General features: G+C 72.2%; 179 protein-coding genes and 3 pseudogenes (1 of these 182 running past the window's edge). 89 read left to right on the top strand and 93 right to left on the bottom strand.

What is annotated here, in order from left to right; genetic code table 11:
- Window positions 1-92: 92 nt before the first annotated feature.
- From ACFYPS_RS19435 to ACFYPS_RS19385, 11 genes are all read right to left on the bottom strand, one after another.
- On the bottom strand, window positions 93-695 hold the full coding sequence (locus ACFYPS_RS19435; RefSeq protein ID WP_354964030.1) for an urea carboxylase-associated family protein: 603 nt from the start codon (window positions 693-695) through the stop codon (window positions 93-95).
- Window positions 695-1,456, bottom strand: a complete 762-nt coding sequence (gene gntA / locus ACFYPS_RS19430; protein WP_387325909.1) for a guanitoxin biosynthesis heme-dependent pre-guanitoxin N-hydroxylase GntA — start codon at window positions 1,454-1,456, stop codon at window positions 695-697. Before gntA ends, ACFYPS_RS19435 begins: the two co-directional genes overlap by 1 nt.
- A gap of 700 nt (window positions 1,457-2,156) precedes the next feature.
- Window positions 2,157-3,977 (bottom strand): ABC transporter ATP-binding protein, encoded by a 1,821-nt coding sequence (locus tag ACFYPS_RS19425; RefSeq protein ID WP_387325888.1) that lies wholly within the window; start codon window positions 3,975-3,977, stop codon window positions 2,157-2,159.
- Window positions 3,971-5,158: a glycosyltransferase family 4 protein gene (locus ACFYPS_RS19420; RefSeq protein ID WP_387325885.1), complete on the bottom strand. Its 1,188-nt coding sequence runs from the start codon at window positions 5,156-5,158 to the stop codon at window positions 3,971-3,973. The genes ACFYPS_RS19425 and ACFYPS_RS19420 overlap by 7 nt, the downstream gene beginning before the upstream one ends.
- The gene (locus tag ACFYPS_RS19415) at window positions 5,155-7,161 is read right to left on the bottom strand and encodes a heparinase II/III family protein (protein ID WP_354964034.1); all 2,007 of its coding nucleotides are present in this window, start codon (window positions 7,159-7,161) and stop codon (window positions 5,155-5,157) included. Before ACFYPS_RS19415 ends, ACFYPS_RS19420 begins: the two co-directional genes overlap by 4 nt.
- 114 nt (window positions 7,162-7,275) lie before the next feature.
- Window positions 7,276-8,538, bottom strand: coding sequence for a nucleotide sugar dehydrogenase (locus ACFYPS_RS19410; RefSeq protein WP_354964035.1), 1,263 nt, complete (start codon window positions 8,536-8,538; stop codon window positions 7,276-7,278).
- 158 nt (window positions 8,539-8,696) lie between these two features.
- Window positions 8,697-9,359: a sugar transferase gene (locus ACFYPS_RS19405; protein WP_354964036.1), complete on the bottom strand. Its 663-nt coding sequence runs from the start codon at window positions 9,357-9,359 to the stop codon at window positions 8,697-8,699.
- Window positions 9,360-9,537: 178 nt separating this feature from the next.
- Complete coding sequence (locus tag ACFYPS_RS19400; RefSeq protein ID WP_387325881.1) at window positions 9,538-10,638, bottom strand: hypothetical protein; 1,101 nt, start codon at window positions 10,636-10,638, stop codon at window positions 9,538-9,540.
- A gap of 20 nt (window positions 10,639-10,658) precedes the next feature.
- The gene (locus tag ACFYPS_RS19395; RefSeq protein WP_354964038.1) at window positions 10,659-10,784 is read right to left on the bottom strand and encodes a hypothetical protein; all 126 of its coding nucleotides are present in this window, start codon (window positions 10,782-10,784) and stop codon (window positions 10,659-10,661) included.
- A gap of 354 nt (window positions 10,785-11,138) precedes the next feature.
- Window positions 11,139-12,224, bottom strand: coding sequence for a GNAT family N-acetyltransferase (locus ACFYPS_RS19390; protein ID WP_387325878.1), 1,086 nt, complete (start codon window positions 12,222-12,224; stop codon window positions 11,139-11,141).
- Window positions 12,221-13,378 (bottom strand): aminotransferase class I/II-fold pyridoxal phosphate-dependent enzyme, encoded by a 1,158-nt coding sequence (locus ACFYPS_RS19385; protein ID WP_354964040.1) that lies wholly within the window; start codon window positions 13,376-13,378, stop codon window positions 12,221-12,223. The genes ACFYPS_RS19390 and ACFYPS_RS19385 overlap by 4 nt, the downstream gene beginning before the upstream one ends.
- Window positions 13,379-13,679: 301 nt before the next feature.
- Between ACFYPS_RS19385 and ACFYPS_RS19380 the strand changes: the two genes are divergently transcribed.
- A complete protein-coding gene (locus tag ACFYPS_RS19380; protein ID WP_354964041.1) occupies window positions 13,680-14,051 on the top strand; it encodes a hypothetical protein in 372 nt (123 codons plus the stop codon).
- A 24-nt stretch (window positions 14,052-14,075) separates the two neighbouring features.
- Entirely contained in the window at window positions 14,076-14,723 is a 648-nt protein-coding gene (locus ACFYPS_RS19375) for a DUF389 domain-containing protein (RefSeq protein WP_354964042.1), read from the top strand.
- Here the strand turns inward: ACFYPS_RS19375 and ACFYPS_RS19370 are convergent.
- Window positions 14,635-15,066 (bottom strand): hypothetical protein, encoded by a 432-nt coding sequence (locus tag ACFYPS_RS19370; RefSeq protein WP_354964043.1) that lies wholly within the window; start codon window positions 15,064-15,066, stop codon window positions 14,635-14,637. The genes ACFYPS_RS19375 and ACFYPS_RS19370 overlap by 89 nt on opposite strands.
- A 230-nt stretch (window positions 15,067-15,296) precedes the next feature.
- On the opposite strand from ACFYPS_RS19370, the gene ACFYPS_RS19365 reads away from it, so the two are divergent.
- Window positions 15,297-16,271, top strand: coding sequence for an LCP family protein (locus tag ACFYPS_RS19365; protein ID WP_354964044.1), 975 nt, complete (start codon window positions 15,297-15,299; stop codon window positions 16,269-16,271).
- Between the two features lie 120 nt (window positions 16,272-16,391).
- On the opposite strand, the pseudogene ACFYPS_RS19360 reads toward ACFYPS_RS19365, so the two are convergent.
- Window positions 16,392-18,191 (bottom strand): annotated as a pseudogene (locus tag ACFYPS_RS19360) (helix-hairpin-helix domain-containing protein); the annotation flags it as partial.
- A 66-nt stretch (window positions 18,192-18,257) separates the two neighbouring features.
- Between ACFYPS_RS19360 and ACFYPS_RS19355 the strand changes: the two are divergent.
- Entirely contained in the window at window positions 18,258-18,827 is a 570-nt protein-coding gene (locus ACFYPS_RS19355; protein ID WP_387325906.1) for a DUF389 domain-containing protein, read from the top strand.
- Here the strand turns inward: ACFYPS_RS19355 and ACFYPS_RS19350 are convergent.
- The 3 genes from ACFYPS_RS19350 to ACFYPS_RS19340 form a co-directional block, all read right to left on the bottom strand.
- Complete coding sequence (locus ACFYPS_RS19350; protein WP_354964046.1) at window positions 18,757-19,224, bottom strand: hypothetical protein; 468 nt, start codon at window positions 19,222-19,224, stop codon at window positions 18,757-18,759. The two genes, ACFYPS_RS19355 and ACFYPS_RS19350, sit on opposite strands and share 71 nt — an antisense overlap.
- Before the next feature lie 34 nt (window positions 19,225-19,258).
- Complete coding sequence (locus ACFYPS_RS19345; RefSeq protein WP_387325903.1) at window positions 19,259-20,143, bottom strand: aminoglycoside phosphotransferase family protein; 885 nt, start codon at window positions 20,141-20,143, stop codon at window positions 19,259-19,261.
- Between the two features lie 365 nt (window positions 20,144-20,508).
- A complete protein-coding gene (locus ACFYPS_RS19340; protein WP_354964047.1) occupies window positions 20,509-23,025 on the bottom strand; it encodes a Tex family protein in 2,517 nt (838 codons plus the stop codon).
- A gap of 171 nt (window positions 23,026-23,196) precedes the next feature.
- On the opposite strand from ACFYPS_RS19340, the gene ACFYPS_RS19335 reads away from it, so the two are divergent.
- Entirely contained in the window at window positions 23,197-24,708 is a 1,512-nt protein-coding gene (locus ACFYPS_RS19335; RefSeq protein ID WP_354964048.1) for a dGTP triphosphohydrolase, read from the top strand.
- On the opposite strand, the gene ACFYPS_RS19330 is transcribed toward ACFYPS_RS19335, so the two are convergent.
- The 7 genes from ACFYPS_RS19330 to ACFYPS_RS19300 form a co-directional block, all read right to left on the bottom strand.
- Entirely contained in the window at window positions 24,705-25,853 is a 1,149-nt protein-coding gene (locus ACFYPS_RS19330; RefSeq protein ID WP_354964049.1) for an MBL fold metallo-hydrolase, read from the bottom strand. The two genes, ACFYPS_RS19335 and ACFYPS_RS19330, sit on opposite strands and share 4 nt — an antisense overlap.
- A gap of 113 nt (window positions 25,854-25,966) precedes the next feature.
- Window positions 25,967-26,977, bottom strand: coding sequence for a serine hydrolase (locus tag ACFYPS_RS19325; protein WP_354964050.1), 1,011 nt, complete (start codon window positions 26,975-26,977; stop codon window positions 25,967-25,969).
- Window positions 26,978-27,062: 85 nt separating this feature from the next.
- Window positions 27,063-27,992 carry an SDR family NAD(P)-dependent oxidoreductase gene (locus tag ACFYPS_RS19320; protein WP_387325869.1) on the bottom strand — a complete coding sequence of 310 codons (930 nt, stop codon included), beginning with the start codon at window positions 27,990-27,992 and terminating at the stop codon, window positions 27,063-27,065.
- Window positions 27,989-29,173, bottom strand: coding sequence for a zinc-dependent alcohol dehydrogenase (locus ACFYPS_RS19315; RefSeq protein WP_354964052.1), 1,185 nt, complete (start codon window positions 29,171-29,173; stop codon window positions 27,989-27,991). Before ACFYPS_RS19315 ends, ACFYPS_RS19320 begins: the two co-directional genes overlap by 4 nt.
- Window positions 29,174-29,491: 318 nt before the next feature.
- Window positions 29,492-30,256 carry a succinate dehydrogenase/fumarate reductase iron-sulfur subunit gene (locus ACFYPS_RS19310; protein ID WP_354964053.1) on the bottom strand — a complete coding sequence of 255 codons (765 nt, stop codon included), beginning with the start codon at window positions 30,254-30,256 and terminating at the stop codon, window positions 29,492-29,494.
- Window positions 30,253-32,190, bottom strand: a complete 1,938-nt coding sequence (locus ACFYPS_RS19305; RefSeq protein ID WP_354964054.1) for a fumarate reductase/succinate dehydrogenase flavoprotein subunit — start codon at window positions 32,188-32,190, stop codon at window positions 30,253-30,255. The genes ACFYPS_RS19310 and ACFYPS_RS19305 overlap by 4 nt, the downstream gene beginning before the upstream one ends.
- Before the next feature lies 1 nt (window position 32,191).
- On the bottom strand, window positions 32,192-32,923 hold the full coding sequence (locus ACFYPS_RS19300; RefSeq protein WP_387325865.1) for a succinate dehydrogenase cytochrome b subunit: 732 nt from the start codon (window positions 32,921-32,923) through the stop codon (window positions 32,192-32,194).
- Between the two features lie 35 nt (window positions 32,924-32,958).
- Between ACFYPS_RS19300 and ACFYPS_RS19295 the strand changes: the two genes are divergently transcribed.
- The gene (locus ACFYPS_RS19295; RefSeq protein WP_354964056.1) at window positions 32,959-33,888 is read left to right on the top strand and encodes a LysR family transcriptional regulator; all 930 of its coding nucleotides are present in this window, start codon (window positions 32,959-32,961) and stop codon (window positions 33,886-33,888) included.
- A gap of 6 nt (window positions 33,889-33,894) precedes the next feature.
- On the opposite strand, the gene hrpA is transcribed toward ACFYPS_RS19295, so the two are convergent.
- Window positions 33,895-37,971, bottom strand: a complete 4,077-nt coding sequence (hrpA, locus tag ACFYPS_RS19290) for an ATP-dependent RNA helicase HrpA (protein ID WP_354964057.1) — start codon at window positions 37,969-37,971, stop codon at window positions 33,895-33,897.
- 119 nt (window positions 37,972-38,090) lie between these two features.
- Between hrpA and ACFYPS_RS19285 the strand changes: the two genes are divergently transcribed.
- On the top strand, window positions 38,091-38,546 hold the full coding sequence (locus ACFYPS_RS19285) for a cytidine deaminase (RefSeq protein ID WP_354964058.1): 456 nt from the start codon (window positions 38,091-38,093) through the stop codon (window positions 38,544-38,546).
- Between the two features lie 21 nt (window positions 38,547-38,567).
- On the opposite strand, the gene ACFYPS_RS19280 is transcribed toward ACFYPS_RS19285, so the two are convergent.
- Window positions 38,568-38,927, bottom strand: coding sequence for a YciI family protein (locus ACFYPS_RS19280; protein WP_354964059.1), 360 nt, complete (start codon window positions 38,925-38,927; stop codon window positions 38,568-38,570).
- Window positions 38,928-39,067: 140 nt separating this feature from the next.
- Between ACFYPS_RS19280 and ACFYPS_RS19275 the strand changes: the two genes are divergently transcribed.
- The 4 genes from ACFYPS_RS19275 to ACFYPS_RS19260 are packed head-to-tail and all read left to right on the top strand — an operon-like array spanning window position 39,068 to window position 43,047.
- Window positions 39,068-40,114, top strand: a complete 1,047-nt coding sequence (locus ACFYPS_RS19275; RefSeq protein WP_354964060.1) for an iron ABC transporter permease — start codon at window positions 39,068-39,070, stop codon at window positions 40,112-40,114.
- Entirely contained in the window at window positions 40,111-41,217 is a 1,107-nt protein-coding gene (locus ACFYPS_RS19270) for an iron ABC transporter permease (RefSeq protein WP_354964061.1), read from the top strand. The genes ACFYPS_RS19275 and ACFYPS_RS19270 overlap by 4 nt, the downstream gene beginning before the upstream one ends.
- Window positions 41,218-41,233: 16 nt before the next feature.
- Window positions 41,234-42,100, top strand: coding sequence for an ABC transporter ATP-binding protein (locus ACFYPS_RS19265; protein ID WP_354964062.1), 867 nt, complete (start codon window positions 41,234-41,236; stop codon window positions 42,098-42,100).
- The gene (locus ACFYPS_RS19260) at window positions 42,100-43,047 is read left to right on the top strand and encodes an iron-siderophore ABC transporter substrate-binding protein (protein ID WP_354964063.1); all 948 of its coding nucleotides are present in this window, start codon (window positions 42,100-42,102) and stop codon (window positions 43,045-43,047) included. Before ACFYPS_RS19265 ends, ACFYPS_RS19260 begins: the two co-directional genes overlap by 1 nt.
- Window positions 43,048-43,160: 113 nt before the next feature.
- On the opposite strand, the gene ACFYPS_RS19255 is transcribed toward ACFYPS_RS19260, so the two are convergent.
- The 4 genes from ACFYPS_RS19255 to ACFYPS_RS19240 all read right to left on the bottom strand — a co-directional run bounded on the left by ACFYPS_RS19255 (window position 43,161) and on the right by ACFYPS_RS19240 (window position 45,612).
- Window positions 43,161-43,898, bottom strand: coding sequence for a hypothetical protein (locus ACFYPS_RS19255; protein ID WP_354964064.1), 738 nt, complete (start codon window positions 43,896-43,898; stop codon window positions 43,161-43,163).
- On the bottom strand, window positions 43,874-44,068 hold the full coding sequence (locus tag ACFYPS_RS19250) for a hypothetical protein (protein ID WP_354964065.1): 195 nt from the start codon (window positions 44,066-44,068) through the stop codon (window positions 43,874-43,876). Before ACFYPS_RS19250 ends, ACFYPS_RS19255 begins: the two co-directional genes overlap by 25 nt.
- A 196-nt stretch (window positions 44,069-44,264) precedes the next feature.
- Window positions 44,265-44,909, bottom strand: a complete 645-nt coding sequence (locus tag ACFYPS_RS19245) for a hypothetical protein (RefSeq protein ID WP_354964066.1) — start codon at window positions 44,907-44,909, stop codon at window positions 44,265-44,267.
- A gap of 124 nt (window positions 44,910-45,033) precedes the next feature.
- Window positions 45,034-45,612 carry a TetR/AcrR family transcriptional regulator gene (locus tag ACFYPS_RS19240; RefSeq protein WP_354964067.1) on the bottom strand — a complete coding sequence of 193 codons (579 nt, stop codon included), beginning with the start codon at window positions 45,610-45,612 and terminating at the stop codon, window positions 45,034-45,036.
- A 115-nt stretch (window positions 45,613-45,727) separates the two neighbouring features.
- Here ACFYPS_RS19240 and ACFYPS_RS19235 point away from each other — a divergent pair, with 115 nt between their 5' ends.
- Entirely contained in the window at window positions 45,728-46,447 is a 720-nt protein-coding gene (locus ACFYPS_RS19235) for an MBL fold metallo-hydrolase (RefSeq protein ID WP_354964068.1), read from the top strand.
- A gap of 64 nt (window positions 46,448-46,511) precedes the next feature.
- Here ACFYPS_RS19235 and ACFYPS_RS19230 read toward each other — a convergent pair whose 3' ends face one another.
- Complete coding sequence (locus tag ACFYPS_RS19230) at window positions 46,512-49,025, bottom strand: DUF3516 domain-containing protein (RefSeq protein ID WP_354964069.1); 2,514 nt, start codon at window positions 49,023-49,025, stop codon at window positions 46,512-46,514.
- 59 nt (window positions 49,026-49,084) lie between these two features.
- Window positions 49,085-49,783, bottom strand: a complete 699-nt coding sequence (gene trmB, locus ACFYPS_RS19225; RefSeq protein WP_354964070.1) for a tRNA (guanosine(46)-N7)-methyltransferase TrmB — start codon at window positions 49,781-49,783, stop codon at window positions 49,085-49,087.
- Between the two features lie 130 nt (window positions 49,784-49,913).
- Between trmB and ACFYPS_RS19220 the strand changes: the two genes are divergently transcribed.
- Together ACFYPS_RS19220 and ACFYPS_RS19215 are read left to right on the top strand one after the other, a co-directional pair.
- On the top strand, window positions 49,914-50,534 hold the full coding sequence (locus ACFYPS_RS19220) for a hypothetical protein (RefSeq protein WP_354964329.1): 621 nt from the start codon (window positions 49,914-49,916) through the stop codon (window positions 50,532-50,534).
- 7 nt (window positions 50,535-50,541) lie between these two features.
- A complete protein-coding gene (locus ACFYPS_RS19215; RefSeq protein WP_354964071.1) occupies window positions 50,542-51,264 on the top strand; it encodes a class F sortase in 723 nt (240 codons plus the stop codon).
- A 117-nt stretch (window positions 51,265-51,381) separates the two neighbouring features.
- On the opposite strand, the gene ACFYPS_RS19210 is transcribed toward ACFYPS_RS19215, so the two are convergent.
- From ACFYPS_RS19210 to ACFYPS_RS19200, 3 genes are read right to left on the bottom strand one after another with little or no spacing between them, the layout of a single operon-like run.
- Window positions 51,382-51,699 carry an antibiotic biosynthesis monooxygenase gene (locus tag ACFYPS_RS19210; protein WP_354964072.1) on the bottom strand — a complete coding sequence of 106 codons (318 nt, stop codon included), beginning with the start codon at window positions 51,697-51,699 and terminating at the stop codon, window positions 51,382-51,384.
- 19 nt (window positions 51,700-51,718) lie between these two features.
- On the bottom strand, window positions 51,719-52,516 hold the full coding sequence (locus ACFYPS_RS19205; protein ID WP_354964073.1) for an exodeoxyribonuclease III: 798 nt from the start codon (window positions 52,514-52,516) through the stop codon (window positions 51,719-51,721).
- Between the two features lie 37 nt (window positions 52,517-52,553).
- Window positions 52,554-53,474, bottom strand: coding sequence for a PAC2 family protein (locus ACFYPS_RS19200; RefSeq protein ID WP_354964074.1), 921 nt, complete (start codon window positions 53,472-53,474; stop codon window positions 52,554-52,556).
- A gap of 419 nt (window positions 53,475-53,893) precedes the next feature.
- On the opposite strand from ACFYPS_RS19200, the gene ACFYPS_RS19195 reads away from it, so the two are divergent.
- The 3 genes from ACFYPS_RS19195 (at window position 53,894) to ACFYPS_RS19185 (ending at window position 55,779) form a co-directional block, all read left to right on the top strand.
- A complete protein-coding gene (locus ACFYPS_RS19195; protein ID WP_354964075.1) occupies window positions 53,894-54,742 on the top strand; it encodes a peptidase M23 in 849 nt (282 codons plus the stop codon).
- 106 nt (window positions 54,743-54,848) lie between these two features.
- Window positions 54,849-54,995: a hypothetical protein gene (locus ACFYPS_RS19190; RefSeq protein ID WP_354964076.1), complete on the top strand. Its 147-nt coding sequence runs from the start codon at window positions 54,849-54,851 to the stop codon at window positions 54,993-54,995.
- A gap of 37 nt (window positions 54,996-55,032) precedes the next feature.
- Entirely contained in the window at window positions 55,033-55,779 is a 747-nt protein-coding gene (locus ACFYPS_RS19185) for an EcsC family protein (RefSeq protein ID WP_354964077.1), read from the top strand.
- A gap of 28 nt (window positions 55,780-55,807) precedes the next feature.
- Here the strand turns inward: ACFYPS_RS19185 and ACFYPS_RS19180 are convergent, their stop codons facing one another.
- A complete protein-coding gene (locus tag ACFYPS_RS19180) occupies window positions 55,808-56,659 on the bottom strand; it encodes a GDSL-type esterase/lipase family protein (RefSeq protein WP_387325851.1) in 852 nt (283 codons plus the stop codon).
- A gap of 241 nt (window positions 56,660-56,900) precedes the next feature.
- On the opposite strand from ACFYPS_RS19180, the gene ACFYPS_RS19175 reads away from it, so the two are divergent.
- The 5 genes from ACFYPS_RS19175 to ACFYPS_RS19155 are packed head-to-tail and all read left to right on the top strand — an operon-like array spanning window position 56,901 to window position 61,474.
- Complete coding sequence (locus ACFYPS_RS19175; protein WP_089016751.1) at window positions 56,901-57,164, top strand: DUF6343 family protein; 264 nt, start codon at window positions 56,901-56,903, stop codon at window positions 57,162-57,164.
- Window positions 57,165-57,176: 12 nt separating this feature from the next.
- Complete coding sequence (locus ACFYPS_RS19170) at window positions 57,177-58,589, top strand: NADP-dependent succinic semialdehyde dehydrogenase (protein ID WP_354964079.1); 1,413 nt, start codon at window positions 57,177-57,179, stop codon at window positions 58,587-58,589.
- Between the two features lie 54 nt (window positions 58,590-58,643).
- Complete coding sequence (locus ACFYPS_RS19165; protein WP_354964080.1) at window positions 58,644-59,609, top strand: TIGR03885 family FMN-dependent LLM class oxidoreductase; 966 nt, start codon at window positions 58,644-58,646, stop codon at window positions 59,607-59,609.
- Window positions 59,610-59,648: 39 nt separating this feature from the next.
- Complete coding sequence (locus tag ACFYPS_RS19160; protein ID WP_387325847.1) at window positions 59,649-61,220, top strand: Na+/H+ antiporter; 1,572 nt, start codon at window positions 59,649-59,651, stop codon at window positions 61,218-61,220.
- Entirely contained in the window at window positions 61,217-61,474 is a 258-nt protein-coding gene (locus ACFYPS_RS19155) for a UBP-type zinc finger domain-containing protein (RefSeq protein WP_354964082.1), read from the top strand. The genes ACFYPS_RS19160 and ACFYPS_RS19155 overlap by 4 nt, the downstream gene beginning before the upstream one ends.
- A 33-nt stretch (window positions 61,475-61,507) precedes the next feature.
- Here the strand turns inward: ACFYPS_RS19155 and ACFYPS_RS19150 are convergent, their stop codons facing one another.
- From ACFYPS_RS19150 to ACFYPS_RS19135, 4 genes and pseudogenes are all read right to left on the bottom strand, one after another.
- Complete coding sequence (locus tag ACFYPS_RS19150) at window positions 61,508-62,746, bottom strand: MFS transporter (RefSeq protein WP_387325844.1); 1,239 nt, start codon at window positions 62,744-62,746, stop codon at window positions 61,508-61,510.
- Window positions 62,747-62,935: 189 nt separating this feature from the next.
- Window positions 62,936-64,187 (bottom strand): annotated as a pseudogene (locus ACFYPS_RS19145) (DUF222 domain-containing protein).
- Between the two features lie 111 nt (window positions 64,188-64,298).
- Window positions 64,299-65,213 (bottom strand): hypothetical protein, encoded by a 915-nt coding sequence (locus ACFYPS_RS19140; protein ID WP_354964084.1) that lies wholly within the window; start codon window positions 65,211-65,213, stop codon window positions 64,299-64,301.
- Between the two features lie 91 nt (window positions 65,214-65,304).
- Window positions 65,305-67,914: a glycoside hydrolase family 9 protein gene (locus tag ACFYPS_RS19135; protein ID WP_387325841.1), complete on the bottom strand. Its 2,610-nt coding sequence runs from the start codon at window positions 67,912-67,914 to the stop codon at window positions 65,305-65,307.
- Between the two features lie 259 nt (window positions 67,915-68,173).
- Between ACFYPS_RS19135 and ACFYPS_RS19130 the strand changes: the two genes are divergently transcribed.
- Window positions 68,174-68,899: a protein phosphatase 2C domain-containing protein gene (locus tag ACFYPS_RS19130; protein ID WP_354964086.1), complete on the top strand. Its 726-nt coding sequence runs from the start codon at window positions 68,174-68,176 to the stop codon at window positions 68,897-68,899.
- Between the two features lie 6 nt (window positions 68,900-68,905).
- Here the strand turns inward: ACFYPS_RS19130 and hrpB are convergent, their stop codons facing one another.
- Genes hrpB through ACFYPS_RS19115 form a run of 3 tightly spaced genes read right to left on the bottom strand, consistent with a single transcriptional unit; the run spans window position 68,906 to window position 72,574 of the window.
- On the bottom strand, window positions 68,906-71,479 hold the full coding sequence (hrpB, locus tag ACFYPS_RS19125) for an ATP-dependent helicase HrpB (protein WP_354964087.1): 2,574 nt from the start codon (window positions 71,477-71,479) through the stop codon (window positions 68,906-68,908).
- Window positions 71,480-71,507: 28 nt separating this feature from the next.
- Window positions 71,508-71,708 carry a DUF397 domain-containing protein gene (locus ACFYPS_RS19120; RefSeq protein WP_387325837.1) on the bottom strand — a complete coding sequence of 67 codons (201 nt, stop codon included), beginning with the start codon at window positions 71,706-71,708 and terminating at the stop codon, window positions 71,508-71,510.
- A 41-nt stretch (window positions 71,709-71,749) separates the two neighbouring features.
- Window positions 71,750-72,574, bottom strand: coding sequence for a helix-turn-helix transcriptional regulator (locus ACFYPS_RS19115; protein ID WP_354964330.1), 825 nt, complete (start codon window positions 72,572-72,574; stop codon window positions 71,750-71,752).
- Between the two features lie 169 nt (window positions 72,575-72,743).
- On the opposite strand from ACFYPS_RS19115, the gene ACFYPS_RS19110 reads away from it, so the two are divergent.
- The 3 genes from ACFYPS_RS19110 to ACFYPS_RS19100 are packed head-to-tail and all read left to right on the top strand — an operon-like array spanning window position 72,744 to window position 75,541.
- Window positions 72,744-73,385 (top strand): GPP34 family phosphoprotein, encoded by a 642-nt coding sequence (locus tag ACFYPS_RS19110; protein ID WP_354964089.1) that lies wholly within the window; start codon window positions 72,744-72,746, stop codon window positions 73,383-73,385.
- A 45-nt stretch (window positions 73,386-73,430) separates the two neighbouring features.
- Window positions 73,431-74,954, top strand: a complete 1,524-nt coding sequence (locus ACFYPS_RS19105) for an APC family permease (protein ID WP_354964090.1) — start codon at window positions 73,431-73,433, stop codon at window positions 74,952-74,954.
- On the top strand, window positions 74,951-75,541 hold the full coding sequence (locus ACFYPS_RS19100; RefSeq protein ID WP_354964091.1) for a GNAT family N-acetyltransferase: 591 nt from the start codon (window positions 74,951-74,953) through the stop codon (window positions 75,539-75,541). The genes ACFYPS_RS19105 and ACFYPS_RS19100 overlap by 4 nt, the downstream gene beginning before the upstream one ends.
- Before the next feature lie 119 nt (window positions 75,542-75,660).
- Here the strand turns inward: ACFYPS_RS19100 and ACFYPS_RS19095 are convergent, their stop codons facing one another.
- Window positions 75,661-76,482: a SigB/SigF/SigG family RNA polymerase sigma factor gene (locus ACFYPS_RS19095; protein WP_354964092.1), complete on the bottom strand. Its 822-nt coding sequence runs from the start codon at window positions 76,480-76,482 to the stop codon at window positions 75,661-75,663.
- A 411-nt stretch (window positions 76,483-76,893) separates the two neighbouring features.
- Between ACFYPS_RS19095 and ACFYPS_RS19090 the strand changes: the two genes are divergently transcribed.
- A complete protein-coding gene (locus ACFYPS_RS19090; protein ID WP_354964093.1) occupies window positions 76,894-77,622 on the top strand; it encodes a hypothetical protein in 729 nt (242 codons plus the stop codon).
- Here ACFYPS_RS19090 and ACFYPS_RS19085 read toward each other — a convergent pair.
- The gene (locus tag ACFYPS_RS19085) at window positions 77,571-79,160 is read right to left on the bottom strand and encodes a phospholipase D-like domain-containing protein (protein WP_354964094.1); all 1,590 of its coding nucleotides are present in this window, start codon (window positions 79,158-79,160) and stop codon (window positions 77,571-77,573) included. The genes ACFYPS_RS19090 and ACFYPS_RS19085 overlap by 52 nt on opposite strands.
- A 119-nt stretch (window positions 79,161-79,279) precedes the next feature.
- Between ACFYPS_RS19085 and ACFYPS_RS19080 the strand changes: the two genes are divergently transcribed.
- Window positions 79,280-79,408 (top strand): hypothetical protein, encoded by a 129-nt coding sequence (locus ACFYPS_RS19080; RefSeq protein ID WP_255787601.1) that lies wholly within the window; start codon window positions 79,280-79,282, stop codon window positions 79,406-79,408.
- Between the two features lie 60 nt (window positions 79,409-79,468).
- On the opposite strand, the gene ACFYPS_RS19075 is transcribed toward ACFYPS_RS19080, so the two are convergent.
- Window positions 79,469-80,455, bottom strand: coding sequence for a pirin family protein (locus tag ACFYPS_RS19075; protein ID WP_354964095.1), 987 nt, complete (start codon window positions 80,453-80,455; stop codon window positions 79,469-79,471).
- Between the two features lie 9 nt (window positions 80,456-80,464).
- Window positions 80,465-80,947: a MarR family transcriptional regulator gene (locus tag ACFYPS_RS19070; RefSeq protein WP_354964096.1), complete on the bottom strand. Its 483-nt coding sequence runs from the start codon at window positions 80,945-80,947 to the stop codon at window positions 80,465-80,467.
- A 158-nt stretch (window positions 80,948-81,105) separates the two neighbouring features.
- Here ACFYPS_RS19070 and ACFYPS_RS19065 point away from each other — a divergent pair, with 158 nt between their 5' ends.
- Window positions 81,106-81,639 carry a GNAT family protein gene (locus tag ACFYPS_RS19065; RefSeq protein ID WP_354964097.1) on the top strand — a complete coding sequence of 178 codons (534 nt, stop codon included), beginning with the start codon at window positions 81,106-81,108 and terminating at the stop codon, window positions 81,637-81,639.
- Between the two features lie 19 nt (window positions 81,640-81,658).
- On the opposite strand, the gene ACFYPS_RS19060 is transcribed toward ACFYPS_RS19065, so the two are convergent.
- A complete protein-coding gene (locus ACFYPS_RS19060) occupies window positions 81,659-82,144 on the bottom strand; it encodes an FBP domain-containing protein (protein WP_387325830.1) in 486 nt (161 codons plus the stop codon).
- A 60-nt stretch (window positions 82,145-82,204) separates the two neighbouring features.
- Between ACFYPS_RS19060 and ACFYPS_RS19055 the strand changes: the two genes are divergently transcribed.
- Together ACFYPS_RS19055 and ACFYPS_RS19050 are read left to right on the top strand one after the other, a co-directional pair.
- Entirely contained in the window at window positions 82,205-82,801 is a 597-nt protein-coding gene (locus ACFYPS_RS19055; RefSeq protein ID WP_387325827.1) for a TetR/AcrR family transcriptional regulator, read from the top strand.
- A gap of 28 nt (window positions 82,802-82,829) precedes the next feature.
- Window positions 82,830-83,417 carry a DUF1684 domain-containing protein gene (locus ACFYPS_RS19050; RefSeq protein WP_354964100.1) on the top strand — a complete coding sequence of 196 codons (588 nt, stop codon included), beginning with the start codon at window positions 82,830-82,832 and terminating at the stop codon, window positions 83,415-83,417.
- Between the two features lie 44 nt (window positions 83,418-83,461).
- On the opposite strand, the gene ACFYPS_RS19045 is transcribed toward ACFYPS_RS19050, so the two are convergent.
- Window positions 83,462-84,049, bottom strand: a complete 588-nt coding sequence (locus tag ACFYPS_RS19045) for a general stress protein (RefSeq protein WP_387325824.1) — start codon at window positions 84,047-84,049, stop codon at window positions 83,462-83,464.
- A gap of 122 nt (window positions 84,050-84,171) precedes the next feature.
- On the opposite strand from ACFYPS_RS19045, the gene ACFYPS_RS19040 reads away from it, so the two are divergent.
- The 3 genes from ACFYPS_RS19040 (at window position 84,172) to ACFYPS_RS19030 (ending at window position 87,609) form a co-directional block, all read left to right on the top strand.
- Complete coding sequence (locus tag ACFYPS_RS19040) at window positions 84,172-86,001, top strand: glycoside hydrolase family 15 protein (RefSeq protein ID WP_387325821.1); 1,830 nt, start codon at window positions 84,172-84,174, stop codon at window positions 85,999-86,001.
- A gap of 23 nt (window positions 86,002-86,024) precedes the next feature.
- Window positions 86,025-86,525, top strand: coding sequence for a metallophosphoesterase (locus ACFYPS_RS19035; protein WP_354964103.1), 501 nt, complete (start codon window positions 86,025-86,027; stop codon window positions 86,523-86,525).
- Between the two features lie 148 nt (window positions 86,526-86,673).
- Window positions 86,674-87,609 carry an NAD(P)/FAD-dependent oxidoreductase gene (locus ACFYPS_RS19030; protein ID WP_387325900.1) on the top strand — a complete coding sequence of 312 codons (936 nt, stop codon included), beginning with the start codon at window positions 86,674-86,676 and terminating at the stop codon, window positions 87,607-87,609.
- Between the two features lie 45 nt (window positions 87,610-87,654).
- Here ACFYPS_RS19030 and ACFYPS_RS19025 read toward each other — a convergent pair whose 3' ends face one another.
- Window positions 87,655-88,938 carry a cation:proton antiporter gene (locus ACFYPS_RS19025; protein WP_387325818.1) on the bottom strand — a complete coding sequence of 428 codons (1,284 nt, stop codon included), beginning with the start codon at window positions 88,936-88,938 and terminating at the stop codon, window positions 87,655-87,657.
- Between the two features lie 171 nt (window positions 88,939-89,109).
- Between ACFYPS_RS19025 and ACFYPS_RS19020 the strand changes: the two genes are divergently transcribed.
- Entirely contained in the window at window positions 89,110-89,685 is a 576-nt protein-coding gene (locus ACFYPS_RS19020; protein WP_354964106.1) for an IS607 family transposase, read from the top strand.
- Window positions 89,678-91,294 carry a hypothetical protein gene (locus ACFYPS_RS19015; RefSeq protein ID WP_354964107.1) on the top strand — a complete coding sequence of 539 codons (1,617 nt, stop codon included), beginning with the start codon at window positions 89,678-89,680 and terminating at the stop codon, window positions 91,292-91,294. Before ACFYPS_RS19020 ends, ACFYPS_RS19015 begins: the two co-directional genes overlap by 8 nt.
- 10 nt (window positions 91,295-91,304) lie before the next feature.
- Here ACFYPS_RS19015 and ACFYPS_RS19010 read toward each other — a convergent pair whose 3' ends face one another.
- Window positions 91,305-91,982 (bottom strand): HAD family hydrolase, encoded by a 678-nt coding sequence (locus ACFYPS_RS19010; RefSeq protein WP_354964108.1) that lies wholly within the window; start codon window positions 91,980-91,982, stop codon window positions 91,305-91,307.
- 64 nt (window positions 91,983-92,046) lie between these two features.
- The gene (locus ACFYPS_RS19005) at window positions 92,047-94,182 is read right to left on the bottom strand and encodes a SpoIIE family protein phosphatase (protein ID WP_387325814.1); all 2,136 of its coding nucleotides are present in this window, start codon (window positions 94,180-94,182) and stop codon (window positions 92,047-92,049) included.
- Window positions 94,183-94,379: 197 nt separating this feature from the next.
- Here ACFYPS_RS19005 and ACFYPS_RS19000 point away from each other — a divergent pair, with 197 nt between their 5' ends.
- Window positions 94,380-95,192: a hypothetical protein gene (locus tag ACFYPS_RS19000; RefSeq protein WP_089016725.1), complete on the top strand. Its 813-nt coding sequence runs from the start codon at window positions 94,380-94,382 to the stop codon at window positions 95,190-95,192.
- Between the two features lie 135 nt (window positions 95,193-95,327).
- Here ACFYPS_RS19000 and ACFYPS_RS18995 read toward each other — a convergent pair whose 3' ends face one another.
- Window positions 95,328-95,681, bottom strand: coding sequence for a DUF6401 family natural product biosynthesis protein (locus tag ACFYPS_RS18995; protein ID WP_354964110.1), 354 nt, complete (start codon window positions 95,679-95,681; stop codon window positions 95,328-95,330).
- Window positions 95,682-95,843: 162 nt separating this feature from the next.
- On the opposite strand from ACFYPS_RS18995, the gene ACFYPS_RS18990 reads away from it, so the two are divergent.
- On the top strand, window positions 95,844-96,293 hold the full coding sequence (locus tag ACFYPS_RS18990) for a hypothetical protein (RefSeq protein ID WP_354964111.1): 450 nt from the start codon (window positions 95,844-95,846) through the stop codon (window positions 96,291-96,293).
- On the opposite strand, the gene ACFYPS_RS18985 is transcribed toward ACFYPS_RS18990, so the two are convergent.
- Complete coding sequence (locus ACFYPS_RS18985; protein WP_354964112.1) at window positions 96,290-96,499, bottom strand: hypothetical protein; 210 nt, start codon at window positions 96,497-96,499, stop codon at window positions 96,290-96,292. The two genes, ACFYPS_RS18990 and ACFYPS_RS18985, sit on opposite strands and share 4 nt — an antisense overlap.
- 158 nt (window positions 96,500-96,657) lie before the next feature.
- Between ACFYPS_RS18985 and ACFYPS_RS18980 the strand changes: the two genes are divergently transcribed.
- A complete protein-coding gene (locus tag ACFYPS_RS18980) occupies window positions 96,658-97,998 on the top strand; it encodes an MFS transporter (RefSeq protein WP_387325809.1) in 1,341 nt (446 codons plus the stop codon).
- Here ACFYPS_RS18980 and ACFYPS_RS18975 read toward each other — a convergent pair.
- The 4 genes from ACFYPS_RS18975 to ACFYPS_RS18960 all read right to left on the bottom strand — a co-directional run bounded on the left by ACFYPS_RS18975 (window position 97,953) and on the right by ACFYPS_RS18960 (window position 100,327).
- Window positions 97,953-98,210 carry a hypothetical protein gene (locus ACFYPS_RS18975; protein ID WP_354964114.1) on the bottom strand — a complete coding sequence of 86 codons (258 nt, stop codon included), beginning with the start codon at window positions 98,208-98,210 and terminating at the stop codon, window positions 97,953-97,955. The two genes, ACFYPS_RS18980 and ACFYPS_RS18975, sit on opposite strands and share 46 nt — an antisense overlap.
- 108 nt (window positions 98,211-98,318) lie before the next feature.
- On the bottom strand, window positions 98,319-98,780 hold the full coding sequence (locus ACFYPS_RS18970) for an SRPBCC family protein (protein WP_354964115.1): 462 nt from the start codon (window positions 98,778-98,780) through the stop codon (window positions 98,319-98,321).
- Between the two features lie 49 nt (window positions 98,781-98,829).
- Complete coding sequence (locus ACFYPS_RS18965) at window positions 98,830-99,246, bottom strand: DUF2795 domain-containing protein (RefSeq protein WP_354964116.1); 417 nt, start codon at window positions 99,244-99,246, stop codon at window positions 98,830-98,832.
- A gap of 100 nt (window positions 99,247-99,346) precedes the next feature.
- Complete coding sequence (locus tag ACFYPS_RS18960; RefSeq protein WP_354964117.1) at window positions 99,347-100,327, bottom strand: YihY/virulence factor BrkB family protein; 981 nt, start codon at window positions 100,325-100,327, stop codon at window positions 99,347-99,349.
- 179 nt (window positions 100,328-100,506) lie between these two features.
- Between ACFYPS_RS18960 and ACFYPS_RS18955 the strand changes: the two genes are divergently transcribed.
- Window positions 100,507-100,908, top strand: coding sequence for a ChaB family protein (locus ACFYPS_RS18955; RefSeq protein ID WP_354964331.1), 402 nt, complete (start codon window positions 100,507-100,509; stop codon window positions 100,906-100,908).
- 87 nt (window positions 100,909-100,995) lie between these two features.
- Here the strand turns inward: ACFYPS_RS18955 and ACFYPS_RS18950 are convergent, their stop codons facing one another.
- On the bottom strand, window positions 100,996-102,429 hold the full coding sequence (locus ACFYPS_RS18950) for an aldehyde dehydrogenase family protein (RefSeq protein WP_354964118.1): 1,434 nt from the start codon (window positions 102,427-102,429) through the stop codon (window positions 100,996-100,998).
- Window positions 102,430-102,501: 72 nt separating this feature from the next.
- Here ACFYPS_RS18950 and ACFYPS_RS18945 point away from each other — a divergent pair, with 72 nt between their 5' ends.
- A complete protein-coding gene (locus tag ACFYPS_RS18945; protein WP_387325804.1) occupies window positions 102,502-104,109 on the top strand; it encodes a phytoene desaturase family protein in 1,608 nt (535 codons plus the stop codon).
- Window positions 104,110-104,161: 52 nt separating this feature from the next.
- On the opposite strand, the gene ACFYPS_RS18940 is transcribed toward ACFYPS_RS18945, so the two are convergent.
- The 3 genes from ACFYPS_RS18940 to ACFYPS_RS18930 all read right to left on the bottom strand — a co-directional run bounded on the left by ACFYPS_RS18940 (window position 104,162) and on the right by ACFYPS_RS18930 (window position 106,517).
- Window positions 104,162-104,929, bottom strand: a complete 768-nt coding sequence (locus ACFYPS_RS18940) for a polyprenol monophosphomannose synthase (protein ID WP_387325801.1) — start codon at window positions 104,927-104,929, stop codon at window positions 104,162-104,164.
- A 143-nt stretch (window positions 104,930-105,072) separates the two neighbouring features.
- Window positions 105,073-106,074 (bottom strand): SDR family oxidoreductase, encoded by a 1,002-nt coding sequence (locus ACFYPS_RS18935; RefSeq protein WP_387325799.1) that lies wholly within the window; start codon window positions 106,072-106,074, stop codon window positions 105,073-105,075.
- Window positions 106,071-106,517 (bottom strand): SRPBCC family protein, encoded by a 447-nt coding sequence (locus ACFYPS_RS18930; protein ID WP_387325796.1) that lies wholly within the window; start codon window positions 106,515-106,517, stop codon window positions 106,071-106,073. The genes ACFYPS_RS18935 and ACFYPS_RS18930 overlap by 4 nt, the downstream gene beginning before the upstream one ends.
- A gap of 155 nt (window positions 106,518-106,672) precedes the next feature.
- Here ACFYPS_RS18930 and ACFYPS_RS18925 point away from each other — a divergent pair, with 155 nt between their 5' ends.
- From ACFYPS_RS18925 to ACFYPS_RS18890, 8 genes are read left to right on the top strand one after another with little or no spacing between them, the layout of a single operon-like run.
- Complete coding sequence (locus ACFYPS_RS18925; protein ID WP_387325793.1) at window positions 106,673-108,352, top strand: HAD-IIIA family hydrolase; 1,680 nt, start codon at window positions 106,673-106,675, stop codon at window positions 108,350-108,352.
- Complete coding sequence (locus ACFYPS_RS18920; protein ID WP_354964123.1) at window positions 108,349-109,323, top strand: glycosyltransferase; 975 nt, start codon at window positions 108,349-108,351, stop codon at window positions 109,321-109,323. The genes ACFYPS_RS18925 and ACFYPS_RS18920 overlap by 4 nt, the downstream gene beginning before the upstream one ends.
- A complete protein-coding gene (locus ACFYPS_RS18915) occupies window positions 109,308-110,525 on the top strand; it encodes a glycosyltransferase (protein ID WP_387325790.1) in 1,218 nt (405 codons plus the stop codon). The genes ACFYPS_RS18920 and ACFYPS_RS18915 overlap by 16 nt, the downstream gene beginning before the upstream one ends.
- Window positions 110,522-111,223 carry an SIS domain-containing protein gene (locus tag ACFYPS_RS18910; protein WP_354964333.1) on the top strand — a complete coding sequence of 234 codons (702 nt, stop codon included), beginning with the start codon at window positions 110,522-110,524 and terminating at the stop codon, window positions 111,221-111,223. Before ACFYPS_RS18915 ends, ACFYPS_RS18910 begins: the two co-directional genes overlap by 4 nt.
- A 16-nt stretch (window positions 111,224-111,239) precedes the next feature.
- Window positions 111,240-112,748, top strand: coding sequence for a PfkB family carbohydrate kinase (locus ACFYPS_RS18905; protein WP_387325788.1), 1,509 nt, complete (start codon window positions 111,240-111,242; stop codon window positions 112,746-112,748).
- Entirely contained in the window at window positions 112,745-113,446 is a 702-nt protein-coding gene (locus tag ACFYPS_RS18900) for an SDR family oxidoreductase (protein WP_387325785.1), read from the top strand. The genes ACFYPS_RS18905 and ACFYPS_RS18900 overlap by 4 nt, the downstream gene beginning before the upstream one ends.
- Entirely contained in the window at window positions 113,443-114,396 is a 954-nt protein-coding gene (locus ACFYPS_RS18895; RefSeq protein WP_387325782.1) for a glycosyltransferase family 9 protein, read from the top strand. Before ACFYPS_RS18900 ends, ACFYPS_RS18895 begins: the two co-directional genes overlap by 4 nt.
- Window positions 114,380-115,363, top strand: coding sequence for a DNA topoisomerase IB (locus tag ACFYPS_RS18890; RefSeq protein ID WP_387325780.1), 984 nt, complete (start codon window positions 114,380-114,382; stop codon window positions 115,361-115,363). Before ACFYPS_RS18895 ends, ACFYPS_RS18890 begins: the two co-directional genes overlap by 17 nt.
- 171 nt (window positions 115,364-115,534) lie before the next feature.
- Here ACFYPS_RS18890 and ACFYPS_RS18885 read toward each other — a convergent pair whose 3' ends face one another.
- Entirely contained in the window at window positions 115,535-116,569 is a 1,035-nt protein-coding gene (locus tag ACFYPS_RS18885) for a helix-turn-helix domain-containing protein (protein ID WP_387325777.1), read from the bottom strand.
- A 10-nt stretch (window positions 116,570-116,579) separates the two neighbouring features.
- Complete coding sequence (locus ACFYPS_RS18880) at window positions 116,580-117,341, bottom strand: TetR/AcrR family transcriptional regulator (protein WP_354964130.1); 762 nt, start codon at window positions 117,339-117,341, stop codon at window positions 116,580-116,582.
- Window positions 117,342-117,423: 82 nt separating this feature from the next.
- Between ACFYPS_RS18880 and ACFYPS_RS18875 the strand changes: the two genes are divergently transcribed.
- A complete protein-coding gene (locus ACFYPS_RS18875; RefSeq protein WP_354964131.1) occupies window positions 117,424-119,013 on the top strand; it encodes an MFS transporter in 1,590 nt (529 codons plus the stop codon).
- Here ACFYPS_RS18875 and ACFYPS_RS18870 read toward each other — a convergent pair.
- From ACFYPS_RS18870 to ACFYPS_RS18855, 4 genes are all read right to left on the bottom strand, one after another.
- Complete coding sequence (locus tag ACFYPS_RS18870; protein ID WP_354964132.1) at window positions 119,003-119,506, bottom strand: hypothetical protein; 504 nt, start codon at window positions 119,504-119,506, stop codon at window positions 119,003-119,005. The genes ACFYPS_RS18875 and ACFYPS_RS18870 overlap by 11 nt on opposite strands.
- Window positions 119,507-119,573: 67 nt before the next feature.
- Window positions 119,574-121,205 carry an ATP-dependent DNA helicase RecQ gene (locus ACFYPS_RS18865; protein WP_354964133.1) on the bottom strand — a complete coding sequence of 544 codons (1,632 nt, stop codon included), beginning with the start codon at window positions 121,203-121,205 and terminating at the stop codon, window positions 119,574-119,576.
- 76 nt (window positions 121,206-121,281) lie between these two features.
- Complete coding sequence (locus ACFYPS_RS18860) at window positions 121,282-122,232, bottom strand: TIGR03557 family F420-dependent LLM class oxidoreductase (RefSeq protein ID WP_354964134.1); 951 nt, start codon at window positions 122,230-122,232, stop codon at window positions 121,282-121,284.
- Between the two features lie 93 nt (window positions 122,233-122,325).
- A complete protein-coding gene (locus ACFYPS_RS18855) occupies window positions 122,326-122,451 on the bottom strand; it encodes a hypothetical protein (RefSeq protein WP_255421242.1) in 126 nt (41 codons plus the stop codon).
- A 217-nt stretch (window positions 122,452-122,668) separates the two neighbouring features.
- Here ACFYPS_RS18855 and ACFYPS_RS18850 point away from each other — a divergent pair, with 217 nt between their 5' ends.
- Window positions 122,669-124,165 carry a glycoside hydrolase family 3 protein gene (locus ACFYPS_RS18850; protein WP_354964135.1) on the top strand — a complete coding sequence of 499 codons (1,497 nt, stop codon included), beginning with the start codon at window positions 122,669-122,671 and terminating at the stop codon, window positions 124,163-124,165.
- On the opposite strand, the gene ACFYPS_RS18845 is transcribed toward ACFYPS_RS18850, so the two are convergent.
- On the bottom strand, window positions 124,162-124,449 hold the full coding sequence (locus tag ACFYPS_RS18845; RefSeq protein WP_354964136.1) for a GNAT family N-acetyltransferase: 288 nt from the start codon (window positions 124,447-124,449) through the stop codon (window positions 124,162-124,164). The two genes, ACFYPS_RS18850 and ACFYPS_RS18845, sit on opposite strands and share 4 nt — an antisense overlap.
- On the bottom strand, window positions 124,446-125,672 hold the full coding sequence (locus ACFYPS_RS18840; protein ID WP_387325771.1) for a cysteine desulfurase-like protein: 1,227 nt from the start codon (window positions 125,670-125,672) through the stop codon (window positions 124,446-124,448). Before ACFYPS_RS18840 ends, ACFYPS_RS18845 begins: the two co-directional genes overlap by 4 nt.
- 113 nt (window positions 125,673-125,785) lie before the next feature.
- On the opposite strand from ACFYPS_RS18840, the gene ACFYPS_RS18835 reads away from it, so the two are divergent.
- From ACFYPS_RS18835 to ACFYPS_RS18805, 7 genes are all read left to right on the top strand, one after another.
- Entirely contained in the window at window positions 125,786-126,151 is a 366-nt protein-coding gene (locus ACFYPS_RS18835; RefSeq protein ID WP_354964138.1) for a hypothetical protein, read from the top strand.
- 58 nt (window positions 126,152-126,209) lie between these two features.
- The gene (locus ACFYPS_RS18830; RefSeq protein WP_387325768.1) at window positions 126,210-127,031 is read left to right on the top strand and encodes a DUF1206 domain-containing protein; all 822 of its coding nucleotides are present in this window, start codon (window positions 126,210-126,212) and stop codon (window positions 127,029-127,031) included.
- 83 nt (window positions 127,032-127,114) lie between these two features.
- The gene (locus ACFYPS_RS18825) at window positions 127,115-128,302 is read left to right on the top strand and encodes a mechanosensitive ion channel domain-containing protein (protein ID WP_354964140.1); all 1,188 of its coding nucleotides are present in this window, start codon (window positions 127,115-127,117) and stop codon (window positions 128,300-128,302) included.
- A 339-nt stretch (window positions 128,303-128,641) separates the two neighbouring features.
- Window positions 128,642-129,076 (top strand): phage holin family protein, encoded by a 435-nt coding sequence (locus tag ACFYPS_RS18820; protein WP_354964141.1) that lies wholly within the window; start codon window positions 128,642-128,644, stop codon window positions 129,074-129,076.
- Complete coding sequence (locus ACFYPS_RS18815; protein ID WP_354964142.1) at window positions 129,073-129,447, top strand: DUF3618 domain-containing protein; 375 nt, start codon at window positions 129,073-129,075, stop codon at window positions 129,445-129,447. Before ACFYPS_RS18820 ends, ACFYPS_RS18815 begins: the two co-directional genes overlap by 4 nt.
- Window positions 129,444-129,716: a DUF4235 domain-containing protein gene (locus ACFYPS_RS18810; RefSeq protein WP_089016691.1), complete on the top strand. Its 273-nt coding sequence runs from the start codon at window positions 129,444-129,446 to the stop codon at window positions 129,714-129,716. The genes ACFYPS_RS18815 and ACFYPS_RS18810 overlap by 4 nt, the downstream gene beginning before the upstream one ends.
- Window positions 129,717-130,003: 287 nt before the next feature.
- Entirely contained in the window at window positions 130,004-130,207 is a 204-nt protein-coding gene (locus ACFYPS_RS18805; RefSeq protein WP_091424054.1) for a cold-shock protein, read from the top strand.
- Between the two features lie 140 nt (window positions 130,208-130,347).
- On the opposite strand, the gene ACFYPS_RS18800 is transcribed toward ACFYPS_RS18805, so the two are convergent.
- Window positions 130,348-130,542 (bottom strand): hypothetical protein, encoded by a 195-nt coding sequence (locus ACFYPS_RS18800; RefSeq protein ID WP_354964143.1) that lies wholly within the window; start codon window positions 130,540-130,542, stop codon window positions 130,348-130,350.
- A gap of 94 nt (window positions 130,543-130,636) precedes the next feature.
- The gene (locus ACFYPS_RS18795) at window positions 130,637-131,620 is read right to left on the bottom strand and encodes an aldo/keto reductase (RefSeq protein ID WP_354964144.1); all 984 of its coding nucleotides are present in this window, start codon (window positions 131,618-131,620) and stop codon (window positions 130,637-130,639) included.
- A gap of 83 nt (window positions 131,621-131,703) precedes the next feature.
- Between ACFYPS_RS18795 and ACFYPS_RS18790 the strand changes: the two genes are divergently transcribed.
- Both ACFYPS_RS18790 and ACFYPS_RS18785 read left to right on the top strand, forming a co-directional pair.
- Window positions 131,704-132,498, top strand: a complete 795-nt coding sequence (locus ACFYPS_RS18790; RefSeq protein ID WP_387325763.1) for a trans-aconitate 2-methyltransferase — start codon at window positions 131,704-131,706, stop codon at window positions 132,496-132,498.
- Window positions 132,495-133,520, top strand: a complete 1,026-nt coding sequence (locus ACFYPS_RS18785; protein WP_354964146.1) for an adenosine deaminase — start codon at window positions 132,495-132,497, stop codon at window positions 133,518-133,520. Before ACFYPS_RS18790 ends, ACFYPS_RS18785 begins: the two co-directional genes overlap by 4 nt.
- 216 nt (window positions 133,521-133,736) lie before the next feature.
- Here ACFYPS_RS18785 and ACFYPS_RS18780 read toward each other — a convergent pair whose 3' ends face one another.
- Complete coding sequence (locus ACFYPS_RS18780; protein WP_354964147.1) at window positions 133,737-135,140, bottom strand: HAMP domain-containing sensor histidine kinase; 1,404 nt, start codon at window positions 135,138-135,140, stop codon at window positions 133,737-133,739.
- 29 nt (window positions 135,141-135,169) lie between these two features.
- The gene (locus ACFYPS_RS18775; RefSeq protein ID WP_354964148.1) at window positions 135,170-135,859 is read right to left on the bottom strand and encodes a response regulator transcription factor; all 690 of its coding nucleotides are present in this window, start codon (window positions 135,857-135,859) and stop codon (window positions 135,170-135,172) included.
- Window positions 135,860-135,932: 73 nt separating this feature from the next.
- Between ACFYPS_RS18775 and ACFYPS_RS18770 the strand changes: the two genes are divergently transcribed.
- Complete coding sequence (locus tag ACFYPS_RS18770; RefSeq protein WP_354964149.1) at window positions 135,933-136,853, top strand: ADP-ribosylglycohydrolase family protein; 921 nt, start codon at window positions 135,933-135,935, stop codon at window positions 136,851-136,853.
- Between the two features lie 410 nt (window positions 136,854-137,263).
- Here ACFYPS_RS18770 and ACFYPS_RS18765 read toward each other — a convergent pair whose 3' ends face one another.
- Window positions 137,264-138,238, bottom strand: coding sequence for a DUF1775 domain-containing protein (locus tag ACFYPS_RS18765; RefSeq protein WP_354964150.1), 975 nt, complete (start codon window positions 138,236-138,238; stop codon window positions 137,264-137,266).
- Between the two features lie 220 nt (window positions 138,239-138,458).
- Here ACFYPS_RS18765 and thrS point away from each other — a divergent pair, with 220 nt between their 5' ends.
- Complete coding sequence (thrS, locus tag ACFYPS_RS18760) at window positions 138,459-140,468, top strand: threonine--tRNA ligase (protein WP_354964151.1); 2,010 nt, start codon at window positions 138,459-138,461, stop codon at window positions 140,466-140,468.
- 46 nt (window positions 140,469-140,514) lie between these two features.
- Here thrS and ACFYPS_RS18755 read toward each other — a convergent pair whose 3' ends face one another.
- Entirely contained in the window at window positions 140,515-141,243 is a 729-nt protein-coding gene (locus tag ACFYPS_RS18755; RefSeq protein ID WP_387325756.1) for a D-Ala-D-Ala carboxypeptidase family metallohydrolase, read from the bottom strand.
- A gap of 177 nt (window positions 141,244-141,420) precedes the next feature.
- Here ACFYPS_RS18755 and ACFYPS_RS18750 point away from each other — a divergent pair, with 177 nt between their 5' ends.
- On the top strand, window positions 141,421-141,933 hold the full coding sequence (locus ACFYPS_RS18750) for an HIT domain-containing protein (RefSeq protein WP_172899152.1): 513 nt from the start codon (window positions 141,421-141,423) through the stop codon (window positions 141,931-141,933).
- Between the two features lie 37 nt (window positions 141,934-141,970).
- Here ACFYPS_RS18750 and ACFYPS_RS18745 read toward each other — a convergent pair whose 3' ends face one another.
- The gene (locus ACFYPS_RS18745) at window positions 141,971-142,453 is read right to left on the bottom strand and encodes a hypothetical protein (RefSeq protein ID WP_354964153.1); all 483 of its coding nucleotides are present in this window, start codon (window positions 142,451-142,453) and stop codon (window positions 141,971-141,973) included.
- Between the two features lie 97 nt (window positions 142,454-142,550).
- Between ACFYPS_RS18745 and ACFYPS_RS18740 the strand changes: the two genes are divergently transcribed.
- Window positions 142,551-143,609 (top strand): aldo/keto reductase, encoded by a 1,059-nt coding sequence (locus ACFYPS_RS18740; protein ID WP_354964154.1) that lies wholly within the window; start codon window positions 142,551-142,553, stop codon window positions 143,607-143,609.
- A 446-nt stretch (window positions 143,610-144,055) separates the two neighbouring features.
- Here the strand turns inward: ACFYPS_RS18740 and ACFYPS_RS18735 are convergent, their stop codons facing one another.
- Window positions 144,056-146,212 carry an elongation factor G-like protein EF-G2 gene (locus tag ACFYPS_RS18735; protein WP_387325752.1) on the bottom strand — a complete coding sequence of 719 codons (2,157 nt, stop codon included), beginning with the start codon at window positions 146,210-146,212 and terminating at the stop codon, window positions 144,056-144,058.
- A gap of 250 nt (window positions 146,213-146,462) precedes the next feature.
- Here ACFYPS_RS18735 and pgsA point away from each other — a divergent pair, with 250 nt between their 5' ends.
- From pgsA to ACFYPS_RS18700, 7 genes are all read left to right on the top strand, one after another.
- A complete protein-coding gene (pgsA, locus tag ACFYPS_RS18730) occupies window positions 146,463-147,092 on the top strand; it encodes a phosphatidylinositol phosphate synthase (RefSeq protein WP_089021603.1) in 630 nt (209 codons plus the stop codon).
- Between the two features lie 46 nt (window positions 147,093-147,138).
- A complete protein-coding gene (locus tag ACFYPS_RS18725) occupies window positions 147,139-148,071 on the top strand; it encodes a phosphatidylinositol mannoside acyltransferase (protein ID WP_354964156.1) in 933 nt (310 codons plus the stop codon).
- A 57-nt stretch (window positions 148,072-148,128) separates the two neighbouring features.
- Complete coding sequence (locus tag ACFYPS_RS18720) at window positions 148,129-149,289, top strand: glycosyltransferase family 4 protein (RefSeq protein ID WP_354964157.1); 1,161 nt, start codon at window positions 148,129-148,131, stop codon at window positions 149,287-149,289.
- Window positions 149,290-149,372: 83 nt separating this feature from the next.
- Entirely contained in the window at window positions 149,373-149,876 is a 504-nt protein-coding gene (locus ACFYPS_RS18715; RefSeq protein WP_354964158.1) for a hypothetical protein, read from the top strand.
- A 148-nt stretch (window positions 149,877-150,024) separates the two neighbouring features.
- Window positions 150,025-150,942, top strand: coding sequence for a pyridoxal 5'-phosphate synthase lyase subunit PdxS (pdxS, locus tag ACFYPS_RS18710; RefSeq protein ID WP_354964159.1), 918 nt, complete (start codon window positions 150,025-150,027; stop codon window positions 150,940-150,942).
- A 23-nt stretch (window positions 150,943-150,965) separates the two neighbouring features.
- Complete coding sequence (pdxT, locus tag ACFYPS_RS18705) at window positions 150,966-151,571, top strand: pyridoxal 5'-phosphate synthase glutaminase subunit PdxT (protein ID WP_387325747.1); 606 nt, start codon at window positions 150,966-150,968, stop codon at window positions 151,569-151,571.
- A gap of 203 nt (window positions 151,572-151,774) precedes the next feature.
- A complete protein-coding gene (locus ACFYPS_RS18700) occupies window positions 151,775-152,527 on the top strand; it encodes a YebC/PmpR family DNA-binding transcriptional regulator (RefSeq protein WP_354964161.1) in 753 nt (250 codons plus the stop codon).
- Window positions 152,528-152,656: 129 nt separating this feature from the next.
- Here ACFYPS_RS18700 and ACFYPS_RS18695 read toward each other — a convergent pair whose 3' ends face one another.
- The 6 genes from ACFYPS_RS18695 to ACFYPS_RS18670 all read right to left on the bottom strand — a co-directional run bounded on the left by ACFYPS_RS18695 (window position 152,657) and on the right by ACFYPS_RS18670 (window position 158,177).
- Window positions 152,657-153,718, bottom strand: coding sequence for an ABC transporter permease (locus ACFYPS_RS18695; protein WP_387325744.1), 1,062 nt, complete (start codon window positions 153,716-153,718; stop codon window positions 152,657-152,659).
- Window positions 153,715-154,608: an ATP-binding cassette domain-containing protein gene (locus ACFYPS_RS18690; protein ID WP_354964163.1), complete on the bottom strand. Its 894-nt coding sequence runs from the start codon at window positions 154,606-154,608 to the stop codon at window positions 153,715-153,717. Before ACFYPS_RS18690 ends, ACFYPS_RS18695 begins: the two co-directional genes overlap by 4 nt.
- Before the next feature lie 81 nt (window positions 154,609-154,689).
- The gene (locus ACFYPS_RS18685; RefSeq protein ID WP_354964164.1) at window positions 154,690-155,409 is read right to left on the bottom strand and encodes a response regulator transcription factor; all 720 of its coding nucleotides are present in this window, start codon (window positions 155,407-155,409) and stop codon (window positions 154,690-154,692) included.
- Window positions 155,406-156,743 (bottom strand): sensor histidine kinase, encoded by a 1,338-nt coding sequence (locus ACFYPS_RS18680; protein ID WP_354964165.1) that lies wholly within the window; start codon window positions 156,741-156,743, stop codon window positions 155,406-155,408. Before ACFYPS_RS18680 ends, ACFYPS_RS18685 begins: the two co-directional genes overlap by 4 nt.
- A gap of 148 nt (window positions 156,744-156,891) precedes the next feature.
- Window positions 156,892-157,839, bottom strand: coding sequence for a permease prefix domain 1-containing protein (locus tag ACFYPS_RS18675; RefSeq protein ID WP_354964166.1), 948 nt, complete (start codon window positions 157,837-157,839; stop codon window positions 156,892-156,894).
- Window positions 157,836-158,177, bottom strand: coding sequence for a PadR family transcriptional regulator (locus ACFYPS_RS18670; RefSeq protein WP_121676282.1), 342 nt, complete (start codon window positions 158,175-158,177; stop codon window positions 157,836-157,838). The genes ACFYPS_RS18675 and ACFYPS_RS18670 overlap by 4 nt, the downstream gene beginning before the upstream one ends.
- A 234-nt stretch (window positions 158,178-158,411) precedes the next feature.
- On the opposite strand from ACFYPS_RS18670, the gene ACFYPS_RS18665 reads away from it, so the two are divergent.
- A complete protein-coding gene (locus ACFYPS_RS18665; protein WP_354964167.1) occupies window positions 158,412-158,693 on the top strand; it encodes a low temperature requirement protein A in 282 nt (93 codons plus the stop codon).
- Window positions 158,687-159,586: a low temperature requirement protein A gene (locus ACFYPS_RS18660; protein WP_354964168.1), complete on the top strand. Its 900-nt coding sequence runs from the start codon at window positions 158,687-158,689 to the stop codon at window positions 159,584-159,586. The genes ACFYPS_RS18665 and ACFYPS_RS18660 overlap by 7 nt, the downstream gene beginning before the upstream one ends.
- Before the next feature lie 102 nt (window positions 159,587-159,688).
- Here the strand turns inward: ACFYPS_RS18660 and ACFYPS_RS18655 are convergent, their stop codons facing one another.
- Window positions 159,689-160,309 carry an L-threonylcarbamoyladenylate synthase gene (locus ACFYPS_RS18655; RefSeq protein WP_354964169.1) on the bottom strand — a complete coding sequence of 207 codons (621 nt, stop codon included), beginning with the start codon at window positions 160,307-160,309 and terminating at the stop codon, window positions 159,689-159,691.
- A 132-nt stretch (window positions 160,310-160,441) separates the two neighbouring features.
- Here ACFYPS_RS18655 and dnaE point away from each other — a divergent pair, with 132 nt between their 5' ends.
- The gene (gene dnaE, locus ACFYPS_RS18650) at window positions 160,442-163,972 is read left to right on the top strand and encodes a DNA polymerase III subunit alpha (protein ID WP_354964170.1); all 3,531 of its coding nucleotides are present in this window, start codon (window positions 160,442-160,444) and stop codon (window positions 163,970-163,972) included.
- 24 nt (window positions 163,973-163,996) lie between these two features.
- On the opposite strand, the gene abc-f is transcribed toward dnaE, so the two are convergent.
- Entirely contained in the window at window positions 163,997-165,634 is a 1,638-nt protein-coding gene (gene abc-f / locus ACFYPS_RS18645; protein WP_354964171.1) for a ribosomal protection-like ABC-F family protein, read from the bottom strand.
- 267 nt (window positions 165,635-165,901) lie between these two features.
- On the opposite strand from abc-f, the gene ACFYPS_RS18640 reads away from it, so the two are divergent.
- The gene (locus ACFYPS_RS18640; RefSeq protein ID WP_354964172.1) at window positions 165,902-166,294 is read left to right on the top strand and encodes a type II toxin-antitoxin system RelE/ParE family toxin; all 393 of its coding nucleotides are present in this window, start codon (window positions 165,902-165,904) and stop codon (window positions 166,292-166,294) included.
- On the top strand, window positions 166,294-166,608 hold the full coding sequence (locus ACFYPS_RS18635; RefSeq protein ID WP_354964173.1) for a helix-turn-helix transcriptional regulator: 315 nt from the start codon (window positions 166,294-166,296) through the stop codon (window positions 166,606-166,608). Before ACFYPS_RS18640 ends, ACFYPS_RS18635 begins: the two co-directional genes overlap by 1 nt.
- A 168-nt stretch (window positions 166,609-166,776) precedes the next feature.
- On the opposite strand, the gene ACFYPS_RS18630 is transcribed toward ACFYPS_RS18635, so the two are convergent.
- On the bottom strand, window positions 166,777-167,472 hold the full coding sequence (locus ACFYPS_RS18630; RefSeq protein ID WP_354964174.1) for a response regulator: 696 nt from the start codon (window positions 167,470-167,472) through the stop codon (window positions 166,777-166,779).
- Window positions 167,469-169,055: a sensor histidine kinase gene (locus ACFYPS_RS18625; RefSeq protein WP_354964175.1), complete on the bottom strand. Its 1,587-nt coding sequence runs from the start codon at window positions 169,053-169,055 to the stop codon at window positions 167,469-167,471. The genes ACFYPS_RS18630 and ACFYPS_RS18625 overlap by 4 nt, the downstream gene beginning before the upstream one ends.
- Window positions 169,056-169,155: 100 nt before the next feature.
- Between ACFYPS_RS18625 and ACFYPS_RS18620 the strand changes: the two genes are divergently transcribed.
- Together ACFYPS_RS18620 and ACFYPS_RS18615 are read left to right on the top strand one after the other, a co-directional pair.
- On the top strand, window positions 169,156-170,547 hold the full coding sequence (locus tag ACFYPS_RS18620) for a cation:dicarboxylate symporter family transporter (protein ID WP_354964176.1): 1,392 nt from the start codon (window positions 169,156-169,158) through the stop codon (window positions 170,545-170,547).
- Window positions 170,548-170,659: 112 nt separating this feature from the next.
- The gene (locus ACFYPS_RS18615) at window positions 170,660-171,226 is read left to right on the top strand and encodes an NUDIX hydrolase (RefSeq protein ID WP_354964177.1); all 567 of its coding nucleotides are present in this window, start codon (window positions 170,660-170,662) and stop codon (window positions 171,224-171,226) included.
- Window positions 171,227-171,229: 3 nt separating this feature from the next.
- Here the strand turns inward: ACFYPS_RS18615 and ACFYPS_RS18610 are convergent.
- The 3 genes and pseudogenes from ACFYPS_RS18610 to ACFYPS_RS18600 all read right to left on the bottom strand — a co-directional run.
- Window positions 171,230-171,505 (bottom strand): annotated as a pseudogene (locus ACFYPS_RS18610) (XRE family transcriptional regulator); the annotation flags it as partial.
- Between the two features lie 27 nt (window positions 171,506-171,532).
- Window positions 171,533-172,624: a hypothetical protein gene (locus tag ACFYPS_RS18605; RefSeq protein WP_354964178.1), complete on the bottom strand. Its 1,092-nt coding sequence runs from the start codon at window positions 172,622-172,624 to the stop codon at window positions 171,533-171,535.
- A 149-nt stretch (window positions 172,625-172,773) separates the two neighbouring features.
- Window positions 172,774-173,355, bottom strand: coding sequence for a hypothetical protein (locus ACFYPS_RS18600; RefSeq protein ID WP_354964179.1), 582 nt, complete (start codon window positions 173,353-173,355; stop codon window positions 172,774-172,776).
- A gap of 248 nt (window positions 173,356-173,603) precedes the next feature.
- Between ACFYPS_RS18600 and ACFYPS_RS18595 the strand changes: the two genes are divergently transcribed.
- From ACFYPS_RS18595 to ACFYPS_RS18585, 3 genes are all read left to right on the top strand, one after another.
- Window positions 173,604-175,715, top strand: a complete 2,112-nt coding sequence (locus ACFYPS_RS18595) for a ricin-type beta-trefoil lectin domain protein (RefSeq protein WP_387325728.1) — start codon at window positions 173,604-173,606, stop codon at window positions 175,713-175,715.
- Between the two features lie 102 nt (window positions 175,716-175,817).
- Complete coding sequence (locus ACFYPS_RS18590; protein ID WP_387325725.1) at window positions 175,818-178,004, top strand: FUSC family protein; 2,187 nt, start codon at window positions 175,818-175,820, stop codon at window positions 178,002-178,004.
- 194 nt (window positions 178,005-178,198) lie between these two features.
- On the top strand, window positions 178,199-179,236 hold the full coding sequence (locus ACFYPS_RS18585; RefSeq protein ID WP_354964181.1) for an aminotransferase class V-fold PLP-dependent enzyme: 1,038 nt from the start codon (window positions 178,199-178,201) through the stop codon (window positions 179,234-179,236).
- A 21-nt stretch (window positions 179,237-179,257) separates the two neighbouring features.
- Here the strand turns inward: ACFYPS_RS18585 and ACFYPS_RS18580 are convergent, their stop codons facing one another.
- Window positions 179,258-180,430: an acyl-CoA dehydrogenase family protein gene (locus ACFYPS_RS18580; RefSeq protein ID WP_387325722.1), complete on the bottom strand. Its 1,173-nt coding sequence runs from the start codon at window positions 180,428-180,430 to the stop codon at window positions 179,258-179,260.
- A gap of 98 nt (window positions 180,431-180,528) precedes the next feature.
- Between ACFYPS_RS18580 and ACFYPS_RS18575 the strand changes: the two genes are divergently transcribed.
- From ACFYPS_RS18575 to ACFYPS_RS18565, 3 genes are read left to right on the top strand one after another with little or no spacing between them, the layout of a single operon-like run.
- Window positions 180,529-181,194, top strand: a complete 666-nt coding sequence (locus ACFYPS_RS18575; RefSeq protein WP_354964183.1) for a TetR/AcrR family transcriptional regulator — start codon at window positions 180,529-180,531, stop codon at window positions 181,192-181,194.
- Between the two features lie 56 nt (window positions 181,195-181,250).
- Window positions 181,251-182,708, top strand: a complete 1,458-nt coding sequence (locus ACFYPS_RS18570) for an aldehyde dehydrogenase family protein (RefSeq protein ID WP_387325719.1) — start codon at window positions 181,251-181,253, stop codon at window positions 182,706-182,708.
- A complete protein-coding gene (locus ACFYPS_RS18565; protein WP_354964185.1) occupies window positions 182,705-183,817 on the top strand; it encodes a zinc-binding dehydrogenase in 1,113 nt (370 codons plus the stop codon). Before ACFYPS_RS18570 ends, ACFYPS_RS18565 begins: the two co-directional genes overlap by 4 nt.
- Here the strand turns inward: ACFYPS_RS18565 and ACFYPS_RS18560 are convergent.
- On the bottom strand, window positions 183,801-184,757 hold the full coding sequence (locus ACFYPS_RS18560) for a TetR/AcrR family transcriptional regulator C-terminal domain-containing protein (RefSeq protein WP_354964186.1): 957 nt from the start codon (window positions 184,755-184,757) through the stop codon (window positions 183,801-183,803). The two genes, ACFYPS_RS18565 and ACFYPS_RS18560, sit on opposite strands and share 17 nt — an antisense overlap.
- Before the next feature lie 186 nt (window positions 184,758-184,943).
- On the opposite strand from ACFYPS_RS18560, the gene ACFYPS_RS18555 reads away from it, so the two are divergent.
- Window positions 184,944-186,143 (top strand): FAD-dependent monooxygenase, encoded by a 1,200-nt coding sequence (locus ACFYPS_RS18555; RefSeq protein WP_387325716.1) that lies wholly within the window; start codon window positions 184,944-184,946, stop codon window positions 186,141-186,143.
- Window positions 186,144-186,191: 48 nt separating this feature from the next.
- Here the strand turns inward: ACFYPS_RS18555 and ACFYPS_RS18550 are convergent, their stop codons facing one another.
- Window positions 186,192-187,049, bottom strand: a complete 858-nt coding sequence (locus tag ACFYPS_RS18550) for an SPFH domain-containing protein (RefSeq protein WP_354964188.1) — start codon at window positions 187,047-187,049, stop codon at window positions 186,192-186,194.
- Between the two features lie 223 nt (window positions 187,050-187,272).
- On the opposite strand from ACFYPS_RS18550, the gene ACFYPS_RS18545 reads away from it, so the two are divergent.
- The 4 genes in view from ACFYPS_RS18545 to ACFYPS_RS18530 are tightly spaced (at most 53 nt apart) and all read left to right on the top strand, a layout consistent with a single transcriptional unit that may run on beyond the window.
- Complete coding sequence (locus tag ACFYPS_RS18545; protein WP_354964189.1) at window positions 187,273-188,034, top strand: ABC transporter ATP-binding protein; 762 nt, start codon at window positions 187,273-187,275, stop codon at window positions 188,032-188,034.
- A complete protein-coding gene (locus ACFYPS_RS18540) occupies window positions 188,021-188,713 on the top strand; it encodes an ABC transporter ATP-binding protein (protein ID WP_354964190.1) in 693 nt (230 codons plus the stop codon). The genes ACFYPS_RS18545 and ACFYPS_RS18540 overlap by 14 nt, the downstream gene beginning before the upstream one ends.
- A gap of 53 nt (window positions 188,714-188,766) precedes the next feature.
- Complete coding sequence (locus ACFYPS_RS18535) at window positions 188,767-190,017, top strand: ABC transporter substrate-binding protein (RefSeq protein ID WP_354964191.1); 1,251 nt, start codon at window positions 188,767-188,769, stop codon at window positions 190,015-190,017.
- A 12-nt stretch (window positions 190,018-190,029) separates the two neighbouring features.
- On the top strand, window positions 190,030-190,094 hold the start of the coding sequence (locus tag ACFYPS_RS18530; protein ID WP_121654462.1) for a branched-chain amino acid ABC transporter permease. The gene runs 817 nt beyond the window's last position; 65 of the gene's 882 nt are visible here — the first part of the coding sequence; it begins with the start codon at window positions 190,030-190,032; its stop codon lies beyond the right edge, outside the window.

Here is a 190,094-nt window from a genome sequence, read left to right as displayed (position 1 = left end):
TCGATGGCTCCACGTCCATATCCAACACCGTCCGGTATGGACGTTACGCCCGTGTCATCCCCACTCGGCCGCCGAACCTTGCTGAGATCACCTCAGTGCTCCAATGTGAAATCTATAGGCTTCAGGGTTCCGTTGTTGGAGTTCTCGGCCGAGCATGCCGTCAGTGCCACAATGAGATCGGACTCGGCGCGCAGAAGGATGTGATCCCCCGGTCGACTCATCGGGGGCCCGAGCAGCATCTTCCCAGTACTGCAATCGTAGACCACATTCATGAAGATGTTGAAGCTCACGCCGATGTGGTCAACGGCCACCTCGTACGGAGCCAAGGCGTCAGCGATGTTCTGTTGGCAGCTCGGGTGATAGCCCTCATGGTCGGGATAGAGGAGGTCGAAGGTCTGCTGAGAGCAGGGAGTGAGGGTGAAGTCGTGCCTGCCCACAGTGTCTTCGATGATCCGTAGCATTGGCTGGCTGCGATTGCTGTAGAGCACGTCACCGGTGGTTAGCCATAGCTTCCCGGCGTAGTCCAGGCTGCGGCCGGACGAGAGGTGCTCCGCTCGATCATAGGCCGATACGGCGTACAGGTCGCTGACCTGTTCTCCGTTCGGATCGGTGACGCGGAGATATGCCCCGGCCGGTAGCTCAAACGCTTTGCCGGTCTGGGGCGCGAGACGCTGGATGGTGGTGGTATCCGTCATCAGTCTGCTCCTTTCGGATAAGAGACGTCGCCGGTGCTCGTGGCGGGTGCAGCGAGGGGACATTGCCAGTCGGCTTCGACCTCGCGCCCCGCGTACTGTCGCGCTTCAGAGGCCTCGCCGAAATGCATGAGCATGGGATTGGGGCGGCCCTGCAGACGTCCGTCCTTGGCGCGAATAGTCCGGCTGACCCGATCCATCTGCCCCCGTTGTCGCAGGGCGTCGAACTGTGCGTGTAGGTTGAAGACCAGCGTGGGGAATGGAGCGATCCGCGCGATGCGGGATGCCTTTGGATGCATGCCGACCACAAAGAAAGCCTGACCGGAGACGCTGAAGGAAAACCGTGGGTCGTCCGGATCCATCGACACCGTCGGATCCCATGACCACTTTCGCCTGTCCCACTCGTGAACGAAACTCAAGTGACGCCACAGCAAGCGTTCGAAGTCGCCCTCATCGTCGACCGTCGGACTTTCATACATCGAGATGAACGTTACAAAAGGCTTCTGAGGCAAGCGACGGATCTCGTGGCTCTGCACGAACCACTCGAGGTCCCTGGCAAGGCAACGGGCCGATTCTTTTGCCCCCAACTCGTCATAGACGGCGAAGGCGTAGTTGTCGGCGCGCATCACTGATGCTCCCATCACGCACGGGTACGCGCTGCTCAGGACCGCGGCTCGAAACTTGTCATGAAGCAGTCGGGTGCGTGGGTGGGCGGGGCGGCCGTCGATGACCCTGCACAACCGGCGCCCTTGGACGGTGAACACGCCGTGAGCCACAGCTACCGCATCCGTAGGTGGAACCTCTGCCTCCACCCATCCGGCGCGCGGCTCCGCTATCGCCGTGCGCTGCGTCGGCGCCTCCACGCTGTGTGCACCGAGAAGGGGCTGCTCGCCCTCGAGTCGATCGAAGCGCCAGTCGCTCGCCGACTGGTAACGGGCGTCCGTCACGACCTACCGTTCCAGGTAGCCGTCGGTGTGCCGCTGACCGAGCCTGTCTCGGAAAGGTCGGTCGCCAACGCATTCTGGAGGGCGATGTCTGACCATCGATCACCGCCGCCATTGATATTCCCAACCGCTCCGAACCAGTCCATCTTGCACACAGACGCTCCCTTTGAATCTGATCATGAACGCTCATCTGATTCACAGCTATGAAAACTCGGCCAGGCCCATCCTAGAAAGCGTCGGCGGACTTCAAGGCTGACTGGCAGAAATTGCGCGGACGGATGTTGCTGCGACAGGCGAAGGCGTTGGCCGGCTGCCAGGACGATCGCCGCGCAGGCGGTTCCGGACGATTCGGCAGCCAAACCCCCGGGCGGGCGGGACGCCCAGCGCAGGGTGAGGTGATCTCAGTGAGAGGTCCGCGCCGGATCTGATCGACACGGGCATACCGGGAACTGGCGCGCCACCTCGGCCGGCACCGCAGGAAACTTGACCCAAGTGTGAAGAACCTAGCGACCAGAGATCGTTAGGCGCCCTCCTTCACAGATCGACGGGAATAGTCGATTGTGAGATCCGGCGGATCCGGTTGGCCCGCCGGTCGCGCGCTGGGGCCACGGGCGTTGGTGACGCGTCCCCGGTCGAGGACCACGCGGGTGTCGCACCGCTGGACCGTGCTCAACCGGTGCGCGATGACCAATACGGTGATCTTGCCGTACAGCTTCTCGATGGTCTCGACGATCTGCCTTTCCGTCTCGGTGTCGAGCGCGGCCGTGGCCTCATCGAGGACCAGCACGTCCGGGTGCAGGTACAAGGCGCGCGCGATCCCGATGCGTTGCCGCTGCCCGCCCGAGAGCCGGACGCCGTGCTCGCCGAGCATGCTGCCGAAGCCGTCGGGCATCGCGAGTACGGTGTCGAGCAGTTGCGCCTGCGCGATGGCGCGCTCGACGGCAACGTCGTCGATCTCGTCGTCGTCGAGCCCGAGCGCGACGTTGCGGCGTACCGTGTCATCGATGATCACCGTTTCCTGCGGGACGTACCCGATCCGGGCGCGCCAGCCGTGCACCAGCTCGGGGGTGATTCTCACGCCGTCGATGTAGATGCCGCCACAGGTGGGTTGCAGCAGTCCCAGCAGGACATCCACCAGGGTCGTCTTCCCCGATCCGGACGGGCCGACGATGCCGACGGACTCGCCGATCCCGACGGTGAGATTGATCGAGTCGAGCGTAGGGGTGGGTGCGGCCGGGTACCGGTAGGTCAGGTCGCGAAACTCGATGCACCGCTCGAAGGTGACCGGCTGCGGGTCGTGCTCCGCCGATCTCGTGATGTCGTTGCCCGCCGCGGCGAGATCCTTCTCCACCTGCTCGAGGCTTCCCACGCCCACGCGAACCAGGTTGGCCATCGCGAGGACGCGTTGCACCGACGGCAGGAGCCGCATCGACCCGGCGAGGATGACCCCGACGGACGCGAGTACGTCCGCGTCGCCCAGGATCGCCGTGCCGGCGGCCGCCGCCATGACGAGCAGCACCACGGACTCCAGGTAGTACCGCGACAGGTTGGAGATGAAGAACAGCCCGCGAAGCGCATAGGTGTGCTCGCTGCGTGCCGTCTCGAACCGCCGCACCACGGCGCCGCGCCGGCCCAGAGTGGTCAGCACCTTCACCGCCCGTAGGCCCTCCTGGATGATGCGCTGATCACGCGACATCAGCCGCTCGTCGTCGACCCCCATGCGCCGCGCCCACTTGCGGACCAGGAACAGGTACGTCCCCATCGCGCCGCCGAGCGCGCCGATCGACACGAGCGCCGTCACCGGTTCCAGGACCAGCAGCGCCATGGCCAGGCCGAGGATCAGGAACGCGTCGATGATGATCGTGGTACCGGGAAGCAGGACGCGCGATGTCAGGTAGCGGACCGACATGATGACGGTGCGCATCAGGTCGGCCGAGTGGCGTTGCAGGTGGAACTCGTAGCTGGTGCCCATGAACGTGCGGAAGAGCCTGGCCGACAGGGTCGCCTCGGCGCGGGCCAGCAGCCCGGCCTGCCACCACGCGAGCGCGCAAGCCGCGATACCGCGCGAGACGAGCAGCGTGACGGCGACGCCGCCCACCGTCGCCACGAAGTCGGTGAGTCCGTGCGGGTGCGCGGCGCGGCGGGCCAGCCCCACCAGGGTGTCCGGTCCGGCCTCGTGCAGGAGCTGCGGTGCCGCGAGCACCTGCACGACCGCGGCCAGCGCCAGGAAGCCGGCCAGTTCGAGCAGGGTCACCGCGAGCGCGACCGGAATGCCCAGGACCAGCCCGCGCCGGGTACCTGGGTCGAGCAACCTGGCGGCGCGCCAGACGATGCTCAGCACGACGCCCCCCCTGCGCGCTCGACCAGTGGGGCGAGGAGTTGCCCGAGGGCGCGGGACATCGCCGTACGCGACTGGTTTTCCCGTATCCACCGCCGGCCGGCCGCGCCCATCTTCGTCAACTCCTCGCTGCTCGCCTGGTACATCTGGCTGAGACCGTGGGCAAGGTTGCCCGGGGCGGTCAGGTACCCGGCGCCGGCCCCCATGACGAGGTCGCCGACCGTGCCCGGGCTGTTGGTGACGATCGGCAATCCGGCGGCCATGTAGTCGAACACCTTGTTGGGGCTGACCCCGACGCGGAACAGTTCGACGTCAGCGAGTACGTGCAGGCCGATGTCTGCCGCGTGGAGAATGTCGGGGATCTCGGTCTTCGGTACCGGATCGAGGAAGCGCACGTTGCGGATGCCATGTGCCGCCACCTGCAAGCGCGGCTTCTCCACACCTGACCCCACCAGCACGACGTCGAGGTCAGGTACCGCCTTGGCCGCGTCCAAGAGCAGGTCGAGCCCGTTGGCCGGACCGTGCGCTCCCGCGTAGATGGCGGTGCGGCGGGTGAATCCGTACCGCCGCCGCAGCTCGTCGCGATCGGCGCTGGGCACGAAGTCCTCCGGGTCGGCCGCGTTGGGGATGAAGGCGATCTTCTCCGGCGCGGCGCCCTTGCCCTCGACCGCCGCCCGCACGCCCGGCGCCATGATGACCACGCGGTGGGCGCGCCGATACAGGAACCGCTCCACGCGCTCCAGCGCACGGTACGTCAGCGATGTTTCCGCAAACCTTCCCATGTCGACGAGCACGCGCGGCCACAGGTCCCGGATCTCCAGGACGAACGGCACGCGCCGGACCGCCGCCACGATCCAGCCGGACACGCCGGCCAGCAGGTGCGGCGAGGACGCGTACACGACATCGAGGCGGGGTTGCCGCAGGCCCGCCGCCGTAGCCGTTACCGCGTAGCTGGCCCAGTTGACCACCCGGCCCAGACCGTTGCCCCGGTACGGCGTCACGGCGACAGGATGGAATCCTGGCTCCGCCCGCTGCGGCAGCCCGGTCACCATGTTGCGGCGGCCCGCGATGACCACGTATGACCACCCGGGTAGCCGGCTGAACAGCTCGACATGCCGGGTACCGCCCGGATAGCCCCGGGGCACGGCGAAGTGGTTGAAGACGAGGACCCTGTGTTCCGTCATTGCGGCGCTCGCACGTGATGGACTTCTCCCGACGCGATGTGGGTGACGACGAGGCATGCGCCGGCGCGATCCCAGTTCACCTCGAACCGGAGACCGTCGAGCGCGGTCGGTTCGGCCCGGGACCCGGGTACCTTGCCGAGCCCCCAGACCCCGGTGTCGGCCCCGCTTTCGACCGTGATCCACGTCGCCGGTTCCCAGTGCCCGTAGGTGCGGCCGTACCAGCCTGCGAACGGTGCCGGCTGCCCGCGCACGGCCGTGTAGCCGTCCAGCCCGAACATGTCGACGGCGCACTCGCCCGCGACGAGCGAGTTGCCTTCTGCCGTGACGTCGGGGTGCAGGGGCACGGTCAGCGACCAGGATGCTGCGGTACCCAGCGGGTCGGCGAACTCGACCACGGCGACATAAGTGTCGGCCACGACGACGGCGCGCCCGACACGCACGGGCCGTGGGCCGCGCGCGTACGCGTCGTGCCAGCCGAAGACGACGGTGCGATCCGGCAGCAATAGCGGGGGTGCCAGGTATCCGCGCGCGGTGTTGAGCCAGCGGAACGCGCGATGCGGCACGAGTTGGTCGCGCCCGTCCGGCCGGCGTACCGGATGGGCCGCGGAGGTACGCAGCCCGTTCCGTATCTCCAGCGGACCGTTGTACGCACCGGTGCCGGGGTCGGCGATCAGCCACCTGCCGCCGTACTTGATCCATACCGAGGTCAGGTCGGCGTGCCCGTGCGAGGGCCCGCTGTCCACTTTGAACCATACGTGCCACGGCCCGCGCTCGACGCGGACGATGCCTCCGGAGGTAGTCGCCGCCGGCCGGGTGTAGGTGATCGGTGCGGCCGCCCCAGGCGCGGCCTCCTTCGGCGGCACCGGCGCGTACCACGCCAGTTCGTCGAAGTCGGCGTACCACCGCGGTGGCACCCGCTCGCCGCACAGCACCAGGCCGAGCGCGACCGACCCGGCCACGTCGAGCGGGTCGCCGGATGACGCGAGCACGCGCCCCTCGTCCCAGTCGCCGTACTGCGGCACGTCGCCGTCGAACACGCCAAGCCGAGCCAGGTGCAGGCCGGCCGCGTGAAGGTCACGTTGCACGTCGGCCGGCGCGCCGCCAAGCATCACCCGCACGATGAGCATCTCGAGGACGAAGCGGTGGTACGACAGCGAATCCTCGATCATCCGGCCGTCGGGGGCGAAGTGCCGGCGCTGCTGGGCCGCGAACATCTTCTCGCCGGTGCGCGCCCACCACGCCGCGCGCCGCTCGGTGGGAAACATGCGCGACAGCACGATCAACCCGAGCGCGTCGCCGAGCAGGTGGTTGTTGCGCATGCTGCTCAACGTGTACGGCAGCTCGACCACCAGGTGCCGGGCGCTGGCCAGCAGCAGCCGCTCCATGGCGGTCACGACGTCGCGGGGGAGCCGCTCGCCGGCCAGCGCCAGGATCTGGTTCCAGGCGATCGCGCGCAGGGCAAGTTCGAGGCTCGAGTACCAGTTCACGCCCTGCTCCGGCGGTGACTGCTCGCACCAGGACCGCAGCAGGCCGGCGAGCCCGTCCAGCCACGGTCCGCCGGGGTCGAGGCGGGCGGCGCGCGCCAGGACGACGAGGTCACGGTGGCGTGCCGCCTCCCAGACGTGCTTGACGTCCGACAGCCGCGCCTCGGAACGGATATCGATCCTCCACCACGGCTCGCGCGCCGGCCATGGTCGCCCCGTCAGCGGGTCGGTGCACCACGGCGCCGATACGCCGGTCGCCACCCGGCGCCCAAAGACGCGTAGCCCCTGTCGCAGCACACGCCGGGCGTCGTCGAGGCACCGTTGCCTCGCCTCGTCGCTGATGGGCAGCGTGTTGGTCAGCGGCACCGGCGTGGCTGGGTGGTGCCCGTGCGTCCCGCCCCGAAACAGGACGGCATGGAATCCGCCGCGCTTCGATATCTCGTACGCCGCGCGCAGCGGCGCCGACAGGCCCAGGGCGCGCGTGTCCGCGGCGATCGTGCGCAGACTGGTGTTTCCCATCGACTTTCCCCCCGGTTACCGTTATTTGTCCGTCCGGATGCGGCCTGCCGGTCAGTGGCGGCCCGAGCGTGGCTGGTTTGGCGGTCCAAGCCTCCGCGCGCCGGTGCGCCGCGGTCAGAGCCGCTCGACGTTGTCGCCTCGGCAGCGATCGCGGGCGTCGAAGACGTAGCGCGCGCAGCGCACGACCAGCTCGTAGTCGAGGCTGTCGTGGTCAGTGACCACCACCGTCGCGTCCGCGGCCCGCAGTTCGCGTTCGGTGAGGTCCACCACCGCGACGCCGTCGGGGATGTGGTGCGGTTCGGCGTACGGCTCGACGGCGCGTACCCGGGCGCCGAGCAACTGGAGCCGGCGGGTGATCTCGATGGCCGGGGAGTCGCGCATGTCGCCGGTGTTCTTCTTGTACGCCAGACCGAGCACCAGCAGCTGGGACCCGTTGACGGCCCGGCCCTGCCGGTTGAGCCCAGTCATGATCCGTTGGACGACGTGCTCGGGCATTTCGTGGTTGATGTCGTTGGCCAGTTCCACGAACCGGAACTGCCGGCCGAGGGTCCGTTTCACCTGCCAGGACAGGTAGCAGGGGTCGATCGGCAGGCAGTGCCCGCCGACGCCCGGGCCCGGCCGAAACGACATGAAGCCGAACGGCTTGGTCGCTGCGGCGTCGATCGCCTGCCACACGTCGACGCCGAGTTCGTGCGACAGCACCGCCAGCTCGTTGATCAGGGCGATGTTGACCTGCCGGAACGTGTTCTCGATCAGCTTGGTGAGTTCCGCCACCCGGGTCGAGTCGACCGGGACGGTCCGCTGGACGATCCGCTGGTAGAACGCGTCCACCTGGCGCAACGCCGCGGCGTCCATTCCGGACACCACCTTCGGGGTGTTGTCCAGCCGCCACGTCGGATTGCCCGGATCGATGCGTTCCGGGCTGTATCCCAGGTGGAAGTCGCCCGGGCTCTGCAACCCGCTGGCCGTCTCTAGCAGCGGGCGGAGCAGTTCCTCGGTGGTGCCCGGGTAGGTGGTCGACTCCAGGATCACCGTGCACCCGCGGCTGACGTGCGGGCCGAGTCTGACACCGGCCTGTTCGATGTAACTGACATCGGGGGTTCCGTCGCGCAGCGGTGTGGGGACGGTGATGACGCAGACGTCGAAGCCGGCGGCGTCCGCGTACTCGGTGGTGGGGTGGTAGCGACCCGTGTCCAAGGCCCGGCCGAGCCGGACGGCGGGGATGTCCTCGACGAACGATTCGCCCGAGGTGAGCCGCTTGACGCGACTCTCGTCGAGGTCGATGCCGACTACATCGAACCCGGCCTCCACCCCCCTCATCGCCAGCGGGAGACCGACGTACCCCTGGCCAACGACGACCAGCTTCTCAACCCCCATTTTTGCCCCTCCAACCAGCACGGTCTGCACCAATAGGGAGCTTACGCCCATTAGTGCCGACAGATCCCAATAACCGTTAGAAATAGGATATTCAGTGTGAAGGGGGTCTGGGTCTGCCGTGCGTGCGGCTGCAGAAGGTGCACTGGCGGCACTTGGCTTCACCAGCTCGCGTCACGTGAGGTGCCGCCACGGCTGGCGTCTGCCAGCGACTGTGCGGTGCCGAAGAACTCGGGGGCCGTTGCGTGGCCGTCAGCCGTGATGCCGTCGCGACGCGCGACCTTGACCACCGTCTCCATCAGGATGCGCAGATCGAGGCGGAGACACCGCCCGTCGACGTACTGCACGTCGTAGGCGAACTTCTCCTCCCAGCTCAGGGCGTTGCGACCGCGGACCTGGGCCAGGCCGGTTACGCCAGGACGCACCTCGTGGCGGCGCGCCTGCTCCGGCGTGTACCGCTCGAGGTACTGCACCAGGAGGGGACGCGGTCCCACCAGACTCATGTCCCCCCGCAGGACATTCCACAGCGTCGGCAGCTCGTCCAAGCTGGTCAGGCGCAGCCACCTGCCGAGACGGGTCAGTCGCTCGCCGTCACTAACCCGACCTCGACCTGGCGGGCGCATCGTCCGGAACTTCCGCAGCTCGAACAATGCGCCGTAGCGTCCTGGCCTGCTCTGCCGGAAGAGCACGGGGCGGCCCATCACCAGCGCAACCGCGACGCTCACGGCCAGCAGGACCGGTGACAGGACCAGCAGCGCGAGACTGGCGACGAAGATGTCGAGTACCCGCCTGAGGCGGTCGTACGGATGGCGTTCAGTGGCCACGGTGGTGCTCCCCACAAATCAGTCGTCGCGTCAGCAATGTGGTCTGTTGGTGTCCGGGCATGGCGACGAGGAAGCCGCTCGTCCGGTTTCCGGCGGCGATATTTGCCCTCTTCATCGGGCCTCGCGCTGCACCGGCGAAACATCGTCCGCATCGGACGGAGTCCGCCCGGTCGGCCACTCAGCGTCGCGTCGTCTTTCCTGGTGACACGGGCGTCGGCTGGTCATCTGGCGGCATTGTGACGGGGTTGGGGACGGCGACCGCGGATCCGACGTATGGCTTTGACGGATATCGATGGCACAGCTCGCGCAGGATGGCCGCCACCTGCCGCATGTCGCTGCTGCTCCACCGTAGGTCGGTGTGCAGGTGGAGCATCCGGCGGGAGAAGTCCAACTGGTGCGGTGGGGTGTCTTCTGGGGTGAGACTCCAGAGCACCGCCGGGTAGACGCTCCTGGCGATCAGCCCGTGCCGGATGGCTTCGCGCCGCTCGGGCGAGTCGAACTCCAGCACCACGCCGAAGGTGCGGGTGTGGGCCATTACGCCGGGAAGATCCCGCAGGCCCGACGTGAGCTCTGCGGCGTTGACCATCCGGTGGCGGCGCAACTCCTGCGCAGGAAGGACGCGCAGCGCCTCGCGGGAGAAGTCGGAGATCCCGCTGACCGTGGTCGAGCGCAACGCCGCGTCGCCGGCCGCGTAGAGCGGGAGGTACTGCTCCTTGTGCAGCGGTGAGCCTTCCAGGTAGGCCGCCTTCAGGCACATCGCGGACAGGATCCGGCTGACCGTCGCGAGGTGGCCCTCGGTCGGCGGCACGGCGGGCGGCAGCGCGCGCCCGTTGCCCGACCAGAGCACCCCTCCGTCGGGCAGCGGCAGGGTCTTGTGCAGCGAGGCAACGACGTAGTCAGCCCGGGTCTGGTCGAGCCAGGGCGCGACCGGGTCGTGAGTCACGTCGATGATCAAGGTTGCCGGAGTCGACGGCAGTATGGGGGGCTCGCCGAAGTACGAAACGGTGATCACCGCATCCGCGGGCCCGGCCTCGGGCCGCGGGTGGGGACCCATCGGTCCGGCGTCGTATCGGCGCACGGGGAGCAGATCGACAATACATTGCACCACTGAGGGGCTGTAGTAGGCCGGGACGTGTACCGCCTGCCACCCGTACTCCCGCCGGCCGAACTCGATGAGGGCCCTCAGTGCCTGCCGCCCCGATCCGAAGTACCGGACCTGCTCGGGCGGTTCGTCCCGACCGAGGCCACGCGGCAGCATCAGCGGGAACGCGGACCCCACCTCCCAGCGGTCGCCCCCTCTCATGTGGCCGGCCCGGAGGTTGCCAGGACGTCCTGCGTGCTGGTGGCGATGGCCGGGCTGAGCAGCAGCAGCGCGGATGCCAGCACCACATTCCTCGGTCTCTGTTCCTGGGCGGCCGGAACCACACCACTCTCCTTTCGCGGTAGCTGGGCGGAGCTCGACGCCCGGAATGCCGTCCGCGATGCGCCGGCGACCACGTAGTCACCGTGAGGCGCCAAGCCGACGGGGAACTCGTCCGCAAGCTGCAATGCATTGCATCGGTGGTCAGCCCCAGATCGGACCGGTAGTTATGGCTGACGGGGTTAATGCCATCCTATCGCCCCATCCAGGGCAAATGTTCCTAATACTCTCAAATCGAACTAACCCGGCGACCGCCCGGGAGGGTTTGCCGAGGCACCTCGACATCGGCCTGTTCGGACCGACGGGGGCGCGCCGTGGCGGCCCATTCGCAGCCGCGGCCGGGCCTCGGGGAGCGTGGGTCAGGCCGGTACGGACGGCAGGCCCTGGCGGTACCCGGGGAAGAAACCGGGATCCGGTTGCCAACCAGCGAGCCGGCGCCGCCCCTGCGTCTGGTGCGCGTCGACCAGTTGGGCGTACGTCTGCTCGTCGAACACTCTGGTGCCGACCGAGTAAGGCACCAGGCCGTCGGGGGCGAAGCCTCGCTTGTAGCGGAAGATGCCGTCGTCGGGCGCATAGCCGCCGCCGAGTACCAAGTGCCTCTTCCCGTGCTCCTGTCCCCACCGGAAGACCTCGACCTTCAGCAAGTCGTTCGGGCGCAGGTCGAATGCGGACCGCTCGGTGCCACCCAGATAGGAGTACAGCGTGTGGGTTGACGACAGGACGAGTTCAGTGGAGACGACGCGCCCGTCGTGCAGGGCATGAAAGAAGGCGAAGTGTCCGGGTAGTTCGTGGACAATGGTCCTGAAGAACTCTTGAGGGAAGTAGAAGTTTGCCCTGGCGTGCCGGCGGTCCATCGTGGACTTGTAGATCTGCAGGAAGTCGTCGAGGCGTGCCCCGGTCTCGTCGACCTCGATCCGGACGCCCAGCCGCCTAGCCTTGTTCACATTCTTGCGGACCTTGGGGTCGAATTCCCGCCACATCTGGTTCTGAGATGTCTGCAGGTCGCGCACCACATTGACGAGCTTCTGCTCGGTCCGGCCCGGGTACGGTAGGCGCCGGTCCTCGAACAGGCAGAGGCGGGTGAACTCCGACACCACGTTGCGGGTCCGGCAGAAGTCGTCGAACGCCGACCAGAACTCCTTGGCGTCCACCTCCCCAGCGCCGGTGTGGAACGCTCCGCCGTAGCCGTACGGGCTGGTGATGTCGAAAACCGGTCGGCCGGGGCTGACCAGATGCGGCGCGGTGACCGGCCGGAGCACGAACGGGTACAGGATGAACCCGGACGGCGTCTCGGCGTACGCCGCGAGGGGCTCGTCCTGCTCGCCGGCGAAGAGGCGTACGTAGGAAGGGTGGGCGAACACCTCCCGGGCGGCCCACGCCTGGTGAACAGCCAGCCATCGGGCCGCGTCCGCGGTCCTTCGGGCGTTCCAGATCTCGAAGTTCATCTCACTGTCTCATCCCCCCGGGGGCATCGGCCCTCGAGGAACTGTTCGATCGAATTGAGGACCCGGACAACCTGGCTCTCGGTCATCGCGGTGCCGCTGGGCAGGGTGAGGCCGTTCTCGAAGAGCCGCTGCGCGGCGCCGGTGAGCAGCGCGCGCGCACCGGCGAAAACAGGCTGAAGATGCATCGGCTTCCAGACTGGCCGGGTCTCGATGTCATACGCGCCGAGGTGGGCGGCGAGGTCCGCCGCCCGCCAGCCGGCGGCTGCCGGATCGACGGCGATAGTGGTGAGCCAGCAGTTGGCACCCACGTCATCGTCGGCGAGCAGGCGCACGCCAGGGACCGCGGCGAAGAGTTTCGCGTAACGCTCCCGCAGCCGGCGCCGTCGCGCCACGACCTCGTCCAACCGGCGCAGCTGTGCCCGACCGAGTGCGGCGAGCACGTTGCTCAGCCGGTAGTTGTAGCCCACCTCGATGTGTTCGTAGTGGGAAGCCGGCTGGCGGGCCTGGGTCGACAGGTAGCGGCTGCGGGCGATCAGGTCGGCGTCGTCCGAGAGGAGCATCCCGCCGCCGGACGTTGTGATGATCTTGTTGCCGTTGAACGAGAGCACCCCGGCTCGGCCGAACGACCCGGCGGCTCGGCCGTGCCGGGTGGCCCCGAACGCCTCCGCGGCATCCTCCACGACCGGTACCTCGGCTTCGGCGCAGAGCGGCAGGATCCGGGAGTAGTCGGCGCAGGCTCCGAACATGTCCACCGGCATCACGGCGGCGATCCTTCGGCCCCGGGCGCGTAGGTTGCGGAGCAGTTCATCCAGCAACGCCGGATCAAGGTTGCCGGTGGCGGGCTCGCAGTCGACGAAGACCGGTTCCGCTCCCGTGTAGACCACGGCGTTGGCCGTCGCGACGAACGTCAGGGTGGGGACCACGACGACGTCCCCGGGCCTTACGTCGAGGGCGAGCAGGGCCAGGTGCAGGCCGGCGGTGCCCGAGGCCAGCGCCAGCGCGTGCGCGCAGCCGACCCGCTCGGCGACCTCGCGCTCGAACGCCTCGAGGTGCGGCCCCGCCGGTGCGACCCATCCGGACCGGAGCGCGTCAAGGACGTACGACTCCTCGAGCGGGCCGACATCGGGAGGCGACAGGAGGACCGGATCGGTCACGGGACAAACTCCTTGGTGGATGCGAACACCGGTCACCTGCGCGCAATGCGGGGGTACAGGCATCGAGGGCATCCGGTGCTCAGTGTGCGGTTCGGGCATGCGCGTCCGACCCGCTGGAATGTTCTTTTGAGGCTAACGAGGAGAATGTCGACCAGTGGCGGTATCGCCATATTTGGGGGGATAAGTGATGCACCCTCGACGCGGCGATCATCCACGGTGGGCGCAGGCTGGAGGGCGGCCGAGTCGGTGTTCGATGCCCGGGAAACTGCCCCGTAGAGTGGGCCGACCACGATGTCGCCGAATGGCGGATGGGGGAGGCATGCTGCACCTGAGGATCATCGCTCCCGCCGACCAGTCGGCGGCGGTGGCCGACCTGCTGGCCGCGGATCCCGGGGTCACCCACCTGGCTGTGCTCAACGGAGCCGGCCGCCAGCCCGCGGGCGACCTGATCCTCTGTGACGTCGTGCGGGAGAGTGCGGACGGCGTGCTGCACGGACTCCGGCAGTTGGGGGTCGAGGCCCGCGGTGGGATCGCCGCCGTGGATGTGGAGTTGACCCTGTCGACCGCCGCCGATCGGGCCGCCCGGGACGCTCCGGGCAGCGGCGCCGACGCGCTGGTCTGGGACGAGATCGCCGCCAAGACCGGTGAGCAGACGGAACTGTCCGGGACCTAGCTGGTCCTGATCGTCGTCGCCACCATGATCGCCGGAATCGGCGTGCTCCTCGATCAGCCCATCCTCATCGTCGGTGCGATGGTGGTCGGCCCCGAGTTCGGTCCGCTCGCCGCACTCTGCGTCGCGCTGCTGCGGCGCAGGGCGAAGATCATCGTGCGGTCGGTGCAAGCCCTCGTGGTCGGGTTCCTGGTCGCCATGGTCGCCACGGTGCTGAGCACCTGGGCGCTCACCGCCGCCGGTCTCGTCAGCCGGGAGATGCTGCTCACCGAGCGGCCCCTGACCGATTTCATCTGGCGGCCCGACGCGCTCTCCTGGGTGGTCGGCCTGCTGGCCGGGGTCGCCGGGATGCTCTCGCTCACCTCGAAGAAGTCTGGGTCACTCGTCGGGGTGCTGATCTCGGTCACTACCGTGCCCGCGGCCGCGAACGTCGCCGTCGCCGCCGCGTACGGGGTCTGGCACGAGGCGGCCGGGTCGGCGCTTCAGTTGGTCATCAACCTCTGCGCCATCGTCCTCGCCGGCCTCGTGACCCTGGCCCTGCAACAGCTGTGGTGGTGGAATGTGGCTCGCCGCACCACCGGGCCGATCACTCCCAGGCGTCCCCGCCCTCCAGCCGACGATGGAGCAGCGTCCGCAGGGGGACGGATTCGCCATCCCGACCGCCCGCTCCGATGACCAGCGGCGGCGGTTGCGGGCGCGGGTCGGCGCCGAGCAGCCGGGCCCGCAGGCTGGCCGGGACGGTCAGCAGGTAGAACCGTCCGTCGGCGTCGACCGCCCGGGACCGGGCCCGGTCGATGTACCACCCGGTGAGCCGGGTCCGGTAACGACCGGGGCCGTCGTGAGGCTGGGCGGCCAGCGGCACGGTGCGCAGATCGCGCCGGGTCGCTTCGGCCGCGAACCGGGCGACGAGTTCCGCGGCCTCGGCCTGTTCGGCCGCGCGGCGCCGCTCCTCGGCCGCCGCGCGGGCCCGCACTGCCCGCTGCCGCTGCTCGTGCCATGTCGGGCCGTTGTCCTCCACGTCTGGACGGTACGCGATGCGCTGTCGCTCGCCCCTCCCGCAAGCCCGTACTGGCCATACACCGGTTCAACTGCCTGCATCGCCTTTAGCGGGTAATGTCCGGATTCATGGTGGAGCAGGTTCATCCTGGCGAGATAGGGCGGTCGTCCCGACCGCCGTGGAATCCGCGGGGCGACGACACCGGTCGACGGCGACGTCGACGGTGGTTGCCCAGGAGCCGGTGGGCCCGGGTGATCATCCTCGTCGCCGCCCTCGTGCTGCTGCTGGTGGTCGGCGGCGGTGGGGTCGGCGGGTGGCTCTACGTGCGGTCACTGGAGAAGCAGGTCGAGAAGGTGGACGCCTTCAACGGGCTGCAGGAGGAGCAGCGACCGGTCCGGGCCGCGGATTCCGCGCTCAATTTCCTCATCGTCGGCAAGGATCAGTCCGCGCCGGGGGACACGGTCTCGCGTACCGACGCCATCATGCTGGTCCACGTGCCGCACAGCCGGGACCGGGCGCAGGTCATCTCGATCCCGCGGGACACCTGGACCACCATCCCGGCGTCCCTCCCCGTGGACGGCGGCGGTCCGAGGAAGGACAAGATCAATGCCGCGTACGCCTGGGGCGGGACGCCCCTGCTGGTCCGGACGATCGAGGGCTTCACCGGAGTACGCATCGACCACGTCGTCGTGGTGGACTTCGCCGGCTTCGGAAAGGTCATCGACGCGCTTGGCGGTGTGGATGTCAACGTCGACGTTCCCTTTACCTCCGAGGTGTCAAACGGACGGGTCTACCAGCCGGGAGTCCATCACATGGACAGCACCGTCGCCTTGGACTACGCACGGCAGCGCAAGCAGTTCGCCGACGGCGACTACAGCCGGATGCGCCACCAGCAGGCCATCATCAGCGCGGTGATGCAGAAGGCCAGCCGCACGGGCATCCTCACGAACCCCGCGCAGCTCAACGACTTCCTCCGGGCGACCGCCAGCGCCGTGCAGGTCGACCAAGAGCTGTCGGTCTTCGACACCATCTGGAACCTGCGTGGCGTCAGCGCCGGGGACGTCACCATGTTGACCAGCCCCACAACTGGCGTGGGGATGGTCGGCGACCAGAGCGTGCTCTTCCCCGACATGGCGGCCTCGGCGAAGCTCTTCGCGGCGATCAAGAACGACACCATGGACGAATGGCTGGCTGAGAACCCGGACGCTCGTAACTCCCCGAACTGACCGAGCCCCGTGGGGAGGTGCCGGACCCACTTCGACGGTGGGCCCGGCAGCACTCCAGCAGATCGCCCCGGGTCCGGCCGGCGTGGCCCGCTCAGAGGGGCCCGACGCGACGGTGATCCGTCAGGCCAGACCGGCCCGGCGAAGGGCGTTGGCCATCGCGTCGTTGGTCGGCGGCGGGGCGGAGCCGCCGCGGCCCTGCTGCTGCTGCGGTCCGCCCCGACCGCCGCCGCGATCGCCCCTCGCGACACCCCGGTCGCCGCGCGAGCCGCTCTGTCCGCCGCGGGTCCCGGCCTGGTCGCCACGCGCACCGCCGCGCTCGCGGCGTCCGCCCTCCGGCTGCGGCCGGCCGTCGCCGGAGGACGCCTCGTCCTCCAGCCGCAGGGTCAGCGAGATCCGCTTGCGCGGCACGTCGACGTCGAGCACCTTGACCCGGACCACGTCGCCGGACTTCACCACGTCGCGCGGGTCCTTGACGAAGGTGTGCGACATCGCCGAAACGTGCACCAGACCGTCCTGGTGCACTCCGACGTCGACGAACGCGCCGAACGCCGCCACGTTCGTGACCACGCCCTCCAACAGCATGCCGGGGACCAGGTCGCCGATCTTCTCCACGCCCTCGGCGAAGGTGGCCGTCTTGAAGGCCGGCCGCGGGTCGCGCCCCGGCTTCTCCAGTTCGGCCAGGATGTCGGTGACGGTGGGCAGGCCGAAGGTGTCGTCGACGAAGTCGGTGGCCTTCAGCCCGCGCAGGATCGCCGACTTCCCGATCAGGGAACGCAGGTCCTGCCCGGTGGTGGCGAGGATCCGGCGCACCACCGGGTACGACTCCGGGTGGACGCTGGAGGAGTCCAGCGGATCGTCGCCGCCGGGGATGCGCAGGAAGCCGGCGCACTGCTCGAACGCCTTCGGGCCGAGCCGGGCCACCTTCTTCAGCTCGGATCGGGAACGGAACGGGCCGTTGGCGTCCCGGTGGAGCACGATGTTCTCCGCCAGCCCGTTGCCGATGCCGGAGACCCGGGTCAGCAGGGGAGCCGAGGCGGTGTTGACGTCGACGCCGACCGCGTTGACGCAGTCCTCGACCACCGTGTCCAGTGAGCGCGACAGCTTCACCTCGGACAGGTCGTGCTGGTACTGCCCGAGGCCGATCGAACGCGGGTCGATCTTGACCAGCTCGGCGAGCGGGTCCTGCAGGCGGCGGGCGATGGAGACCGCGCCGCGCAGCGACACGTCCATCCCGGGCAGCTCCTGCGAGGCGTACGCAGAGGCGGAGTAGACCGACGCGCCGGCTTCGGAGACCACCACCTTGGTGAGGTTGAGCTGCGGGTACCGCTTGATCAGCTCGCCGGCGAGCTTGTCGGTCTCCCGACTGGCGGTGCCGTTGCCGATGGCGACCAGCTCGACGCCGTGCGCCCCGGCCAGCCGGGCGAGGGTCTCGATCGAGGCGTCCCACTGCCGGCGCGGCTCGTGCGGGTAGATCGTGTCGGTGGCGACCACCTTGCCGGTGGCGTCCACGACGGCGACCTTCACCCCGGTACGCAGGCCCGGGTCCAGCCCCATCGTGGGTCGGGTGCCGGCCGGCGCGGCGAGCAGGAGATCGCGCAGGTTGGTGGCGAAGACCCGTACCGCTTCCTCCTCGGCCGCCTGCCACAGCCGCAGCCGCAGGTCCGCGCCGAGGTGGATGAGGACCCGGGTGCGCCAGGCCCAGCGGACCGTGTCGGCCAACCAGCGGTCGGCCGGGCGGCCGGCGTCGGACACGCCGAACCGGCCGGCGATGGCCGCCTCGTACCGGCTCGGGCCGGTCGGCGCGGCGTCCGCCTCGCCGGCCTCCTCCGGTTCCATGGTCAGGTCGAGCATGCCCTCCTTCTCGCCCCGGAACATGGCCAGGATCCGGTGCGAGGGCAGCTTCGGGTACGGCTCGGAGAAGCGGCGAAGACCGGTGAGCAGACCGAGCTGTCCGGCACCTACCTGGTGCTGCTCATCGTCGCCACCATGATCGCCGGTATCGGCGTGCTACTGGACCAGCCGATCCTCATCGTCGGTGCGATGGTGGTGGGTCCGGAGTTCGGCCCCCTCGCCGCGCTCTGCGTGGCGCTGCTGCGCCGCCGGCTCGGGGTGATCGGCCGCTCGGTGCAGGCCCTCTCGGTTGGCTTCCTGACCGCCATGGTGGCGACCGTGTTGAGCACCTGGGCGCTGACCGCCGTCGGCCTGGTCAACCGGGAGATGCTGCTCGCCGACCGCCCGCTCACCGACTTCATCTGGCGACCGGACGCGCTGTCCTGGGTGGTCGGCCTGCTCGCCGGGGTGGCCGGCATGCTCTCGTTGACCTCGAAGAAGTCGGGCAGCCTGGTCGGGGTGCTGATCTCGGTGACCACGGTGCCGGCTGCGGCGAACGTGGCGGTGGCCGCCGCCTACGGGGTCTGGCACGAGGCGGCCGGGTCGGCCCTCCAACTGGTGATCAACCTGTGCGCCATCGTCCTGGCCGGGCTGCTCACCCTCGTGGTGCAGCAGGTCTCGTGGTGGAACGTGGCCCGTCGGTCCCGTCGCCCAGCAGCCGGGTGAGCAGGGTCCGCAACGGGATCGACTCGCCGTCTCGGCCGCCCGCCCCGATGACCAGCGGCGCCGGGCTGGGCTGCGGGTCGACGCCGAACAGCCGGGCTCGCAGACCGCCCTGCACGGTCAGCAGGTGGAACCGTCCGGCCACGTCCACCGCCCGGGTTCCGGCCCGGTCGACGTACCAGCCGGTCAGCCGGGTCCGGTAGCGCCCGCGCCCGTCGTAGCCCCGGGCGATCAGCCGGGTGGTGGGCAGCCCCCGCCGGGTCGCCTCGGCCACGAACCAGGCCACCAACTCCGCCGCCTCGGCCTGCTCGGCGGCCCGCCGCCGCGCGTCCGCGTCGGCGTGCGCCCGCACCGCCTGCCGCTGGCGCTCCCGCCACTCCCGGCCGTCCCGCTCACTCACGACGCCGACGGTACGCCCGCGCGTGTGGCCCGGCTCAGTCGAGTACGGCGAGCAGGGTGCGCCGGGCGATGGCGGCCATCACCGGGTTGGTCTCGACGTAGTACGGCAGCGCGTTGATCGCCTGTACCAGCGCCCAGCCGCGCCCGCGTTCCCAGGTCGCATCGTCCACGCCGAGCGCCCGCCGGTACCTCTCCCGCGACCCGGCGTCGAACAGGTTCCACGCCGACATCAGGTCCACCGCCGGATCGCCCATGTTGACCGTTTCGAAGTCGATGACCGCGGCCAGTCGCCCGTCACGGACCAGCAGGTTGCCCGGCATCAGGTCGGCGTGGATCCACACGTCACCGGCGTCGTGCCGGGGAGCGTCCCGGCAGCGGTCCCACACCTCGGCGAGCCGGGCGGTGTCGGTGAGCTGGCCACTGCTGGCGAGGGCTGACCGCACCCCGACATCCTGGGCGGCCAGCGGTCCGCCCCGGCCGAACCCCGGCCAGGCCCGACCGCCGGTGTCGATGCCATGCAGGGCGATGACAACGCCGGCCAGGTCACGGGCGAAGGCGCCCAGGTCGTCGACCCGGCTTGGCTGGGTCGGCTCGCCGGGGATCCAGCGGTACGCCGTCCACGGCCCGAGATACCCCTCGCCCGGCTCGCCGAGGCCGAGCGGTTCGGGCACCGCGATCGGCAGGTGCGGGCCGAGCAGCCGGGCGTGCTCCTGCTCCCGCCGCAGCTCGGCGCGCAGCTCGGTGTCGGCCGTTGGTTGCAGGGGGAACCGCAGGACGATCTCCGCACCGAGCCGGAAGAGGGCATTCACCGTGCCGGTCGTGGGGAGCGGACGGACGGGGAGCGCCCGCCACTCGGGAAACTGCTCGGCCACCAGCGCGGCGACGACATCCGCGGTGACGTCGACCTGGTCGGCATGCATCTTCACCGCGAGATCATCACTCACCACTCCGGGGCCGGGCGACCCCATTTCTTTCTCGAGGCCCGCCCCTTCCCCAATGGGGCCCACCCTTTCCCCTCCGACGCCTTGAGTCTCCTGTCGAGCTGCCCCCGATCTGGACCACCACATGGCTCTGCCCCAGATCTGGACCACCACGTGGCCTCCGCCCCAGATCTGGGCCACCACACGGCCTCTGCCCCAGAAATGGGGCAGCTCGACAGGTTGCCGCGGGGGACTGGACCGGCCGGCCACTGAGGTGAGCAGAGCGCCGGGGGCGCCCGGGATGTCGCCCGTGCGGGGCGACATCCCGAGCCGGGTCTGGCGAGGCGTGCGGCCCCGCTGGTCGGTCAGGCCAGGCCGGCGCGGCGCAGGGCGTCCGCCATCGCGTCGTTGGCCGGCGCCGCCGAGCGATCAGCCTGCCCGCCACGGCCACCCTGCCCGCCACGGCCACCCTGCCCGCCACGGCCACCCTGACCACCCTGACCGCCACGGCCGCCTTGACCGCCCCGCTGCTGCCCGCCGCTTCCGCCTTGCCCGCCGCGACCACCTTGACCGCCGCGCTGGTCGGGCCCGCCGCGTCCGCTCTGCGACCCGCGCTGCGCCGGTCCGCCGCGCCCGTCCTGGCCGGTCCGGTCGCCGCGGGCGCCCTGTCCGTCCCGCGTACCGGCGGGTGCCCCCGGCTCGTCCTCCAAGCGCAGGGTCAGCGAGATCCGCTTGCGGGGTACGTCGACGTCCAGCACCCTGACCCGGACGACGTCACCGGACTTCACCACCTCGCGGGGGTCCTTGACGAAGGTCCGGGACATCGCCGAGACGTGCACCAGACCGTCCTGGTGCACCCCGACGTCCACGAACGCGCCGAACGCGGCCACGTTGGTGACCACGCCCTCCAGCACCATGCCGGGAGTCAGGTCACCGATCTTCTCCACACCCTCGACGAAGGTGGCGGTGCGGAACTCGGGCCGCGGGTCGCGGCCCGGCTTCTCCAGCTCGGCCAGGATGTCGGTGACGGTCGGCAGGCCGAACCGGTCGTCGACGAAGTCGGTCGCCCGCAGCCCGCGCAGGATGCTGCTCCTACCGATCACGGAGCGTAGGTCCTGGCCGGTGCTGGCGAGGATCCGGCGCACCACCGGGTACGCCTCGGGGTGCACGCTGGAGGAATCCAGCGGGTCGTCGCCGCCGGGGATGCGCAGGAAGCCGGCGCACTGCTCGAACGCCTTGGGCCCGAGCCGGGCCACCTTCTTCAGCTCGGTACGCGACCGGAACGGCCCGTTGGCGTCCCGGTGCAGCACGATGTTCTCGGCCAGCCCGGCGCCGATCCCGGAGACCCTGGTCAGCAGCGGCGCCGAGGCGGTGTTGACGTCCACCCCGACGGCGTTGACGCAGTCCTCCACCACCGCGTCCAGAGACCGGGACAGCTTCACCTCGGACAGGTCGTGCTGGTACTGGCCGACCCCGATCGACCGTGGGTCGATCTTGACCAGCTCGGCGAGCGGGTCCTGGAGCCGACGGGCGATGGAGACCGCGCCGCGCAGCGACACGTCCATCCCCGGCAGCTCCTGAGAGGCGTACGCGGAGGCCGAGTAGACCGACGCGCCGGCCTCGGAGACCACCACCTTGGTCAGGTTGAGCTGCGGGAACCGCTTGATCAGGTCGCCGGCCAGCTTGTCGGTCTCCCGGGAGGCGGTGCCGTTGCCGATCGCCACCAGCTCCACCCCGTGCGCGCCGGCCAGCCGGGCGAGGGTCTCGATCGAGGCGTCCCACTGCCGGCGCGGCTCGTGTGGATAGATGGTGTCGGTGGCGACGACCTTGCCGGTGGCGTCCACCACGGCCACCTTGACTCCGGTCCGCAGGCCCGGGTCCAGCCCCATCGTGGACCGGGAGCCGGCCGGCGCGGCGAGCAGCAGGTCACGCAGGTTCATGGCGAAGACCCGTACCGCCTCCTCCTCGGCCGCCTGCCACAGCCGCATCCGCAGGTCCGCGCCGAGGTGGATGAGGATCCGGGTACGCCAGGCCCAGCGGACCGTGTCGGCCAGCCAGCGGTCGGCCGGGCGGGCGGCGTCGGACACGCCGAACCGGCCGGCGATGGCTGCCTCGTACCGGCTCGGGCCGGTCGGCGCGGCGTCCGCCTCGCCCGCCTCCTCCGGTTCCATCGTCAGGTCGAGCACGCCCTCCTTCTCGCCCCGGAACATGGCCAGGATCCGGTGTGAGGGCAGCTTCGGGTACGGCTCCGAGAAGTCGAAGTAGTCGGCGAACTTGGCGCCAGCGGTCTCCTGGCCCTCGCGTACCCGGGAGACCAGCCGGCCCCGCGACCACATCTGCTCGCGCAGCGTGCCGATCAGGTCGGCGTCCTCGGCGAAGGTCTCGATCAGGATCGCCCGGGCGCCCTCCAGCGCGGCGGCGGCGTCGGCGACGCCCTTCTCCGGGTCGACGAACCCGGCGGCGGTGGCCCGCGGGTCCTGGGTGGGGTCGGCCAGCAGCGTCGCGGCCAGCGGCGCCAGCCCGGCCTCGCGGGCGATCTGCGCCCGGGTCCGCCGCTTCGGCTTGTACGGCAGGTAGATGTCCTCCAGCCGGGACTTCGAGTCGGCGGCCATGATCTGCGCTTCCAGGGCCTCGTCCAGCTTGCCCTGGCCGCGGATCGACTCCAGGACGGCGGCCCGCCGCTCGTCCAGCTCGCGCAGGTAGCGCAGCCGCTCCTCCAGGGTGCGCAGCTGGGTGTCGTCGAGCAGGCCGGTGGCCTCCTTGCGGTAGCGGGCGATGAACGGCACGGTGGCGCCGCCGTCGAGCAGCTCCACGGCCGCCCGCACCTGACGCTCGGCCACGCCGAGCTCGTCGGCGATCCGCTGATGAACAGACTGGGTCACGATCTCGATCCGCCTTCGGAAGTGGGTACCGCCTGCATTGTGCCGGGCGGTGTCGGGCGTTGTCGCCGCGCCCGGCCAGGCTGATCCGTCTCGCCCGGCGGGGTTGAACCGCCGCGCCCGGCCGGGGCGACCCGGCGGCGACCCCGCCGCGCCTGCGCTAGCGTTGCGATCATGGAATCAGCTGCGGAGCCGCGTGCCCGGCGGCTCTTCGGCGGCAGCGCCCGGGCCCTCGGCGACCTCACGCCCAACCCGTTCCGCGCCGACCGGGACCGGATCGTCGGCTCGCCGTTCTTCGCCCGCCTCGGGGGCGTCACCCAGGTGATCAGCCCGGTCGGTTCCGGCCTGCTGGTGCACAACCGGCTCACCCACAGCCTGAAGGTCGCCCAGGTGGCCCGGGCGATCGCCGAGCGGCTGACCGGCGACGAGCGGTGGCGTGACCTGCTGGACAAGCTCGGCGGCTGCGATCCGGACGTGGTGGAGGCCGCGGCGCTCGCCCACGACCTGGGCCACCCGCCGTTCGGGCACCTGGGGGAGCGGGTGCTGGACCGGTTGGCCCGGCAACGCCTCGGCCTCAGCGACGGGTTCGAGGGCAACGCCCAGTCGTACCGGATCGTCACCAGCACCGAGATCCGCGGCGCGGCCACCACCGGGCTGGACCTGACCGCCGCGGTCCGCGCGGCGATGCTGAAGTACCCGTGGACCCGCCTCGACCACCCCGACCCGCACCCCCGGCTGCTGGACCCGCCGCCGCGGGGGGCCACCCCACCGCCGGACGACCCGGAGAGCGGCTCGTCGAAGTTCGGCGCCTACCGGACCGAGCTCGACGACCTGCGCCAGGCCCGGGAGCCGTTCGCCGGCCGCATCCCGGAGTGGCAGCAGACCGTGGAGGCGTCGGTGATGGACACCGCCGACGACATCGCGTACGCCATCCACGACGTGGAGGACTTCTACCGGGTCGGGGTGCTCCAGCAGGGCGCGGTCTCCGCCGAGCTGATGGCCTGGCAGCGGGAGAGCGGGCACTTCCGGGCGATCACCGACGCGGCGCTGGCCACCGCGGCCCGTCGGCCCGGCGCGGCGATCGAGCGGCTGCGCCGGCAGCTGCACCGCAAGGACGCCTGGATCGCCGACGACGACGCCTTCGCCGCCGCCGTCGAGCACGTCCGGGAGGAGCTGGTCGAGGGGCTGCTGGCGATGCCGTTCGACGGTTCGATCGAGGCCGAGCAGTACGTGGCCCGGTTCTCCGCCCGCTGGTCCACCCGCTTCGTCGAGGCGATCACGGTGACCGATCAGCCGTCGGTGCGCTCCGGGTACGTGCTGCTCGGCTGCGCCCAGTGGCACGAGGTGCAGGTGCTCAAGTTCGTCCACCACCGGTTCGTGCTGGCCCGCCCCGACCTTGCCCTGCACCAGCGCGGCCAGGCCCGGCTGCTGGGCACCCTGGTCGAGGCGCTCTGGGAGTGGCTGCTCGACCCGGAGGAGGAGTCCCGGTTGCCCCGGCGACTGCACGACTTGGTCGAGCTGGCCGAGGCGGAGCTGCATCCGCGTACGTCGGACCGGATCGGCCGGGCCCGGGGGCGGGCCATCGTGGACTTCGTCGCGCAACTCACCGACGGCCAGGCGGTGGCCATGCTGGACGCGCTCTCCGGCCGCTCCGGTGCGCTCTGGACCGACGCCTTCGTGCTTTAGGCGACGGCCTGCCACCAGCCGTCCACCGCGGGTGGTTCGTCGACCACCACGCGCTCGCCTGGGCGGGGGACGGCAAGCCTCACGTCGCGGGCCTTCGCCTCGGCCCACAGCCGGTTCACCGGTTCGGACCAGTCGTGCAGGGCCAGGTTGAACGTCGCCCAGTGCACCGGGATGAACAGCCCGCCGCGCAGGTCGAGGTGGGCGTCGACAGCCTCCTCGGGGAACATGTGGATGCTCGGCCAGGCCCGGTCGTACGCGCCGATCTGCATCAGCGTCACGTCGAACGGCCCGTGCTCCGCGCCGATCGCCGCGTACCCGTCGAAGTAGCCGGAGTCGCCGGTGTAGAAGACCTTGCGGGACCTGCCCGCGATGACCCAGGAACTCCAGAGCGTGCCGTCACGGCGCAGCCCCCGGCCGGAGAAGTGCTGGGCCGGCGTGGCGGTGACCTTCAGCCCGTCGATCCGGTGGCTGTCCGACCAGTCCAGCTCGATGGTCCGGTCGGCCGGTACGCCCCACCGGTCCAGGTGTGCCCCCACCCCCAGCGGCACCAGGAACGGCGCGGACTGCCGGGCGACCAGCTCCCGGACGGTGGCCATGTCGAGGTGGTCGTAGTGGTCGTGGGAGATGAGGATCGCGTCGAGTCGGGGCAGCTCGTCGAGGCGTACCGGCGGTTCGTGCAACCGGCGGGGACCGACCAGGGCCGAGGGTGAGCAGCGCTCGCTCCACACCGGGTCGATGAGCACCCGGTACCCCTCGATCTCCACCAGTGCCGAGGCGTGGCCGTACCAGATGATGCCGAGTTCCCGGTCGGTGCCGGTGGTGGCCGGCTCGTCGGCCGGACGCAGCAGCGGCACCGAGGTGCTCGGGCGGCGCTTCTGCTTGCCGAAGATCAGTTCGCGGAGCAGGTTGCGGCCCGGCTCGGCGGCGACCATGGTGCGGGTGCCGGCCTGGTTGTGGAAGGTGCCGTCGCGAAACTGGGGCGAGCGGGCCGCCCGGTCGGCCCGGGCGCCGGCGAGTCGGCCGCCCAGTGCCGCCGGCACGTCCCGGGCCACCCAGGCCAGGCCGGCCAGCGCGGCCAGCCCTGCCGCGCCGCCCATCCGTCGCCCGAGCGACCGCTCGACGTCCGTGCGTTCCGCTGGTGCCATCGCCGTCCCTCCGCTGTGTCCCGCACTACACGGTAGTCACCCGGGCCGGCTCGTGCCCCGGCGGCCGCCGCACCGGGCCGGACGCCGCCACGACGGCCGGCCCGGGTGCGTGCTCAGCCGCCGTTGCTGGGCCGCCGGGCCGCGATCCGGTACGCCGTGCCGGCGCCGGCGAGCCGGTCCACCGCGGCGAGGAACCGGGGGCCCATGGCGGCCCGGGCCTGCACCGCCGGGTGGGTGGCGCCGAAGTCGTCCGGGTCGGCCTGCCCGTCGGCGAACAGCGCGTAGGTGAGCACCGCGGCGCCGGACCGGTCGAAGATGATTCCGGCCTCGTGCCGGGCGTCGGCGAACCAGCCCGCCTTGGTGGCGATCCGGGCCCGCTCGTCGGAGGACATGGTGCGCCGGATGCCGTCGGTGAACGCCACCGGGGCGCGCAGCAGCCCGAGCAGGAACGCCGTCGAGGCGGGGGAGAGCAGGGTGCCGGCGACCAGGGCGCGCAGCAGGTCGTGCGTCTCCCGGGGGGTGCTGGTGCCGAGGAAGAACCGGTTCGGGTTGGCCACCGGCTCGACCTGGGTGTTCGGGAAGCCCTTGCCGACCAGGATGGCGTTGAGCTCGGCGGCCGGGCAGACCGACCCGCACAGCCGCACCGCCGTGTCGTCGGAGACGGTCAGCAGGGTGGCCAGCACGTGCCCGAGGGTCACGCTGCTCGGGTACGCGCCGTCCAGGCTGAAGATGCCGTCGCCGCCCGGAACGACGATCGCCGCCGTCACCTCGACCCGCTGGTCCAGGGTGAGCAGCCCCCGGTCGACCTTGTCGAGCACCGCCGTGGCGACCGCGATCTTGTTGACGCTGTACGCCTCGATCCGCCGGTCCGCCTCGGCCGCCACCGCGACCACGGGCGCTCCGGCCGGGTCGGCCACGCTGACGTACGCCTGCCAGTTGCCGCCGGCCGCGGTGCTGAACCGGGTGTAGGCGGCGGCGACGCGGCGGGCGGCCTGGGCCGGGGTGGTTGGGCTGGGTTCGGTCGTAGCGGCGGCGCTCGCCGGGCCGGCGGCGCCGAGCACCGTACCGGCGGTGGCCACCGTGCCCAGCCCGAGTGCGGTCCTGCGGTTCAGTCGGATGGTCAATCGTCTCCCCCATCGTGGTGCGCCGGAGCGCTTGCCGGACCACCACCCTAGGCGAGTTGATCGATGCAAGGCGCCCCCCGACCGCTCAGCCGAGCCGCCGACGCAGCACGGCGCCCACCGACCCGGGCACGCTGCGAGCGAGCTGCCGCAGGTCAGGCAGGTGACCGCCGCGCACCGCCTCGCCGGCCGGGTTCGGGGCGAAGACCGTGCCGTCGTGCGCGTCGACCGGCCGCCCGCTCAGGCCGGCCAACCGCATCAACGGTCCGACCAGGACGTCGTACACGCCGGGCAGCACGGTGAAGCCGGCGCGCAGCACCACGTTCAGCCGGCCCACGGAGACCTCCCGGCGGGGCCGGTCCACGCAGTCCACGATGGCCCGGGCCACCCGCTGGGAGCTGGTGACCGGCGGTGGAGGCCGGCCGACCCGGCCCAGGTAGTTGGCCGCCTGCTGGTACACCGGGGTGTCCACGCTGCCCGGGTTGACCAGGCACAGCCGGATCCGCGGGCTGTCGCGCAGCTCCTGCTGCAGCGTCCGGACCAGCCCCTGCAACCCCCACTTGCTGGTCACGTAGGCGCTCATGTACGGCGCGGTGATGTGCCCGAGCATCGAGCTGGTGAGGATCAGGGTGCCGGTCCCGGTGGCCCGGACGTGCCGCAACGCCACCCGCGCCGAGTCGGCCGCGGCCAGCAGATCGGTGCGCACCACCTGGTCGAAGACCCGCTCCGGCAGCTCGTCGAAGCGTCCGTAGGCCATGACGGCGGCCGTGGGCACCCAGACGTCGATGCGGCCGAACCGGTCGGCCGCGGCGCCCGCGAGCGCCTCCAGCGCGCCCGGCTCGGTGACGTCGGTGGGCACGGTCAGCACGTCGACGTCGGCGCACTCCGCGCGTACGTCGGCCAGGGTCTGTGTGGCGCGGGCGGCGAGGACGAGGCGGTCGCCGCGCTCGGCGAACGCCCGGGCCGTCGCCCGGCCGATCCCGCTGGTCGCGCCGGCGATCACCACGACCCGGCTCACGGAGCGAGCACAACCTTGATGCAGCCGTCCTCCTTCTTCTTGAACATCTCGTACGCCTGCGGCGCCCTGGCCAGCGGTACCCGATGGGTGTGCAGATCCTCGACGCCCAGCGGGTCGTCATCACCGGCGAGCAGTGGCAGGATCTCGTCGGTCCACCGGCGCACGTGGCACTGCCCCATCCGCAGCTGGATGCCCCGGTCGAACATCTCCATCAGCGGCATCGCGTCCGCCTCGCCGCCGTAGACGCTGGACAGCGAGACGGTGCCGCCGCGACGGACCGCCTTGATCGCGGCGTGCAGGACGGAGAGCCGGTCCGTGCCGACCCGGTCGGTCATCGTCTGGGCCAGCCTGTCCGGCAGCAGTCCGACGGCGGCGTGGGCCAGCTTGCCGACCGGCGCGCCGTGCGCTTCCATGCCGACGGCGTCGATCACCGCGTCCGGGCCGCGCCCGTCGACCAGGTCGATCAGCGCGCCCGGTACGTCGTCGAGTTCGCGGACGTCGAGCACCTCGATGCCGTGCCGGCGGGCCAGCTCCAGCCGCTCGGGCACCAGGTCCAGGCCGATCACCCGGCCGGCGCCGAGGTGGCGGCCGATCCGGGCGCAGAACTGCCCGACCGGGCCCAGCCCGAACACCGCCAGGGTGCCCCCGGGCGGGGTGTCCGCGTACTTCACCGCCTGCCAAGCGGTGGGCAGGATGTCGGAGAGGTAGAGGTAGCGCTCGTCGGCGCCGGTCTGCGGGATGGTGATCGGCCCGAATTGAGCCTGCGGAACGCGCAGGTACTCGGCCTGCCCGCCGGGGACCGAGCCGTAGAGCGACGTGTAGCCGAACAGCGCCGCGCCCTTGCCCTCGCTGCTGACCTGGGTGGTCTCGCACTGGGCGTAGAGCTGGCGCTGGCACATCCAGCAACTGCCACAGGAGATGTTGAACGGCACGACCACCCGGTCGCCGGGCTTGAGTCGGGTCACCTCCGGCCCGACCTCCTCGACGATGCCCATCGGCTCGTGGCCGAGGATGTCGCCGGGCTTCAGGTACGGCCCCAGCACCTCGTGCAGGTGCAGGTCGGAGCCGCAGATCGCCGTCGAGGTGATCTTCACGATCGCGTCGGTCGGCTCCTCGATCCGGGGGTCCGGGACCTCCTCGACCCGTACGTGCCGCTTGCCTTGCCAGGTCAGTGCCTTCATGCCGTTCGTCCCCTCTCCGGTGCGCCTACCGGACTGCTACCCGCGCTCCGGCACTTGAACCGGTCCGGGGTGGTTGGCGGGTCGCCGATGATCAACTCGGTTTGCATGGTGTCGGGGTGTCACCGGCGTGGGGATACGCCGACTTCCAGGAACCCGAGTTGCTCTCCCGTGCGCCACCCACAGCGCCGAGCGCAGCCGGAAAGAGCCGCTGGCCGGCACCCACCAGGGGTGCCGGCCAGCGGCGTGATCACGTACCTGAGAAAACCGGGACCGGCGCGCGGACGGTCGCCCCCAGCCCGACCACGAAGAACACCAGGCTCAGGAGCCCGGAGTGTTGTCGCCCCGCTTCGAGGTGGCCATGAGGTAGTCGCGGTTGAGCCGGCCGATGGTGTTCAGCGGAATGCCCTTCGGGCAGGCCGGGGTGCACTCACCGGCGTTGGTGCAGCCGCCGAAGCCGGCCTCGTCGTGCGCGTCGACCATGCCGATCACCCGGGTGTACCGCTCGGGCTGGCCCTGCGGCATCAGGGAGAGCTGGGTGAGCTTGGCGGCGGTGAAGAGCATGCCGGAGCCGTTCGGGCAGGCGGCGACACACGCGCCGCAGCCGATGCAGGCGGCCGACTCGAAGGCGGCGTCCGCGTTGGCCTTGGCCACCGGGGTGGAGTGCGCCTCGGGCGCGCTGCCGGTCGGCGCGGTGATGTAGCCACCGGCGGCGATGATCTTGTCGAAGGCGCCCCGGTTGACCACCAGGTCCTTGATCACCGGGAAGGCGCTGGCCCGCCACGGCTCGATGTCGATCGTCTCGCCGTCGGTGAACTGCCGCATGTGCAGCTGGCACGCGGTGGTGCCGCGCTGCGGCCCGTGCGCGTCACCGTTGATCATCAGGCCGCACATGCCGCAGATGCCCTCGCGGCAGTCGTGGTCGAACGCCACCGCGTCCTCACCGGCGAGGATCAGCCGCTCGTTGAGCACGTCGAGCATCTCGAGGAACGACATGTCCGGGGACACGTCGTCGACCTTGTAGGTCACCATCCGACCCTTGTCCTCAGGGCCCTTCTGGCGCCAGATGCGCAGGGTCAGGTTCACTTGTAGCTCCGCTGCGTGGGGTGGACGTATTCGAACATCAGGTCTTCCTTGTGCAGCACCGACGGCTCACCGGTGGCGGTGAACTCCCAGGCCGCCACGTACGCGAACCGGTCGTCGTCGCGCTGCGCCTCGCCGTCCGGGGTCTGGTGCTCGGCCCGGAAGTGGCCGCCGCAGGACTCCTCGCGGTGCAGGGCGTCGACGCACATCAGCTCGGCCAGCTCGAAGAAGTCGGCCACCCGGCCGGCCTTCTCCAGCGACTGGTTGAGCTCCTCGCCGCTGCCGGACACCCGGACCCGCTGCCAGAACTGGTCGCGCAGGGCACGGATCTCGCCGATCGCCTTGCGCAGCCCGGCCTCGCTGCGCTCCATGCCGCAGTGCTCCCACATGATCTGGCCCAGCTCCCGGTGGAACGAGTCCACCGTCCGGTCGCCGTTGACCGCCAGCAGCCGCTGGATCCGGTCCTCGACATCGGCGCGCGCCTCGACCGCCGCCGGGTGGCTGGCGTCGACCTTCTCCAGCGGGCCCGAGGCCAGGTAGTTGGCGATCGTGGTCGGCAGCACGAAGTAGCCGTCGGCCAGGCCCTGCATCAGCGCTGAGGCGCCGAGCCGGTTCGCGCCGTGGTCGGAGAAGTTCGCCTCGCCGATCACGAACAGGCCGGGGATGCTCGACTGGAGGTCGTAGTCGACCCAGAGACCACCCATCGTGTAGTGCACGGCGGGGTAGATCCGCATCGGCACCTCGTACGGGTCCTCGCCGGTGATCCGCTCGTACATCTCGAAGAGGTTGCCGTACTTGGCCTCGATGGCCTTGCGGCCCAGCCGGCCGATCGCGTCGGCGAAGTCGAGGTAGACACCGAGTTTGGTCGGCCCGACGCCGCGTCCCTCGTCGCAGACGTTCTTCGCGGCGCGGGAGGCGATGTCGCGGGGGACCAGGTTGCCGAAGGAGGGGTAGATCCGCTCCAGGTAGTAGTCCCGCTCGTCCTCCGGGATGTCCTGGGGGTTGCGGTCGTCGCCCTTGGTCTTCGGCACCCAGACCCGGCCGTCGTTGCGCAGCGACTCGCTCATCAGGGTCAGCTTCGACTGGTGGTCGCCGGAGACTGGGATGCAGGTCGGGTGGATCTGCGTGTAACAGGGGTTGGCGAAGTACGCGCCCTTGCGGTGCGCCCGCCAGGTGGCGGTGACGTTGCAGCCCTTGGCGTTGGTGGAGAGGTAGAAGACGTTGCCGTAGCCGCCGGACGCGAGCACGACGGCGTCGGCCATCTCGGTGCTGATCTCGCCGGTGACCAGGTCGCGGACCACGATGCCGCGGGCCTTGCCGTCCACGATGACGAGCTCCAGCATCTCGTGCCGGGCGTTCATCTCCACGTTGCCGAGGCCGATCTGCCGCTCCAGCGCCTGGTACGCGCCGAGCAGCAGTTGCTGGCCCGTCTGCCCCCGGGCGTAGAAGGTGCGCTGCACCTGGGCGCCGCCGAAGGAGCGGGTGTCCAGCAGACCGCCGTACTCGCGGGCGAACGGCACGCCCTGGGCGACGCACTGGTCGATGATGTTGACCGACACCTCGGCCAGCCGGTGCACGTTCGACTCCCGGGAGCGGAAGTCGCCGCCCTTGACGGTGTCGTAGAACAGTCGGTGCACCGAGTCGCCGTCGTTGCGGTAGTTCTTCGCGGCGTTGATGCCGCCCTGCGCCGCGATCGAGTGCGCCCGGCGGGGGCTGTCCTGGTAGCAGTAGGACCTGACGTGGTAGCCCTGCTCGGCCAGGGTGGCCGCGGCCGAGCCGCCGGCCAGGCCGGTGCCGACCACGATCACCGTCATCTTGCGGCGGTTCGCGGGGTTGACCAGCTTGGCCTCGAAGCGTCGGGTGTCCCAGCGCTTCTCGATCGGGCCGGTGGGAGCCTTGGTGTCGGCGATCGGGTCGCCCTCGGTGAAGAGTTCCATGTCAGGACACCAATCCGGTGAGAACGGCGAACGGGACCACCAGGTATCCGGCGCAGAGCAGCACGGCGAAGACCAGCGCGGCGGTGCGCGCCCGGCGCTCGCCCCGCGGCGTCTGCTGGCCGAGGCTGCGGAACGCGCTGAAGGCGCCGTGCCGCAGGTGGAAGCCCACCGCGACGATGGCGAGGGTGTAGAAGAGCGTGACGTACCAGCGCTCCGGCGCGAAGTCGGCGACGACGTTGCCGTAGGGCTTGCTCTCGTCACCGACCGGGTTCAGCGTGCCGGTGGTCAGGTCCAAGAGGTGGTAGATGACGAAGAGCAGGATGATCACCCCGCCCCAGCGCATGGTGCGGGCCGCGTAGCTGCCGTTGACCTTCTTGCGGTGGGCGTATTTCACCGGGCGGGCCGCGTGGGCCCGGCGGGCCAGCACCGTCGCGGCCACGATGTGGGCGACGACCGCCACCACCAGCCCGAAGCGCAGGATCCACAGGAACCACACGCCGGGCAGTAGCGGCTTGCCGATGTCGCGCAGCCAGCGCGCGTAGTGGTCGAACGAGGTCTCCCCCGTGAACACCTTCAGGTTGCCGAGCATGTGTGCGATCAGGAACAGCGCCAGCATGATGCCCGTCACCGCCATGACGGCCTTGAGACCGACGTTGGAGCGGATGGGCGACCGAGTTTTCGTGACTACCACACGATCGACGCTAGGAGCACATGGATCAGTCGTCCAATGCATCAAACTCGCAGTGTTGATAGCCGTAAGCTATGTAGATGCAACTCCATCAGCTCCGGTACTTCGTTGCGGTGGCCGAAGTACGACATTTCACCCAAGCCGCCGACATCGTCGGCATCACTCAGCCTTCTCTCAGTAAGCAAATTCACGCCCTGGAGACCGACCTCGGGGCCCCACTGTTCGAGCGGGTACGGGGCAACATCGCCCTCACCGCGGCCGGCGAGGTGCTGCTGCCGTTGGCCACCCGCATCCTCGCCGACGTGGAGACCGCGACCCGGGAGGTCCAGGAGTTGGTCGGGCTGCGCCGGGGCCGGGTCCGGCTCGGCGCCACCCCCAGCCTCGCCACGTCGCTCGCCCCGCCGGTGCTGCGGCGGTTCCGCGACGCGCACCCCACCGTCGACCTGAAGGTCGAGGAGGGCGGGTCCCAGGACCTGGTGCGCGACCTGCTCCGCGGCGACCTCGACCTGGCGCTGATCATCATGCCGGCCCAGGGCGCCGACCCGGGGCTGCGCGTCGATCCGATCCTGCAGGAGAGCCTGGTGGTGGCCTCGGTGGGGGAGGTGCCGACCGCCTCGGCGAACGGGGAACTGCGCATCACCGACCTGCGCGACCAGCCGATGGTGATGTTCCGGGAGGGCTACGACCTGCGCGACGCCACCATCGAGGCGTGCCGCGCGGCCGGCTTCGAGCCGACCTTCGCGGTCGACGGCGGAGAGATGGACGCGGTGCTCAGCTTCGTCGAGGCGGGGCTCGGCGTCGCGCTGGTGCCCGGCATCGTGCTGGCCCGCCGTCCGGGAGTGCGGATCACCCGGCTGGCGCCGCCCGGGGTCCGGCGGACCATCGCGGTGGCCCGCCGGCGGGACGTCGTGCCGACCCACGCCGGCCGGGAACTGCGCCGCATCCTGCTCGACTACGTACAGTCCGCGATCGACGGCGACGACCTCCCGCCGGGTGTGGACCCCCGCTGATCGCCGTCAGCGGCCTTCGGCGTCGTCCATCGCGCGGTAGATCCGCTGCTCCGAGACGGGGTACGGGGTGCCCAGCGCCTGAGCGAAGACGTTCACCCGCAACTCCTCGATCATCCAGCGGATCTGCCGGACGGCGGTCTCCTGCCGGCGTGCCGGCGGCAGCGCGGCGAGCAGGTCGTCGTACTCCTTCTGCACCGTCGCGATCCGGTCCTGCTGCTGCCGGTCGCGTTGCGGGTTGCCGCCCAGCCGGTCCAGGCGGCGCTCGATGGCGGTGAGGTAGCGCAGCAGATCGGGCAGGCGCGCGTACCCGGCCTCGGTGATGAACCCGGCGTGCACCAGACCGGCGAGCTGTTTGCGGATGTCGGCCAGTGCGGCCACGACGGCGAGGTTGCGGGTGGCGCCGAGCCGCTGTTCGACGGTGTACGCGGCGGCGAGCACCTTGCGTACCCGGTCCATCACCTCGACCACGGTGTCGACCAGGTCGGCGCGGACCTTCTCGCGGAGCGCCGCGAACCCGTCGGCGTCCCAGGCCGGCCCGCCGGCGGCACCGATCAACCGGTCGATGGCCGCGCCCGCGGCGTCCTCGATCAGCTCCTGCACGCCGCCGTGCGGGTTGCGGCTCAGCGCCAGCTTCGCCTCGTTGTTCAGCCGGCCCTGTAGGAACCGGGCCGGGGACGGCACGGTGAGCCGCAGGAGCCGGCGGGTGCCGGCCCAGTGCGCCGCCTCCGCCTCGGCCGGGGAGTCGAAGACCTTCACCCCGACGGTGGCGCCCTCGTCGACCAGTGCCGGGTACGCGGTCACCGCGTACCCGGCGCGGACCTGCTCGATGGTGCGCGGCAGCGTGCCGATGCTCCACTCGCGCAGCCCGGTGCGGGCCACCTCCGGCGCGGCGGCCGCCACCACCTGGCGTACCTCCTGGCGGAGTTGGCGTTGCAGGGTTGGCAGGTCCTTGCCCTCGGCGACCGGCTTCTCGTCGTCGCCGAGCACCCGGAAGGTGACCCGCAGGTGTGCCGGGAGCTTGCCGGGCTCCCAGGCGTCGCGCGGCACGGTGACCCCGGTCATCCGGCGCAGTTCCCGGGTGAGCGCGTCCAGCAGCGACTCCTCGCCGGGGGTGATCGCCGCCAGGGCGGCCCGGGCGTAGTCCGGCACCGGGACGAAGTTGCGGCGGATCGCCTTGGGCAGCGAGCGGATCAGCGCGATCACCGTCTCCTCGCGCAGCCCGGGTACCTGCCAGCCGAAGCTCTCCGCCGGCACCTGGTTGAGCAGCGGCAGCGGGATGTCCACGGTGACGCCGTCGGCCGGCGTGCCCGGCTCGAACCGGTAGGTCAGTGGCAGGGTCACCCCCTGGGTCTGCCACTCGTCCGGGTAGTCGCCCTCGTCCACCCCCGGCCGGCCGTCGTTGACGAGCAGGTCGCGGGTGAAGGTGAGCAGGTCGGGCAGGTCCCGGCGGGTCTTCTTCCACCAGGTGTCGAAGTGCCGGCCGGACACGACGTCGGCCGGGATCCGCTGGTCGTAGAAGCCGAAGATGGTCTCGTCGTCGACCAGGATGTCCCGGCGGCGGGCCCGGCTTTCCAACTCCTCGATCTCGGCGAGCAGCCGCTTGTTGTCACTCCAGAACTGGTGGTGGGTCTGCCAGTCGCCCTCGACGAGGGCATGCCGGATGAACAGCTCCCGGCTCAGCGGCGGGTCGATCCGCCCGAAGTTCACCTTGCGGGAGGTGACGAGCGGGACGCCGTACAGGGTGACCTTCTCGTAGGCCATCACCGCGGCCTGCTTCTTCTCCCAGTGCGGCTCGCTGTAACTGCGCTTGACCAGGTGTTGCGCGAGCGGCTCGACCCACTCCGGCTCGACCCGACCGGCGATGCGGCCCCAGAGTCGGGAGGTCTCCACCAGCTCGGCGGCCATCACCCAGCGCGGCGGCTTCTTGAACAGCGCCGAGCCGGGGAAGAGCGCGAACTTCGCGCCCCGCGCGCCCAGGTACTCGTGTTTCTGCGCGTCCTTCAGGCCGATGTGCGACAGCAGACCGGGCAGCAGTGACTGGTGCACCTTCGGGGTGTCGATCTCCTCCGGCAGATCGGCGCCGCCCCGGCGGCTCTCACCCCGGCCGGCGTCCGCGCCGTCCGAGGTGTCCCGCGCCGGCCGTCCGCCGCGCCGGTCGCCCTCCTGCGGGGTACGCAGCACCTGGCGCAGCTGCCCGACGATGTCCTGCCACTCGCGGACCCGCAGGTAGTTCAGGTACTCCGCCTTGCACATCCGGCGGAACGCGCTGGAGGACAGCTCCCGCTGCTGTTCCCGCAGGTAGCGCCACAGGTTGAGGAACGCGACGAAGTCCGATTCCTTGTCGGCGAACCGGGCGTGCGCCTGGTCTGCCTGGGCCTGCTTCTCCGCGGGCCGCTCCCGTGGGTCCTGGATGGAGAGCGCGGCGGCGATCACCAGCACCTCGGTCGCGCAACCGTTGCGTTCGCCCTCGACGACCATGCGGGCCAGCCGCGGGTCGACCGGCAGTTGGGCCAGCCGCCGGCCCAGCGCGGTGAGCCGCTTCGCCGGGTCGGCCTCGGCCGGGTCGAGCGCGCCCAGCTCGTGCAGCAGGTTGACGCCGTCGGTGATGTTGCGCCGGTCCGGCGGGTCGATGAACGGGAACGCGGCGAGGTCGCCGAGCCCGATCGCGGTCATCTGGAGGATGACCGACGCCAGGTTGGTGCGCAGGATCTCCGGGTCGGTGAATTCCGGCCGGGAGAGGAAGTCCTGCTCGTCGTAGAGGCGTATGCAGATGCCGTCCGAGGTACGCCCGCAGCGACCCTTGCGCTGGTTGGCCGACGCCTGGGAGATCGGTTCGATCGGCAGCCGCTGCACCTTGAGCCGGCTGGAGTAGCGGGAGATCCGGGCGGTGCCCGGGTCCACCACGTACTTGATTCCGGGCACGGTCAGTGAGGTCTCCGCGACGTTGGTGGCGAGCACCACCCGACGCGCGGTGTGCGCCGCGAACACCCGGTGCTGCTCGGCGGAGGAGAGCCGGGCGTACAGCGGCAGGATCTCGGTGCCGAGCAGCGAGCGCTTCTTCTGCACCAGCTTGCTTAGCGCGTCGGCGGTGTCCCGGATCTCCCGTTCACCGCTGAGGAAGACCAGGATGTCGCCGGGGCCCTCGGCGGCCAGCTCTTCGACGGCGTCGCCGATCGCCTGGATCTGGTCGCGGACGGTCTCCTCGTCGCCGTCGCCGTCGCCGTCCTCCTCGCCCTCGGCGACCTCGACCAGTGGCCGGTAGCGCACCTCCACCGGGTAGGTGCGGCCCGAGACCTCGACCACCGGCGCCGGTACGCCCTGCGGCTCGTCGGCGGTGGGCGGCCCCGCGAAGTGTCGGGCGAAGCGGTCGGTCTCGATGGTCGCCGAGGTGATGATCACCTTGAGGTCGGGTCGTCGGGGGAGCAGCTCCCGCAGGTACCCGAGGATGAAGTCGATATTGAGGCTGCGCTCGTGCGCCTCGTCGATGATCAACGTGTCGTACTGGCGCAGCATCCGGTCGGTCTGCAACTCGGCCAGCAGGATGCCGTCGGTCATCAGCTTGACCAGGCTGCGGTCGCTGACCTGGTCGGTGAAGCGCACCTTGTAGCCGACCACGTCACCCAGCTCGGTGCCCAGCTCGTCGGCGATCCGGTCCGCGACCGTCCGGGCCGCCAGCCGCCGGGGCTGGGTGTGCCCGATCAGCCCGTGCACCCCGCGCCCCAGCTCCAGGCAGATCTTGGGTATCTGGGTGGTCTTGCCGGAGCCGGTCTCGCCGGCCACGATCACCACCTGGTGGTCGCGGATGGCGGCGGCGATGTCGTCCTTGCGCTCGCTGACCGGCAACCCCGCCGGGTACGTGATCACGGGTACGGCCGCGCGCCGGGCGGCGATCCGCTGCTCGGCCCGCGCCAGGTCGGTGGTGATCTCGGCCAACGCCGCCTCCCGGCGCTGCGGGTCGCGCAGCTTGCGGGCGCCGTCCAGCCGTCGCTGGAGCCGGCGCTGGTCGCGGAACATCAGGGGGGAGAGGCGGCGGTGCAGCTCGCGGACGGGATCGGTCGCGGCGGAGGAGGCTGGATTCTGCATGTCGTGCCCAAGGATAGGCAGCCCGGCCGCGTACCGCCCCTGGGTTACCGCGCCGCCGCTCTCCGGGCACAGCGCGGCGGTCTAGAGTTGGCGGCCGACGTCGAGCGCTGGGGGACGGAATGGAGCTGCGGGACACCGACCGCGCGCTGGTGCAGGCCGCCACGGCGGTCGCCAAGCTGCGCTGCCGCAGCGAGAACCACACCGTCGCGGCCGCCGCTCGGACCGCCGACGGGCGGGTCTTCACCGGGGTGAACGTCCACCACGTCACCGGCGCGACGTGCGCCGAGCTGATCGTCGTCGGCACCGCCGCGACGCAGGGCGTCACCGGGCTGGAGACGATCGTGACGGTGGCGGATCGCGGGCGCGAGATCGTCGCGCCGTGCGGCCGGTGCCGCCAGGTGCTGGGGGACCACTTCCCTGCGCTGCGGGTGATCGTCGGCTCGGTGGAGGCCCTGCGGGTGGTGCCGATCGGCGAGCTGCCGCCGGAGCGCCACGTCGAGGATGAGCAGCGGAACGCGCCGCCGCCGGCCAGCTCGCCGGTCCCTCCGGCGGCCCGCAGCGCCGCGGCCGGCTGACCGGCGCCAGCTCCTGGCGCGTCAGTCGCCGGCCGCCGCCTCCAGCATCGAGCGGGGGATCGGCACGCTCTCGAACCGCACGTTGCCCTCCGGCACCAGCCAGCTCATCACCTGTACGGCCAGCTGCCCGGCTCGCACCGCCGGATCGTTGTGATACAGCTCGCGGGCCTCGTCCGGGGCGATGGAGAGCACGACGAAGCCCCGCAGCCGGTCGTCGTCGCCGTGCAGGAACGGCCCGGCCGCGAGCACGAGTCCCTGCTCCACGAGCCCCGCCTGGTGGGCCAGGTGCGTGTTCTGCAACCGGTCGATCGCGTCCTGCGGCAGCTCCGGGGCGTCCGCCGGCCGGACCAGAAGCACGACCGTGTGCTGGTCGAATCGCATGCTCCCACCCTAGGCGGGCCGCCCCCTCGCCGCGGGCGTCCGACCTGGTCACCCGCCCTGGATCGACGAGCGCCAGTTAGGCCACCCTCAGGACGTCGGCTAAGGTAAGGCGAACCTAAGCGCGAACGTGCAGGAGACTCGTGACCACCCTCGCCACCCGGCCGGCCCCGGCCCGCAACCGGTCCGGCACGCGTACCGGCCGCCGGGTGGCCGTCACCGTCGGCGCCGCGCTGGTGCTGCTGCTCACCGTGCTGGCCAGCTTCGCGCTCGGCAGCAGGCAACTCGGCGTCGACCAGGTCTGGCACGCCCTCGTCGCGCCGGACGGCAGTGACGCCAGCACCATCGTCCGCGAGCTGCGGGTGCCGCGCACCGCGCTCGGCCTCGCCGTCGGGCTCGCGCTCGCCGTGGCCGGCGTGCTGTTCCAGGCCCTCACCCGCAACCCGCTCGCCGAGCCGCGCATCCTCGGCATCAGCGCCGGCGCGTCGTTCGGCGTGGTGCTGGCCATCTCCGTCTTCGGTGTCGGCACGCTCGCCGGGTACGTCTGGTTCGGCATCGCCGGTGCGCTGATCGCCGGGCTGCTGGTCTTCGCCATCGCCACCCGGGCCCGCGAGGGCGCCAGCCCGGTCACCCTCGCGCTGGTCGGCGCGGCGCTCGACGCCAGCCTGGCCTCCGGGGTGTACGCGCTGCTCAGCATCGACGCCCGCACCTTCGAGGAGTACCGATTCTGGGTGGTCGGCGGGCTGGCAGGACGGGACCTGTCGGTCACCGCCCAGGTGCTGCCCTTCGTCCTCGCCGGCCTGGTGCTTGCCGCCCTGGTGGCCCGGGGTCTGGACGCGTTGGCCCTCGGCGACGACGTGGCCCGCGGCCTCGGCAACCGGGTCGGCCTGGTCCGCCTCGGCGGTGGCCTCGCCGCCGTGCTGCTGACCGGGGCCGCGGTGGCGGCGGCCGGGCCGGTCGCCTTCGTCGGGTTGGCCGTGCCGCACCTGGCACGCGCCCTGGTCGGCGCGGACCACCGCTGGACCCTCGCCGTCTCCGCCCTGCTCGGGCCGGCCCTGCTGCTCGGCGCCGACGTCGTCGGCCGGCTCGTCGCCCCGCCCGGCGAGATACCGGCCGGGATCGTCACCGCCCTGATCGGCGCGCCGCTGCTGGCCGTGCTGGTGCGCCGCGCCCGGGTGGTGACCGCGTGACCACCGTCGACCGCATCCCCGACTCCCCGACCACGGCGCCGGACGTCGACGCGACGCCCGGTGGCGCCGACGCCCGGCTGCCCGGGCGGTCGCTGCTGCGGATCGGCCCAGTCAGCCTGCAGGTCCGCCGCCGCGCGGTGCTGGTGGCCGCCACGCTGACCGTGCTGCTCCTGCTGGCCGTGGTGCTCAGCCTCTCCCTGGGCACCCCGTACGTCGCCCCGGCCGACGTTCTGCGCGCGCTCTCCGGGGCGGGTACCCCGTACGATTTGGTCGTCTTTGACCTTCGGCTGCCGCGGATCGTGTTGGCCGCGGTGGCCGGCGCGGCCTTCGGCGTGGCCGGCACGCTGATCCAGAGCGTGGCCCGCAACCCGCTGGCCAGTCCGGACGTCATCGGCATCACCCAGGGCGCCGGGCTCGCCGCGACCGTGGCGTTGACCAGCGGGGCGGCCGCGGTGCTGGTGGCGCCCACCGCGCTGGTGGGCGGGCTGCTCGCCGCGGTGCTGCTGTTCGCCCTCGGTGCCCGGCACGGGCTGGCCGCGCAGCGGTTCGTGCTCGCCGGAGTCGCGGTCGCCTTCGCCTTCCGGGCGCTGACCGAGGTGGTCATGCTCACCGCCGACCCGATCGACGGGCTGCGGGCGCAGATCTGGCTGATCGGCACCCTGGCCGGCAAGGGCTGGACCGAGGCCGCCTGGATCGCCGGCACGCTGCTGGTGCTGCTGCCGGTGCTGGCCTGGGCCGGATGGGCGCTGAACAGCACCGCCCTGGACGACGACACCGCACGCGGGGTCGGGCTACGCCCGGTGGCCCGCCGCATCGGGCTCGCCGGCACCGGCGTACTCGTCGCCGCGATGGTCACCGCCCAGGTCGGCGCCGTCGACTTCGTGGCCCTGGTCGCGCCCCAGGTGGCCCGGCGGCTGGTACGGGCCGAACGGCCGCCGCTGGTCTGCGCGGCGCTGCTCGGCGCGCTGCTGCTGGTGCTGGCCGATCTGGCCGGCCGACGCCTGTTCGCACCCACCCAACTGCCGGCCGGCGTGCTGACCGCCGCGATCGGCGGGCCGTACCTGATCTTCCTGCTGCTGCGCGGACGGCGGCGGTCCTCGTGACTCAAGGAGTCGTGTGATGCTCTCCACCCGCGACCTGGTCGCCGGCTACGACGAGCGGACCGTGCTCGACGGGCTCGACCTGGACCTGCCGACCGACGCGTTCACCGTGATCGTCGGACCGAACGCGTGCGGCAAGTCCACCCTGCTGCGAACCATGGCCCGGCTGCTCACCCCCCGCCGTGGCACCGTGCTGCTGGACGGCAGCGCCATCCGCGACCTGCCGACCCGGGAGGTGGCCCGCCGGCTCGGCGTGCTGCCGCAGAGCCCGCTGGTGCCCGAGGGCGTCACCGTGGCCGACCTGGTCGGGCGCGGCCGGCAGCCGTACCAGCGGTGGTGGCGGCAGTGGTCACCGGAGGACGGCGCGGCGGTGGACCGGGCGATGGCCCTGGCCGACGTGGCCGGCCTGGCCGACCGGCCGGTCGACAGCCTCTCCGGCGGCCAGCGGCAGCGGGTGTGGATCGCCATGACCCTCGCCCAGGACACCGACGCGCTGCTGCTGGACGAGCCGACCACCTTCCTCGACCTGGCCCACCAGGTGGAGGTGCTGGACCTGCTGCACCGGCTGCGCGTCGAGCGGGGACGCACCGTGGTCGCCGTGCTGCACGACCTGAACCAGGCCGCCCGCTACGCCGACCACCTGGTCGCGATGCGCGCCGGCACGGTGGTGGCCGCCGGGCCGCCCCGGGAGATCCTCACCGCGGACCTGGTCCGTGACGTATTCGGGCTGGCCTGCGTGGTCGTGCCCTGCCCGGTGACCGGGGCACCCCTGGTGGTGCCCGCGCACACCGGCGGCGCCACCACCCGCCCGGTCACCCCCTCCGCCCAACCCGCCGACGACGGGAACATCCCGCTCGCCGGCTCGTACCCTTCGAAAGGACTCTGATGCGTCGTCTCGTCGCCGCCCTCGCCGCGGCCGTCGCCCTCGGCGTCGGCCTCACCGCCTGCGGTGAGAGCGACCCGGTCGCCGGCTCCGCCACCGGGGAGACCCGGGAGATCACCCATGCCATGGGCACCACCAAGGTCCCGGCGGAGCCCAAGCGCGTCGTCGTGCTCGACACCGACAAGATCGACACGGCGCTCTCGCTGGGCGTCACGCCGGTCGGCGCCGCCACCGCCGGTGAGGCCAAGAGCTGGCCGACGTACTTCGGCGCGGACAAGCTCGCCAGCATCAAGGAGGTCGGGGTGCTCACCGAGCCCGACCTGGAGGCGATCAACGCGCTGAAGCCGGACCTCATCCTGGGCAGCAAGTTCCGCCAGGAGAAGTTCTACGACGAGCTGTCCGCCATCGCGCCGACGGTGTTCACCGACAAGGTCGGCATCACCTGGAAGGAGAACTTCCTCCTCGACGGCAAGGCGCTCGGCCACGAGCAGCAGGCCAAGGATCTGCTCGCCGCGTACGAGAAGCGGGCCAAGGACTTCGGCACGACGCTCGGCGACGCCGCCGCCCGCAAGGTGTCGATCGTGCGGTTCCTCCCCGGCAACATCCGGGTGTACGGCCCGGACTCGTTCTCCGGCATCGTCATCGGCGACACCGGCCTGGGCCGGCCCGAGCGGCAGCAGCTCGCCAACAAGGAGGACAAGCGCTTCGACCTGGTCAGCCCCGAGCGGATCAACGAGGTCGACGGTGACGTCATCTTCGTGACCGCCTACGGCGACAAGGCCGCCGCCGAGCAGGCCAAGATGACCGCCGGTACCCTCTGGAAGGGCCTCGGCGCGGTCAAGGCCGGCAAGGCCTACCCGGTCGCCGACGAGGTTTGGATGACCGGCATCGGTGTCGGCGCCGCCAACAAGATCCTCGACGACCTGGCAAAGTACCTCCCCGCCGCCTGACCAACCCCGCGTGCCGCACGCGCTGCGCGCCGCACGCGGCCGTGATCACGCTCGATCCAGGAAGTAGTGGTCTCTCTTGACGGGGAGGCCACTACTTCCGTATTCGAGCACGATCATGGTGCCCAGGGGGAGCGGGACCGCGCCCGCAGCGCGGCCCTGACCTCGGCAAGGAAGCCGTCGAAGTCGTCCCGGAGGCGCTTGGCGGTCACGTGCACGACGATCCAGTCGTCGCCGAGCAGCCGGTTGAGTCGCCGGCGGTCCCGGTGGAACTGCTCGGGGTCGTCGTGCCAGAGCCCGTCGTACTCCACCGCGATCTTGAACTGCGGCCAGGCCAGGTCCAGTCTGGCCACGAACCGGCCCTGATCGGCGACGATCCACTGCGTCTGCGGCCTGGGCAGCCCGGCGAGCACGAGCCGCACCCGGGTGCGGGACTCCTGGGGTGACTCCGCACCCGCGTCGGCCAGGTCAACCGCGCGCAGCAGGGACCGCCAGCCCCGCCGACCGGCCCGGCTCAGCGCGTACTCGCGCAACGTCGGCACGTCGATGAGCCGGTTGGCGAGCAGGGCGTCGATGACGACCACCGCCTCGACCACATCGAGCCAACGGGCGAGGTCCCAGCAGGTTCGCGGCGGGCTGGTCACCCTGACCCCCGCCCGGTCCACCGCGTCGCCACAGTCGATCTCCCCATGATGGATCCGAAGACCGGTGGTTGGCCCGATCCGGGTGTCCCTGGGCACCAACACGTCGACCGGCTCCGTCAGAGTCGGTGTAGCGCAGCCGTACAGGGCCGCTGCGGCGTTGCCGGCGATGGCCGCGCCGGGCGGGATCAGCCAGCGTCCGACTGGGCGCACCTGGTCAGGTGTGTGAATTTGACCTGGGCGTCGGCGTGGACGTCCCGGAAGAGTGGCCGCCACGCGGAGCTGCGTAGGTCGTTGCGGGTCAGCAGGCCCTGCGAGACGGCGACCGAGCCACGGAAGACCCGACCGCGCAACTGGGGCGGCCGGCGAGGAGCTTTCGGCATGGTGTCCAGGCTGACCGATCCCGGTGCCCTACACCGCCCCTGTGGATAACCACGGATCGCGCCTCGGCACCTCCGCTGCCCACTCACCCATGATCTCGCCCGAACAGGGATGTAGTGGCCTCCCGAGGAGAGGAGGCCACTACATCCGGGATCGAGCGTGATCTCGCAGGGCAGCCGCCCCGGCCGGCGAGATGGGTCAGGCGGCGGTGGACCAGATGGCGCGGAAGGCGGCGGCTTCGCCGGCCAGCCAGCGTTCGATCTGGTCGGGCTTGGCGTCGGCGGGCATGTGGTGGGCCTGGCCGCGTCGGACGTCGACCAGGACCGGCTCGGCGTGCGGCAGCACCGCGTCCATGTGCCGGGCCATCAGGTGCAGGGTGGCGAGCACGGACTCCGGACTCGGCGGGGTTTCGTCGAAGTGCAGCCGGACCGCCTCGGCCCGGCCGTCGGCGTGCCGTACGCCGAAGTGGGGGTTGATCTTGACTGGCAGATCGCCGAGCATGGCGAGGGCGTCGCGGGTCTGGGCCAGGTCGACGGCGGGCGGCTCGCCCAGGGAGTGCAGCCAGGCCGTGGCGCCGGGAACCAGCGCCTGGTAGAGCGGGCGCCAGCGTGGCTTGACCACGTCGACCACGCCGGTGAGGTGGGTGCCACCGGTGTGGAAGGCGATGTCGGCCTTGAGGGCCTTGACGAACTGGCCGTGCGGGTTGAAGCCGGAGCGGCTGGCCCGCTGCTTGCGCAGGCCGCCCACGAAGGTTGCCTTGGTGGGGCCGTTGCGGTCGACGTAGCGGGTGAAGCCGAGCAGTGTGGCGTAGGGGGTGAGGGGCGTGGAGGCGGGCGCGGTCACGGGCGTCCTCCCAGGTCAGGATCTCGATTAGTACACACATTCTAATCGACGGGTCTGACATTGCCCAGCGGGAGAACTGGCGAAGCGGGTGGGCCGATTGGTGCCGGTTCGCGGCCACCGGCGGTCAGTCGGCCCGGGACGGTTTCGGGGGCGCGAAGGCGGCGGTCAGGCGGCTGACGCCGAACTCGAAGGCCTCGTCGAGGTCGCCGCCGAGGTTGAAGGCGCCCGCGTACTCCATGCTGACGAAGCCGTTGGCCCAGGCGGTGAACATGCGGGCGGCCTCCAGGGCGTGCTCGGGCCCGGCGAGGGCGGCGGCGACGCGCAGGGCGGGGGCGCTGGCCTGGGTGAGGGCATCGAGGCTGGGCCGGGTCTCCCGGCGGCTGTTGGCGAAGATCAGCTGATAGCCGGCCGGGTGTGCGTGGGCGAACGCGCGGAAGGCGCGGGCCAGCTCGCCGAGGTCCCTGCCCGGGTCGCCGCTGCTGGCAACGGCGCTGAGCTGCTCGCCCATGTCGCGGACGACGGCCTCGGCGACGAGCTGGATCAGGGCGTCGCGGTTGCGGACCCGCTTGTAGAGCGACGGGGCGCGCACACCGACCCGCTCGGCGACCGCCTGCATGGTCAGGCGCGGGAGTCCCTCCGACTCCAGGATGCCGCGTGCGGCTTCGATGATGTCGGCGAGCGACGTCCGGTCGGGGGTCGGCATGCGGGTGCTCCTTCCGGGGCTGGGCGACGGCCGTCACCATGATAGCTATAGCGTTTAGCCATGATAGCTATGTACCGTAGCCATACGAGACGTGACGTCACTTCGGGAGGCACCCATGAAGCTCGGGCCACACCTGCACCGCATCGGCAACGACATCGTCGCCGTCTACCTGATCGAGACCGAGGAGGGTGTGACCGTCGTCGACGCCGGGCTCTCCGGTCACTGGCGGGAGCTGGTGGCGGAGCTGTCCGGCATGGGCCGCTCGCTCGCCGACGTTCGGGGGCTGATCCTCACCCACGGCGACACCGACCACATCGGGTTCGCCGAGCGGCTCCGACGCGATCACGGCGTGCCGGTCTACGTGCACGGTGCGGACGCCGCCCGCGCCCGCGGCGAGGTCAAGCCCAAGGCGTCCTTCGGGAAGGTCAAGGTGGGTGCGACTGCGCGCTTCATCTGGTACGCGAGCCGCAAGGGCGGGATGCGCACGACCCACCTCACCGAGGTGACCGCCGTGGAGGACGGTCAGGTGCTCGACCTGCCCGGTGCCCCTCGCGTGATCGGGATGCCCGGCCACTCGCCGGGCAGCATCGCCGTGCACGTGCCGGTCGCCGACGCGGTGTTCGTCGGGGACGCGCTCACCACCCGGCACGTGCTGACCGGCCTCCAGGGCCCGCAGCCGGCGCCGTTCACCGACGACCCGGCGCTGGCGCTCGCCTCACTCGCCCGCATCGAGGACCTGCCGGCGACGTGGATCCTCCCCGGTCACGGCACCCCGTGGAACGGAGGCGTCCGCGAGGCGGTGCGCCGGATCAGGGCGGTGGCCGAGGCCCGGTGAGCGGAGTCGGGCCGAGGCCGACGCCGGTGGTGTGCCGGAGGCGGGTTCCGCCTCCGGCATCGAGTCAGAGCTGGCCGACGTCGGTGATCCGGATTACGGCGGCGCCGATCTCGTCCGAGGCGGCCAGGTCGACCTCGGCACTGATGCCCCAGTCGTGGTCGCCGTCCGGGTCGTCGAAGATCTGCCGGACGGTCCACCGCTCCCGGCCCTGCTCGATCATGAGCAGCGCCGGTCCGCGTGCGTCCGGCCCGATCCCGATCGAGTCGTACGCCTCGAAGTACGGACCCAGCGCGTCGGCCCACGCGTCGTAGTCCCAGCCGTCGCCGGCGTCCAGTTCGGCGAGCAGGTCCCAGCGGCGCAGCGCGGCCAGCTCGACCCGGCGGAACAGCGTGTTGCGCACCAGCACCCGGAACGCACGCGCGTTGCGGGTCACCGCCGGCGGCCGGTCGGTCAGGGCTGCGTGCGCCTGGGCCACCTCCGCCACGTCGGACGGGTTGCGCAGCCGCTCCCACTCGTCGATGAGGCTTGAGTCGACCTGGCGGACGAGCTCGCCCAGCCACTCGATGAGGTCGATCAGCTCCTCGGTCTTGGCGTCCTCGGGCACCGTCTGCCGCAGCGTCTTGTACGCGTCGGCCAGGTAGCGCAGGACGAGGCCCTCCGAGCGGGTCAGCCCGTAGAACTGCACGTACTCGGTGAAGGTCATCGCCCGCTCGTACATGTCGCGGACCACGGCCTTGGGGGATAGCTGGTGATCGGCGACCCAGGGGTGCCCCTGCCGGTACATCTCGTACGCGGCCTCCAGCAGCTCCGCGAGCGGCTTCGGGTGGGTCACCTCGTCGAGCAGTTCGAGGCGGGCCTCGTACTCGATGCCCTCGGCCTTCATCGCGGCGACCGCCTCGCCGCGCGCCTTGAACTGCTGCGCGGAGAGGATCTGCCGGGGGTCGTCGAGGATCGACTCGACGACCGAGAGGACGTCCAGGGCGTACGACGGTGACTCGGCGTCGAGCAGTTCGATGGTGGCCAGGGCGAGGGGGGAGAGCGGCTGGTTGAGGGCGAAGTCGAGCTGGAGGTCGACGGTGAGGCGGATCCGTCTGCCGGTCTCGTCCGGCTCGGGCAGTTCCTCGACGACCCCGCCGGCGCGTAGCGCCCGGTAGATGGCGATGGCGCGGCGGATGTGCCGGCGCTGCGCGGCGGCGTCCTCGTGGTTGTCGGTGAGCAGGTGCCGCATCGCGGTGAACGCGTCCCCGGGCCGGCCGATGACGTTCAGCAGCATCGAGTGGCTGACCTGGAAGCTGGAGGTCAGCGGCTCCGGCTCGGCGTCGACCAGCCGGTCGAAGGTGGGCTGACCCCAGCCGATCGAGCCCTCCGGCGGCTTCTTGCGGACCACCTTGCGCCGCTTCTTCGGGTCGTCACCGGCCTTGGCGAGGGCCTTCTCGTTGTCGATCACGTGCTCGGGGGCCTGCACCACGACCCGGCCGATGGTGTCGAAGCCGGCGCGGCCGGCCCGCCCGGCGATCTGGTGGAACTCGCGGTTCTTGAGCAGACGGGTACGGACCCCGTCGTACTTGGACAGGCCGGTGAACAGCACGGTGCGGATCGGCACGTTGATGCCGACGCCGAGGGTGTCGGTGCCGCAGATGACCTTGAGCAGGCCGGCCTGCGCGAGGGTCTCGACCAGCCGGCGGTACTTGGGCAGCATGCCGGCGTGGTGGACGCCGATGCCGTGCCGGACCAGCCGGGACAGGGTCTTGCCGAAGCCGGACGTGAACCGGAACCCGCCGATCGCCTCGGCGATCATGTCCTTCTCGGCGCGGGTGCAGACGTTGACGCTCATCAGCGCCTGGGCGCGTTCCAGCGCGGCGGCCTGGGTGAAGTGCACCACGTACACCGGGGCCTGCTTGGTCTCCAGCAGCTCCTCGAGCGTCTCGTGCAGCGGCGTCATGGCGTACGAGAAGATCAGCGGGACGGGCCGCTCGGCCGAGCGGACGACGGCGGTCGGCCGCCCGGTGCGCCGGGTCAGGTCGTCGACGAACCGGGTGGTGTCCCCCAGGGTGGCGGACATCAGGATGAACTGGGCCTGCGGCAGCTCGATGATCGGCACCTGCCAGGCCCAGCCCCGGTCGGGCTCAGCGTAGAAGTGGAACTCATCCATGATCACCTGGCCGACGTCGGCCTTCGAGCCCTCGCGCAGCGCCAGATTGGCCAGGATCTCCGCCGTGCAGCAGATGATCGGGGCGTCGGCGTTGACGCTGGCGTCGCCGGTCAGCATGCCGACGTTCTCGGCGCCGAACACCTCGCAGAGGGCGAAGAACTTCTCCGACACCAGCGCCTTGATCGGCGCGGTGTAGAAGGTGGTCCGGCTGTCCGCGAGGGCCGCGAAGTGCGCGGCGACCGCCACCAGGCTCTTACCCGAGCCGGTGGGCGTATTCATGATCAGGTTGGCGCCGGAGACGATCTCGATGACCGCCTCCTCCTGATGGGGGTAGAGGTCGAGGCCGAGATCCTTCGCCCAACCGGCGAACGCGTCGAAGAGGGTGTCGGGGTCGGCGCTTGTCGGCAGCGCGGCGGTGAGCGTCATATCCCGTCCATGGTGCCTGGATCATGCCCCCCGGTGCCAACCGGGTCGCCGCGACACCCTTACCGGCGGCGGTAGATCAGGTCGGCGACCGGCCGGCCGGCGGTGTGCGCCCGTCGCTCGAACTTCGTCACCGGGCGGTGCGCCGGACGCGGCGCGAACCCGCCGTACGCGTCCACCAGCCCCGGATCCGCGTCCAGGGTCTGCCGCATCGCCTCGGCGTACTCGGCCCAGTCGGTCGCGCAGTGCAGCGGGCCGCCCGGGGTCAGGCGGGAGCGCAGCAGCGCCACGTGTGCCGGCTGGATGATCCGCCGCTTGTGGTGGCGGGCCTTCGGCCACGGGTCCGGGAAGAAGACGTGCACGGCGTCCAGGACGCCCTCGGGCAGGCCACGGACCAGGTCCAACGCGTCGCCCCGAGCCACCCGCACGTTGCCCAGGCCGGCGCTGTCCACCAGGTCGAGCAGGTTCGCGATTCCCGGCGTGTGCACCTCCACCGCCAGATAATCTCGGTCCGGGTCAGCGGCGGCCATCGCGGCGGTGCTGTCGCCCATGCCGGAGCCGATCTCCAGCACCACCGGCGCCCGGCGGCCGAACAGGCCGACGAGGTCGACGGGCTCGTCCGACACGTCCAGGCCGTAGCGGGGCCACAGCCGGTCCAGCGCATCGGTCTGCCGGCCGCTCATCCGGCCCCGTCGGGGGTGGAAGGTGCGGATCGCCCGGCTCGTGGGCGGGGCGGCGGGGTCATGGTCGGTGGCGGTCACAGCGACCCGAGCGTACGCGACCCGGTCGGCGGATCGGATGTGATGTGCGACCGGGAATGAGAGGATCCAACTGGTACGGCAGGCCGGCTGGTCCGCTTCCCGGCACGGCCGCACGGCGTCGAGAGGGGGCATCGTGACAGTGACCCGCGGCGGCGTGACCCTGTCGGTGGTGACCATGCTCGCCGGCCTCCTGCTGGCCACCGCTCCCGCACACGCCGCCGCCCGCGCACCCGACACCACGCCCGTTCGCGTGCCCACGGCCGCTCTCGTGCTCGCCGCGCCCGCGCTCGGCGCGCCGCAGCCCGGCCCGCCCGGTGGCGCACCCCAGCCCAGCCCGGTGGTGGATGTCTTCGTCGAGGTGAGCCCGAGCACGGTGCAGCCCGGCTACCTGGTCGGCATCCGGGCCAGTTGCCGGGACAACTCGGTGGGGGCCACGGTGGTCTCCGATGCCTTCGGCGCGGTCGGTGTGCAGCCGCAGCGCGGGGTGCTCACCGCCGCGCCGATGGTGCGCGAGCGCACCCGCCCCGGCAACTACCGGGTCAAGCTGGAGTGCCGCGACGGCGAGACCGCCTCGACGATGCTCCAGGTGGTCAAGAAGATCCAGCCCAGTCGGGGTCCGGCCACCGGCTTCGGCGGCGCCGCCGGTGGCATGACCGGCAATCTGCTGCTGCCCGGTGGCGCGGCGTTGACCATCGCCGGGTTGATCCTCGCCGTGGTGGCCCTGCGCCGGCCGCGCGTCTCCCGCCGCTGAGGCCGCCATGGAGATCTTCCGCCCCTCGCAGCCGCCCGCCGACCGTCCGTCGGTGGCCGGCCGCCCGCCGACCGCCGTCGCGCCCCGGCGCAGCCGTCCGCCCGGCCGTCCGCCCGGCCGCAGCCCCTGGACGGTGCCGGTGGCCGTGGTGCTGGTGCTGGCCGGCGTCTTCGCCACAGGGGCGGGGCTGGGCCGCTCGGTCGGCCCGCTCGACTGGGCGCCGGCCGGCGGTGACCGGCCGGCCCGCAGCGAGACGGTCGGACTGTCGGCCAGCCGCCCGGTGCGCCTCTCGGTGCCGGCGATCAAGGTCGCCGCGCCGGTGGCGCCGGTCGGGCAGGCGCGGGACGGCTCGATCGCCGTACCCCCGCTGGAGCGGCACAACGAGACCGGCTGGTACGACCGGGGACCCACGCCCGGCGAGCCCGGCCCGGCGGTGATCGTGGGACACGTGGACACCAAGAGCGGGCCGTCGGTCTTCTACGACCTGGGCAAGCTGCATCCCGGCGACCTCATCGAGGTGGCCCGGGCGGACAGGTCGGTGGTGGTGTTCAAGATCGACACGGTCGAGCATTTTCCGAAGGACCAACTGCCCGCCGAGCGGATCTACGGCCACGACGGCCCACCGGGGCTGCGGCTGATCACCTGCGGTGGCCAGTTCATCGGCGGCCGCACCGGCTACGCCGACAATGTCATCGCCTTCGCCACCCTCCAGTCCTCCCGCAAGCCCTGACATCGCCTGCCTCCGGCCTTGCTCAACACGGTCTCAGTGATGTGGGGGTGTCCCGCTGGCCCGGACACCCCTGCATCGCGGATCCCGAGTGGATCAAACGATCTCCGGAATGACCGACTAGGGCTGGGGGACGTGCAGGGCCACCTCGAACTCCAGCAGGCTGGCGCCGGTGGAGACCGGTGGGCGGGGCTTGTCGCCCGGCGCGGCGGCGTGGGCGGCGCGGGACGGACCCGCGGCCCATGCCTGGTACGCCTCTTCGCTCTCCCACTTCGTGTAGACGAAGTAGCGGGTCTCGCCGGCCACCGGCCGGAGCAGCTCGAAGCCGAGGAAGCCGGGGGAGTTCTCCACCGCGCCGGCTCGCGCGGCGAACCGCTTCTCCAACTCCGCGCCGGCACCCGGTGGGACGTCGATCGCGTTGATCTTCACAACTGCCATCCACTCACCCTAACCAGGCTCAGAACGTCTCGACGACGGGTACCAGATCGGCGTCGACCACGATCGGGGCGTGATCGGAGGGGCCCTTGCCCTTGCGGGCCTCCCGGTCCACGTACGCCGAGCGGACCGCCCGCGTGAACGGCGCGGAGGCGTACACCAGGTCGATCCGCATGCCCTTGTTCTGGTGGAACATCCCGGCGCGGTAGTCCCAGTAGGTGAACGGGTGTGGCCCCTTCATGGGGGTCGGCACCACGTCGCTCAGCCCCAGATCGCGCAGCGCGGCGAGAGCCGCCCGCTCGGCCGGCGTGACGTGCGTGGAGTGGGTGAAGACGGCCGGGTCCCAGACGTCGGCGTCGGTCGGGGCGACGTTGAAGTCGCCGCAGACGGCCAGAGGCAGCCCGCCGGCCAGTTCCGCGTCCAGCGCGTCACGCAGCGCCGCGAACCAGGCCAGCTTGTACGCGTAGTGCGGGTCGTCCGGCGTACGGCCGTTGGGCACGTACACCGACCAGACCCGCACCCCGTCGCAGGTGGCGGAGATGGCCCGGGCCTCCGGCTCGGGGAAGCCGGGCTCGCCGGCGAACCCGACCCGGACGTCGTCCAGCCCCACCCGGGACAGGATGGCGACCCCGTTCCAACGGCCGTCGCTGTGGCTGGCCACGGTGTAGCCCAACTCGCCCACCTCGGCCACCGGAAAGGCGCCGTCCGGGCACTTGGTCTCCTGCAGGCAGACCACGTCCGGCCCGGTGCCGGCCAGCCACTCCAGCAGCCGGGGCAGCCGGGCCTTCACCGAGTTCACGTTCCAGGTTGCCAGGCGCATGTCTCCAGCCTGCCGCATCCGCCCCCGCGACGCCGGGTCAGCTGCCCGGGGTGTCGCCGGGACGGGTCTGTTCGGCCAGGAACCGTTCCAGCTCCGCGCCGAGTTCGTCGGCGGTGGGCAGCGGGCCGGCGTCCGGCGCGAGCAGGCTCTTCTCACCGCGGCCCCGGGCGAACGCGTCGTACTGCTCCTCCAGGGCCTGGACCAGGGCGGCGGCGTCCTCGGTCTGAGCGACCTGCCGGTCGATCTCCACCCGGACCACCTCGGCGGCCGAGCGCAGCCCGTCGCCGGGCAGCAGCAGCCCGGTGCTGCGGGACACCGAGGTGAGCAGCACCTCGGCGGCGGCCGGGTACTCGGTCTGCGCCACGTAGTGCGGCACGTGGGCGGCGAAGCCGAGCGCGTCACGGCCCTGCTCGCCGAGGCGGAACTCCAGCAGGTGACCGACGCTGCCGGGCACCTGGACCCGTTGCAGCCAGGGCTCGTACCCGGCGATCAGCTCGGGCCGGGTGGCGTGCGCGGTCACCCCGGTCGGCCGGGTGTGCGGCACCGCCATCGGGATCGAGTTGAGCCCGACGGTGAGTCGGACGTCCAGGCGGGCGGTGAGCCCGGCGACCGCGGCCACGAACCGCTCCCACTGCAGGTCCGGCTCCGGGCCGGTGAGCAGCAGGAACGGGGTCTCGTCGTCGTCGTGCAGCAGGTGCAGCTCGAGCTCGGGCGCGTCGACGCTCTCCCAGTGGTCCTCGACGAAGGTCATCACGGGGCGCCGCGAGCGGTAGTCGAAGAGCTGGTCCACGTCGAAGGTGGCGATCGGCCGGCTCTCCAGCGAGGTGAGCAGCTGCTCGCGGGCCAGCCGGCTGGCGTTGCCGGCGTCCACGAACCCGGTGAGGGCCTGGATCATGACCGGTTGCCCGAGGTCGGGCAGATCGTCGGTGAGCTGGTAGAGCTCGTGTGGGTCGAGCACCGGTGCGGACCTCCCTGGAATGTGCCTACGGGATGCCGACGCGACGGACGGCACCCGGTTCGGGCAACGTACCCGCCATCCTGGTGCATTCCTGCTCGGGGCGATCCGTCGCCCGGTGGATGGGCGCGACCGGACTAATCACCCGATTACGCCGCCAGGTCGGCCCTGCCGCCCGATCGGCCGAGGGTGGTTCAGCCCAAAGGCCGAGTTTGTCGATCATGTCGGTGCCCGGGGTCGGATGTCCGTCCGTGTCGCGTGCCGTCCCGGCTGCGTGCGACGCCGGCTTCATCCGGTACGCGAGGTCCATTCCCCGGGCGGGTCGACGCGCCCCGGTCGTCCACCGGGAGGGCCCGGATCTGTGGCGAGCGCCACGTGATCACCGTGCGTGATCGGGGTTTCCGCCTGCCTAGCCTCGGTTGATGCGTGACGACGGCACCCTCGACGACCCGTACGCCCCGAGCAGGCCCACTGCCGATATGGAGGATGGCACCTCAGCCGAACGGACAACCGCCGCGAGCCGGATCCGGGCGTACGCCCGGGACCTGACGGATCGACGCCGGGCACAGGTGGCGCTCGCCACCGGCGTGGTCTGCTGCCTCGGCCTGGCCGCCGTCGCGCAGGTCCGCGACGAGAGCGCTGGCGCGGTGCGCTCCGATTCGCTCGCCGGAAGCTCGGAGCTGGTGCAGCGTGCCGAGCAGCAGCATGCCTCCCGTGGTCTCGACCGGGCCGCCGTCCCGGCCACGCCCACCGCCACCCCGTCCGCCGCCGACCCGGACACCACCCGGTCGGCGCGCAAGGCCGCCCCGGCGCGGCCGACCGACCCGGCCCCCGTCGCCGGGCTGGATGAGGACCAGATGGAGAACGCCGAGGCGATCGTCCGCACCGGCCGCAAGATGGGCGTGCCCCGCCGCGGCCTGGTGATCGCGGTGGCCACGGCCATGCAGGAGAGCAACCTGTACAACGTGGCCAGCGGCGTGCTGCCCGAGTCGCAGGACTATCCGCACCAGGGCGTCGGTTGGGACCACGATTCCGTCGGACTGTTCCAGCAGCGCTCCAGCAGCGGCTGGGGCCCGGTGAGCCGGCTGATGGACCCCGAGTTCGCCACCAGCCAGTTCCTCAGCGCGCTGGAGCAGGTGCCCGGCTGGCAGCAGATGCGGCTCACCGATGCCGCCCAGGCGGTGCAGGTCTCCGCGTATCCCGAGCACTACCAGCAGCACGAGTGGCGGGCCAACCGGGTCGTCGACGCGATCGTGCCGGCCGGGCGGTAACCTACCGGCCACTATGGACGGTTGGGGTTGAGCCTGTCGGGTCCCGGGTACATCCGTTGCGGGTTCGGGGTACACATGACAGCGGGATCACCGACAGGAGGACGTCATGTCACTGATGCAGCGGATCAGCATGTTCCTGAGATCACCCAAGGGGCAGCAGTTGGTCGACCGGGGTCGGCGCGAGCTGGCCAAGCCCAGCAACCAGCAGAAGCTCAAGGGGTTGGCGGCCCGGCTGTCCAACCGCCGCCGCTGACCGTTCCACCGGCCGTACCGACCCCTGGGGAGACCCGGTGACAGACACCCCACCCGTCGGCGGCCAGCCCGCCGCGCCCACCCCCCAACCGTCCGCCAACCTGCCGATGGACGCCCCCGAGGGGCCGCCTGCCCGGCTCTGGGACCGGATGCGCGCGGATCCGCAGTACGCCCCGGAGCACCTCGCCCTGGAGGCGGTGCGCCGGCTCGGGCCGGAGGCCGTCCAGTGGGCAGCCCGGGCCCGGGCTGATCAGGCTGGCGTCTCCGCCGACGTCCTTGCGGACCAGGCGGCCCGCAAGTTCCTCAATCTGGCCCGCCTCTCCGGGGCCGTCTCCGGCGCGGCCGGGCTGCCCGGCGCCGTGCTCGACGTGGGTGTGCTGGCCTGGACCCAGGCGCGGATGGTGCTGCACATCGCCGCCGCGTACGACGTCGACCCGTTGCACACCGACCGGGCCACAGACCTGCTGGTGCTCCAGCGGGTGCACAAGGTCGCCGAGAGTGCCCGACTGGCGCTCGGGGTGGCCGCCGGCCGGGAACGCGCCGACGCGCTCTTCGGCCTGGGCGGCCAGCGTCCACTCGGCCACGTCATGCTGCGACTCGGCGTGCGGCTGGCCCAGATGGCCGGCGTCCGGGCGGCCAAGCGGATGGTGGCCAAGATCGTGCCCGGCGCGGCGATCGTGCTCGGCACCTGGGCCAACTCGTCGGCCACCAGGGATCTCGCGGAGCGATCCCGTGCGCTCTACCGCCCGCGCGGTGCGAGCTTGCCGGAGCCCCGCCGCCCCTGACCCACCGCTCGCGGGCGCGTCCGGCCAGTCAGTCGGCCAGGCCCGAGGCGCGCCAGGTGACCTCGGCGAGCCGTCCCTGCCCGCCGGCGTTGGGGTGGAACCAGTCCAGCGGGTTCAGCAGGTCCAGGGTGAACCGGACCTTGTGCACCGCGCCGCCGTCGTGCCGGCAGCGCGACCCGTACGCCCGGCAGGCGGCCACCAGTTGGGCGTTGTAGGCGTCGATCCGCTCGCGGACGGCGGCCCGGCGGGCGCGGTCCGCGGGTGCCGTCGAGGTCGCGTCGGCCAGCAGAGCGGGGCAGACACCCCGCCGCCAGGCGCGCACCGCGCGCGGGTCGCCGTGCCCGACCTCCCAGAGCCGGTACAGGTCGGGAATGCTCACCACCAGCACCCGGGCCTTCGGTCGGCCGGTCCGCAGCACCCGCAGGCCCCGGTCGACGTCGGCCCGGAACTGCGCCACCGGTGTCATCGCGTCGATCCCACCCCGGCAGACGTCGTTGGTCCCGATCAACACGGCGACGTAGTCGGCGCGGTCGCGTACCGCAGCCTTCGCCTGGCCCTCCAGCGCGTCGGCGCGGGCCCCCGGCCGGGCGTGGTTGTACGTCCGGTCGCGGATCGCGGAGTCCTGGTCGAGCAGCCGCCGGTAGAGGCTGCGTACCCGCAGGCCGTCCCCGGTCGACCAGGAGTTGCACTCGCAGGAGGTGAGCACCAGGCAGGAGGCGAAGCCGGTGCTGATCGAGTCGCCGAGCGCGGCGATGCCACCGGGGCCACCGGGCTTCGGGGTGTCGTTGGTGGGGCGGGGGCTCGCCGAGGTGCCGCCCTCGCACGCCAGCGCGACCAGCGCCGCGAGACAGGCCAGCGCGGTGACCCAGCGTCGAGGCATGACATCCCCCGTCTTCACAGCACAGAGCGACAGAGCGGTAACTCTATGCGTAGGAAGCGGTTCATCGGGAAGTTGCTGTCGGGTATGCGGTAGAGCGGCGGCGCGACCGCCTGCGGCGTGCTAGGTGCATGCCGCCGGGGGCCGCCTTGCGGGACGGTTGGATGATCGCCACCCCGGCGTTGCGGGCCATGGGAAGAACGCCAGCCGGTTAACACAGGCGATCTGGGGTAGGTCGGGAGGTATGACGAGATCGCAGCCCCGGCGCGCCCGTGGCACGGTCGGCCACGCGTACAGCGCGCTGAACCTCCGGCTCACCCTCGCCGGCTTCGGACTGGTGATCATGGTGCTCTTCGCGGTGCTGGCGTTCTGGGCCGACCTCGCCTGGCTCGGCGTGCTCTGCGCGATCTTCGCCGTGGTCGCCGTGGTCGACCTGGTCGTGATCCAGCGCCGCCGCGCCGCCCGCCGCCGCGAGCAGCCGGGCGTCCGGCACTCACTGTTCGAGTGACAGGAGGACGAGATGCCCATCGCCACCACCAACCCGGCCACCGGACAGGTGCTCAAGACCTACGAAGCGATGTCCACCGAGCAGCTCGACGCCGCCATCGAACGCACCGACCTCGCGTACCAGCAGCTGCGCGAGACCACCGTCGACCAGCGTGCACGGTGGATGCACGCCGCGGCCGACCTGCTGGAGGCCGACCGGGACGAGATCGCCCGGATCATGACGACCGAGATGGGCAAGACGTACGTCGCGGCACAGGCCGAGGTGACCAAGTGCGCCTCGGCCTGCCGGTTCTACGCCGACCGGGCGCCCTCGTTCCTCGCCGACGAGCCGGCCGACGCCAAGGCGGTGACGGCGACCCGGGCGTTCATCCGCTACCAACCGATCGGCCCGGTGCTCGCCGTGATGCCGTGGAACTTCCCGCTCTGGCAGGTGATGCGCTTCGCCGCGCCGGCGCTGATGGCCGGCAACACCGGCCTGCTCAAGCACGCCTCGAACGTGCCGCAGACCGCGCTGCTGCTGGAGGACGTGTTCCGTCGGGCCGGCTTCCCGGAGGGCGCGTTCACCACCGTGCTCGTCGGCTCGGAGGCCGTCGACCGGATCCTCAGCGACCCCCGGGTACGCGCCGCCACGCTCACCGGTAGCGAGCGCGCCGGCCGGTCAATCGCCCAGGTCGCCGGCCGGGAGCTGAAGAAGACCGTGCTCGAACTCGGTGGCAGCGACCCGTTCGTGGTGATGCCCTCGGCCGACGTGGACCGGGCCGCCGAGGTGGCCACCACCGCCCGCTGCCAGAACAACGGCCAGTCCTGCATCGCGGCGAAGCGGTTCATCGTGCACACCGACGTCTTCGACGCCTTCGCCGAGAAGTTCGCCGCGAACATGGCCGCCTTGCGGGTCGGCGACCCCATGGACCAGGACACCGACGTGGGGCCGTTGGCCAGCCAGAGCGGTCGCGACGAGGTCCACGCTCAGGTACGCGACGCGGTGGACAACGGCGCGACCGTGCTCTGCGGCGGCGAGTTGCCGGCCGGTGACGGCTGGTTCTATCCGCCGACTGTGGTCACCGACCTCACTCCGGAGATGCGGATGTGGCGCGAGGAGGTCTTCGGCCCGGTCGCCGGCCTGTACCGGGTGTCGTCGTACGAGGAGGCGATCGAGGTGGCCAACGGCACCTCCTTCGGGCTCGGCTCGAACGCGTGGACCCGGGACGAGGCCGAGCAGGAACGCTTCGCCACCGACCTGGACGCCGGCAACGTCTTCATCAACGGCATGACCACCTCCTTCCCGGAGCTGCCGTTCGGTGGCGTGAAGAACTCGGGCTACGGCCGAGAGCTGTCCGCGCTGGGCATGCGGGAGTTCTGCAACACCAAGACGGTCTGGGTGGGACAGGGCGCGGCCTCGGCCGGCGCCGGCGCGCACGCCGAGTAGCCCGCGGTTCCTTGCAGGCATCAGCGGGGGCGGTCGCGGGTAGGAAGTGCCGGCATGACGCTGTTCGGATTTCACGCCTCGCACGAGCAGATCGGTCCGCGTGCCCTGTTGGAGGCGGTGCTGCACGCCGAACGGGCCGGCTTCGACGCCGCCATGTGCTCCGACCACTTCTCCCCGTGGAGCGCCCGGCAGGGCGAATCCGGCTTCGCCTGGTCCTGGCTGGGGGCCGCGTTGCAGGCCACCGGCATGTCGTTCGGTGTGGTCAACGCCCCCGGCCAGCGCTACCACCCGGCGATCATCGCGCAGGCGATCGGCACCCTCGGCGCGATGTACCCGGGTCGGTTCTGGGCCGCGCTGGGCACCGGTGAGGCCAGCAACGAGCACATCACCGGCGACCCGTGGCCGCGCAAGGACGTACGCGCGGCCCGGCTGCGCGAGTGCGTCGACGTGATCCGGGCGCTGCTGGCCGGCGAGGAGGTCAGCCACGACGGCCTGGTCCGGGTGGACCGGGCCCGGCTGTGGACCCGGCCCGAGCAGCCGCCCGCACTGGTCGGCGCCGCGGTCAGCGTGGCCACCGCCCGCTGGTGCGCCAAGTGGGCGGACGGTCTGATCACCGTGAACGCGCCGGTGGCGCACCTGCGCGAGATGATCGACGCGTACCGGGACGCCGGCGGGCGCGGCCCACTGCACCTGCAGGTGCACGTCAGCTGGGCGCCGGAGCAGGCGCAGTCCGAGGCGCTCGCGTACGACCAGTGGCGCAGCAACGTCTTCGCCCCGCCGGTCTGCTGGGACCTGGAGACCGTCGAGCACTTCGACGTGGTCTCGGCCGACCTGCCACCGCAACGGGTCGCGGAGGTCGTGAACGTCTCGGCCGACCTGGGCCGGCACGTGGGCTGGCTGGAGGAGTACGCGGAACTCGGGTTCGACCAGATCGCCCTGCACCACGTCGGGCAGGAGCAGCGCGGGTTCATCGACGCGTTCGGCGCCGAGGTGCTGCCGAAGTTGCGCCCGGCCGGCTGACCAGGGGTCCACTACCTGGGACCCCTAGGCTTCTGTCCCATGGAAAGCCTGTTTCCGGTCGTCGTGTTCCTGGCGATCGCCACCCTGGGCGCGGCGCTGGCCCGCCGGCTCGGCCTGCTCGCGCCGATCCTGCTGGTCGTACTCGGTCTGGCGCTCTCCTTCGTGCCGGGCCTTCCGCAGGTGCACCTTGACCCGGAGCTGGTGCTGGTCGGAATCCTGCCGCCGCTGCTCTACGTGGCAGCGCTGGAGACCTCGGTGCCGGCGTTCAAGAACAACATCCGGCCGATCCTGCTGCTCGCCGTCGGCCTGGTGCTGTTCACCGCGTTCGTGGTCGGCCTCGTGCTGCACCTGCTGCTGCCGCAGCTGCCGTTCGCGATCTGCCTGGCCCTCGGCGCGGTGGTCGCGCCCCCGGACGCGGTGGCCGCCACCGCGGTCGCCCGACGGGTCGGGCTGCCCCGCCGGGTGGTCACCATCCTGGAGGGGGAGAGCCTGATCAACGACGCGACGGCGCTGGTGCTGCTGCGGGTCGCGACGCTGGCGACCGCCGGTTCGGCGGTCGGCACCGCCGACGTCGCCATCGAGGTGCTGCGGTCCGCCGGCGGCGGCATCCTGATCGGTCTGCTCGGCGCGCTGGTCTTCGGCTTCCTGCACCGGCGTATCCACGACCCGCTGCTGGACAACGCGTTGTCGTTGATCATTCCATTCGCCGTGGTGTTCGGCGCCGAGGAGGTGCACGCCTCCGGCGTCGTCGCGGTGGTGGTCACCGGGCTGGTGCTCGGCCACAAGCTGCCCCGGTTGCTCTCGGCCGCCTCCCGGCTGCAGGTCGGCGCGTTCTGGCGGCTGGCCCGCTTCCTGCTGGAGGGGCTGGTCTTCCTGCTGGTCGGGCTCCAATTGCCGGACGTGCTGCGGGACCTCGACGAGCCGTTCGGCTCGCTCACCGCGATCACCCTCGCCGTGCTCGCCACGGTCTTTCTCACCCGGTTCGTCTGGCTCTTCCCGGCCACCTACCTGGCCCGGTTGGTGCCCCGGATCCGTCGCCGGGATCCGGCCCCGCCGCCGAAGTTCCCCATCATCATCGGCTGGGCCGGGATGCGCGGTGTGGTGACCCTGGCCGCCGCGCTGGCCCTGCCGCTGACCCTGGCCGACGACGAGCCCTACCCCCGGGCGTTGTTCATCTGGCTGGCCTTCGCGGTGATCGTGGTCACCCTGGTCGGCCAGGGAGCCACGCTGCCGGTCGTCGCCCGCCGGCTGAAGCTGCCGCAGGACGACCCGGTGCAGGACGCGCTGTCGGCCGCCGGGGTGCAGCAGCAGGCCAGCCGGGCAGCCCAGGACCGCCTCGACGAGTTGGCCGACGACGCGCCACCGGCGGTGGTGGACCGGCTGCGCCGGGCGCTGGACGACCGCACGAACATGGCCTGGGAACGGCTCGGTGGCTCCGAGCGGGAAACCCCCTCGCAGGCGTACGGTCGGCTGCGACAGGAGATGATCGACGCCGAGCGGGACGTCTTCCGGGCTGCCCGGGACGCCGGTCAGATACCTGAGGAGGTGCTGGTGCAGGCCTATCGTGACCTGGACCTGGAAGAGTCGTTGCTGCGGGAGGTCGAGAAATGAGCTGTCAGCACCTGACCGAGGCCGGAGCCGCCGAGGCGCGTACCGCCGACGAGTGCGCGGACTGCGTCGCCATCGGCGACACCTACTGGGTGCACCTGCGCACCTGCCTGAGCTGCGGGCAGGTCGGCTGCTGCGACTCGTCGCCGAACCAGCACGCGAGCAAGCACTTCGCGTCCACCGGTCACCCGGTGATCCGTTCGGCGCAGCCCGGCGAGGCCTGGCGCTGGTGCTACGTCGACGAGGAGATCGGCTGACCGGGCTCGCGGCGACGTGCCTCCACCCGAACGTCAGTCACGGGGTAGCGCACGCCGAGTGAGCGCAGGGCTGGCCAGGCCCACCACGGCGAAGAGCCCTCCGACGGCCAGCCAACCGGGCACGCCACCGTCGAGCACCACCAGCGTCAGCAGAGCCGGGGCGACGGCGCGGGCCAGACCGGCGAACATCCCGTCCGCCCCCTGGTAGGCGCCGATCGCGTCCGGCGGCGCCAGATCGTAGGTCAGTCCCGCCCCGGCGGCGCCGTGCCACAGGTCGCCGACGGTGTAGACGACGGTGGCGACCAGCAGGAGCGCGACCGCCGGCGCGGTGGGGAGGCCGGCGGTGGCGGCGTACAGCAGCATCGCCGTGGCCAGCACCAGGCCGGCTCGGCGCATTTTCCGGGCGGCCGGCGCGGCGGTGTCCGCGCCCCGACTGAGCCGCACCGCCAGCAGTACGGTGAGCACGGTGTTGGTCAGCAGCACCGCCGACACGATGGGCGGGGGCGCCCCGAGCAGGTTCACCGCCCAGAGCGGCACCACCAGCGTGAGCACCGTCTGATGGAGGGCGAGCACCGCCGACGCGCCGCTCACCGCGAGGAAGCGGCCGTCACGCAGCGGCCGCCCCCGGCGAAGGGCGGCGGCCGTCGACGGACGCGTGGGTGGTGCGAGGGCCGGCAGCCGCATCAGCAGGGCCGCCGACACCAGATAGGTGGTCGCGTTGCCGGCCACCAGGATCTGGTACGCCAGATGCGTGTCGGCGGCCAGCGCGAACCCGGCCAGCCCCGCCCCGACCGCGATGCCCAGGTTCGCCACCGCCCGCAGCGTGGCGAAGGCGTGCACCCGTCCCTGCGGGCCGGCGACGGCGGCCACCAGCGCGGCACGAACCGCCAGGTTGCCGGAGACCAGCAGCGCGTCCAGAGTCGCCACCAGCAGAAAGACTGGAAACGAGCCCACCAGCAGGTACGCGACGGCGACGGCGGCCTGCGCCAGTTGAAGGACCGCACGGAGGGTCCGTGGGTCGCGGCGGTCGGCCAGCCCGCCGAGCGGCACACTGGCGGTCAGCCCGACCAGGCCGGCCAGGGTGAGCCCGAGCCCCACCTGTGTCGGGGTCAGCCCGACGACGCGGGTGAGGTAGAGCGCCACACCGGTCAGCCAGAGCCCGGCACCGACCGTGTTGGCGAGGGTGGCCAGCGACAGGGTGCGCAGGTGGCCGGGTGGCGGCAACGGCGACAATGACCGCCATCGGCCACGAATCCCCGCCTGGGTACACACACAACGACCCTATGGCCGACGTATACGCATCGACGTCCCTCGTGGTGCGGTGCCCGTCACAGACCGACTCCGGCGCGTTCGTCGAATTCTGCGGTGGACAGGTCGACGTGGGACCAGTGCGGGCGGGCGCCCGGCATCGAGCCGGCGGGAGCCCGGGTGCCGCAGTCATGCCTGGTGTATGGAGTGTCTTCACGTGCGCCGGTGGTATTGGTTGCGGCGGGGGAGGCGGTCGGGATCGAGCCAGGCTGGTGGGACGAATTCCGGGTGGCCGTCGCCGCTCTGTCGGACGGTCCAGTCGTCGTGGTGGATGTGTCGGTGGTGGTGTGCGCAGAGCAGCACGGCGTTCGTCAGGCTTGTGTCGCCGCCGTCGGCCCAGTGTCGGATGTGGTGGGCGTCGCACCAGCGGGGTGGGCGGTCGCAGCCGGGGAAGGCGCAGCCGCGGTCTCGCAGGACCAGGGCGCGTCGGAGGGGCCCGGTGATGAGGCGGCGTTGTCGGCCGACGTCGAGGACCTGGCCGGTGCTGCCTAGAACGGCGGGCAGAATGGTGGCGTCGCAGGCGACACGGCGCACGGTTTCCGGGGTGAGTTCGAGGCCGGTGTCGAGAGTGCCGCCGTTGAGCTGACGGACGAGGCCGTCGAAACTGGTGGTGACGACGAGATGTGCGGGCTCGCCGCCATGTTCGGGTAACTGCCCGGAGCGCAGGGCGAGTCGGCAGAGGTCGGCGAGCGCGTCGTGGCGGCGTTGCCCGGGTGATCTCGGATCGTCCACACCCGACGGCGCCGTCAACGGCTCGATCGCGGCGCGCAGCAGGCCGGCCGCCTCGGCGTCCAGGGTGCCGCTCAGCCGCAGGCAGCCATCCCGCAGCCCGGACAAAGTGACATGACGGTCTCGACAGGCCCGGCGGGCATCGGCCTCAATCGTCGCCCGAGCCGCGGCTTCGGCGACCTCCGGCGCGACGTGATCGAGGACCCGGGTGCCCAGCTTGCGCAGCAGGGTCGGCTCGAACTGCCTGGCCCACTCAATCAACACCGCAACCGCCTTCTCGGCCACGTCGGCGCCGGCGGTCGTCTGCACGGTGCTGACCGTGTCGCCGATGACACGGGCCTGCCCCACATTGATATCGCCGCTGGCCAGAGCGGCCCGCACCTCGGGCACCCCCGGTGTCCAGAGCTGCAGCGAGGTCAACCAGCCGACGAGCGGCGGGGACGGTGAGCCGGAGCCGGTCACGCAACCACACCGACGTCGACGACGCGCCCTGCGTCGCGGCCGTGCCACGGCCGTCCAACTCTCGTACCGCGGTGAACTTCACCGCTGCCAGACGCTGTTCGAGGCGGTGTGCGGCATCGAGCGCCGCGATGAGGTCGTGCTCCGGCAGGGCCCACGTCGCCACGTCGACGCACACGGCGACTGCCGCCTCAGCCTGCGCCAACTCCTCAACCACGTCCAAATATTAGAACAGCCGTACGACAACTTCTGGTGCTCGGTGTCGGTGGAATTCGTCGGCATTCTGAGCGTGCTGAGTGCCTGCGGTCGGGGTCGTTGTGCGGTCGATTCAGCGCTCGACGCAGTCGACGAGGCGTTCGGTGGCGAGGCAGGAAACGAGGCAGCGCTCCTTGGCGTCGCCGCTCAGCCGGGCGGTCCAATCGGTGAAGCCGCCGTCGCCGACCTCCAGGCTGCCGCCCAGGACGGTGATCCGCAGTGCGCAACCCGTGTAGTAACCCCGGCCGCGCTCCCGCTCCGACTCGTCCACGAGCAGCACCGCGTTCTCACCAAGTGCCGGTCGGACGGTGTCGGCCAGTCGCTCGCCGATGATCCGGTCGTCGAAGACCGTGACATGCAGCTGTGGTGTTGCCGCTGGTGCCAGTTCGGCGAGGACGGTCCGCCAGTAGGTGAGGTGCCGGATCAGCAGCCGGGCCTCGGTGCCGCCCGAGCCAGCGTCCCGGGCACTGGACACCAGGGCGAAGAGTCGGAAGTGCGCCGACGCGCCGGTGCCGAAGTCCTGCGCCCGCAGCACCCGGTGGGCGGCGGCAAGGTGCACTTCGCTCTGCCGACGGCGACGCACAGCCGCCTCGATCGCGAGCGCGTTGGTGGGATCGCTCAGCACCTCGCTGGCACGCATCGTGGTGACGATCCTGTTCTGGCTGACCGGTGCGACCGTCGCGCAGGTGCCCACCGGTACGACCGGCGACAGCTCCACTCCAGAGACGTCGGCCGGTAGGAGTCGCCACATCCGCGCTTCGACCTGAGCGAGCGCGCGGGGGTCGGCGCCGGCCGGGCGGACGAAACGGTCCTCGCGCCAGCGGCGAACCAGATCGGGCGGGCGCATGGTGGCTGCGCGGTCGCGGGCCACGGTCAGCAGCAGGGTGCGTAGGTCCGCGCTGGGTAGGCCGGCGAGTGCGGCCCGTGTCCCCGCCGGCATCGCCGCCCACACCCGACGCTCCGCGCCGGCCAGTTCGCCGCCATCCATGGCCCTCACCATGGTCTACGGGGCCAGCCCGGTCCACCTGGTTTGTGAACGGCTGGCGGCCGCCCTTGCGGGAGGCCACCAGCCGTTCCGGTCAGGTCAGGGAGCAGGCAGCGCCGTTGACCGTGACCAGGCCCGGGTTGGGGTTGGCGCCGCCGGTGGTCGTCGCGTTGAAGCCGAACGTCACCGTGCCGCCGGGCCCGATCCGGGCGTTGTACGACTCGTTGCGGGCGGTCACCGTCGCCCCGGCCTGGGTGACCTTCGCCAGCCACGCCTCGCGCACCCGCTGGTCGCCGGTGAACGCGAACCGCATGGTCCAGCCGTTGACGGTGGTGGCGCCGGTATTGCGTACGGTCAGTTGTGCGGTGAACCCGCTGCCGCCGTGCCAGGCGCCGTAGTTGGTGTAGCGGATCGCGCAGGTGGTGGCCGGCACCGCGCCGGCGTCACCCTGGTCGGCCAGGAACGAGGCGATCCAGGCCAGCGCCGAGTTCCAGTTGATCGCCACCTCGTTGGTCGCGTACGAGTTGATGTCGTCGACATAGCAGAACATCGGCTTGCAGCCGGCGAGCAGTTGCGCCGCGAACGGGTCCTGGAGGGCAGCGTTCGCGCCACCGGCGAGGGAGCCGGCGGGCGGACGCGGCAGGTTCGGGTCGAGCTGGTGGCCGAAGATCCGGCTGTGCTGGTTCTCCGCCGCGTGCTCGCCCCACCCGGTGACGTACGAGATGTTCAGCGCGTTGCGCCCGAGCAGGTAGTCCATCGCCTGCACGGCGCCGTCCCGGTAGGTGGCGTCGCGGGTCAGGTCGAAGGCGGTGACCAGCACGACGGCGTTGTTGATGATGTTGCTGTTGGCGCCCCAGAAGTAGCTGCTCTCGTCCCCGGGCATCGGCAGCCCGTACGCCTGCCGGCGCAGCTCGGCGAGGTACGCGTCGGCGGCGCCGGTGACCGAGGCGCGGATCCGGGTCAGCTCGGCGGCGGGCAGCCCGTTCGGCACGGTGGCCAGGTCGAGGCGGCCGAGCGCGGCGGTGCCCTGCCAGCCGAATCCCTGTGGGGCGAACACGTCCCCGCTGTGGTGCGGCGAGGCGGTCAGGTCGGTCAAATAGGCCTGCCCACCGGTGGTCAGGTACAGCTCGACCGCGGCCCAGTAGAACTCATCGGTGACGTTGGTGTCGTCGTACGCGCCGCCGCCGGTGCTGTCGCTGGGGCTGGCGTACACCGCCGGGTGTGCCTTGGCGGCGGCGTAGGCGGTCGTCGCGGTAGTGCCGCAGCGGGCCGCGAACGCCGCGTCGTAGGGGGCGTAGAGCCGTGCGCACTGGGCGGCGGTGGCGGCCAGGTTGAGGGTGGCCGCGGTGGACGGCGGGTGCAGCTCGCGGGGCTGCGGGTCGTCGTGCGGGGCGAGCGGCAGGCCGGTCCAGTTCCGGTCGTGGATCTTGTGGTGGGCCATCCCGGCGAGCGGCTTGCCCGCCGGCACCTGCATGCGCAGCAGGAACTCCAGCTCCCAGCGGGCCTCGTCGAGGATGTCCGGCACGCCGTTGTCGTGCTCGGGCACCCGCAGCGTGCCGTCGGCGAGACCGACGCCGCCGGCCGCGGTGACCGCCGTCCTGGTCCGCTCGAAGGTGCTCAGCAGCTGGTAGGTGGCGATGCCGCCGTTGACCACGTACTTGCCGTGGTCGCCCGCGTCGTACCATCCGCCGCGCACGTCGAGGGAGTAGTCGCAGACGCCCGGCTGGCAGGGCACGGTGGTGTCGCCCTGGTTGGGCGCGACGCCGAGGTGGCCAGCGGGCCGGGTGTACTCGTCGCCGATCAGGTGGCCGTCGATGGCGATGCCGCTGCGTTGGGCGTAGAAGAACTGGAGCGAGTCGGCGCGCAGCCGGTCGTAGAGGGTGCCGGAGATGTCGAACGGGTGGCTGGTGTCACCGTCCACGGTGAGCGTCAGACCGCTGCCGGGTGTGCGGTAGCCGGAGAAGTCGGCCGTGTGCACGTTCTGCCCGGAGGCGGCGTCCACGCCGCGCGCGGTGGTGGTGCCGCTGGCCAGGACCGTGCCGGCGGCCGAGCGCAGCTGCCAGGGGAGCGGCTCGGTGGCCTCGGTGACCACGGTGGCGTTCTTCGGCCCGCCGGGCAGGTAGCCGACCTGGTTGACCCGTACCCGCGGCCCGGTGTCCGGCTCGTACGGCTCGGGCGGCTCACCGCCGCGCAGTGAGACGTCGTCCAGGCAGACGGTCTGCGTCTCGGCGGCGCCACCGACCTGGAAGATCAGCTGGGCGCCCGGGTTGTCGTCCGGGACGGTGAAGGTCTGCTCGACCCGCTGGGCGGTGCCCGTGGCGGTGGCGTCCACGGCGGCGTACGTGGTGTACGGGGCGCTGCCGAGCTGGAGGACGGCCTTGACCGCGGCGCCGGGGGTGGCGGACACGGTGAAGCCGAGGGTGTATTCGGCGCCGGCGATCAGCGGTACGCCGTCCTGGCCGATGCCGGCGTCCCACGGGTTGGCCAGTCCGCCGGGAACGGTGGTGCAGAGCCGGCCGTCGGTCACCGCGAGCGCGCCGGTGCCGTAGGAGAACCAGGGGCTCACGCCGGCGCTGAAGTCGCCGTTGTCGATCTGTTCGGGGGCGTCCGGCGGCGGGTCGGCGTGGGCCGCGCCGGCGCCCGCGCCGGTGAGGGCCAGGGTGGTCGCCGCGGCCAGTAGGAGGCGGCGTCGGGATGGCGTCACGGGGAGTCCTTCCGGGACGGGATGCGGGGCGGTGGTGGTGAAATCTGGGAGCGCTCCCAACTCTCGGCTCGATGTTTCCAGCGTCCGTGCGCCGTGTCAATCGATCTGACTGGATGGGTTGTGGCGTACGACGAGGGCGGCCAGCCCGGCCGGGTCCGCCATGACGCGCCAGGGCGGACACGTGAGATTGGCCGCGCCACGCGCCGTCGTCCTGATCTCCTAGAGACAACTGCGCCCTTCGCCTGGCAGGCTGCCTCCCATGACCCTGAAGCTGCGTTCCGTGGGAACGAGCGACCGTGGGCTGATCCGCAGCGGAAACCAGGACGCCCTGCACGCCGGGACCTGGCTCGTCGCCGTCGCCGACGGCATGGGCGGAATGGCGGCCGGCGACCTGGCCAGCGCGCTCACCATCGACGCGGTCGCTCCTCTGGACGTGGAGACCCCCGAGGACGCCCTGGTGGCCGCGCTCCAGGGTGGCATCGCGCTGGCCACCACCCGGATCCGGCAGGCGGTCGCCGAAGACCCGGAGCGCCAGGGCATGGGCACCACCCTGACCGCCCTGCTCTTCGCCCGCACCGGCAGCTGCCTCGCCCTCGCGCACGTCGGTGACTCGCGGGCCTATCTCCTCCGCGAGGGAGTGCTCAAGCAGGTCACCCGGGACGACACGTTCGTCCAGATGCTGGTGGACCAGGGCGTGATCACCGCGGACCAGGCCAGCAGCCACCCGCGCCGGGCGGTGGTCACCCAGGCGTTGCAGGGCGACGACGTCTCCCCGTCGTACGCGACGATGGTGCCCCGGGTCGGCGACCGGTGGCTGCTGTGCAGCGACGGGCTGTCCAACGTGGTCCGCTCGGACACCCTCGTCGAGGTGCTCACCGGCTACCCGGACCGGGCCGCCTGCGCCGGCAAGCTGATCGACCTGGCACTGCACGCCGGCGGGCCGGACAACGTCACCGTCGTGGTGGCCGACGTGGTGGAGGAGTAACCGGCCTCAACGCCGGCGCGGTGTGGCGCGCCGGGTGGGCGTCGCGGTCGTCGGATCCTCCGGCCACGGGTGCCGGGGATAGCGGCCGCGCAGCTCGCCGCGCACCTGCGGATAGCCGGTGCGCCAGAACGACGCCAGGTCGGCGGTGACCGCCACCGGCCGGCCGGCGGGGGAGAGCAGGTGCAGCAGCACGGGCACCCGGCCGCCGCCGATGCGCGGGGCCACCGGCCAGCCGAACGTCTCCTGCAGCTTCACCGCCAGCACCGGCGCCGCCGGGTCGCTGTAGTCGAGCCGGATCCGGGAACCACTCGGCACGGCGATCCGTTCCGGGGCCAGTTCGTCCAGCTGGGCGGCCTGTGCCCACGGCAGCAGCCGGCGCAGCGCCGAGGCCACGTCCACCCGGGCAAGGTCGGCGCGGCGCCGGGCGGCGGAGAGCTCCGGGCCCAGCCAGGTCGGCGCGGCGGCGAGCAACGCCTCGTCGCTGACGTCCGGCCACGGTGCGCCGAGGTGGTGCCGGGTGAACGCCAGCCGCTCGCGCAGCGCCCGGGCCGCCGGCGTCCAGGACAGCAGCCCCAGCCCGTCCTGGCGCAGGCCGGTCAGCAGCGCCGCCGCCACCTCCGCCCGGTCCGGACGATCCAGCCGGCGCTCCTGGAGCAGGATCGCCCCCAGCCGGGTCACCTCCCGGGCCACCACGTCCCCCTCGGACCAGCCGACCTCCCGGCGCGTGGACAGCAGCGGGCCGGCCGCCTCCCGGGCCGTCGCCTCGTCCAGCGGCGTGGCCCGGCGGATCCGCGCCGAGGGCGCGCCGGGGGTGCGGTCCGCGACGGCCACCGCCAGCCAGTCCGACCCGGTCAGCCCCGATCCCACCGCCAGCTCCGCGGCGGTCCCACCGGTCATCAGGTACGCCGAACCGCCCGACCGCCGCGCCCGGGCCAACCGCTCCGGGTACGCCAACCCGACCAGCAGCCCGGCGGCCAGGTCGTCAGTGAGCCCACCGGCGTCGGCGCGTCCGTTGGCCCCCGGGCCGACCGTCCGGCCGGGCTTACCGGCGGCGGCGCGGCCCTGCGGCGGGGAGCCGGCGGGCAGGGCACCTCGCAGGCGGCGCACCTCGGCCCGCCAGCGGGCGGTCGCGCCCGCGTCCGCCCCGGCGCGCAGCCGACGCCAGCCGGCGACCAGATCGTCGCCCGGGCCGGCCGCGCTCTCCTCGGCGAGCAGGGCCACCACCTCGGCCGCGCGGTCGGCGCCGACCCGGCCGGCGCCGTCGAGCAGCGCCCGGGCGAGCCGTGGGTGCGCACCGGCGGCGGCGATGGCCCGTCCCCGCCCGGTGATCCGGCCGTCCGCGTCGACCGCGCCCAGGGTGACCAGCGTGTCCCGGGCCACCGACAGCGCCGCCGGCGGCGGCGGATCGGGCAGTGCGAGCCCGACGCCGTCCGGCCGTCCCCAGGCGGCCAGCTCCAGCGCGAAGCCGGTCAGGTCGGCGGTGGCGATCTCCGGCTCCGGCCGGGCGGGCAGCCGCTCGTGGGTCGCCGCGGACCAGCAGCGGTAGACGGCCCCGGGGGCCTCCCGGCCGGCCCGGCCGGCCCGCTGGGTGGCGGCGGCCCGGGAGACCGGCACGGTGATCAACGCGCCGAGCCCACGGGCCAGGTCGGTGCGGGGCACCCGGGACAGCCCGGCGTCCACCACCACCCGCACGCCCGGCACGGTCAGGCTGGTCTCGGCCAACGCGGTGGCCAGCACCACCCGGCGTCGATCAGCCGGGCGCAGGGCCGCGTCCTGCTCGCTGCCGCGCTGTCGGCCGTGCAGCGGCAGCAGCGCGACGGTGTCCCGCAGGTCGGCCAGTCGGCCGGTGACCGCCGCGATCTCGCCGGCCCCGGGCAGAAAGACCAGCACGTCGCCGTCGCGCTCGCGCAGCGCCCGTCGGACGGTGGCCGCCACATGGTCGAGCAGGGCCCGGTCCACCGGCCCGCCCCCGGGCGGGGCGATCGGCCGTGCCGGCGGTGCCCAGATCCGCTGCACCGGGTGCAGCGCCGACTCGGCCCGGACGACCGGGGCCGGATCGGGTCCGCCGAGCAGCGCGGCGAACCGGTCCGTGTCCGGGGTGGCGGACATTGCCAGCAGCCACAGGTCCGGCCGGAGGGTGGCCCGGGCCTCCACCGCGAAGGCCAGCGCGAGGTCGGCGTCGAGTTGCCGCTCGTGGCACTCGTCGAGCAGCACGGCGCCCGTGCCGGGCAGCTCCGGGTCGTGGTGCAGCCGGCGGACCAGCAGGCCGGTGGTGACCACCTCCACCCGGGTGGCACGGCTGACCTGGCGCTCGCCGCGTACCGCGTAGCCGACCCGGTCGCCCACCCGCTCGCCGAGCAGCTCGGCCATCCGGCGGGCGGCGGCCCGCGCGGCCACCCGGCGGGGTTGCGCGATCACGACCCGCCCGCTGACCCGGTCGGCCACGGCCAGCGGGGCGAGGGTCGTCTTACCGGTGCCCGGTGGGGCCACCAGGACACCGGCGCCGGCCGCGTCGAGTGCCGCGACCAGCGCCGGCAGCACCGGGCGTACCGGCAGGTCCAGGGTTACGTCGGAGAGCACGGCCCAGTCTCGCACCGGCCCCGGCGGCTCAGCTGCGGCGGACCTCGCCGACGCCGTGCAGGAACGCGCGCCAGGCCGGCGCGTCGAAGGTGAGCACCGGGCCGGGCCGGTCCTTGCTGTCCCGGACGGCGACCTGACCGTCGGCTGTCGCGACCTCCACGCAGTTGCCGTTGCCGCTGCTGCGCGTGCTGGTCCGCCAGTCCGCCCGGGTCAGGTCGTGCGCCGTCATCCGCGATACCTCTCGTCTGCGTCGGCGTGCCGCAGACGCGGTCACGCAAAGTTACGAGAAGCCTGCTCAAGACGGGTCAGCGACGCCGCCGGATCGAGCGCCAAGCGGCACAGCTCCTCATGCAGCAGGCTATACCCGAGCACCTGGTCGGCATCCTCCAGCGCCAGGCCCATCGTGAGGTTATCCAGGTAAACTACGGACGCGTCGGCGGCGTCGGCGAAGTTGAGGATCACGTACGGGGTGCTCATCGCGGGATGCCCGCCGGCCGCGAATGGAAGTACCTGGATTGTCACGTTCGGTAGTTGCGCGATCCGGGTCATGTGGACCACCTGTTCGGCCATCACGGCGTTGCCGCCGACCGGGCGCAGGAGCACCGCCTCATTGAGCACCACCGACAACTGGACCGGGTCGTCGCGGCGCAGCACCTCCTGCCGGTGCAGCCGTGCCGCCACCTTGCGCTCCACGCCGTCCTCGCCCGCGGTGCGCCGGTAGATCTCCCGGGCGTACGCCTCGGTCTGCAACAGCCCCGGCACGGACTCGGCCTCGTACGTGCGCAGCGCCGCCGCCTCGGCCTCCAGCCCGACGTAGAACTCGAACCACTCGGGCAGCACGTCGCTGTAGTTCTGCCACCAGCCCCGCTGCTGTGCGCTCCGGGCGATCTCGATCAGCGCCTCGGCGTCGGCTCCGGTCACCTGGTAGAGCGCGAGCGCCGCTCGGACGTCGCGCGGCTTGATGCCGATCTGCGCGGTCTCGATCCGGGAGAGGTTGCTCTTGGACATGTCGAGCTGGCGGGCCGCCACATCGAGGGTCATGCCCGCGCGTTCGCGGAGCTGGCGCAGCTCCCGGGCGATGCGTCGACGGCGCACGGTCGGGCTGGCGGCGAGTGGGACGGCGGGGGTGGCGGTCACCCTCCGAGTCTGTCACGACAAGATCCGCAGGTCGGACCTGCACGGAGTGCAACTTTCAAATCTGGGAGTTGCATTGCGGTAGCTGTCGGTGCATCCTTTGCCGGTCGCGATCACTGTGGACACACCCGTGCGGGAGGACCGTTTGCTCATCGCCGACGAGTTTTTCCTGATCGCTCACAACGACAGTCGCGGCAAGGCAAAACTCCACCCGGCCGCGACCGGGCTCGGCCTGGCCGGCGGGCTGCTCGGCGAGCTGATCCTGTATGGACACATCACCGTCTCCGGCGGGCACGTCACCGTCATCGACCGGCGCCCGCCGGGCGACGCGCTGGCGCACACCGTGCTCGACCAGTTGATCGGCGAGTCCCAGCACCAGGCGGTGCGTACCTGGCTCAGCTTCCTGGCGCAGAGCGCGACGACCTCGGTGGGGGAGCGGCTGGCCCGGGCCGGCATGCTGCGCCGCCAGGAGAGCCGCCGGCTGCTGCGCACCTCGGTCAGCTACCTGCCGGTCGACCTCAACGCGGTGGCCTGGCCGGCCACCCGGCTGCGGGCCCTGCTGGACCGGCCGGACCCGCCGAGCGTGCCGGACGCCCTGCTGCTCGGCCTGGTGGTGGCCGCCGGGCTGACCCGTGAGGTGCTGTGGAGCGCCGGCCCCCGTGCCCACCACCGGCTGAACGTCCTCCTCCCCGCGCTGCCGGCGCCCCTGAAGGAACTCGTCGGGCACACCGAGGCCGCGGTCGGCGCCGCCGTGCTTCGTGGCGTCCCATGATTCCCCGGTAACCCCCACCCTCCCCTCGACAACCGGAGTAGTCGTATGCCCCCGACATCGACAGTCGACCGACCCAGCAACGTTTCCGAAGCCCTTGCCCGAGGCCGCCTCGGCGTCCCCTCGGTGATCTTCTTCGTGCTCTCCGCCGCGGCGCCACTGACGGTGGTGGCCGGTGTCGTCACCACCGGCTACGGCGTCATCGGGGTGACCGGCATCCCGCTGGCCTTCCTGGTGGTCGCCGCGGTGCTCGCCCTGTTCTCGGTGGGCTACGTGGCGATGTCCCGCCGGGTGGAGAACGCCGGCGCCTTCTACGCCTACATCTCCCGTGGCCTGGGCCGGCCGGCCGGCGTGGGCGCCGCCTGGGTGGCGCTGATCGCGTACAACGCGCTTCAGGTCGGGCTCTACGGCACCATCGGCGTCGCCGCCGAGCCGGTGCTCGACCGGATCTTCGGTGGGCACCCGCACTGGTCGATCGTCGCCCTGGTGGCGTGGGCGCTGGTCGGCCTGCTCGGCCTGCTCCGGGTGGACATCAACGGCCTGGTGCTGGCGGCGCTGCTGGTCGCCGAGATCGTGGTGATCCTGATCTTCGACCTGGGGCAGCTGGGCAACCCGGCCGACGGCCAGGTCAGCTTCGCCGCGTTGTCGCCGGACAACCTCTTCGTGCCCGGATTGGGCGCGGTGCTGGTGCTGGCCATCCTCGGCTTCGTCGGCTTCGAGTCCGCGGTGGTCTTCAGCGAGGAGAGCAAGGACCCGAAGCGCACGGTGCCGCTGGCGACGTACCTCTCGGTCGCGATCATCGCCGGGCTGTACGCGCTCTCCTCCTGGACCATGACGGTCGCCGTCGGACCGGACCGGATCGTGGCCGAGGCCGGTGAGCAGAGCGTCGGGCTGATCTTCAACCTGGCCGGTGCGCAGCTCGGCGACACCGCGGTCACCATCGGCCAGGCGCTCTTCCTGACCTCGGTGCTGGCCGCGATGATCTCGTTCCACAACACCACGGCCCGCTACACCTTCGCGCTCGGCCGGGAGCGGGTGCTGCCGGCGGTGTTCGGGCAGACCTCGCCGCGCAGCGGCGCGCCGCGGGCCGCCTCGCTGGCGCAGAGCGTCCTCGGCCTGCTGGTCATCCTGCTGTACGCGGTCAACGGCTGGGACCCGGTGGTCAAGCTGTTCTTCTGGGGCGGCACCACCGGCGGGTTCGGTGTGCTGCTGCTGATCGCCACCACCTCGGTGGCCGTGATCGCCTACTTCCTCCGCTCCGGTGGCGGGGAGACGTTCTGGCGGCGGGTCATCGCACCCGGGCTGGCCACCATCGCGCTCTTTGTGATCATCTGGCTGGCCGTGTCGAACTTCGCCAACCTGCTCGGCGTCGCGCCGGACTCCTCCCTGCGCTGGGCGCTGCCCGCGGTGTACCCGGTGGCGGCCGCGTTGGGCGTCGGCTGGGCGCTGGTGCTGCGCGGCAGCCGTCCGGACACGTACGCCCGGATCGGCCTCGGCGCGGAGAGCGCCGCGGCCGCCGTGCAGCCGGTGGAGCAGTCGCCGGCACCGGCCGGCTCGGAGGCGCCGCGATGAGCGTGGCCATCGAGCGGCTCGGTCCCGAAGACACCGCGCTGGTGGCCGGCCGGACCGCGCAGGCGTTCACCGTCCTGGAGGTGACCCGCTGGCTGGTGCCGGACGCGAGCAAGCGGGAGGCCGTGCTGGCCGGGAACTTCGAGATCCTGGTCGAGCACGCGATGCGGCACGGTCTGGTGTATGCCAGCGCGGACCGGGCCGCGGTCGCGGTCTGGTTCCCCTCGGTCGGCGACTCGGCTCCGCCGCCGCCCGACTACGACGCCCGGCTCGCCGCCGCCTGCGGTGAGTGGACCGACCGGTTCGAGCATCTCGACGAGTTGTTCGCGGCGAACCACCCGCATCCGGACCACCACCATCTGGCCTTCCTGGCGGTCCAGCCGGACCGGCAGGGGCAGGGGCTGGGCACCGCGCTGCTGGAGCACCACCACGCCTGGCTGGACGCCAACGGGATGCCCGGTTACCTGGAGGCGAGCAGCCCGCGTAGTCGGGACCTGTACGCGCAGCACGCCTACCGGGCCGGCGAGCCGTTCCGGGTGCCCGATGGCACGCCGTTCTGGCCGATGTGGCGGGAGCCGGTGAGCCGCTGACGGGACCGGCCGGGCGCTGCCGCCCGGTGCGCAGAGCTGACGTGCTGTAATGCTCGCGTGACAGTTCGTACGCGCGATCGAGGGCCGGGTCCGCGGACCCGGCCCTCGATCGGAACCGCTTAGTACGTGCCGTCGAGCTGGCCACGCAGCTTGGTGAGCGCCCGGGCCAGCAGCCGGGAGACGTGCATCTGCGAGACGCCGATCTGCTCGGCGATCTGCGACTGCGTCAGGTTGCCGTAGAACCGCAGGGTGAGGATCTTCTGCTCCCGCTCGTCGAGCGTGGCCAGCGCCGGGCCCAGGGCGACCCGCAGCTCAGCCAGCTCGAACTCCGCGTCCTCGCCGCCGAGCATGTCGCCCAGCTCGGTGGCGCGCTCGCCGTCGCCGGTCGGGGTGGACAGCGACACCGCGTTGTATGCCCGGGCGCCTTCCAGACCCTCCAGCACCTCTTCCTCGGTGAGCCCGAGGTGGGTGGCGATGTCGGCGACCGTCGGCGAGCGGCCGAGGGTCTGCAGGAGTGAGCTGTTGGCGTCGGAGATGGACAGCCGCAGCTCCTGGAGCCGGCGGGGCACCCGGATGTCCCAGGTGCGGTCGCGGAAGTGCCGCTTGAGCTCGCCGATGATCGTGGGGATGGCGTACCCGGCGAAGTCGACGCCGCGGGACGGGTCGAACTTGTCGATGGCCTTGATCAGGCCGACCGCGGCGGTCTGTGCCAGATCGTCGGTGGGCTCGCCCCGCCCGCTGTAGCGGTGGGCGAGGTGGTTGGCCAGCGGCAGCCAGGCCTCGATCGCCCGGTCCCGCAGCGCGGCGCGCGACGGGTGGGTGGTCGGCAGTGCGGCCATGGCGTTGAGCAGATCCGTGGCGCTGTCGGTGAGCGTCCGCGGGTCGAGCTTCACGCTCTTGGCGGTGGCACTCGGCTGCTCGCTGATCGTTGGCGCGGTCATTGGGTGGTCCTCCCTGCACCTCGTCCGCGGACAAAAAGACGTGACGCTTTGGTTTAGCTTCGTATGGGCCGTTCGGGACTCACCTTAACCTGATCGTCTCCCCAAAATCTAGCCGAAAGGCTGATGTACTTAAGCCGTTTCAGGTCGTAAAACATACAAAATGGGTGGCTGCTTTGGCTGTTGTGAGGTCTCTTGCGGGTTGCGGCACCCATTGCTCGGCCGCCCGGCCACCCCGCGCCGGCCTGACCGGTCGGCCCACGGCAGCCGGCCGAGCGGTCAACATAAAATCCGACATCTGGGCCGAGGTGTCTACTATCCGTCGTTGTCCCGCCGGTGGGACTGGCCGTAACGTCGCCTCTACATACCCGGTTCGGAGGCACCGTGCTCGATCCAGCCGCTCCCCAGCTAGTCGTGAACAGTCGCACGCTCTACTTCAGCTGGTTGCCGGCGGATCCGGACGCGGTGGCCGCTCTGGTCCCGGCCGGCCTGCGGCCCCGCCCGGACCGGCAGGTGTTCCTCAACCAGTACATCGTCGACGACGAGACGCAGACCTCCGGCTTCGGCGCCTACTCGCTGACCTACCTCGGCGTCTCGCTGACCGGCGTGGACGCCCCCGGCGGCCTCAGCCCCGGCGGCTGGTGGACCCACTACGTGGCATCCAGCCGCACGGTCCGGGAATACGCCGCCGCGCGCGGCGCCCCGGCGATCACCGGCCGCACCAGTATCGAGGTGCGCGGCGGCCACCTGGTCTCGGTGACCGAGGCCGACGGGGCGCCGCTGATCCGGGCCCGCTGCCAGGTCGGCGAGACCGGCCATGTGATCAACAGCGGGCACCACCGCTACTTCACCCGCCGCGACGGTCAACTGCTCAGCGCCGTCTACCCGTTCGTGGCGGAGCCGGTCGCACCGTTCGAGATCGAGTCGGTCGAGTTCCTGGAGCCCGGCCACCCGATGTACGCGCTACGGCCGGCCAACCCGCTGACCATCGGCTTCGGCTACTACTCGCCACGCTCCTCGTTCGCCTACCCCGGCGGGCTGAGCGTGTATCCGGGCGCGAGCGGCCCGCCACCGGCGACGGCCCGGCCGGCTCACCATGTGCCGGCCAACCTGGCCCGCAGCGGCCTGCCGTCCGGGTCGTAGACCAGCCGGTACACCGGCAACGCCCAAATGCGGGTGTACCAGGGAAGTCGATCGGGACGATGCGGGCGTAACCGGCCGGGAGGACGGGTGCCCACCTGGCCGCCGTCGTACCACCGTTGCAGCGCGTCGGCAGCGGCCGTGACGGCCGCGACGGCGTCGGTGGGGTCCAGCAGGTCGGCGTCGTCCGCGCCGCCCGGGTCGCGGTCCAGGTGTTCGCGCCAGAGCCGCAGCCGCAACTCCCGGGCGAAGACCCGTGCCCCGTCGCCCTGCCCGGCCGGGTCGGTGGGCTCCCGCTGGTCGCGGGTGTCGTCGAGCACCGCACAGGACAACTCGCTGTCGTGCGTCCACGAGCGGCGGTTGAAGTTGTCGCTGCCCACGCTGGCCCAGACGTCGTCGACCACGCAGATCTTCGCGTGCACGTAGACCGGGTCGCCGGCGTGGTTCTCCACGTCGAACACGTGCACCCGGTCCGGCGCTGCCCGCTCGCACAGCGACAACGCCTGCTCACGGCCGACCGTGTTCGGTGGCAGCGCGAGCCTGCCGTCCACGTCCGGGTGCCGGGGCACCACGGCGATCAGGTGCAGCTCCGGGTTGTCACGCAGGGCGTGCGCGAACAGGTCCGCCACCTCGCTCGACCAGAGGTACTGGTCCTCCAGGTAGATGAGCCGGCGGGCACGGCGTACCGCCTTGGTGTAGCCCCGGGCCACGGACCGTTCGCCGTGCGGCGCGAAGGAGTAGCGCGGTCGGACGGCGGGGTAGGTGCGCAGCACCTGGATCTGGTGCGGACCGCAGGGCTGCGGGTCGGCCGGCTGCTCGGGCAGCGGGTCGGGGCGCAGGTCCGCGCCGCGCAGTCGGTCCCGCAGGTAGGCCGTCGGGTTCTCCGAGTCCAGCGGCATCGGGTCGGTCCAGCGCTCCCGGAACACGGTGTCCAGTGCACCGACCACCGGGCCGCGCACCGCGAGCTGCACGTCGTGCCAGGGCGGGTTGGGGCCGTACCGGGGAGACATCCGCACCGGCTGCGGGTCGCCGTGGTGCCCGGCGTCGTCCCGCCGGCTGTGGCACAGGTCGATTCCGCCGGCGAACGCGATGTCCCGTTCCGGGGCGCTCGGATGCCGCAGCACCACCAGCTTCTGGTGGTGCGAGCCGCCACGGCGGACCCGCTGGTCGAGCAGCACCTCCCCACCGGCCGCGGAGATCACCTCGCTGAGGTCGCGGTTCTCCGCTTCGCTGTAGGCCAGCGCGTCGAGGTGCGAGCGCCAGATCAGCCCCTTGACCACCACCCCGCGCTGCGCGGCCTGGGCGAAGAGCTGGGCCACGGTCGGGCCGTCCGGGCGTAGCCGCTGGTCCGGATCGCCCCGCCAGTCGGTGAAGAAGAGGTGGTCGCCGGCCGTCAGCGCCTCCACCTCGTCGACCAGCCGGTCGAAGTACGCCGCACCGTGAATTAGTGGCTCGGCGAGGTTTCCGCTGGCCCAGACGGGTAACCCAGAGATTGGGTTGGCCCGTTCCTGCGCGGTGAGGAACCAGTCCTGCAACGGCAACGTCCAGCCCCCCGGAGGTCGGCAACGTCCTCACCGTAGGACCCCCGACCCGGGTCCGCACGCCAGGGCCGGCAGACCGGCGACCTGGCCGACGCGACAACAACCGAGGAGGCCACACCATGCCCCGCGAGACGACGAACCCCGTGACCGAGTACCGCGAGCCGGCGGTGGAGAGCGAACGGGGGGCGTTGGTAGCGGTGTTGCTCATGGTGATTCTCGGCGTGGCTGGGATTTTCGCCGTCTCCTGAGGCGGCGCCGGCGCCCCGGGTGTACGGGGGCGCCGGCGCCGATCTCAGCGGTTGACGTGGTCAGGGCCGGGCGCCCTGGCCGCCGGTGTGCGGCAGCCGCTCGGTGGGAATCACGCCGAGCCGACCGGCCTGGTAGTCCTCGAACGCCTGGACCAGCTCGTCCCGGGTGTTCATCACGAACGGGCCGTACTGTGCCACCGGCTCCCGGATCGGCTGGCCACCCATGATGTAGAGGTCCAGTGCAGGGGTGTTGCTGTCCTGCGTGGTGTCCGCGCTGAAGCGCAGCGCGTCGCCCGGACCGTGCACCGCGAGCTGCCCGGTCCGTACCGGCCGACGGTCGGCGCCGACGGTGCCGCGCCCGCCGAGCACGTACACCAGGGCGTTGAACTCCGGCTGCCACGGCAGGTCGACCTGCGCTCCCGGCTGCACGGTGACGTGCGTGATGGTGATCGGGGTGAAGGTGGAGCCCGGGCCGCGGTGCCCGGCCACCTCACCGGCGATGACCCGGATCAGCGCACCGCCGTCGGCTGTCGTGAGCAGCGCCGACTCCCGGCCCCGGATGTCCTGGTAGCGCGGCGGGTTCATTTTGGCCGCGCGGGGCAGGTTGACCCAGAGTTGGGTGCCGTGGAAGAGCCCACCGCTCATCACGAGGTGCTCCGGCGGGGCCTCGATGTGCAGCAGTCCACTGCCGGCGGTCATCCACTGGGTGTCGCCGTCGGTGATGGTGCCGCCGCCACCGTGCGAGTCCTGGTGGTCGAAGACGCCGTCGATGATGTAGGTGACGGTCTCGAAGCCACGGTGCGGGTGCCAGGGGGTGCCCTTCGGCTCGCCCGGCGCGTAGTCCACCTCACCCATCTGGTCGAGGTGGATGAACGGGTCCAGGTCGGTCGTCGGCACCCCCGCGAAGGCCCGGCGGACCGGGAAGCCCTCGCCCTCGAAGCCGCTGGGCGCGGTGGTCACCGTGCGGACCGGGCGGATCTTGGCGGACTCGTCGAGCTGCGGCAGGCGGGGCAGGACGAGGACGTTCTCAACGGTGATCGCGGGCATCGAAGGCTCCTAGTTCGTGGCGTGGGTGGTCGACGTGGCCCGGGCCGCCCGTAGGCGGTCGCCGAGCCGGCCGAAGACCCGGGTGAGGCAGGCGACCTCGGCGTCGTCGAGGTCGTCCATCAGGTGGGTGCGCACCGACGCCAGATGGTGCGGCGCGGCTTCCCGTAGAGCGAGCAGCCCGGCGGCGGTGAGCACCGCCTCGCTGCCCCGTCGGTCGTCCGGGCAGGGCTCCTTGCTGACCAGGCCGCGGCGTTGCATTGAGGAGATCTGGTACGTCAACCGGCTGGGTGAGAAGACGAGTCGGCCGGCCAGCTCACCCATCCGCAGCCGCTGCCCCGGTGCCTCGGAGAGCAGGACCAGCACGTGGTAGTCGGCGAAGCTGAGATCGCTGTCGGCCCGAAGGTCGTCTTCCAGCTGGGTGTAGAGGCGCTGGCTGGCCTCGATGTAGGCGCGCCAGGCGGCCTCTCGGGTGCTGTCCAGGCTCTCTGTCACGTCCACGACGATAGCACTCTTTCAAAATTTAACTAGTGCCCTTGAGCGTCGTCTGGATCACGTCCACGCCGCCCTGGTACAGCGCTCGTACAGCTTTGAAAGGAGTCGTCGGTGGTCCGGCGGTGGAGCCGGCGGGTGATGTGCCAGACTCCGCCCTCGTGGAACACGTGGAGCTCACCGCCGCCGACCTGTTGCTGCGCCCGTGGCGGGACGCGGACGCCCCCTCGGTGCGCGACGCCCTGCGCGACCCGGCCATCGCCCAATGGAACCCACACCGCGGCGGCCCGATCGACGACGAGGCCGCCCTGTCGTGGGTACGCCACCGGGCCGACTGGTCCGGCGGCGACCACGCCTCGATGGCGGTAACGGCCGCGGTCGGCGGGGAACTGCTGGGCTCGGTGTCCGTGTACCACATCCACCACGGCGACGCGTCCATCGGCTACTGGACGGTGCCGGCGGCGCGCGGGCGCGGGGTGGCGGTGCGGGCGGTCGTCCGGCTCACCGACTGGGCGTTCGCCGACCTCGGGCTGCACCGGGTGGAGCTGTGCCACGCGGTGGCCAACCAGGCGTCCTGCCGGGTCGCCCACCGGGCCGGCTACCTCGCGGAAGGGACGCTGCGCGAGTCGTACCGGTACGGCGACGGCCGCCGCCACGACGAGCACCTGCACGCCCGCCTGTCCACCGACCGATAGGCCCTCGGTGGACGGCGGCTCACTCGATCACCCTCCGCAGGAACGCGCCGAGGGTGGTCGTCGTGCGGTCGATCTTCTCCTCCAGGGTGATCGTCTCGTCCAGGCGGCGCCCGGCGTCCTTCTTGCCCCGCAGGTAGTACGAGCAGGCCAGGTCGGAGCAGATGTAAACGCCGACGGAGTTGCCCTGCCGCCCGTCCCGGCCTGCTCTGCGGGCCGTCATCAGCGCGACGCCGTACCCGGTGTGCGTGGTCAGGCACAGCGAGCACATGCTGCGCCGGGCGCGCCCGGTGTGCGGGGCCACCCGCAACGCCACCCCGACCAACCCGCTGTCGGACTCGGCGACCAGGTAGGCCCGCTGCGGGGCGGCGCCGTCCCGCCACCCGAAGAAGTCGAGGTCGTCCCACGGTCGCACTTCGAGATCGTTCGGTACGGCCAGCCGCTTCGCCTCGCCCTGGGTGCAGTTGACGAAGGACGCGCGGATGGCGCGCTCAGTTATCGCTAGCATAGGTAGTAGCCTAGCTCTCCTAGGCAAGCAAATAACACGACTAGGTTGGGAGTGTGCGGCATGGCACGTGCGGGGGTGACCGCCGAGCGTCTGACCCTGGCCGCGGCCGAGCTGGCCGACGAGATCGGCATGGAGAACGTGACCGTCGCCGCGCTCGCCCGGCGCTTCGGCGTCAAGGACGCGAGCCTGTACTTCCACATCAGGAACGCACACGACCTGCGGGTAAGGGTGGCGCTGCTGGCGCTCGCGGAACTTGCCGACCGGGTCGCCGCCGCCCTCGCCGGCCGCGCGGGCAAGGACGCGTTGGTGGCCTTCGCCAACGCGTACCGGGACTACGCGACGCGGCACCCGGGCCGGTACGCCGCGATGCAGATCGACCTCGACCCGGAGACGGCCGCCGCGAGCGCCGGCGTCCGGCACGCGGAGATGACGCGAGCGATCCTGCGTGGCTACCGGCTCTCCGAACCCGACCAGACCGACGCGGTACGGATGATGCACAGCACGTTCCACGGATTCGTGAGCCTGGAGAAGACCGGCGGCTTCCGGCACACCCCCCGGACGACGGACGCCTCCTGGGCTCGAACGCTGGACGCTCTCGACGCGGTCCTCAGCAACTGGCCGTTCACGGGGAGCACCGGTGCGGAGACCGCTCGGTGACGGACGGCGACCGCCTAGGCTCGACGGCGTGGACGAACTGGAGCTGGCCGACTGGCGGGAACGGATAGCCCGGCTGTACCTGTCCGACGTCGACCTGGCCGGGTTCCGCGCCGGCCGTGATCAGCTCTTCGCCACCCACCCGCAGAGCCCGATCCCGGCGGCGGAGCGACCCGGCTTCACCGGAGTGCGCTACTTTCCGCCCAACCCGGCCGCCGTGGTGGAAGCACCCCTGCGCCCGGCCAGCGGCGAGCTGCGGATCGACACCGGCGGCCCGGACGGGGTGGTCGCGTACCGGCGGGTCGCGGTCGCGCAGACGTCGTGGGGGCCGCTGACCCTGTGGTGGATCGAGGCGTACGGGGGCGGGCTGTTCGTGCCGCTGCGCGACGGGACCTGCGGACAGGACACCTACGGCGGAGGTCGGTACCTCACCGACACGGTGAAGGGCACCTTCGGCCGGGGCGTCGAGCTGCTGCCCGGCGACCGGGTCCGGCTGGACGCCAACTATCTCTACAACCCGAGCTGCGCGTACGACGACCGCTGGGCGTGTCCGTTGGCGCCGCCCGAGAACCGGCTCGACGTGCCGCTGCGGGCCGGCGAGCTGGCGTACCACGACTGAACGGCCGCCCCGGCGTGCTGCCGGGACGGCCGTTCGAACCGCTCTCAGCCGGCGTCCGTCGCCGAACCGGACATCTGCATCCGACCCAGCAGCTGCCGGGCCTGGTCGGCGAGCTGCGCGTCGACGATCACCGCGTACTGGCCGGCGCGGAGCGAACTGGCCGAGGTGAAGTCCCGCTGCCCGCCGGTCATCGCGTGCGCGACCGCGCCGAACACCGCACCCCAGATCGCGCCGATGACCAGCCCGACCAGGATCACCGCCAGCCAGTTGCCCACGGTGAAGATGCCGAACAGCAGGCCGATGAAGAGCCCGAACCAGGCGCCGGTGCCGGCGCCGAGCAGGGCGGACCGACCGGTGGTCATCCGCCCGAGCACCGTCTCCACCAGCGTGAGGTTGGTCCCGACGATCGCACTGTGCTCCACCGGGAAGCGGTTGTCGGCGAGATAGTCGACCAACCGCTGTGCGGCCGGATAGTCCGGATACGAGCCGATCGTCACGGTGGGCGGGCCGGTCTCCGGTCCGTGCCCGTCACCGGACGGTGCCGACGGACGGCCGGCCGGGCCGGACGGCAGCAGATCGCCACCCTGTGTGCCGGGCCGCCACGCGGCGGCCGGCCCCGAAGCTGACGTCATGAGCATCCTCCCTCGTCAAGTCGTCCGGGTTCCCGCCCGCGCCGGCCGGTAACGCCAGCAACCAGGGTGGATGCCGTGCCGCCCGCCAGGAATGCGCCTGGATGCCCCGGGTAGGTAACCGGGTGCGGAGCGGACAGATCAGCGACCACGGCTTCCTCGCCGACGGCCGCAGCGCGGCGCTGGTGGACCGCTCGGGCTCGGTGAACTGGTGGTGCCCGGGCCGGTTCGACGCGCCGTCGGTGTTCGGGCGACTGCTCGACGACGACGCCGGGCACTGGTCGATCCGGCCGGAGGGCGATTTCAGCGTCGATCGCTGCTACCTCGACGACACCCTGGTGCTGCGGACCGTCTTCCGCACCGGGCAGGGGGAGGTGGCGCTGACCGACGCGCTCGCCTTCGAGCCCGGGGCGCGCGGCCACGACATCGGGATGTGCTCGCCGCAGGTGCTGGTCCGCAGCGTGCGGGGCCTCTCCGGCGAGGTCCCGATGCGGGTGCACTACCGGCCACGCTTCGAGTACGGGCGGACCACCGCGTTCCTCGTGGAGCGGGGCGGCATGCTGGATGCCGTCGCCGGGGCGGCGCGGCTCACCCTGCGGGGAAGTGTGCCGCTGTGCTGTGGCGAGGGCGAGGCCACCGGCACCTTCACCGCCCGCGCCGGTTCGATCCACAACTTCACGCTCGGGTACGCCCCGACCTACGACGCGCCGGCGCCGGAGGTGCCGGACGCCGATCGGACGATCACCGACACGGCCGCCGGGTGGCGGTCCTGGGTCGAACAGCACGAATACCGGGGGTGTTACTCCGAACAGGTGCGACGCAGCGCGCTGGTGGTGCAGGGCATGACGTACCGGCCCAGCGGAGCCGTGGTGGCCGCGGCGACCACCTCGCTGCCGGAGAAGCTCGGCGGAAACCGGAACTACGACTACCGCTACGTCTGGGTGCGCGACTTCAGTCTCACCCTGCGGGCGCTGTGGCGCTCGGCCTGCTTCCACGAGGTGCAGCGGCAGTTCTCCTGGGTGAGCCGGGCGATGGGCCGGATCGGCGACGAACCGGTGCCGATCATGTACGGGGTGCAGGGGGAGCGGGACCTCACCGAGCACCGCCTGGAGCACCTCGCCGGGTACCGCGGCAGCCCGCCGGTGCTCATCGGCAACGACGCGTGGCGGCAGCGGCAGACCGACATCTTCGGCGAGGCGCTGGACGCCGCCTGGCTGATGCGCGACAAGTTGGAGCCGATGGAGCCGGACGTGCGCAACGTGCTGCGGGTGCTCGCCGACCAGGCCGTGGTGGACTGGCGGAAACCGGACGCGGGCATGTGGGAGGAGCGCGGGATCGAACACCACCACGTGTCCTCGAAGGTGCAGTGCTGGGTCGCGCTGGACCGCGCGGTCCGCTTCGGTGACGAGCTCGGTGGACCGGAGGACGTGGAACGCTGGGCGGCCGCCCGCGACGAGGTGCGCGCGACGGTACTGGAGCAGGGGTGGAGCGACCGGCTCGGTGCGTACAGCGGGAGTTTCGGATCCGACGACCTGGACGCCTCGGTGCTGGTGATGCCACTGGTGGGTTTCCTGGCGGCCGACGACCCACGGATGCGCGCGACGGTCCGAGCGGTGGAGCGGCGGTTGTCCCACGACGGCCTGCTGCGACGCTGGGACGGCGACCCGGCGGGCTTCGTCATCTGCTCGTTCTGGCTGGTGGGCTGCCTGGCGATGGGAGGGGAACTGGACCGGGCGCACGGGTTGTTCCGCCGGCTGGCCGGGCGGGTCAACGACCTCGGCCTGTTCGCCGAGCAGATCGACCCGCTGACCGGCGAGCAGATGGGCAACTTCCCCCAGGCGTTCTCGCACATCGGCCTGATCAACGCCGCCGGTCAGCTCACGGACGTCGAACGGGACCCGGCGCTGCGGCATCGCGGCGTGCCACCGCCGCACTTCACCCCGACGCGGTCCTGAGCGGGCTGGGGGACAATGCCGGGATGCGGCTGGTGCTCACGGCGGACACCCACCTACCGAAGCGGGCCCGGGATCTGCCCGGGCCGCTCTGGCAGGCGATCGAGGCGGCGGACGTGGTGCTGCACGCCGGCGACTGGGTGGACGAGTCGCTGCTCGACGCGATGACCGCGCGCTCCCGTCGGCTGATCGGGGTGTACGGCAACAACGACGGCCCGGCGCTGCGCGCCCGGCTGCCGGAGGTGGCCCGGGCTGACCTCGACGGCCTGCGGGTGGCCGTGGTGCACGAGACCGGCCCCCGGGCCGGCCGCGAGCAGCGCTGCGCGGCCCGCTTCCCCGACGTCGATTTGCTCCTCTTCGGGCATTCGCACATCCCCTGGGACACCGAAGCCCCCGGTGGCCTACGCCTGCTCAACCCCGGCTCACCCACCGACCGCCGCGCCCAGCCCCACGCCACCTATCTCACGGCCGAGGTGGACGCCGGCCGCCTGACCCGGGTCGAGCTGCACCGGCTGCCCCGCCGCTGACCCCGGTCGCGCTTGGTTGCTGCGGTCCGTCAGCGTCATCACCCTCTCTTCGAACAAGCGTGCCAATACCCGGATCTTCGCGCGTTCATGCCTGCTCGGCGCGTCCGCCGGCACCTACGATCACCCGATGAGCGTGGACCGGTCAGGTGTGGTGGTGGTCGGAGCGGGCATCGCCGGGGTGGCCTGCGCCGTGGAGCTGGCCGCGGCCGGGGTGCCGGTGCAGGTCCGGGAGCGGGGGCACGTCCGCGGCGGCCGGATGGCCAGCAAACGCTTCGACGGCCGCCCCGCCGACATCGGCGCCGCCTACTTCACCGCCAGCGACCCCGACTTCGCCGCGCTGGTCGAGCAGTGGCGCGCCGCCGGCCTGGTCCGCGAATGGACCGACACCTTCCAGGCGTACGACCAGGACGGGCGCCGCGACGTGCCCGGGCCGATGCGCTTCGCCGCGCCGCGCGGACTGCGTTCACTGGTCGAACACCTGGCCGGCGCGGTGCCGGTGACCGTCGACCGGTTGGTGCTCACCGTGGAACCCGGGCCGGTCGTGGACGGGCAGCCGTGCGCGGCGGTCGCCCTGGCCATGCCGGGCCCGCAGGCCGCCCTGCTGCTCGACCCGGCCCTGGCCGACGCCACCCGCGTCGCGCAGGCGCAGCGCTGGTCGCCCTCGCTGGCCGCGGTGCTGCGCTTCCCGACCCGGCGCTGGCCGGACTTCCGGGGCGCGTTCGTCAACGACCACCCGGTGCTCAGCCTGGTCTGCGACGACGGCGACCGGCGGGGCGACGGCGCCCCGGTGCTGGTCGCGCACACCGTGCCGGAGTTCGCCGCCGGGCACCTCGCCCAGCCCACCGGAGCCGGCCCGGTGATCGAGCATGCGGTCCGGGACCTGCTGGGGTTGCCCGAGGTGGCGGCCGACGTGCACGTGCACCGATGGACGTACGCGAAGCCCACCACCGCCGGGGGCGGCACCCATCACCTGGACGCCGACGGGATCGGCCTGGCCGGCGACGCGTTCGGCAAGCCCCGGGTGCAGAGCGCCTGGCGCTCCGGTCGGGACCTCGGCCGTGCCCTGGCGGCCCGCCTCAGCTGAGGACGCCGACCGCCGGCTGGCCGCCGGTTTCCGATGGGCCGGGGCTCAGGCGTGGCCGGCGACGCGCTGGGCGGGCACGCCTCGTTCGGCCGGGTCGCTGGTCCGTGCGCCCTTACGGTCCAGCAACTGCATGACCGGGGTCGCCGCGACGCCGTGCACCACCACGGAGACGAGCACCACCAGCCCGACCGTGGCCCAGAGCAGCTCCGCCTGCGGGAAGTCCGCCTTCGTGGTCGCGTACGCCAGGTAGTAGAACGAGCCCACACCGCGGATGCCGAACAACGAGATGACCCAATGCTCGGCCGGCCGGCCCGGCGCGCCCCGCAGCGACAACCAGCCGACCAGCGGCCGGACCAAGAACACCAGCGCCACCCCGACGGCCGCAGCCGGCCAGGTCAGCGGAGCGAGCAGGCCCCCGACGATGGCGCCGCCGAGCAGCAGCAGCAGCACCAGGGTGAGCAGCCGTTCGATCTGCTCCGCGAAGTCGTGCAGCACCGAGTGGAACTCGTGGGTCCGCTCGGCGGCCCGGATCGCGCGGGCGGCCACGAACACCGCCAGGAACCCGTACCCGCCGACCACCTCCACCAGCCCGTACGCCAGGAAGGTGGCGGCCAACGCCAGGAAACCCTCGGCGTGCCGGGCCAGCCGCAGATGGCTGGGCGCCCGGAAGAACAGCTTGCCGAGCAACCAACCGATGAGCAGGCCGCCGCCGACCCCGACGCCGACCTTCCAGAGCACATCGACGGTGAACCAGTCGACCAGCCAGTCCCGCGGCGCGAGGCTGGTCGAGGCGATGGCCGCGTAGACGAACGGGAACGCCAGCCCGTCGTTGAGGCCCGCCTCGGAGGTCAACGCGAAACGGACCTCATCCTCGGAGTCCTCCACGTCGGTCGGCTCGCCGACCTGCACGTCGGCCGCGAGCACCGGGTCGGTCGGGGCCAGGGCGGCGCCCAGCAGCAGCGCGCCGGCCGGCACCAGCCCGGCCCACCACCAGCCGAGCAGCGCCACCGCCGCGATGCACAGCGGCATCGCGATGACCAGCAGGCGCCACGTGGACGACCACTTCGCCCAGCTCAACGGTCGGTCGATCTTGAGCCCGGCGCCCATCAGGGCGACGATCACCCCGATCTCGGTCAGGTGGGTGGTCAGCTCGGGGTGGGCCAGCGGGTCCGGTGTGGGCAGTCCGACCGGCAGCAGGAAGACCAGCATCCCCAGGGCGAGGAAGGCGATCGGCATGGACAGCGGCCGCCGCTCCAGCACCCGGGGCAGGATCCCTGCGAGCAGGGCGCCCAGGCCCACCAGCGCGAACGCCACGTCTACCGGCTCCACCGTGCCACCCTCCGACCGTGCCCACGGGTTGCGGGCAGGTGGTGACACACCATGCCCCGCGAGTCGTACGGGTAAGCCTCCGCGACGAGCCGAACAGGAGGGTCGCGACCTGTTGGCCGCCGAGCGTGCATGAGTGTGCACGGGGTGACTATAGTTGCGTATGATGCTCCTGTGAATCTGACGGAGTGGGCACGTGCGCAGGGGATCAGTCCCCACACGGCGTATCGCTGGTTCCGTCAGGGCACCTTGCCGGTCCCGGCTCAGCGGGTTGGCCCCCGCATGATTTTGGTGAATGTGGACGCCAACAGCGCGCCGGCCTCCACGGGTGGCCTGGGTCTGTACGCCCGGGTCTCGTCCCACGATCAGAAGACCGATCTGGAGCGCCAGGTTGCCCGACTGTCGGGGTGGGCGGCCAAGGCCGGCCACCGGGTGGTGCGTGTGGAGTCCGAGATCGGCTCGGGCATGAACGGCGCCCGGTCGAAGGCCCGGCGTCTGCTGGCCGACCCGGACGTGAGCACTGTCGTGGTTGAACATAAGGATCGGCTGGGTCGCATGAACGTCGAACTGGTCGAGGCCGCGCTGGCCGCCCACGGTCGCCGGCTGGTGGTGCTGGACGAGGGCGAGGTCGATAACGACCTGGTCCGCGACATGGTTGAGGTGCTGACGTCGTTTTGTGCTCGCCTGTACGGGCGCAGGTCGGCCCGCAATCGGGCCAGGAAGGCGCTGGAGGCCGCCGAACATGGCTGACCTCCGCTCGATCGACGAGCCGTTCGTCGCCCTCGGCCCGACCGGGGTCGCCATCCGCGACCGCCTCAAAGGTCTCACGGCGCGAGACGAGGAGATCCTGCGCCTGGTGGGTGCACACCTGGGCTCGCTCGCGGCGAAGGACCTCAAGGTTCGGTGTGCCGACCGGCTGGAGCACTCCACGCACGCGTGGGCGGCGCGTAAGCGCGACCTGACGCCTGGCTCGTCGGCCCGGTGGGCAGGGGCGATCACCAAGGCCACGCACGACCAGTGGGCGCTGGCCCGCAGGTGCCAGCTAGTACACATCGGTAACCTCGAAGCTGGGGTCGCGATGATTCGACATCGGCTGTCCCTGCCGGTCGGCCAGCGCGGCACCAAGGGCGTACCGGGCGGCTACCGCAGTCGGCAGGAGTGGTTCGCCAAGAGTCGCCGTCTGCACGTGCTGATGGAGCGGCTGGAGCGGGAGCGGGCCGACCGTGAGGCCGGGGTCGTGCATGTGATGCGCGGCGGGAAGCGGCTCGCCCGCAACCGCCACAACCTGGCCCAGGCTGGACTGACCGGGGCGCAGTGGCGCGACCGCTGGGAAGCGCAGCGCTGGTTCCTTCAGGCCGACGGGGAGTCGGGTAAGCGGTACGGCAACGAGACGATCCGCGTCACCCCCGGCGGCGAAGCGTCGATCAGACTGCCCGCACCGCTGGCCGGACTGGCGAACGCCCCCCACGGCCGGTATGTCCTCGCGGCGAAGGCGCGGTTCCCACATCGGGGCCAGGAGTGGGTCGACCGTATCGAGACCAACCGGGCGGTCGCCTACCGTATCCACCACGACGCGCGGCGCGGACGCTGGTACATCACCGCGTCCTGGCAGTACGCGCCCACCAAGACGGTCCCGCTGCAGGCCGCCCTCGCCGACGGCGCGATCGGGGTGGATACCAATGCCGATCACATCGCCGCCTGGCGGCTCGACGTTCACGGCAATCCAGTCGGCAACCCACGCCGGTTCCACTACGACCTGTCCGGCACCGCCGAGCACCGTGACGCCCAGCTGCGTCACGCCCTGACTCGGCTGCTGAACTGGGTGAAGGTCTGCGGCGTGAAAGCTGTCGCCATCGAGGACCTGAACTTCGAAGCGGAGAAGACCCGGGAGAAGCACGGCCGCCGCAAACGGTTCCGCAGTCTCATATCCGGGATGCCTGTCAGTAAGCTGCGCGCCCGGCTCACGTCGATGGCCGAGGCGCCCGGCATTGCGATCGTCGCGGTCGACCCCGCATACACCTCCAAGTGGGGCGCCCAGCACTGGCAGAAGCCCCTAACCAGCAGAACCCGCACCGCAACTCGCCACGACGCCGCCGCCGTGGCGATCGGACGACGCGCCCAGGGTCACCCGATCCGGCGTCGGACGGCACCGCCCCCAGCTCACCAGAGTGATGGGCAGGGGCATCGGACCGTCCAGGCCGGACCGGGTGACCCTGAGCGCGAGGGAACCCGCCCCCGTAACTTCGGACCGCGGACACGATCCGTGCGCGCCGGATACGGGGCGAACGCGGGAGACCAGCGTGCCCAACACCGTTCGGGACACGCGGCTGAAAACACGCAACTCGTGCTCAGTCCCTAGGAACGGTTCCTCAGCGCGGGCGGGTGACCGGCGAATCGTCCAACGTGGCCAGCAGCGCGGCCGGGTCGTCGTACACCGCCACCGCGCCGGCGCCGGCCAGCTCGCCCCGGCTGGTGCCGCCGCAGGTCAACCCGACGCACGGGATGTCCAGCTTGCCGGCCGCCGCGACGTCCCAGACGGAGTCGCCGACGAAGACCAACCGCTCGGCGGCCAACTCGGACTGCTGAAGCGCGGCGACCAGGATGTCCGGGGCCGGTTTGCTCTGCTGGGCGTCCGCCGACGAGGTGACCGTGTCGACCACGTCGTCGGCGTTCAGCGCGCGGCGCAGCGCGCTGACCTCGTGTTCCGCGGCGGAGGTGGCCAGCACCACCCGCAGACCCCGCTCGGCGCAGGCCCGCAGCAGGTCCGCCGCCCCGGGCAGCGGCGTCAGCCGTTCCCAGTACTCGGCGTACAGGGTGTCGTGCGCGTCGCGCAGCTTCGCGTCGGCGTCGCGGTCCCGCTCCGGGCCGAGCAGGTGGTCGAGGAGCTTGTCCGAACCCATCCCGATCGACCGGTGCACGGTCGCCATCGGCACCGGCTGGTCGGACTGGCGCAGCGCCTCCCACCAGCTCACGGTGTGCAGATAGTTGGTGTCGACGAGCGTGCCATCGACGTCGAAGAGGACCCCGGCGGGTCGGTCGGTGCGCATGGGCGTCCTCCTACCCGTTCGGTGGCCGGCTGACCCTCCGGCCCTGGCGCGTTCGACCCGGGTCTCAGTGACCCTCGGTCGGCGGGACGAGGATCTCGAACCAGACCGTGGAGCCGCGGACCGAGGGGTCGGTGCCCCAGGCGTCGCTGAGCTGCTCGATCAGGCCGAGCCCTCGCCCGCGACTGCTCAACGTGTCGGTGCGGGCCCGGGTCACGGTGCCCCGGGTGCCGGAGTCGGCGACCGAGACCAGCAGCCGCTCGGGGCTGAGGTCGATCTCCACCCGGGCGGCGGTGCCGGCGTGCAGCAGCGCGTTGGTGGTCAGCTCGCTGGTGCACAGGACCGCCGCGCCGATCACCGCCTCGGGCACCTGCCACTCGGCGAGCTGGCCGGTCATCCAGTGCCGGACGCGGCTGGGGGCGGTCGGCTCCGCCGGCACTTCCATGCTCGCCGAGCGGCTCGGCTTGAGCGCGTGCTCGACCGCCAGCACGGCCACGTCGTCCTCGGTGCCGCCGGGGACCGCGGCGGTGGCCACGGCGCAGAGCGCACGGGGGTCGCTGCCGCCGGCCTTGGCGACCGCGTCGCCGAGCGCGTCCAGCCCGACGGTGAGGCTCTGCCTGCGGCGCTCCACCACACCGTCGCTGAACAGCAGCAGGGTGTCGCCGGGGCGGAACGCGACGGTGGTGGTGGCCGGCCGGCCGCCGAGCCCGAGCGGGGGGCCGATCGGCATCTCCACGTACTCCGCGTGTGAGCGACCGTCCGGGGTGCAGCGGCGGATCAACGGCGCCGGGTGCCCGGCGCTGGCCAGCGTGAACTCGCGCCGATCGGCGTCGACCACCCCGAACACCACGGTGACGAACAGTTCGTGCGTGCCGGCCTCCGCGCCGAGGCTGGTCACCAGCCGGTCCAGCCCGGCCAGCACCGCGTCCGGCGTCGGGTCGGCCAGGGCCAGCGCGCGCAGCGCCGCCCGGACCTGTCCCATCCGTGCGGCGGCCTGTACGTCGTGCCCCGCGACGTCGCCCAGCACGACACCGAGCCCGCCGGTGGGCAGCAGGAACGCGTCGTAGAAGTCCCCGCCGGCCGCGTTGCCGTCCACGCCCGGGTCGTAGCGGGCCGCGATCCGCAGCCGGGGCAGGTCCGGCAGGTTCGCCGGCAGCATGCTGCGTTGCAGCAACTGGGCGGTGCCGTGCTGAGTCTCGAACCGTCGGGCCCGCTCCGCCGCCTGGCCGATCAACTCGGCCGAGGCGGCCAGCAGCGCCCGCTCGGCGGCCGACCAGGTGTGCGGCACCTGGTAGCCGACCGCCAGCCCGCCGCGGACCACCGAGGTGCCCAGCGGCACCGCGGCCAGCGAGCGGATCTTCTGGTCGTGGCGGTCCACCGCGGTCTCCCGCAGCGGCTGCCCGTCCCGGGTGAACGACGGACCGCCGGAGCGGGCCGCCTCCACCACCGGGGTCGACCAGTCCGCCGGGATGCGCCGCCAGAGCGGTGGCAGGCGCTCGTCGGCCTCGTCCATCAATTCACCGCGCACCCGGCGCACCATCCGCCATCCGCCGCCGCCCTCATCGACCGCGAACGCGATCTGGTCGGCGTCGAGGGTGGTGATCGCGTAGCGCAGCGCCACCCGGGCCACGTCGTCGAGGGTGAGGGTGCCGGCGAGCGCGGCGGCGACCTCGCTGAGGCTCTGCAGCTGCCTGGTGACGGGGGTGGTTTCGGCGGCGACCGGCAGCATCCCGACGATCTGTCCGGTGCTGTCGCGGACCGGGGAGTAGCTCCGGGTGAAGACGGCCTGCTCGGCGACGCCGGAGCGGCCACGGACCATCGGGAGGGCGCTCTCCTTCTCCAGGAACGGCACGCCCTGCCGGTAGGCGTGCTCGATCACCTCGCCGACACCGGGCAGCGCCCAGATCTCGGCGTACACCTCGGCGGAGGGGCGGCCGAGGGCCGTGGGGTGCTTACTGCCCAGCAGTTCGGCGTACCCGTCGTTGTAGAGCAGGACGAGGTCGTCGCCGTACGCCAGCGCCATCGGCATCGGGGAGGCGAGGATCAGATCGACCACGGCCCGGATCGCCGGGTCCCACCGCTCGGGCGGGCCGAGCGAGGTGCCGGCCCAGTCATGGCCGAGCACGGCGGCAGCGCCCGGTCCGGTGGATGCCCCCGGCACCGGAGTTGCTGGCGTGGGAACTCGCCCGACCGTTCCTGGCATGTTCGCAGCCTAGCCGGCTGCCGGAGAGCCGCATCCGATCATGGCCGCGGGTCGTGGCGAGCGCCGACGCGGTGCCTGTTCGAGCAGTTCACAGCCCTGTCCGGCGACTTGTCGGAAAAAACGTGGCGACCCGCGCGGACTGCCGCACCGGTGGCCGGGTATGCGCCCGACGCAGTCCATGCGACAGGAGGGACATCATGCTGAAAACCCTCGCGGTCGGGCAGGCCGACATCGGTGACGCCATCGCCGACACCTGGAGGTCGGTGCTGCTCTTCATCCCGAAGGCCGTGGCCTTCATCGTGATCCTCGTGGTCGGCTGGCTCATCGCCAGAGCGGTCCTGAAGATCGTGGACACGGTGCTGGAACGGGTGCGCTTCGACGAGGCGGTCGAACGCGGCGGCATCAAACGGGCACTGGAGAGAACGAAGTACGACGCGAGCGACATCCTCGCCAGACTGGCGTACTACGCGGTACTGCTGTTCACGCTGCAGTTCGCGTTCGGAGTCTGGGGACCCAACGCGATCAGTGACCTGATCAGCGGCGTGGTGGCCTGGCTGCCGCGCGCATTCGTGGCGATCGTCATCGTGGTGGTGGCGGCCGCGATCGCGAACGCCGTCCGGGATCTGGTCACCGGGGCGCTGGGCGGGCTCTCGTACGGCAAGGTCCTGGCCGACCTGACGGCGATCTTCATCATCGCGCTCGGCGTGATCGCCGCGCTGAACCAGGTGGGTATCGCCACCACGGTCACCACGCCGGTGCTGATCGCCGTGCTCGCCACGGTCGCCGGCATCCTGATCATCGGTGTCGGTGGTGGCCTGGTGCGGCCCATGCAGAACCGGTGGGAGGGCTGGCTGAACCGGGCGGCCGAGGAAGCTCGGGCGGTGCAGGAGAACCGGCGGGCGACCACGGCCGGTCGCGGTGACATGGAGCGGCAGATGGCCGACCGTGCGGGCGACCGCACCCAGGCCATGCCGCAGGTCGAGGAGCAGGCGACGCAGTACCGCCCGTAGCGGGGTAGAGCAGCACGCGGTCGATGGGAGGGTGTTCCGCGCACGGCGCGGGCGCCCTCCCCGCGCGCTACCGGTCGGTGCCCGCTGCTGCGGCCGGTCGACCCTGCGGCGGCGGCCCGCCCGTTCGGCAGATCGTCAGGTTCGGTCCAGCGCGCGAGCCAGGGCGCAGACCGCGACCAGCCGGGTGAGCGGCCACTCCGGCTCGCTCCAGTCCACCGGGCCGCTCGGCGGCACCCACCCGTGCTCGTCGGCGGCGGCGCGGACCCCCTCCGCGTAGCCGGCGAGCGCCGCGGCCGTCAACGGGCGGCGGTCCCCGTCGAGGCTGTCCCGCACGGCGGCGGCGTGCTGGTCGACCAGCGCCAGCAGCCCGGGGCGCGCGGCGGCGGCGGCGAGCCCGGCGGTGCCCACGGAGACGGTGAGAGCGGCCAGGGTGGACCGCGCCGAGTCGACGGCGGTACGGGAGGCGACCCGGTTGAACGGCACACGCATGGTGACCGAGGCTAACCGACCGGTGACCGGGCCGACCTCGGCCGCTCGGCGGGTGTCGGCTGCGCCACCGGCCGACTCGGGCTGACCGCGAGGGTTGATCCGGCACAGACGGGGCAGCAGGAGAACCACGGCACACGGCGGCACAGAGCACCGGAGGAACGGATGGGACAGCAGGCGGACGGGCCGGACGAGCAACATCGCCGGCCGGCCGGGGTGAGCGACGCGACGGTCGCCGCGCTCGGCAAGCTCAGCGAGGCGCTGGAGTGCGTCGAGCGGGCCCGGGGGCACCTGTACTCGCTGCACCAGCTGATCGGGCACGCCGACCTGATGCTCGACGACGCGGTGCAGCAGTTCCGCGCCGCCGGGCATCCGCGGCTCGCCGACCGGATCGACACCGAGCTGCTGGGCCGCAACGTCATCGCCGGCCGGTGGACGTTCCAGATCGTCGAGGACTTCGACGACGGCTACCACGCGCTGTTCCGGGAGCTGGACCGGCAGGCCCGCGAGGAGCTGGTGGGCGGGCGGCGCCACCTCTACGAGGCGGAGATGAAGGAGCGACGCCGCAGCCGGGGCCGGCCAGGGCACGAGGCCCGGCCGGGCAGCGAAGGCTAGTCCCCGGCCGTGTCCGCCGGTCGGCGCCGCGCCGCGTCGTCGGCGATGATCACGGTGGCCACCATCAGCGCGACGCAGAGGCTGAACAGCCAGGACTCGTCGGAGACGAGCCAGGCGGAGACCGGTGCCTGCAGTGCGGCGAGCAGAAAGCCGAGCCAGGCGAGTCGGCGCTGACGCGTGGAGAGGATTCCGGAGCCTTGATGCATCCCGAAAGTCTTGCGCGATCCGGTCGGCTTGCCGTCGTCCGATCGGCCGATTCTGGATGAGCTGTCCGTTTTCCCGACCGTCCGGGCACCACTTCTTGTCACCGCGGGCGACCGGCCGGAGCTGGCGGTAAGGTGCGGCTGCGGCAGGATGATGTTCCGTGTCCACCGCACCTGCGCCACCCCGCGCCTCGCTGCTCCTGCTGGCCTATCTCGCCTTCGTCAGTCTCGGCCTGCCCGACAGCCTGCTCGGCGTCGGCTGGCCCTCGATCAGCGCCGACTTCGGCGTACCGACCGAGGCGGTCGGTCTGCTGCTCACCGCGGGCACCGTCGGCTACCTGACCTCCAGCGTGCTGGCCGGGTTCACGCTGGCCCGGGTCGGGGTGGGCGCGCTGCTCGCCGGTAGCACCCTGCTGTCGAGCCTGGCGCTGACCGGGTACGCCACGAGCCCCGGGCTGGCCGTGCTGGTGGGCTGCGCGCTGGTGCTCGGTCTGGGCTCCGGCGCGATCGATTCCGGGCTCAACGCGTACGCCGCCGGGGCCTTCGGTCCGCGCCACATGAACTGGATGCACGCCTTCTTCGGGCTGGGGGTGGCGATCGGCCCGCTGATCATGACGGCGGTGCTGAGCGCGGGGCTGGCCTGGCGGTGGGGGTACGGCATCGTGGCCGCCGCCCAGCTCGCCCTCGCCACCGCGTTCGCCCTCACCGTGCGGGCCTGGCGGCGCCGCGTCCCGGGCCCCACCGAGCCGGGTGCCGCGCCCGCCCCGCCAGCCGTGAAGGTCCCGATCCGGGCCACGCTGCGGCTGCCCGCGGTCTGGTCGGGGGCGCTCGCCTTCGCGCTGTACGTGGCCATCGAGGTGTCCGCCGGGCTGTGGGCGTTCCTGCTCCTGACCGAGGGGCGCGGGCTGAGCGCCGTGGTGGCCGGTGGCTGCGTCTCCGCGTACTGGGGCAGTCTCTTCGTCGGCCGGGTGGTGCAGGGCGTGGTGGCCGAGCGGCTGGGGGCCTGGTTGGTGCTGCGCGGCAGCCTGGCCGGGATGGCGGCGGGTGCGGTGCTGATCGCCGTACCCGGGCCGGGCGCGTTGGCCGTGCTCGGTCTGGTCGTGGTCGGTTTCGCCGCCGCGCCGGTGTTCCCGCTGCTCACCCTCACCACCGCCGACCGGGTCGGTGCGGCGCACGCGGACCAGGCCATCGGGCTCCAGATCGGCGCGGCCGGCCTGGGCGCCGCGTTCGTTCCGGCCGCGCTCGGCGTGCTGATCGGCAACGTGTCGGTGCAGGTGCTCGGCCCAGCCCTGCTGGTGCTAGCGCTGGCCCTGATCGTGCTCTACGAGTTGGGCGCCGGCCGGCCCGGCCCGGAGCGGCCGGTGCCCGCCGTGGCCGGGCCGGATCAGCCCACGTCGCCCGCTCCGGCCGGAACCGGTACGGCGGCCGGTGCAGCCGGTGAGGCCAGTGGGGCTGGTCAGCCGGTGTCCGGTCCGGTCCTGCCGGTGGTGGAGGGGCGGTAGGCGCGGTCCGGGTCGGTCGGCTCCCGGCCGGCGCCCCTGGCCTGACCGCCGCGGTCCGCTGCCGCCGGCCCGTGCCCGAACGCGGCCTCCTCGCCGGCGTCGTTGCCGGTCACGTCGTCGGCCTGCCCGTCGATGCTGGAGCCCGCCACGGCCCGTTCCAGTTCCTCCAGCGGAATCCGTTCCTCGTCGCGCCACACCCTGTCGTCGGTCATGCCTTCAGCGGTACCCGGGCGCGATGATCGCAAACGGATGGTGCTTGGTCCGAGACACGGCGATGGCCGCCGGGGACTCCGGCGGCCATCGGATATCGGTGCTGGGGATCACGGCTGCGGGCGGTCCACCCTGCCGCGCCAGGCGCCGGTCTCCTGACCGCGCCGCTCGATGTAGGTCTTGAACCGTTCCAGGTCGCCCTTGGCCCGCCGGTCGACGATGCCGAGCTTGTCACCGGCCTGCTCGACCACCCCGTGCGGCTCGAACTCGAGCTGGAGGGTGACCCGGGTCTTGTCCTCGTCCAGCCGGTGGAAGGTCACCACGCCGGCCTGCTGGGTGCCGCCGGTGGAACGCCAGGCGACCCGCTCGTCCGGCAGTTGCTCGGTGATCTCCGCGTCGAACTCGCGCTTCACCCCGGCGATGTCCACCGTCCAGTGGGTCATCGTCTCGGAGAGCTGCCGGACCTCCTGCACACCCTCCATGAACTCGGGGAACTCCTCGAACTGCGTCCACTGGTCGTACGCGGTGCGAACGGGGACTGACACGTCGACATGTTCGGTAACGCCACTCATCAGAAATCCTCCTTCGGCCGCCGGTCGTACGGATCGGGGGACGATCCGGTCACCAGCGGGTTGTCTCGTTCTTGTTGCCGAGCGCGGCCCACACCTCGGAGACCGTCTGGTAGCGGGTGCCGTCGGGCAGCCGCTCCAGCGCGGCCACGATGTCGTCCGGCGCGTCGTTGTCGCGCGCGTTGGCGACCAGCGTTTCCCGGTCGCCGGGCAGGGCGCTCATCGTGATGAACCGGCCCAGCCGGCTGCGCTGTTCGACGTCCTCGGAGCTCATCCCCTGCGGGGAGCCGGTGCGCAGTTCACCGGCCGGGGCGGTGGTCGCCTCGGGCTGGTCCTCGCCGGCCGGTTCCGGCACGCGGGACTCGTCGACCCGAGAGCCGCCGGTCCCCGGCCCCTGCACGAGGCCGCTGACCTCCTGGCTCATCTGCTCGTCGATTCTCGGTCCGTGCTTGCTGTTGCCACGCTCCATGCCTTCTGCGCTACCCGGCACCCCGGCCGGTAAACCGGCACCGGGTCACGAACGGGCCCTCGGGCCGGCCCCGGATCGGACACGAGGCCCGGTACGGCGCTCAGGACTCGGCCGGCTTCCGCGGCGGCAGCACCGGCTCGTCCGGGTCCGGGTCGCCGGCCTGCAACCGCCGACCACGTTGCACCTCGGCGTTGATCTGCACGCCCAGCATCAGGGCCGAGTTGGACAGGTAGAGCCAGACCAGGAACGCGATGGCCGCTCCCAGGCTGCCGTAGGTGGCGTCGTACGAGCCGAAGTTGGCGACGTAGAGGCCGAAGCCGAGGGAGGCCACCGCCCAGGCGAACAGGGCCACCGCGCCGCCCGGGGTGAGCCAGCGGAACCGGGGCTGCCGCACGTTCGGGGCGATCCAGAACAGCAGTGACAGCAGCACCATCATGATCAGGGCGAGCACCGGCCACTTCGCCACGCTCCACACCGTGCGGGCCAGGCCACCGGCGTTGATCAGGTCGCCGACCGCGTCGGTGACCGGACCGCTGACGATCAGCCCGAGGGCGACCACCGCGAGCAGCACCAGCGTGATCGCGGCCAGGCCGATCTGCAACGGCCGCAGCCTCCAGACCGGCCGGCCCTCGGTCACGCCGTAGATGGCGTTGGAGGCGCGGGTGAACGCGCCGATGAAGCCCGACGCGGACCAGAGCGCGCCGAGCAGGCCGAAGCTCAGCAGCACCTTGGCGTTGCTCTGCTCGACCACCACGGCCCGGATCACCCCGACCACGCCGTCGTCAGCCACGATCGACCCGGCGCCCATCTGCTTGGCCAGGTCGACCACCGTGTCCACGGTCCGCTCCCCGGTGGAGACCAGGCCGACCAGGGCCACCACCACGATGGCGGACGGAAAGAGCGCGAGCACGCCGTAGTAGGTCAGCGCGGCGGCCCAGTCGGAGCAGTTGTCGGTGACGAAGTTCTGCGCGCTACGGACCACCACCCCACGCCAGGTTCGCCAGCTCAGCTGCCGTATCCGCCGGGGTACCCGCGTGCCGAGTGTGCCGCCGAGCGTCGTACCGGGACCCGTGGTCGTCATGCCCGCTCCCTGCGCCCCGGCCGCCGGATGACCGGTCATCCGGTCGGGCCTGGCCCGGCCGGTACCCGCGCGGGGAAATCGACAAACCCGCCCTCCGTCGGCTGGCCGCCGCGTATGGTTTGCCGCCCCGTCACCGGGGAACGGTCATGGGTGATCCTGTCGACACGGAGGAGGACGAGATGCCCGGGCGCGAGGACCTGCCCAGCACGCTGCGACGCTCCCCGGACAAGGCGCAGCGCACCTGGGAGAAGACGCACGACTCGGCGGTGGAGACCTACGGCGAGGGGGAGCGGTCGCACCGCACCGCCTTCGCCGCGGTGAAGCACCAGTTCGAGAAGGTGGGCGACCACTGGGAACCGAAGGGCCGCAAGGGCCCGAGCGATCGCCAGGCGGCCGGCGGCGGGCCGGAACGGCGGGCTCCCACCGCGGGTGGGGTGGACGCCAACGCCAGCAAGGACCACCTGATGTCGGTGGCCCGCGAGCTGGACGTGGCCGGCCGGTCCAGCATGTCCAAGCCGGAGCTGGTCAAGGCGATCGAGAAGGCCAACGATCGGGCCACCCGCAAGGCCCGCGGCGACTGACCACCGCGACGCCGGTGCGCGGCCCGCACCGGAGGCACACGCATGCGGTACGGGCGGACGCGGCGACCCCGCGCCCGCCCGTGCCGTTCACCAGTGCCCGCCGCCCGGCGCCTCGATGTGCACGGCCTTCGTGGCGGTGAACTCGTCCAGCAGCTCCGGGCCGTACCCGAAGCCCTGCCCACTGGCCCGGCGCGGGTGCGCGGCGCCGCCCGGTGCGCCCCCGAACACGGAATTGATCTTCACGGTGCCCACCGGCAGCTCACGCCAGGCCCGCTGTGCGTGGCTCATCGACGCGGTCAGCACCGTGGCGGCCAGCCCGTACGGGGAATCCGCGGCGCAGCGCAGAGCCTCGTGGAACGAGTCGACCACCACCACCGGGGCGACCGGCCCGAACGTCTCATCCCGCACCAGCGGCATGTCGTGCCGGCAGTCGGCGACCACGGTGGCCGGATAGAACGCGCCCGGACCGTCCGGCAGCTCACCGCCGGTGCGCAGCCGCGCGCCCGCCGCCACCGCCGCGGTGACCTGACCGTGCACGTGGTCGCGGTGCCGCCGGTCGACCAGCGGACCCAGGTCGGTCCCCGGGTCGCGGCCCGGGCCCATCCGCAGCGCCTCGGCCCGCTCCACCAGCGCGGCCACGAACTCCTCGGCCACGTCCCGGTGCACGTAGATCCTCTCCACCGCGACGCAGATCTGCCCGGCATTGGCGAACGCGCCCCGCGCCGCCTGCTCCGCCGCCCAGATCGGGTCCACGTTGGCGTCGATCACCAGCGGGTCGCTGCCGCCGTTCTCCAGCAGCGCCTTCGCGCCGGTGCCGGCGCAGGCCGCGGCGATGGCCCGGCCGGTCGCCGTGGACCCGACGTGCGCCACCAGGTCCACCTCCTGGCCGGACAGCGCCGCGCCGACCTCGGGGCCGCCGGTGAGCAGGGACAGCACCCCGGCCGGCAGGGCCTGGTCCAGCGCCCGGGCCAGCAGCCAGCCGGTCGCCGGGGTGCGCTCGCTGGGCTTGTAGAGCACCACGTTGCCGGTGACCAGGGCCGCGCCGAGCAGCCCGCAGGACACCGCCACCGGGTCGTTCCACGGGGTGATCGCGGCCACCACGCCACGCGGCTGCGGGGTCATGAAGTCCAGCGCGTCCGCTACGCCGTGCAGCGTCCGCCCGCCGCGCAGCGGGGCCAGCTCGGCGTACTGTCGCAGGGTGCCAATGCCCGCCTCGACACCGCCGCGGGCATCCGCCAGTGGCTTGCCCATCTCCGCGGTGACCGCCGCGGCCAGGTCCTCGGTCACCGCCGCCACCGCGTCCGCGGCCCGGTGCACCGCCGCCGCCCGCGCGGCCGGGGCGGTCGCCGCCCACTCCGCCGCCGCTTCGCGCGCCGCCCCCACCGCCTTGGCGACCTCATCGGCCGTCGCCACCGGCACCGAGCTGACCGGCGAACCGTCCGCCGGGTCATGGACGACCAGCTCACCACCACCGCCGCCGGCGCCCCACACCCCGCCTATCAACTGCGCAACCGTGTACATGCGGCGCTGGATGCCCCGGCCCCGGCGAGGCAAACGCGTTTCGCCCGGTTCCACGCCGGGTAGGCGGATCGGATGACCACCACCGGCGCGGAGAGCGCGGACGCCGTCGTCGTCGGCGCCGGCCACAACGGCCTGGTAGCGGCCAACCTGCTGGCGGACGCCGGATGGGACGTCGTGGTGCTGGAGGCGACCGCCGTGCCCGGCGGCGCGGTCCGCTCCGCCGAGGTGACCGCGCCCGGCTACCTCAGCGACCTCTACAGCTCCTTCTACCCCCTCGGGTACTCCTCGCCGGTGCTGGCGGGGCTCGACCTCGACCGGTACGGGCTGTCCTGGCGGCACTCGCCGGATGTGCTGGCGCACCTGCTGCCGGACGGCCGCGCCGCGGTGGTCAACCGGGACCCGGACGTCACCGCCGCCTCGCTGGAGCAGTTCGCGCCCGGCGACGGCAAGCGTTGGCTCAACGCGTACACCGACTGGCTCGACGTGGCCGAGCCGATGCTGACGACCATCACCGCGCCGTTCCCGCCGGTGCGGGGCGGGCTGGCTCTGCTGCGGCGGTTGCGGGTCGCAGGAGCGCTGCGGCTGGCCCGGCGGCTGGTGGTACCGGTCCGCAAGCTCGGCGACGAGCTCTTCGACGGCGACGGTGGGCCGGCGCTGCTCGCCGGCTGCGCCCTGCACACCGACCTGTCCCCGGAGGAGGCCGGCTCCGGGGTGTACGGCTGGCTGCTGGCCATGCTCGGTCAGCAGGTCGGCTGGCCGGTGCCCGACGGCGGCGCGCAGCAGATCACCAACGCGCTGGTGGCCCGGCTGCAGGAGCGGGGCGGCAGGATCGTCTACGGGGCCCGGGTCGACCGGGTGCTCACCGCCCGGGGCCGGGCGATGGGGGTACGCACGGAGGGCGGCCTCCTGTGGCGGGCCCGGCGAGCCGTGCTCGCGGACGTGCCCGCGCCGGCGCTCTACCTCGACCTGGTCGGCGCGGCCGCGCTGCCGTCGCGCCTGGTGGAGGACCTGGCGCACTTCCGGTGGGACGGCTCGACGCTGAAGGTCGACTGGGCGCTCAGCGCGCCGGTGCCGTGGACGAACCGGGAGGTGGCCGGCGCCGGCACCGTGCACCTGGGCGCGGACCTGGACGGGCTCACCCGGTACTCCGGTGAGCTGGCCCGCGGCGAGCTGCCGCGCGACCCGTTCCTGCTGCTCGGGCAGATGTCGGTGGCCGACCCCAGCCACTCCCCGCCGGGCACCGAGTCGCTCTGGTCGTACACCCACCTGCCGTTCCGCCGGGACTGGCGGGCCGAGGAGGTCGCCGGGCACGTCCAGCGGATGGAGGACGTGCTGGAGGCGGCCGCGCCGGGTTTCCGGCAGCTCATCGTCGGCCGGCACGTGGCCGGTCCGGCCGACCTGGAGAAGGGCAATCCGAGCCTGGTCGGCGGCACGCTCGGCGGTGGCACCGCCGCCGCGTACCAGCAGCTGTTCCTGCGCCCGATCCCCGGCCTGGGCCGGGCGGACACCCCGGTGGACCGGCTCTTTCTGGCCAGCTCGTCGGCGCATCCCGGCGGCGGGGTGCACGGCGCGCCCGGCGCGAACGCGGCCCGTGCGGCGCTCGCACGCGACCATGCGCTGACCGGCCGCGCCTACGCCGCCACCATCGCCACCGCGCACCGGGCCGTCTACCCCGACTGACCCGCCGCGCCCTGGCCGGCCCGCCCCGCGAAGGGGCGGGCCGGAGGCCAGGTCAGCTGGTGATGTTGCGGTGCTTGCTGCGCAGGCGGAACGGCATCAGAGCACTCTCGATCTTGGTTGCCGTGGTCATCTTGGATTCGCCGTCGCGCCGCTCCTCGAAGCGGATCGGCACCTCCAGGATCGTGTGCCCCAGCTTGGTGGCCAGGTAGTGCATCTCCACCTGGAAGCTGTAGCCGTTGGACTGCACCCGGGTCAGGCCGATGTCCCGCAGCGCGTCGGCCCGCCAGATCTTGAAGCCGGCGGTCAGGTCCCGGATCCGCACCCGCAGCAGCGTGTGCACGTATAGGTTCGCCCAACCGCTCAGCGCCCGGCGGTACAGCGGCCAGTTCTCGTCCAGCTCGCCGCCCGGCACGTACCGGGAACCGATCACCACGCCGGCCTGGGTGGAGAGCAGCGCGCCCAGCATCCCCGGCAGTGCCTCCGGCGGGTGGGACAGGTCCGCGTCCATCTGCGCCACGTACTCGGCGCCGCCGTCGAGCGCCCGCCCCATTCCGTCCACGTAGGCGCGGCCCAGGCCCTCCTTGCCAGCCCGGTGCACCACCTCGATCCGGTCCGGGTGCTCGATGGCCAACTTGTCGGCCACCTCGCCCGTGCCGTCGGGAGAGTTGTCGTCGGCAACGAGGATGCGCAGCCCCGGCAGCGGCAGTGCGAGCAGCCGCTCGACCAGCGCCGGGAGGTTGCCCGCCTCGTTGTAGGTGGGCACCACGACGGTCAGGCGCGCGTCCCGCCACGGCGACGGCAGCTGCACGGGCTCGATCATGTCGGACATCCTCGGTTTGCGGACAGGGCTACCTGAGAGGGTAGCCAGTTGCCACGTCCGGCTTGGAAAGGCTCCCCTTCCGGGCGTTGCGGACGGTGTCCCTCCGCTGGGTGCGAGCCCTGCTCCGCTGCTCCGGGCGCAGGTCAGCGAGGGCGTCGGGCGGCGGCGGCGAGGGCCAGCGCCACGCCGACGAGCGCGAAACCGGACAGCGCCGGCTTGTGGGTGCCAACCCAGAGCGCCGCCGAGCGACCGCGCGCCCGGTCGGTGAAGACGCCCGCCGCGCCCCGGTCGCGGTCCTCGTCGCCGGGGTGGTCGAGATTGTCCCGCCAGGTGGCCGGGTCGATCTCGTCGCCGGTCTGCTGGCTGTCGTACCCGTCCCGGGCAAGCTTGCGGTCCAGCAGGCCGGGGATCAGGATGTCGCCCAGGCGGGCCCGCCAGGTCGGGCCGCCCACGTTCAGCTCCCGGGTGCCGTGATCGGCGGCCCAGACGATCGCCCGCGCGGCCAACTCCGGCGTGAAGATCGGCGGCACGGGCTGCGGATGCCGGGGCAGCCGGGTGCGGACCCAGGAGAACTGTGGCGTGTTCACCGCGGGCAGCTGCACCATCGACAGCTTCACCCCCGGGCAGTCGTGCAGCAGCTCGGCCCGCAGCGAGTCGTTGAACCCCTGGACGGCGTGCTTGCTTGCGCAGTACGCCGACTGCAGCGGGATCCCCCGGTAGGCCAGCGCCGAGCCCACCTGCACGATCGCGCCGCGGCCGTGCGCCCGCATGTGCCGCAGCGCCGCCAGCGTGCCGTACACCGTGCCCAGGTAGGTGACCTCGGTGACCCGGCGGAACTCGCGCGCCGGGATCTCCCACGCCGGTGCGAACACCGACACCATCGCGTTGTTGATCCACACGTCGATGCGGCCCCACCGGTGCACCACGTCGTCGGCGGCCTGCAGCACGGCACCCGCGTCGGCGACGTCGACCCGGTACACCCGTACGTCGGTGGCGCCGCGCCGCCGGCACTCCCGCTCGGCCGCCGCCAGGCCCGCCTCGCCCCGGGCCAGCAGCGCCAGCCGGGCGCCCCGGGCCGCGTACGCGTGTGCGACGGCCCGTCCGACGCCGGCGCTCGCGCCGGTCACCACCACGGCCTGCGTCACGGCGCACCCTTCTGCCGGGTGGCGATGTCGGACAGCCGGTTCAGCGTCTCCCGGTTACGCAGGTGCAGCACGAGATCATTGATCTTGTTGCGGACCCAGCGCAGCGGACCGGCGGCGAAGTCCTCCCCGATGCGGACCCGGGTGGCGCCCGCGCCGACCGGTTCCAGGGTGAAGGCCACGATCGCCTCGCCGGCCGGCCAGAGACCGGCCCGGAGCACGAGCCGGTGCGGTGGCTCGCAGGCCAGCACGGTGGAGGCGTCCTGCAACGAGAACGGCCACGGCCCGGCCCGGTGGTGCAGCTGGCTGCCCACCCGCGGCCAGGCCTCGTCCACGTCCCGGACGTGCGCCGTGCCGACCACCCAGTCGCTGTACGTCCATCCGTCGGCCAGCACGTCGAAAACCTGCTGGGGGGGAGCGTCGATCACTTTCTCCACAACCGCCACTGGACTCCCATACCCCGCGGGAAAGGTGGCTAACGGCCCGGCGGGTTAGCTTCTCGGGGGCGGCGGGTAAGGCCGACGCGGGGCACCGCCGGCGGCGCTGGCCCACCGCGCCGACGACCACGTTTACTCCTCGGGGCGCAGGGAACCCGCCGCCTGTGCGACAGGACCAGGAGGATCCGGATCAGCGCAGGTCAGCCCGGGTGTACGCCGGTGCTGGCCGGGCCGGTTCCGGGCCTGTCGAGGGCACCCGCCCCGTCCTGTACGACGCGGTGCTGCTGGACCGGGACGGCACCCTGATCGAGGACGTGCCGTACAACGGTGATCCGGAGAAGGTGCGGCCGGTGCCGGGAGCGCGAGCGGCGCTGGACCGGCTGCGGGCCGCCGGGCTGCGGCTGGCGGTGGTGACGAACCAGTCCGGCCTGGCCCGGGGCTACTTCGGCGAGGAGCAGATGCGGGCGGTGCACGCCCGGATCGAGGAGCTGCTGGGGCGCTTCGACGCGTGGTTGGTCTGTCCGCACGACGACGCCGACGGCTGCGACTGCCGCAAGCCGGCCCCCGGCCTGGTGCACGCCGCCGCACGGGAGCTCGGCACGCGCGCGTCGCGCTGCGTGCTGGTGGGCGACATCGGTCGGGACGTGGCCGCCGCGCTGGCGGCGGGGGCGGCCGGTGTGCTGGTGCCCACCCCGGTGACCCGGCCGGAGGAGGTCGCCGCCGCCGGGTGGCTGGCCAGCGACCTGCCGGCGGCGGTGGATGAGATCCTGCGCCGCCAGCAGGCGGTGCACACCGTGCCGGGTCGGATCGGCGAGCGGGTGGGCACAGCGCTGGTGGTGCGGTCGGACTCGGCGGGGGACGTGCTGGTCACCGGGCCGGCGATCCGCGCCGTCGCGGCCGGCGCGCAGCGGGTGGTGCTGCTGTGCGGGCCACGCGGGCGGGCGGCCGCCGATCTGCTGCCTGGCGTCGACGAGATTCTCGAACATCCGCTGCCGTGGATCGATCCCACTCCGGCGCCGGTCGACCCGGACGCCATGCGGACCCTGGCCGCGCGCCTCGCCGCCATAGGCGCGGACGAGGCGGTGGTCTTCACCTCGTTCCACCAGTCCGCGCTGCCGCTGGCGCTGCTGCTGCGGATGGCGGGGATCCGCCGGATCTCCGCGATCAGCGACGACTATCCGGGTTCCCTGCTGGACGTCCGCCACCGGGTGCCCGTCGGCGTCCCCGAACCCGAACGTGCCCTCTCCCTCGCCGCCGCCGCCGGCCACCGGCTGCCCGGCGACGACGAACCCGTGCTCCGGCTGCGGCCGGACGCCCTGCCGCCCCGCCCGGCCGACCTCGGTGACCCCGGCTACGTGGTGCTGCACCCCGGCTCGGCGGCGTCGAGCCGGGCCTGCCCGCCCGAGCTGGCGGCCCGGATCGCCGGGTCGCTGACCGCCGCCGGGCACCGGGTGCTGGTCACCGGTGGCTCCGACGAGCGCGACGTCACCGCCCGGGTCGCGGCGGCCGGCGGCACCGATCTGGGTGGCCGGACGGACCTGCCCGGGCTGGCCGCGATCGTCGCCGACGCCGGCGCGGTGGTGGTGGGCAACACCGGGCCGGCACACCTCGCCGCGGCGGCCGGGGTGCCGGTGGTGAGTCTCTTCGCGCCGACCGTCCCGTTTGGGCAGTGGGGGCCCTACCGGGTGCCCACCGTCCGGCTCGGCAACGCCGACGCGCCCTGCCGGGACACCCGGGCGGCCAGTTGCCCGGTGCCCGCGCACCCCTGCCTGAGCGGCATCGACCCGGCCGAGGTGGTCGAGGCGTTGCGGGTGCTGGCCGTCAGCGGTGGTGGCGGCCGATGAACGTCCTGCTCTGGCACGTGCACGGTTCCTGGACCACGTCCTTCGTGCACGGCAGCCACCGCTACCTGATCCCCACCACACCCGACCGTGGCCCCAACGGCCTCGGCCGTGCCCGCACCTACCCCTGGCCGGACAGCGCCGTCGAGGTCGCCCCCGCCGACCTGCCCGGCGCCGGCGTCGACCTGGTAATCCTGCAACGCCCCGAGGAGGTCGACCTCGCCGAGGAGTGGCTGGGCCGCCGCCCCGGCCGCGACGTCCCGGCCATCTACGTCGAACACAACACGCCCAAGGGCGACGTGCCGAACACCCGGCATCCGATGGCCGACCGCGACGACCTGCTCATCGCCCACGTCACCGGTTTCAACCAGATCTTCTGGGACACCGGCGGCACCCGCACCACAGTGGTCGATCACGGGATCGTCGCCCCCGCCGTGTCGTACACCGGTGAGCTGGACCGGCTCGCCGTGGTGATCAACGAGCCGGTACGGCGGGGCCGGGTCACCGGTACCGACCTGCTGCCCCGGTTCGCCGAGATCGCTCCGCTGGACGTGTTCGGCATGGGCGTCGCCGGCCTCGCCGACCACCTCGGCCTGCCCGCCGAGCGGCTCACCAGCCATGACGACGTACCCCAGGACCGGATGCACGCCGAACTGGCCCGGCGGCGCGCGTACCTGCACCTGTGCCGGTGGACCTCGCTGGGGCTCAGCCTGATCGAGGCGATGGCGATCGGCATGCCGGTCGTCGCGCTCGCCACCACCGAGGCGGTGACGGCGGTGCCCCCGGCGGCGGGGGCCCTCGCCACCCGGATGGACACCCTGCTCGACGCCGCCCGCCGGTTCATCACCGAGCCGGAGGCCGCGCGTCAGGCCGGCGCGGCGGCACGGACGGCCGCGCGGGACAGGTACGGCCTCGACCGTTTCCTCGCTGACTGGGACCGGCTGCTGGAGGAGGAAGTATGCGGATCGCGATGATCTCGGAGCACGCCAGCCCGCTCGCCATCCTCGGAGGGGAGGACGCCGGTGGCCAGAACACGCACGTCGCGGAGCTGTCCGCCGCGCTCGCCGACGCCGGGCACGAGGTGCGGGTCTACACCCGCCGGGACGCGCTCGACCTGCCGGTGACCGTCCGCAGCCCGGACGGGTACGACGTGGTGCACGTGCCGGCCGGTCCGGCCGAGCCGGTGGCCAAGGACGCGCTGCTGCCGCACATGCGAGAGTTCAGCCGGTGGCTGGTGGAGCGGTGGCGGGGCGGGGACTGGATGCCCGAGGTGATCCACGCGCACTTCTGGATGAGTGGCCTGGCCGCGCTGAACGCCGGCCGGCAGACCGGCGTGCCGGTGGTGCAGACGTACCACGCGCTGGGCACCGTGAAGCGCCGCTACCAGGGCGTGCAGGACACCAGCCCGGCGCGGCGGATCTCCTACGAGCGGGAATTGGGCCGCTCGGTGGACCGGGTGGTCGCGCAGTGCCGCGACGAGGTCGGTGAGCTGGTCCGGATGGGAGTGCCCCGGTCCCGGATGACCGTCGTTCCGTCCGGGGTCAACCTCGCCTCGTTCACCCCGCTCGGGCCGGCCGCGGACCGGGAGCCGGGCCGGCCCCGGATCCTGACCGTGGGCCGGTTGGTGGAGCGCAAGGGCTTCCAGACCGTGATCCGCGCGATGGCGCTGGTGCCGGACGCCGAGTGTGTGGTGGTGGGCGGGCCGCCCGAGGGGCTGCTGGAGACCGACCCGTACGCCCGGCGGTTGCGGGCGCTGGCCGAGACCTGCGGGGTGGCCGACCGGGTACGGCTGGTCGGCGCGGTGCCCCGGGAGGAGATGGGCCGCTGGTACCGCTCGGCGGACCTGCTGGTCGCCGCCCCCTGGTACGAGCCCTTCGGGTTGACGCCGCTGGAGGCGATGGCCTGTGGGGTGCCGGTGGTCGGCACCGCCGTGGGCGGCATCCGGGACACGGTGGTCGACGGGACGACCGGCGATCTCGTGCCGGCCCGCGATCCACGTGCCCTGGCCACCGCGATCCAGCGGCTGCTCGACGACCGCATCCGGCGCTTCCGGTACGCCACCGCCGCGCGTGAGCGGGCCCGGTCGCGGTACTCGTGGGCCGCCACGGCCGAGCGGCTGGCGGAGCTCTACGGCGAGGTGGCCGCGGTGCGCCGGCCGACCCGGGTGGTGGCCTGATGCCGGCGGGCAGCCCGCTCGACACCCACCTGACGAACCTCGCCGCGGCGCTGGTGCCCTACCGACGGTGCGAGTCGCAGCTGGCGCGCTGGGGTGCGCAGCTGGCGCACCGGCTGGCGGGCGGGGGACGGTTGCTGGTCGCCGGCAACGGTGGCAGCGCGGCGGAGGCCCAACACCTCACCGCCGAACTCGTCGGCAAGCTCCACCACGACCGGCAGCCGCTGTCCGCCATCGCCCTGCACGCCGAGACCAGCGCCGTGACCGCGATCGCCAACGACTACGGCTACGCCGACGTCTACGCCCGCCAGGTCCGCGCCCACGGCCGACCCGGCGACATCCTGCTGCTGCTCAGCACCAGCGGCACCAGCGGCAACCTGCTCACCGCCGCGCACGCCGCCCGGGACGGCGGCCTCACCACCTGGGCGCTCACCGGGCCCGCCCCCAACCCCCTCGCCGACGCCTGCGCCGACGCCCTCGCCGTCGCGTCCCCCGACTCCCAGGTCGTCCAGGAACTGCACCTCGTCACCAGCCACCTGCTCTGCGAATACCTCGAGCAGGAGTTGCCCGCCGCGCTGGCCGCGTCCACCCGGCACGCGCCGGCCGAGCCCGCACCGGCCGGTCGGCTCCCGTCCGGGCCGGTGCGTACCGGGGTCGAGGTGGTGCTCGACGGCGGGACCGGACAGCAGGTCGACGCGTGAGGATGAGGAGGTAAGCGTGAGGGGACCCGTGGTGGTGGTCGGGGACACCCTGCTCGACCGGGACGTGGAAGGGGTCGTGAACCGGCTCTGCCCGGACTCCCCGGTGCCCGTGCTCGACGAGACCGCGGCCGCTGACCGGCCCGGTGGCGCCGGCCTGGCGGCGGTCTTCGCCGCCGCGCAGGGCGCCGAGGTGGTGCTGGTGACGGCGCTCGCCGACGACGCCGGCGGCGCCCGGCTGAGCGCGTTGCTCGCCGCCGCCGGTGTGCAGGTGTACCCGCTGACCCTGTCCGGCGCGACGCCGGAGAAGGTCCGGCTGCGGGCCCGCGGCCGGGTGCTGCTGCGCCACGACCGCGGCGGCGTACCCGGCGAACCGGGCCAGCCCTCCGACGAGGTGCTGCGGGTGATCGGTGCGGCGTCGGCGGTGCTGGTCAGCGACTACGGTCGGGGGGTCGCCCGCCAGCCCGCGCTGCGCGCCGCGCTGGCCGCGACCCGCGCCCCGGTGGTGTGGGACCCGCATCCGCGTGGACCGGCGGCGGTGCCTGGCGTGCATCTGGCCACACCGAACGAGTCGGAGGTGCGCGAGCTGGTCCCCACGCTGCCCGGGGCGTCCCGCCTCGCGACCGCTTCCCGGGGCGCGCAGGGTCTGCGCCGACGCTGGCGGGCCGGTGCCGTCGCGGTGACGCTGGGCGGGGACGGCGCGCTGCTCTGCCACGCCGGGTCGACGCCGCTGGTGGTGCCGACCCCGGGCAGCGCCGAGGGGGACACCTGCGGCGCCGGCGACCGGTTCGCGGCCAGCGCCAGCCTTGCGCTGGCCCAGGGCGCGCTGGTCTCCGAGGCGGTGCAGGCGGCGGTCGCCGACGCGTCCGCGTATGTGGCGGGCGGGGGAGTGGCCGCGGCCCTCCCACCGCCTGTGAAGTCGGCGCCTACCGGCGTGGTCGGCCTGGGTGGTGACCGGGTGGGCGTGGCGGCGGTCGCCACGCTGCTCGCCGACGTACGCGCGGCGGGCGGCACGGTGGTGGCCACCGGAGGCTGCTTCGACCTGCTGCACGCCGGGCACGTGGCCACCCTGCAGGCCGCCCGTCAGCTCGGCGACTGCCTGATCGTCTGCCTCAACTCCGACGCCAGCGTCGCCGGGTTGAAGGGGCCGGACCGGCCGGTGATGTCCGAGGGTGACCGCGCACGGCTGCTGGCCGCGCTGAGCTGTGTGGACGCGGTCATGGTCTTCGACGAGTCGACCCCGGAGGCGGCGCTGTCCTGGCTGCGTCCGGACATCTGGGTCAAGGGCGGGGACTACGCCAGTGGTGGCGGGGACGCCGCGGCGCTGCCCGAGGCGGAGGTCCTGCGTCGCTGGGACGGGCACACGGTGGTGGTGCCGTACCTGGACGGCCGGTCCACCACCGACATGATCGCCCGCTCCGGCCAAGGGCACGCCACCGGCGCGTGCTGCGCGACCGGCGACCCGACGGAGCCGGCCCGCACCGCCGTGCCGTCGTCGGTGACGCCCGGCGGGGAGCGGACCCGATGAGCGCCGCGTCACCCGGTGCCGGGCCCACCGTCCTGGTCACCGGCGGTTCCAGCGGTCTCGGCGCGGCGGTGGTCGCCGCGGTGACCGCCTCCGGTGGCCGGCCGCTCGTGCTGGATCGGCAGCCGCCGGTCGACGGGGTGTCCTGGACCGAGTGCGACCTGGCCGACACCCGGGCCGCCGAGGTGGCCACGCAACACCTCGCCGAGCAGGCCGGCGGCCTGGACGCGGTGGTCACCGCCGCCGGCATGGACGTGCCGGGCCGGCTCGCCGACGTGCCGGGGGAGACCTGGGACCGGATCGTCGCGGTAGACCTGCTGGCCACCGCCGCGGTGATCCGGGCCGCCCTGCCGTTCCTGCAGACCTCCCGCGGTCGCATCGTCACGGTCGCCTCCACCCTCGGTGTCAAGGCGGTCAGCGACGCCACCGCGTACTGCGCGGCGAAGTTCGGCGTGGTTGGCTTCACCCGCGCCCTCGCCGCCGAACTCGCCGGCCAGGTCGGCGTCACCCTGCTCATCCCCGGCGGGATGCGTACCGCGTTCTTCGACGAGCGTGACCCGCAGTACAAGCCGGGGCCGGACGCCATCCTCAACGATCCTGTCGACACCGCCGCGGCGATCATGTACGCGCTCAACCAGCCGCCCGGCTGCGCCGTACGCGAGATGGTGGTCTGCGCCGAGCAGGAGACCTCGTACCCGTGATCCTCGTCCTGCGCGCCCTCGGCGTCGGCGACCTGGTCACCGCGGTGCCCGCGCTGCGGGCGCTGCGGGTCGCGTACCCCGGTCGGGAGCTGGCGCTCGCCGCGCCCGCCTGGCTGGCCCCGCTGGTCGACCTGGTCGGCGGCGTCGACCGGCTGGTGGACACCGCCGGGCTGGATGGCCCGGCCTGGCCCGGCCCGGCCCCGCAGGTCGCGGTCAACCTGCACGGGCAGGGCCCGCAGTCGCACCGGCTGCTCGCCGCCGCCCGCCCCGGACGCCTGCTCGCCTTCGCCAACACCGACGCCGGGTTCGTCGACGGCCCGCCGTGGGCCGCCGACGAGCACGAGGTGGACCGGTGGTGCGGGCTGCTGTCGTGGTACGACATCCCGGCCGACCGCACCGACCTCGCTCTGCGCCGTCCCGAGGCGCCCCGGCTGCCCAGCGGGGCGACCGTGCTGCATCCCGGCGGCAAGATCCCCGCGAAGCGCTGGCCGGCCGAGCGGTTCGCCGCGCTGGCCCGGGCGCTCACCGACCGGGGGCACCGGGTGCTGCTCACCGGCTCGGCCGACGAACGCGCGCTGGCCGCCGGGGTGGCCGACGCGGCCGGCCTGCCGCCGACCTCCGTGCTGGCCGGCCGGACCGACCTCGGGGCGCTCGCCGCGCTGGTCGCCAACGCCCGGTTGGTGGTCAGCGGGGACACCGGGGTGGCGCACCTGGCCACCGGGTACGGCACCGCCTCGGTGGTGCTCTTCGGGCCGGTGCCGCCGGCCCACTGGGGGCCGCCGCCGGACCGGCCCCGGCACCGGGTGCTCTGGGCCGGTGCCGGCGGTTGGCGCCGGTGGGACGGGGTAGGAAGCCACCCGACGTTGGCGGCTCTGCGGCTCGACGAGGTGCTGGCCGCCGTGGACGAGGTGGAACGGGTGGTGCGGGTCTCCGGTGCGATTGCGGCGTAGCGATCCGGGCCGGCCGGGGTACGGGCGCCGACGGCGCGGCAAGGGCTGGCACTTCGTCGATCCGGGCGGCGTTCCGGTCCGGGATCCCGACCAGTTGGCCCGACTGCGGGAGCTGGTCATCCCGCCCGCGTGGGAGGACGTCTGGATCTCGCCGTACCCGAACGGCCACATCCAGGCGATCGGCATCGACGCGGCGGGGCGCAGGCAGTACCTCTACCACCCGCTGTGGCGGGAGAAGCAGGACGAGGCGAAGTTCGACCACATGCTGGAGGTGGCCCGGCGGCTGCCGGTGCTGCGGGAGCGGGTGGGGCACGACCTGGGCGGCCGGGGCCTGGGCCGGGACCGGGTGCTGGCCACGGTGGCCCGCTTGCTGGACATGGGGATGTTCCGGGTCGGCAGCGACCAGTACGCGGCCGGCGACGAGCCGACGTTCGGGGTGTCCACCCTGCGCCCCGAGCACGCCCGGTCCCGGGGCGGCTGCGTGGTCTTCGAGTTCCCGGCGAAGGGCGGCATCGAGCAGGTGCGCCGGATCGAGGACCCGGAGCTGTGCCAGGTGCTGACGGACCTGCGCCGCCGGCGTCGGCAGGCGGACCGGCTGTTCGGCTACTGGGACGGCCGGGAGTGGCGGGACGTGCGTAGCGACGAGGTCAACGGGTACCTGCGCGACGCCAGTGGCGGGGAGATGACCGCCAAGGACTTCCGCACCTGGCACGCCACCGTGCTCGCCGCGACCGAGTTGGCCACCGCCGGCCCGGGGCGCTCGATGACCGCCCGGCGCAAGGCGGTGGTCGCGGTGATGCGCGAGGTCGCCGAGCTGCTGGGCAACACCCCTACCGTGGCGCGCACATCCTATGTGGACCCTCGGGTGGTGGACCTCTACCACGACGGGGTGGTGGCGCCGGTGGACCCGCAGGCGCCACGGGAGGAGGCCGAACGGGTCGTATTGGAGCTGCTCGAGAAGGCCTGACCGGCCCCGCCTACGGTCCTGGGGGGAGAGTGACGGGACCGGAGCTTCAGTCCGCGGTCGGGGGGCACCGGGCGGCCGCCCGCCGCGTCTGGCGGCGGGCGCCTCGCCACGGCCCCCGTTGGCGACCTGCCGCGGCCGCCTGGGCGGGCCGCGGGTCGACCGCGTTGATCGTCAGTCTGCCCGGGACGAGTTGACCATGGATGCCGGGCGGTTGACGATCCGCGCCGGATCCGTGTGGCCCTCCCGGTCCGCCTGCGGGCTCATCCCGTACGCCGCCCGGAACGCCCGGCTGAAGTGCGCCTTGTCGGTGAACCCCCAGCGGGCGGCGATCATCTGCACGGGCTGGGTGCGCAGCGCGGGGTCGGTCAGGTCGCGCCGGCACCGGGCCAGCCGCAGGTCCCGGATGTAGGACGCGACGGTGGACTCCTCGGCCTCGAACAACCGGTGCAGCGAGCGTAGTGAGATGTGGTGGGCGTCCGCGACGGTCTGCGGGCTGAGCGTCGCGTCGCCGAGGTTGCGGTGAACGTACGCCTGCACCTGGGTGACCAGCGCCCGGCGGCGGACCTCGGTCGGCACCGCGTCCTCGGCGACCAGGTGCCGGCCGAGCATGGTGGTGGCCAGGTCCAGCCCGACCGCGCCGAGCCGGCTGGCGTCGGCGCCATGGTACTGCTCGGGATGCCTGGTGACCTGGAGCAGGAACCGCGCCAGCAACGCGCCGACGCCCTCGCTGCCGGACATCCGGCCGCCGTAGAGGCCGGCCATCCGCTGCGGCGGCAGTGGCAGCGCCGCGTGCGGGATCATCACGATGACTGAGCTGGCCTGGTCCCGCTCGGGCTCGATGGCGTGGTGGCCGACGTCATGCGGGCGGGAGGCGTCGTAGAAGGTGAACTCCCCGGCCAGAATCTCGCTGCGGCGACCGTCCTGGCTGGACGTGCCGACACCGCCGGTCGTAAGGGCGAGCATGTAGAGCTCCGGATCCGACTGGCGGACGAGCTTGCGGGTCCGGGTGGCGTCCAGCGACGGATAGCGGTAATTGATCAGCTGGATCGGGCCGAGATCGATAAAGTCGGCCCGGGCGGCGAAATCGTCGGCGTGCGCGGACTGGATCCGCATCGGCGCCGAGGTGCGTGCCACGAGGTCCAGCCACATCCCGAACCGTTCACCCGGCGGCAGCACGGTGGTGTCGACGGTGTCCCGGTGCAGCATCCGGTGCTCCTCAGACCGCTCGCCGCCGGATCAGGGCCTCAATGCCGTCGAGGATCCGGTCGAGGCCGAAGGTGAACTCCTCATCCGGGTCGTCGTCCTGGCCCAGCACTCCGGAGGTCAGCACCCGGTGCAGCGCCGGGAAGCGGGCAGGGTCGATGAGCCGGCTGAGCATCCGGCCGTACGCCGGCATCATCTCGCCCGGCTTCATGCCGGCGGCCCGGCTGCCCTCGGCGATCTGCGTGGTGAGGGTGGCCTCGTTGCGGACGTACCCGGTGATCAGCAGCATTGCCGACATCTGCTCGCTCTCGGCCAGCGCGGTGCCGTCGAGGCAGCGCAGCCCGTCCTCCAGCCAGCCGAGCGTCTGGGGGGTGATCGGCGGGCCGGTGATCGGCACGTGCAGTAGCCAGGGCCGCCGCCGCAGCACGTCGTGCTCGGCCCAGGCCCAGCGGGTGAGGCCGGCGCGCCAGTCGGCGTCCGGTGCGGCGGGACCGGGCGGTGGGCCGTACCCGGTGTCGACCATGAGCATCAGCAGTTCGTCCTTGGAGCCGATGTGCCGGTAGAGGGCCATGGTGGCGGCGCCCAACTCCTTGGCCACCCGGCTCATCGAGACGGCCGCGAGCCCGTCGGCGTCGGCCACCCGCACGGCGGCGTCCACGATGCCGCTCACGGTCAGCCCCGGCCGGGGCCCCTTGGGTGGCCGCTCACGCAACCCCCAGGCGCTCTCGATGGCCGGCGGGATCGCCGGGCCGTTGTCGTCTGTCCTCGCCGCCACATTTTCCTCCTTGCCCCGTCATCCTAGTTCTGCGTATGGTCTACGCATAAGAGCGTACGCCATACGCAGAAGGAGTTCTCCCATGACGACGACGACCGCACCGGCCCCCCGAGCGGGCCGACGGGAGTGGATCGGGTTCACGGTGCTGATGCTGCCGCTGCTCCTGGTCTCGATGGACGTGTCGGTGCTCTACTTCGCCGTCCCGTTCATCAGCGAGGAACTGCGCCCCACCGGCACCCAGCAGCTCTGGATCTTCGACATCTACGGCTTCGTGCTGGCCGGACTGCTGATCACCATGGGCGCCCTGGGTGACCGGATCGGCCGGCGTCGGCTGCTGCTGTTCGGCGCGGCCGCGTTCGGCGCGGCGTCCCTGCTGGCCGCGTACGCCGACAGCGCCGGGACGCTGATCGCCGCCCGCGCCGTGCTCGGCGTCGGCGGGGCCACCCTGATGCCCTCCACGCTCGCCCTGGTCCGCAACATGTTCCACGACGCCAAGCAGCGCGGCACCGCGATCGGCATCTGGACCGCCACGCTCACCGGTGGCATCGCGATCGGTCCGGTGCTCAGCGGCGTCCTGCTGGAGCACTTCTGGTGGGGCTCGATCTTCCTGATCAACATTCCCGCGATGGTGCTGCTGCTCCTGCTCGCCCCGATCCTGGTGCCCGAGTTCCGCAACCCCGGCGCCGGCCGGTTCGACCTGGTCAGCGCGCTGTTGTCGCTCGGCGCGCTGCTGCCGGTGATCTACGGCATCAAGGAGATGGCCCGCGACGGCGTCAGCCCCGCACGGGTGTCGGCCATCGTCGCCGGCCTGCTCGTCGGGGCGCTGTTCCTGCACCGGCAGCGGACCCGGGCGTACCCGATGATCGACCTGGCGCTGTTTCGCCGCCGCGGCTTCGCGGGGTCCCTCGCGGTCAACCTGCTGGCGATGTTCGCCCTGGTCGGCTTCGCCATCTTCACCACCCAGCACCTCCAGTTGGTGCTCGGCCTGAGCCCGCTGCGGGCGGCACTGTGGAGCCTGGTGCCGTCCCTGGCGGTCGGCGGGATCGCTCCGGCCGCCGCCGCGCTCGCCCAGCGCATCGATCGGTCGTACCTGATCGGCACCGGTTTCGGGATCGCCGTGCTCGGCTTCCTGGTGCTGACGCGGGTCACGCCCGAGTCGCCGCTCTGGCTGCTGCTGCTCGGCGCCAGCATCTACGCGGCCGGGTTGGTGATGGTGATGTCGCTGGTCACCGAGCTGGTCCTCGGTGCGGCGCCGCCCGAGCAGGCCGGTGTCGCCTCGGCGCTGACCGAGTCCAGCAGTGAGCTGGGCGGCGCGCTGGGGATGGCGATCCTGGGCAGCGTCGGCGCGGCGGTCTACCGCCGGGAGGTCCTCGACGGCCTGCCCGCCGGCCTGCCGGCCGACGCCCGCGACGCGGCCCATGAGACGTTGGGCGGTGCGCTGGCGGTGGCCGAGGGGCTGCCGGCCGATCTGGGCGACGCCGTGCTGCACGCCGCCCGACTCGCGTTCGCCGACGGGCTGCACCTCGCCGCGATCGCCGCCACGGTGGCGATGCTGCTGGGCGCGGTGACCGCGCTGGCCGCGCTGCGCGGCGTCCGGCCGGCCGACCCCGCGGCGGTGGCCGCCGAGCCGACCGGTCCGGCCGGTACGCCGATGTCGTCGGTCAGTCGTTGAGCACGTGCGCGAGCCGGTCGCGGAAACGCCGCTCGGAGTCGCTGACCGGCTCGCCGCCCAGCCCGAGCAGCCCACCGCTGGAGGCGGCGCCGACCACCTGCTCGGCGATGTCCACCAGCCAGTGCTTGTACGCGCCAGCGGCACCCTCGTCGACCCGGACGGCCAGCAGCGCGGCGGCCTCGCCGGCCCGCACCAGCACGTCGTCGATCATCGCCCGGGGGTCGGCGGGCGCGATGACCGGCAGCTCCTCGCCGGTCTCCGGGTCGCCGACCCGGGTCACGATCTCGCCGGCCACGGCGGCGACCAGCGGGCTGGCCGACTCCCGGCCCGCCGAGATGGTCTCCAACCCGGCCGCGTTCTCCGCCATGGTCCGGCGGGTGCCGTCGGACTCGGCGGCGCTCGCGGCGGTCAGCACCGACTGCGGCAGGCCGACCAGCAGCCCCCACTCCTCGTCGGAGAAACCGAAACCGGTGTACGCCGGCTGCTCGATCACGGCAACGCCCCTTCCGCCCTGCTCTGCTCGGTCAATCGGTGGGCCCTGCGCTGGCGCCCGGCTCAGGCTAGTCCAGCGTCAGCAGGCCCTGTTCGGACACCACGCGCACGGACAGCGTCTTGTACCCCACCTCGTCGAAGAGAACCGTCATCTTGTCCTCCTCGTAGCCGAGCACCAGGCCCTGCCCCCACTCCGGGTGACGTACCTGGCTGTGCACGGGGAACGGCCCGACCGCGCCGTCGTCGGCGACGCTGGTGCCGGCATGACAGTTGTCGCAGTGCCCGCAGATCTCGGTCATCTGCTCGCCGAAGTAGGCCAGCAGGGTCTGCCCCCGGCAGGCGGTGGTCTCGGCGAAGGCCCGCATCATGTCGGTCCGTGACCGGGTCACCGTCTGCTGCCGCTCCGCCTCGGCCAGCGCGGCCGCGGCGGCGTCCACCGGGGTGGGGGCGTAGCGGGGGGCGGCGATGCGCTGCCGGGCGCGCGGCTCGGCGGCCCCGACCTGCTCCAGAAGGGAGAGGTACTGGCCCAGCTTGCGTGGCCCGAGACCGGTGGCCTCGCGTAGCTCGGTCTTGGTGGCCGGCTTGCGACGCAGCAGCGCCGCGAGGTCGCGCAGCTCGTTCTCGTCCGGCAGGCCACCACTGAAGAACCGTTGCAGGCCCACGTCCTCGGCCCGCCAGAGCAGCAGGACCCGGGCCGGCTGCCCGTCGCGGCCGGCCCGGCCGATCTCCTGGAAGTAGCTGTCCGGCGAGTCGGGCAGCGCCATGTGCACCACCCAGGCGATGTTCGGCTTGTCGATGCCCATCCCGAACGCCGACGTGGCCACCATGATCGGCACCTGGTCGGCGAGGAACGCCTCGTGCAGCTCGGCGCGGGCACCGGCCGACATCCCGCCGTGGTAGCACTGCGCCGGGAAACCGGCGCCGGTCAACCGGGTGGCCAGCTCCTCCGCGGAGCGGCGGGTCGGCACGTAGATGATCCCCGGTCGCTCGTCGTCGCGCAGCAGCGCCACCAGGCGGCGCCACCGGTAGTCCTCGGTGGGACAGTGCGCCACCTCCAGGAACAGGTTGGGCCGGTCCAGCCCGGAGACCACCACCTCGGGCTTCCGCAGCCGCAGCCGGGCGATGATGTCGTCGCGTACCGGTGGTGACGCGGTGGCGGTCAGCGCGACCACCGGCGGCCGGCCGATGCCCTCGATCAGGTGCCCGAGCGCCAGGTAGTCGGGACGGAAGTCGTGCCCCCAGGCCGAGATGCAGTGCGCCTCGTCGATCGCCACCAGTGCCGGCCTGAGCGAGGCGACCTCGGCCATCCGGTCGGGGTTGCTCAGCTGCTCCGGGGTGATGAACAGGAACTCCGCCCGGCCCTCGCGTATCTCGGTGATCGCCTCGGCCTGCTGGGCGGCCGACTCGTTCGAGCTGATCCGCACGGCCCGCAGCTCCGGGCGCTGGCGCTCGTTGAGGGCCGCGATCTGGTCCTGCTGAAGGGCCAGCAGCGGCGAGATCACCACGGTGGGGCCGGGGATCAGGCTGGCCGGGATCTGGTAGATGGCCGACTTGCCCGCGCCGGTGGGCAGCACCACCAGGGCGTCACGTCGCTTCATCACCGCGCGCATGGCGGCCAGTTGGTTGGGCCGCAGCGCGGTCCAGCCAAAGAGGCTCCGCGCCGCGCGGCGCAACGTCATCGAGTGCGTGGACAGTTTCATCGAGGGCCGGAGGTACCCGACCCGATCACCGCCGAAACCGTCTCCGGCCGTGGCGGTCGTCAACCGCCGCCCGGGCTCAGCGTAGGCGGGGCAGGACCTCGCGCTGGTAGAGGTCGAACAGACCCTGGTGGTGCGGACCGACGTTGGCCAGGTACACCTCGTCGAAGCCGGCCTTGGCGAACCTGTCGATCATCTCCAGGTGCGCGTCGGCGCTGTTGCCGCAGACGAACGCCTCCTTCATCATCTCCGGCCTGACCAACTCGGCGACCTGCTCGAAGTGGCGCGGCGACGGGAGCACCTGGGACAGCTCACCGGGCACCCCGGCGTTGGGCCAGCGCTCGTACGCGATCCGCATGCCCTCGTCCTCGCTGGCCGCGTACGCCGCCTTGAAGCCGGCCTGGCACGGCTTGTCGCCGCCGCCGTTCTCCCGGAAGCGCCGGACCATCTCGGCGTCCGGCCTGGTGCTCACGTAGCCGTCGCCGATGCGTGCGGCCAGGTCGATGGCCTTCGGGCCGAAGCCGGAGACGTAGATCGGCGGGGGAGTGTCGGGCAGCGTGTAGATGCGGGCGTGCTCGACGGTGTAGTGCTTCCCGTGATGGTTGACGAAGTCACCCGTCCACAGTTTCCGCAGCACCTCGACGGCCTCCTCCAGCATCTCCAGCCGGACGTCGGTCTGCGGCCAGGCATCGCCGAAGATGTGCTCGTTGAGCGCCTCGCCGCTTCCGACGCCGAGCACGAACCGGCCGCCGTGCAGCACCGCGCTGGTCGCCGCCGCCTGGGCGATCACGGCCGGGTGGATTCGCACGGTCGGGCAGGTCACCGCGGTGGTCACCGGCAGCGAACAGACCTGGCTGAGCGCGCCGATCATCGACCAGACGAACGGGCTCTGCCCCTGCGCGTCCGTCCACGGGTGGTAGTGGTCGGAGATCCACAGCGCCTCGAAGCCAGCCTGCTCGGCGCCGCGCGCCTGTTCCAGGAGCTCAGCCGGCGTGAACTCCTCACTGGACAGAATGTAACCGATCTTCATCATTCCCCCTCGGCACGCGTACCCGGTGACGGGGAAGCCGTACCCCGGTGACGGTCGGCCACACGCGGGCCAGGTGCTCGACCGGGTGGTCGCTCAGCGCCGGCCGAACATCGCCCGGATCGCGGCGAGCAGCAGCAGAGCGCCGACCACCAGGCCGAGCAGGCGTACGCCGGGGATGTCGGCCGGGCTCGTCGCGTCGGCCAGCAGGGCGGGATCCATCCCCGAACTCTCCCCGGGACCGTGCCGTCCGGCAACTGTAAGGTTTATTGACTATTGAATCGCCCGGTGTGACCATGGCAGCACCGCCTGCCGGTGGCGGTGCGCCGACGGCGCGCGAGAGATGGGGTACGGGGGCCGCATGAGCGAGCGCAACCAGCGGGTCGGCGCGGACGTTGCCGGCACCGGCGGCCGACGCCGACCGCCACGAGGGGGCGGCGTGACCGCGCCCACCGGGCATCTCCCGGCGTTGGCCGCGGCCGTCCTGCAACCCGGGTTCGTCGGCACCACCCCGCCACCGTGGGTGTGCCGCTGGCTCGGCGAGGGGCTCGGCTCGGTGGTGCTCTTCGCCCGCAACGTCGTCGACTCCGCCCAGGTGGCGGCGCTCACCGCGACCCTGCGCGCCGAGCGGCCCGACGTCATCGTGGCGATCGACGAGGAAGCCGGCGACGTCACCCGGATCGAGTCGGTCCACGGCAGCTCCCGGCCCGGCAACTTCGCCCTCGGCGCGGTCGACGACCCGGAGCTGACCGAGGCGGTCGCCCGGGACCTCGGCGTGGAGCTGGCGGCCGCCGGGATCACCCTCAACTACGCCCCGGACGCCGACGTCAACTCCAACCCGGCCAACCCGGTGATCGGCGTCCGCTCGTTCGGGGCCGACCCGACTCTGGTCGCGCGGCACACCGCCGCCTGGGTCCGTGGGCTCCAGGCCGGCGGGGTCGCCGCGTGCGCCAAGCACTTCCCCGGGCACGGCGACACCCGCGTCGACTCACATCACGACCTGCCCCGGATCACCGCCGACCGGGACCGGCTGGACGCCTGCGAGCTGGCCCCGTTCCGGGCCGCCGTGACGGCCGGGGTGCAGGCCGTGATGACCGGCCACCTGCTGGTGCCCGCGCTCGACCCGCAGCTGCCGGCCACACTGAGCCAGCGCATCCTGGGCGGCCTGCTCCGCGACGAGCTGGGCTTCTCCGGCGTGGTGGTGACCGACGCGGTGGAGATGCGCGCCGTCGCCGACCGGTACGGCTTCGCCGGCGCGACGGTCCGCGCGCTCGCCGCCGGGGCCGACGCGATCTGCATCGGCGGCGAACGGGCCGACGAGCAGGCGGCCCGGGAGCTGCGCGACGCCATCGTGGCCGCGGTCGTCTCCGGCGAGCTGCCCGAGGAGCGTCTCGCCGAGGCGGCCAAGCGGGTCGGTCAGCTCGCCGCCTGGACCGTGGCCGCCCGCACCGCCCGGTCGGCCGCGGCGCGCGACGCCACCGACGTCGGGCTGGTCGCCGCACGCCGCGCCATCCGGGTCACCGCGGAGCACGCCGTCGCGCTGCCGCTGACCCGCGCGGCGCACGTGGTCGAGTTCGAGCCGCCACGCAACATCGCCATCGGCGCGGAGACGCCCTGGGGGATCGGTGCGCCACTGGCCGAGCTGCTGCCCGGCACGAGCACGGTCCGCTACGCCGAACCGGACGTGCCGGGTGATCCGGGCGCCGGTGCGGACGGGCGTCCCCTGGTGCTGGTGGTCCGCGACCTGCACCGGCACGACTGGATGCGCGCGGCGGTGCAGCGGGCGCTGGCCGCCCGTCCGGACGCGGTCGTGGTCGAGCTGGGTGTGCCCAAGCTGGTCACCGGCGCAGTGCACCTGGCCACCCACGGCGCCACCCGGGCCAGCGGACAGGCCGCGGCCGAGGTGCTGACCGGCGCCGGTTCGGTCAGGCCCTAGGAGGGCTCAGCGACCAGGTCGGCGTACTCGGGGTGCTTGTCGATGTACGCGGCCATGAACGGGCACCGCGGCACCACCCTGGCGCCCCGGGCCCGGACCTGGTCCAGGGTGCCCCGGATCAACGCCCCGCCCACGCCCATGTTCTGAAAGCGCGGGTCCACCTCGGTGTGGGTGAAGACCAGCACCCCGCCACGGACCAGGTACGCGGTGAAGCCGGCCAACGCGTCGTCGACCAGGATCTCGAAACGGTGCTTGGCGGGGTTGTCCTCGACCAGGTTGCTCACCGGCCCATTCTCCCCGCAGCGTCGACCAGCACATCCAGTTCGGCGAGCAACCGGTCCACCTCGTCCGCCGTGTTGTAGTGGTAGATGCTGGCCCGGACCGCGCCGCCGCTGTCGCGCAGCCCCATCATCTGGAAGTACTCGTAGGCGTAGTAGTCCCCGGCGGAGAGGCAGAACCCGGCGGCGCCCAGCGCCTCCTGGGTGGCCACCGGCGACATCCCCGCGATCCGGAAGGAGACCGTCGGGCAGCGCCGGGCCGGCGAGCCGTAGACGGTGATCGCGGGCCGCTCGGCCAGCCCGGCGAGCAGCCGGTCCAGCAGCGCCTCCTCGTGCGCCTGGGCGGCAGCCAGCCCGGCCCGCAGCCGGGCCCGCCGGTCGCCCACCGCGTCCGGGTCCAGCCCGGCCAGGTGGTCCACCGCGGCGGCCACGCCGGCCAGTAACGGGAAGCTGGGAGTGCCGTACTCGAACCGGTCCGGCACCACGTCGGAGGACGGCACCAGCTTCGCCGGGCGCAGCGCCGCCCACCGAGCCGGGTCGGCGACCATCGCCGCCAGGTGCGGGCCGGACCATTTGTAGGCGCTCGTGACCAGTACGTCGGCGCCGAGCGAGGCCAGGTCGGTCGGCCCGTGCGGCACCGAGTGCACCCCGTCGACGCAGACCAGCGCGCCGACGGCGTGCGCCGTCTTCGCGATCGCCGGAACGTCCGGAACGGTGCCGATGGCGTTGCTGCCGGCGGTCACCGCGACCAGTCGGGTGCGCTCGCCGACCAGCTCGGCGTACTGGCTGGCGGGCAGCTCGCCGGTGCGCCGGTCGACCTCGGCCCACCGCACCGTCGCGCCGGCCGCCTCGGCGGCCTGCACCCACGGCCGCACGTTGGCGTCGTGGTCGAGCCGGGAGACCACCACCTCGTCGCCGGGACGCCAGCCCGCGCCGAGCGTGCGCGCCAGGGTGTACGTCAGCGCGGTGGCGCTCGGGCCCAGCACCACCCCGGCCGGGTCGGCGTCGAGCAGGTCGGCCACCGCCGAGCGGGCGGCGGCCACCAGCTCCAGCGACCGGCGACCCGGCACGAAGGCGGCGCTGCGGTTGCCGACCGCGCTGCGCATGGCGTCGGCGACCGCGTCGATCACACCTTCCGCGGTCTGGGTGCCCCCGGCCCCGTCGAAGTGGACGAAGCCCTCGGTCAGGGCGGGGTAGGCGGCCCGGGTGCGGGCGATGTCGAACGGCATGTTCCGGACCCTAGCCGGTGCCCGGGCCGGTCCCGCCCGCCCCCATGAGGGCCGCCGTCCCCGATGATCACCAACCGGCGCCGTTCTCGCGGGCGTCTCGTACTCTTGGCGAGGTGACGAACCGACCCGCCACCATTCCGTTGCCCCCCGTCCGTCGCGCCGCCGGCCTGTTCGCCGGTCTGGCGCTCGGCCTCGCCGTGCTCGCCGGCTGCAGTTCGCAGGGCGCCTCCACCGACTGCGGGCTGGACGCCTGCACCGTCACCTTCGAGCGGGGTGTCGACGCGAGCGCCTCCATCCTGGGCGTCGACGCCAAGCTGGTCGGCGCAGAGGGCGACCAGGTGACCGTCGAGGTCGCCGGCGAGCAGCTCACGCTCACCACCGGGCAGCAGGCCACCGAGGCCGGCGGTTTCGCGGTCACCCTGGACAGCGTCACCGACCAACAGGTCAAGATTCGCGTTTCGCGCAACCCGGGCAACTGACCGGGCGGGCGGCGGTGGCCGACGTTTGGGGATCTCCGCAATCGGAGATTGTGGCGCCATGTCACTCACCCGTAACGCCGAAGCCACCGCCTCCCGCACGGCGGACAGCCGGTGGCTGGAACTCCTCGCCCGGGCCGGTTTCATCGGCTACGGCATCGTGCACCTGCTCTTCGCCTGGCTGGCGTTGCAGATCGCATTCGGGACGTCGTCCGACGACGGCGACCAGTCCGGCGCCCTTCGGACCCTCTCCGCGCAGCCGCTGGGCAAGTTCCTGGTCATCGCCACCGCGGTGGGCCTGCTCGCGATGGCGATCTGGCAGGCGCTGGAGGCGGCGGTGGGCCACCGCGCCGAGCGGGGCCGGGAGCGGGTCATGGAACGGCTCGCCTCGGCCGGCCGCACCATCGTCTACCTCTACTTCGCCTGGACCGCGTTCAAGGTCTTCAAGGACGCCGGGTCGAACAGCGCCGACCAGCAGGAGGCGTTGACCGGCAAGCTGATGACCTCCAGCGGTGGCCGCTGGCTGGTCGGCCTGGCCGGGCTGGTGCTCGCCGCGATCGGCGTGGGTCTGGTGATCTACGGCCTGGTCAAGCGGTTCGAGAAGCACCTGAAGACGGGCGAGATGAGCCCGAAGACCCGCACGCTGGCCCGCCGGCTGGGCATCGCCGGGTACGTCGCCAAGGGCGTCGCGTACGGCATCGCCGGTCTGCTCGTCATCGTGGCGGCGGTGAACTACGACCCGGAGAAGGCCCGTGGGCTGGACGCCGCGCTGCGCACGCTGCGCGAGCAGTCGTACGGCACGCTCCTGCTGAGCCTGGTCGCCCTGGGCATCGCCGCCTTCGGCCTCTACTGCTTCCTCCAGTCCCGGTACCGCAAGGTCTGACCTGGTCGATTCCGGAAGACGCCGGGCACTGGTGGGCTTCTGCCCGAAGGATCGCCGCCCGGCCGGAGGGGAGCAGCAAACACGTGCGGAGTTATCTCGAAACGGCCGTCGCCGCGCTCACCGCGGCGGCGGTCGCCCTGTTCCTGGTTGAGGTCGTCCACCGGATCACCCGGCGGTTCGGCCGCCGGTCGCTGCTGATGACCGAGCTGACCGACCACGCGCGCCGGCCGTTCCAGGTCGCCGCGACGGTGCTCGCGGTGCAGTTCGCCGCCCGGTTCAGCACCGGGTACGCGGTCGGCGAGGGCTGGCGCCGGCTGCTGCTGCACCTGCTCGTCCTCGGCGTCATCGCCACCGTGGCCTGGCTGGTGGCCGCCCTGCTGGTCGTCGTGGAGGACACCGCGCTGGCCCGGTTCCGGGTCGACGTGCCGGACAACCGGCACGCCCGCCGGGTACGGACCCAGGTGGTGATGCTGCGCCGGTTGACCATCGCGGTGATCGTGATCCTGGCCGTCGGCGTGATGCTGATGACGTTCCCGAGTGTGCGCGGCATCGGCGCCGGCGTGCTGACCTCCGCCGGCGTGGTCGGTGTGGTCGCCGCGCTGGCCGCGCAGAGCCTGCTCGGCAACGTGTTCGCCGGCCTCCAGCTCGCCTTCAGCGACGCGGTCCGGCTCGACGACGTGGTGGTCGTCGAGGGGGAGTGGGGCCGGATCGAGGAGCTGACCCTCAGCTACGTGGTGGTGCAGATCTGGGACGACCGGAGGCTGATCCTGCCCACCTCGTACTTCACCAGCAAGCCGTTCCAGAACTGGACCCGGACCGAGGCGGCGGTGCTCGGCACCGCCGAGTTCGACGTGGACTGGGCGGTCCCGGTGCAGACCATGCGGGAGGAGCTGCGCCGCCTGGTGGAGGGCACCGAGCTGTGGGACGGCCGGGTCTGCGTGCTGCAGGTGACCGACGCCACCGGCGGGATGGTCCGGCTGCGCGCGCTGGTCAGCGCCGCCGACGCCGGCAGCCTGTGGGACCTGCGCTGCCTGGTCCGCGAGCACCTGGTGGCGTGGATCCGGGACAACCGCCCCACCGCGATGCCCCGGTTGCGCACCGAGCTGGGCGTCGCCGGCAGCGACCTGCCCTGGCAGTGGGTGCAGCCACGCCGGCCGGCGCGCCGCACCGAGGTCCCCGACGACGCCCGCGTCTTCGGCGGCAGCGATGACGGCGACGCCCGCAGCGAAGCCTTCATCGGCCCCGAAGAAACCACCTCCCCCCGCCCCTGACCCCCCCCGGGCCTCCGGTCCCGGCGGTTCTCCCGGTTGATCATGAAGTTAGCGACGCCGATGACGGCGTGTCGTGCCGCCAACTCCATGCTCGACGGGGCGAGGGTGGGGGCCCGGGCGTGTCCGGGGGGCCGGGCGGGGCGTTGGTGGGGCGGGGAGAGGTTTGACCGGGCTTAGGCGGGGGACCTGCTGCCGGATGTCTCTACCGTGATCGGGGCGGACGGACGCCGCGCCGGGCGCGCAACCGGACGACAGGAACAGCGACCGGGTAGGCGCGCTTTAGGATTGACGAGCGCCGACTCCGGGCATACAGCGCGGTGATGAGGAAAGGAGGACAGCATGGCTGACGTGGCGAATGCCCGCACATCCCACAACGGGAGCGAGCCCTCCACCGCCGAATTGGTGCAGCGGGCCGCCGAGCAGGTCTCCCGTCTGGTGCGGGACGAACTGGCGCTGGCCCGGGCGGAGTTGACCCAGAAGGGCAAGCACGCCGGCATCGGGATCGGTCTGTTCGGCGCCGGCGGGGCGCTCGCCTTCTTCGGGCTGGGTGCCCTGGTCGCCACCGCGATCCTGCTGCTCGACCTGGTGCTGCCCGCCTGGGCTGCGGCGCTGATCGTGGCGGTGGCCCTCTTCCTGGTGGCCGGCATCCTCGCCCTGGTGGGCAAGAAGCAGGTCAGCCGTGCGGTCCCGCCGGTTCCGGCGGCCACGGTCCGCAGCCTCCGCGCTGACATGGACACCGTCGCCGCCGCGGTGAAGGACAGGGGGCGGGGATGACGGGAAACGGGACGGGCGACACGGAGGCGCTCCGCGAGGAGATCCGCCGCACCCGGGTCGAGTTGGGCGAGACGATGGAGGCGCTGGCCGCCAGGGCGGACGTCAAGGCGCGACTGAAGGAGTCCGCCGGGCAGGCCCGGGAGCGGATGCGCGAGCAGGCGGCGCAGACCGTGGCGCGGGTCCGCGGGCAGGCCGTACGCCGCGCGGAGTCGGCGCGGGCACAGGCGCACGAGAAGGGCGGGCTGGTGCGCGCGCAGGCCCACGAGAAGGGCGAACTGGTTCGACGCAACCCGGTGCCATGGGCGGCCATCGCCGCCGGTGCGGTGGCCACCGTGGTGGTACTGATGATCGTGCGGGGGAGGCGTAGGTGAGCAAGGGCATCAGCAGGGTCGCGTACCGACCGGCCGGCGTGCTGCTGGGTATCGCCGCCGGTGCGGTGGCCGGCGCGATCTTCCGGCAGGTCTGGAAGGTCACCGCCGGCGACGGCGAGGCGCCCAACGCCACCGACGAGGACCGTGGCTGGGGCGAGATCCTGGCCGCCGCGGCGTTGCAGGGGGCCATCTTCGCGGTGGTCCGGGCCGCCGTGGACCGGGGCGGCGCGGTCGGCGTCCGCCGGATGACCGGCCACTGGCCGGACTGACCAGCGCAGAGACATCGGCCCCCTTCCCGCATCGACGGGAAGGGGGCCTTTCGCATGGCATTGCACGCCGCCCAGCGGATCTCGGGCATCCGTCAGGTCACATGTCGGAGAAATTCGTCGGAGAGGTCGTGCAGAGTTTTTGCGTACGTGATTTGCTGTTGCCGCTGTTGCGAGATGGCGTGGGTTGAGAGAAGTCTCCTTCGTGGGGCCGCCTCAGACGCCGCTGCTCGAAAACGGCCAATCGGCCGCACGGCGTGCACGGCCGCCAGTTTTAGAAGGAGATACACATGGCGCAGGGAACCGTGAAGTGGTTCAACGCTGACAAGGGCTTCGGCTTCATCACCGTCGACGGCGGGGGTGCTGACGTGTTCGTCCACTTCTCGGCCATCCAGTCCAGCGGCTACCGCACGCTGGAGGAGAACCAGCGGGTGGAGTTCGAGATCGCTCAGGGTCAGAAGGGCCCGCAGGCTGAGCAGGTCCGTCCCATCTGAGTAGTGTGGCCGGCCCCCGCCGGCCAGTGGGACGATCCGGCCAGGGGTCGTTGTGTAGCCCCGCATCCCGTCCGGGATGCGGGGCTTTCCACGTACCCGGGACGGGTGCGTCTGCCCCCGCGCCACTGTGGAGACCGGGGTCAGGGTCGACGGCGGGAGCGCAGGCCGAACCAGAGCAGCACCAGCCCGGCCACGGCCACGATCGGGCCGAGCACCACCCAGAGCTGCTGGTCGGTCATCACACTGCCGCTGACGTAGCCGAGGCCCTGCACCGTCCACACCGCACCGATCACGACCGCCAACAGGCCGAGGGTGAGCGGAAGCCAACCCCTCATCGCGTCCCCTTCCCGCCGGATCGGGCGGCGCGCCGCCCCGCCCTGCCAGCATCGCCGGCCGGGCGAGGCGGTGCGAGCACCCGGGCCGCGCGGGTCACCACCGGTCGTGCACCTGCGGGCGGATCAGCTCGTCGTAGACCTCACGCACGCCGGTCAGCTGCCCGGCCGAGAGCGGCGGCAGGTCGGCCGCGGCCGCGTTGCGCCGGGCCTGATCGGCGTCGCGGGCGCCGGGGATGACGACGGTGACGCCCGGCTGGTCCAGCACCCAACGCAGCGCGAACTGCGCCATCGTGCGGTCCGCGTCGACCAGCGGCGCCAGCCGGCGTACGGCGGCCAACCCCCGCTCGAAGTCGACGCCGGAGAACGTCTCGCCGACGTCGAACGCCTCGCCGTGCCGGTTGAAGTTGCGGTGGTCATCGGCCGGGAACTCGGTGTGCTCGTCGTAGCGGCCGGAGAGCAGACCGCTGGCCAGCGGCACCCGGGCGATGATGCCGACCCCGGCCGCCGCGGCGGCCGGCAGCACCTGCTCCAGCGGCTTGTGCCGGACCGCGTTGAGGATGATCTGGACGCTGGCCACCCCGGGCCGGGCGATCGCGGTGAGCGCCTGGTCGCAGGTCTCCACGCTGACGCCGTACCCGGCGATGGCCTTCTCGGCGACGAGGGTGTCCAGGGCGTCGAAGACCGCGTCGTCGGCGAAGACGGCGGTGGGCGGGCAGTGCAGCTGGACCAGGTCCAGGGTGTCCATCCCCAGGTTGGCCCGGGACCGGTCGGTCCACTGCCGGAAGTTGGCCAGGGTGTACAACTCCGGCCGCTGCTCGACCCGGCGCCCCATCTTGGTGGCGACGGTCAGCCCGGCGTCGGGCCGGGAACGCAGGAAGCGGCCGATCAGCTGCTCGCTGCGGCCGTCGCCGTACACGTCGGCGGTGTCCAGGAAGGTGACCCCGGCGTCCACGGCGGCGGCCAGCACGGCCATCGCGTCGTCCTCGCTGACGGTGCCCCAGTCCGCGCCGAGCTGCCAGGCGCCCAGGCCGACCATTCCGACGGTCCGGCCGAGCCGGTTGAAGCTGCGCTGTTCCATGCCCCGAGCCTAGTGATCGGGTTGCCGGCCTGCCAGGCGAGCCGTACGGTAAACAAGACGGACGTACGGTTTGGGAGGCGACGATGTGGGATCCGACGACATACCTGCGCTACGGCGACGAGCGGTCCCGGCCGTTCCACGACCTGGTCGCCCGGATCCCGGCCGAACGGCCCCGCACCGTGGTCGACCTCGGCTGCGGCCCCGGCCAGCTCACCGCCACCCTCGCCGAGCGCTGGCCCGCGAGCCGGGTGGTCGGCCTCGACTCCTCGCCGGAGATGATCGACCGGGCCGCGGCCCTGGATGCCCCGGTCGACTTCGCCGTCGCCGACCTGCGTGACTGGCGCCCGGCCGGCGACGAGGACGTGGTGGTCACCAACGCCGCGCTCCAATGGGTGCCGGGCCACCAGGCGCTGTTGCGACGCTGGGCCGTCGAGCTGCCCGCCTGCGCCTGGCTCGCCATGCAGGTCCCGGGCAACTTCGCCGCCCCCTCGCACCTGGCGCTGCGCGAGGTCGCCGGCCGACCGGCCTGGCGGGCCGAGCTGGCCCCGCTGCTGCGCGCCGACCCGGTCGACGACCCGGCCGACTACGCGGAGCTGCTGACCGGTGCCGGCTGCACGGTGGACGCCTGGGAGACTACCTTCGTGCACCTGCTGCCGGCCCGGCCCACCGCCGACCACCCGGTGCTGACCTGGATGGAGGGCACCGCGCTGCGCCCGGTCCGGGCGGCCCTGGACGCCGCCAGCTGGTCCGCCTTCCGGGCCGAGCTGGGGGTACGACTCGCCGCCGCGTACCCGGTGCGGCAGGGTCAGGTGTACTTCCCGTTCCGCCGCGTCTTCGTCGTCGCCCGCACCGGCGACCGTGCCCAGGAGAACCAGTGACCGACCTGCCCACCTTCATCGCCGGACTGCCCAAGGTGGAGCTGCACGTGCACCACGTCGGCTCCGCCTCGCCCCGCATCGTCGCCGAGCTGGCCGCCCGGCACGAGGGACGCACCCCGGTGCCGGCCGACCCGGAAGCACTCGCCGACTACTTCGAGTTTCGCGACTTCGCCCACTTCATCGAGGTCTACCTGAGCGTGGTGGACCTCATCCGCGACCCCGAGGACGTCTGGATCCTCACCCACGAGGTGGCCCGGGAGCTGGCCCGCCAGCAGGTCCGGTACGCGGAGCTGACCATCACGCCGTACTCGCACGTGCGCCGGGGCATCCCCGCGCCGGCGTTCTGCGAAGCCATCGAGGACGCCCGCAAGCGCGCCGCGGTCGACTTCGGCCTCGACCTGCGCTGGTGCTTCGACATCCCGGGCGAGGCGGGCCTGCCGGCGGCCGAGGAGACGCTGCGCATCGCGCTGGACGAGCGGCCGGACGGGCTGATCAGCTTCGGCCTGGGCGGCCCGGAGATCGGCGTACCCCGGCCGCAGTTCCGCCCCTACTTCGACCAGGCCCGCGCGGCGGGGCTGCGTTCGGTGCCGCACGCGGGGGAGACCACCGGCCCGCAGACCGTCTGGGACGCGCTGAACGAGCTGGGCGCCGAGCGGATCGGGCACGGCATCTCCGCCGCACGGGACCCGGAGCTGCTCGCGTACCTGGCCGAGCGGCAGATCGGGATGGAGATCTGCCCGACGTCCAACGTGCGAACCCGCGCGGTGGCCAGCCTCGACGAGCACCCGCTGCCCCGGTTGGTCGAAGCCGGGCTGCTGGTCACCATCAACTCCGACGACCCGCCGATGTTCGGCACCACCCTCAACGACGAGTACGCGGTGGCGGCCCGGCTGCTCGGGGTGGGCCCGCAGGGGCTGGCCGGGCTGGCCCGCAACGCGGTGGCCGCGTCCTTCCTCGACGCGGACGGCAAGCAGCGGATCACCGCGGAGATCGACGCCCACCTCGCCACCGTCACCGGCTGAGCCGTTCCGGGGGAGCAGGGCGCGCGGCGGGAGCGTGGGTGTGGGGGGACCTGGACTCCCGCCGCGCGCGCGGCTCCACCGGCCGGTGGGTGCGCGGTGCGCTGGCCGGTGGAACTGGTGGGTTCGTGCCTTGATCCTGACAGCCCGCGGCGGCTTCGCCGCCGTCGTTAACCGCGATCTAAGGAAGACTTGCGCCGGGCCACAACCCCGGGCCGGTCAGTCGTCGGTGGGCCGCTGGCGGGGCCACCGTCGGCCGGTGGTTTTCTGGTCCCGGGCGTCCCGCGCCATCCGGCCGACCAGGCCGAAACGGTTGACCTGCCGGGGCGTCGCCTCCGGATCGGCGAGCAGCATCACCACGCTGGCTCCGCCCAGCCGGGCACGGTCGATGCTCACCGACCCGTTGGCCTGCAACGACACCCGCTTCGCGATGTCCAGGCCGAGCCCGGTCGAGCCCTGGTCGCTGGTGCCCCGGCGCAGCGCCCGGTCCGGGTTGGCGATGCCGGGGCCGGCGTCGTCGATCCGGATCGCCACATAGCCGTCGCGACGGGACACGGCCACCTCGAAGGCAGTGCCCTGCGGCGTGTAGCGAAAGACGTTGCCGATCACCGCGTCCAGCGCGGCGGCCAGTTCGGCCCGCGGCACCGGTGCGGGTGTGCGCAGCTGCGCGCCGATGACCCGGTGCGGCCGGTTCTGGTCGCCGGCCAACGCCGCCCAGAACACCATCCGATCCCGGACCACCTCGCTGACGTCACACATCGCCGGCCCGGCCTCGTGCGCCACCGCCTTGCGGGTGGTCTTGATCAGCACGTCGATCTCACCCTCCAGGGTGACGATCGCCTGCCGGATCCGTCGGATGCCACGTCGCCGGTCCAGCTCCGCCTCGGAGAACGAACCCACGCTGGTGTCGTCGGACTCCAACGCCTCCGCGTCCAGCCGCAGCACGGTCAGCGGGGTACGCAGCCGGTGCGACAGGTCGGCCACCAACTCCCGTTCGTCGGTGCGGGCCGCGTCCAGCCGGTCGGCCATCCGGTTGAAGGCGTACCCGGCCTCGGCCAGCTCGCGTGGGCCGGTCGGCTCCACGCGTACCCCCAGGTCGCCGTCGCCGATCGAGAGCGCGGCCTTGACCAGCCCTCGGGTCGAGTCCACCGCGCGGGCGGCGACCCGGTCCACGACCAGCACCGCCGCGCCGGCCATCGCCGCGCCGACCGCGAGCAGCAGCAGCCAGGTGCCGCCAGCGCCCTCGCCCAGCGTCGACGCCGGCACGAACACCTCGACCACGGCCGTCCGATCACCGAGGACCACCGGGTCGAGCCGGACCACCCCGCCGTCGACGTCGACAACCAGTGAGCGCCGGTCGGCACGTGCCCGGTCCAGGTCGGAGTCGCTGGCCCGGCCGGCGGACTCGTCGAGACCCAGCCCGTGCACCACCGGTCGGGCCGGTGCGCCCTCGCCGCTGGCCACCACGGCCCGCTCGACCACCGCGGGCTCCGTGCTGACCGCCAGCGCCCCGGTCACCAGCGCGCTCCGTCGGGCGGCGTCGCCGATCGCCTCCTCGCGGGTCTGCTCGCGCAGACTCAGCCCGAGCGGGATCAGGAAGGCGAGCGCGACGAGGCTGCACATGCCGGCCGTGAGCAGGGCCAGCGCCGTCCTCAGTCCGGCGCCACCAACCGGAACCCGACCCCCCGCACGGTGCGCAGGTAGCGCGGCTTCGCCGCGGACTCGCCCATCTTTCGGCGAAGCCAGTACAGGTGAACGTCGATGGTCTGATCCTCGCCGACCGATGGCTGCCGCCATACCTCCTCCAAGAGCTCCCGGCGGGACACTACCCGCCCGGGTCGTGCGGCGAGATACGCCAGCAGGTCGAATTCCTTGCGGGTCAGCGCCAGCGGCTCCCCGTCAAGGTGGGCGCTGCGCTCGCCGACATCCACCCGCAGCCCGCTGACGGTGTGCACCGCGGGCTGCACCGTCCGGCTGGCCCGACCGGCCCGGCGCAGCACGGTGGTGATCCGGGCGTCCAGGTGCGCACCGGTGAACGGCTTGACCATGTAGTCGTCGGCGCCAGCCCGCAGCAGCTTGACCACCGACTGCTCGTCGTCACGGGCGGTGGCGATGATGATCGGGATGTCGGTGATGCCGCGCAGCATCCGCAGCGCGTCCGAGCCGTCCAGGTCGGGCAGGCCCAGGTCCAGCACCACCAGGTCGGGCGTCTCCGCGGCGACCCGGCGCAGGGCGTCCAGCGCCGTGCCCACGGCGTGCACGGCATGCCCCCGGTCGGCGAGGGACCGCAGCATCGCGCCGCGTACGACGTGATCGTCTTCGACCAGGAGCACGGAGGCCACCCCAAGACCGTACTTGGCCTGGCAAGTTGATCGCGTTGCGGCGTACCTGGCGAGCGGGCAAGCTGGTACGACGATGTCCTTCACCCTGTTCGCCGATGCCCGCCTGGCGCTCGCCCGGGACAGCCTCGCCGGTCTCTCCACCGGCGACGCGCTCGGCGCGCGGTACTTCGTTCCCGGGACACCTCCGGCGGATCTTGCGGAGGGCGTCCTGCCGCCGGCGCCCTGGGAGTGGACCGACGACACCGAGATGGCCTGTTCGGTCCTCGCCGGGCTGGCGGAGTCCGGCGGCGTCGACCGGGACCGGCTGGCCCTGGCGTTCGCCCAGCGCTGCGATCCGCGCCGCGGCTACGGCTCGGGCGCGATGCTGATCCTGCGGCTGATCCGCACCGGCACGCCGTGGCCGGTGGCCGCCGCGTCCGCCTTCGACGGCCAGGGCTCCTGCGGCAACGGCGCGGCGATGCGGGTGGGTCCACTGGGCGCGTACTTTGCCGACTCGACCGTCCGCGCCGCAGCCCAGGCCCGCGCCTCAGCCGAGGTGACGCACGCGCACACGGAGGGGATCGCCGGTGCGGTCGCGGTGGCCGTCGCCGCCGCACTGGCCGGCCGGGCCCGCCTCGACGGGCACCGGCCGGCCCCGGAGCGGCTGCTCGCCGGGATCGCCGGTGCGGTCGATCCGGGCACCGAGGTGCACCGCAGCGTGAACCGGGCGGCCGGGCTGCTCGGCCGCCCGCTGTCCCGGGTGGTGGCGGCGCTCGGCAACGGCTCCCGGGTGACCGCCCAGGACACCGTCGGCTTCACCCTCTGGGTGGCCGCCACCCACCTGGACGACTACCCGGCGGCGATCCGGGTCTGCGTGCAGGCCGGCGGGGACGTGGACACCACGGCCGCCATCGTGGGCGCGGTGGTGGCGGCGCACACCGGTGTCGGCACGCCCGGCGGCGTGCCCGAGACGTGGCTGGCCGCCCGCGAGCCGCTGCCCTCCTGGGCGCTCTGACGTCCTGAGGCTCTGACCTGCGCGGTGCTCTGACCTGCGCGGTGCTCTGATCTCCGCGGTGCTCTGATCTCCGCGGTGCTCTGATCTCCTTGGTGCTCCGACGCCCTGGGTCGCTCTGACGTCGCCGTCGTCGCCGTGTCGTCGCCGCGTCGGACCGCCGAGCCGACCGCACCCTGCCGTCTTCGGGCCCTTTGCTCTGCTTCAGCCGACGCAACAGCCACGGCCCTGAACCGTTGCGCGGGTTGAAGCAGAGCAAAGGTGGCGACGTGACCGCCGGCCGCGCGGGATGCGGACCGTCGAAGCCACGGCCGCGGACCGTGTGGGCCGCCGACCGCGCGGGCTGCTGAAGGTGCGGGCTACGGACTGTGCGGGCTGCTGACGGTGCGGACCGCTGACCGCGCGGGCCGGCCTCAGCCGGCGCGGACCGGGGTGGCGACCGCCGCCGCCTCCGCGTCGGCCTGTGCTGGCGCCCCAGGCCCCACTGGCGGCGAGTCACCCGGCGCGGAGTCACTGGGCGCGGAGTCACCGGACGTCGCATCACCCGGTGCCGCACCACCCGGCGTCGCATCGGTCGGCGCGGGATCGTCGTCGCTTCCGCAGGTCACCTCGGCCAGCGCGGCGCGCTCGGCCGGGTCGCGCCGGCGCCACCGGCTGACCAGCCAGCCGATCGCCGCGCCGCCGCCCAGCCCGGCCAGCAGCCCGGCGGCAAGCATGACGTCGGCGCTGCCGGACTCCTCGGCGTTGCCGCCCGCGCGGTCCGCCGGCGCGGGGGCGCCACCGGCGTCGGGGTCGGTCGCCGCACCGGCCGCCGGGGCGCCGTGCCCGCCGTGCCCGGCCGGGCCGGCCGCGCCCGCCGCCGCCGGCAGCAGGGTGAGCACCGGGGCTCGGTGGGTGCCGGTGGCGTCGGCCCAGCGGACCACCGAGCCGTCGGCGTACGTCTGGACCACCTCGAAGGTGAGCCGCTCGACCTGCGGCAGCGGGCCCATGGACAGCGCCAGTCGGGCGGGGCCCGGTTCGCCCTTGCCGATCCGGATCCAGGTCACCGCGGTGGTCACGGTGCTCACCCCGGAGGAGTGGATGCCGGCCACCGGCCGGTCCAGGGTGCGGGAACTGATCCGGGGCGCCCAACCGGTCACCGACATCGGGTACACCTCGGCGACCGGCGCGTCGGCGGGCAACCGAACCTCGATCTGGCGGGTCGTCGTACCGGCCCGTTCCGGCACGGTGAACTCCAGCCGCACCGCGTCGCCCTGCCGAGCCTGGGTCGGAGTGGTCGTCACGTCCACCGCGTGCGCCGTACCGGGCCAGAGCAGCAGGCCGGCGGCGGTCAGCGCGGTCACCGCCGCGGTCCGCTGCCGCCAGCCACCGCCGTGCGTGCTCGCCATCTGGTACCCCCATCCGTGTCGACGCGACCGGCACCGGTTCCGGCCACACCTCCTAGTTCGGCTCCGGGGCGCGAAAGGTTCAACGCCGACCGTTAAGAAGGTGCCCTTCCTCTCCCGGAGGCGTTAGGAAGGTGCCCTTCCTTACCTGGGGTGGGGGGACCGATAGCATCGGCAGGAGCCGAGGATCGGCGTCCGTTTCGTACCGCATGAAGGAGTCACCGTGTCCGCACCCCGTACCCCCGCCGTGGCCGACCCTGTCGTCGTCGCCGCCGGGACCACGGCGGCCGACGCGGTGGCCGCGGCCGGACTGCCCGCGAACGGCCCCAAGGCGATCGTCGTGGTCCGCGACCCGGAGGGCCAGCTGCGCGACCTGGACTGGTCGCCGGCCGAAGAGACCGTCGTCGAGCCGGTCAGCCTGGATTCGCCCGACGGGCTGAACGTGCTGCGCCACTCCACCGCGCACGTCCTGGCCCAGGCCGTGCAGGACATCTTCCCCGAGGCCAAGCTGGGCATCGGCCCGCCGATCGAGAACGGCTTCTACTACGACTTCGACGTCGACAAGCCGTTCCAGCCCGACGACCTCAGCCGGGTCGAGAAGCGGATGCAGGAGATCGTCAAGTCGGGACAGCGGTTCCGGCGTCGCCGCTTCGGCAGCCTCGACGAGGCCCGCGCCGAACTGGCCGACGAGCCGTTCAAGCTGGAGTTGATCGAGGTCAAGGGCGAGGGCCTGGACACCGACGAGGTGATGGAGGTGGGCGGCGGCGAGCTGACCATCTACGACAACCTCGACGCCAAGGAGGACAAGGTCTGCTGGTCGGACCTGTGCCGGGGCCCTCACTTGCCGACCACCCGGCTGATCGGCGCGTTCAAGCTGATGCGCTCGGCCGCCGCGTACTGGCGCGGGTCGGAGAAGAACCCGCAGTTGCAGCGGGTGTACGGCACCGCGTGGCCGACCCGCGACGAGCTGAAGGCGTACCTGAAGCTGTTGGAGGAGGCGGCCCGGCGCGACCACCGCAAGCTCGGCGCGGACCTGGACCTGTTCAGCTTCCCCGACGAGATCGGCTCCGGTCTGGCGGTCTTCCACCCCAAGGGCGGCATCATCCGTCGGGAGATGGAGCACTACTCGAGGCGCCGGCACGAGGAGGCGGGGTACGAGTTCGTCAACACCCCGCACATCACCAAGGCGCAGCTGTTCCAGACCTCCGGGCACCTGCCCTACTACGCGGACACCATGTTCCCGCCCATGCAGCTCGAAGGCGCGGACTACTACCTCAAGGCCATGAACTGCCCGATGCACAACCTGATCTTCAGGGCGCGCGGGCGGTCGTACCGGGAGCTGCCGCTGCGGCTGTTCGAGTTCGGCACGGTCTACCGATACGAAAAGTCCGGTGTGGTGCACGGCCTGACCCGGGTACGCGGCCTGACCCAGGACGACTCGCACATCTACTGCACTCGTGAGCAGATGGCCGGCGAGCTGTCCACGCTGCTCAGCTTCGTGCTGGACCTGCTGCGCGACTACGGCCTGGACGACTTCTACCTGGAGCTGTCCACCCGCGACGACTCGCCCAAGTTCATCGGCGAGGACGAGGACTGGGCGGAGGCGACCGAGGCGCTGCGGACGGCCGCCGCGACCTCCGGGCTGGAGCTGGTGCCCGACCCGGGCGGCGCGGCGTTCTACGGGCCGAAGATCTCGGTGCAGGCCCGGGACGCGATCGGCCGGACGTGGCAGATGTCCACCATCCAGGTCGACTTCAACCAGCCGGAGCGGTTCGGGTTGGAGTACCAGGCGGCCGACGGCAGCCGCCAGCGGCCGGTGATGATCCACCGGGCGCTGTTCGGCTCGATCGAGCGGTTCTTCGGGGTGCTCACCGAGCACTACGCGGGGGCGTTCCCGGCATGGCTGGCCCCGGTCCAGGTGGTCGGCATCCCGATCCGCGAGGACCACACCGACTACCTGCACGGGTTCGTCGCGGCGCTGCGCGCCGAGGGGATCCGGGCGCAGGTGGACGCGGGCGACGACCGGATGCAGAAGAAGATCCGCACCGCCCAGCAGCAGAAGATCCCGTTCATGGTGATCGCCGGGGACGACGACGTGGCGGCCGGTACGGTCTCCTTCCGCTACCGGGACGGCTCGCAGCGCAACGGTGTGCCGATCGCCGAGGCGGTGACCCACGTTCTCGACGTGGTCAGCTCGCGGACCAACGTCGGCCCGTCCGCCGCCGCCGAGTAGCGTCCCGGCGCGGACCGCCCCACGATGTGGGGCGGTCGCCCGGGCGTCAGATCCCGCAGTTCGGTGCCGACCAGCCGCCGACCGCAGCGACGTGGGTGTGGTCGTTGTGGTCCGGGTAGCCGGGGCCGAGGATCTGCCCGAAGCCGTGGTAGCGGGCCTGCTGGGCCAGCCGGCAGAACGACGGGGATCCGACCAGGTCCACCGCGTCGCCGTACAGGTGCCGGCTGTTCGACGTCCCACCGACCGCGCTGTTGCAGGCGTAGCTGCGGAAGCTGCTGCTGATCGAGATGGACACGTCTCCGAGGGCGTGCCGCAGGGCCTGGAGTTTCCACATCGAGACGAGCGCGTTGAATCGGGCGGTGCTCGCCGCGACCGCGCCGCCGGACCAGGTGCTGTTGCAGTTGTTCAACTCGGCGTAGCTGAAGTTGACCGGGGTGCAGTCGTCGTCCTGGAGGGCGTAGATCCGGTTGAAGGTCTGCGGGCCGGCGATGCCGTCCGCGGACAGCCCGTACGCCTGCTGGAAGCGGATCACCGCCGATCGGGTGGCCGGGCCGTACGCGCCGTCCAGGGTGAGCACGGCGCCGTAGCCGGGGTAGCCGGCGACCCGGATCTGGAGTTGCCGGACGTCCTCGCCGGACATCCCCTGGGACAGCGTGCGACCCCAGGTGTAGCAGCCGTCGGCGTGTGCCGCGCTGGTGGTGACGGTGATGCCGGCCACCGTGGTGGCGGCGGCGAGCGCAAGCGCCGCGACGATCCTGCCGAGCCGTCGGATCATGGAACCCTCCATCAATGTATGGAAGTATCTGGATGCATGGAATCTTCATGTTCCTGTTCCAGTCCGTCAACAACTTCCGGCGATCGAGTTTCCCAACGGTGGGTGTCGCAACCCGCCCGCCCGGCTCCGTAGGATCGGCTCGTGACAGGGGCGGAACGGCACACGGACAGCGGCGGGATGGCCGACGGCCTGGAGCGGCTCTGGACGCCGCACCGGATGACGTACATCTCCGGCGAGGATCGCCCGGCCGAGGGCTACGAGAAGCCGACCGGTTGTCCGTTCTGCCGGGCGCCCAAGCTGCCGCCCGAGGAGAGCCTGGTCGTGGCCCGCGGCGAGCACGTCTTCGTGGTGCTCAACCTCTACCCGTACAACCCGGGCCACCTGCTGGTCTGCCCGTACCGGCACGTCGCCGACTACACCGACCTGGACGGGCCGGAGACCAGCGAGCTGGCGTCGTTCACCCAGGCCGCGATGCGGGTGATCCGCAAGGTGAGCAACGCCCACGGCTTCAACCTGGGGATGAACCAGGGCGGGGTGGCCGGCGCCGGCATCGCCGCGCACCTGCACCAGCACGTGGTGCCGCGCTGGGGCGGCGACGCGAACTTCATGCCGGTCATCGGCCGCACCAAGGTGCTGCCGCAGCTGCTCGGCGACACCCGCGACCTGCTCGCCCGCGCCTGGCCCTCCTGACCCGTCGCGCCGGCGCGCGAGGTGCGCGCCGGTCCGGCTAGCCGGCGCGCAGCAGGCCGGCCAGCTCCGGCCAGTTCTCCACCCGGTGTACGCGGGGCAGCAGCCCGGCGTGCGCGGCGACCTCCGCCGGACGGGGGCGGAACAGGTAGCGGTGCGGCACCGAGTCGAGGTAGCCGAGCACCTCCAGCTTGTCGTCCACGAAGTGGGTCAGCCCGAGCCGCCGGGCGATCGGCGCCTTGTCCGGCCGGGTCCGGCAGAAGTGCAGCCGCTCGACCGGGATGCCGGTGCGTGCCGGGAAGTCGTGGTGGGCGAGCCACTCCCGGGTCCGCCGCTCGGTGGCCTCGCCGCACTTGGAGACCAGGTGCACCTCGTCGAACTCCGGGCCGAGCGCTGCCAGCGCGTCGAACGCCCCGTCGACGGCGGGGGTGCGCAGGTAGTGCGCGCCGAAGAACGACGTGTCGGCGTCCTCGTCAGCCGGCTCGATGAGCACGCCGCCGATGTCCACGCCCAGCCGTCGCATGGGCCGATCATGCCGCACCGCACCGGCGTTCGCGCACCGACGTCCCCGGCCCGGGAACCGCTACGTCCGGACTCGGTGGAGGTGGCACGATCGTTCGATGGCAGTCACGACACGGACGTTGGGGCGCAGCGGCATCGAGGTCAGCGCCCTCGGCATGGGGTGCTGGGCGATCGGCGGCCCCTGGGCGGAGGGGACCCAGCCGCTGGGCTGGGGCGCGGTCGACGACGACGAGTCCGTGCGGGCGGTGCGCCGCGCGCTCGACCTGGGCGTCACCCTGTTCGACACCGCCGACACCTACGGCGCCGGGCACGGCGAGCGGGTGCTCGGGCGTGCGCTCGCCGGCCGCCGCGACGAGGCCGTGATCGCCACCAAGTGGGGCTACACCTTCGACGAGGCGAGCCGGCAGGCGACCGGGGAGGACGCGTCGCCGGCCTACCTGCGGCGAGCGGTCACCGACTCGCTGCGCCGGCTGGACACCGACCGGATCGACCTGTACCAGCTGCACCTGGCCGACCTGCCGGTGCCTCGGGCCGAGGCGCTGATCGGCGCCTGCGAGGACCTGGTGACCGAGGGCCTGATCCGGGCGTACGGGTGGAGCACCGACCGCCCCGACCGGGCGACCGCGTTCGGGCACGCGGCCGCGGGTGCCACCGCCGTGCAGCACACCCTGTCGGTGCTGCACGACGCCCCCGAACTGCTCGCGATCTGCGACAAGTACGACCTGGCCAGCGTCAACCGCGGGCCGCTCGGAATGGGGCTGCTCACCGGCAAGTACTCGGCCGCTTCGACGCTGCCCCGTGACGACGTGCGTGGGCTGACCGCGGGCTGGCTGGAGTGGTTCCGTGGCGGCCGGCCGGCACCGGAGTGGCTGCGCCGGGTGGGCGTGGTCCGTGCCGCGCTCACCGCCGACGGGCGCACCCTCGCGCAGGGCGCGCTGGGGTGGATCTGGGCCCGCAGCGGGCGCACCGTCCCGATCCCGGGCTGCCGTACGGTCCAACAGGTCGAGGAGAACGCCGCCGCGCTGCACCGGGGCCCGCTGCCGCTGGATCAGTTCGCCGAGGTGGAGCGCCAGCTGGCCGCCCTGCGCACCGCCGCCCTGCGGGACGCCGACCGCCCGCACTGGCCCCGCCCCACCCACCCCGTCACCCACCCCTGATCCGCGCTGGCGTGTTCTTCCCGACCTGCGAGGGGTTCCCATCCCGGGCCCGGCGGGGGCCGCTTCCCCTGCTGACCCCGCACGGCCGCTCTCGACCCCGTGCCGGCAGGCCCGCTTCAACTCCGGGTCCCGCGCGGAGGCTCCCCACCGATGTCGATGCTGTCCGCTGTCGAGCTGCCCCGGATCTGGGGCGGTGTCCCGCCGGCTCTGTGCGCGCGGGGTCCCGCCGGCTCTGTGCGCGCGGTGTCCCGCCGGCTCTGTGCGCGCGGTGCGGTGTTGCCCCGATTCCGGGGCAGCTCGACAGGCGCAAGGCGGAAGCCCCCGCCCCGCCCCGCCAATCCCCACTTTCGCCGATCATGGAGTTGTGGTGGGCGTTATAGCCACGCCTTCCCGTTCTGTCCGGCACCACAACTCGATGATCGCGGGCGGCGGGGCGGGGCGGGTGGTTAGGGGGTTTGTTCCTTGCGGGCCTGGTCGGCCAGGTGGGCGGGCATGGGGTCGTGGCGGACGAAGTGGCGGCGGAACGTGCCGGTGCCAGCGGTCATCGAGCGCAGCTCGACGGCGTAGCGGAGCAGCTCGGTGGACGGCACCTCGGCGCGGACCAGGGTGCGGCCCTCGGCGTCCGGGTCCGGCTCGGTGCCGAGCACCCGGCCGCGCCGGCCGGACAGGTCGCCCATCACCGCGCCCACCGAGCCGTCCGGTACCCGGATGGTCACCTCGTCGATCGGCTCCAGCAGCGCCGGCTGGCCACGTTCGGCGGCGTCGCGCAGCGCCAGCGCGCCGGCGGTCTGGAAGGCCGCGTCGGAGGAGTCCACGCTGTGCGCCTTCCCGTCGACCAGGGTCACCCGCAGGTCCACCACCGGGTGGCCGGCGACCAGGCCGCGCTCCAGCTGGTCGCGGACGCCCTTCTCCACCGACGGGATGTAGTTGTGCGGCACCGCGCCGCCGACCACCCGGTCGACGAACTCGAAGCCGCCACCCCGGGGGAGGGGCTCGACCTCGATGTCGCAGACCGCGTACTGGCCGTGGCCGCCGGACTGCTTGACGTGCCGGCCGTGCCCCTTCGCGGGCACCGTCAGCGTCTCGCGCAGCGACACCCGGACCGGCTCGGTGTCCAGCTCCACGCCGCCGGCGCGCAGCCGGTCCAGCACCACGTCCGCGTGCGCCTCGCCCATGCACCAGAGCACCAGCTGGTGGGTCTCCGGGTTGCGCTCCAGCCGCAGCGTGGGGTCGCCGGCCACCAGCCGGGCCAGGTTGCGGGCCAGGGCATCCTCGTCGGCCCGGCTCCGCGCGACGATCGCCACCGGCAGCAGCGGTTCCGGCATCTCCCACGGCGCGATCAGCAGCGGGTCGTCCTTGGCGGAGATGGTGTCGCCGGTCTCGGCGCTGCCCGACTTGGTGATCGCGCAGATGTCGCCGGCCACGCAGAGTGACACCTCGCGCAGGGTGGCGCCCAGCGGGGTGTAGATGTGCCCGACCCGCTCGTCGGCGTCGTGGTCGGGGTGGCCGCGTTCGGCCATGCCGTGCCCGGAGACGTGCACGGTCTGGTCGGGGCGCAGCGTGCCGGAGAAGACCCGGACCAGCGAGACCCGCCCGACGTGCCGGTCGACGGTGGTCTTGACCACCTCGGCGACCAGTGGCCCGGCCGGGTCGCAGGTCAGCGGAGGGCGGGGCGAGCCGTCCACGCCGGCCACCGGCGGCACCTCGTGCTCCAGCGGCGACGGGAACGCGGCGGTCAGCACCTCCAGCAGGGCGTCCAACCCGACCCCGGTCTCCGCGCAGACCGGCACGACCGGGTAGAAGTGACCTCGGGCGACCGCCTTCTCCAGGTCCTCGATGAGCACCTCGGTGCCGATCTCCTCGCCGCCGAGGTAGCGGTCCATCAGGGTCTCGTCCTCGCTCTCGGCGATGACCCCCTCGATCAGCTCGTTGCGGGACTCGGCGATGGCCGGCAGGTGCTCCGGGTCCGGCTCGCGTACGTCGGCGGGCAGGCCGGCGGTGTAGTCGAAGACCCGGCGGGTGATCAGGCCGAGCAGGCCGACGGTGGAGACCCCGTCGTCGCCGAGCATCGGTAGGTACAGCGGCATCACGTTGTCGCCGAAGACCCGCTGGCAGAGCGCCACCGCCTCGTCGAAGTCGGCGCGCGGCTGGTCCAGCCCGGCCACCGCGACCGCACGCGGCATGTCGACCGCCGCGCACTCCTCCCACAGCGCCACGGTGGCCGCGTCCATCCCGCCGGCCGCGGACACGACGAAGAGCGCGGCGTCGGCGGCCCGCAGCCCGGCGCGCAGCTCGCCGACGAAGTCGGCGTACCCCGGGGTGTCCAGGAGGTTGACCTTGATGCCGTTGTGCAGCAGGGGCGCGCAGGCCAGGCTCACCGAGCGCTGCTGGCGCACGGCCGCCGGGTCGTGGTCGCTGACCGTGGTGCCGTCGACCACGTTGCCGGCCCGGCCGATCGTGCCGGTGGCCGCGAGCAGCGCCTCGACCAGGGTTGTCTTGCCCGCTCCGGAGTGCCCGACGAGCACCACGTTGCGAACCCTGTCGGGTTCGGTCACCACCGGCGTGCCGCCGGCGGGACCCTTCTCCTGACTCTTCTGCGCCATGGGGCGCACCTCCCTCAGCCGGTGGTTGGTGGCGACCGCCGCGCGACGGGAAGCGGCCCGGGGCGAGTGCGCGGCGATATCCTCCGGTGGTCTGCTGCACAGCGGGAACGGGACGGGCGGACGGGTGAGCTGGCTCACCTCCTGGCTCGATCTCACACCCGTTGCCGGGTAGGCACAAGCCTCCCCCGGGCGGGTCGGTGGGACCGGCCGTATCGCCGGAGCTGGGCGGACCGTTATCGTGGGGACCGCCATGGCGAAGATCTTCCAAGTGTCGGCCCGCGCGGGGATGACCCGCGTCGTCGAGCCGATCGCACGCGCCCTGCTCCGTGCGGGCGTCACCCCCAATGCCGTCACCGTTGCGGGCACCGTCGGTGTGCTCATCGGTGCCCTCGGCTTCGGTGCCCGCGGCCATCTGGTCGCGGGCGCGTTGATCGTGACCGTTTTCGCGCTCACGGACCTGCTCGACGGGACGATGGCCCGGATGAGCGGTGGCTCCACCCGGTTCGGCGCGTTCCTCGATTCGAGCATGGACCGGGTTGCGGACAGCGCCGTCTTCGGCGCGGTCGCGTACTGGTTGGCCACCCAGAACAACCACTCCGGAGTGGCCGCCGCGCTGCTCTGCCTGGCCGCTGGCGCGTTGGTCTCGTACGTCAAGGCCCGCGCCGAGGGGTTGGGCATGACCTGCAACGTGGGCATCGCCGAGCGCACCGAGCGGCTGCTCATCGTCGGGGTCGGCGGAATCCTGACCGGCGTCGGCGTCGACCCGGCGCTGGAGATCGCGCTCTGGCTGCTCGCCGCAGTGTCGATCTTCACGGTGGGGCAGCGGATGGCGCACGTCTACCGCCAGGCCCAACAGCTCCAGCCGGACGGTCAGGCGTGAGTGGCGTGCCGGCGACCCGGCGTCGGACGACCGGCGGCCGAGTCGCGTGAACCTCACCGAGCTGGGCTACATCGCCGGGTGGCGGGTGGTCCGCGCGCTACCCCGGCCGTTGGTGGCGGCGGCGTTCCAGGCGGGCGCGGACCGCGCCCACCGCGCCGGCGGCGGGGGTACGGCCCGACTGCGCGCGAACCTGCGCCGGGTGGTCGGCCCCGAGCTGCCCGACGCCGAGTTGGACGATCTCGTCAAGCGCGGGTTGCGCTCGTACGCCCGGTACTGGATGGAGGCGTTCCGGCTGCCCGCCCTGAGCCGGTCGCAGATCCTGTCCAGTTTCCGGCTCGACGGCGCCGAGCTGCTCGCCGCCGACGTGGCCGCCGGCCGGGGCGCGGTGGTGGCGCTGCCGCACGCCGGCAACTGGGATGCCGCCGGCGCCTGGGTGGCGGCCACCGGTTGGCCGATCACCACGGTCATGGAGCGGCTCAAGCCGGAGGGCGTGTACAAGCGTTTCCTGGCGTTCCGAGAGGTCCTCGGGATGGAGATTCTGCCGACCCACGGTGGGCCGCGCCCGGCGTTCGACGTGCTGCTGGATCGCGTACGCGCCGGTGCGGTGGTGCCGCTGCTGGCCGACCGGGATCTCTCCGCCCGCGGGGTGGAGGTGGACTTCTTCGGCGGGAAGACCCGGATGCCGGCCGGGCCGGCCCTGCTCGCGTTGCACACCGGTGCGCCGCTCTACGTGGCGTCACTGTGGTACGAACCGGACGCGGCGTGCGCCTCGCTCTCCGGCCCGCTGCCGGTGCCCGCGCCCGAGACCGGGCCGCTGGACCAGCGGGTCCGGTCGCTGACCCAGATGATCGCCGACCGTCTGGCGGCGGGTATCGCCCGGCATCCGGAAGACTGGCACATGTTGCAGCGGATGTGGCTGGACCAGCGGGGGACGGGGGGCGGCGCCGCGCTGCCCTCGTCGGCCACCGGTCAGGCCTGAGGGGGTGGGTGCACGGTGAGGCGGAGCCCCACAGTCTCGGACGAGGGGCGCTGACGCATGCGGATCGGCATCGTGTGCCCGTACTCCTTCGACGTCCCGGGCGGGGTGCAGAACCACGTGATGGACCTCGCCGAAGCGTTGATCGCGCTCGGCCACCAGGTCAGCGTGCTCGCCCCGGCTGACGAGGACTCTCCGCTGCCGGCGTACGTGGTCTCCGCCGGCCGGGCCGTGCCGCTGCCGTACAACGGCTCGGTGGCCCGGATCGCGTTCGGCCCGGTCTCCACCGCCCGGGTCCGGCGGTGGATCACCAACGGCGACTTCGACGTCCTGCACGTGCACGAGCCGCTCACGCTGAGCCTGTCGTTGCTGGCGGTGCTGTCCGCCCGCGGGCCGGTGGTGGCCACCTTCCACACCGCGATGACCCGCTCGCGGGTGCTGGCCGCCGCGCAGGGTGTGCTCCAGATCGTGCTGGAGCGGATCACCGCCCGGATCGCGGTCAGTGCCCTGGCCCGCAAGGTGCAGGTGGAGCACATGGACGGCGGCGCCGTGGAGATTCCCAACGGGGTGGCGGTGGCCAAGTTCACCGACGCCGAGCCGTTGCCCGGCTGGCCGGGGGAGTGCACTCCGGGTACGGGCGGCACGCTGGGTTTCCTGGGCCGGTTCACCGAGGCGCGCAAGGGCTTCCCGGTGCTGCGGGACGCCTTCGTCGAGCTGGCCGCCACCCGCCCCGAGCTGCGGCTGCTGGTCGCCGGCCCGGGTGACGCCGACGACCTGTACGACCAGTTCCCGGCCGAGCTGCGCGAGCGGGTGACCTTCCTCGGGCTGGTCTCCGAGCCGGACAAGGCACGGATGCTGCGCAGTGTGCACCTCTACGTGGCGCCGAACACTGGCGGCGAGTCGTTCGGCATGATCCTCACCGAGGCGCTGGCCGCCGGCACGACGGTGGTGGCGAGCGACCTGGACGCGTTCCGGCGGGTGCTCGACGGCGGGCGGGCCGGGCGGCTCTTCCCCACCGGCGACCCGGCGGGGCTGCGCGACGCGTTGGCTGACCTGCTGGACGACCCGGCCGGTCGGGCCGAGCTGAGCGTCTGCGGCGATCAGGTGGTGGCGAATTTCGACTGGCCGGTGGTTGCTCGCCGTGTTCTGGAGGTATACGCAGCGGCGATCGAGGCAACCGATGGGCGGGTCATCGACCAGGAATGGGTGGGGCTGGGCTGAGCCGGTGTGACGGATGGTGCGGACGCTGACCCGGGTGACGGGCGTGGCCGTGCCCGGACGGACGGAAACGGAGCAGCACTACGATGCCGCACATGTGGTGGGTGGTGGCCGCGATCCTGGTCGTGGGGCTGGTCGGGGCGTACCTCATCTGGACCGCAGGCCGGGTAGAGCGGCTGCAGGGCCGCGCGGAACTGGCGGCGCGGGCCCTCGACGCGCACCTGCTGCGCCGGGCGGCGGCCGCCGCCGTGCTGGCCGAGCGGCGCTTCGGCGTCGAGCTGTACGCGGCGGCCCGGATCGCTCTGGACGCCCCTCCGGACGAGCGGGAGGCGGCGGAGAACGACCTGACCCGGCAGCTGCGCGGGGTGCAGCTGGACCCGGCCGATCCGGACTGTGGGGCGGTCATCGCCGCCAGTCGCCGGCTCGCGTTGTCCCGGCAGGTGCACACCGACCTCGTGCGTGACGCCCGGTCGGCGCGCAGCCGACCGCTGGTGCGGTTGTTGCGGATGGGGCGGGGCCGGGAGTGGCCGCGGTACTTCGACATCGACGACCCGACCCTGACGGTGCCCGCGGACGTGCCCGCGAACTGACCGGCCGCTGGCGCCCGGCCACTCCGGCGGCCGGTGACGAGGGCCACATCGCAGGCCACCGGGGGTCTGATTGGCTGTCGGTGCGGCGTTGGCTCGGGCGTAGCATTTTCGCTGCCACCCCCAGAGCACGTCCAAGGAGCGATGACCCATGTCCGAAACCACCGCCCCGAACGCCGGTACCACCCCCGTCGTCGGCACCGCCCGCGTCAAGCGTGGCATGGCCGAGATGCTCAAGGGTGGCGTGATCATGGATGTGGTCAACGCCGAGCAGGCCAAGATCGCTGAGGACGCCGGCGCGGTCGCGGTGATGGCGCTGGAGCGCGTGCCCGCCGACATCCGCGCGCAGGGCGGGGTGTCGCGGATGAGCGACCCCGACATGATCGACGGGATCATCGAGGCGGTCTCCATCCCGGTGATGGCCAAGGCCCGCATCGGTCACTTCGTGGAGGCGCAGATCCTCCAGTCGCTGGGCGTGGACTACGTCGACGAGTCCGAGGTGCTGACCCCGGCCGACTACGCCAACCACATCGACAAGTGGGCCTTCACGGTCCCCTTCGTCTGCGGTGCGACCAACCTGGGCGAGGCGCTGCGGCGGATCACCGAGGGTGCGGCCATGATCCGCTCCAAGGGCGAGGCCGGCACCGGTGACGTCTCCAACGCCACCACCCACATGCGCAAGATCCGCCAGGAGATCCGCCGGCTGTCCTCGCTGCCGGCCGACGAGCTGTACGTCGCGGCCAAGGAGCTTCAGGCCCCGTACGAGCTGGTCAAGGAGGTCGCCGACAGCGGCAAGCTGCCGGTGGTGCTGTTCACCGCCGGTGGGATCGCCACCCCGGCCGACGCCGCGATGATGATGCAGCTCGGCGCGGAGGGCGTCTTCGTCGGCTCCGGCATCTTCAAGGCCGGCAACCCGGCCCAGCGGGCCGCCGCGATCGTCAAGGCCACCACCTTCCACGACGACCCGGACGTGCTGGCCAAGGTCTCCCGCGGCCTCGGCGAGGCGATGGTCGGCATCAACGTCGACGAGATCCCCCAGCCGCACCGCCTGGCCGAGCGCGGCTGGTGAGGCGCGAGGAACGATCGGTGCGCATGAGCGGGCCAACGATCGGTGTGCTCGCGCTCCAGGGGGACGTTCGCGAGCACGTCGCGGCCCTGGCCGCGGCGGGCGCGGACGCCCGCCCGGTGCGCCGTCCGGCCGAGCTGGACGCGGTCGACGGGCTGGTCATCCCCGGGGGCGAGTCCACCACGATCAGCAAGCTCGCCGACATCTTCGAGATGCGCGAGCCGATCGACAAGCGGATCGCCGGCGGCATGCCGGTTTACGGGTCCTGCGCCGGCATGATCATGCTGGCCACCGAGGTGCTGGACGGCCGCCCCGACCAGCGGGGCTTCGCCGGCATCGAGATGACGGTGCGGCGCAACGCGTTCGGCCGGCAGGTCGACTCGTTCGAGGCGCCCGTGGAGATCAGCGGAGTCCCAGGTGAGCCGTTCCACGCGGTGTTCATCCGCGCACCGTGGGTCGAGTGGGTCGGTGACGGGGTCGAGGTGATCGGGAAGGTGACCGGTGGCCCGGCCGCCGACCGGATCGTGGCGGTCCGGCAGGGCAACCTGCTGGCCACCTCGTTCCACCCCGAGTTGACCGGTGACCTGCGCGTGCACGCGTACTTCGTGGACCTGGTGCGCACCGCCAGCTGACGGAGTGGCCCTTTCCGGGGCGGAGCCGCCGCGCGGTGGATGACAGCGGCCCGGGGGACGTCGGTAGGATTGCTGAGATTCGGCAGGGCCATCTGCCCGTCACGGCTTCCACCAGAGCCGACCGGCACCTCCGCGTGCGCCGGCGGGAGCGGGGCGTCAGCGGTGCGGTCGATGCAGACGGCGGGTAGCAACGGAGGTAGAAGATGTCCGGCCACTCAAAGTGGGCGACGACCAAGCACAAGAAGGCCGTCATCGACGCCAAGCGCGGCAAGATGTTCGCCAAGCTGATCAAGAACATCGAGGTGGCCGCGCGGACCGGCGGCGGCGACCCCTCCGGTAACCCGACGCTCTACGACGCCATCCAGAAGGCCAAGAAGAGCTCGGTGCCGAACGACAACATCGACCGCGCCGTCAAGCGCGGCTCCGGCCTGGAGGCCGGCGGCGCCGACTGGCAGACGATCATGTACGAGGGGTACGGCCCGAACGGCGTGGCGATGCTGATCGAGTGCCTCACCGACAACCGCAACCGGGCGGCGACCGAGGTGCGCACCGCGCTGACGCGCAACGGCGGCTCGCTCGCCGACGCCGGCTCGGTGTCGTACATGTTCTCCCGCAAGGGCGTGGTGATCGTCCCCCAGGAGGGCACCAGCGAGGACGACGTCATGATGGCCGTCCTCGACGCCGGCGCCGAAGAGGTCAACGACCTCGGCGAGGCGTACGAGGTGGTCTCCGAGCCGACCGACCTGATCGCGGTCCGCACCGCGCTGCAGGACGCCGGCATCGAGTACGAGTCGGCCGAGTCCTCCCTCATCCCCAGCATGAACATCCCGCTGGACGAGGAGGGCGCGCGCAAGATCTTCAAGCTGATCGACGTCCTGGAGGACTGCGACGACGTGCAGAACGTCTACGCGAACTTCGACGTCAGCGACGACGTGATGGCCGCGGTCGACGCCTGACGCGGTAGGACTGGGGCGCTGATTCCCGCCGGGCCGGTTGGTCGTCCGGCGGGAATCGCCTCTTTCCGGCTAAGACGGGGTGCCGCCCGCCCACTGAGGACGAGCGGCACCCGCCCGGGTCGTCGGCGGTCAGCCGATGGTTTCCCGCTCCCGCCAGGCGGCGCGCAACGAGGTTCGCCCGTTGGTCCGCAGCAGTGACCCCTCGTAGATCCGCGCCCCGGCGACCACGAACGCCACGGCGGTGGCCAGCAGGATGGCCAGCGAGACGAACGGCTCCCAGACGGCGGCGTCCCCGGTGAACAGCCGCAGGGGCATCGCCGTGGGCGACGAGAACGGCAGGTAGGACAGCAGCCGCATGGCCGTGGCGTTGTCGTTGAGGAAGATCACCGCGAAGAACGGCAGCATGACGGCGAGCTGCACCGGCGTCGACGCGGCGGCGATGTCCTCCTGCCGGTTGACCAGCGCGCCGGCCGCCGCCCACATCGCGGCCAGCAGCACGAAGCCGAGCAGGAAGAACGGCACGAACCAGCCGATCGCCGGGGCGAGCAGGGTGAGCAGGTCGCCGCTGTCGCCGATCTGCATGCCGGCGACCGCCACGATGGCGATCAACACGATCTGCCCGAGCGCCAGGATGCCGCCGGCGATCACCTTGCCGGCCAGCAGCGCTCGCACCGGCACGGCCGCGACCAGGATCTCCACGATGCGGGTCTGCTTCTCCTCGGTGACGCTCTGCGCGATCTGCAGGCCGAACGTCTGCGAGGTGAGGAAGAAGACGAACGCGAAGACGAACGGCACCAGGAACGCCACCACCGGGTCGACCGCGTCGGGGTCGAGGAGCTGCACCGGCGGCGCGCTGCTCAGCGCGTGGACCACGTCGTTCGGGGCCTCGTCCATGGCGAGCACCTTCGGACCGGAGACCACGGCGGCGTCCACATCGCCGTCGCGAACGGCCTGTTCGGCGGCCCGGTCGTCGGCCACCACGCGGACCTCGAGGCCGGCGTCCCGCAGCGGGCCGGCGGCCTCCTGGGTGACGGCGACGCTCTCCGGCCCGCCGGAGAGCAGCGGCGGCAGGATGGTGCCCGCCGCGGCGATCAGCAGGAAGAAGAGCGTGCCGAACAGGAAGGTACGGTCGCGGAGCTTGACCCGGATCTCGCGTTCGGCGACCAGCCGGGTGGCCTGGGTGACGTTCACTGGGTGACCTCTCGGAAGATCTCGGTGAGCGAGGGGCTGACCGGGCGGAAGGCGCGGACCGGGCCACGGGCGAGGGCCGCCTGGAGCACGGCCTGTTCGTCGGTGCCGGCGGGCAGGTCGAAGACCACCCGCGCGCCGTCCAGCTCGACCAGGGTCACCCCGGGGTGGTCTCGGACCCAGCCGGCGTCGGTGGCCACCACCAGCTCGAAGCGGGGCACGGTGTACGAGTCGCGCAGCTGCTGCCGGCTGCCGGCGGCCCGGATCACCCCGTCGCCGATGATCACCAGGTCGTCGCAGAGCCGCTCCACGACGTCGAGCTGGTGGCTGGAGAAGAGCACCGGCACCCCGGCGGCGGCGCGTTCCCGCAGCACAGCGACGACGGTGTCCACGGCGAGCGGGTCGAGGCCGGAGAACGGCTCGTCGAGCACCAGCACCTCCGGGTCGTGCACCAGCGCGGCCGCGATCTGGGCGCGCTGCTGGTTGCCCAGCGACAGCGTCTCCAGCAGGTCGTCGCCGCGCTCGCCCAGCCCGACCCGCTCCAGCAGGGTGTCGGTGGCGCGTCGGGCGGCGGTGGCGTCGAGGCCGTGCAACCGGCCCAGGTAGGTCACCTGCTCCCGTACGGTCATCTTGGGGTAGAGGCCGCGTTCCTCGGGCATGTAGCCGAACCGCTGCCGGCCCTCCCGGGTCAGCGGCGCACCACCCCAACTCACCTCGCCGGCGTCTGGGGCGAGCACGCCCAGGATGATCCGCATGGTGGTGGTCTTGCCGGCGCCGTTGGCGCCCACGAAGCCGGTCATCCGGCCGGCGGCCACCTCGAAGGACACGCTCTTGAGCACCTGCCGATCGCCGAAGCTGCGGTCGACGCCGTTCAGGCGGAGTGTTCTGGTCACGCACCCACGCTAGATCGAGTACGTCGGTCCGCCGTCCGCCCGGCGGCTGAGCAGGCGGGTCCACCGTGCGACGGATGCCGCTCAGCCGCCGGGGCGGACCACCCCGTTCTCGTACGCGAAGACGACCGCCTGCACCCGGTCGCGCAGACCGAGCTTGGCCAGCACCCGGCTCACGTGGGTCTTCACCGTCGCCTCGCCCAGGTGCATGGCCGCCGCGATCTCCGCGTTGCTCGCCCCGGCGGCGAGCAGCACCAGCGCCTCCCGTTCGCGCGGGGTCAGCTCGGCCAGGGCGGTTTCGGCGTCCGGCCCGTTGCGGGCGGCGCCGGTCGGATCGCCGGGGCGGGCGAAGGTGGAGATCACCCGGCGGGTGATCTCCGGGGCGAGCAGGCCGTCGCCCCGGGCCAGCACCCGGATCGCCTCGACCAGCTCCTCCGGGGTGCCGTTCTTGAGCAGGAAGCCGCTGGCCCCGGCCCGCAGCGCGGCGAACAGGTAGTCGTCGCGGTCGAAGGTGGTGAGGATCAGCACCGCGGGCGCTGCGGGCCCCTCTCCGGTGATCAGGCGGGTGGCCTCCAGCCCGTCCATTCCGGGCATCTCCACGTCCATCAGCACCACGTCGGGACCGGTGGCCCGGGCCATGGTGACGGCGCGTGCGCCGTCCGCGGCCTCGCCCACGACCTCGATGTCGTCCTCCACCTCGAGGATGACCCGGAAGCCGGTGCGGACGAGGTGCTGGTCGTCGGCGAGCAGCACCCGGACCGGCCGGCCGACGTCTGGTGCCTCGTGGGCTGGTGCGGTGCTCATGCCGAGCGCTCCGCGCCGGCCGCCAGCTGGTGCCCGTCGCTCGGCTCCCGCTGCATGCCGACTGGCGGGTCCGCCGACGCCGCCAGCGGGAAGCGGGCGCGTACCCGCCAGCCACCGCCGACACGCGGCCCAGCCTCCAGGTCGCCGTCGTGCGCGGCGACCCGTTCGCGCATTCCGATCAGACCCAGCCCCAGGGCGTTGGCCATGCCGCCCGCCCGTCCGTCGTCGGTCACGTCGACCTCCATCTCCCGGGCCAGGTACCGGACCCGCACGTCCAGCAGGTCCGCTCCGGCGTGCTTCAGCGTGTTCGTCACCGCTTCCTGCGTCACCCGGTAGGCCGCCTGGGAGACCGATTCGGGCAGCGGGACCGGGCCGCCGTACACCCCGAGGGTGGCCGTCAGTCCCGCGGCCCGGGCTCGCTCGACCAGCTCGCCGATCCGTTCGACGCCGCCGGCCGCCGGCGGCTCGGCGTCGGCGCCGGCAGAGGTCCGCAGCACGCCGAGCATCCGGCGCAGCTCGTCCACGGCGGTGCGGGCGCTCTGCTCGATGGCGGCCAGCGCCGTGCGGGCCTTGCCCGGGTCGCGGTCGAACACCCGGCGGCAGGCGGACGCCTGCACCCCCATCACCGACACGTGGTGGGCGACCACGTCGTGCAGTTCCCGGGCGATCCGGACCCGTTCGCCGAGCACCGCCCGCTCCCGGGACTCGGCCTGGGACCGGCGCAGGTCCTCGGCCTGGGCGCGCAGCTCATGCTCGCGCCGCGCGGCCACCCAGGCGGTCTCGCCGAAGAAGTACGCGAATCCGAAGACCAGCACATTGACCAGTACGCCGGTGACCATCGCGGCGAGTACCGGTGGCACCGGACCGGCCGCGTCGGCGAAGGCATCGGGCGGGATGTGGTCGATGGTCACCGCGTAGTAGATCCCCAGCCAGGCGAACATCGTGGCGATCACGCCGATCCGCAGCCGGCGGGCCAGTTGATGGTCCTGCCCCCAGGCGCCGAGGGTGTAGAGGGCGCAGAACAGGGCCCAGGAGGAGAACTGGGTCTCCGGGGCCGATCGGGCCTGCGCGGCGATGAACGCCACCGCGACGATCAGCAGGGTGGCGGCCGGCCACCGTCGTCGCCAGATCAGCGGCAGGGTCACCGCGACGGTCCAGAGCAGCTGCTCCGGCCAGGACGGCGGCGGGCCCAGCAGGAACGCCCCGGCGCTGTGGGCCAGAGTGAGGCTGACCAGCGCCAGCAGGGTCACCCCCAGCCCGAGCCAGAGATCGATTCGGCGCTGCTCCGGTGTCGGGCCCGGGCGGCGCCATTCGTCACGCTGTGCCACGGTCATCCCGGAACGATGCCACGCCGGCCACGCCGGCCGCCACGGCCGCTCGCCCGGACGTACGGCGGTGACGTGGTACGGCGGTGACGTGGTACGGCGGACGGGCGGCGGCCCGGCGCGGGGGTCCGCACCGGGCCGCCTGGTCGGCTGCTGCTCATGCCGTCTGGCGGCGGGTCTTGATGGCGGTGTCGATGAGGTCCCAGACCAGGACCACGGCCACGCCCAACGCGATGAAAGCGCCCAGGCTGTTCCGGTTGTCCGCCTCCGCCAGCCAGCTCAGGCGCTCGGCCAGGGCCGGGTTGAGCAGCCGGTCAGAGAGCGCCAACCACAGCACCGGCACCGTGAACGCCAGGTTGAGCAGCGCCTTGGTCCCGAACAGGGCCCAGTTCCAGCGCCCGATCCGGTACTTGACGATCTCGAAGATCGCGGTGGCGGCCAGTACCCCGATCAGGGCCGGCAGCCAGAACGACCACAGGGCCGGGTCGAGGATCGGAATGTTGTCGCCGTCGTTGCCGTGCACCCAGGACTGGTAGTGCTGGAACGGCAGGTAGCCGATGGTGAGCACCAGCATGGCCACCGACGCGATGGTGTCGACGAGGGAGACGTCCTTGTGCACGGGGACGTCGGGAAGTTGGTCGACGGTCCAGTCGGGCAGGCCGGTGCCGGGTTGGGCGCGTTCGATGAGGGCGAAGGTCAGGGTGAGCCAGAAGCCGATCTGCACGCCGACCTGGAGGGCGGTGACGATGCCGGTCCCGATGGCCCCGAAGCCCTTGCCCTCCGTGACCTGGACGACTGTCACCACCGTGCCGACGAGCGCCGGGATGAAGCTGAGCAGCAGCTTCAGCAGCCGCAGCCAGACCAGGTAGTACGTCGGGCCGATGAGCTGCAACCGGCGGTCGGCGTACTGCGCGGCCAGGAGGTCCGGGTTGCCCAGCTCGGTGAGCACCTCCCGCTCGGCGGTGGTGGGTTCCTGGCCGCCGCCGGTCCGGTCCTCGATCATGTCCTCGATCGAGGCGCGCAGCTCGCTGGCGATCTCGCCTCGGCGCGGGGTGGGAACCGAGCGCAGAGTGGCGGCGAGATAGCGGTCGGTCAGGGTGTTCATCGGTCCACTCCTTGGATCAGTCCGGTGATGGAGGTCTGTACGGCGGCGAGGTCGTCAAGGAGTCGGCCCAGCATCGACTCGCCCTCGTCGCTGGTCCGGTAGAACTTGCGCGGCCGGCTCTCCTCGGTGTTCCACTCGCTGGTCAGCAGGCCCTGGTCCTCCAGGCGGCGCAGCAGCGGGTAGAGCGTGTTGGCGTCGACCGGGAAGCCGTGGTCGGTGAGCCGTTGCAGCAGTGCGTAGCCGTAGTCCGGTCGGCGCAGCGCGACCAGGCTGGCTACCACGACGGTGCCTCGACGCAGCTCCTGTAGGTGCGTCCGTAGAACGTCCTCGCTAACCATGTGTCACACCATACTGTGTAGCACACACTGTTGTCCACAGCAATAACATCGTGTTTGCCGGTGCCCCTTCGAGTGGTCGGAGGGTGCGGGTGCGGTCGCTCGCCGTCGCGGTGCGGGCGAACGCGCCCGATGGCGGTCCCTCGGGTGTGAAGCTGTCATCGTGGCGGAGAAGCGCTGTCAGGCCGTGGTCGCGGCGCCGCCCGCCCGCCGCCGGCTCGGCAGGAGTCCGAGCGGATGCCGGTGACGGGCGGCCCGCGTCGGCCGCTGACCCGCATGGTCGAGGGGCCGCAGCGTGCGGACCTGCTGGAGCTGTTCTTCGACCTCGCCTTCATCGCCAGCCTGACCCTGACATCGCAGAAGATGGCCGCCGAGGGGACCTGGACCGGCATTGGCCAGGCGCTGCTCGCCCTGTCGACGCTGTGGGCGGTGTGGGTGACCACGACGTTGATCACTGATACGTACAGTCCGCGGAAGCGGCCAATTCCCTACCTGATCCTGGGCATTGCGTCATGCTGATGTCCGCCGCGCTGCCGACGGCGTTCCGTGACCACGGACTGATCTTCGGTGGGACCTGGGCCGCAATAAATCTGGGCCGGGGGCTGGTGCTCATCCGGTCGCTGCGCGGTCGGCAGGAGCAGGAGCGATCCCTCCGCGCCCTGGTCTGGAGCCTCGGCTCGGGGACCCTCTGGGTGGTCGGCGGCCTCGTGGACGACCCCGGGTGGCGGCTCGTCGTGTGGCTCGCCGCGCTGGCCGTGGACTACATCGCGTTCGGGTTCCGCTTCCCCATCCCCGGTCGGGCGCCCCTGCCGCGGTACCAGGTGGCGCCGGAGCACCTCGCCGAGCGGTACCAGCAGATCTACATCCTCACCCTGGGCGAACTCGTCCTGGTCAGCGTTCTCAGTCTGAGCCACGAGCCCTTCACCCCGGGTCGGATCGGCGCCTTCGGCACCGCGTTCCTGACGGCAGTGGTGCTCTGGTGGAGCTACGACCAGGGAGCGGGCGCGACCCTCCGCGCCGCCATCGAGGCGTCACCGCGCCGAGCCCGGCTGGTGCAGACCAATCCGTACGCCCACTGGTTGAAGGTAGCCGGCGTGGTGGGCACGGCCGCCGGCATCGAACGAATCATCGCGCAGCCGGGGGAGCGGCCCGGCGCCCCCATGACCGCGCTCATCCTGGGTGGCGCCGGGCTCTTCCTCTGCGGTCGGGCGGTGCTGGAACACGAGGTCTACGGGCGGGTGCCGCTGTCCCACGTCATCGGTGTCGTCGCGGCGATCGCCCTGGCGCCGTTGGCGGCGCACCTGCCCGGGCTGGCGCTGGGCGTCGCCGCAGCCCTGGTGCTGCTGGGGGTGGCGGCCGGCGAACTGTTCCGCGCGCGGCGCCGATCCGCCCCGGAGGCGGTGGCATCCTGACACTGGCCTCGACCGCGAACCGGCGCGCTAGCGGACCACCACCCTGATGATGTGCGCCCGTCCACCCGCGTACGGTCCGGCACCCGATCCGAGTCGGGCGCCCTACTCGAAGCGGGACGGGTCCCCGGCGCCCCGGCGCAGGATCTCCGGCTCCGGCCCGGACAGGTCGACCACGGTCGTCGGCTCCTTGCCGCAGTCGCCGGCGTCGAGGACCGCGTCGAGCTGGTGGTCGAGCCGCTCCTTGATCTCCCACCCCTGGGTCATCGGCTCGTCGTCGCCGGGCAGGGTCAGGGTGCTCGACACCAGCGGCTCGCCCAGCTCGGCCAGCAGCGCCTGGGTCACCGTGTGCCGGGGTACGCGGACACCCACGGTGCGCTTGCGGGGATGCAGCATCCGGCGGGGCACCTCACGGGTGGCCGGCAGGATGAAGGTGTAGCTGCCCGGGGTTGACGCCTTCACCAGGCGAAAGACCGAGTTGCTGATCTGGACGAACTGGCCGAGCTGCGCGAAGTCCCGGCAGACCAGCGTGAAGTGGTGCCGGTCGTCGAGATGGCGGATCTGGCGGATCCGGTCCAGCCCGTCCCGGTTGCCCAGCTGGATGCCGAGCGCGTAGCAGGAGTCCGTCGGGTAGGCGACCAGCCCGCCGCCGCGGATGAGGTCGGCGATCTGGCCGATGATCCGGGGCTGCGGGTTCTCCGGGTGCACGTCGTAGTACCTCGCCATCCTCCGAGACTAGCCGTGGGGGAGACGAGGGCCACCCTCGGCGCGGACGGTGGAGCCGCCGAGATCACCTCGGTAGGGTAGGTCCCGGTCGGCTCCGACCACCAAGATCCAAATCGCCGGGGGGCGCCACGCATGGCCGATTCGTTCGCGCATCTGCACGTGCACACCGAGTACTCGATGCTCGACGGGGCGGCCCGGCTCAAGGACCTGTTCGCCGAGGCCAACCGGCTCGGCATGTCGGCGGTGGCGATCACCGACCACGGCAACATGCACGGCGCGAACGACTTCTACAAGCAGGCGATGGCCGCTGGGATCACCCCGATCCTCGGCGTCGAGGCGTACGTGGCGCCCGAGTCGCGCTACCACAAGGCGCGGGTCAAGTGGGGTCGGCCGGAGCAGAAGAGCGACGACGTCTCCGGCAACGGCGCGATCACCCACAAGACGATGTGGGCGAAGAACGCGCAGGGCCTGAAGAACCTGTTCACCCTCAACTCGCGCGCGTCCATGGAGGGGCACTACATCAAGTGGCCGCGGATGGACATGGAGTTGATCGCCGAGCACGCCGAGGGGATCATGGCCACCACCGGCTGCCCGTCCGGCGCGGTGCAGACCCGGCTGCGGCTGGGCCAGTTCGACGAGGCCCTCAAGGTCGCCGCCAGCTACCAGGACATCTTCGGCAAGGACAACTACTTCGTCGAGATCATGGACCACGGCCTCTCCATCGAGAGTCGGGTCCGTGAGGGGCTCACCGAGATCGCCCGCAAGTTGAACATCCCGCCGGTGGTCACCAACGACTCGCACTACACGGTCGAGGAGCAGGCCACCGCGCACGACGTGCTGCTCTGCGTGCAGACGGCCAGCAACATCGACGACCCGAACCGGTTCCGCCTCGAGGGCGGTGGCTACTTCATCAAGAGCGCCGACCAGATGCGCGCGGTCGACTCCTCCGAGCTGTGGCAGCAGGGCTGCCGCAACACCCTGCTGGTCGCCGAGAAGGTCGACCCGACCGGGATGTTCGAGTTCCACAACCTGATGCCGCGCTTCCCGGTCCCGGAGGGGGAGACCGAGGAGACCTGGTTCCGCAAGGAGACCTTCGCCGGGCTGGCCCGCCGCTACCCGAACGGCATCCCCGAGGGGCACGTCGTCCAGGCCGAGTACGAGCTGGGCGTCATCAACCAGATGGGCTTCCCGTCGTACTTCCTCGTGGTCGCCGACTTCATCCAGTGGGCGAAGAACCAGGGCATCGCGGTGGGTCCGGGCCGAGGTTCGGCCGCCGGCTCCCTCGTCGCGTACGCGCTGGGCATCACCGACCTGGACCCGATCCAGCACGGCCTGATCTTCGAGCGGTTCCTCAACCCCGAGCGCGTCTCGATGCCCGATGTCGACATCGACTTCGACGAGCGTCGGCGCGGCGAGGTGATCAAGTACGTCACCGACAAGTGGGGTGAGGACAAGGTCGCCCAGATCGCGACCTTCGGCACGATCAAGGCGAAGGCCGCGATCAAGGACTCAGCCCGGGTGCTCGGTTTCCCGTACGCGGTCGGCGACCGGATCACCAAGGCGATGCCGCCGGCCGTGATGGGCAAGGACATCCCGCTCACCGGCATCTTCGACGCGAAGCACCCCCGCTACGCCGAGGCCGGCGAGATCCGCGGCCTGTACGACTCGGACCCGGACGTCCGCAAGGTGATCGACACGGCCAAGGGCATCGAGGGGCTGATCCGGCAGACCGGCGTGCACGCCGCCGGCGTCATCATGTCCGCCGAGCCGATCATCGAGCACATCCCGTTGATGCGCCGCGACGCCGACGGGGCGATCATCACGCAGTTCGACTACCCGACGTGCGAGTCCCTCGGGCTGCTGAAGATGGACTTCCTCGGCCTGCGCAACCTGACGATCATCGACGACGCGGTCAAGAACATCGAGCTCAACCACGGCACGAAGCTCGACCTGCTGGGCCTGCCGCTGGACGACCCGGCCGCCTACGAGCTGCTGGGCCGCGGTGACACCCTCGGCGTGTTCCAGCTCGACGGTGGCCCGATGCGCTCGCTGCTGCGGTTGATGAAGCCGGACAACTTCGAGGACATCTCCGCCGTTCTGGCGCTGTACCGGCCCGGCCCGATGGGCGTCGACTCGCACACCAACTACGCGCTGCGCAAGAACGGCCTCCAGGAGATCACGCCGATCCACCCGGAGCTGGAGGAGCCGCTGCGGGAGATCCTGGCACCCACCCACGGCCTGATCGTCTATCAGGAGCAGGTGCAGCGCGCGGCGCAGATCCTCGCCGGCTACACCCTCGGTCAGGCGGACCTGCTGCGCCGGGCGATGGGCAAGAAGAAGAAGGAGATCCTCGACAAGGAGTTCATCCCGTTCCGGGACGGCTGCCGCGAGCGCGGCTACTCCGACGAGGCTATCCAGGCGGTCTGGGACGTCCTGGTGCCGTTCGCCGGGTACGCCTTCAACAAGGCGCACTCCGCCGCGTACGGCCTGGTCTCCTACTGGACCGCGTACCTCAAGGCGCACTACCCCGCCGAGTACATGGCGGGGCTGCTCACCTCGGTTGGTGACGACAAGGACAAGATGGCCCTCTATCTGTCCGAGTGTCGCCGGATGCGTATCCAGGTGCTGCCACCGGACGTGAACACGTCGGCCGGGCCGTTCACCCCGGTCGGCACGGACATCCGCTTCGGCCTGGCCGCGGTGCGCAACGTCGGCGCGAACGTGGTCGCCTCGATCATGCGCTGCCGGCAGGAGAAGGGCGACTACACCGACTTCTACGACTTCCTGTCCAAGGTGGACGCGGTGGTCTGCAACAAGAAGACGATCGAATCGCTGATCAAGGCGGGTGCCTTCGACTCGATGGAGCACCCGCGCAAGGGCCTGCTCGCGGTGCACGCGGACGCCATCGACGCGTACGCCGACGTCAAGCGCAAGGAGGCGGTCGGCCAGTACGACCTCTTCGGCGCGGGCTTCGGTGACGCCGACACCGGCAGCACGACGGTGATGCCGACCATCGGCGACAGCGAGTGGGACAAGCGCGACAAGCTGGCCTTCGAGCGCGAGATGCTCGGCCTGTACGTCTCGGACCATCCGCTGTTCGGCCTGGAGCACATCCTCGGCGCGGCGGCCGACACCACCATCGCCTCCCTCGCCGAGGACGGCGCGGTGCCGGACGGCGCGGTGGTCACCCTCGCCGGCATCCTCTCCGGGGTGCAGCGCCGGGTCACCAAGCAGGGCCGGGCCTGGGCCTCGGCCACCCTGGAGGACCTGGCCGGTGGGGTGGAGACGCTGTTCTTCCCCAACACCTACGAGGTGATCGGGCAGTACATCGCCGAGGACGCGATCGTGGTGGTCAAGGGGCGGGTGGACCGCCGCGACGACACCCCACGGATCATGGCGATGGACATGTCCATGCCGGACGTCAGCACCAGCGCCACCAACAAGCCGGTCACCCTCACCATCCCGGTGCACCGGTGCACGCCGCCGCTGGTGGAGCGACTCAAGGAGACCCTGGTGCTGCATCCCGGCGACACCGAGGTGCACGTCAAGCTGCTCAACGGCGGCCGCACCACCACCCTGCGGCTGGGTCCGTTCCGGGTGGCGGCGACGACCGCGCTGATGGGGGACCTGAAGAGCGTCCTGGGCCCGGCCAACGTGAGCTGACCGGGCCCCGGGACGCCGCCGGGCTCAGCCCCGGTCGGGGGCTGCGATCTCCCGCAGCTGGCCGTCGGCCAGCCGCAGCCAGCGCTGCACGCCGATCTCGGCGAGGAACCGCTCGTCGTGGCTGACCACCACGAACGCGCCCTGGTACGCGCTCAACGCGCTCTCCAGTTGGGCGACGCTGACCAGGTCCAGGTTGTTGGTCGGCTCGTCGAGCAGCAGCAGTTGCGGCGCCGGTTCGGCGCAGAGCACGCAGGCGAGGGTGGCGCGCAGCCGCTCGCCGCCGGAGAGCACCCCGACGGGCAGGTTCACCCGGGCGCCCCGGAACAGGAACCGGGCGAGCAGGTTCATCCGCTTGGCGTCCGGCAGGTTCGGCGCGTACGCGGCGAAGTTCTCCGCCACCGTGCGGTCGAGGTCCAGCAGGTCCAGCCGCTGCGACAGGTACGCGATCCGCCCGTCGGCCCATTTGATCTCGCCGCCGGCCGGTTCGAGGTCACCGTTGACGAGGCGTAGCAGGGTCGACTTGCCGACGCCGTTGGCACCGGTGAGCGCGATCCGCTCCGGCCCCCGGATCACCAGATCGGCGCCGTCGCCACCGAACAGCTCCCGGTCGTCGAAGCGGGCCCGCATCCCCTGACCGGAGAAGACCGTGCGCCCGCCCGGGACGCTGGTGTCCGGCAGGTCGACGGTGATCCGGTCCTCCTCGCGTACCGCCCGCCCAGCCTCGTCGAGTCGGGCCTTGGCCTGACCGAGCCGCGCGGAGTGCGTCTCCTGTGCCTTGCCCGCCGACTCCTGCGCACTGCGCTTGAGCCCGCCGGCCACGATCCGGGCCAGGCCGGCGTTCTTCAGGTTCTTGGAGGCGTTGCTGGCCCGCCGGTCGGCCCGCTCCCGGGCCTGCTGCATCTCCCGCTTCTCCCGCTTGACCTCCTGCTCGGCGTTGCGCAGGTTACTCTCGGCCACCTCCCGGGCGGCCTGCACCGCCTCGGTGTACGCGGTGAAGTTGCCCCCGTACCAGCGGATCTCACCGCGGTCCAGCTCAGCGATGCGGTCCATCCGGTCCAGCAGTTCCCGGTCGTGGCTGACCAGCAGCAGGCAGCCGGCCCAGTCGGAGAGGACGTCGTAGAGCTTGTGCCGGGCCTCCAGGTCCAGGTTGTTGGTCGGCTCGTCGAGCAGCAGCACGTCCGGGCGTCGCAGCAGCTGCGCCGCCAGGCCGAGGGAGACCACCTGGCCGCCGCTGAGGGTGTGCAACCGCCGGTCGAGCTCCAGGTCACCGAGGCCGAGCCGGTCCAGCTCGGCGCGGGTGCGCTCCTCGATGTCCCAGTCGTCGCCGATCGTGGCGAAGTGTTTCTCGCTGGCGTCGCCGGCCTCGATGGCGTGCAGCGCCGCGATCCGCTCGGCGACGCCGAGCACCTGGGCCACGGTCAGGTCGCCGGCCAGCGGCAGCGTCTGCGGGAGGTAACCGAGCACCCCGTCGACGGTGACGCTGCCGTCGCTGGGCCGCAGCTCCCCGGCGATCAGCCGCAGCAGCGTGCTCTTGCCGGCGCCGTTGGGCGCGACCAGGCCGGTGCGACCGCCCGGCACGGTGAAGGACAACTCCGAGAAGACCGGGGTGTCGTCCGGCCAGGAGAAGGACAGATTCGAGCAGACAATGAACGCATCAGACATGCGAGTGACCTCAAAGGGTGGGGTGGGCGCGCCAGAGCCGCCCGACGACAAACGGGGACCGGTGGAACGACGACATGGCCACGGCAGCCGCGCACACGCGCGCCGAACCGATGGCCGAACACATCCGGTCTCACCCGGAGATGTCGTCGTCACCCGCCATGTCTGGTCTCCCTGGTCGTTCGTTGACACCCAACTCCGCCGATTCTAACAACGGATCAGACCTGCTCGTCTGAGGACGCCATGTATAGGCTGAGCTATAGTTTTCCTATGTCTCATGAGCCGCCACGTCGTTGGGCGATCAGGACGACAACGGACGTCCGCGACTGGTTGCGATCCCTGCGCCAAACGGACCCCGCGACCTACCGGTCGGTCAACGTGGCGATCGACATGCTTGCGGAGACCGGTCCGGGCCTGGGGCGGCCCCTGGTCGACACCCTCAGAGGTTCGAGCATCAGCAACCTCAAGGAACTCCGGCCGAGATCTGGAAGGGACGTCGCCGTTCGGGTGCTGTTCGTCTTCGATCCCTGGTCCCAGGCAGTGCTGTTGGTTGCTGGCAACAAGGCAGGAGATTGGAATCGATGGTACGAGAAAGCGGTTCCGGTCGCTGAGATTGCGTACGAGGGCTGGCTTGCCTTTGAGAGGAAGCGGAGGGAGGGCTGATGAGCGAATTCCATGACTGGGACGACATCCGAGCTGAGCTGCACGACGGGGACGATGAAGCGCTCGATGCGGAGCGTGCCCGCACCGAAGCGTGGATCAGTGCATTCCATCTTGCTGAGGAGCGGAAGCGGCTGGGTCTGACCCAGCGGCAGGTGGCCGAGCTGATGGGCGTCACGCCTGGTCGAGTCAGCCAGATCGAGAACGGCGACCTGGAGGCCAACGAGGTTGCGACGCTGAGTCGGTACGCGCGAGCGCTCGGGGCCCGGATGCGGATCATCTTCGACTACGGCGACGACCTGCGTCAGATCGCCTGACCCTGATCCGGTTGCTAGGAAACGTCGAAGAGACGAAGGCCGTCGTGATCGGCGAAGTCGGCGTAATCCTTGCCGTGGAACGTCGCCAACGGTGGCCGGTCGACCAGACAGCACGCCGCACGTCGCGGCCGGTTGTCACGGTGGCGCAATTGGTTTGTCGGCCGGGGCTCACCTTGGCCGGTACTCGACCTCGGGGCGGCCGGGGGTGCCGTAGCGGGGGTGGCGCGCGGCCCGGTCGACGGTGACCAGGTACTCCAGGTAGCGGCGGGCGGTCACCCGGGAGATGCCGGTCAGCGCGCTCACCTCGGTCGCGGACAGCCCCACCTCCGCGCGCGTCGGGTCGGTGAGGGCGGCGCGTACCCGCTTGAGGGTCTGCGCGTCCAACCCCTTGGGCAGGCTGTGCCCGGTCGTGCCGCGCAGGGTGGCGAACATCTGGTCCACCTCGTGCTGGGCGGCCACCTCCCCGTCGGCGAGCGCCTGGGCGCGGTAGTCGGCGTAGCGCTCCAGCTTGTCGCGGAAGGCGGCGAAGGTGAACGGCTTGAGCAGGTAGTGGGTCACGCCGAGGGAGACCGCGGTGCGTACCACCGCCAGGTCCCGCGCCGAGGTCACCGCGAGAATGTCGACGCTGCTGCCGGCCGCGCGTAGCGCCCGGCAGACGTCCAGGCCGTGCAGGTCAGGCAGCCGGAAATCGAGGAGTACGAGGTCCACGTCGCCGCCGTCGTTGGCGCGCAGCGCCGCCATGGCCGCCCGCGCGGTGTGCGCCACCCCGACCACGACGAAGCCGGGAACCCGTTCGGTGTACGCCGTGTGGGCCGCCGCCAGCAGCGGCTCGTCCTCGACGACGAGCACCCGGATGTCGGTCATCGGCGTACCCCGACGATCGGCAGCCGGACGGTGAACAGGCTGCCGCCGTCGTCCGAGCGGCCCACCTCGGAACGACCACCGTGCCGGTGGATCACCTGACCGATCAGGGCCAGGCCGAGGCCACGGCCGGTGCTCTTGGTGGACCAGCCGCGCCGGAACGCGTCCGCCACCCGATCTGGCGCCAGCCCGGGGCCGCTGTCGGCGACCCGTACCACCAGTTCGTCGTCGACCGCGCCGACGAAGACCCGCACCCGGCGGGGCGCCGGCGTACCGGCCACCGCTTCGAGGGCGTTGTCGAGAAGGTTGCCGACCACGGTGAGCAGGTCGTTGGTCGGCAGCGGGCTGTCGTCGAGCCGGCAGTCCGGTTCGATCACCAGGTCCACCCCGCGCTCGCTGGCCTGCGCCGACTTGCCGAGCAGCAGCGCGGCCAGCGCCGGCTCGGTCACCGCGCCGACCACCCGGTCGGTCAGCTGCTGAGCGAGGGCCAGGTCCCGGGTGCCGAGCCGCACCGCCTCGTCGGGGCGGCCCAGCTCCACGAGGGTCAGCACGGTGTGCAGCCGGTTGGCCGACTCGTGGGTCTGCGCCTGCAACGCCTCGGTGAGCGCACGTACCGAGTCCAGTTCGCTGGCCAGGGTCCGCAGCTCGGTCTGGTCGCGCAGGGTCAGCACCGTGCCGAGCACGGCGCCCTCGAACCGGGTGATCCGCTGGTTGGCCACCAGCACCCGGTCACCGGCCAGGACCGGCTCGTCGAGGGCGTCCCGCCCGGAGCCGAGCAGCTCGGCCACCGCCGGCGGCAGGTCGATCCCGGCCACCGGCTGGTCGATCACCGCCGCGTCCGCGTCGAGCCCCAGCAGCCGGCGGCCCTCGTCGTTGACGAGTGCCACCCGGCGGTCGGTGGTCAGCACGACGAGACCCTCGCGCACCGAGTGCAGGACCGCGTCGTAGTACTCGTACATCCGGGTCATCTGGGCCGGCCCCAGGCCGTGCGTCTGGCGGCGCAGTCGGCGGCTGAGCAGCCAGGAGCCGGTCGCGGCGAGGGCGAGCGCCGGCGCGGCGACGCCCAGCAGCACCGGCAACTGTCCGAGGAGCTTGCGGTTGATCGCCGAGGTGGTGATGCCCACCGAGACCAGGCCGACGATCCGGCGCTGGTCGTCGTACACCGGAACCACCGCGCGCACCGACTCGCCGAGCGTGCCGACGTTGGTGACGGTGAACGGTTGGCCGGCCAGCGCCGGCGCGATCTCCCCGACGAACGGCTGGCCGATCAGCTCCCGGGTCGGGTGCGAGAAGCGGGTGCGGTCCGGGGCCATCACCACCACGAAGTCGGTGCCCGTCGCCAGTCGGGTCGACTCGGCGTACGGCTGGAGGGTGCTGGCCGGGTCGGCGGTCGCGAGGGCCGCGCGGACGTCGGGGGAGCGGGCCACGGTCTGCGCCACCGCGAGCACCTCCTCCTGTGCCGCCTGCTGGGCGTCGCTTCGGGCCAACCAGACGGCGCCCGCCGCGCCGGCGAGCACGAGCAGCGTCACCACCACCGCCTGGAGGGCGAACAGCTGCCCCGCGATGCTCCACTGGCGCTGGGCCACCTCCACCACCTCCTCGTTGCGCCGGTGCCGTTGCTGCTTCCGCGGTGAACAGAATGACCGCAAGGCTGTCAACGGGTGAGACGCGCTTCACATTGTCGACATGGACTCCACCGCAACCACCACCACACCGGCGCCGCCGGTCCGTCGGGACCGTACCCGTTACCTCTACCTGGCCGTCATCGTCGCCGTGCTGGCCGGCATCGTGGTCGGCCTGGTCGCCCCTGATTTCGGCAAGGAACTCAAGCCGATCGGCACCGGCTTCGTCAACCTGATCAAGATGATGATCAGCCCGGTCATCTTCTGCACCATCGTGCTGGGCGTCGGCTCCGTCCGGCAGGCCGCGAAGGTCGGCAAGGTCGGCGGACTCGCCCTCGGCTACTTCCTGACCATGTCGACCGTCGCGCTCGCCATCGGCCTGGTGGTCGGCAACCTCATCCACCCCGGCTCCGGCCTGGACCTGGGTCAGGACCTCGCCGGCGCGGGCAAGGCCGCCGCGGGCGACGAGGCCGGGGGTACGGCGGACTTCCTGCTCGGGGTCATCCCGACCACGCTGCTCTCCGCGCTCACCGAAGGGGAGGTGCTCCAGACGCTGCTGGTCGCTCTGCTCGTCGGCTTCGCCGTACAGGCGATGGGCCGGCGCGGTGAGCCGGTGCTGAGCGCCATTGGCGTCATCCAGCGGGTGGTCTTCAAGGTGCTCGCCATGATCATGTGGCTGGCGCCGATCGGCGCGTTTGGTGCCATGGCCGCCGTGGTCGGCGCGACCGGCGTGGACGCGCTCAAGAGCCTCGCGCAGATCATGGTCGGCTTCTACGCGACCTGCCTGATTTTCGTGCTGGTCGTCCTCGGCGCGCTGCTGTGGTTCGTGGCCCGGATCTCGATCTTCTCGCTGCTGCGGTACCTCGGCCGGGAGTTCCTGCTGATCCTGTCGACCTCGTCGTCGGAGTCGGCGCTGCCGCGGCTGATCGCCAAGATGGAGCACTTCGGGGTGAGCAAGCCGGTCGTGGGCATCACGGTGCCGACCGGGTACTCGTTCAACCTGGACGGCACGGCGATCTACCTGACCATGGCGTCACTGTTCATCGCCGACGCCATGGGCAAGCCGCTGTCGATCGGTGAGCAGATCTCGCTGCTGCTGTTCATGATCATCGCTTCCAAGGGAGCGGCGGGGGTCACCGGCGCCGGGCTGGCGACGCTGGCCGGTGGGCTTCAGTCGCACCGGCCCGACCTGGTGGACGGGGTCGGTTTGATCGTGGGCATCGACCGGTTCATGTCGGAGGCACGGGCGTTGACGAACTTCGCCGGCAACGCGGTCGCGACCGTGCTGGTGGGGACGTGGACCGGGGAATTTGATCGGGATCGGGCGGTTGAGGTGCTGCGCGGCGACGACCCGTTCGACGAGGCGACAATGCTCGACGAGCACGACAACGAGGACGAGTCGGCGTCGCGGCGGCCCGCCGACGAGCCGGCCGCGCCAGTCGGGGCGTCGGTCTGACCTCGTTGAAGAGACACCCCGGGGTCCCGCCTGCTCAACGGCAGCGGGACCCCGGGTTCACAACAGATGTGGGCACCGATCGAGGCGGGCGGAGTGAGTCGATACTGAGCCGATGACGGACGAGCAGCCGACGGAGCTGACCCGGTGGACCATTCACGGTGAGCGAAGCGTCGACGATACCCGGCGAGCGCGGCTGAGCATCGCCGACGTGGAGTTGCCTGACGGCGGACGGTTCGAGCAGTACGTGATTCGAGCACCCCGGTCGGCCATGGTCGCGGTCCTCGACGATCGCGAGCGCCTGCTGCTCATGCGGCGGCACCGGTTCGTGTTCGACCGATGGGTGTGGGAGTTGCCCGGCGGCTACGTCGATAGTGACGAGCAGCCCGATGTGTGCGCCGTACGCGAGGTGGAGGAGGAGACCGGGTGGCGTCCGCACCAGGTCGAGCCGCTCCTGTCGTTCCAACCATGGGTGGGCACCGCGGACGCCGAGAACCTCCTCTTCCTCTCCCGGGCGGCGGAGCACACGGATGGTCCGGTCGACGTGAACGAGGCCGAGCGGGTCGCCTGGATCCCGCTGGCCGAGGCGCGGGAGCTCGTGGCACAAGGCGAGATCGTCGGGGCCGGGACGGTGATCGCAGTACTGGAGTTGGTTGCCCGACAGGCGCGTGGGGAGTTGTAGGCGTCAGCGCCGGGTGCCGAGGACCGCGTCGACCCGCCGGATGAATTGTTGAACGGTGGGTCGTCGGCGGTAGGGCACGAGTTCAGCTTGCAGGTCGCGTACGTAGCGGGCGGCCCTGGCCGATTGGAGCCGTGTGGTCAGAGTCAATGCTTCCGCCCCGACGAGGCAAGCCCGCTCCGGTTCCCCTGGCTGCGCCTGCGCCGTGGCGAGAAGGGCGAGGTTGAAGGCCTTGCCGCGGACGTACTGCTCGTCCATCCGAAGAGACCGGCCGCCCCGCCGAGAGTTCACACCGAAGCGGTCACTCCATCACGGCTGAGTGGTTGCGGTAGACGAGACACGTTCCACCGGGGAAAGACTCCACAGCAGGAGCTGGAACGGGTCCTCGCCGCAGGTGAGCCATGTGCCGTCGCCGAGCGCCATCGGGCTCTCTGAAATGGGCATCGAGTACTCGACCCGACCGAGCACGTCACCCTGCGACGCGTCGACGAGCCAATGCTGCGGGCGACCGTACTCCTCATCGTTCTCGTCGGCGCTCGCGATCACCGTGCGCTCGTCGACGAAGCCGCACTGGTAGTCCCAGTAGGGCTCCTCCGCCGTGTCCGACGGTGGTTGCGGGTGGGCCTGAAGCTGGTCGGCGGCAACCTCGTGCAGCACCGCACCGTCGGGAAGCCGATGGACCGCCAGGTCTCCCTGATGGTGGGCGACCGTGAGCAACAGTCTCCCGGACGGGCTGACGTCGATGAGGGAACGGTCGTCATCCCCGATCGAGGTGACGGTGAGTTGGACGCCGTCCCACCGGCCCCACCGCAGCGGGACACCGTCCTGGCCTTCGCCGATGCTGATGCCCATCTGGCCGGGGTCGGGGTGGGGAACGTGGTGGGAGCCGGCGGCTGCGGTGTCGGTCGAGGCCCGTCCCAGGATGCGACCGTCGGTGGCGTCGATCACGAGCCACTCCTCGTCGTACTCCGCCTCCGCGTCGTCGGGCAGAGGGGTGCGTACGTGCGCCCAAGCCGTCGAGCCGTCCGCGCTGATCGCGCACGAGCCCCGATCGGGATAGCGGTGCTCGTCGGTGCCCGCGTACTCCTCGTAGGACTCGTGGAGCGACGAGCAGGGGGAGCCCCAGCACGCGTGCCGCACACTCCAGCGCAGCGTGCCGGTCTGGTCGACCGCGTGCAGAGCGTGCTGGCCGCTGAAGACCGCCAGGTCGAGGGTAGGGCTCACCGCATCGACCCCGCCCGCCCCACGCGGCCATGGCGCCGGGAACCGCGCGGCGGGAGTGTCGTCGCCGCTGAGGAGCCGGTCGAGGTCGTATGCCAACAGCTCGTCGTGCCGGCGGATCACGACGAGCCGGCGATGCGGCCACCGCTGGACGGCGGGAGTGTCGGCGGTGCTGGCCATATCGGGTACGCGAGGGGCGTTCGACGGCATCCGGAAGGACGTTACGAGGTGAGGGGTGAAGCGCACCGGAACATCCTGCCAGGATGCGCCGCCCACCACGGCTCCGGAGCGTCGTGGTCATCGGTCAGCTGCTTTCAGACGGCCTGGGGCTACGGCGTGTTGGTTTCGTCGCAGGGACGGCCGATGCCGAGGTTGACTCGGTCCTGCCGCCCGTCCGACCGGACGATGAGCGGTAGGCAGGTGGCTCGTGCAACCCACGTGCCGCCGACGAAGGCCATCCACTGAGGTTGTCCCTCCGTGGGCGCGCAGGCGTGCACCCGGGCGGTCGCCGCGGGCGTTCCCGAAGCGCCCCATCCGATCCGGGCGTCGTCTTCCCATCCGGGCGCCACCTGAAGGTCAACGACAGTTCCGGCGCGTACGACCAATCCCCATTTGGCAAATAGCCGAGCTGCTGGATCGGCCTCGCCCGATTCCTCCGCGGGCAGCACCGTGCGGCCCGGCACCGCCGCATTCTCGCCCACGAGCCGATAACCCTCCGGTGGCGTGGGCATCGCCGCTGCCGATGTCGTGCACGGCGTCTCACCACTGCTTCCGGCCGTTGCCGTGGCCGCGCCATCGACAGACGGTGTGGCAGGGCGGCTGGAGTCGCTCGGGGGCGTGCAGGCAGTCAGCGTCACCATCAGGAACGTGAGGCCCCAGAGCAGGTTCGGCCTGGTCCAGATGCCCTGCATGGGCCCCGGTCCGGCCGGAGGCCGTGCCGTACGGGTCTCGACGGGATTCGAGTTCATTCGATATTCATATCAGATCGCCGATATACGCATTGGTAACATCGCGTTGGGCGACAGTGGGCGTGCATAGTGGAGTTGTGTCGGAATGGTCCAGTGGAGGCCGCCGAAAGCCGCGTGTGACATATCCAACTGTCGCTTTCCACCTGTCGGGAAGAATTGGGCACGTAATGATCGCCAGGCACCTTCCTGTCGTGCCCGACACCCCTCGACAGTTGATTGCCAATCGCTACCGGCTGGTACGTCCGCTCGGACAGGGCGGAATGGGCCGTGTGTGGCAGGCCCGTGACGAGATGCTCCAGCGGGACGTGGCCATCAAGGAGTTGGTGGCACCGCCCGGTCTGCGTGACGACGAGCGTCGGGAGATGCGCGAACGGTCCATGCGCGAGGCTCGGGCCGTCGCCCGCCTGGGTCATGTCAACGTGGTACGCGTCTTCGACGTGCTGCACTCCGGCGACGACCCCTGGATCGTGATGGAGCTCGTCCCGTCCCGTTCCCTGCACGAGGTGCTCGAATCAGAGGGTCCGATGCCGGTGGCCCGCGCCGCGCGGATCGGGCTGGGTGTGCTGGGCGCGCTGCGGGCGGCACACCAGGCCGGCGTGCTGCACCGCGACGTCAAGCCGGCCAATGTGCTGCTCGCCGACGACGGCAGGGTGGTGCTGACCGACTTCGGTCTGGCCACCCTCCCCGGCGACCCGCGCATGACGCAGACCGGCATGGTGCTCGGCTCGCCCGCGTACCTCGCACCGGAGCGGGCCACCGACGGCGACGTCGGCCCCGCCGCCAACCTCTGGTCACTCGGCGCCACCCTCTACGCGGCGGTGGAGGGACGTACCCCCTATCAACGCTCGTCCCCGATCGCCACGCTCGCCGCCCTCGCCACCGAGGCGCCACCACCGCCGCAGCGAGCCGGGCTGCTGAACCCGCTCCTCGAAGGACTGCTGCGGCGGGAGCCGGCTCAGCGGATCAGCGCCGAGGAGGCGGATCGCCTACTGCGCCGCGCCGTCGACCCGGATGTGCCGGCCGCCCGGATCAACACCGGCGACGATTCTCGTCCGCAGATCGTGCCCGAGTTCGTCACCGTCGGGTCCGGTCCGCCAGCGTCACCGGCCGTCCCCGACGCGCCTGTTCCAACGCCGGTCCGCAGGCGTCGGGGTCGGCTGATCGGGTCACTCGCCGCTGCCCTGCTGCTCGTGTCGTTGGTGAGTGCGGCGTTGGTGAACCGCGGAATGTCCGGCGGAGCGGGCGACCGCCAGGTGGCGATGCCGACCGCGAACCCGTCGCCCATCGCCGAGACGCCGGTGTCCAGGGTGCTGCCACCGCCGCCCGCCGGCTGGCACTACCACCGCGACGATCCGCGCTTCCTCGTACCGGTGCCGGACGGCTGGCAGCCGCGGCGAAACGGTGAGCGGGCCGAATTCCGCGAGCCGGACGGCAGCCGCGTGCTCGTCGTCGACGAACTCCGCCGCGTCCCGGCGGACCTGGCCGCCGAGCTACGGGCGCGGGAGAAGGCGGAACGCAAGCGGTACGCCAAGTACCGGCAGGTCCGGCTCGCCGCGCTGCGCTACCAGGCACGGGCGGCGCAATGGGAGTGGACGTACACCGCCGAGGACGGTACGCCGATGCGCGCGGTGAGCCGCGCCTTCGTCGGTCACAACGGCCACGCGTACACGATCGGCTGGACCACCTCGGCGGCCGAGTGGTCGGCCAGCGCGGGTGTCTTCGCGCTGATCACGGATGGTTTCCAGGGCCTGCCCGTCACGGGCGGCTCGCCGTCGAGATCGGCCGGCCCACCGCCGTCCGGGGACGCAGGGCAGTCGTCGCCGCGGCCGGGCAGCGGCGCGACGACCGGCCCGGGGAATCCGGCGCAGCAGCCGTCGGCACCGCCAGCGCCCCCGTCGCCGACGCCGACCAACACGCCCACCGGGAAGCAGATCGTCGGCTTCGCCAGTGACCGCTGCATCGACATCCCGGACGGCAACGCCACCGCCGGTGCTCGACTCCAGATCTGGGACTGCCGCCGGACCGCCAAGCAGCTGTGGACCTTCCCGGCGGACGGCACGGTCCGCTCGATGGGCAAGTGCCTGGACGTCGCCGGCCACTCCACCGAGAACGGGGCCGCTGTCCAGCTGGCCGACTGCACCGGCGCGGGGTCCCAGAAGTTCACCCTGAACAAGGCCCACGACCTGGTGAACACCAGGGCGGACAGATGCGTCGACGTGCTCGACCAGAACCCCGACAACGGCGCCCGCCTGCAGCTCTGGCAGTGCAACGGGCAGGCGAACCAGAAGTGGCGGGCCAGCTGAGCGCTGACGCGGGCTATTCGGCGCGAAACCCGCCGCCACCGGGAGGCTCCATGGAAAATGGTGGGCCGGGGAGGGCGCTGCGACGAACCCGGGGGAGCCGGCGTGCTCGGAACCAGCCTCCTGGGCCGGCTTCGCAGCCGTGACCCGGGGGATGCCGTCCTGCGGCGCGCGGCACGCCTGACCCTCGTCGCGTCCGTCGTCTTCTACGCCTGCCGCTACGGCGCGGGCAGCCCGATGCTCGCCACGTACGGTCTGTTCGGCGTGGTCGCCGCCGGGTCGTTCGCGCAGCTGCCCGGTCCGGCGCCCCAGCGGGCGCGGATCCTCGTCACGTCACTGCCGGCGGTCTGGGCCCTGATCGCCGCGGGCACCCTGCTGGCGTGGAGCACCTGGGCGGCCGCCGGCGGAATGCTGGTCATCGGGTTCGTCGTGGCGTTCGCCGGGGTCGGCAACCCGCGCCTGGTCGGGCTGGCCAGCGCGTTCCAGCTCTTCTACATCCTGGCGTCCTTCCCGCCGTACCAGCCGGACACCCTGCCGGAGCGGCTGGCGGGGGTCACGCTCGCCGTCGTGCTGCTCGCGGTGGCCGAGGTGTTCCTCTGGCCCGATCCGGTGCCGGTCACCTACCGGCAGCGTCTCGTCGAGGCCACTGGTGGCGTCGCGGCGTTCCTGGAGGCCACCGCCGCCCTGTTGACCGATCCGCGGGGCGGTCACGGCGGTCGGGACACACGGCGCGAGCGGGCGTACGACGCGGTGGCCGGCCTCGCGTTGGGCCGCAATCCCCCGGAGTGGGCACCCACCGCGGCGGGCGCTCGGGACCGGGCGTTGCGAATCTGCGCGGCGGCGTTGCGGGAGGTGCTCGCCGAGGCGGACCGGTTGGCGGCGGACGCGCCGCCGGAGCCGATCCCGGACCTAGCCGCGGCGCGGCTGCTGAGCTCGTGTGCCGAGACGACCCGTGCCGCTGGCGGGAGCCTGGCGCCGGGTGCACCGCCGGTCGACCTCGGCGACCTGGACGCCGCGATCGGGCGGGCCGAGAGGGCGTACCCCGTTGGAGAGGGCGACGACCGCCACGCGCCGGACGTGCCCCGGTTGTGCCGGGACGCGACGGCGCTGGCCCTCGCCGACCAGGTACGGGTTCTCGCCGTCGGTGCCCGGGTGGCCAACGGGTCACGGCTCGAGGGCGAGGAGGTCTCGGGGCAGTTCGAGTACGCGCGGCATGGCCCGTGGACGCTGTACTGGCGACAGTTCCGCCTCCACCTGGCGCCCCGATCCGACTACCTGCACAGCTCGCTGCGGCTGGCCGTGGCGCTGGCCGTCGCGCGGGTGGCCGCCGGGGTGTTGTCGCTCACCCACGGCTTCTGGGTGCTCCTGGCGACCCTCACCGTCCTGCGCACCTCGGCGGCGGACACCCGCACGGCGCTGCGGCCCGCCGTGCTCGGCACGATCGCCGGGGTCGTCGTCAGCGGCGGGCTCCTGCTCCTCGTCCAGGAGCCCATCGTGTACGCCATCGCGTTGCCGTTCACCCTGATGCTGGCCTTCGGCGTGGGCCGCCTGCTGGGGCCGGTCTGGCAGCAGGCCCTGTTCACCGTGCTGCTGACGTTCGTCTTCGCCCAGCTCGCCCCCGAAGGATGGCGACTCGCCGCGGCCCGCCTGGTCGACGTCGTGCTCGGCGCCGTGATCGGCGTGGTCGCCGGCATCGCCATGTGGCCGCGCGGCGCGAGCCGCGACCTGCGGCGCAACGCCGCCCGCTACCTGGAGGCCAGCGCGGACGCGGTCGACCAGACCATCCGGGCGGTGCTCGGCGGCCCTCGGCCCGACCAGGCTTTCGAACGGGTCCGCAGGAGCATGGTCCTCGTCGACTCGTCCTACTGCCAGTACCACACGGAGCGGCCCGAGCCGCCGAGCCGGCGCGTGGACTGGGACGCCGTCCTGGCCGCTGGGCACCGCGCGGTGCCCGCCGCCGAGTCGTTGCTGCGGCGCAACCCACCCGGCTGCCTCGCGGGCTGGCCCGCGGTGGCGCCGTTACTACGGGACTCCGCAGGTCAACTGCGATCGGAGTACGACGACCTCGCCGACGAGGTCGCGCACGGCCGGCCGTCGGGCCCGGTGCCCCCGCCGGCTGACTGCGTCGACGAACTCGACCGGATCCGCCCCCTGCTGGGTGCGGTCGGCTCCCAGTCCTCGATCCGGCATCTGGTGGAGGTCGACCGTTGGCTGGCCGGTCTCGCCGACAGCCTCTCCCGGATCCACCCGCCGGGCGGCGGTGACGTGTCCGGCCGAGGTGGGAAGCCGTGACGGCTCAGCCCGTTGGGGCGGCAGGATGTTCGTGAGCGTTATACCTCAGTGTCATATCTATACCTCAGAGTCATCACGCTCGTCAGGGACCGGCCCGCCGCGCAGGGCGCACAGGTGGCTCGTCCATGCGCCGCAGGCCGCCGGCCGCCGATTGGCCGTGCCGAACCCGGGCCGTCCCGCCTAGCGTCGGTCCCGTGGACATCGAGCAGGCACAGCAGTTGTGGAAGCCGGAGCCCGGCTGGCTGAACACCGCCTCCTACGGGCTGCCGCCCGAGCCGGCCTGGACGGCGATGCAGGAGGCCCTGGCCGACTGGCGGGTCGGCCGTACGTCGTGGGAAGGCTGGGGAGACTCCGTGCAGCGGGCGCGTACCGCGATCGCCGGCCTGATCGGGGTGCCGGTCGGTGACGTGGCGGTCGGTGCGGCCGTGTCCCAGATTCTCGCGCCGGTCGCGGCGGCGCTGCCGGCCGGTGCCACGGTGGTGGTCCCCGAGGTCGAGTTCACCTCGAACCTGTTCCCCTGGCTGGTCCAGGAGGATCGCGGGGTCAAGGTCCGGACGGTGCCGCTGGAGTCGCTGGTCGACGCGATCGACGCCGACACCGATCTGGTCGCGTTCAGCCTGGTGCAGTCGGCCGACGGGGCTGTCGCGGCGTACGACGAGATCGTGGCCGCGGCCCGCGCGCACGGCGCGCTGGTGGTGGTGGACGCCACCCAGGCGTGCGGCTGGCTGCCGTTTGACGCGAGCCGGGCCGACGTGGTGGCGGTGGGCGGCTACAAGTGGCTGATGAACCCGCGCGGCACCGCGTACGCCTATCTGGCACCGGCGTTGCGTGACCGGCTGCGCCCCGACGCCGCCGGCTGGTACGCGGGCCGCGACCCGCACGCCTCCTACTACGGACCGCCGCTGCGGCTCGCCGACGACGCCCGCCGGTTCGACATCTCACCGGCCTGGTTCAGCTGGGTCGGCGCGGCTCCCGCCCTGGAGTTGGTCGCCGAGATCGGCGTGCCGGCGATCCGGGCACACGACGTGGCGCTGGCCAACCGGTTCCTGACCGGGCTGGGCCGGCCGCCGGGGGAGAGCGCCATCGTCACCGTCGACGTGCCCGACGCGGAGCGGCGCCTGACGGCGGCCGGCATCCGGGCAGCGGTGCGCGCCGGCCGGGTCCGGGCCTCCTTCCACATCTACTCCACCGAGGCCGATGTGGACGCCGCCCTGACGGCGCTGACCAGCTGAGCTGGTCAGCACCACCCCCGCTCAGGCCAGGTGACCGCCGATCTTCGTGTACCCGCGCAGCAGGTCGCGCGAGATGATCAGGCGCTGCATCTCGTCGGTGCCCTCGAAGATCCGGTAGAGCCGGACCTGCCGGTACCAGCGCTCGATGGGCAGCTCACGGGTGTAGCCCATGCCGCCGTGGATCTGGAGCACCCGGTCGACCACGCGGTTGACCATTCCGGCGCCGTAGAGCTTGCCCATCGACGAGGCGTGCCGGGGGTCCATGCCCTGGTCGACCGTCCACGCCGACTTCAACACGAGCCAGCGGGCCGCCTCCAGCTCGGTCTCCGAGTCGGCGATCATCCACTGGATGGCCTGGTTGGTGCCGATCTTCGAGCCGAACGTCTCCCGGGTGTTGGCGTGGTCGATGGCCATCTGAAGGACCCGCTCGGCGATGCCGATGGCGTGCGAGGGGATGGTGTAGCGGCCCTTGCCGATCCACTCCATGCCCAGCGTGAAGCCCTGCCCGACCTCGCCGAGGATGTTGCGGTGCGGCACGCGTACGCCGTCGAAGATCAGCGACGCGGGCCCGCCCTCGCCCATGGTCTGGATGAACTCCGAGCGCCAGCCCATCGCCCGCTCCACCAGGAACGCGGTGGCGCCGCCGTTGCGGGCGCCCTTCTCCCGGTCGGTCACCGCCACCACGATGGCGAAGTCGGCGTCGTTGCCGCCGGTGATGAACGTCTTCTCGCCGTCCAGGATCCAGTCGTCGCCGTCGCGGCGGGCGGACAGCCGAATGTTCGCCGCGTCCGAACCGGCACCCGGCTCGGTGATCGCGAAGCAGGAGCGCCGCTCGCCCTCGATGGTCGGGATGAGGAACTCCCGCTTCTGCTCCTCGGTGGCGTGGAACAGGATGTTGTCCGCCTCGCCACCGAAACGGAACGGCACGAACGTGTGGCCCAGCTCGGTCCAGATCAGCGACTGGAGCACCGCCGGCAGGTCCATCCCGCCGTACTCCTCCGGGGTGGCCAGGCCCCAGAAGCCGAACTTGCGAGCCTTGAGTTGCAGCTCGCGCACCTCGGAGTGGTCCAGGCCCGGCTGGTGCGCCCGTTCCCGGCGGAGCACCTCCTCCTCCAGCGGCATCACCTCGCGGCGGATGAACGACCGGACGGTGTCCCGTACCGCCCGCTCCTCGTCGGTCAGCGAAAAGTCCACGGTGGTCCTCCTGGCGTCGGTGCTGCCGGTCACCCTTAAACTAGCGGTGTAAGTTTTGCCGCGTCCAGACCCCACGGCCGAGACCCGCGAGGAGCGCAGTGCCCCGACCACGCCAGCCCCGGCTCACCCGGCAGCTCATCGTCGAGACCGCCACCGCGGTGATCGACGCCGAGGGCCTGCCGGCGTTCTCCACCCGCCGGCTCGCCGCCGAGCTGGGCGTGCGTGGTCCGTCGCTCTACAACCACTTCGCCACCAAGGACGAGATCCTGGACGCGGTCGCCGACGCGGTCACCGCCGCGGTGGACACCGGTGGCTTCGCCAGCCGGGACTGGGTCACCGCGCTGCGCGACTGGGCCTGGTCGTACCGGCGGGCGCTCACCGCGCACCCGAACATCGTGCCGTACCTGGCCCAGGGGCCCGGCCGTCGGCCGGCCGCGCTGGCCATGGCGGACGCGGTCTACGGCGGGCTGGTGCGCGCCGGCTGGCCGCCGGCCCGGGCCACCCACATCGGCGCCGCGCTGCGCTACTTCGTGGCCGGGTCGGCGCTCGGCTCGTTCGCCCGCGGCTTCGTCGAGGACCCCGAGCTGTACGCCGCGCACTACCCGCACCTGCGCCAGGCGCACCGGCTCGCCGAGCACCAGCAGAGCGTGGACGAGGGCGCGTTCGCCCTCGGCCTGGACGCCCTGCTGCACGGCCTGGCCGCCGAGTACGCCCGCACCGTCGGCCCCCTCGGTCCGGTGGAGTCCGCCCGGTCCAGCGGGTAGCGTCGAAACTCCCAGCGCTAGTTTCATCGCCCATCGCCCACCCCCGAAGGGACGACATGGACCTCGCCGCCGCGCCGTCGCAGCTGCTGCCCGACGCCCTGCGCCTCCGGCGCCACCTGCACATCGCCGGCCAGTGGACCGAGTCCACCGCCGGCGAGGTGATCGCAGTGGAGACCCCGAGCACCGGCGAGCTGGTCGGGCAGGTGCCCGCCGGCACGCCGGCCGATGTGGACCGGGCCGTGGCCGCGGCGCGCGCCGCCTTCCCCGGCTGGTCGGCCGCCACCGCCGCCGAGCGCTCCGCTCACCTCGACCGGCTGCACACCGCGCTCGCCGCGCGCGCCGACGACCTCGCCCGCACCATCGCGGTGGAGCTGGGCGCCCCGCTCAAGCTCGCCACCCGGGTGCACGTCGGGCTGCCGCTGATCGTGCTGCGCGACCACATCGCGCTCGCCGCCCGACCACCAATCGAGGAGAGCATCGGCAACTCCCTCGTCGTCCGCGAGCCGATCGGCGTCGTCGGCGCCATCACCCCGTGGAACTACCCGCTGCACCAGGTGATGGCGAAGCTGGCACCCGCGCTGGCCGCCGGCTGCACGGTGGTGCTCAAGCCCAGCGAGCTGACCCCGCTGACCGCGTACCTGCTCTTCGACGCGGTCACCGAGGCCGGGCTGCCGCCGGGTGTGCTCAACCTGGTCCCCGGCACCGGCCCGGTGGTCGGCGAGGCGCTCGCCGGGCACCCCGACGTCGACCTGGTCTCGTTCACCGGCTCCACCGCCACCGGCGCCCGGATCATGCGGCTCGCCGCCGACCGCATCGCCCGGGTCGCGCTGGAGCTGGGCGGCAAGTCCGCCAACGTGATCCTCCCCGACGCCGACCTGGCCGCCGCGGTCAAGGTCGGCGTCGGCAACGCCCTGATCAACTCCGGCCAGACCTGCACCGCGTGGACCCGGATGCTGGTGCACCGCGACCGGTACGCCGAGGCCCTCGACCTGGTCGCCGCCGCCGTCGCCGGCTACCGCCTCGGCGACCCGTTCGACCCGGCGACCCGGCTCGGCCCGCTGGTCTCCGCCGCCCAGGCCGAGCGCGTCCGCGGCCACGTCGACCGGGCTCTCGCCGACGGGGCCCGGCTGGTCGCCGGTGGCCCGGACGCCCCGGTGCCGGCCCAGGGACACTACGTCGCCCCGACCGTCTTCGCTGACGTGCACCCGGACAGCGCGCTCGCCCAGGAGGAGGTCTTCGGCCCGGTGCTCGCCGTCATCCCGTTCGCCGACACCGACGAGGCGGTGGCCATCGCCAACAACTCGAAGTACGGGCTGGCCGGCGCGGTGTGGTCCGCCGACACCGACGCGGCGCTCGCAGTGGCCCGGCGGCTGCGTACCGGCGCGGTCGACATCAACGGAGCGCCGTTCAACCCGCTCGCCCCGTTCGGCGGTTACAAACAGTCCGGCCTCGGCCGGGAGTTGGGTGTGCACGGGCTGGCCGAGTTCAGCGAGCTGAAGGCGATCCAGCGATGAGCCCCGAGCCGGCCCCGGCCGGGCCGGTCACCGTCCGCGCGCTGGTCGCGCGAGGGGCCGGCGCCGAGCTGCGGGTCGAGCGGGTACGCCTGCCCGCGCCCGGCCCCGGCGACCTGCGGGTGACGATCACCGCGGCCGGCGTCTGCCACTCGGACCTGTCCATGGTGAACGGCACCCTGGCCGCGAGGTTCCCGCTGGTGCTCGGGCACGAGGCGACCGGGGTGGTGGCCGAGGCCGGGCCGAACACCCGATTGGCGGTCGGCACGCCGGTGGCCCTCAACTGGGCGCCCGCGTGCCGGGCCTGCTGGTGGTGTCAGCACGACGAGCCGTGGCTCTGCGCCGCGAACACCGCCCCGACGGTGGCGCGCGGCGAGACCGACGACGGCACCGGACTGCACCTGACCCTCGGCCTCGGCGCGCTCGCCGAGGCGGTGGTGGTGCCCGAGAGCGCCGTCATCGCCATCCCCGGCGGGCTGCCGCCCGAGCAGGCCGCGCTGCTCGGCTGCGCGGTGCTCACCGGCATAGGCGCGGTCGGCAACACCGCCCGGGTGGCTCCCGGCGAGTCGGTGGCGGTGATCGGGCTCGGTGGGGTCGGGCTCGCCGTGCTCACCGCCGCCCGCCGGGCCGGCGCCACGTCGATCCTCGCCATCGACATCGCCGAGGCCAAGCGCGACCTGGCGCTCGCCGCCGGCGCGACCGACTTCCTGCTCTCCGACGACCGGCTCTCCAAGGAGGTACGGGCACGCACCGAGGGCCGGGGCGTCGACCACGCCTTCGAGTGCGTCGGCCGCGCCGCCACCATCCGGGCGGCCTGGCGGCTCACCCGGCGCGGGGGAGCGGTGACCGTGGTCGGCATGGGCGCGAAGGACGACATCGTCAGCCTCGGCGCGCTCGACATCTTCCACTCCGCCCGGACCCTGCGCTCCTCGGTGTACGGCTCGTCCGACCCGGATCGGGAGGTGCCCGAGCTGGCCCGGGCCGCGCTCGACGGCACGCTCGACCTGGCACCGCTGGTCAGCGGGGTGGTCACCCTCGACGAGGCGCCGGCCGCGTTCGACCGGCTCGCCCGGGGCGAGGGCGCCCGCTGGGTGGTCAGCTTCCCGGACTGAGCTGAGGGTCGGCCTGCGGCGGCTGCTCGATCAGCGCGGCGTAGCCGTCGAGGAGCCGCCGCAGGCCGAACTCGAAGACGCTCTCCAGGTCGAGGTCCAGGTCGCCCTCGTCCGTGAGCGCGGCCATCGTGGAGTAGCCGCGGCTCGTGATCGCGTGCTGGAACGTGGCCACCTGACGGTCCACCCACTCGTCGTCGGTGAGGCCGGTGTCCTGCTCCGCCTGCGCCCGCATCTCCAGGTTCGTCGCGATTCCGCGGACGTACGCCAACAGGGCGATGGCGACGTGCCAGCGCACGTGCCGGTCGAGGCCCAGGCCGGCGGTGGCCCGCAGGCCCCACTCGGTGTGCGCCATGGCGTGGGGCAGCACCTGCGGACGGGCGATCGAGATGGCGTGCGGCAGCCAGCGGTGCCGCCGGTAGGTCGCCCACTGCGCTCGGCCCAGCAGCTCCAGCTGGGCCCGCCACCCGGCCGGCGGAACGGCCGGCAGCGGCGCGTTGGCCAGAACCGTGTCGGCCATGGTCAGGATCAGCTCGTCCCGGCCGCGCACGTGCCGGTAGAGCGACATCGTGGACACGCCCAGCTCGGCGGCGATCTGCCGCATCGACACGGCAGCCAGGCCGTCCGCGTCGGCCCAGGCGATCGCGGCCCGGATCAGCCGCTCCCGGGTCAGGTTCGGCTCCGCGCCGGCACCGCTCCGGCGCACCTGCGGCACCGCCGCGCGGGCCGGGGCCACCACCGTGCCCGCGCCCGGTCGGGTCAGCACCAGACCCTCGTCGCGCAGCAGTGCGAGGACCTTGGTGGCGGTGGCGATGGCCACCCCGTGCTCGCGGGTGAGCTGCCGGGCCGACGGCACCCGATCGCCCGGACGCAGCTCCCCGAGGTCGACCCGGCGGCGGATCTCCGCGGCGATCAGCCGGTACGGCGGCTCGGAACCGGTCATGGCGCACCTCCGGTGCAGCGTACTAGTACGTGCCGCGCCCGGCGGCTCTCCCTGGCGCAGCGTACTAGGTCGGGCCGAGCGCATGGATCCCTGTGTAACTACCGTTCGCTGCGCGGGACGACCTCCCGTCCGAGCCGCGGTGACGGCTGGGTTGACGGTGTAAAGCTCGATCTCAGGAGCGGTGCGATGGACGACAGGACCGTACTCATCTCCGGCGCCGGTGTGGCCGGCCCCGCGCTGGCCTTCTGGCTGCGCCGGAACGGCTTCGCCGTCACCGTCGTGGAGCGGGCGACCGGGCTCCGCCCCGGCGGGCAGGCGGTGGACGTGCGGGGGACCGCCCGGGAGGTCGTCGACCGGATGGGGCTCACCGCCCGGATCCGGGCCGAGTGCGTCCGGGAGCAGGGCATGGCGGGCGTCGACGCGCGGGGTCGGACGCGTTACCGGATGCCGGTGCACGCCTTCGGCGGCGAGGGCATCGTCGCCGACATCGAGATCGAGCGCGGCGACCTGGCCCGTCTGCTGTACGAGGAGACCCGCGCCGACGTGGAGTACATCTTCGACGACTCGATTGAGACACTCACCCAGACCGGGGACGGGGTGCGGCTCACCTTCGCGCGATCCGCCCCGCGGACCGTGGGCCTGGTCGTCGGGGCGGACGGCTCGCACTCGCGTACCCGGGCTCTGGCCTTCGGCCCCGAGTCGGCGTACGTCCGGCCGCTCGGGGCCTACCTGGCCTACTTCACGACCCCGTACCGGAACGAGACGGGCTGGTTCGAGCTGCACAACGCTCCGGGCGGTCGGGTGGTGGGCACCCGTCCGACCCGGCACGGCACGACCAGCGCGCTGTTCAGCTTCGTCTCCCCACCGCTCGACCTGGACCGCCGGGACCGGAACGCCCAGCAGCGACTCCTCACCGAGCGCTTCGCCGACGTCGGCTGGCGGACCGGGGAACTGCTGGCCGCGATGCCCGACGCCCCCGACTTCTATTTCGACTCCTACGGGCAGGTGCGGATGGACACCTGGAGCACCGGGCGGGTGGCGCTGCTCGGCGACGCCGCCTGGTGCCCGTCCCCGCTGACCGGGCAGGGAACCAGCCTGTCCCTGGTCGGGGCGTACGTGCTCGCCGGTGAGCTGGCGGCGGCCCGGGGTGACCACGTGATCGCGTACCGCCGCTACGAGGAGACGCTGCGGGCGCACGTGGCGCGCGGCCAGGATCTACCAGGCGGAGGCGTCTCCGGCTTCCTGCCGGCGACACGGACCGCGATCCGGCTGCGCGACGCGTCCATGCGGGCGATGACCTCCCGCCCGTTGCGGGCGCTCACGACCAGGCTCGTCTTCAGCCGGGCCGACGGGTTGACCCTGCCGGAGTACGCCGTCGCCGCGTGACGATCGCCGGGTGACCCGGCCCACCCGGAGCGGGTGGGCCGGTCCCGGTCACTTGCCGGTGACGATGCCCGGGTTGATGCAGAGTCCCGGGTTGGCCCCGTTCTTCTCGGCGATCTCCAGGCAGCGGGTCACCTTGTCGACCTTCGCGTTGGTCTCGGTGATCTGCTTGGAGATCTCGGCGTTCTTGCGGTCCTGCTCCAGGTTGCGGGTCTGGGCCAGCTTGTCCTGGAACGCCTTGATGTTGCCCTCGGTCTTCTCGTCGTGGTTCACCCGGGTGATGGTCACCGAGAGGATGTCGACGTCGGCGGCGAGCCGGGTCTCCGCGCTGGTCTTGATGTTCGCCGCGAAGGGCTTCAGGTCGACGTTCAGGTCGCCGGTCTGGGCGTCGATCTTCTCCAGCGGGTTGTACGCCGCGAACGCGTCGTTGACCGCGCTGTCGAGCTGCACGCCCACCCTCTGGCCACGGAAGCTGGTGAAGTCCCCCTTGTAGTCCATGAACTGCTTCGGCGCGTTCTCCGGCTTGACCTGCCACTCGATGAGCACCTCGACGCAGGCGTCGGCGAGCGTGCCGGTGCGGACCCGTACGCAGTTGTTGCCGCCGATGTGGTCGTACTTCTGCCGGCCCGCGTCCCACTCGCCGACCTTCTGCCAGGGCGCCACCCACTTCAGGCCCGAGCCGGTCACCTCACCGGTGGGCTTGCCGAAGCTGGTGACGATGCCGACCGAGCGGATCGGTACGGAGTGGGCGCTGGAGGCGACGCCGATCAGCAGCGTGAGGGCGAGGCAGCCGAGCGCCGCGAGGGCGGCCGTCCGCTTCACGGCGGTTCTCGGGGCGACGAGCGCCAGGACGGCGCAGACCGCCAGGGCGACGGCGAAGACGATCGCCATGGTGAAGCCGACAGGCATGGGTCGGGGGCCTTTCGCTGGGCTGTGTGGATCATCAACCTAGGGGGCTCGGTCAAGTTGGTGACGTCGGGGAGTGGGGTTTCAGCACGTCTCCTGCCGGCCGAATATGGATGCCATCGACATGGCTCGACTCGCAGGACCGGCCGTAGGTTTCCTCCACGCGACGGCCCTGTGACCACGGTCACCGATCGGACGTCGCCGCGACCCTGCGGAGGATGAGGCGATGGCCGGGCAAGCGCTCCTGTCGGCCCGTGGGCTGACCCGAGACTTCCGGGGCTTCCGGGCGGTCGACGACGTCGATCTCGACGTCGCGCCGGAGAGTGTGCACGCGCTGGTCGGCCCCAACGGCGCCGGCAAGACCACCCTGTTCAACCTGCTCACCGGCTTCCTGCGGCCCAGCGGCGGGCGGATCGAGCTGGCCGGGCGGGACGTCACCGGGCTGCCCCCGGAGCAGGTCGCCCGGCTCGGCGTGGCCCGCTCGTTCCAGATCACCAGCCTCTTCCCGCAGTTGTCCGCACGTGAGCACGTCGCGCTGGCGCTGCAGTCGTCCAGCGGGTTGGGCTGGCGGTTCTGGCGGTCCGCGAAGCTGATGGGCCGCTACACCGGGCGCGCCGACGAACTGCTGGCCATGGTGGGGTTGGCCGAGTTGGCGGACGCCCCCTCCGAGGCGCTGGCGTACGGCCGCAAGCGCGCCCTGGAACTGGCCATCGCCCTGGCGCTGGACCCGAAGGTGCTGCTGCTCGACGAGCCGACCGCCGGGATGGGCCTCGAAGACGTCGACCGCACCGTCGAGCTGATCGGCCGGGTCCGCCAGGGCCGGACCGTGGTGATGGTCGAGCACAACATGAGCGTGGTCGGCCGGCTCGCCGACACCGTCACCGTGCTCCAGGCCGGCAAGGTCCTCGTCGAGGGCCCGTACGAGCAGGTCCGCGCGGACGAGCGTGTGATCACCGCCTACCTGGGAGCCGCTGATGCTGCGCATTGAGAACCTGTCCGCCTGGTACGGCGAGGCGCAGGTGCTGCGGGACGTCAGCCTGGACGTCGCCGCCGGCGAGGTGGTCACCCTCGTCGGGCGCAACGGCGCCGGCAAGTCCACCCTGCTGCGCTGCGTGATGGGGCTGCACTCCGGCCAGCGCGGCACGGTCGAGCTGGACGGGCGGGACGTCGGGAAGCTGCCGGCGCACCGGCGGGCCTGGCTCGGGCTGGGCTGGGTGCCCGACGACCGGGGCAGCTACGCCACGCTGACCGTGACCGAGAACCTCACCCTGCCGCCCCGGGCCGGCCCGGACCCGTGGTCGCTGGAGCGGGTGTACGAGGCGTTCCCCGCCCTCTACACCCGGCGTGACTCCGCGGCCACCATGCTCTCCGGCGGCGAGCAGCAGATGCTCGCGCTGGCCCGGGTGCTGCGGATGGGCGCCCGGCTGCTGCTCTGCGACGAGCCCACCGAGGGGCTCTCTCCACTGTTGGTGCAGCAGGTCGGTGACCTGCTGCGGGAAGCCAAACGGCACGGGGTGACCGTGCTGCTGGTCGAACAGAACCTGCACTTCGCCACCGGCGTCGCCGACCGGCACTACCTGCTGGCCGAGGGACGCGTCGCCGAGGCGATGGACAACTCCGAGGTGCGCTCGCGGGAACGCGAGCTGCTGGCGTACCTCGGAATCTGATTTTTCTCTCAACGACGACCCGCGCGATGAGGCGCGGAATGGATGGAGTGGGCATGCGGAGGACGGTGGGTGTGGCTGCGGCGTCGGCCGCGGTGGTGCTGGTCGCCGGTTGCGGCGGCGGTGGACCCCAGTCGGGCGGCGACCAGAAGCTGACCGGCGACAAGATCGTGCTGGGCGTGCTCAACGACCAGTCCGGGGCGTACTCGGAGTTGTCCGGGAAGAACTCGGTCACGGCGGTGGAGATGGCCATCGCCGACTTCACCGCCAAGTACGGCGACAAGGCGGTGACCAAGGACATCACCGTGGAGACCGCCGACCACCAGAACAAGCCGGACGTGGCCAACTCCAAGGCCCAGGAGATGTACGACCGCAAGGGCGTCGACCTGATCCTGGACGTGCCCACCTCGTCGGCGGCGCTGAAGGTCGCCGACGTGGCGAAGGAGAAGAAGAAGCTCTACTTCAACATCGGGGCGGCGACCACCGACCTGACCGGCAAGAGCTGCAACAAGTACACCTTCCACTACGCCTACGACACGTACATGCTGGCCAACGGCACCGGGAAGACCACGACCGAGCAGATCGGCAAGAACTGGTACATCCTGTACCCGAACTACGCCTTCGGTCAGGACATGGAGAAGAGCTTCTCCACCGCGATCACCGCGGCCGGCGGGAAGGTCGTCGGCAAGGACGGCGCGCCGTTCCCGAACACCAGCGGCGACTTCTCCACCTTCCTGCTCAAGGCGCCGAACCTGAACCCGAAGCCGGACGTGCTGGGCACCATGCAGGCCGGCGCGGAACTGGTCAACGTGGTGAAGCAGTACAACGAGTTCAAGCTGCGCGACAAGGGCGTCGGCCTGGCGGTGGGGCTGATGTTCCTCACCGACATCCACTCGCTGACGCCGGCCGCGCTGGCCGGCACCACGTACACCGACGCCTGGTACTGGAACTTCGACGCGAAGAACCGGGAGTTCGCCGACCGGTTCCAGCAGAAGTCCGGCACCCGGCCGACGTTCGCGCACGCGGCCAACTACTCCGCCGCCCTGCAGTACCTGGAGGCGGTGCAGGCGGCCGGCACCGACGACGCGGACGCCGTCGTCAAGGGTCTGGAGGGCAAGACGGTCGAGGACGTCTTCCTGCGCAACGGCAAGATCCGCGCCGAGGACCACCGGGTGGTGCACGACGCGTACCTGGCCCAGGTGAAGCCGCAGTCCGAGGTGACCGAGCCGTGGGACTACGTCAAGGTGCTCAAGACGATCCCCGCCGCGGAGGCGTTCCGCGCGCCGTCGGCGGACTGCAAGCTGTGAGCGTGTGACGCTGTGAGCGGATTCGCGCAGAACACGTTCAACGGGTTGGTGAGCGGGGCGTTCTACGCCCTGCTCGC

It is taken from the genome of Micromonospora sp. NPDC005087 (assembly GCF_042872965.1).
Lineage (GTDB): Bacteria > Actinomycetota > Actinomycetes > Mycobacteriales > Micromonosporaceae > Micromonospora.
Note: the sequence above shows the minus strand (reverse complement) of the source record. Positions and strands in the feature narration are given on the sequence as shown.

What these genes read in the sequence shown, in the direction of transcription:
- ACFYPS_RS19435 (WP_354964030.1), bottom strand. Translation starts at nt 695, where the DNA reads ATGACGGATACCACCACCATCCAGCGTCTCGCGCCCCAGACCGGCAAA.
- ACFYPS_RS19420 (WP_387325885.1), bottom strand. Translation starts at nt 5,158, where the DNA reads ATGACGGAACACAGGGTCCTCGTCTTCAACCACTTCGCCGTGCCCCGG.
- ACFYPS_RS19415 (WP_354964034.1), bottom strand. Translation starts at nt 7,161, where the DNA reads ATGGGAAACACCAGTCTGCGCACGATCGCCGCGGACACGCGCGCCCTG.
- ACFYPS_RS19410 (WP_354964035.1), bottom strand. Translation starts at nt 8,538, where the DNA reads ATGGGGGTTGAGAAGCTGGTCGTCGTTGGCCAGGGGTACGTCGGTCTC.
- ACFYPS_RS19390 (WP_387325878.1), bottom strand. Translation starts at nt 12,224, where the DNA reads ATGAACTTCGAGATCTGGAACGCCCGAAGGACCGCGGACGCGGCCCGA.
- ACFYPS_RS19380 (WP_354964041.1), top strand. Translation starts at nt 13,680, where the DNA reads ATGGCGGATGGGGGAGGCATGCTGCACCTGAGGATCATCGCTCCCGCC.
- ACFYPS_RS19375 (WP_354964042.1), top strand. Translation starts at nt 14,076, where the DNA reads ATGATCGCCGGAATCGGCGTGCTCCTCGATCAGCCCATCCTCATCGTC.
- ACFYPS_RS19355 (WP_387325906.1), top strand. Translation starts at nt 18,258, where the DNA reads ATGATCGCCGGTATCGGCGTGCTACTGGACCAGCCGATCCTCATCGTC.
- ACFYPS_RS19345 (WP_387325903.1), bottom strand. Translation starts at nt 20,143, where the DNA reads ATGCATGCCGACCAGGTCGACGTCACCGCGGATGTCGTCGCCGCGCTG.
- ACFYPS_RS19335 (WP_354964048.1), top strand. Translation starts at nt 23,197, where the DNA reads ATGGAATCAGCTGCGGAGCCGCGTGCCCGGCGGCTCTTCGGCGGCAGC.
- ACFYPS_RS19330 (WP_354964049.1), bottom strand. Translation starts at nt 25,853, where the DNA reads ATGGCACCAGCGGAACGCACGGACGTCGAGCGGTCGCTCGGGCGACGG.
- ACFYPS_RS19315 (WP_354964052.1), bottom strand. Translation starts at nt 29,173, where the DNA reads ATGAAGGCACTGACCTGGCAAGGCAAGCGGCACGTACGGGTCGAGGAG.
- ACFYPS_RS19305 (WP_354964054.1), bottom strand. Translation starts at nt 32,190, where the DNA reads ATGGAACTCTTCACCGAGGGCGACCCGATCGCCGACACCAAGGCTCCC.
- ACFYPS_RS19300 (WP_387325865.1), bottom strand. Translation starts at nt 32,923, where the DNA reads ATGCATTGGACGACTGATCCATGTGCTCCTAGCGTCGATCGTGTGGTA.
- ACFYPS_RS19295 (WP_354964056.1), top strand. Translation starts at nt 32,959, where the DNA reads ATGCAACTCCATCAGCTCCGGTACTTCGTTGCGGTGGCCGAAGTACGA.
- hrpA (WP_354964057.1), bottom strand. Translation starts at nt 37,971, where the DNA reads ATGCAGAATCCAGCCTCCTCCGCCGCGACCGATCCCGTCCGCGAGCTG.
- ACFYPS_RS19285 (WP_354964058.1), top strand. Translation starts at nt 38,091, where the DNA reads ATGGAGCTGCGGGACACCGACCGCGCGCTGGTGCAGGCCGCCACGGCG.
- ACFYPS_RS19280 (WP_354964059.1), bottom strand. Translation starts at nt 38,927, where the DNA reads ATGCGATTCGACCAGCACACGGTCGTGCTTCTGGTCCGGCCGGCGGAC.
- ACFYPS_RS19265 (WP_354964062.1), top strand. Translation starts at nt 41,234, where the DNA reads ATGCTCTCCACCCGCGACCTGGTCGCCGGCTACGACGAGCGGACCGTG.
- ACFYPS_RS19260 (WP_354964063.1), top strand. Translation starts at nt 42,100, where the DNA reads ATGCGTCGTCTCGTCGCCGCCCTCGCCGCGGCCGTCGCCCTCGGCGTC.
- ACFYPS_RS19250 (WP_354964065.1), bottom strand. Translation starts at nt 44,068, where the DNA reads ATGCCGAAAGCTCCTCGCCGGCCGCCCCAGTTGCGCGGTCGGGTCTTC.
- ACFYPS_RS19240 (WP_354964067.1), bottom strand. Translation starts at nt 45,612, where the DNA reads ATGCCGACCCCCGACCGGACGTCGCTCGCCGACATCATCGAAGCCGCA.
- ACFYPS_RS19235 (WP_354964068.1), top strand. Translation starts at nt 45,728, where the DNA reads ATGAAGCTCGGGCCACACCTGCACCGCATCGGCAACGACATCGTCGCC.
- ACFYPS_RS19230 (WP_354964069.1), bottom strand. Translation starts at nt 49,025, where the DNA reads ATGACGCTCACCGCCGCGCTGCCGACAAGCGCCGACCCCGACACCCTC.
- ACFYPS_RS19215 (WP_354964071.1), top strand. Translation starts at nt 50,542, where the DNA reads ATGGAGATCTTCCGCCCCTCGCAGCCGCCCGCCGACCGTCCGTCGGTG.
- ACFYPS_RS19210 (WP_354964072.1), bottom strand. Translation starts at nt 51,699, where the DNA reads ATGGCAGTTGTGAAGATCAACGCGATCGACGTCCCACCGGGTGCCGGC.
- ACFYPS_RS19205 (WP_354964073.1), bottom strand. Translation starts at nt 52,516, where the DNA reads ATGCGCCTGGCAACCTGGAACGTGAACTCGGTGAAGGCCCGGCTGCCC.
- ACFYPS_RS19195 (WP_354964075.1), top strand. Translation starts at nt 53,894, where the DNA reads ATGCGTGACGACGGCACCCTCGACGACCCGTACGCCCCGAGCAGGCCC.
- ACFYPS_RS19190 (WP_354964076.1), top strand. Translation starts at nt 54,849, where the DNA reads ATGTCACTGATGCAGCGGATCAGCATGTTCCTGAGATCACCCAAGGGG.
- ACFYPS_RS19180 (WP_387325851.1), bottom strand. Translation starts at nt 56,659, where the DNA reads ATGCCTCGACGCTGGGTCACCGCGCTGGCCTGTCTCGCGGCGCTGGTC.
- ACFYPS_RS19175 (WP_089016751.1), top strand. Translation starts at nt 56,901, where the DNA reads ATGACGAGATCGCAGCCCCGGCGCGCCCGTGGCACGGTCGGCCACGCG.
- ACFYPS_RS19170 (WP_354964079.1), top strand. Translation starts at nt 57,177, where the DNA reads ATGCCCATCGCCACCACCAACCCGGCCACCGGACAGGTGCTCAAGACC.
- ACFYPS_RS19165 (WP_354964080.1), top strand. Translation starts at nt 58,644, where the DNA reads ATGACGCTGTTCGGATTTCACGCCTCGCACGAGCAGATCGGTCCGCGT.
- ACFYPS_RS19160 (WP_387325847.1), top strand. Translation starts at nt 59,649, where the DNA reads ATGGAAAGCCTGTTTCCGGTCGTCGTGTTCCTGGCGATCGCCACCCTG.
- ACFYPS_RS19155 (WP_354964082.1), top strand. Translation starts at nt 61,217, where the DNA reads ATGAGCTGTCAGCACCTGACCGAGGCCGGAGCCGCCGAGGCGCGTACC.
- ACFYPS_RS19140 (WP_354964084.1), bottom strand. Translation starts at nt 65,213, where the DNA reads ATGGATGGCGGCGAACTGGCCGGCGCGGAGCGTCGGGTGTGGGCGGCG.
- ACFYPS_RS19130 (WP_354964086.1), top strand. Translation starts at nt 68,174, where the DNA reads ATGACCCTGAAGCTGCGTTCCGTGGGAACGAGCGACCGTGGGCTGATC.
- ACFYPS_RS19120 (WP_387325837.1), bottom strand. Translation starts at nt 71,708, where the DNA reads ATGACGGCGCACGACCTGACCCGGGCGGACTGGCGGACCAGCACGCGC.
- ACFYPS_RS19105 (WP_354964090.1), top strand. Translation starts at nt 73,431, where the DNA reads ATGCCCCCGACATCGACAGTCGACCGACCCAGCAACGTTTCCGAAGCC.
- ACFYPS_RS19100 (WP_354964091.1), top strand. Translation starts at nt 74,951, where the DNA reads ATGAGCGTGGCCATCGAGCGGCTCGGTCCCGAAGACACCGCGCTGGTG.
- ACFYPS_RS19095 (WP_354964092.1), bottom strand. Translation starts at nt 76,482, where the DNA reads ATGACCGCGCCAACGATCAGCGAGCAGCCGAGTGCCACCGCCAAGAGC.
- ACFYPS_RS19080 (WP_255787601.1), top strand. Translation starts at nt 79,280, where the DNA reads ATGCCCCGCGAGACGACGAACCCCGTGACCGAGTACCGCGAGCCGGCG.
- ACFYPS_RS19075 (WP_354964095.1), bottom strand. Translation starts at nt 80,455, where the DNA reads ATGCCCGCGATCACCGTTGAGAACGTCCTCGTCCTGCCCCGCCTGCCG.
- ACFYPS_RS19060 (WP_387325830.1), bottom strand. Translation starts at nt 82,144, where the DNA reads ATGCTAGCGATAACTGAGCGCGCCATCCGCGCGTCCTTCGTCAACTGC.
- ACFYPS_RS19055 (WP_387325827.1), top strand. Translation starts at nt 82,205, where the DNA reads ATGGCACGTGCGGGGGTGACCGCCGAGCGTCTGACCCTGGCCGCGGCC.
- ACFYPS_RS19045 (WP_387325824.1), bottom strand. Translation starts at nt 84,049, where the DNA reads ATGACGTCAGCTTCGGGGCCGGCCGCCGCGTGGCGGCCCGGCACACAG.
- ACFYPS_RS19035 (WP_354964103.1), top strand. Translation starts at nt 86,025, where the DNA reads ATGCGGCTGGTGCTCACGGCGGACACCCACCTACCGAAGCGGGCCCGG.
- ACFYPS_RS19015 (WP_354964107.1), top strand. Translation starts at nt 89,678, where the DNA reads ATGGCTGACCTCCGCTCGATCGACGAGCCGTTCGTCGCCCTCGGCCCG.
- ACFYPS_RS19010 (WP_354964108.1), bottom strand. Translation starts at nt 91,982, where the DNA reads ATGCGCACCGACCGACCCGCCGGGGTCCTCTTCGACGTCGATGGCACG.
- ACFYPS_RS19005 (WP_387325814.1), bottom strand. Translation starts at nt 94,182, where the DNA reads ATGCCAGGAACGGTCGGGCGAGTTCCCACGCCAGCAACTCCGGTGCCG.
- ACFYPS_RS19000 (WP_089016725.1), top strand. Translation starts at nt 94,380, where the DNA reads ATGCTGAAAACCCTCGCGGTCGGGCAGGCCGACATCGGTGACGCCATC.
- ACFYPS_RS18995 (WP_354964110.1), bottom strand. Translation starts at nt 95,681, where the DNA reads ATGCGTGTGCCGTTCAACCGGGTCGCCTCCCGTACCGCCGTCGACTCG.
- ACFYPS_RS18990 (WP_354964111.1), top strand. Translation starts at nt 95,844, where the DNA reads ATGGGACAGCAGGCGGACGGGCCGGACGAGCAACATCGCCGGCCGGCC.
- ACFYPS_RS18985 (WP_354964112.1), bottom strand. Translation starts at nt 96,499, where the DNA reads ATGCATCAAGGCTCCGGAATCCTCTCCACGCGTCAGCGCCGACTCGCC.
- ACFYPS_RS18975 (WP_354964114.1), bottom strand. Translation starts at nt 98,210, where the DNA reads ATGACCGACGACAGGGTGTGGCGCGACGAGGAACGGATTCCGCTGGAG.
- ACFYPS_RS18970 (WP_354964115.1), bottom strand. Translation starts at nt 98,780, where the DNA reads ATGAGTGGCGTTACCGAACATGTCGACGTGTCAGTCCCCGTTCGCACC.
- ACFYPS_RS18965 (WP_354964116.1), bottom strand. Translation starts at nt 99,246, where the DNA reads ATGGAGCGTGGCAACAGCAAGCACGGACCGAGAATCGACGAGCAGATG.
- ACFYPS_RS18960 (WP_354964117.1), bottom strand. Translation starts at nt 100,327, where the DNA reads ATGACGACCACGGGTCCCGGTACGACGCTCGGCGGCACACTCGGCACG.
- ACFYPS_RS18955 (WP_354964331.1), top strand. Translation starts at nt 100,507, where the DNA reads ATGCCCGGGCGCGAGGACCTGCCCAGCACGCTGCGACGCTCCCCGGAC.
- ACFYPS_RS18950 (WP_354964118.1), bottom strand. Translation starts at nt 102,429, where the DNA reads ATGTACACGGTTGCGCAGTTGATAGGCGGGGTGTGGGGCGCCGGCGGC.
- ACFYPS_RS18945 (WP_387325804.1), top strand. Translation starts at nt 102,502, where the DNA reads ATGACCACCACCGGCGCGGAGAGCGCGGACGCCGTCGTCGTCGGCGCC.
- ACFYPS_RS18940 (WP_387325801.1), bottom strand. Translation starts at nt 104,929, where the DNA reads ATGATCGAGCCCGTGCAGCTGCCGTCGCCGTGGCGGGACGCGCGCCTG.
- ACFYPS_RS18920 (WP_354964123.1), top strand. Translation starts at nt 108,349, where the DNA reads ATGAACGTCCTGCTCTGGCACGTGCACGGTTCCTGGACCACGTCCTTC.
- ACFYPS_RS18915 (WP_387325790.1), top strand. Translation starts at nt 109,308, where the DNA reads ATGCGGATCGCGATGATCTCGGAGCACGCCAGCCCGCTCGCCATCCTC.
- ACFYPS_RS18900 (WP_387325785.1), top strand. Translation starts at nt 112,745, where the DNA reads ATGAGCGCCGCGTCACCCGGTGCCGGGCCCACCGTCCTGGTCACCGGC.
- ACFYPS_RS18885 (WP_387325777.1), bottom strand. Translation starts at nt 116,569, where the DNA reads ATGCTGCACCGGGACACCGTCGACACCACCGTGCTGCCGCCGGGTGAA.
- ACFYPS_RS18875 (WP_354964131.1), top strand. Translation starts at nt 117,424, where the DNA reads ATGACGACGACGACCGCACCGGCCCCCCGAGCGGGCCGACGGGAGTGG.
- ACFYPS_RS18865 (WP_354964133.1), bottom strand. Translation starts at nt 121,205, where the DNA reads ATGAAACTGTCCACGCACTCGATGACGTTGCGCCGCGCGGCGCGGAGC.
- ACFYPS_RS18860 (WP_354964134.1), bottom strand. Translation starts at nt 122,232, where the DNA reads ATGAAGATCGGTTACATTCTGTCCAGTGAGGAGTTCACGCCGGCTGAG.
- ACFYPS_RS18855 (WP_255421242.1), bottom strand. Translation starts at nt 122,451, where the DNA reads ATGGATCCCGCCCTGCTGGCCGACGCGACGAGCCCGGCCGACATCCCC.
- ACFYPS_RS18840 (WP_387325771.1), bottom strand. Translation starts at nt 125,672, where the DNA reads ATGCCGTTCGACATCGCCCGCACCCGGGCCGCCTACCCCGCCCTGACC.
- ACFYPS_RS18830 (WP_387325768.1), top strand. Translation starts at nt 126,210, where the DNA reads ATGTCACTCACCCGTAACGCCGAAGCCACCGCCTCCCGCACGGCGGAC.
- ACFYPS_RS18820 (WP_354964141.1), top strand. Translation starts at nt 128,642, where the DNA reads ATGGCTGACGTGGCGAATGCCCGCACATCCCACAACGGGAGCGAGCCC.
- ACFYPS_RS18815 (WP_354964142.1), top strand. Translation starts at nt 129,073, where the DNA reads ATGACGGGAAACGGGACGGGCGACACGGAGGCGCTCCGCGAGGAGATC.
- ACFYPS_RS18805 (WP_091424054.1), top strand. Translation starts at nt 130,004, where the DNA reads ATGGCGCAGGGAACCGTGAAGTGGTTCAACGCTGACAAGGGCTTCGGC.
- ACFYPS_RS18800 (WP_354964143.1), bottom strand. Translation starts at nt 130,542, where the DNA reads ATGAGGGGTTGGCTTCCGCTCACCCTCGGCCTGTTGGCGGTCGTGATC.
- ACFYPS_RS18795 (WP_354964144.1), bottom strand. Translation starts at nt 131,620, where the DNA reads ATGGAACAGCGCAGCTTCAACCGGCTCGGCCGGACCGTCGGAATGGTC.
- ACFYPS_RS18790 (WP_387325763.1), top strand. Translation starts at nt 131,704, where the DNA reads ATGTGGGATCCGACGACATACCTGCGCTACGGCGACGAGCGGTCCCGG.
- ACFYPS_RS18780 (WP_354964147.1), bottom strand. Translation starts at nt 135,140, where the DNA reads ATGTGCAGCCTCGTCGCGCTCGCCTTCCTGATCCCGCTCGGGCTGAGT.
- ACFYPS_RS18770 (WP_354964149.1), top strand. Translation starts at nt 135,933, where the DNA reads ATGTCCTTCACCCTGTTCGCCGATGCCCGCCTGGCGCTCGCCCGGGAC.
- ACFYPS_RS18765 (WP_354964150.1), bottom strand. Translation starts at nt 138,238, where the DNA reads ATGGCGAGCACGCACGGCGGTGGCTGGCGGCAGCGGACCGCGGCGGTG.
- ACFYPS_RS18755 (WP_387325756.1), bottom strand. Translation starts at nt 141,243, where the DNA reads ATGATCCGACGGCTCGGCAGGATCGTCGCGGCGCTTGCGCTCGCCGCC.
- ACFYPS_RS18750 (WP_172899152.1), top strand. Translation starts at nt 141,421, where the DNA reads ATGGCCGACGGCCTGGAGCGGCTCTGGACGCCGCACCGGATGACGTAC.
- ACFYPS_RS18745 (WP_354964153.1), bottom strand. Translation starts at nt 142,453, where the DNA reads ATGCGACGGCTGGGCGTGGACATCGGCGGCGTGCTCATCGAGCCGGCT.
- ACFYPS_RS18740 (WP_354964154.1), top strand. Translation starts at nt 142,551, where the DNA reads ATGGCAGTCACGACACGGACGTTGGGGCGCAGCGGCATCGAGGTCAGC.
- ACFYPS_RS18735 (WP_387325752.1), bottom strand. Translation starts at nt 146,212, where the DNA reads ATGGCGCAGAAGAGTCAGGAGAAGGGTCCCGCCGGCGGCACGCCGGTG.
- pgsA (WP_089021603.1), top strand. Translation starts at nt 146,463, where the DNA reads ATGGCGAAGATCTTCCAAGTGTCGGCCCGCGCGGGGATGACCCGCGTC.
- ACFYPS_RS18720 (WP_354964157.1), top strand. Translation starts at nt 148,129, where the DNA reads ATGCGGATCGGCATCGTGTGCCCGTACTCCTTCGACGTCCCGGGCGGG.
- ACFYPS_RS18715 (WP_354964158.1), top strand. Translation starts at nt 149,373, where the DNA reads ATGCCGCACATGTGGTGGGTGGTGGCCGCGATCCTGGTCGTGGGGCTG.
- pdxS (WP_354964159.1), top strand. Translation starts at nt 150,025, where the DNA reads ATGTCCGAAACCACCGCCCCGAACGCCGGTACCACCCCCGTCGTCGGC.
- pdxT (WP_387325747.1), top strand. Translation starts at nt 150,966, where the DNA reads ATGAGCGGGCCAACGATCGGTGTGCTCGCGCTCCAGGGGGACGTTCGC.
- ACFYPS_RS18700 (WP_354964161.1), top strand. Translation starts at nt 151,775, where the DNA reads ATGTCCGGCCACTCAAAGTGGGCGACGACCAAGCACAAGAAGGCCGTC.
- ACFYPS_RS18685 (WP_354964164.1), bottom strand. Translation starts at nt 155,409, where the DNA reads ATGAGCACCGCACCAGCCCACGAGGCACCAGACGTCGGCCGGCCGGTC.
- ACFYPS_RS18680 (WP_354964165.1), bottom strand. Translation starts at nt 156,743, where the DNA reads ATGACCGTGGCACAGCGTGACGAATGGCGCCGCCCGGGCCCGACACCG.
- ACFYPS_RS18675 (WP_354964166.1), bottom strand. Translation starts at nt 157,839, where the DNA reads ATGAACACCCTGACCGACCGCTATCTCGCCGCCACTCTGCGCTCGGTT.
- ACFYPS_RS18670 (WP_121676282.1), bottom strand. Translation starts at nt 158,177, where the DNA reads ATGGTTAGCGAGGACGTTCTACGGACGCACCTACAGGAGCTGCGTCGA.
- ACFYPS_RS18665 (WP_354964167.1), top strand. Translation starts at nt 158,412, where the DNA reads ATGCCGGTGACGGGCGGCCCGCGTCGGCCGCTGACCCGCATGGTCGAG.
- ACFYPS_RS18660 (WP_354964168.1), top strand. Translation starts at nt 158,687, where the DNA reads ATGCTGATGTCCGCCGCGCTGCCGACGGCGTTCCGTGACCACGGACTG.
- ACFYPS_RS18655 (WP_354964169.1), bottom strand. Translation starts at nt 160,309, where the DNA reads ATGGCGAGGTACTACGACGTGCACCCGGAGAACCCGCAGCCCCGGATC.
- dnaE (WP_354964170.1), top strand. Translation starts at nt 160,442, where the DNA reads ATGGCCGATTCGTTCGCGCATCTGCACGTGCACACCGAGTACTCGATG.
- abc-f (WP_354964171.1), bottom strand. Translation starts at nt 165,634, where the DNA reads ATGTCTGATGCGTTCATTGTCTGCTCGAATCTGTCCTTCTCCTGGCCG.
- ACFYPS_RS18640 (WP_354964172.1), top strand. Translation starts at nt 165,902, where the DNA reads ATGTCTCATGAGCCGCCACGTCGTTGGGCGATCAGGACGACAACGGAC.
- ACFYPS_RS18635 (WP_354964173.1), top strand. Translation starts at nt 166,294, where the DNA reads ATGAGCGAATTCCATGACTGGGACGACATCCGAGCTGAGCTGCACGAC.
- ACFYPS_RS18630 (WP_354964174.1), bottom strand. Translation starts at nt 167,472, where the DNA reads ATGACCGACATCCGGGTGCTCGTCGTCGAGGACGAGCCGCTGCTGGCG.
- ACFYPS_RS18620 (WP_354964176.1), top strand. Translation starts at nt 169,156, where the DNA reads ATGGACTCCACCGCAACCACCACCACACCGGCGCCGCCGGTCCGTCGG.
- ACFYPS_RS18615 (WP_354964177.1), top strand. Translation starts at nt 170,660, where the DNA reads ATGACGGACGAGCAGCCGACGGAGCTGACCCGGTGGACCATTCACGGT.
- ACFYPS_RS18605 (WP_354964178.1), bottom strand. Translation starts at nt 172,624, where the DNA reads ATGGCCAGCACCGCCGACACTCCCGCCGTCCAGCGGTGGCCGCATCGC.
- ACFYPS_RS18600 (WP_354964179.1), bottom strand. Translation starts at nt 173,355, where the DNA reads ATGCAGGGCATCTGGACCAGGCCGAACCTGCTCTGGGGCCTCACGTTC.
- ACFYPS_RS18570 (WP_387325719.1), top strand. Translation starts at nt 181,251, where the DNA reads ATGGACCTCGCCGCCGCGCCGTCGCAGCTGCTGCCCGACGCCCTGCGC.
- ACFYPS_RS18565 (WP_354964185.1), top strand. Translation starts at nt 182,705, where the DNA reads ATGAGCCCCGAGCCGGCCCCGGCCGGGCCGGTCACCGTCCGCGCGCTG.
- ACFYPS_RS18560 (WP_354964186.1), bottom strand. Translation starts at nt 184,757, where the DNA reads ATGACCGGTTCCGAGCCGCCGTACCGGCTGATCGCCGCGGAGATCCGC.
- ACFYPS_RS18555 (WP_387325716.1), top strand. Translation starts at nt 184,944, where the DNA reads ATGGACGACAGGACCGTACTCATCTCCGGCGCCGGTGTGGCCGGCCCC.
- ACFYPS_RS18550 (WP_354964188.1), bottom strand. Translation starts at nt 187,049, where the DNA reads ATGCCTGTCGGCTTCACCATGGCGATCGTCTTCGCCGTCGCCCTGGCG.
- ACFYPS_RS18545 (WP_354964189.1), top strand. Translation starts at nt 187,273, where the DNA reads ATGGCCGGGCAAGCGCTCCTGTCGGCCCGTGGGCTGACCCGAGACTTC.
- ACFYPS_RS18540 (WP_354964190.1), top strand. Translation starts at nt 188,021, where the DNA reads ATGCTGCGCATTGAGAACCTGTCCGCCTGGTACGGCGAGGCGCAGGTG.
- ACFYPS_RS18535 (WP_354964191.1), top strand. Translation starts at nt 188,767, where the DNA reads ATGCGGAGGACGGTGGGTGTGGCTGCGGCGTCGGCCGCGGTGGTGCTG.